General features: G+C 71.6%; 204 protein-coding genes, 1 tRNA gene, 3 pseudogenes and 1 riboswitch. Of the genes and pseudogenes, 77 read left to right on the top strand and 131 right to left on the bottom strand.

Annotation, left to right across the window (positions count from 1 at the left end):
• Positions 1-366 precede the first annotated feature (366 nt).
• Positions 367-576, top strand: coding sequence for a PspC domain-containing protein (locus ACFYPH_RS12910; RefSeq protein ID WP_007454856.1), 210 nt, complete (start codon positions 367-369; stop codon positions 574-576).
• A 1,073-nt stretch (positions 577-1,649) separates the two neighbouring features.
• On the opposite strand, the gene ACFYPH_RS12905 is transcribed toward ACFYPH_RS12910, so the two are convergent.
• The 7 genes from ACFYPH_RS12905 to pdxH all read right to left on the bottom strand — a co-directional run bounded on the left by ACFYPH_RS12905 (position 1,650) and on the right by pdxH (position 7,788).
• Positions 1,650-2,438, bottom strand: coding sequence for a DUF4230 domain-containing protein (locus ACFYPH_RS12905; RefSeq protein WP_354862786.1), 789 nt, complete (start codon positions 2,436-2,438; stop codon positions 1,650-1,652).
• A gap of 99 nt (positions 2,439-2,537) precedes the next feature.
• Entirely contained in the window at positions 2,538-3,698 is a 1,161-nt protein-coding gene (locus ACFYPH_RS12900; protein WP_363935179.1) for an acyl-CoA dehydrogenase family protein, read from the bottom strand.
• A 34-nt stretch (positions 3,699-3,732) separates the two neighbouring features.
• On the bottom strand, positions 3,733-4,038 hold the full coding sequence (locus ACFYPH_RS12895; protein WP_354862783.1) for a type II toxin-antitoxin system VapB family antitoxin: 306 nt from the start codon (positions 4,036-4,038) through the stop codon (positions 3,733-3,735).
• Positions 4,039-4,226: 188 nt separating this feature from the next.
• A complete protein-coding gene (locus ACFYPH_RS12890; protein WP_354862781.1) occupies positions 4,227-4,829 on the bottom strand; it encodes a nitroreductase family protein in 603 nt (200 codons plus the stop codon).
• Positions 4,829-5,758, bottom strand: coding sequence for an aldose 1-epimerase family protein (locus ACFYPH_RS12885; protein ID WP_354862780.1), 930 nt, complete (start codon positions 5,756-5,758; stop codon positions 4,829-4,831). The genes ACFYPH_RS12890 and ACFYPH_RS12885 overlap by 1 nt, the downstream gene beginning before the upstream one ends.
• An 18-nt stretch (positions 5,759-5,776) precedes the next feature.
• The gene (locus tag ACFYPH_RS12880) at positions 5,777-7,075 is read right to left on the bottom strand and encodes an MFS transporter (protein ID WP_354862778.1); all 1,299 of its coding nucleotides are present in this window, start codon (positions 7,073-7,075) and stop codon (positions 5,777-5,779) included.
• Entirely contained in the window at positions 7,072-7,788 is a 717-nt protein-coding gene (pdxH, locus tag ACFYPH_RS12875) for a pyridoxamine 5'-phosphate oxidase (RefSeq protein ID WP_387181442.1), read from the bottom strand. Before pdxH ends, ACFYPH_RS12880 begins: the two co-directional genes overlap by 4 nt.
• A gap of 193 nt (positions 7,789-7,981) precedes the next feature.
• Here pdxH and ACFYPH_RS12870 point away from each other — a divergent pair, with 193 nt between their 5' ends.
• From ACFYPH_RS12870 to sepH, 3 genes are all read left to right on the top strand, one after another.
• Positions 7,982-9,088, top strand: a complete 1,107-nt coding sequence (locus tag ACFYPH_RS12870) for a citrate synthase 2 (protein WP_354862774.1) — start codon at positions 7,982-7,984, stop codon at positions 9,086-9,088.
• A 200-nt stretch (positions 9,089-9,288) separates the two neighbouring features.
• Positions 9,289-10,416 (top strand): phosphoserine transaminase, encoded by a 1,128-nt coding sequence (gene serC, locus ACFYPH_RS12865; RefSeq protein WP_387181439.1) that lies wholly within the window; start codon positions 9,289-9,291, stop codon positions 10,414-10,416.
• Positions 10,417-10,601: 185 nt separating this feature from the next.
• Positions 10,602-11,684: a septation protein SepH gene (gene sepH / locus ACFYPH_RS12860; protein ID WP_355065543.1), complete on the top strand. Its 1,083-nt coding sequence runs from the start codon at positions 10,602-10,604 to the stop codon at positions 11,682-11,684.
• A gap of 310 nt (positions 11,685-11,994) precedes the next feature.
• On the opposite strand, the gene thpR is transcribed toward sepH, so the two are convergent.
• The 5 genes from thpR to ACFYPH_RS12835 all read right to left on the bottom strand — a co-directional run bounded on the left by thpR (position 11,995) and on the right by ACFYPH_RS12835 (position 16,638).
• On the bottom strand, positions 11,995-12,576 hold the full coding sequence (gene thpR / locus ACFYPH_RS12855; protein ID WP_354854806.1) for an RNA 2',3'-cyclic phosphodiesterase: 582 nt from the start codon (positions 12,574-12,576) through the stop codon (positions 11,995-11,997).
• 13 nt (positions 12,577-12,589) lie between these two features.
• The gene (locus ACFYPH_RS12850) at positions 12,590-13,099 is read right to left on the bottom strand and encodes a hypothetical protein (RefSeq protein ID WP_354854804.1); all 510 of its coding nucleotides are present in this window, start codon (positions 13,097-13,099) and stop codon (positions 12,590-12,592) included.
• A 137-nt stretch (positions 13,100-13,236) separates the two neighbouring features.
• Positions 13,237-14,520, bottom strand: coding sequence for an MFS transporter (locus ACFYPH_RS12845; RefSeq protein WP_354854802.1), 1,284 nt, complete (start codon positions 14,518-14,520; stop codon positions 13,237-13,239).
• A 73-nt stretch (positions 14,521-14,593) separates the two neighbouring features.
• Complete coding sequence (locus ACFYPH_RS12840) at positions 14,594-15,043, bottom strand: MarR family transcriptional regulator (protein WP_354854801.1); 450 nt, start codon at positions 15,041-15,043, stop codon at positions 14,594-14,596.
• 116 nt (positions 15,044-15,159) lie between these two features.
• Positions 15,160-16,638 carry an NCS2 family permease gene (locus ACFYPH_RS12835; protein WP_354854799.1) on the bottom strand — a complete coding sequence of 493 codons (1,479 nt, stop codon included), beginning with the start codon at positions 16,636-16,638 and terminating at the stop codon, positions 15,160-15,162.
• An 89-nt stretch (positions 16,639-16,727) separates the two neighbouring features.
• Between ACFYPH_RS12835 and ACFYPH_RS12830 the strand changes: the two genes are divergently transcribed.
• Positions 16,728-16,973, top strand: coding sequence for a DUF2530 domain-containing protein (locus ACFYPH_RS12830; RefSeq protein WP_354854797.1), 246 nt, complete (start codon positions 16,728-16,730; stop codon positions 16,971-16,973).
• A gap of 28 nt (positions 16,974-17,001) precedes the next feature.
• Here ACFYPH_RS12830 and ACFYPH_RS12825 read toward each other — a convergent pair whose 3' ends face one another.
• Complete coding sequence (locus tag ACFYPH_RS12825; RefSeq protein ID WP_354854796.1) at positions 17,002-17,931, bottom strand: DUF3027 domain-containing protein; 930 nt, start codon at positions 17,929-17,931, stop codon at positions 17,002-17,004.
• Here ACFYPH_RS12825 and ACFYPH_RS12820 point away from each other — a divergent pair.
• On the top strand, positions 17,930-19,543 hold the full coding sequence (locus ACFYPH_RS12820; protein ID WP_387181431.1) for an MFS transporter: 1,614 nt from the start codon (positions 17,930-17,932) through the stop codon (positions 19,541-19,543). The two genes, ACFYPH_RS12825 and ACFYPH_RS12820, sit on opposite strands and share 2 nt — an antisense overlap.
• Positions 19,540-20,190, top strand: a complete 651-nt coding sequence (locus ACFYPH_RS12815; protein ID WP_355134435.1) for a futalosine hydrolase — start codon at positions 19,540-19,542, stop codon at positions 20,188-20,190. Before ACFYPH_RS12820 ends, ACFYPH_RS12815 begins: the two co-directional genes overlap by 4 nt.
• A gap of 13 nt (positions 20,191-20,203) precedes the next feature.
• On the opposite strand, the gene ACFYPH_RS12810 is transcribed toward ACFYPH_RS12815, so the two are convergent.
• On the bottom strand, positions 20,204-21,031 hold the full coding sequence (locus ACFYPH_RS12810; protein WP_387181429.1) for a GNAT family N-acetyltransferase: 828 nt from the start codon (positions 21,029-21,031) through the stop codon (positions 20,204-20,206).
• 470 nt (positions 21,032-21,501) lie between these two features.
• Between ACFYPH_RS12810 and ACFYPH_RS12805 the strand changes: the two genes are divergently transcribed.
• Complete coding sequence (locus ACFYPH_RS12805; RefSeq protein WP_354854789.1) at positions 21,502-22,332, top strand: 1,4-dihydroxy-6-naphthoate synthase; 831 nt, start codon at positions 21,502-21,504, stop codon at positions 22,330-22,332.
• Here ACFYPH_RS12805 and ACFYPH_RS12800 read toward each other — a convergent pair.
• Both ACFYPH_RS12800 and ACFYPH_RS12795 read right to left on the bottom strand, forming a co-directional pair.
• Positions 22,293-22,679 (bottom strand): cold-shock protein, encoded by a 387-nt coding sequence (locus ACFYPH_RS12800; protein ID WP_088986676.1) that lies wholly within the window; start codon positions 22,677-22,679, stop codon positions 22,293-22,295. The two genes, ACFYPH_RS12805 and ACFYPH_RS12800, sit on opposite strands and share 40 nt — an antisense overlap.
• 27 nt (positions 22,680-22,706) lie before the next feature.
• The gene (locus ACFYPH_RS12795) at positions 22,707-23,330 is read right to left on the bottom strand and encodes an HAD family hydrolase (protein WP_354854787.1); all 624 of its coding nucleotides are present in this window, start codon (positions 23,328-23,330) and stop codon (positions 22,707-22,709) included.
• Between the two features lie 84 nt (positions 23,331-23,414).
• Here ACFYPH_RS12795 and ACFYPH_RS12790 point away from each other — a divergent pair, with 84 nt between their 5' ends.
• On the top strand, positions 23,415-25,898 hold the full coding sequence (locus ACFYPH_RS12790) for a helicase-associated domain-containing protein (protein ID WP_387181425.1): 2,484 nt from the start codon (positions 23,415-23,417) through the stop codon (positions 25,896-25,898).
• Positions 25,899-25,922: 24 nt separating this feature from the next.
• Here ACFYPH_RS12790 and ACFYPH_RS12785 read toward each other — a convergent pair whose 3' ends face one another.
• Together ACFYPH_RS12785 and ACFYPH_RS12780 are read right to left on the bottom strand one after the other, a co-directional pair.
• Positions 25,923-26,159, bottom strand: a complete 237-nt coding sequence (locus ACFYPH_RS12785; RefSeq protein ID WP_354854783.1) for a hypothetical protein — start codon at positions 26,157-26,159, stop codon at positions 25,923-25,925.
• 95 nt (positions 26,160-26,254) lie between these two features.
• Positions 26,255-27,145, bottom strand: coding sequence for a L,D-transpeptidase family protein (locus tag ACFYPH_RS12780; protein WP_355134429.1), 891 nt, complete (start codon positions 27,143-27,145; stop codon positions 26,255-26,257).
• A 173-nt stretch (positions 27,146-27,318) separates the two neighbouring features.
• Here ACFYPH_RS12780 and ACFYPH_RS12775 point away from each other — a divergent pair, with 173 nt between their 5' ends.
• Positions 27,319-28,998 carry a DNA repair helicase XPB gene (locus ACFYPH_RS12775; protein ID WP_387181422.1) on the top strand — a complete coding sequence of 560 codons (1,680 nt, stop codon included), beginning with the start codon at positions 27,319-27,321 and terminating at the stop codon, positions 28,996-28,998.
• Positions 28,999-29,111: 113 nt separating this feature from the next.
• On the opposite strand, the gene ACFYPH_RS12770 is transcribed toward ACFYPH_RS12775, so the two are convergent.
• From ACFYPH_RS12770 to ACFYPH_RS12760, 3 genes are all read right to left on the bottom strand, one after another.
• A complete protein-coding gene (locus ACFYPH_RS12770) occupies positions 29,112-31,580 on the bottom strand; it encodes an SIR2 family protein (RefSeq protein WP_387181420.1) in 2,469 nt (822 codons plus the stop codon).
• Complete coding sequence (locus ACFYPH_RS12765; RefSeq protein WP_387181417.1) at positions 31,577-32,221, bottom strand: hypothetical protein; 645 nt, start codon at positions 32,219-32,221, stop codon at positions 31,577-31,579. The genes ACFYPH_RS12770 and ACFYPH_RS12765 overlap by 4 nt, the downstream gene beginning before the upstream one ends.
• Positions 32,222-32,886: 665 nt before the next feature.
• Positions 32,887-33,096 carry a winged helix-turn-helix domain-containing protein gene (locus ACFYPH_RS12760; RefSeq protein ID WP_387181415.1) on the bottom strand — a complete coding sequence of 70 codons (210 nt, stop codon included), beginning with the start codon at positions 33,094-33,096 and terminating at the stop codon, positions 32,887-32,889.
• Positions 33,097-33,550: 454 nt separating this feature from the next.
• On the opposite strand from ACFYPH_RS12760, the gene ACFYPH_RS12755 reads away from it, so the two are divergent.
• A complete protein-coding gene (locus ACFYPH_RS12755) occupies positions 33,551-33,787 on the top strand; it encodes a hypothetical protein (protein ID WP_387181413.1) in 237 nt (78 codons plus the stop codon).
• Positions 33,784-34,050: a hypothetical protein gene (locus ACFYPH_RS12750; RefSeq protein ID WP_387181410.1), complete on the top strand. Its 267-nt coding sequence runs from the start codon at positions 33,784-33,786 to the stop codon at positions 34,048-34,050. Before ACFYPH_RS12755 ends, ACFYPH_RS12750 begins: the two co-directional genes overlap by 4 nt.
• A gap of 28 nt (positions 34,051-34,078) precedes the next feature.
• On the opposite strand, the gene ACFYPH_RS12745 is transcribed toward ACFYPH_RS12750, so the two are convergent.
• Positions 34,079-34,651: a TetR/AcrR family transcriptional regulator gene (locus tag ACFYPH_RS12745; protein WP_387181408.1), complete on the bottom strand. Its 573-nt coding sequence runs from the start codon at positions 34,649-34,651 to the stop codon at positions 34,079-34,081.
• Between the two features lie 87 nt (positions 34,652-34,738).
• Between ACFYPH_RS12745 and ACFYPH_RS12740 the strand changes: the two genes are divergently transcribed.
• Positions 34,739-35,110 carry a DUF4267 domain-containing protein gene (locus tag ACFYPH_RS12740; RefSeq protein ID WP_387181405.1) on the top strand — a complete coding sequence of 124 codons (372 nt, stop codon included), beginning with the start codon at positions 34,739-34,741 and terminating at the stop codon, positions 35,108-35,110.
• A gap of 89 nt (positions 35,111-35,199) precedes the next feature.
• Here the strand turns inward: ACFYPH_RS12740 and ACFYPH_RS12735 are convergent, their stop codons facing one another.
• The 3 genes from ACFYPH_RS12735 to ACFYPH_RS12725 form a co-directional block, all read right to left on the bottom strand.
• Entirely contained in the window at positions 35,200-35,886 is a 687-nt protein-coding gene (locus ACFYPH_RS12735; RefSeq protein WP_387181402.1) for a hypothetical protein, read from the bottom strand.
• Positions 35,887-36,080: 194 nt separating this feature from the next.
• Positions 36,081-37,043: a zinc metalloprotease gene (locus ACFYPH_RS12730; protein ID WP_387181399.1), complete on the bottom strand. Its 963-nt coding sequence runs from the start codon at positions 37,041-37,043 to the stop codon at positions 36,081-36,083.
• 159 nt (positions 37,044-37,202) lie between these two features.
• Positions 37,203-37,955, bottom strand: a complete 753-nt coding sequence (locus ACFYPH_RS12725) for a TIGR03089 family protein (RefSeq protein ID WP_387181396.1) — start codon at positions 37,953-37,955, stop codon at positions 37,203-37,205.
• Between the two features lie 143 nt (positions 37,956-38,098).
• Here ACFYPH_RS12725 and ACFYPH_RS12720 point away from each other — a divergent pair, with 143 nt between their 5' ends.
• Positions 38,099-39,130: a hypothetical protein gene (locus ACFYPH_RS12720; RefSeq protein ID WP_387181393.1), complete on the top strand. Its 1,032-nt coding sequence runs from the start codon at positions 38,099-38,101 to the stop codon at positions 39,128-39,130.
• Positions 39,131-39,181: 51 nt separating this feature from the next.
• Here ACFYPH_RS12720 and ACFYPH_RS12715 read toward each other — a convergent pair whose 3' ends face one another.
• The 3 genes from ACFYPH_RS12715 to ACFYPH_RS12705 all read right to left on the bottom strand — a co-directional run bounded on the left by ACFYPH_RS12715 (position 39,182) and on the right by ACFYPH_RS12705 (position 41,087).
• On the bottom strand, positions 39,182-40,063 hold the full coding sequence (locus tag ACFYPH_RS12715; RefSeq protein ID WP_387181390.1) for a hypothetical protein: 882 nt from the start codon (positions 40,061-40,063) through the stop codon (positions 39,182-39,184).
• Positions 40,064-40,069: 6 nt separating this feature from the next.
• Entirely contained in the window at positions 40,070-40,588 is a 519-nt protein-coding gene (locus ACFYPH_RS12710) for a SigE family RNA polymerase sigma factor (protein ID WP_387181388.1), read from the bottom strand.
• Between the two features lie 130 nt (positions 40,589-40,718).
• Positions 40,719-41,087: a MerR family transcriptional regulator gene (locus tag ACFYPH_RS12705; protein WP_387181385.1), complete on the bottom strand. Its 369-nt coding sequence runs from the start codon at positions 41,085-41,087 to the stop codon at positions 40,719-40,721.
• A gap of 58 nt (positions 41,088-41,145) precedes the next feature.
• Here ACFYPH_RS12705 and ACFYPH_RS12700 point away from each other — a divergent pair, with 58 nt between their 5' ends.
• On the top strand, positions 41,146-42,054 hold the full coding sequence (locus tag ACFYPH_RS12700; protein ID WP_387181382.1) for an NAD(P)-dependent oxidoreductase: 909 nt from the start codon (positions 41,146-41,148) through the stop codon (positions 42,052-42,054).
• 77 nt (positions 42,055-42,131) lie between these two features.
• On the top strand, positions 42,132-42,872 hold the full coding sequence (locus tag ACFYPH_RS12695; RefSeq protein ID WP_387181379.1) for a hypothetical protein: 741 nt from the start codon (positions 42,132-42,134) through the stop codon (positions 42,870-42,872).
• Positions 42,873-42,878: 6 nt separating this feature from the next.
• Here the strand turns inward: ACFYPH_RS12695 and ACFYPH_RS12690 are convergent, their stop codons facing one another.
• The 3 genes from ACFYPH_RS12690 to ligD (ACFYPH_RS12680) all read right to left on the bottom strand — a co-directional run bounded on the left by ACFYPH_RS12690 (position 42,879) and on the right by ligD (ACFYPH_RS12680) (position 46,044).
• Positions 42,879-43,946 (bottom strand): hypothetical protein, encoded by a 1,068-nt coding sequence (locus ACFYPH_RS12690; RefSeq protein WP_387181377.1) that lies wholly within the window; start codon positions 43,944-43,946, stop codon positions 42,879-42,881.
• Positions 43,947-44,195: 249 nt separating this feature from the next.
• A complete protein-coding gene (ligD, locus tag ACFYPH_RS12685) occupies positions 44,196-45,113 on the bottom strand; it encodes a non-homologous end-joining DNA ligase (protein WP_354854741.1) in 918 nt (305 codons plus the stop codon).
• Positions 45,103-46,044, bottom strand: coding sequence for a non-homologous end-joining DNA ligase (gene ligD / locus ACFYPH_RS12680; RefSeq protein ID WP_355065489.1), 942 nt, complete (start codon positions 46,042-46,044; stop codon positions 45,103-45,105). Before ligD (ACFYPH_RS12680) ends, ligD (ACFYPH_RS12685) begins: the two co-directional genes overlap by 11 nt.
• Before the next feature lie 85 nt (positions 46,045-46,129).
• Here ligD (ACFYPH_RS12680) and ACFYPH_RS12675 point away from each other — a divergent pair, with 85 nt between their 5' ends.
• The 6 genes from ACFYPH_RS12675 (at position 46,130) to ACFYPH_RS12650 (ending at position 51,419) form a co-directional block, all read left to right on the top strand.
• Positions 46,130-47,149 carry a Ku protein gene (locus ACFYPH_RS12675; RefSeq protein WP_355065487.1) on the top strand — a complete coding sequence of 340 codons (1,020 nt, stop codon included), beginning with the start codon at positions 46,130-46,132 and terminating at the stop codon, positions 47,147-47,149.
• Positions 47,150-47,224: 75 nt separating this feature from the next.
• Complete coding sequence (locus ACFYPH_RS12670) at positions 47,225-47,863, top strand: DUF4241 domain-containing protein (RefSeq protein ID WP_387181373.1); 639 nt, start codon at positions 47,225-47,227, stop codon at positions 47,861-47,863.
• A 100-nt stretch (positions 47,864-47,963) separates the two neighbouring features.
• On the top strand, positions 47,964-48,680 hold the full coding sequence (locus tag ACFYPH_RS12665) for an FKBP-type peptidyl-prolyl cis-trans isomerase (protein WP_354854735.1): 717 nt from the start codon (positions 47,964-47,966) through the stop codon (positions 48,678-48,680).
• Positions 48,681-48,803: 123 nt separating this feature from the next.
• Positions 48,804-49,694, top strand: a complete 891-nt coding sequence (locus tag ACFYPH_RS12660) for a hypothetical protein (RefSeq protein WP_387181370.1) — start codon at positions 48,804-48,806, stop codon at positions 49,692-49,694.
• The gene (locus ACFYPH_RS12655) at positions 49,691-50,380 is read left to right on the top strand and encodes an HAD family hydrolase (RefSeq protein WP_387181497.1); all 690 of its coding nucleotides are present in this window, start codon (positions 49,691-49,693) and stop codon (positions 50,378-50,380) included. The genes ACFYPH_RS12660 and ACFYPH_RS12655 overlap by 4 nt, the downstream gene beginning before the upstream one ends.
• A 28-nt stretch (positions 50,381-50,408) precedes the next feature.
• On the top strand, positions 50,409-51,419 hold the full coding sequence (locus tag ACFYPH_RS12650; RefSeq protein WP_387181368.1) for an NADPH:quinone reductase: 1,011 nt from the start codon (positions 50,409-50,411) through the stop codon (positions 51,417-51,419).
• Positions 51,420-51,606: 187 nt separating this feature from the next.
• On the opposite strand, the gene ACFYPH_RS12645 is transcribed toward ACFYPH_RS12650, so the two are convergent.
• Complete coding sequence (locus tag ACFYPH_RS12645) at positions 51,607-53,256, bottom strand: fatty acid--CoA ligase (RefSeq protein WP_355065481.1); 1,650 nt, start codon at positions 53,254-53,256, stop codon at positions 51,607-51,609.
• A 56-nt stretch (positions 53,257-53,312) separates the two neighbouring features.
• Here ACFYPH_RS12645 and ACFYPH_RS12640 point away from each other — a divergent pair, with 56 nt between their 5' ends.
• Positions 53,313-53,804, top strand: coding sequence for an NUDIX domain-containing protein (locus ACFYPH_RS12640; RefSeq protein ID WP_354854727.1), 492 nt, complete (start codon positions 53,313-53,315; stop codon positions 53,802-53,804).
• 169 nt (positions 53,805-53,973) lie between these two features.
• Here ACFYPH_RS12640 and ACFYPH_RS12635 read toward each other — a convergent pair whose 3' ends face one another.
• A complete protein-coding gene (locus ACFYPH_RS12635; RefSeq protein WP_387181364.1) occupies positions 53,974-55,650 on the bottom strand; it encodes an MDR family MFS transporter in 1,677 nt (558 codons plus the stop codon).
• A gap of 177 nt (positions 55,651-55,827) precedes the next feature.
• The gene (locus ACFYPH_RS12630; protein WP_354854723.1) at positions 55,828-56,370 is read right to left on the bottom strand and encodes a type 1 glutamine amidotransferase domain-containing protein; all 543 of its coding nucleotides are present in this window, start codon (positions 56,368-56,370) and stop codon (positions 55,828-55,830) included.
• 180 nt (positions 56,371-56,550) lie between these two features.
• Between ACFYPH_RS12630 and rfaE2 the strand changes: the two genes are divergently transcribed.
• Together rfaE2 and ACFYPH_RS12620 are read left to right on the top strand one after the other, a co-directional pair.
• Positions 56,551-58,347, top strand: a complete 1,797-nt coding sequence (gene rfaE2 / locus ACFYPH_RS12625) for a D-glycero-beta-D-manno-heptose 1-phosphate adenylyltransferase (protein WP_363936819.1) — start codon at positions 56,551-56,553, stop codon at positions 58,345-58,347.
• The gene (locus tag ACFYPH_RS12620) at positions 58,344-59,222 is read left to right on the top strand and encodes a glycosyltransferase (RefSeq protein WP_387181360.1); all 879 of its coding nucleotides are present in this window, start codon (positions 58,344-58,346) and stop codon (positions 59,220-59,222) included. The genes rfaE2 and ACFYPH_RS12620 overlap by 4 nt, the downstream gene beginning before the upstream one ends.
• A 7-nt stretch (positions 59,223-59,229) precedes the next feature.
• Here the strand turns inward: ACFYPH_RS12620 and ACFYPH_RS12615 are convergent, their stop codons facing one another.
• The 3 genes from ACFYPH_RS12615 to ACFYPH_RS12605 are packed head-to-tail and all read right to left on the bottom strand — an operon-like array spanning position 59,230 to position 61,399.
• Positions 59,230-60,336, bottom strand: a complete 1,107-nt coding sequence (locus ACFYPH_RS12615) for a glycosyltransferase family 9 protein (RefSeq protein ID WP_387181356.1) — start codon at positions 60,334-60,336, stop codon at positions 59,230-59,232.
• An 8-nt stretch (positions 60,337-60,344) separates the two neighbouring features.
• A complete protein-coding gene (locus ACFYPH_RS12610) occupies positions 60,345-60,896 on the bottom strand; it encodes an Hsp20/alpha crystallin family protein (protein WP_354854716.1) in 552 nt (183 codons plus the stop codon).
• A complete protein-coding gene (locus ACFYPH_RS12605; RefSeq protein WP_354854714.1) occupies positions 60,893-61,399 on the bottom strand; it encodes a DUF2231 domain-containing protein in 507 nt (168 codons plus the stop codon). The genes ACFYPH_RS12610 and ACFYPH_RS12605 overlap by 4 nt, the downstream gene beginning before the upstream one ends.
• Positions 61,400-61,563: 164 nt before the next feature.
• On the opposite strand from ACFYPH_RS12605, the gene ACFYPH_RS12600 reads away from it, so the two are divergent.
• The gene (locus tag ACFYPH_RS12600) at positions 61,564-62,181 is read left to right on the top strand and encodes a pyridoxamine 5'-phosphate oxidase family protein (protein ID WP_387181353.1); all 618 of its coding nucleotides are present in this window, start codon (positions 61,564-61,566) and stop codon (positions 62,179-62,181) included.
• 116 nt (positions 62,182-62,297) lie between these two features.
• On the opposite strand, the gene rfbD is transcribed toward ACFYPH_RS12600, so the two are convergent.
• Entirely contained in the window at positions 62,298-63,302 is a 1,005-nt protein-coding gene (rfbD, locus tag ACFYPH_RS12595; RefSeq protein WP_387181351.1) for a dTDP-4-dehydrorhamnose reductase, read from the bottom strand.
• Positions 63,299-63,829, bottom strand: a complete 531-nt coding sequence (locus ACFYPH_RS12590; RefSeq protein WP_387181348.1) for a nucleotide disphospho-sugar-binding domain-containing protein — start codon at positions 63,827-63,829, stop codon at positions 63,299-63,301. The genes rfbD and ACFYPH_RS12590 overlap by 4 nt, the downstream gene beginning before the upstream one ends.
• A gap of 641 nt (positions 63,830-64,470) precedes the next feature.
• Between ACFYPH_RS12590 and ACFYPH_RS12585 the strand changes: the two genes are divergently transcribed.
• From ACFYPH_RS12585 to ACFYPH_RS12575, 3 genes are all read left to right on the top strand, one after another.
• Positions 64,471-66,675 (top strand): spore surface glycoprotein BclB, encoded by a 2,205-nt coding sequence (locus ACFYPH_RS12585; RefSeq protein WP_387181346.1) that lies wholly within the window; start codon positions 64,471-64,473, stop codon positions 66,673-66,675.
• Positions 66,676-66,786: 111 nt separating this feature from the next.
• Complete coding sequence (locus tag ACFYPH_RS12580; RefSeq protein ID WP_387181343.1) at positions 66,787-67,413, top strand: tetratricopeptide repeat protein; 627 nt, start codon at positions 66,787-66,789, stop codon at positions 67,411-67,413.
• A gap of 8 nt (positions 67,414-67,421) precedes the next feature.
• Entirely contained in the window at positions 67,422-68,687 is a 1,266-nt protein-coding gene (locus ACFYPH_RS12575) for a glycosyltransferase (RefSeq protein ID WP_387181340.1), read from the top strand.
• A gap of 75 nt (positions 68,688-68,762) precedes the next feature.
• On the opposite strand, the gene ACFYPH_RS12570 is transcribed toward ACFYPH_RS12575, so the two are convergent.
• The gene (locus ACFYPH_RS12570; RefSeq protein WP_387181337.1) at positions 68,763-69,119 is read right to left on the bottom strand and encodes a VOC family protein; all 357 of its coding nucleotides are present in this window, start codon (positions 69,117-69,119) and stop codon (positions 68,763-68,765) included.
• Between the two features lie 61 nt (positions 69,120-69,180).
• Positions 69,181-69,585, bottom strand: a complete 405-nt coding sequence (locus tag ACFYPH_RS12565) for a VOC family protein (RefSeq protein WP_387181335.1) — start codon at positions 69,583-69,585, stop codon at positions 69,181-69,183.
• Between the two features lie 217 nt (positions 69,586-69,802).
• On the opposite strand from ACFYPH_RS12565, the gene ACFYPH_RS12560 reads away from it, so the two are divergent.
• Positions 69,803-70,447: a class I SAM-dependent DNA methyltransferase gene (locus ACFYPH_RS12560; RefSeq protein WP_387181333.1), complete on the top strand. Its 645-nt coding sequence runs from the start codon at positions 69,803-69,805 to the stop codon at positions 70,445-70,447.
• Here the strand turns inward: ACFYPH_RS12560 and rarD (ACFYPH_RS12555) are convergent, their stop codons facing one another.
• From rarD (ACFYPH_RS12555) to ACFYPH_RS12545, 3 genes are read right to left on the bottom strand one after another with little or no spacing between them, the layout of a single operon-like run.
• Positions 70,448-71,368: an EamA family transporter RarD gene (rarD, locus tag ACFYPH_RS12555; RefSeq protein WP_387181330.1), complete on the bottom strand. Its 921-nt coding sequence runs from the start codon at positions 71,366-71,368 to the stop codon at positions 70,448-70,450.
• Complete coding sequence (locus ACFYPH_RS12550) at positions 71,365-71,694, bottom strand: ATP-binding cassette domain-containing protein (protein WP_387181327.1); 330 nt, start codon at positions 71,692-71,694, stop codon at positions 71,365-71,367. The genes rarD (ACFYPH_RS12555) and ACFYPH_RS12550 overlap by 4 nt, the downstream gene beginning before the upstream one ends.
• Positions 71,691-72,158 (bottom strand): MFS transporter, encoded by a 468-nt coding sequence (locus ACFYPH_RS12545; RefSeq protein WP_387181324.1) that lies wholly within the window; start codon positions 72,156-72,158, stop codon positions 71,691-71,693. The genes ACFYPH_RS12550 and ACFYPH_RS12545 overlap by 4 nt, the downstream gene beginning before the upstream one ends.
• On the opposite strand from ACFYPH_RS12545, the gene ACFYPH_RS12540 reads away from it, so the two are divergent.
• Both ACFYPH_RS12540 and ACFYPH_RS12535 read left to right on the top strand, forming a co-directional pair.
• Positions 72,141-72,539 (top strand): hypothetical protein, encoded by a 399-nt coding sequence (locus ACFYPH_RS12540; protein WP_387181322.1) that lies wholly within the window; start codon positions 72,141-72,143, stop codon positions 72,537-72,539. The genes ACFYPH_RS12545 and ACFYPH_RS12540 overlap by 18 nt on opposite strands.
• A 218-nt stretch (positions 72,540-72,757) precedes the next feature.
• Positions 72,758-73,288: a 2'-5' RNA ligase family protein gene (locus ACFYPH_RS12535; protein WP_387181319.1), complete on the top strand. Its 531-nt coding sequence runs from the start codon at positions 72,758-72,760 to the stop codon at positions 73,286-73,288.
• 327 nt (positions 73,289-73,615) lie between these two features.
• On the opposite strand, the gene ACFYPH_RS12530 is transcribed toward ACFYPH_RS12535, so the two are convergent.
• Positions 73,616-73,692, bottom strand: a tRNA-Thr gene (locus tag ACFYPH_RS12530).
• A 143-nt stretch (positions 73,693-73,835) separates the two neighbouring features.
• Between ACFYPH_RS12530 and ACFYPH_RS12525 the strand changes: the two genes are divergently transcribed.
• The gene (locus ACFYPH_RS12525) at positions 73,836-75,572 is read left to right on the top strand and encodes a metallophosphoesterase family protein (RefSeq protein WP_387181316.1); all 1,737 of its coding nucleotides are present in this window, start codon (positions 73,836-73,838) and stop codon (positions 75,570-75,572) included.
• 138 nt (positions 75,573-75,710) lie between these two features.
• Here ACFYPH_RS12525 and ACFYPH_RS12520 read toward each other — a convergent pair whose 3' ends face one another.
• From ACFYPH_RS12520 to tmk, 6 genes are all read right to left on the bottom strand, one after another.
• A complete protein-coding gene (locus ACFYPH_RS12520; RefSeq protein ID WP_354854689.1) occupies positions 75,711-76,547 on the bottom strand; it encodes a regulatory iron-sulfur-containing complex subunit RicT in 837 nt (278 codons plus the stop codon).
• Between the two features lie 285 nt (positions 76,548-76,832).
• A complete protein-coding gene (locus tag ACFYPH_RS12515) occupies positions 76,833-77,513 on the bottom strand; it encodes a hypothetical protein (RefSeq protein ID WP_387181313.1) in 681 nt (226 codons plus the stop codon).
• Positions 77,513-77,818, bottom strand: coding sequence for a hypothetical protein (locus ACFYPH_RS12510; protein WP_354854687.1), 306 nt, complete (start codon positions 77,816-77,818; stop codon positions 77,513-77,515). Before ACFYPH_RS12510 ends, ACFYPH_RS12515 begins: the two co-directional genes overlap by 1 nt.
• A 1-nt stretch (position 77,819) precedes the next feature.
• On the bottom strand, positions 77,820-78,149 hold the full coding sequence (locus tag ACFYPH_RS12505; protein ID WP_007454690.1) for a YbaB/EbfC family nucleoid-associated protein: 330 nt from the start codon (positions 78,147-78,149) through the stop codon (positions 77,820-77,822).
• 122 nt (positions 78,150-78,271) lie between these two features.
• On the bottom strand, positions 78,272-79,534 hold the full coding sequence (locus ACFYPH_RS12500; RefSeq protein ID WP_387181310.1) for a DNA polymerase III subunit delta': 1,263 nt from the start codon (positions 79,532-79,534) through the stop codon (positions 78,272-78,274).
• The gene (tmk, locus tag ACFYPH_RS12495; protein ID WP_354860636.1) at positions 79,534-81,624 is read right to left on the bottom strand and encodes a dTMP kinase; all 2,091 of its coding nucleotides are present in this window, start codon (positions 81,622-81,624) and stop codon (positions 79,534-79,536) included. The genes ACFYPH_RS12500 and tmk overlap by 1 nt, the downstream gene beginning before the upstream one ends.
• Positions 81,625-81,941: 317 nt before the next feature.
• On the opposite strand from tmk, the gene ACFYPH_RS12490 reads away from it, so the two are divergent.
• Positions 81,942-83,147: an amino acid deaminase/aldolase gene (locus ACFYPH_RS12490; protein WP_387181306.1), complete on the top strand. Its 1,206-nt coding sequence runs from the start codon at positions 81,942-81,944 to the stop codon at positions 83,145-83,147.
• Positions 83,148-83,168: 21 nt separating this feature from the next.
• On the opposite strand, the gene ACFYPH_RS12485 is transcribed toward ACFYPH_RS12490, so the two are convergent.
• Positions 83,169-83,774, bottom strand: coding sequence for a TetR family transcriptional regulator (locus ACFYPH_RS12485; RefSeq protein WP_354860638.1), 606 nt, complete (start codon positions 83,772-83,774; stop codon positions 83,169-83,171).
• A 226-nt stretch (positions 83,775-84,000) separates the two neighbouring features.
• Here ACFYPH_RS12485 and ACFYPH_RS12480 point away from each other — a divergent pair.
• Positions 84,001-85,311, top strand: a pseudogene (locus ACFYPH_RS12480) (D-arabinono-1,4-lactone oxidase); the annotation flags it as partial.
• A gap of 8 nt (positions 85,312-85,319) precedes the next feature.
• On the opposite strand, the gene ACFYPH_RS12475 reads toward ACFYPH_RS12480, so the two are convergent.
• From ACFYPH_RS12475 to ACFYPH_RS12445, 7 genes are all read right to left on the bottom strand, one after another.
• A complete protein-coding gene (locus ACFYPH_RS12475; RefSeq protein WP_387181303.1) occupies positions 85,320-86,546 on the bottom strand; it encodes a CapA family protein in 1,227 nt (408 codons plus the stop codon).
• An 80-nt stretch (positions 86,547-86,626) separates the two neighbouring features.
• On the bottom strand, positions 86,627-89,464 hold the full coding sequence (gene topA / locus ACFYPH_RS12470; RefSeq protein ID WP_387181300.1) for a type I DNA topoisomerase: 2,838 nt from the start codon (positions 89,462-89,464) through the stop codon (positions 86,627-86,629).
• 421 nt (positions 89,465-89,885) lie between these two features.
• Positions 89,886-90,635, bottom strand: a complete 750-nt coding sequence (locus ACFYPH_RS12465) for a hypothetical protein (RefSeq protein ID WP_355065453.1) — start codon at positions 90,633-90,635, stop codon at positions 89,886-89,888.
• Positions 90,626-91,168: a hypothetical protein gene (locus ACFYPH_RS12460; protein ID WP_354860622.1), complete on the bottom strand. Its 543-nt coding sequence runs from the start codon at positions 91,166-91,168 to the stop codon at positions 90,626-90,628. Before ACFYPH_RS12460 ends, ACFYPH_RS12465 begins: the two co-directional genes overlap by 10 nt.
• 102 nt (positions 91,169-91,270) lie before the next feature.
• Entirely contained in the window at positions 91,271-93,631 is a 2,361-nt protein-coding gene (locus ACFYPH_RS12455) for a sodium-translocating pyrophosphatase (protein ID WP_354860623.1), read from the bottom strand.
• Positions 93,632-94,012: 381 nt separating this feature from the next.
• Positions 94,013-94,447, bottom strand: coding sequence for an ATP-binding protein (locus tag ACFYPH_RS12450; protein WP_234584146.1), 435 nt, complete (start codon positions 94,445-94,447; stop codon positions 94,013-94,015).
• On the bottom strand, positions 94,447-94,803 hold the full coding sequence (locus tag ACFYPH_RS12445) for an STAS domain-containing protein (protein WP_355065451.1): 357 nt from the start codon (positions 94,801-94,803) through the stop codon (positions 94,447-94,449). Before ACFYPH_RS12445 ends, ACFYPH_RS12450 begins: the two co-directional genes overlap by 1 nt.
• A 188-nt stretch (positions 94,804-94,991) precedes the next feature.
• Here ACFYPH_RS12445 and ACFYPH_RS12440 point away from each other — a divergent pair, with 188 nt between their 5' ends.
• From ACFYPH_RS12440 to ACFYPH_RS12430, 3 genes are all read left to right on the top strand, one after another.
• Positions 94,992-97,370 (top strand): DEAD/DEAH box helicase, encoded by a 2,379-nt coding sequence (locus ACFYPH_RS12440; RefSeq protein ID WP_355065561.1) that lies wholly within the window; start codon positions 94,992-94,994, stop codon positions 97,368-97,370.
• A gap of 99 nt (positions 97,371-97,469) precedes the next feature.
• Entirely contained in the window at positions 97,470-97,673 is a 204-nt protein-coding gene (locus tag ACFYPH_RS12435) for a hypothetical protein (RefSeq protein ID WP_354860625.1), read from the top strand.
• A 120-nt stretch (positions 97,674-97,793) separates the two neighbouring features.
• Complete coding sequence (locus tag ACFYPH_RS12430) at positions 97,794-98,372, top strand: hypothetical protein (RefSeq protein WP_354860626.1); 579 nt, start codon at positions 97,794-97,796, stop codon at positions 98,370-98,372.
• 218 nt (positions 98,373-98,590) lie between these two features.
• Here ACFYPH_RS12430 and ACFYPH_RS12425 read toward each other — a convergent pair whose 3' ends face one another.
• From ACFYPH_RS12425 to ssd, 7 genes are all read right to left on the bottom strand, one after another.
• Complete coding sequence (locus ACFYPH_RS12425; RefSeq protein ID WP_363938626.1) at positions 98,591-99,004, bottom strand: Rv3654c family TadE-like protein; 414 nt, start codon at positions 99,002-99,004, stop codon at positions 98,591-98,593.
• Positions 99,004-99,318 carry a TadE family type IV pilus minor pilin gene (locus tag ACFYPH_RS12420; RefSeq protein WP_363938635.1) on the bottom strand — a complete coding sequence of 105 codons (315 nt, stop codon included), beginning with the start codon at positions 99,316-99,318 and terminating at the stop codon, positions 99,004-99,006. The genes ACFYPH_RS12425 and ACFYPH_RS12420 overlap by 1 nt, the downstream gene beginning before the upstream one ends.
• Before the next feature lie 113 nt (positions 99,319-99,431).
• Complete coding sequence (locus ACFYPH_RS12415; RefSeq protein ID WP_234584142.1) at positions 99,432-99,599, bottom strand: DUF4244 domain-containing protein; 168 nt, start codon at positions 99,597-99,599, stop codon at positions 99,432-99,434.
• A gap of 22 nt (positions 99,600-99,621) precedes the next feature.
• Complete coding sequence (locus ACFYPH_RS12410; RefSeq protein WP_354860643.1) at positions 99,622-100,185, bottom strand: type II secretion system F family protein; 564 nt, start codon at positions 100,183-100,185, stop codon at positions 99,622-99,624.
• Between the two features lie 365 nt (positions 100,186-100,550).
• Positions 100,551-101,714 (bottom strand): type II secretion system F family protein, encoded by a 1,164-nt coding sequence (locus tag ACFYPH_RS12405; protein ID WP_387181293.1) that lies wholly within the window; start codon positions 101,712-101,714, stop codon positions 100,551-100,553.
• The gene (locus tag ACFYPH_RS12400) at positions 101,711-102,922 is read right to left on the bottom strand and encodes a TadA family conjugal transfer-associated ATPase (RefSeq protein ID WP_354860630.1); all 1,212 of its coding nucleotides are present in this window, start codon (positions 102,920-102,922) and stop codon (positions 101,711-101,713) included. The genes ACFYPH_RS12405 and ACFYPH_RS12400 overlap by 4 nt, the downstream gene beginning before the upstream one ends.
• Positions 102,919-104,022: a septum site-determining protein Ssd gene (gene ssd / locus ACFYPH_RS12395; RefSeq protein WP_387181290.1), complete on the bottom strand. Its 1,104-nt coding sequence runs from the start codon at positions 104,020-104,022 to the stop codon at positions 102,919-102,921. Before ssd ends, ACFYPH_RS12400 begins: the two co-directional genes overlap by 4 nt.
• A gap of 259 nt (positions 104,023-104,281) precedes the next feature.
• Here ssd and ACFYPH_RS12390 point away from each other — a divergent pair, with 259 nt between their 5' ends.
• The gene (locus ACFYPH_RS12390) at positions 104,282-104,803 is read left to right on the top strand and encodes a SigE family RNA polymerase sigma factor (protein ID WP_354860633.1); all 522 of its coding nucleotides are present in this window, start codon (positions 104,282-104,284) and stop codon (positions 104,801-104,803) included.
• A gap of 2 nt (positions 104,804-104,805) precedes the next feature.
• The gene (locus tag ACFYPH_RS12385; protein ID WP_387181285.1) at positions 104,806-106,128 is read left to right on the top strand and encodes a hypothetical protein; all 1,323 of its coding nucleotides are present in this window, start codon (positions 104,806-104,808) and stop codon (positions 106,126-106,128) included.
• Positions 106,129-106,372: 244 nt separating this feature from the next.
• Here ACFYPH_RS12385 and ACFYPH_RS12380 read toward each other — a convergent pair whose 3' ends face one another.
• Both ACFYPH_RS12380 and ACFYPH_RS12375 read right to left on the bottom strand, forming a co-directional pair.
• Complete coding sequence (locus ACFYPH_RS12380; RefSeq protein WP_354860407.1) at positions 106,373-107,380, bottom strand: CU044_5270 family protein; 1,008 nt, start codon at positions 107,378-107,380, stop codon at positions 106,373-106,375.
• Positions 107,380-107,931: a sigma-70 family RNA polymerase sigma factor gene (locus ACFYPH_RS12375; RefSeq protein ID WP_354860409.1), complete on the bottom strand. Its 552-nt coding sequence runs from the start codon at positions 107,929-107,931 to the stop codon at positions 107,380-107,382. The genes ACFYPH_RS12380 and ACFYPH_RS12375 overlap by 1 nt, the downstream gene beginning before the upstream one ends.
• On the opposite strand from ACFYPH_RS12375, the pseudogene ACFYPH_RS12370 reads away from it, so the two are divergent.
• From ACFYPH_RS12370 to ACFYPH_RS12360, 3 genes and pseudogenes are all read left to right on the top strand, one after another.
• Positions 107,922-108,209 (top strand): annotated as a pseudogene (locus tag ACFYPH_RS12370) (hypothetical protein); the annotation flags it as partial. The gene ACFYPH_RS12375 and the pseudogene ACFYPH_RS12370 sit on opposite strands and share 10 nt — an antisense overlap.
• A 49-nt stretch (positions 108,210-108,258) precedes the next feature.
• The gene (locus ACFYPH_RS12365; protein ID WP_354860411.1) at positions 108,259-108,672 is read left to right on the top strand and encodes a DUF4240 domain-containing protein; all 414 of its coding nucleotides are present in this window, start codon (positions 108,259-108,261) and stop codon (positions 108,670-108,672) included.
• A 356-nt stretch (positions 108,673-109,028) separates the two neighbouring features.
• Entirely contained in the window at positions 109,029-109,832 is an 804-nt protein-coding gene (locus tag ACFYPH_RS12360; protein WP_355065377.1) for an HAD-IB family hydrolase, read from the top strand.
• Between the two features lie 119 nt (positions 109,833-109,951).
• On the opposite strand, the gene ACFYPH_RS12355 is transcribed toward ACFYPH_RS12360, so the two are convergent.
• Positions 109,952-110,698 carry an oxidoreductase gene (locus tag ACFYPH_RS12355; protein WP_355065375.1) on the bottom strand — a complete coding sequence of 249 codons (747 nt, stop codon included), beginning with the start codon at positions 110,696-110,698 and terminating at the stop codon, positions 109,952-109,954.
• A gap of 378 nt (positions 110,699-111,076) precedes the next feature.
• On the opposite strand from ACFYPH_RS12355, the gene acs reads away from it, so the two are divergent.
• From acs to ACFYPH_RS12330, 5 genes are all read left to right on the top strand, one after another.
• On the top strand, positions 111,077-113,041 hold the full coding sequence (acs, locus tag ACFYPH_RS12350) for an acetate--CoA ligase (protein WP_387181279.1): 1,965 nt from the start codon (positions 111,077-111,079) through the stop codon (positions 113,039-113,041).
• A gap of 242 nt (positions 113,042-113,283) precedes the next feature.
• Positions 113,284-116,076, top strand: a complete 2,793-nt coding sequence (locus tag ACFYPH_RS12345) for an immune inhibitor A domain-containing protein (RefSeq protein ID WP_387181276.1) — start codon at positions 113,284-113,286, stop codon at positions 116,074-116,076.
• Between the two features lie 333 nt (positions 116,077-116,409).
• Positions 116,410-118,836: an immune inhibitor A domain-containing protein gene (locus ACFYPH_RS12340; RefSeq protein WP_355065553.1), complete on the top strand. Its 2,427-nt coding sequence runs from the start codon at positions 116,410-116,412 to the stop codon at positions 118,834-118,836.
• A 203-nt stretch (positions 118,837-119,039) separates the two neighbouring features.
• Positions 119,040-119,441, top strand: a complete 402-nt coding sequence (locus ACFYPH_RS12335) for a hypothetical protein (protein WP_387181273.1) — start codon at positions 119,040-119,042, stop codon at positions 119,439-119,441.
• Positions 119,442-119,517: 76 nt separating this feature from the next.
• Positions 119,518-120,450: an alpha/beta fold hydrolase gene (locus tag ACFYPH_RS12330; protein ID WP_387181270.1), complete on the top strand. Its 933-nt coding sequence runs from the start codon at positions 119,518-119,520 to the stop codon at positions 120,448-120,450.
• Positions 120,451-120,454: 4 nt separating this feature from the next.
• Here the strand turns inward: ACFYPH_RS12330 and ACFYPH_RS12325 are convergent, their stop codons facing one another.
• Positions 120,455-120,820 (bottom strand): hypothetical protein, encoded by a 366-nt coding sequence (locus tag ACFYPH_RS12325; protein ID WP_354860421.1) that lies wholly within the window; start codon positions 120,818-120,820, stop codon positions 120,455-120,457.
• On the bottom strand, positions 120,817-123,768 hold the full coding sequence (locus ACFYPH_RS12320) for an SseB family protein (protein WP_387181267.1): 2,952 nt from the start codon (positions 123,766-123,768) through the stop codon (positions 120,817-120,819). Before ACFYPH_RS12320 ends, ACFYPH_RS12325 begins: the two co-directional genes overlap by 4 nt.
• Positions 123,769-123,920: 152 nt before the next feature.
• Between ACFYPH_RS12320 and mycP the strand changes: the two genes are divergently transcribed.
• Positions 123,921-125,144 (top strand): type VII secretion-associated serine protease mycosin, encoded by a 1,224-nt coding sequence (gene mycP, locus ACFYPH_RS12315; protein ID WP_387181265.1) that lies wholly within the window; start codon positions 123,921-123,923, stop codon positions 125,142-125,144.
• 205 nt (positions 125,145-125,349) lie between these two features.
• Here mycP and ACFYPH_RS12310 read toward each other — a convergent pair whose 3' ends face one another.
• A complete protein-coding gene (locus ACFYPH_RS12310; RefSeq protein ID WP_354860426.1) occupies positions 125,350-125,643 on the bottom strand; it encodes a WXG100 family type VII secretion target in 294 nt (97 codons plus the stop codon).
• A 21-nt stretch (positions 125,644-125,664) separates the two neighbouring features.
• The gene (locus ACFYPH_RS12305; protein ID WP_354860428.1) at positions 125,665-125,985 is read right to left on the bottom strand and encodes a WXG100 family type VII secretion target; all 321 of its coding nucleotides are present in this window, start codon (positions 125,983-125,985) and stop codon (positions 125,665-125,667) included.
• Between the two features lie 290 nt (positions 125,986-126,275).
• On the opposite strand from ACFYPH_RS12305, the gene eccE reads away from it, so the two are divergent.
• The 4 genes from eccE (at position 126,276) to rarD (ACFYPH_RS12285) (ending at position 130,320) form a co-directional block, all read left to right on the top strand.
• Positions 126,276-128,282, top strand: a complete 2,007-nt coding sequence (eccE, locus tag ACFYPH_RS12300) for a type VII secretion protein EccE (protein ID WP_387181262.1) — start codon at positions 126,276-126,278, stop codon at positions 128,280-128,282.
• A 111-nt stretch (positions 128,283-128,393) separates the two neighbouring features.
• Complete coding sequence (locus tag ACFYPH_RS12295) at positions 128,394-128,780, top strand: phage holin family protein (RefSeq protein WP_387181259.1); 387 nt, start codon at positions 128,394-128,396, stop codon at positions 128,778-128,780.
• A gap of 119 nt (positions 128,781-128,899) precedes the next feature.
• Positions 128,900-129,397, top strand: coding sequence for a GNAT family N-acetyltransferase (locus ACFYPH_RS12290; protein ID WP_387181257.1), 498 nt, complete (start codon positions 128,900-128,902; stop codon positions 129,395-129,397).
• Positions 129,394-130,320, top strand: coding sequence for an EamA family transporter RarD (gene rarD / locus ACFYPH_RS12285; protein ID WP_355065359.1), 927 nt, complete (start codon positions 129,394-129,396; stop codon positions 130,318-130,320). The genes ACFYPH_RS12290 and rarD (ACFYPH_RS12285) overlap by 4 nt, the downstream gene beginning before the upstream one ends.
• A 42-nt stretch (positions 130,321-130,362) precedes the next feature.
• Here the strand turns inward: rarD (ACFYPH_RS12285) and ACFYPH_RS12280 are convergent, their stop codons facing one another.
• Both ACFYPH_RS12280 and ACFYPH_RS12275 read right to left on the bottom strand, forming a co-directional pair.
• Positions 130,363-131,082 carry a zf-HC2 domain-containing protein gene (locus ACFYPH_RS12280; RefSeq protein ID WP_354860435.1) on the bottom strand — a complete coding sequence of 240 codons (720 nt, stop codon included), beginning with the start codon at positions 131,080-131,082 and terminating at the stop codon, positions 130,363-130,365.
• Positions 131,079-131,573, bottom strand: a complete 495-nt coding sequence (locus ACFYPH_RS12275; RefSeq protein WP_234584867.1) for a sigma-70 family RNA polymerase sigma factor — start codon at positions 131,571-131,573, stop codon at positions 131,079-131,081. The genes ACFYPH_RS12280 and ACFYPH_RS12275 overlap by 4 nt, the downstream gene beginning before the upstream one ends.
• A 237-nt stretch (positions 131,574-131,810) precedes the next feature.
• Between ACFYPH_RS12275 and ACFYPH_RS12270 the strand changes: the two genes are divergently transcribed.
• Complete coding sequence (locus ACFYPH_RS12270) at positions 131,811-133,940, top strand: PhoX family protein (protein WP_387181255.1); 2,130 nt, start codon at positions 131,811-131,813, stop codon at positions 133,938-133,940.
• 110 nt (positions 133,941-134,050) lie between these two features.
• Here ACFYPH_RS12270 and ACFYPH_RS12265 read toward each other — a convergent pair whose 3' ends face one another.
• Positions 134,051-134,833: an IclR family transcriptional regulator gene (locus ACFYPH_RS12265; RefSeq protein WP_387181251.1), complete on the bottom strand. Its 783-nt coding sequence runs from the start codon at positions 134,831-134,833 to the stop codon at positions 134,051-134,053.
• A gap of 154 nt (positions 134,834-134,987) precedes the next feature.
• On the opposite strand from ACFYPH_RS12265, the gene ACFYPH_RS12260 reads away from it, so the two are divergent.
• On the top strand, positions 134,988-136,184 hold the full coding sequence (locus ACFYPH_RS12260) for an MFS transporter (RefSeq protein WP_387181248.1): 1,197 nt from the start codon (positions 134,988-134,990) through the stop codon (positions 136,182-136,184).
• A gap of 91 nt (positions 136,185-136,275) precedes the next feature.
• On the opposite strand, the gene ACFYPH_RS12255 is transcribed toward ACFYPH_RS12260, so the two are convergent.
• The 25 genes from ACFYPH_RS12255 to paaA form a co-directional block, all read right to left on the bottom strand.
• Entirely contained in the window at positions 136,276-137,361 is a 1,086-nt protein-coding gene (locus ACFYPH_RS12255; protein ID WP_354862043.1) for a polyprenyl synthetase family protein, read from the bottom strand.
• A 90-nt stretch (positions 137,362-137,451) separates the two neighbouring features.
• Positions 137,452-139,005 carry an NADH-quinone oxidoreductase subunit NuoN gene (gene nuoN, locus ACFYPH_RS12250; RefSeq protein ID WP_355065353.1) on the bottom strand — a complete coding sequence of 518 codons (1,554 nt, stop codon included), beginning with the start codon at positions 139,003-139,005 and terminating at the stop codon, positions 137,452-137,454.
• A complete protein-coding gene (locus ACFYPH_RS12245) occupies positions 139,002-140,537 on the bottom strand; it encodes an NADH-quinone oxidoreductase subunit M (RefSeq protein ID WP_387181244.1) in 1,536 nt (511 codons plus the stop codon). The genes nuoN and ACFYPH_RS12245 overlap by 4 nt, the downstream gene beginning before the upstream one ends.
• A 64-nt stretch (positions 140,538-140,601) precedes the next feature.
• Positions 140,602-142,527 (bottom strand): NADH-quinone oxidoreductase subunit L, encoded by a 1,926-nt coding sequence (gene nuoL, locus ACFYPH_RS12240; RefSeq protein ID WP_355065351.1) that lies wholly within the window; start codon positions 142,525-142,527, stop codon positions 140,602-140,604.
• Between the two features lie 11 nt (positions 142,528-142,538).
• Complete coding sequence (gene nuoK, locus ACFYPH_RS12235; protein WP_007454601.1) at positions 142,539-142,838, bottom strand: NADH-quinone oxidoreductase subunit NuoK; 300 nt, start codon at positions 142,836-142,838, stop codon at positions 142,539-142,541.
• Positions 142,835-143,605 (bottom strand): NADH-quinone oxidoreductase subunit J, encoded by a 771-nt coding sequence (locus tag ACFYPH_RS12230; protein ID WP_354862050.1) that lies wholly within the window; start codon positions 143,603-143,605, stop codon positions 142,835-142,837. The genes nuoK and ACFYPH_RS12230 overlap by 4 nt, the downstream gene beginning before the upstream one ends.
• Complete coding sequence (nuoI, locus tag ACFYPH_RS12225; RefSeq protein WP_354862052.1) at positions 143,602-144,243, bottom strand: NADH-quinone oxidoreductase subunit NuoI; 642 nt, start codon at positions 144,241-144,243, stop codon at positions 143,602-143,604. Before nuoI ends, ACFYPH_RS12230 begins: the two co-directional genes overlap by 4 nt.
• A 1-nt stretch (position 144,244) precedes the next feature.
• Positions 144,245-145,597, bottom strand: a complete 1,353-nt coding sequence (nuoH, locus tag ACFYPH_RS12220) for an NADH-quinone oxidoreductase subunit NuoH (RefSeq protein WP_354862054.1) — start codon at positions 145,595-145,597, stop codon at positions 144,245-144,247.
• Positions 145,594-148,101, bottom strand: coding sequence for an NADH-quinone oxidoreductase subunit G (locus ACFYPH_RS12215; RefSeq protein WP_363938050.1), 2,508 nt, complete (start codon positions 148,099-148,101; stop codon positions 145,594-145,596). The genes nuoH and ACFYPH_RS12215 overlap by 4 nt, the downstream gene beginning before the upstream one ends.
• Entirely contained in the window at positions 148,101-149,417 is a 1,317-nt protein-coding gene (nuoF, locus tag ACFYPH_RS12210; protein ID WP_344360932.1) for an NADH-quinone oxidoreductase subunit NuoF, read from the bottom strand. Before nuoF ends, ACFYPH_RS12215 begins: the two co-directional genes overlap by 1 nt.
• Positions 149,414-150,643: an NADH-quinone oxidoreductase subunit NuoE gene (gene nuoE, locus ACFYPH_RS12205; RefSeq protein WP_387181238.1), complete on the bottom strand. Its 1,230-nt coding sequence runs from the start codon at positions 150,641-150,643 to the stop codon at positions 149,414-149,416. Before nuoE ends, nuoF begins: the two co-directional genes overlap by 4 nt.
• Complete coding sequence (locus ACFYPH_RS12200) at positions 150,640-151,965, bottom strand: NADH-quinone oxidoreductase subunit D (protein ID WP_354853895.1); 1,326 nt, start codon at positions 151,963-151,965, stop codon at positions 150,640-150,642. Before ACFYPH_RS12200 ends, nuoE begins: the two co-directional genes overlap by 4 nt.
• Complete coding sequence (locus tag ACFYPH_RS12195) at positions 151,962-152,699, bottom strand: NADH-quinone oxidoreductase subunit C (RefSeq protein ID WP_355065343.1); 738 nt, start codon at positions 152,697-152,699, stop codon at positions 151,962-151,964. The genes ACFYPH_RS12200 and ACFYPH_RS12195 overlap by 4 nt, the downstream gene beginning before the upstream one ends.
• Complete coding sequence (locus tag ACFYPH_RS12190) at positions 152,696-153,373, bottom strand: NADH-quinone oxidoreductase subunit B family protein (RefSeq protein ID WP_354853890.1); 678 nt, start codon at positions 153,371-153,373, stop codon at positions 152,696-152,698. Before ACFYPH_RS12190 ends, ACFYPH_RS12195 begins: the two co-directional genes overlap by 4 nt.
• A 14-nt stretch (positions 153,374-153,387) precedes the next feature.
• Positions 153,388-153,753 carry an NADH-quinone oxidoreductase subunit A gene (locus ACFYPH_RS12185; RefSeq protein ID WP_007454588.1) on the bottom strand — a complete coding sequence of 122 codons (366 nt, stop codon included), beginning with the start codon at positions 153,751-153,753 and terminating at the stop codon, positions 153,388-153,390.
• A gap of 134 nt (positions 153,754-153,887) precedes the next feature.
• Positions 153,888-155,165, bottom strand: a complete 1,278-nt coding sequence (locus ACFYPH_RS12180) for a geranylgeranyl reductase family protein (protein ID WP_363935467.1) — start codon at positions 155,163-155,165, stop codon at positions 153,888-153,890.
• A 139-nt stretch (positions 155,166-155,304) separates the two neighbouring features.
• Entirely contained in the window at positions 155,305-155,529 is a 225-nt protein-coding gene (locus tag ACFYPH_RS12175; protein ID WP_387181233.1) for a hypothetical protein, read from the bottom strand.
• Between the two features lie 108 nt (positions 155,530-155,637).
• Complete coding sequence (locus ACFYPH_RS12170; RefSeq protein ID WP_354853882.1) at positions 155,638-156,348, bottom strand: demethylmenaquinone methyltransferase; 711 nt, start codon at positions 156,346-156,348, stop codon at positions 155,638-155,640.
• 195 nt (positions 156,349-156,543) lie between these two features.
• The gene (locus ACFYPH_RS12165) at positions 156,544-157,776 is read right to left on the bottom strand and encodes an LPXTG cell wall anchor domain-containing protein (protein WP_387181230.1); all 1,233 of its coding nucleotides are present in this window, start codon (positions 157,774-157,776) and stop codon (positions 156,544-156,546) included.
• A 440-nt stretch (positions 157,777-158,216) separates the two neighbouring features.
• Positions 158,217-159,407: a cyclic dehypoxanthinyl futalosine synthase gene (mqnC, locus tag ACFYPH_RS12160; protein ID WP_387181227.1), complete on the bottom strand. Its 1,191-nt coding sequence runs from the start codon at positions 159,405-159,407 to the stop codon at positions 158,217-158,219.
• Between the two features lie 191 nt (positions 159,408-159,598).
• Positions 159,599-160,708 carry a 1,2-phenylacetyl-CoA epoxidase subunit PaaE gene (gene paaE / locus ACFYPH_RS12155; RefSeq protein WP_355134256.1) on the bottom strand — a complete coding sequence of 370 codons (1,110 nt, stop codon included), beginning with the start codon at positions 160,706-160,708 and terminating at the stop codon, positions 159,599-159,601.
• A complete protein-coding gene (paaD, locus tag ACFYPH_RS12150) occupies positions 160,705-161,181 on the bottom strand; it encodes a 1,2-phenylacetyl-CoA epoxidase subunit PaaD (RefSeq protein WP_354853870.1) in 477 nt (158 codons plus the stop codon). The genes paaE and paaD overlap by 4 nt, the downstream gene beginning before the upstream one ends.
• Positions 161,178-161,903 carry a 1,2-phenylacetyl-CoA epoxidase subunit PaaC gene (gene paaC, locus ACFYPH_RS12145; RefSeq protein WP_354853868.1) on the bottom strand — a complete coding sequence of 242 codons (726 nt, stop codon included), beginning with the start codon at positions 161,901-161,903 and terminating at the stop codon, positions 161,178-161,180. Before paaC ends, paaD begins: the two co-directional genes overlap by 4 nt.
• A complete protein-coding gene (gene paaB / locus ACFYPH_RS12140; RefSeq protein ID WP_266248073.1) occupies positions 161,900-162,187 on the bottom strand; it encodes a 1,2-phenylacetyl-CoA epoxidase subunit PaaB in 288 nt (95 codons plus the stop codon). Before paaB ends, paaC begins: the two co-directional genes overlap by 4 nt.
• Entirely contained in the window at positions 162,184-163,263 is a 1,080-nt protein-coding gene (gene paaA / locus ACFYPH_RS12135; RefSeq protein ID WP_355065331.1) for a 1,2-phenylacetyl-CoA epoxidase subunit PaaA, read from the bottom strand. Before paaA ends, paaB begins: the two co-directional genes overlap by 4 nt.
• A 371-nt stretch (positions 163,264-163,634) precedes the next feature.
• Between paaA and ACFYPH_RS12130 the strand changes: the two genes are divergently transcribed.
• Complete coding sequence (locus ACFYPH_RS12130; protein WP_354853861.1) at positions 163,635-164,624, top strand: hypothetical protein; 990 nt, start codon at positions 163,635-163,637, stop codon at positions 164,622-164,624.
• Positions 164,624-165,586, top strand: coding sequence for a hypothetical protein (locus tag ACFYPH_RS12125; RefSeq protein ID WP_387181220.1), 963 nt, complete (start codon positions 164,624-164,626; stop codon positions 165,584-165,586). The genes ACFYPH_RS12130 and ACFYPH_RS12125 overlap by 1 nt, the downstream gene beginning before the upstream one ends.
• A gap of 112 nt (positions 165,587-165,698) precedes the next feature.
• On the opposite strand, the gene ACFYPH_RS12120 is transcribed toward ACFYPH_RS12125, so the two are convergent.
• The 3 genes from ACFYPH_RS12120 to ACFYPH_RS12110 are packed head-to-tail and all read right to left on the bottom strand — an operon-like array spanning position 165,699 to position 168,596.
• The gene (locus ACFYPH_RS12120) at positions 165,699-166,550 is read right to left on the bottom strand and encodes a menaquinone biosynthesis protein (RefSeq protein WP_354853855.1); all 852 of its coding nucleotides are present in this window, start codon (positions 166,548-166,550) and stop codon (positions 165,699-165,701) included.
• Between the two features lie 26 nt (positions 166,551-166,576).
• Positions 166,577-167,974 (bottom strand): MFS transporter, encoded by a 1,398-nt coding sequence (locus tag ACFYPH_RS12115; RefSeq protein ID WP_387181217.1) that lies wholly within the window; start codon positions 167,972-167,974, stop codon positions 166,577-166,579.
• Between the two features lie 43 nt (positions 167,975-168,017).
• Positions 168,018-168,596: an ArsR/SmtB family transcription factor gene (locus ACFYPH_RS12110; RefSeq protein ID WP_387181214.1), complete on the bottom strand. Its 579-nt coding sequence runs from the start codon at positions 168,594-168,596 to the stop codon at positions 168,018-168,020.
• Positions 168,597-168,867: 271 nt separating this feature from the next.
• Here ACFYPH_RS12110 and ACFYPH_RS12105 point away from each other — a divergent pair, with 271 nt between their 5' ends.
• Together ACFYPH_RS12105 and ACFYPH_RS12100 are read left to right on the top strand one after the other, a co-directional pair.
• Positions 168,868-170,118, top strand: a complete 1,251-nt coding sequence (locus ACFYPH_RS12105; RefSeq protein ID WP_387181211.1) for a DUF222 domain-containing protein — start codon at positions 168,868-168,870, stop codon at positions 170,116-170,118.
• A 559-nt stretch (positions 170,119-170,677) separates the two neighbouring features.
• Positions 170,678-172,963 carry a HelD family protein gene (locus tag ACFYPH_RS12100; protein WP_387181208.1) on the top strand — a complete coding sequence of 762 codons (2,286 nt, stop codon included), beginning with the start codon at positions 170,678-170,680 and terminating at the stop codon, positions 172,961-172,963.
• Positions 172,964-173,034: 71 nt separating this feature from the next.
• Here ACFYPH_RS12100 and ACFYPH_RS12095 read toward each other — a convergent pair whose 3' ends face one another.
• A complete protein-coding gene (locus ACFYPH_RS12095) occupies positions 173,035-173,199 on the bottom strand; it encodes a hypothetical protein (RefSeq protein WP_387181206.1) in 165 nt (54 codons plus the stop codon).
• A 230-nt stretch (positions 173,200-173,429) separates the two neighbouring features.
• On the opposite strand from ACFYPH_RS12095, the gene ACFYPH_RS12090 reads away from it, so the two are divergent.
• From ACFYPH_RS12090 to ACFYPH_RS12070, 5 genes are all read left to right on the top strand, one after another.
• A complete protein-coding gene (locus tag ACFYPH_RS12090) occupies positions 173,430-174,068 on the top strand; it encodes a transporter (RefSeq protein WP_355134242.1) in 639 nt (212 codons plus the stop codon).
• Positions 174,065-174,391 (top strand): transcriptional regulator, encoded by a 327-nt coding sequence (locus ACFYPH_RS12085; RefSeq protein WP_234584813.1) that lies wholly within the window; start codon positions 174,065-174,067, stop codon positions 174,389-174,391. Before ACFYPH_RS12090 ends, ACFYPH_RS12085 begins: the two co-directional genes overlap by 4 nt.
• Positions 174,388-175,344, top strand: a complete 957-nt coding sequence (locus ACFYPH_RS12080) for an ABC transporter ATP-binding protein (RefSeq protein ID WP_354853839.1) — start codon at positions 174,388-174,390, stop codon at positions 175,342-175,344. Before ACFYPH_RS12085 ends, ACFYPH_RS12080 begins: the two co-directional genes overlap by 4 nt.
• 11 nt (positions 175,345-175,355) lie before the next feature.
• Positions 175,356-176,093, top strand: a complete 738-nt coding sequence (locus ACFYPH_RS12075; RefSeq protein ID WP_355064776.1) for an ABC transporter permease — start codon at positions 175,356-175,358, stop codon at positions 176,091-176,093.
• A gap of 94 nt (positions 176,094-176,187) precedes the next feature.
• Positions 176,188-176,949 (top strand): VOC family protein, encoded by a 762-nt coding sequence (locus ACFYPH_RS12070; RefSeq protein ID WP_387181201.1) that lies wholly within the window; start codon positions 176,188-176,190, stop codon positions 176,947-176,949.
• A gap of 9 nt (positions 176,950-176,958) precedes the next feature.
• On the opposite strand, the gene ACFYPH_RS12065 is transcribed toward ACFYPH_RS12070, so the two are convergent.
• From ACFYPH_RS12065 to ACFYPH_RS12050, 4 genes are all read right to left on the bottom strand, one after another.
• Complete coding sequence (locus ACFYPH_RS12065; RefSeq protein ID WP_354853939.1) at positions 176,959-177,762, bottom strand: ABC transporter ATP-binding protein; 804 nt, start codon at positions 177,760-177,762, stop codon at positions 176,959-176,961.
• Between the two features lie 23 nt (positions 177,763-177,785).
• Positions 177,786-178,850, bottom strand: a complete 1,065-nt coding sequence (locus ACFYPH_RS12060) for a FecCD family ABC transporter permease (RefSeq protein ID WP_387181490.1) — start codon at positions 178,848-178,850, stop codon at positions 177,786-177,788.
• Positions 178,851-179,013: 163 nt separating this feature from the next.
• Positions 179,014-179,943 carry an ABC transporter substrate-binding protein gene (locus tag ACFYPH_RS12055; protein WP_354853830.1) on the bottom strand — a complete coding sequence of 310 codons (930 nt, stop codon included), beginning with the start codon at positions 179,941-179,943 and terminating at the stop codon, positions 179,014-179,016.
• Positions 179,944-180,053: 110 nt separating this feature from the next.
• Positions 180,054-180,118: riboswitch (cobalamin riboswitch) on the bottom strand.
• A gap of 177 nt (positions 180,119-180,295) precedes the next feature.
• The gene (locus tag ACFYPH_RS12050) at positions 180,296-182,173 is read right to left on the bottom strand and encodes a M14 family zinc carboxypeptidase (RefSeq protein ID WP_387181198.1); all 1,878 of its coding nucleotides are present in this window, start codon (positions 182,171-182,173) and stop codon (positions 180,296-180,298) included.
• Positions 182,174-182,385: 212 nt separating this feature from the next.
• On the opposite strand from ACFYPH_RS12050, the gene ACFYPH_RS12045 reads away from it, so the two are divergent.
• Entirely contained in the window at positions 182,386-183,723 is a 1,338-nt protein-coding gene (locus tag ACFYPH_RS12045) for a C39 family peptidase (RefSeq protein ID WP_387181195.1), read from the top strand.
• 124 nt (positions 183,724-183,847) lie between these two features.
• Here the strand turns inward: ACFYPH_RS12045 and ACFYPH_RS12040 are convergent, their stop codons facing one another.
• From ACFYPH_RS12040 to mqnE, 3 genes are all read right to left on the bottom strand, one after another.
• The gene (locus ACFYPH_RS12040) at positions 183,848-184,123 is read right to left on the bottom strand and encodes a DUF4229 domain-containing protein (protein WP_354853821.1); all 276 of its coding nucleotides are present in this window, start codon (positions 184,121-184,123) and stop codon (positions 183,848-183,850) included.
• Between the two features lie 63 nt (positions 184,124-184,186).
• Positions 184,187-184,624 carry a hypothetical protein gene (locus ACFYPH_RS12035; protein WP_354853818.1) on the bottom strand — a complete coding sequence of 146 codons (438 nt, stop codon included), beginning with the start codon at positions 184,622-184,624 and terminating at the stop codon, positions 184,187-184,189.
• A gap of 23 nt (positions 184,625-184,647) precedes the next feature.
• Positions 184,648-185,817, bottom strand: a complete 1,170-nt coding sequence (gene mqnE, locus ACFYPH_RS12030) for an aminofutalosine synthase MqnE (protein ID WP_387181192.1) — start codon at positions 185,815-185,817, stop codon at positions 184,648-184,650.
• Between the two features lie 237 nt (positions 185,818-186,054).
• Here mqnE and ACFYPH_RS12025 point away from each other — a divergent pair, with 237 nt between their 5' ends.
• The 4 genes from ACFYPH_RS12025 to ACFYPH_RS12010 all read left to right on the top strand — a co-directional run bounded on the left by ACFYPH_RS12025 (position 186,055) and on the right by ACFYPH_RS12010 (position 192,378).
• Positions 186,055-187,614, top strand: coding sequence for an NlpC/P60 family protein (locus tag ACFYPH_RS12025; protein ID WP_387181487.1), 1,560 nt, complete (start codon positions 186,055-186,057; stop codon positions 187,612-187,614).
• A gap of 112 nt (positions 187,615-187,726) precedes the next feature.
• A complete protein-coding gene (locus tag ACFYPH_RS12020) occupies positions 187,727-189,316 on the top strand; it encodes a hypothetical protein (protein ID WP_387181189.1) in 1,590 nt (529 codons plus the stop codon).
• Between the two features lie 259 nt (positions 189,317-189,575).
• A complete protein-coding gene (locus tag ACFYPH_RS12015) occupies positions 189,576-191,648 on the top strand; it encodes a DEAD/DEAH box helicase (protein ID WP_387181187.1) in 2,073 nt (690 codons plus the stop codon).
• 109 nt (positions 191,649-191,757) lie between these two features.
• Positions 191,758-192,378 (top strand): putative glycolipid-binding domain-containing protein, encoded by a 621-nt coding sequence (locus ACFYPH_RS12010; RefSeq protein WP_355064801.1) that lies wholly within the window; start codon positions 191,758-191,760, stop codon positions 192,376-192,378.
• A gap of 87 nt (positions 192,379-192,465) precedes the next feature.
• On the opposite strand, the gene ACFYPH_RS12005 is transcribed toward ACFYPH_RS12010, so the two are convergent.
• Genes ACFYPH_RS12005 through ACFYPH_RS11995 form a run of 3 tightly spaced genes read right to left on the bottom strand, consistent with a single transcriptional unit; the run spans position 192,466 to position 194,934 of the window.
• Positions 192,466-193,557, bottom strand: coding sequence for a PLP-dependent cysteine synthase family protein (locus tag ACFYPH_RS12005; RefSeq protein ID WP_387181184.1), 1,092 nt, complete (start codon positions 193,555-193,557; stop codon positions 192,466-192,468).
• Between the two features lie 31 nt (positions 193,558-193,588).
• The gene (locus tag ACFYPH_RS12000) at positions 193,589-194,419 is read right to left on the bottom strand and encodes an SDR family oxidoreductase (RefSeq protein ID WP_354853805.1); all 831 of its coding nucleotides are present in this window, start codon (positions 194,417-194,419) and stop codon (positions 193,589-193,591) included.
• 56 nt (positions 194,420-194,475) lie between these two features.
• The gene (locus tag ACFYPH_RS11995) at positions 194,476-194,934 is read right to left on the bottom strand and encodes an Lrp/AsnC family transcriptional regulator (protein WP_354853802.1); all 459 of its coding nucleotides are present in this window, start codon (positions 194,932-194,934) and stop codon (positions 194,476-194,478) included.
• Between the two features lie 269 nt (positions 194,935-195,203).
• Between ACFYPH_RS11995 and ACFYPH_RS11990 the strand changes: the two genes are divergently transcribed.
• Complete coding sequence (locus tag ACFYPH_RS11990; RefSeq protein ID WP_007454516.1) at positions 195,204-195,470, top strand: BldC family transcriptional regulator; 267 nt, start codon at positions 195,204-195,206, stop codon at positions 195,468-195,470.
• A 100-nt stretch (positions 195,471-195,570) separates the two neighbouring features.
• Here ACFYPH_RS11990 and ACFYPH_RS11985 read toward each other — a convergent pair whose 3' ends face one another.
• Positions 195,571-196,200 carry a UbiX family flavin prenyltransferase gene (locus ACFYPH_RS11985; RefSeq protein ID WP_387181181.1) on the bottom strand — a complete coding sequence of 210 codons (630 nt, stop codon included), beginning with the start codon at positions 196,198-196,200 and terminating at the stop codon, positions 195,571-195,573.
• Between the two features lie 161 nt (positions 196,201-196,361).
• On the opposite strand from ACFYPH_RS11985, the gene ACFYPH_RS11980 reads away from it, so the two are divergent.
• The gene (locus ACFYPH_RS11980) at positions 196,362-197,324 is read left to right on the top strand and encodes a terpene synthase (protein WP_354853798.1); all 963 of its coding nucleotides are present in this window, start codon (positions 196,362-196,364) and stop codon (positions 197,322-197,324) included.
• Here the strand turns inward: ACFYPH_RS11980 and mqnP are convergent.
• The 4 genes and pseudogenes from mqnP to ACFYPH_RS11960 all read right to left on the bottom strand — a co-directional run.
• Positions 197,321-198,232 carry a menaquinone biosynthesis prenyltransferase MqnP gene (gene mqnP, locus ACFYPH_RS11975; protein ID WP_354853795.1) on the bottom strand — a complete coding sequence of 304 codons (912 nt, stop codon included), beginning with the start codon at positions 198,230-198,232 and terminating at the stop codon, positions 197,321-197,323. The two genes, ACFYPH_RS11980 and mqnP, sit on opposite strands and share 4 nt — an antisense overlap.
• Positions 198,232-199,692 (bottom strand): menaquinone biosynthesis decarboxylase, encoded by a 1,461-nt coding sequence (locus ACFYPH_RS11970; RefSeq protein ID WP_363939059.1) that lies wholly within the window; start codon positions 199,690-199,692, stop codon positions 198,232-198,234. Before ACFYPH_RS11970 ends, mqnP begins: the two co-directional genes overlap by 1 nt.
• 217 nt (positions 199,693-199,909) lie before the next feature.
• Positions 199,910-200,098, bottom strand: coding sequence for a DUF397 domain-containing protein (locus ACFYPH_RS11965; protein ID WP_387181177.1), 189 nt, complete (start codon positions 200,096-200,098; stop codon positions 199,910-199,912).
• Between the two features lie 102 nt (positions 200,099-200,200).
• A pseudogene (locus ACFYPH_RS11960) lies at positions 200,201-200,467 on the bottom strand (multiprotein-bridging factor 1 family protein); the annotation flags it as partial.
• 162 nt (positions 200,468-200,629) lie between these two features.
• On the opposite strand from ACFYPH_RS11960, the gene ACFYPH_RS11955 reads away from it, so the two are divergent.
• Positions 200,630-201,505, top strand: coding sequence for an alpha/beta fold hydrolase (locus tag ACFYPH_RS11955; protein ID WP_387181174.1), 876 nt, complete (start codon positions 200,630-200,632; stop codon positions 201,503-201,505).
• A 47-nt stretch (positions 201,506-201,552) separates the two neighbouring features.
• Here the strand turns inward: ACFYPH_RS11955 and ACFYPH_RS11950 are convergent, their stop codons facing one another.
• On the bottom strand, positions 201,553-202,107 hold the full coding sequence (locus ACFYPH_RS11950; RefSeq protein ID WP_387181171.1) for a carboxymuconolactone decarboxylase family protein: 555 nt from the start codon (positions 202,105-202,107) through the stop codon (positions 201,553-201,555).
• 74 nt (positions 202,108-202,181) lie between these two features.
• Between ACFYPH_RS11950 and ACFYPH_RS11945 the strand changes: the two genes are divergently transcribed.
• The 3 genes from ACFYPH_RS11945 to ACFYPH_RS11935 all read left to right on the top strand — a co-directional run bounded on the left by ACFYPH_RS11945 (position 202,182) and on the right by ACFYPH_RS11935 (position 204,507).
• On the top strand, positions 202,182-202,658 hold the full coding sequence (locus ACFYPH_RS11945) for a MarR family winged helix-turn-helix transcriptional regulator (protein ID WP_387181168.1): 477 nt from the start codon (positions 202,182-202,184) through the stop codon (positions 202,656-202,658).
• A 134-nt stretch (positions 202,659-202,792) separates the two neighbouring features.
• Positions 202,793-203,041, top strand: coding sequence for a hypothetical protein (locus tag ACFYPH_RS11940; RefSeq protein WP_354853781.1), 249 nt, complete (start codon positions 202,793-202,795; stop codon positions 203,039-203,041).
• Between the two features lie 104 nt (positions 203,042-203,145).
• On the top strand, positions 203,146-204,507 hold the full coding sequence (locus ACFYPH_RS11935) for a hypothetical protein (protein WP_354853778.1): 1,362 nt from the start codon (positions 203,146-203,148) through the stop codon (positions 204,505-204,507).
• 70 nt (positions 204,508-204,577) lie between these two features.
• On the opposite strand, the gene ccsB is transcribed toward ACFYPH_RS11935, so the two are convergent.
• Genes ccsB through hemL form a run of 6 tightly spaced genes read right to left on the bottom strand, consistent with a single transcriptional unit; the run spans position 204,578 to position 210,597 of the window.
• Positions 204,578-205,555, bottom strand: a complete 978-nt coding sequence (gene ccsB, locus ACFYPH_RS11930) for a c-type cytochrome biogenesis protein CcsB (RefSeq protein ID WP_387181165.1) — start codon at positions 205,553-205,555, stop codon at positions 204,578-204,580.
• Positions 205,555-207,210: a cytochrome c biogenesis protein ResB gene (locus tag ACFYPH_RS11925; RefSeq protein WP_354853774.1), complete on the bottom strand. Its 1,656-nt coding sequence runs from the start codon at positions 207,208-207,210 to the stop codon at positions 205,555-205,557. The genes ccsB and ACFYPH_RS11925 overlap by 1 nt, the downstream gene beginning before the upstream one ends.
• Positions 207,210-208,037, bottom strand: coding sequence for a cytochrome c biogenesis CcdA family protein (locus ACFYPH_RS11920; RefSeq protein WP_387181161.1), 828 nt, complete (start codon positions 208,035-208,037; stop codon positions 207,210-207,212). Before ACFYPH_RS11920 ends, ACFYPH_RS11925 begins: the two co-directional genes overlap by 1 nt.
• The gene (locus ACFYPH_RS11915; protein ID WP_387181158.1) at positions 208,037-208,606 is read right to left on the bottom strand and encodes a TlpA family protein disulfide reductase; all 570 of its coding nucleotides are present in this window, start codon (positions 208,604-208,606) and stop codon (positions 208,037-208,039) included. The genes ACFYPH_RS11920 and ACFYPH_RS11915 overlap by 1 nt, the downstream gene beginning before the upstream one ends.
• Positions 208,606-209,253 (bottom strand): histidine phosphatase family protein, encoded by a 648-nt coding sequence (locus ACFYPH_RS11910; RefSeq protein WP_355064747.1) that lies wholly within the window; start codon positions 209,251-209,253, stop codon positions 208,606-208,608. The genes ACFYPH_RS11915 and ACFYPH_RS11910 overlap by 1 nt, the downstream gene beginning before the upstream one ends.
• Positions 209,254-209,256: 3 nt before the next feature.
• Entirely contained in the window at positions 209,257-210,597 is a 1,341-nt protein-coding gene (gene hemL / locus ACFYPH_RS11905) for a glutamate-1-semialdehyde 2,1-aminomutase (RefSeq protein ID WP_387181155.1), read from the bottom strand.
• A gap of 164 nt (positions 210,598-210,761) precedes the next feature.
• Here hemL and ACFYPH_RS11900 point away from each other — a divergent pair, with 164 nt between their 5' ends.
• Positions 210,762-211,097, top strand: coding sequence for an STAS domain-containing protein (locus ACFYPH_RS11900; protein WP_272614785.1), 336 nt, complete (start codon positions 210,762-210,764; stop codon positions 211,095-211,097).
• Positions 211,098-211,225: 128 nt separating this feature from the next.
• On the opposite strand, the gene ACFYPH_RS11895 is transcribed toward ACFYPH_RS11900, so the two are convergent.
• Together ACFYPH_RS11895 and ACFYPH_RS11890 are read right to left on the bottom strand one after the other, a co-directional pair.
• Complete coding sequence (locus ACFYPH_RS11895; protein WP_387181152.1) at positions 211,226-212,839, bottom strand: ABC transporter permease; 1,614 nt, start codon at positions 212,837-212,839, stop codon at positions 211,226-211,228.
• Positions 212,836-213,732, bottom strand: a complete 897-nt coding sequence (locus ACFYPH_RS11890) for an ATP-binding cassette domain-containing protein (protein WP_387181149.1) — start codon at positions 213,730-213,732, stop codon at positions 212,836-212,838. Before ACFYPH_RS11890 ends, ACFYPH_RS11895 begins: the two co-directional genes overlap by 4 nt.
• Positions 213,733-213,824: 92 nt before the next feature.
• On the opposite strand from ACFYPH_RS11890, the gene ACFYPH_RS11885 reads away from it, so the two are divergent.
• Positions 213,825-214,322, top strand: coding sequence for a helix-turn-helix domain-containing protein (locus ACFYPH_RS11885; RefSeq protein ID WP_363935215.1), 498 nt, complete (start codon positions 213,825-213,827; stop codon positions 214,320-214,322).
• Between the two features lie 9 nt (positions 214,323-214,331).
• Here ACFYPH_RS11885 and ACFYPH_RS11880 read toward each other — a convergent pair whose 3' ends face one another.
• Both ACFYPH_RS11880 and ACFYPH_RS11875 read right to left on the bottom strand, forming a co-directional pair.
• Positions 214,332-214,886: a response regulator gene (locus ACFYPH_RS11880; protein WP_354853752.1), complete on the bottom strand. Its 555-nt coding sequence runs from the start codon at positions 214,884-214,886 to the stop codon at positions 214,332-214,334.
• The coding region (locus ACFYPH_RS11875; protein ID WP_387181146.1) for an ATP-binding protein at positions 214,883-217,398 on the bottom strand (2,516 nt) is incomplete at its 5' end. The genes ACFYPH_RS11875 and ACFYPH_RS11880, both read right to left, overlap by 4 nt.

Below are 217,398 nucleotides of genomic sequence, written 5' to 3'. Positions count from 1 at the left end.
CAACAACCACACAGACCTACAGCTTCCACGCCGAAATCACACTCTTCGAGAAAGGACTTGCCTCCCGCTCACGGCGCTAAACGCAACGGCGTTGACATCCAGGATCGAGCACGACCTTGACCGGCGCGGGCTGCCGGCGGAGCGCGGGCGCGGGGCCTACGCACGGGGAGCGCGGGCTGCCGGCCGGGCGCGGGCGCGGGGCCTGCGCGCGGGGAGCGCGGGCCGGAGGCGTCGAGCGGGGCCGCACGGGTAAGTACCTACGGGTCCATGGACCGCTGATCCTCCTCGGGACCGAGGGCAGGACGGCCACCCCTTTCTACCGTGGATTGCAGACGCGGCGCACCGCCGCAGAGTGGGAGTACGACGATGAGTCGCAAACTGGTTCGGCCCCGCCAGGGGCGCATGCTCGCCGGTGTCTGCGCCGGCCTCGGTCAGCGGTTCGGCATGTCCGCCGGGATGGTCCGGCTGCTGTTCCTGCTGTCACTGCTGCTGCCCGGCACCCAGGTGATCGTCTACCTGATCCTCTGGATCCTCATGCCGAACGAGGACCGCTACCTCGCCTCCACCGGCCACTGACCACCCCCGCACAGCACAGCGCAGCGCAGTCTGGAGGCCACCACGTCGACGATGTGGTGGCCTCCGGCCACCCCGCTCCTGGACATGGCGCGAATCTCGGGCGGGCACGAATCGCTGGTGGCGCGCGATCGAGTGGCAGCGCGCGGCCCCGCGGTAGCGCACAGCCCCGCGGTGACGCACAACCCGGCGGTAGCGCACGGCCCCGCGGTAGCGCACGGCCCTGCGGTGACGCACGGCCCTGCGGTGACGCACAGCCCGGCGGTGGTGCTGGTGGCCCGCGCGAAAGTCGCGGCGGTGGTGGTCGGTCCGGCGGGCGGGCGCAACCAGCGGCACAACCCGGACTCGCCGCAAGTCATGCCCCGCAGAAACCTGACCGCAGGGCGTGACCGCGTCGGCGTCACGCGCCCAACCGGCCCTCCACTCCGAGATCTTGGACAGTTTCCGTTAGCTGCTGACGGAAACTGTCCAAGATCTGCTCATACCGCAGCCAGAGGATGGCGCGGACCCGACAAATCGCCCTGGCCGACGCCGACGAGCGGCGTGCACGGGTAATTGCCGACCTGCCAGCGGGGACGGAGGACGAGCACGGCGCGGAGGCAGCCACAGCAACGCGGCCCGGGTCGGTGCGGGCACCGAGCAGCGAGCAGCGAGGAGCAGGCGGCGAGCGGCAAGCAGCAGGCGGCGAGCGGCGAGCGGCGAGCACCAAGCGGCGGGCTCCAGGCAGCAGGCTGCAGCGAGCAGCAGGCAGCAAGCGGCAAGCAGCAGGCGGCGGGCTCCAGGCGTCAGGCGCCAGGCGCCAGGCAGCGAGCAGCAGGCAGCAAGCGGCAGGCGCCAGGCAGCGGGCGGCGGGCGGCAGGCGGCAGGCGGCAGGCGGCAGGCCAGTGAAAACGCCCGCCCCGACGGTGGTCGGGGCGGGCGCGGCTGCAGTTTTGGAGCGCCGGGCACCGGATTCCGGCACCGAAGCCCCGAGCGTGGAGATGCCGGACCGCCAGGCGCCGAGGGGCCGGATCACCGAGCACGGAGGTGCCGGGGCGTCCGAGCGCCGCAGCGACCTACTGCCGAAGCGTCGAGCGTCAGGGGGCCGTGTAGGTGACCGTGACCTGCTGGTAGCCCAGCGAGCGCAGCAGCCCCTGCAGCATCTTGCGGGTGTTCTCCTCGGCGCGGGCGGAGAGCCCGCTGTCCCGGGCGGCGGCGGTGATCCGTTCCTCGGCCAGTTGGTAGACCTGCTGCTGGCGGTTGGGGTCGTTGCCGACCAGGTCGCCGAGCCGGTTGAGCAGGCCGCGCTGCTCGGCGAAGACGTAGCTCTTCTCCATGTCGAGGTTGGTCTCGCCGAGCTGCGGCGCGGGCAGCTTGATCTCGACCGACTTGCCGTCGGCGGACTGCACGATCGCACCCTCACCGATCTTGGTGAAGTCGACGTACGCCTCGACGCTGCCGGCCCCGACGAACAGGGTGCGTTCGTTGAGCAGGAAGTCCGGGACGTTGCGCCGGTCGTTCTGGGTGTCGACCACGACCTGGAAGTTGCCTTCGGCGGCCACGTAGCGGCTGAGATCCTGGATCGACTTCAGCAGCGGCGGCTGGCTGCGGTCGGTCTGCTCCTTGGTGAACGGGTTACGGAAATCGGGCAGGAAGCCGGTCGCCTGCACGCCGAGCAGCACCACCACGGCCAGCGCGGCGGCACCGAGCAGGAGGAGCAGCCCACGGGCCGCACCCCCACCCCCGCCGGCCGGAGGACCATCGGTGCCACCCGGCCCGCCCGGAGTCGGGTCGGGTGTCGCGGCCGAGCGCTCCTTGAGGTCGTCGCCGGTCGGGTAACCGGGGAACTCCCTCGTGGGCTCGTTGATGCCAGCGTCGCGGGCCATCACACTCACCGTCCTCGTCAGACACGTCGTCTGTCAATGACGGTACGGCCCCAATACGACAGCCGCGCGGCGAGCGGCCGGAATGCGTAAACGGGCAGGTCAGGCGAACGCGGAGAGCCCGGTGAGCCGCTGCCCGACGACGAGCTGGTGGATCTCGGACGTGCCCTCGTACGTCAGGACGCTCTCCAGGTTGTTCGCGTGCCGCATCACCGGGTACTCCCCGGAGACGCCGTTGGCGCCGAGGATGGTGCGGCACTGCCGGGCGATGGCCAGGGCCTCCCGCACGTTGTTCAGCTTGCCCACGCTGACCTGCTCGGGGCGGAGCCGGCCGCCGTCGGCGAGCCGGCCGAGGTGCAGCGCGAGCAGTTGGCCCTTGACCAGTTCGACGGCCATGTCGGCGAGCTTGGCCTGGGTGAGTTGGAATCCGGCCAGCGGCCGACCGAACTGGGTACGGCTGGTGGCGTACGCCAGGGTGGTCTCCAGGCAGTCCCGTGCCGCGCCGAGTGAGCCCCAGACGATGCCGTACCGGGCCTCGGTCAGGCAGCTCAGCGGCGCCTTGAGCCCGACCGCCTCGGGCAGTTGGGCGTCGCCGGGGAGCCGGACGTCGTCGAGCACGATCTCGCCGGTCACCGACGCGCGCAGGGACATCTTGCGGCCGATCTCGCGGGCCGTGACGCCGGGCGTGTCCATGGGTACGGCGAAACCGCGGACGCCCTCGTCGGTGCGTGCCCAGATGACGGCCACGTCGGCGATCGGCGCGTTGGTGATCCACATCTTGGCGCCGGTGAGCACCCAGTCGTCGCCGTCGCGGCGGGCCCGGGTGGTCATGGACGCCGGGTCGGAGCCGTGGTCGGGTTCGGTGAGGCCGAAGCAGCCGATCGCCTCGCCGGTCGCCATCGCCGGCAGCCAGCGCTGCTTCTGCTCCTCGCTGCCGTAGCGCCAGATGGCGTACATCGCCAGTGAGCCCTGCACCGAGACCAGCGAGCGGAGCCCGGAGTCACCGGCCTCCAGCTCCTGGCAGGCCAGCCCGTACGCGACGGCGGAGGCGCCGGCGCAGCCGTAGCCGGTCAGGTGCATGCCGAGCAGACCGAGTTTGCCGAACTCGCGGGCCAGCTCGCGGGCCGGCACGCGACCCTCCTCGTACCACTCGGCGACGTGGGGGCGGACCCGGTCGTCGACGAGCTGGCGGACGACGTCGCGGATCTGCCGCTCCTCCTCGCTGAGCGACGGGTCCAGGTCGAGCAGATCGAGGGCAGTCATGCCGTCACCTTAACGAAGCCTCAGCTCACGCCGTTCAGTCGATCGGCCCGGAGAGCACCAGCACGCGGGCGTGGATCTGGTTGCGCTGTTGCAGGGCGGCACGCAGGGCGCGGTGCAGCCCGTCCTCCAGGTAGAGCCCACCGTTCCACTGGACCACGTGCGGAAAGAGGTCGCCGTAGAAGGTCGAGTCCTCGGCGAGGAGCTTGTCGAGCGCCAGCTCGCGCTTGGTGGTGATCAACTGGTCCAGGCGCAGCGGACGGGGCGGAATCTCCGCCCACTGCTTGAGCGTCAGGTTGTGCTCCGGATAGGGACGCCCGTCCCGGACCGCTCTGAAGATCACGACGGCACGCTCCCCTCCCCGTGGCCGGGCCGACCGACGACACCGAGCCGGGCCGCGGCGGGCACCGCGCGGCGCGGCACCGATGACCGTGCCAGCCTAGCCGTCCAGCGCACGCGACGTTCTGCTCCCTGATGTCAGTTTCGCTACCGCTCGCCCGATCCTCAACTCCGACGAACGGGACGCGACACTCAACTCCACCGCCCGCGCCGCACCACCTCGTCCATTTCGCGCCGCCCTCGGCGCAGCGATGGTGACCGATGGTCCGGCGCACGGTAACCGATTGTGACGGCACCGATGGGGTGGTACTCCTCCGGCACGCCGAACGCGCCCCGGTACGCGCCCAGCCGCTGCGGCGGAATACCGAAAAAGCACGCCCCCAGCCCCTCGTCCACGGCGGTGAGCAGCATCAGGAGCGCGGCGAAGCCGGTGTCCACGTACCAGTAGGGCACCGGCCAGCGGTCGGTCGACCGGTCGGTCCAACCCTTGTCCGGCTCGGCGTACCGCCGCAGGTAGGCCGACTCGTTGGCGTGCGGCACCACGATGAGCGGCGCCCTGCGCATCCCCGCCAGCCAGCGCTCCCGCCCGCCACCCTCCGGCGTGGTGGCGGCCCAGAACCGCTCCCGGTCGGCCGGCTCCTCCAGCACGAGGAAGCCCCAGCCCTGGGCAAACCCGGCCGAGGGGGCGCGGACGGCGTGGTCGAGCAGCCGATCCACCACGTCGGGCGGGACGGGACGGTCCGGGTCGTAGTTGCGCACCATCCGCCGTCGGCGGACGACCTCGGCGAACTCCATCAGGCCCCGGGACGGATGCCCCAGGCACCCCGCCAGGTCGTGCCGGGCTTGAGCGTGAGCAGGTCCTTGCCCGAGCGGAACGCGTCCGGCGGGCAGGTCATCGGCTCGATCGCCACCGAGCGCCGGTGCCGCTCGCCGGTGAGCGCGTCCCCGGTGAACACCTGCCACCAGCCGAACTCCGCATCCGCCCAGATGCTGACCCCGGACGAGGAGTCCGGCGCGGCCAGGCTCACCGAGGAACCGCCGTCGGCGTCCCGGACCACCTCGCCGAAGCAGAGGTCCAACTCCACGCCGCCGATCCGACGCGGGCTGGTCCAGTCGTACTCGGTGCCGGCCACCGGGGTCGCCCCGACCGGGAGCAGCCGACCGTCCACCAGCACACGGGTACGCGCCGGCAGCCGCATGACCAGGTCGTCCACCGCGACACCCGGCAGTTGCAGGTACGGGTGCACCGAGAAGCCGAACGGGGCCACCTCGGCGCCGATGTTGGTCACCTCGTGCTCGGCGCGCAGACCGTCCGCGCCGACGCTCCACCGGCTGACCAGTCGCAGCGGCCACGGGTAGCCGGGCTGCGGCGGCAGGTCGTAGCCGACCGTCACCGCATCCGCGGACTGCTCCAGCAGCCGCCACGGCACCCAGTTGACCAGCCCGTGGATGGCGACGTGCCGCTCCGGCTCGGTCAGCGCGAGCTGGTGCGTCCGGTCCGCGAACGGGTAGCGACCGTCGCGGATCCGGTTCGGCCAGGGCGCGAGCACCTGCCCGGCGCAGCCGGGGCACACCTCGTCGGTCTGGTACCCGTCGACCAGGTCGACACCCTCGTGCCGGTACGTCCGCAGCCCGCCGCCCACCTCCACGATGACTGCCTCGTGGCCCGCGGCGGCGATGGTCCACTGTGCGCCGGAGAAGGGGCGCTGGTCGGGGCTTTCCATGTCGGCGACCCTAACCGGTCACGGCCGGTCGCCGCTCGACGCCGTCGTGGCCCGGTAGCGCAGCAGCGCCGGGAAGGCGACCGCGAGCACCACCACGAGCACCGCCGAGGCGAGCCCACCGGCGACCCAGGCCACCCCGCCGCCGAACCCGGCGGCCATGGTGCCGGCCCGCAGGTCACCCAGGCGCGGACCGCCGGCCACCACCACCGTGTTGACGCCCTGGAGCCGACCGCGCATCCGGTCCGGCGCGTACACCAGCAGCATGGACTGGCGCAGTACGGCGCTGACCAGGTCGGCGGCGCCGGCCACGGCGAGCAGTAGGACCATCAGCCAGAGCTGGTGGGCCAACCCGGCCGCGGCGATCGCCAGGCCCCAGCCGACCACCGCGACCACCAGGCCGACCCCCTGCCGGCGGAGGCGACCGATCCAGCCGGAGGTCAGCCCGCCGATCATGGAGCCGATCGCGATGGCGCTGTAGAGCAGGCCGACCGCGCCACCGCCGCCGAACCGCTCCTGGGCGATCTCCGGGAACAGCGCCCTCGGCATGGCCAGGATCATCGCGATCAGGTCCACGCCGAAGGAGAGCAGCAGCACCGGCGTGGTGGCGAGGTACCGGAATCCGTCGATCACACTGGCCAGGCCGGCACGTCGGGCCTGGCCGTCGGCGGTCGGCTCGGGCGGGAGCGAGGGGAGGCGCAGCGCGGCCCAGAGCATGGCGGTGAACAGCACCGCGTCCAACCCGTACGCGATCGGCAGGACCACCGTGGTGTCCGGCGAGGCGGAGAGGATCAGACCGGCGGCGAGCGGGCCGGCGACCGAGGCGGCGGTGAAGGTCGTGTAGTTCAGGGTGGTGGCGGACGCCACCAGGTCGTCCGGCACCAGCCGGGGCAGCATGGCGCTGCGGGCCGGCGAGGTGATCGCGAAGGCCACCGACTGCACCGCCATCAACGCCAGCAACAGCACCGGGCTGCCCACGTTCAGCAGCGCCTGGACCAGCAACCCGAGGGTGGATGCCCAGAGCAACAATGAGCCGCCGAGCAGCACCGCACGGCGGTCGCGGGCGTCGGCGACCGCGCCACCCCAGAGCCCGAAGACCAGCAGGGGTACGAAGGCAGCCACACCCAGCAGACCGACCCAGAACGAGTCCCGGGTCAGGGCGTACATCTCCACCGGCACCGCCACGGCGGTGAACTGGAAGCCGAACATCGCCACGGTGTTGCCGAGCCACAATCGCCGGTACGCCGGAACGCGCAGCGGACGGACGTCGATCGCCCAGCGGCGCGCTCCGCGCGGCCGGGCCTCCTGCACACCCGTCACGGCGCCAGCCGCTCGACGGTCCAGTCGCTTCCGTCGACGCGACGGAACCGCAGGCGGTCGTGCAGCCGACCCGCCCGCCCCTGCCAGAACTCCACCGAGTCCGGCCGGACCCGCAGACCACCCCAGTGCGGCGGGGGCGGGATGACTGCCGCATCGGCGAACCGCTCGGTCACCTCCCGATAGCGGTCCTCCAGCGTGGCCCGGTCCGGCACCACCTGCGACTGCGGGCTGGCCCAGGCGCCCAGCTGCGAGCCACGTGGCCGGCTCGCGAAGTACGACTCGGTCACCGCCCGCTCGACCGGGGCGATCGACCCGGCGACCACCACCTGCCGCTGCATGGGAAACCACGGAAAGACCAGGCTGGCGTACGGGTTGGCGGACGCCTCGACGCCCTTGCGCGAGAGGTGGTTGGTGAAGAAGACGAAGCCCTCGGGGTCGTACCCCTTGAGCAGCACCGTCCGGCCGCTGGGCCGGCCGGCGGCGTCGGCGGTGCCCACCACCATGGCGTTCGGCTCGGGCAGCCCGAAGGCCACCGCGTCGGCGAACCAGCTGTCGAACTGGCGGTGCCAGTCGGCGGCCAGGTCAGCTTCGGTCAGGCCCAGGTCCGCGGCGTACTCGTTACGCATCGCGGCCGGGGCGGGTGTGTCGCCCGTCACGTCCCCACTCCTTCTCGGCGGCCCGACATGCACCCTTCCGCGCTGGCCAGTCCGCATCGCCCAGTCTCACCGAGTGGCGCGGAGAATGCGCGTCCTCAGATGTCGTGTGCAGCACAGTCGCAGCGGGTCGCATATCCGGTTACGCAGCAGGCAAGATGTTCCGAACACATCCCTGAGGGTCGCCTAAGGCGCTCGGCCGACCGGGCCGGCTCAGCTGATCAGGCGCACCGACCAGATCCAGGAGAGCGACATGGCCGATTTCAAACCCGGTCTGGAGGGCGTCGTAGCCTTCGAGACCGAGATCGCCGAACCCGACCGCGAGGGTGGCGCGCTGCGCTATCGCGGGGTCGACATCGAGGATCTGATCGGCCAGGTCTCGTTCGGCAACGTGTGGGCGCTGCTGGTCGACGGCCGGTTCGGGCCGGGCCTGCCGCCGGCGGAGCCGTTCCCGGTGCCGGTGCACTCCGGCGACATCCGGGTCGACGTGCAGTCGGCGGTCGCGATGCTGGCGCCGTACTGGGGGCTCAGCCAGCTGTTGGACATCTCCGACGAGCAGGCCCGTGAGGACCTCGCCCGGGTGTCGGTGACCGCGCTCTCCTTCGTCGCGCAGTCCGCCCGCGGCCTCGGCCTGCCGGCGGTGCCGCAGAAGGAGATCGACAAGGCGCAGACCATCGTCGAGCGGTTCATGAAGCGCTGGCGGGGTGAGCCGGACCCGCGGCACGTCAAGGCCGTCGACGCGTACTTCATCTCGGCCGCCGAGCACGGCCTGAACGCCTCCACCTTCACCGCGCGCATCGTCGCCTCCACCGGGGCCGACGCCGCGGCCTGCATCTCGTCGGGCATCGGCGCCCTCTCCGGGCCGCTGCACGGCGGCGCACCGTCCCGCGTGCTCAGCATGCTGGAGGCTGTGGAGCGCAGCGGCGACGCGGAGGGCTACGTCAAGGGTGTCCTGGACCGCGGCGAGCGGCTGATGGGCTTCGGCCACCGGGTCTACCGTGCCGAGGACCCGCGCGCCCGCGTGCTCCGGCGCACCGCCAAGGAGCTGGGCGCACCGCGCTTCGAGATCGCCGAGGCGCTGGAGAAGGCCGCCCTCGCCGAGCTTCAGGCCCGCCGCCCGGACCGGGTGCTGGCCACCAACGTCGAGTTCTGGTCGGCCGTGGTGCTGGACTTCGCCGAGGTGCCGGCGCACATGTTCACCTCGATGTTCACCTGCGCCCGGATGGGCGGCTGGAGCGCGCACATCCTGGAGCAGAAGCGTCTGCAGCGGCTGGTCCGCCCGTCCGCCCGCTACGTCGGCCCGAACACCCGCAAGCCGTCCGACGTCGAGGGCTGGGCCGCCATCCCGCACGGCGTCTGAGCTGCCCGAAGGGCCCCCGCACCAGCCGTGGTGCGGGGGCCCTTTTTCGACCGCTGTCGACCTCGTGGGCCGCTCGATGTGGTGAAGGACTCAGACCGGCCGTCGGGACCCCGGCGGTCGCCATCCGCCCCGGGTGCGAGGATGAGGGCCGGCAGTGTCGCCGGGCCCGCCCTCGCCCTTGCGGAAGGATCTTCAGTACCGTGGCTGACGCACCGATCATCCGGATTCCCGACGAGATCAAGCCCGCCGACGGACGTTTCGGCTGCGGCCCGTCCAAGGTCCGTCCGGCGGCCGTGTCCGCGCTCGCCGAGGTGGCGACCAGCTACCTGGGCACGTCGCACCGGCAGAAGACGGTCCGCGACCAGGTGGCCCGACTGCGCTCCGGCATCGCCGAGTTCTTCTCGCTGCCCGAGGGCTACGAGGTCGTGATCGGCAACGGCGGCACCACCGCGTTCTGGGAGGTCGCCACCTTCGGCCTCGTCCGCGACCGTGCGCAGTTCGCCAGCTTCGGCGAGTTCGGCGCGAAGTTCGCCAAGTCGGTCTCCGACGCTCCGTTCCTGGGTGAGCCGACCGTCCGCAAGGCCGCGGCGGGCAGCGCGCCGACCCTGGTCGCCGAGGCCGGCGTGGACGTGTACGCGACGCCGCACAACGAGACCTCGACCGGCGTGGCCGTGCCGATCAACCGGGTCGCCGGTGCGGACGAGGGGTCGCTGCTCCTGGTCGACGCCACCTCGGGCGCGGGCGGCCTGGAGGTCAACGTCGGCGAGACCGACGTCTACTACTTCGCGCCGCAGAAGTGCTTCGGCTCCGACGGCGGCCTCTGGCTGGCCCTGATGTCGCCGGCCGCGTTGGACCGGGCCGCCGAGATCAAGGCGTCGGGGCGCTACATCCCGGCCTTCCTGGACCTGGTGACCGCGATCGACAACTCGCGGCTGGAGCAGACGTACAACACCCCGGCGCTGGCCACCATCTTCCTCGCGGCCGAGCAGACCGACTGGATGAACGCGCAGGGTGGTCTGGCCTGGGCGGCCAAGCGCACGGCGGAGAGCGCCGCGACGGTGTACGGCTGGGCGGAGCGGTCCACGGTGGCCAGCCCGTTCGTCACCGACCCGGCGCTGCGGTCCAACGTGGTCGCGACCATCGACTTCGCCGACGGGGTGGACGCCACCGCGATCGCCAAGGCGCTGCGCGCCAACGGCATCGTCGACACCGAGCCGTACCGCAAGCTCGGCCGCAACCAGTTGCGGGTGGCGCTGTTCCCGGCCGTCGAGCCGGCTGATGTCGAGGCGCTGACCGCGTCGATCGACTACGTCGTCGAGCGCCTCTGAGCATCGTCACGGTGGGTGTCCGTCGGGGCCTCGATGGACACCCACCGTGATCATCGCCGCAGCTCAGTCGCGACATGCGGGGTGTCGCTTCCCCCACCCCGAGACAGATGCGCGTACGGTGGTCCGAGACGCCTGGGTGGCCGACTCGTGGCGTGCGGCCAGCGAAGCGGGACGGAGGCAACGCTATGCGCCCAGTACGCTTCGTCGCCCTTTCCGAGGACGGCCAGGCGCTGGTGCTCGCCGACGAGGTCGGGCGACTCCTCGCCCTGCCGATCGACGAACGCATCGCCGGCGTGATGCACCCCGAGCCGGGTGCCCCGCCGCTCGCGGTGGCACCGAGCACCGTCGACCCGACTCCCTCACTGTCTCCCCGGGACATCCAGGCCCGCATCCGCTCCGGTGAGTCCGCCGAGGACGTCGCCCGGATCGCCGGGGTGCCGGTCGACCGCGTGCTGCGCTACGCCGGCCCGGTGCTCCAGGAACGGGCGATGCTCGCCCAGCACGCCCGTCGCACCCGACTCAAGGGCGCGGAGAAACCCACCCCGCTCGCCGAGGTGGTCAACGGCCGACTGAGCCAGCACGGCATCGACACCGAGAAGATCTCCTGGGACGCGTACCGGCGCGACGACGGCACCTGGCGGATCATCGCCACCTGGCCGTCCGGCAAGGCCACCGCGCAGGCCATCTGGGACATGGACAAGGCCCGGCAGGTGGTTACCCCGCACGACGACATGGCGCAGTACCTGTGCGCCGAGCGGCCCACGCCGATCCTCGGCCAGGAGCCGGCGCCGGAGCGGGGCGGGCACGCCCTGCCTGGTCCGTCGCGTGGCGAGCCGAGCCGTGGTGGGCACGGGCTGCCGGCCGCGTCCGAACACCCGCGCCCTGGCCGGGATCCGATTCGGGCCGGCCGGGACGCGCTGCTCGCTTCACTGGACCGTCCGCTCGGCGGCTCTTCGGGTCGCGGCCTTGAGCCGCGTACCCCGGCCGCTCTGGCCGGGTCGGACGCGCCCCGGCAGCGGCCGGTCGGCGGCGGCGCTGCCGCGCTGCTCGGCGGTGGCCAGGGCTCGGCCTTCGACGACGACTCGGACGCGCCCAAGGAGGTCCCGGCCGTTCCGTCGCTGGCGGTGCTGCGGCCCCGCCGGACCGGTACGGCCGCCGCGGCGGCCGGTGGCGAGTCCACCGACGCCAACGGCAAGCCGCGCAAGCGCCTGCCGAGCTGGGACGACGTGCTCTTCGGCAGCGGTCCGGCCGCCCGCGAGTCCTCCTGACGCTCGACGTCCACGGTCCACTCCCGAGATCGCCGATGTCGCGGTGTCCCCTGCGCTTGATACCCCGAGATCGGCGCTCCGAAGTGCCCGCCGTGTCGATGTGCTGGTGAGCGGTATACCTCAGAGGTATGAATATGACTCTGAGGTATACCGCTTACCACCGCATCCGCCCCCATGGAGGTGACCGAGGGTGACCGTCGGCAGCCGGCTGCGCCCATCGCCCCAGCGAGGTTAGGCATTACTCGTCTAGCCAGGGCAAGCTCAGGCGCACGACGTTGCCGGCCGATGCCGTTCAAGCCGGCTCGACGAATCAGAGCGGCCAGGCGGCGAGCCGCTCGTAACGCGGGCGTGCCGACCCGAGGTGGCTCCGCATCAGCAGCAACCCCGTCGCCGGCCACTCCGGGCCCGCGTAGTCGTCCAGGGTCACCCTGTCGGCCTCGACGGCAGCCAACTCCACCCGGTCACCGGGCCGGGCGACGGTCAGGTGCGGCCGAAACGGCTTCTCGTCGTACGGCAACCCGGCCACGCGTAGCCGCTCCCGGACGAGCTGGGCCAGCTCGTGCAGCGCCTCGACATCGCCCCGGGCGTCCACCCAGAGCACCGTGCGGCGACCGTCGCCGAACACGCCACCGCCACCCAAAAGCAGCCGGGGCGGGGCGTCCCGGGCATCGCGGAACCGGTCGGCGGCGAGCCCGAGCGCACTCACCACGTCGACCAGCCGGGCGGCCTCGACGTCACCGAGGAACGCCAGGGTGATGTGCAGGTCCGCCGGGTCGGCAAGCCGCACCCGGACACCGGCGGCCGCCGCCGCGCCGACCCGCAGCCGCGCGATCTGCGCGCCGAGATGGCTGACCGCCCCGACGGGCGGATAGACCGCGACGAAGAGCCGCAAACTGTTGGACCGTTCAGCGGTGCCGTTGCCGGTGCCCGGCCCGGGCCGCCGGCAGGGTCAGACCGGCGGCGTGCAGGACGCCCTCCACCCGTACCCGTTCGATCTCCTGGTCGACGCCGGTCAACTCGGTGAGGTGTTCGGTGATCCCGAGGGCGCGGCAGGCCAGCCGGAGCCGGTCGTCGTACGCCTGGACCACCGCGCCGTGCCAGACCATCGACCGGCCGGTGCCGCCGAGCCGCTGACCGCCGAGGCGACGCAGGTCGGCGGCGAGCTGTTCCAATGGGCGACGGTCGGTGCGGTCGAACTCGCTGAGGTCGATGTCGCGGGTCAGCGCGTCGGCTTCGATGGCCCGGTCGAGGCGGGCGATGGTGCGTCGCTCCCGCCGGCGCTCGCGCCACTCGGACCAGGCGCAGACCACCCGGTCGATGATCTCGTCGGCGCAGAAGAGCAGGGCGAACGCCGCCGGGAGGCTGGCCACGGCGAGGAACGCCAGGGCAAGCATCAGCGCGCGTTCGACTCCCACATATCGACGCTAAGCCCCGTCGTGCCACCTCGCCAGCGATTTGGCCGCATCCGCGCTATCCGCCGATCGGGACTTCGCCGTGTTCTCCGAACGTGCGCGAAGGGCCCGTTCCGACCGGAAAGGGCCCTTCGCGTAGCTCAGCAGTCGGTGGAGGTGACGTAGAAGCGGGGCATGGGCAGCACCCGGAAGCGCAGTCGCGCACCAGAGCGGCGCAGTTGCCAGGTGAGCGCGATCAGCGCGGTGGCCAGCGAGATCAGCCCGCCCATCCAGATGCTCGCGCCGGCGCCGAAGTGCTCGGCGACCCAGCCGATCAGCGGTGCGCCGACCGGGTTGGTGCCCAGGAACACCAGCACCCACAGGGCCATCACCCGGCCCCGGAAGGCGGCGTCCACCCCGAGCTGGACGCGCTGGTTGGCGGCCTGGGCGAAGAAGACCATGAAGAAGCCGGTGGGCACGAGCAGCGCCACGACCAGCCAGTACGTCGACGCGAAGCCGACCAGGGTGCCGAAGCTGGCGCAGCCGATCGCGGCGCCGAGCACCAGCCAGACCGACGGGCGGCTGCGCCGGCCGGTGCCGCTGAGCGCCCCGCCCAGCGCGCCGACGGCCAGCGCGGTGCTGAACAGGCCGAAGGAGGCCGCGCCGGTGTGGAAGACCGTCTTGGCCAGCGCGGCGAGGGTGAGCTGGAAGTTGAACAGCGACATGCCGATCACCGACATGACCGCCATCGGCAACAGCAGGTCCGGCCGGCGCCACACGTACCGCAGCCCGTCGACGACCTTCGCGGACGCCCGCTCGTCGCGCGGCAGCAGGGCGTCGCGGTGCAGGTCGGCCGTCCGCATGCGGACCACGTTGACCAGCGGCGCGATGGAGCTGAGGGCGGTGAAGAGGAAGACCGGGCCCACGTCGAAGGCGGCGATGGCCAGACCGGCGACCGCCGGGCCGATGATCCGGGCGGAGTTGAACACGGCGGCGTTCAGCGACAGGGCGTTGGGCAGCAGCGGCGTGCCGACCAGTTCGGAGACGAACGCCTGGCGGACCGGGGTCTCCACGGCGTTGGCCGTGCCGAGCAGCGCGGCGAACGCGAAGACGTGCCAGAGCTGCACCAGATCGGTCAGCACCAGCAGGGACATCCCGAGCGCCAGCACCGTCCAGAAGGCGTTGGCGGCGAAGAGCAGCACCCGCTTGTCGTACCGGTCGGCGAGCCGGCCGGAGAGCAGGGTGAGCAGCAGCACCGGGGTGAACTGGAGCGCGGTGACCACGCCGAGGGCGGTGGCCGAGTTGTCGGAGAGCTCGAGGACGAGCCAGTCCTGGGCGATGAACATCATCCAGACGCCGATCAGCTTGATCAGCTGCCCGGATGCGAAGAGCCGGTAGTTGCGAACCTGTAGGGACTGGAACATCGTGCTCAGCTTGGCCTGCACTCTCGGTGCGCCTCCTCAAGGACGTACGCGTCATCGACAGGTGACGGCACGGCCGGAAGTGGCGCGCGCGGGCTCAGGCGCGAGCGAGCTGCTGGAGAATCTCGGCGGCCCTGTGCAGGGTCTCCCGTTGGTCCTCGTCGAGCGCGGCCAGCCGGTGGGCCAGCCATTCGTCGCGGGCCCGCTCGAACTGGTCGAGCACGGCCTGCCCTCCTTCGGTCGCCGCGAGGATGACCTGGCGACCGTCGGTCGGATGGGGGGTCCGCTGCACGAGGCCGCGGTCCTCCAACTTCGCGACGATCTTGGTCATCGTCGGTGGCTGCACCCGTTCGACATCGGCCAGTTCCCGGGGCGTCATCGCGCCCGCCAGCCGCAGGCTGGTGAGCGCGGAGACCTGGGTGACCGTGAGGTCGCCGACCGGCCGGGCCCGTCGGACCCGCCGGTTGAGTCGGGTGATCGCATCTCGCAACTGGGGAGCCAGCTGCGCCGGTGGCACGCGTTCCGCCGTCACCGTCCGCTCCGTCACGTTAGTTAGCTTAACTAATGAGCCTGGCTAACGACATCCGTTATGACCAGGCTCACGAGGATGTTCGTGCTGTTCCGGGCGGGGAATCACCCTCGACTCCCCGCCCGGACGACGCGTCAGAGGACCAACGACTCGATGGGCCCGCGCAGGAAGTACAGCACGAAGAGCGCGGCCACCCCGTACAGCAGCGGGTGGATCTCCCGGGCCTTACCCTTCGCCAGCTTGACGACCACGAAGGTGATCAGACCGGCGCCGATCCCGTTGGAGATCGAGTAGGTGAACGGCATCAGCACGATGGTGAGGAACGCCGGGATGGCGATCTCGTAGTCGGACCAGTCGATCGTCCGTACCGCGGTCATCATCAGGAAGCCGACCACCACCAGGGCCGTCGACGCCGCCTCGAACGGCACGATCACCACCAGCGGCGCCAGGAACATCGCCAGCAGGAAGAGGACGCCGGTGACCAGGCTGGCCACGCCGGTCCGGGCGCCCTCCCCGACACCGGCGGCACTCTCGATGTACGACGTGTTGCTGGAGGTGCTGGCCGCACCACCGGCCGCCGCCGCGATCGAGTCGACCAGCAGGATCTCCTTGGCCTTCGGCGGGGTGCCCCGCTCGTCGAGCAGGCCACCCTCCTGACCGACCGCCACCATCGTGCCCATGGTGTCGAAGAAGTCCGTGATCAACAGGGTGAAGACGAACATCAGCACGACCACCCAGCCGGCCCGGCCCCACGAGTCGAGCACGTTGAACTTGCCGAGCAGCGACAGGTCCGGCACGTCCACCACCGTCTTGGGCAGCTCCGGCACGTTCAGTGCCCAGCCCTTCGGGTTGGGCTTCCCGTCGACGAACGACGGGCCGATGTTGGCGACCGCCTCGACGATGACCGCCAGCACGGTGGAGGTCAGGATCCCGATCAGGATCGCGCCCTTCACCCGGCGCACCACGAGCACCAACGTGAGCAGCAGGCCCACCACGAAGACCAGCAGCGGCCAGCTCACCAGCTTGCCGCCGATGCCCAGGCCGACCGGCACGGTGGTGTTCGCGACGTCCGGGATCCGCCGGACGAAGCCGGCGTCCACCAGGCCGATGATGGTCAGGAAGAGGCCGATGCCGACGCCGATGGCCGTCTTCATCTGCGTGGGCACCGCGCGGAACACCGCGGTACGCAGGCCGGTGAGCACCAGCACGGCGATGAGCACACCCTCGATCACCACCAGGCCCATCGCGTCGGCCCAGGTCATCTCGGGGGCGATCTCGTACGCCACCAGGGCGTTGACGCCCAGACCGGCGGCGAGCGCCAGCGGGAACCGGCCGACCACACCCATCAGGATGGTCATCAGGCCGGCGACCAGCGCGGTCGCCGCGGCCAGCGCCGGAATCGGGAGGGACTTGCCGTCACCGTCGACGGCACCGCCCAGGATCAACGGATTGAGCACCACGATGTACGCCATCGTGAAGAAGGTCGCCAGGCCACCGCGTACCTCACGGCTCAACGTCGAGCCGCGGGCGGAGATCTCGAAGAACCGGTCGAAGCCGTTACGCGGGTGAGCGGGGTCGGGAGGTGTGCCGTTCTCGGGCGGCGCTACTGCCATCAGGGTCCTCGCAGGTGATCTTCCAGTTGTCGCGCGCATCGTCCCAGATCACCGACGGGCAGGGGAAGCGGATCGCGTACGCTTGCCCGATGCCGAACGACCAGCCACCGCGTCCCGCGCCGCTGGACCCACCGATGGTGCCGTTCGCCGTCGCCGGGCTGATCGCATGGGCGGTCGTCGGGCTGGTATTGCTGGTCTTCTTCCGGGGCTGGCTGACCGAGCACGACCACGAGAACTGGCTCTGGACTTGCCTGGCCGGTTTCCTGTGGGGGTTCCCCGGCCTCGCCGTGATGATGCGTCACGACGCCAACCGACGCCGCCGCCGCGCGAGCTGACGGCACCCGGCCGCGCCGGAGCGAACGCTCAGGGGTGCCCGTACGGCTCCGCCGGCTCGGCTGCCTCCACCGAACCCGGGGCACGGCTGACCGACATGGCCTCCACCGCGCTGTCGTCGTACACCGTCGGAAGATCCTCCACCGCGGTCTCGGCGGCCTCGATCAGCGTCTCGGAGTGGGCGCCGCAACCATGGTCGGCGCTGACCACCCGGCCGTCATCCGGAGCGTAGAAGTTGCCGCACGCGCCGAAGGCCTGCCGCATCGCACCGGCCAGCGGCAGGTAGAAGCCGCAGGTGCCGCAGCGGGCGGCGGCCGGGGCGGCGACGGAGATGGCCGCCGTGGGGCCGTGGTCGCCGTCGTACCAGCGCTGCGCCGCGTCGGCGCGACCCTCCCGGGAGAGCACCCGGGCCCGACCGAGACCCAGCTCCCAGGCCGTCTCCTCGACCGCCGGGTCGTCGGAGAGCAGATAACCGGGGGCCAGCCGCTCGTCCTCCGGGGAGGTCGGCAGCAGGTCACCCGGGCCGAGGTCACCCGGCTTGAGCCGCTCCTGCCAGGGCAGCCAGCCGGGCGCGAGCAGCGCGTCCGGGCCGGGCAGCAGCACGGTCTCGCAGATGGTCACCGTGCGGCTGCGCGGAACGCGGGTGACGGTGACCGCCCACCGCCAGCCGCGGTAGCCGGCGAGGCGGCATTCGAAGTAGTGGGTGACCAGCCGTTCACCCTCGGCGACGACCTGCAGGTGGTCGCCGACATCGTCGGCGTCCACCTCGGTGATGCCAGCGCGGGCCACCTCGACGGCGGCGGCGCAGACCTGGTCGAGACGGGCGGCACGGGTGGAGGCGGGCCTGGTCACCCGACCATTGTTCCCCATGCTCCCCGCAGAGGTGACAGGGACTCCCGGGGAACCTTTCACCGCAGTGGTGCGGCGTACCTGGATCAGATGGGCGAGGATGGTGCACATGCCGCCGTACTCCCGCTCCGGGCGATCCGTCCTCGGGCGGACCGTCGGCACCGGCATTCGGGCCGTCCGCCTGCTCCTGCGTGGTTCGGTGGGCAGCGGCCGCTGGGTGACCCGCCGGGCCGGTCGGGCCCGGACGCGGGGCGCCGGCGGCGAGGTCGGCATGGTCCGCCTGTTCGATCTGCACGCCGTCTCCTGCGCGGGCGACACACTGATCGCCATCGGCCTGGCCGGGACGATCTTCTTCAACGTGCCGCTCGGCGAGGCCCGCAGCAAGGTCGCGCTCTACCTACTGGTGACCATGGTGCCGTTCGCGATGCTCGCCCCCGTGGTGGGCCCGCTGCTGGACCACTTCCGGCACGGCCGGCGGTACGCGCTGGCCGCGACCATGCTCGGCCGGGCGTTCCTGGCCTGGCTGATCTCCGACTACATCCACGGCTTCGGGCTCTATCCGGCCGCGTTCGGTGTGCTCGCGCTGTCGCGTGCCTACGGCGTGGCACGGTCCGCGGCGGTGCCCCGGCTGCTGCCGGAAGGGCTGGGCCTCTCCCAGGTGGGCGCACGGGCCAGCGTCTACGGCACGGTGGCGGGGGCGCTCGTGGCCCCGATCGGGTTGGCGGCCTTCTGGTTCGGGCCGCAGTGGCCGCTGCGCGTCGCGTCGGTGATCTTCCTGATCGGCATGGTGATCTCCCTGCGGCTGCCACCGAAGGCGGACTCGGAGCCACCGGAGCGGGTCCCCCGCGCGCTGCGCGCGCTGGGCCGCCGCGAAGACCGGCCGCTGGGCCGGGGCCGACCCGCCGGGCGGCTGGTGATCGCCACCCTGATCGGCGCCGCGACGCTACGCGCGGTGTACGGCTTCCTGCTGCTGTTCCTCGCCTTCGCCATCAAGAAGGGCGACCTGACCACCGGCGTGTTCGGCCGCGACCTGGGCGCGGAGTGGGCGCTGGGGCTGATCGGCGGCGCGCTGGCCGTCGGCAGCTTCCTGGCGACCGCCGTCGGCACCCGGTTGCGCATCCACCGACCGACTGCCATCCAGTCCAGCAGCATGATCATCGTGGCGGGAGTGGCGGTGCTCGCCGTCATCCAGTTCTCGCTGTCGATGGTGGCCCTGCTCTGTCTGGTCACCGCGCTGGTCAGTGGGGTGGCCAAACTCGCCGTGGACGCCTCGATCCAGGAGCGCATCCCGGAGCGGCTGCGGGCCAGTTCCTTCGCGCACTCCGAGACGGTGCTGATGCTCGCCTTCGTCGTCGGTGGTGGGCTCGGGCTGGTCCCGTTCGACGGCCGTACCGGCATCGCGGTCGCCGCCGGCGTGGGCATCCTGGCCGCCGTCCGGGGGGTGGTGGTCGCCGCCCGGCTGCGCGCCGAGAAGCTCGCCGGCCGGCCGCTGGGTGGCGACGAACTGGCCGAGGACGAGCCGGCCGAGGACGAGCCGGTTGCCCAGCCCGCGGACGTCGCCCCCACCTCGCCGGCTCCAAACCAGGCCAACTCTCCGCAGCACGACGAGCCGGGGCTGGCACCGCCGGGCTACCACATCTACCGCCCCTCCTCAGCGGTCGGCGGCCCGGGCGGCGGAGCGGACGACGAGACCCGCCGGGAATCCCCCGGCTCGCTCTCGTGACCGGCCTGCTGGTGGTGACGGCGGTGCCGGCCGAGGCGGACGCCGTACGGGCCGGGCTGACCGACGCCAGCGTCACCGTCGCCCCGATCGGGGTGGGCCCGGCGGTCGCGGGTGCCGCCACCGCACGGCTGCTGGCCCTGGCCGAGGCTGCCGGTCGCCCGTACCGCGCGGTGGTCAGCGCCGGCGTGGCCGGCGGCTTCATCGGGCGGGCCGCGGTCGGCGACACGGTGCTCGGCACCGCCAGCATCGCCGCCGACCTGGGCGCCGAGTCACCCGACGGTTTCATCCCTGTCGACGAACTGGGCATGCCACCCGCGTTGCTCGGCGGAGGCAGCGTGGTGCCCGCGGACCCGGGCCTGCTCGCGGCACTCCGGGCGGCCCTGCCGTCGGCGACGACCGGCCCGGTGCTCACCGTCAGCACGGTCACCGGCACCGCCGCCAGCACCGACGAGCTGCGCCGCCGGCATCCGGAAGCGGTCGCCGAGGCCATGGAGGGGTACGGGGTCGCGGTCGCCGCCGCGCAGGCCGGGGTGCCCTTCGTCGAGCTGCGCACCATCTCCAACCCCATCGGCCCTCGTGACCGCGACGCCTGGCGGCTGCGCGAGGCCCTCACCGCGCTGACCGCGGCAGCTCCGGCGCTGCGCTGACCACGGGCACCCGTCACACCTCGAGCATCAGCGCCGACGGCCTGCTCGCCTGCAGCTCGAACCCACAGGCGAGAAGGAACTCGACGTTGCCGAACTCGGCGACCGCGTGGGCGGCGCGAATGCCGGCACGTGTCATCTCCTCCGCCAACAGCTCGACAAGCCGCCGCCCAACACCAAGCGCCCGCAGGCCCGGGGCGACGACCACACCTTCCAGCACCAACTCACGCCGGTCGTCCAGATCCTCGCCGAGGAGCAGATCGACGCTCCGCTCATGAGCCCGCAGCTCACCGACCGGCCCACCGCCGGGCACCTCGGCGAGGAACCGCCAGGACGTGGCCGGCAGCCCGTCGGATACCCGCCGGAAGGTCATCTGCGCACGCGCCTCCGACCGCCACCGCCGCCTGTCCCGCCGCGCCCGATCCAGGTCGTAGGTCAACTCCGGAACCCTCACCGGCCACAACTTCTCCGGGAGCGTGTACGAGTGCACCCACCAGGCGCCCGGCCAGTCCTTGAGGGTTCGGACCCGGCGGACGTCGAGGTGGGCGGGGTACCGGCGGTCAGCCTCGTCCCGTGGCTCGTCGGCCGGCATGCCCAGCAGTCCGCCGCCCGCGGACCCGTCGCCGTCCCCGGGTAAGCGGAGCGCGAGCTCGCCGCCCGCGGCCGCGACCAGCCGCGCCACCGTTCGAAAGGCGGGCCCGCCACCCTGGCCGGCCTCGATGCGTGCCAGCGTGCTCTTCGGGACCCCGGACCGCTCGGCCAACTCCCGCTGGCTCAGATCGGCACGTCGACGAAGATCACGCAGCGCCGCGCCCACATCGATCGCATCCCCTCCGGCTGCCACCCGCTCATGGTTTTCTGCTCGGCGAGCGTCGTCAACAGGCCCCCTCCGCCTGTGGATAACCATGTGGAAAACGTCACCGCCGCTGTGGGTATCCCCCCTCGGTCGGGCCCTGTCGAGCTGCCCTATGTGTGGGGCGGCTGCCTGGGGCGGGACACCGCCACCAGGATCGCCCCTCGGTGCCCGCTCACGGCCACGCCACCGCCGCCACCGCTCGCCGGGGGCGCTGATCTCGCTCCATATCTGGGGCAGCTCTACAGGGCGCGACGTGACCTCACCCAGCCCGGACCGAAGCCCGACCGGCCACCCCGCCTGAGCTGAACGGAAGCACCCCGCCGAGCCCGACGGCGATACCGCCGCAGCCCGCCGGGAGGCCGGGAGGCCGGCGCCGGGCGGGCCGGCCAGTCCGTCGTGGATCACAGTGGGCGGGGTGTGCGCGGGCTGCTGCCCGGGGGCGGGGCTAACGTGAGGGCGTGGCGCTCTCCCTGGCGATCTCGCCCTGCCCCAACGACACGTTCGTCTTCGACGCCCTGGTGCACGGGCGGGTGCCCGGTGCGCCGCCGGTCGAGGTGACGTACGCCGACGTGGACGTCACCAACACGGCGGCCGAGCGGGGTGCGTTCGACCTGGTGAAGGTGAGCTACGCGGCGCTGCCCTGGCTGCTCGACGACTACCACCTGCTGCCCTGCGGGGGCGCGCTCGGCCGCGGGTGCGGGCCGCTGGTTCTCACCAGGGGCGACCGCGCCGACCTGACCGGCGCCACGGTGGCGGTGCCCGGTGATCGGACGACCGCGTACCTGCTGTTCCGGCTCTGGTCGGCCGGGCAGTCGCCGGCCCGGATCGAGGTGGTGCCGTTCCACGAGATCATGCCGGGCGTCGCGGCTGGTCGCTACGACGCCGGGTTGGTCATCCACGAGGCCCGGTTCACCTACCACCGGCACGGGCTGACCGCGCTCGTCGACCTCGGCGAGTGGTGGGAAGCCGACACCGGGCTGCCCATCCCGCTCGGCGCGATCCTGGCCCGGCGCGGCGCGGTGGACCCGGTGGCAGCGGCCGGATGGATTCGCGAATCCGTCCGGCAGGCCTGGGCGGATCCGACGGCCAGCCGGGAGTACGTGCTCGCGCACGCCCAGGAGATGGAACTCGACGTGGTGGACCGGCACATCGGCCTCTACGTCAACGAGTTCACCGCCGACCTGGGCGAGGCCGGCTTCGCTGCGGTGACGGCGCTCCTCGACCGCGCCGCCACCGCCGGCCTGGTGCCTCAGACCTCCAGCTCGCGCGCCACCGCGTGGACCAGCTGAGCGATCTTCTGCGCGGTCTTCTTGTCCGGGTACCGGCCCCGGCGCAGGTCCGGCTGGACCTTCGCCTCCAGCACCTTGATCATGTCCTCGACGAGGCCGTGCAGCTCCTCGGCCGGCCGACGTCGCAGCTCCGCCATCGACGGCGGCGCGTCCAGCAGCTTGACGCCCATGGCCTGCGCGCCCCGGCGGCTGTCCACCACGCTGAAGTCGACCCGCTGACCACCCTTGAGGTCGGTGACGCCCGCCGGCAGAGCACCCTTGGGCAGAAACACGTCGCCGCCCTCATCACTGGTGACGAAGCCGTATCCCTTGGCCGTGTCGTACCACTTCACTCGACCCGTAGGCACCTGAAAACCCCTGCTTCACTTGAGCCGCTACTGCTCCCAGGCTAGCTGGATCATGCCGTCGAGCGCCGCTGGGAATCCGGTGAGATCGTCCAGCACCACGCTCGCCCCCGCCGCACGCAGCTCATCCGGGGAGCACGGCCCGGTCGCGACAGCGATTCCCGGCACCCCTGCCACGCCCGCCGCCACCATGTCCGCCACGTGGTCACCGACGTAGTGGGTCGCGCCGTGCTCCCGCAGCGCGGTCGCCTTCTGCTCGGCGAACAGGTCACCCGCCAGCTCGTCCACCACGAGGCCGAGGTGATCCAGGTGCAACCGGGCCAGTCGGCCAATCTTGGACGTGACGACGAGCACCCTTCCGCCCCGGGCACGGATCGCGTCGATCGCCTCCCGCGCGCCGGGCAGCGGCACCGTCGGTGTGATGGCGTACGCCGGATACAGCTCCCGGTACGCCTGCACGGCCGACTCGACCTGCTCCGGCGGGAACCAGTGCGCGATCTCGGTGCGCAGCGGCGGGCCGAGCCGGGACACGGCCAGGTCGGCGTCCACCGGTACGCCCGTCCTGGCGGTCAGCGCCCGGTAGGCCGCGGCGATGCCGGGGCGGGAGTCAACCAGGGTCATGTCGAGATCGAATCCGACGGTCAGCGCGGGCATGTCGAGAAACGTACCCGGCGACCTTTGACCGCCCGGACGTCCGAGGGGCGCGACTGCCCCACCCCGGGCTAGCGTGGAAAGACGATGACCACCTCACTCGCCGACCACCTGCGGTCGCTGCCCGACGAGGCGCTGGCCGCGCTCCTCCAGCTCCGGCCGGACCTCGTCGTGCCCGTGCCGGCAGACGTCTCCGCCCTGGCCATCCGCGCCCAGTCCCGGGTCTCGGTGGCCCGCGCCCTGGACGGGCTGGACCAGTTCACCCTCCAGATCCTCGACGCCGCCCGGCTCACCCGGCATCCGGACGAGGGCACCACGGCCACCGACGCCGTGCTCGCCATGGCGACCACCGGGCCGCACCCGCCGGCACCGACGGCCGTCCGGGCCGCCCTCGGCCGGCTGAGGGCGCTCTTCCTGCTGTACGGCCCCGAGCACGCCCTGCACGTGGTGCCCGCCGTCGACGAGGTCTCCCCGTACCCCGCTGGGCTCGGCCGACCCGCCGCGGAGCTGGACCCGCGCACGGCCGCGCTCTGCGCGGACCCGGCGAAACTGCGCCGGACGCTGCTCGCCGCGCCCCCGTCGGCCCGGGCGATCCTGGACCGGTTGGCGGCCGGACCACCCGTGGGCAGCGTGCCCCCGGGCGCGTTGCAGGCACCGCCGATCGGCACGCAGGACGCCGTCCTCGCCGACCCGACCAACGGTGGCGCGCCGACCGGCTCGCCGGTGCGCTGGCTGGTCGACAACCGGCTACTGGTCGCCGTCTCGGCCGGCTCGTCGACGGCCAGCGGCACGGTCGAGCTGCCCCGCGAGGTGGGGCTGCTGCTGCGCCGCGACAGTGGCCCGCTCGGGCCGTTGCGCACCAGCCCGCCGCCGGTGGCCACCGCGCCCCGCGAGCCCAAGGCGGTCGACTCGGCCGGCGCCGGGCAGACCATGGAGGTGGTCCGGCACACCGAAGGGCTGTTGGAGCAGCTCGCCGCCGAACCCGCGCCGGTGCTGCGCTCCGGCGGCATCGGCGTCCGGGACCTGCGCCGGCTGGCGCGTACCGCCGGCCTGGACGAGCCGACCACCGCCCTGCTGCTGGAGGTGGCGTACGCGGCGGGGCTCGCCGGTGAGCTGGAGATGCCCGGTTCGACCACCGGCCGGTACGGCGCGGATCAGCAGGTGCTGCCGACCGGCGGGTACGAGGTGTGGCGGGCCGTGTCACTGGCCCAGCGGTGGGAGCACCTGGCCCGCGCCTGGTTGACGATGACCCGGCAGGTCGGCCTGGTCGGTCGGCGGGACGACCGGGACCGGCCGATCACCGCGCTGTCCGCCGAGGCCGAGCGGGCCGGCGCACCGGCCACCCGGCGGTCAGTGCTCGGGGTGCTCGCCGACCTGGAGCCGGCGACCGCGCCCACCCCGGAGGAGGTGCAGGCCCTGCTGGACTGGCGGGCGCCCCGGCGCAGCCGGGGTCGGGAGGCCGCCCACCGGGAGGTGCTGGCCGAGGCGGCGCAGCTCGGCGTGACCGGCCTGGGGGCGCTCACCTCGTACGGGCGGTTGCTGCTGGGCGAGCTGACGTCGGCCGACGAGCCGGGCGGCGACCCCCTGGGGTTGCACGCGGACGCGGAGAGCGGCGATCCGTCCAGTGCCGCGCGGGCGTTGGACGCGCTGCTGCCCGCCCCGGTCGACCACTTCCTGGTGCAGGCCGACCTGACCGTGGTGGTGCCCGGGCCGCCCGAGCCGGCGCTGGCCGCCGAGTTGGAGGCCACGACCGAACCCGAGTCGGCTGGCGGGGCGAGTGTGCACCGGGTCACCACGGCGAGCGTGCGGAGGGCGCTGGACGCCGGTTACACGGCCGACGATCTGCACGAGCTGTTCCGGCGACGGTCGCGTACCCCGGTGCCGCAGGGACTCAGCTACCTGGTGGACGACGTGGCCCGTAAGCACGGTGGGCTGCGGGTCGGGTCGGCCGGGGCGTACCTGCGCAGTGACGACGAGGCGCTGCTCACCGAGGTGCTGGCCGACCGGCGGCTGGAGTCGTTGACGCTGCGCCGGCTGGCGCCGACGGTGCTGAGCACCCCGTACCAGGTCAGCCGGCTGTTGGGCGCGCTGCGGGACGCCGGGTACGCGCCGGTGCAGGAGGACGGCACGGGCGGCACGATGCTGTCCCGTCCCCGGATCAGGCGTGCTCCGGCGCGGGTCGCGGTGACCACCAGGACGCTCGACCCGCTGGCCGCCCCGAAGCTGCCGATGCCCCGGCTGCTCGGGGTGGTGGAGCACATCCGCCGGGGTGACGCGGCGGCGCGGGCGGCCCGCCGGGCGCCGGCCGTCGTCCGGGGCGGGGCGGCAGGGCTGGGCGGAGGCCCGGTGCCCGCGCACACGCACAGCGAGGCCCTTGCCGTGCTCCAGCAGGCGGTCCGCGACAAGGCGCTGGTCTGGGTCGGGTATGTCGACGCGCACGGGGCGACCGCGTCCCGGCTGGTCAAGCCGGTCTCGATCGGTGCCGGCTACCTGCGAGCCGAGGACGAGCGGACCGAGATGCTGCACACCTTCGCACTGCACCGGATCACGGCGGCGGTGCTGGCGGACTGACGGGGCGACGCCGCCGCTGCTCGGTCAGCGGCGGCTGCGCCGAAAGGTGCCGACCACCGAGACGACAAGCAACAGGGCGAAGCCGGCGCCGGCGGACTCACCGACCGAGTCGACGAAGCCCTGCCGCAGCACCAGCCAGCCGAAGAGGAACCACCCGACGAGGAGCGCCGCGGCGAGGGCGTACGCGACCACGGTCACGCGGGACACCTCGTCGGGTGGCGCCTGTTCATGCTCTGCGATCACGTCACGGTCGACCGTCATGCCCAGCCTCCCCGCCCGGTGCGGCCCTGGACTCCCAAGAGTGTCACTCCCGGGACGGGTGTGACAGGGGATAAACCCCGAGTCGGGCGGGATGTTCAGGTGCCGGGGCGGCGGCCGATCAGCACCACCCGGGTGCCGACCTTGCCCAACTCCCACATCCGGACGGCGTCGGCGTGCAGCAGGTTGACACAGCCGTGCGAGCCGATCGACTTGTCGTGCAGGTAGGTCGTGGTCTCGTGGAACCCCATGCCCTGGGTGAAGTGCTGCCAGTACGGCAGCCACACCTCGTACGGGTTGGACCACTCCTTCGGATTGCGGTAGTTGACCGTGTAGGTGCCGGACGGGGTCCGGTAGCCGGACATGCCGGTGCGCGTCACCGTCGGCGCCATGATCACCTTGCCGCCCCGGACCGCCCACACGGTCTGCCGGGTCAGGTCCACGCAGAAGGTGGTGCCGGTGCCGGCCTTGCAGCGGGTCGTGTCGGTGGTGGCGAGTCGCTGGGCCACGTCCAAGGTCGTCGGTCCGGCGCGTCCCTCGACGGGGCGAATGCCGTACCTCTTCTGGAACTTCTTGATGGCGGCGCAGTCGGCGGCGGACTGCCGCCCGTCGACAGTGACCGGCCCGAACCCGCCCAGCCGGGCGAGGTAGGTCTCCACGGCTCGCTGGTGCTGGCCCTGCGGGCAGCCGGCGACGGTCGGCGTACCGGTGCTCGGGGTCGGGGTCGACGCCGTGCGGGTCGGCTTCGGCGTGGGTTTCCCGGAGGGTTTCGGGCTGGGTTTCGACGTCGGCGCGGCCGGCGTGGGCCGGCCGCGCTGGCCCGGCCCGGACGTGCCGCTCGCCCCCGTTGCCTGTTCCGCCGCACCGACCGGGGCGGCTCCCCCGCCACCACTCCCGCCGGACTGCGGATCGAACGTGCACGCGCCGGCCCCGACCAGCACGACCACCGCCAGGGCAACCAACCGGGAAGTGCTCCGGACACGCCTCATGGCACCTCCCCTGGACGGTCGTCCCTTTGCTAGACGTTCGTGAGTGCCGTCCTGGTTGCACCCGGTGCTCATCTTTCTTTCCACGTTCTCCGCCGTGCAACACTGGATGGTCGGCCAGCGGCGGGTCTGCGACCCGCTCCGGCTGGACGGCCAACCGAGGAGAGGACGCTGGCGTGAGTGGTGGACCCCTGATCGTGCAGTCGGACAAGACCCTGCTGCTGGAGATCGACCACCCCGACGCGCAGGCCTGCCGGATGGCGATCGCCCCCTTCGCCGAGCTGGAGCGCTCCCCGGAGCACGTGCACACGTACCGGCTGACCCCACTCGGGCTGTGGAACGCCCGTGCGGCGGGGCACGATGCCGAGGGCGTGGTCGACACGCTGATCAAGTACTCGCGGTACCCGGTGCCGCACGCGCTGCTGGTGGACGTCGCCGAGACGATGGACCGCTACGGCCGGCTCCAGCTCGCGAACGACCCGGCGCACGGGCTGGTGCTGCGCGCGCTCGACCGGCTGGTGCTGATCGAGGTGGCCAAGAGCAAGAAGCTCGCCGGGATGCTCGGCGACAAGATCGACGACGACACGATCCGGGTCCACCCGTCCGAGCGGGGCCGGCTCAAGCAGGCGCTGCTCAAGCTGGGTTGGCCGGCGGAGGACCTGGCCGGTTACGTCGACGGTGAGGCGCACCCGATCGAGCTGGCCGAGGCCGGCAAGGACGGGCGCAAGCCGTGGACGCTGCGGTCGTACCAGCGGGAGGCCGTCGAGGCGTTCTGGGCCGGCGGGTCGGGCGTGGTGGTGCTGCCCTGCGGCGCCGGCAAGACCCTGGTGGGCGCGGCGGCGATGGCCGAGGCGAAGGCGACCACGCTGATCCTGGTCACCAACACCGTCGCCGGCCGGCAGTGGAAGCGGGAGCTGATCGCCCGCACGTCGCTGACCGAGGAGGAGATCGGCGAGTACTCCGGCGAGCGCAAGGAGATCCGCCCGGTCACCATCGCCACGTACCAGGTGCTCACCTCGCGGCGCGGCGGCGCTTTCACCCACCTGGACCTGTTCGGCGCCCGCGACTGGGGCCTGGTCGTCTACGACGAGGTCCACCTGCTGCCCGCGCCGATCTTCCGGTTCACCGCGGACCTCCAGGCCCGCCGCCGGCTGGGCCTCACCGCGACATTGGTACGCGAGGACGGCCGCGAGGGTGACGTGTTCAGCCTGATCGGGCCGAAGCGGTACGACGCGCCGTGGAAGGACATCGAGTCGCAGGGCTGGATCGCCCCCGCCGAGTGCGTCGAGGTACGGGTGACCCTGACCGACGCGGAGCGGATGTCGTACGCGACGGCGGAGGCCGAGGAGCGCTACCGGATGGCGGCGACCGCCCGCACCAAGCTGCCGGTGGTCAAGGCGCTTGTCGACCGGCACCCGGACGACCAGGTGCTGGTGATCGGCGCGTACATCGACCAGTTGCACCAGATCGGCGAGTACCTGGACGCGCCGATCGTGCAGGGCTCGACCACCAACAAGGAACGGGAACGGTTGTTCGACGCGTTCCGCTCCGGTGAGCTGCGGACGTTGGTGATCTCCAAGGTGGGCAACTTCTCGATCGACCTGCCGGAGGCGGCGGTGGCGATCCAGGTGTCCGGCACGTTCGGGTCACGTCAGGAGGAGGCGCAGCGGCTCGGGCGGGTGCTGCGGCCGAAGGCCGACGGGCGGCAGGCGCACTTCTACACGGTGGTGTCCCGAGACACGATCGACACCGAGTACGCGGCCCACCGGCAGCGGTTCCTGGCAGAGCAGGGGTACGCGTACACGATCGTCGACGCCGACGACGTCCTCGGCCCGAAGCTCCCTACGGTCGACTGACCCCGCGCTAACCGCTCCGCTTGCGAGACGTACTGGTGTCCGGTCACACCAAACCCCGATGCCGGGCAAACGGGGTGGATCCCTGAGGCTTTTCAGGTCACATAGGGGCCGACCTACGCTGGCTGCGTATCAACTAGCAGAGTGCCGGTATCGTCAGGCTTTGGCAGAAGTCTCCTTGACTGAGAGCTGAGCTGACGACGGTTTACTTCGAGTTCTCGACGTTCCTGGCTAAAGTCCGGCTCCGGAATATCGGCTTCAGCCGCCAACATCATTAGGATTGCTTCATCCAGCACTCTCATCTCCCCCAAGCGTGCCAGAGCAAGCCCAACTTGGCCCAAAGTGCGGTAATTATAACGATCGTAAGGTTGCTGCGAAATGCACTGGCGGGCAAGGTTCTCCGCTTCTAGGAGCATGGCTCGCCGATCTTCCTCCAAGATCCCCGGCAATGTCTCTGCCCGACGCATTGCTAAAACTGCACGGTAGCGATTTACAATGGAGTCCTGACCAATGTCGCGGAGGAAGTTGGAGATCGCGCGATCAGCTTCAGGCAGATTCATCGTATCAAGGAAGAGGCGAATAAGTCGCCGGCGCGGAATTCGCTCACCCGGGACTTTGCCGATTAGCCGGTTCAACAATTCCACCTGTTGCGATTTATCAACCAAGCGACTTATCCCCATATCATGAGCAGCAATCGACCGGGCCGTTACAAGCTCCAAATGATTTGTCGGGTTCAGCCCGTCGATTAGGCGCTCAATCAACGCATACAGCTCCGATTGGTCGGAAAACTTCCAGGTAGCGATCACATTCGCGATAACATCGTGTCGGGTCACCCAGCCATAAACGCCTTGACGGTGATTGATGTCATATTCAGAGACTAAGCCTTCCATATGAGCCAGCAGACCCAGGAGACTTCCGGCATCGATGCCCAAAAGGCGCACCACGAGCTGCCTGTGCACCTTACTACCCATTGCCTGGAGGGCCGCAACATGACGATAAATGTCGCGCTCGGCTTCCCCTAGCTCCGCAAACTCCTGCAACAGAATATTGTCCAGGCCCTCATTTTGAAATATGTTTTTAAGACAAACGAACATATCGGCGCTACAGCGATCCCGGAGGCGACGCACTCTGTCCATCTGACCAAGATTGAGGAACTCCGCCTCGACCAGCGCCCGGATCGCTGCTTGACGGTCCACAAGGTTTACGAGTTCGGCTATGTCCGAATCCGTCAGAAGAGAAATCCTCTCGTTGGTTCCACGACTGAAGAAGTAGGGGGACTTAGCCCGCGTTTTCCAGAAGGAGGCGTTAGCTGTGAAAAGTAGCCGGAGATGGGGTCGATCTTGGTCTCCTAGGCCTTGGACTAATTTGTTGACGGCAGCCATGTGCTGAGTGCAATCATCGATAAGTAAGACACCTTGCCGCCCTTCGGCCCGAAGCCGAGATTCCACCTCGAGCCAAGCAATTGGATCCAAGGGAAACGAGTTCAGGTGCTCCCAACAAGCAAATCCATCATCGAGCCGACGCAGCATGAGCGCCCGGGCCAGCGACGTTTTGCCTACTCCAGCAGCTCCAGATAGAACTACAAAGAACCCGCGGGCCCCCTCCTGCGCCTGGCTCAGTCGAGGTTGCACGGCGCGCGTAATAGTGACGCCGGCACGCAGATCAGCATAAGTAGCCGGCGACCCATGAAAGAGACGTACAGGATCAGGAACAAGCGTGGCGGAATGCGCGACATCCATGGTCGTCATTAGAAGCGAGGAAGGCAGAAAGCCCTGTCCAGAACTTTCCGTCGTGTATGCAAGTGCAGAGCTTCCTGCCGTTGTCTGCGCCAGGTTATGCAGGAAGTCATCGAGACTACCGGCCACGACTTGGATATTGTAGCGCGCAAGGAGCTGGGCTCGATCCGCGTTGTAGTCGTAAACAACCAGGAAAACCCGTCCTTGAACACCGGCTGTTCTGAGGCCGCCCACCGTCTTTGCCAAATCCCTAAGGTGCCTGTCACGCAGAGAATGCCCAACAATAACGGTGTCAGCAGTCATCATGTGTTGTTTCAGGCTACTGAAGAGGCTCTCCCGGTAGCTCGCGACCTCGTCGTAATCCACCTCAGTCAACACCATCCGTGCATGATGACCATAACCAACGTCCTGACTGATGCAGCCGTGAATCTTGTAGAGCACTGGCCGGTCGGATGGATTCCCTGAGAAGTCATAGTTTGAGCGAAAAACAGCCAGGTCTTTGCGGGCGTATCGATAGGCCTGCTCAATCAGCCTATCAAAGTTGGTGGAGTAGATTGCCCGCCAGTCAAACCCAGGAAGGGCAAGCAGGCCACCTGTGGGCGTAAGCCCCTCCAACTCTGCTTTGACGGCTTCCGCAAGCTCCCGCCGACCGAACCGGTGTTCGAAGATGCCCGCGATCTCAGCTAGGTCATCACCATCTGGCGATGGACGCAGACGGCGTGCCAAGACCTTTGCCAAGCCAGCTCCAGTCGGTCCCCCGGAAGACACGGCTGCTCCGGCACCCAGCAAAAGCACCGTTTGCTCCGGCACAACGATGCGGGCTAGTTCACTTAGGTCCACAGTGATCACCCTGCCGCTTCAGTAGCTGCGTTTAGCCGACCTCTTGCCCGGTCGCTAGAAGACGGGCTCCCGTTCGAGGCGGGTTCCTTGGCGTCTCGCCATATCCGATCGAACTGCTCAAGCCAATATTCATGCCAACGATCGCTGTCAGCCTTAGCGAGCTCGATATGCATACGGGAAGTAGTGGAAGTATTATGAAAGCCGTGAAATTCCACGATGACGACGCCATGCCGCCGGCCTGGGTCAATCGCGACTATACTGAAACCAGGATTGTAGTCCAAAAGCCTATAGGCAAAACCGCCGGGGACTTCCCATGACGCCATCAAGGCAAGACGCCCTAGAGTCTCGCCCAACGCGCGCGTCAAGGTCTGCGATGGATATTCCACAGATTCGTCCAACTGCCGCACAGCTAGCCGCAATGAATCTTCCCGCGCTGGGTCCAAGACGACGACGCGCACAATTCCGTTCGATCGAGAGAGGATCTTTGATCGCAGCGCCTCGCAATGGTCCTGCGCCAGAATGTTCACTGCAGAGGGCGCAAAAACCCACACCTCGCTTGCCTCATCGAGCCGCTTAGCGAAGGGCTTACTTTCGAAACTGCCGCGATCGCGAAGAAGCCCAGCGATGCCGTTGTTGTCCGGCACCGTCACTCGGTATACCAGAATTCCTACTCCGCCGAGGAGGACAGCCCACCGAGCATCCTCCGGAACAATGTCACCGACGAGTGAGAGAACAGCGAATATAAGCGCGAGGCTCGCGGCCACATAAGCTTCTATGTTTAGGCGGCTTCGTACATCCCGGCCGATCCTTTCAAGGGCCTTACGCATTTCACCTCCCGGAATCGCTACTCAACACACCCGATCAATGCATGCGGATCTACGTAGTCGCCCCTCAACCGGTTAACGTGAGCGCTGGGAGAGACAACCCTACGTTCCATCGGGAGGGTTGGGAAGACTTGGCAATCCTCGCCCGGTGGTGTCCATCCCGATGGGGCGACCACCGCCACCACCCCGGCACCCGGGGACGATCTCGCACCATCCGCGTTCCCGGACTGCCCCCGCTGGGCGCGCAATAACCGCAACCCGCCCTTATCGGTGCGACCTATCCCGTCGCGCTTCTCTGGGTTCCCGCCTTCCGCGCCAACCGACGGGCGTCTGGACGCGTGACGGCCTCAGAGCGTCGATGGCGGCGGCATGACTGAACTCTAGGCGAGGGAGATCAGCAGCCCGACTGAACGCCAATGTGTTCCCGTCCAGGTTAGGACCCGCCATACTCCGGCCGTGCGGTAGACAAGCGCAGGACCGGCCAGCGCGAGTCAACGCCGGCTGGACTCCGCGACGAAGACGCCGCGGCCTGGGCGGCCGACCAGCACACCCTGCTCCCGCAGCGTCGCGATCGCGCGCTGAATGGTCGAGTGCGAGACGTCGTAGGAGTCGGCAAGCGCGCGACCTGAGGGCAACTGGCTGCCCGGTGGATAGGTCCCCTCTTTGATCTTGCTTCGCAAGTCGTCCAGCAGCTCGTCCATGGTGGGCGGAATAGGCACGATGCGGCCCCTTGCAGTCGGTTGGCCCACCCAGTATTGATCCACACCCTCGACGTAGGCAATGCATCTACTGAAAGAGGTGATGGTGGTGACATAGCTGATGGTGATGATGCTTCAGCAAAAGAGGATGAAGCGGTACTTGACGTAGGTGATGCTGCATCGGTAGCGTCGCTCTCGGTGATGCGGTGCTGCTGCGGTCGGTTGGCGCCTCTCGTACCGGTCTCGCATCGCCGCCGAGACCACACCCTCCGCGCTCCCCCGGCGCGGCCCTGCTGCCGTACCGCCGATCGAGGCTGCGGTGGCAGGGCGGGGCGGTCTCCGCCGCCCGCAACCGGCGGAGGCCGCCCCCTCCACTTCGACGCGACCCGACGAAGGGCGGTCCCCCGTGCGCGACCTGATCCGCCGGCTGGTGAGCCGACGCGAGGAAAGACCACCGATGGCAGCAGCCAGCCAGCGACAGCCTCTCCGGCCGTGGCAGATACGCGAGGGTTGCTTCAACGTTCGCGGGCGCGGCCTCGACCCCGTCGAGATCCGCACCTTCCTGCACCGCGTGGCCGACGAACTCACCGTCGCGCAGACCGCCCTGGTCGCGGTGCAGGAGGAGAACGTACGGATCAAGAACGCGCTGCGCGCCTGGCAGAGCGCCCAGTCGGCGAACCACCGCTACCGATGAGCGACCGCTGGGTGATCCACCTGCCGGTCACCGCGCCAGACCTGCTGCGCGCACGGATCTTCGCGCGTACCGCCGCTCGGGTGCTAGTCCGACTCAACGCGCGGGTCGAGCCGGGCGGGGTGACCGTTTCGGCGGAGGACGAGCAGGGCGTACGACATTGGGTCTTCTGCGACCGGCCACTGCCCGGCGGCGCGCGGTGCGCCCTGCCCACCGACCACCTGTCGCCCTGCGCCCGACGCACGCCCCGGCCCAGCGGTCGGTGACCTCAGCGTCCGACTCCGACGGCAACGCTCACCGGGAGAAGCGGGCCACCAGCACCGCCAGCCGGCGGTCGTGGCCGGGGCGGCGGAGCCGGCCGCTGCGCATCAGTGTGACCAGCCCGTGGAGGCCGCTCCAGAACGTCTCGGTGACCGTCTCCAGGTCGTCGCCCCCGACGAACGGGCGCACCGTCTCGGCCAGCTCGGCGAAACCCCGGGCCAGGTCAGTCGGGACGTCCTGGCTGGCGAATGGCAGATCTACGGCGAGGGTGAACATCGCGTCGTAGAGCGCGGGCCGCTGCTCGGCGAAGGCGGTGTACGCCGTCGCGACGTCGGCGACCGCCTGCCGAGGGCTGGCGGCCGAGGCCCGGGCCGTGGCCAGCGCGGTGGCCAGCTCGGCGAAGCCCTCGACGGCGACTGCCGCCATGATGGCGTCCTTGCCCTTGAAATGGCTGTAGAGGACGGGCTGGCTGTATTCGATCTCGGCGGCGAGCCGCCGGGTCGTCACCGCGTCCCAGCCCTCGGCCAGGGCCAGGTCGCGGGCGGCGGTGACGATGGCCCGTTCCCGTTCCGCCCGCTCGCGCTCCCGGCGCGTCTGAGTCGACATGGCAAAACCCTAGCACCGCTAGCGTTTCTGTCGTTGCTCTGCTAGCGTCGCTCTCATATCTAGCAACGCTAGGAATTGGAGCGGACCATGTTGTCACCCCTGGCCTACGGGCTCGCCGTCGTACTCAGCCTCTTCGTCGCCTTCATCGGTGCGCGGTTCCTGCTGGTGCCGCAGGCCGCAGCCGCCGGGTACGGCGTACCGGCTCGGCCGAATGGCGACCCGGCCTACCTGACGGTCAAAGGGCTGAAGGACCTCACCTTCGGGCTGATCGGCCTCGCCCTGATCGCCTTCACCACAGCCGACGCGGTCGCGTGGTTCATGCTGATCGTCGCGCTCGTCCCCCTGGGCGACACCCTCATCGTCCTGCGCAACGGGGGAACGAAGGCCGTCGCCTTCGGCATCCACTTCGCCACCGCCGCAGTAGTCCTCCTGAACGCCGCCCTGCTCTTCGCCCTCTAACGCCCCCCACCGCACGTGGTGATCAAGAGGTTTGCGTCATCGGCGGGCCGATCGGTGACGCAAACCTCTTGATCACCGCGGTCGCGCGGTCAGGATGTGGGAGGTGGGCAGCGGTCGGGAAGTTGGACCTCGCCGGGGCGGAGGTCGAAGGTGTCCATCGTGAACCATTCGTCGAGCTCGGGGTCGAAGAGGTTCTGCAGGCCGAACTGCAACACCTGCCACCACCGGGTCGAGTCGCGCTGGTCGACGTAGATGTCGCCGAGGGCGAGCGGGAACCGGAAGAACTCCCCCGGCACGGTGGACCCGCCGACGACCCCGACCCGCCAGTGGTCGACGTACCGGTCCTTCTCCCCCTGCAGGATCTCCGGCCCGACGAAGCGGGCGGTCTTCAGCTTGTCGTTGAAGATCTGCCGGTTGAAGAACCCCGGCACCTTGCTGCACGGGCGCGGCGGGAACAGCGGGATGTTCGGCCACTTGTAGGTGAGCGTGTAGAGGGTGTTCTGGTAGATCAGGTTCGTGAACCAGATCGGGTGGTCCGGGCCGCCGGCGATCATCTGGCTGTTGCCGTCGCGGCCCTGCCAGCTGAACGGGACGTCGATGCCGAGGTCCCGCACGATGTACCGGCCGGTGCCCTGGAAGTCGGCGGGGAGCAGTGGTGGGCGCGGCTCGCGCGTGTCGGGGACCGTGGGGCCGTCGGCCTGGGCCGCGCGGGGCAGCGGCGCCGCCGCCGGACCCGGCGCGACCACACCGAGGGCGAACAGTCCACCAGCGACCACCGACGCAAGTGTCCGACGTGTACGCCCCGACGCCATGTGTCCTCCGCCGATGAAGTGTCAGATGCCTTCGGCGAAGCGTAGGAGCAGGCAGAACGTGAGGATCGAAGGAATAAGCGGGCTCCACCGGAAGGGTGAAGCGAACGGGGCCGGCGGTTCGCCGCAGAGCGACCCGCCGGCCCCCGACTCCCCGTGAGCTATCCGGCCCCGCCGGCCCGGAACGCGACCCAGGCGTCGCTCATCCGGTCCGCCTGGCCGGCGGTGAACATGTCCATGCAGGAGTCCTGCGTGTAGTCCATAAAGTTGTGGATCGGGTCGAGCCCGGGTGCCGTGCAGGTGTCCGCGCCGATCGGGCAGTTGAACTGAGGTGCCGCCTCGCGCGGGGTGTCCGCGACGAAGTCGCCGGACGCGGCGCAGCCGTGCGCGAAGGTGTGCTCCAGCATCAGCCAGTGCCCGACCTCGTGCGTCAGGGTGTCACCCAGGGCGTACTTGCCCGCGGTCCCGCCCGGCATCGACTCGTCGAGCATCACCACGCCGTCGAGGTAGTCGCGGCCGTTGTTGTAGCCCTTCGGGAAGTACGCCCAGCCGAGCAGGCCGCCGCCGATGTTGGCCGCGTACACGTTCAGGGTCTCCGAGTCGCCGGTGTACAGCGCCTTCTTCATGTCGCGCTCGTTCTTGCCCGGCTCGACCGTGTACCAGGCGCTGTTCACCGTCCACGTCGTGTCGACGAGCGCAAACCGGAACGGCGTGTCAGAGGCGTCCGCCGCCGTACGGCCCGCGTACGAGTCGTTGAGCACCGTCATCTGTGCCGCGATCAGGGTGTTCCACCTGGTCGTCTCGGCGGCGGTGAGCGGGTGGTCGGAGACCATGTGGAAGACCGTCGGGATGGTGACGCTGCCGTTGGGCAGGCGCGGCGCGTCCTTGATCACGCCGTAGGCGTTGGCCTCGTTCTTCGAGTACAGCTCCGGCTCCTTGGCGGTGGCGCCCTGGGCGAGCCGAGCGGCGCCGTGCGCGTCGGTGCCCGGGTCGCACGCCGCGACACCCGGGGAGGCGGTCGCGGGGGCGGCCGTGGCCAGCGCCCCGGAGGCCCCGCCGGACGCTAGGAACGTGGCGGCGGTGGCGGTGAGAACCGCAAGTCGGAAGGTCGATCTCCTGCGCATCGGTGCACCTTTCAGTGAGGGAGCGGTGCGGTGTCGATGACGTCGTTGTTCGGGTATGAGAACATGCCGACGGCATCGACAAAAGACCCTCTGAGCAGGGCAGATGCCGAGGTAACGGAACAGGATCGGCCAGCGCTGTTAGGCCGGCCCGGCAGCGGTCTACAGGACCCGGGTCACCCGCTCGGCGGCGACGATCGCATCCCGTCGCGCCGGGTCGAGGTTGGCGCTGATGACCACGGACGCGCCCGCCGACAGCGGCGCGAGCAACCACTTCAACGGCTGCTCGTGCTCGGCGGCGTCGACGAGCAGCCGGTCACCGGCGCGCAGGTCCAGCATCCCGGCGACCTCCCGGGCGAGCGCTCCCCACTGACCGTAGGTCGTGCCGTCCGCGCTGGCCGGATCCGACGGGTGGATGGCGGTGTGGTCGGGCGTGACGTCCGAGTGGCGAAGCACCTCTGCGGACCAGTCCAACCAGCCCAGCGGCACGTCGGCCAACCGACCCGGCCCGGTGCCGACGAGGTAGCGGTGCGGGGCGTCCGGCACGTCCTCCAACCAGTCGTCCTGGCGTTCAGGGGTCACGAATACCGCGTCGAACGGCCGGTCGCCGCCGGGCTCCAGCACCGGCAGGCCCGCCGTGGCGCGCGGCCGGAACGACACCGCCAGGCCGCAGGCCCAGGCGCCCAACAACACCGCGGCGGTACGCCAGTGCGGCGGCAGCAGCACCGCTACGCGGCTGCCGGGGCCGAGTCCGCAGCCGTCCCGCAGCAGGCTGGCGCTGCGCGCGGCCCAGGTGCCGACCTGCTGCGCGGTCAGGTCGACGCGCTCACCGGTCGCCTCGTCGCGGTAGCTGAGCAGCGGAATCTCGGTGGCGGTGGACGGGTCCGACAGGTCGGCCGTGGCGTGTGGCTGCATCTGCGCGCTCCCCGGGTGACGACGTCGCCACCACCCTACGCAACGACTTTGGTCGTACCCCTCGTCGGCCGATGGCCGTAGCGGCTGGCCGGGTGGCCCACGGACGCTACGGACGACCCCCGCAGCGCCACCGAGGAGTGCCCATGCCGACCGAGCCCGACCTCGCCGACCGTCCCCCGTTGCGCCGCCGGCTCGTGCCGGTGGTCGCGTTGCTGCTGCTTGCGCCGTGGGCGGCCGAGTGCTCGTGGGGTGGCTTCGCCCTCGACGGCTTCCTCCCGGTGGTGATCTTCCTGGCCCCGATGTACGGCGGGGCGGCGATCCTGATCCGGGAGACCGCCCGGCACCTCGGCGCGGGATGGCCGACGATCGTGCTGCTCGCCGCCGCCTTCGGTGTGCTCCAGGCCGGCCTGGTGGACCAGTCCCTGTTCAACCCCGGCTACCTCGATGACACCCAGTACGCCGACACCCGGGCCGCCGCCGAGGCGTCGCTGGTGCCGGGGCTCGGCTTCAGCCTCCGGCAGGCGTTCGACTACGTGGGCAACCACATCCTGCTGACCATCTGCGCGCCGATCGTGTTCGTCGAGTCGTTCCTCGGTGCGAAACGGCGGCTTCGGCCGTGGCTCGGACGACAGGGGTTGGCGGTGGTCGCGGTGCTCTACCTGCTCGGCAGCCTGCTGATCTTCGCCTCTCCCGAGGGCCGGAAGAACTTCCTGGCCAGCCCGCTTCAACTGGCCTTCGCCACGGCGGTGGTCCTCACCCTGGTCGCGGCGGCCCTGCTGCCGCGCTGGCGTCGCCCCCACCCGCGCCGCGTCCGCCGGGTGCCGCACCCGATCTGGGTGGGTCTGCTGATCGTCCTCGCCCGCGTCTTCACCGACCCGACGCCCGGTTGGCCGGGGGTGGCCGTCGCGCTGGCGCTCGCCGCCACCGTCGGGGCCGTGCTCGCGTACCTGTCGGGGGGCGCTGGCTGGGGGCAGCGGCACGTGCTCGCTGCGGGCTCGGCGAGCGTGGTCAGCGCCGCCGCGTTCGCGTACCTGGTGCCGCCGTACTCCCCGGCGAGCCCGGCGGCGGCCCTGGCCGGCGACGTCGCGGTCACCGTCATCACCGTGGCCCTGATCGTTGGCGCTTGGTGGCGTCTGCGCCGCGCTTCGCCCGCTGCGCACATCCCCGCGGGCTGAACCGCCGGAGCCCGGCGTCCATCAGCGTGGACGCCGGGCTCAGGCGCGGGCCTACTCCTTGATCATGACTACGTCCGTCGGGCGCTTGACCGTCACCTCGACGCCGTAGTCGAACAGGTCGAGCTTCGAGCTGACCGTCCCCCGGTCGAGCCGGCCCTTCGCCGTCGACTGCCAGGTGGCGGTGAGCGCCACCGTCGCGATCCGCCCGTCGCGATCGAGCGTGACGTCACCTGCCGTGCTGCTCGACCCGTCCCGGTCCGTCGTCGTGTACGTGAAGTGCAGAGTGCCGTCCGGGTTCTCGGTGACTGTCGCGTCCGCGCTCTTCAGCGCCGCGAACAGGGCGGCCGGGTCGGGTTGGGCGGCACCCAGGACGGCGTTACCGTCGCCCTGGAGGGAGAGTCGGTCGTACGTGCCCGGGTACTGCCCGTAGCGGCCGTAGGTCTCGCCCGGGCCCTTGTCGGGGGGCAGCTCGCTCAGCGGCCGCTCCCCACCCTCGTACCGGGTGCCGTTGATGAGCAGCTCGGTCAGGACGGAATCGTCCTGCGGCACCCGCACGTACCCGGTGGCGGTCCTCGGGTCGAACGCCCCCTCGTACGTCAGCCCGCCCGGGCCCGAGTTGGTGAGCCGCATCCGGTAGCTGATGTTCTCGCTGGCGGTGGCCGCCGAGACGAGGCGCATCGCCGGCGAGACCGACTCCGGCCGCGCCGCCTCGGCGGTCACCCCGGGACGCTCCGGCGGGGAGTTCGTCACGGTCACGGCGGTGCCGACGCCCAGCGCCAGCAGGGCGCAGGTCGTACCGACAAGCGCGGTGGCCCGGCGTCGGCGGCCGCGCCGGCCCTGCTCGATCAGCGCCCCCACGTCCGGAGCGGAATACGGTTCGCCGTCGACCATGTCGTGCAACCCGTGTGCGAGCCGGTCATCGATGTTGTTCATGACTGTTCACCTGCTTACCGAGTCGAAGGAGTTTTCCAGGAGGTGCCGCAGCTTGCCCAGCGCCCGGGCGTTCTGGCTCTTGACGGTGCCCAGCGAGCAACCCAGCACCTGGGCGACCTCGCGCTCGCTCAGGTCCTCGTAGTGGCGGAGCACCACCACCGCGCGTTGCTTCGCGGGCAGCGACAGCAACGCCCGGCGCAGGACGACGGCGTCGGGGCCCACGCCGCCGGCCGGGGCGGCCTGGTCGGGAACGTCCGCGACGAGGCTCTCGCGCCGACGCCGCCGCCAGACCGACGTGTGGTTGTTGACCAGCGCCCGGCGCAGATAGGCGTGCGGGTCGTCGAGCCGGGACAGCCGCCGCCACCGCTCGTAGACCCGGACCAGGCTGTCCTGGAGCAACTCCTCGGCCCGCCACCGGTCGCCGCAGAGCAGCATGGCCAGCCGGATATGTCGCTGCCAGGCCACCTCGACGAACGCGACGTAGGACCGGTCCGCCGCGGACAGGGGTTTCTGTTGGTCGGTCACGCCCCTACCACGCGGCGGCCCCGCGGAAGGTTGTCGCGGCGCGTGGACGTCTTCGTGCTGTCAGCGGTCGGGCAGGCAGTTGGGGCCCACCGTCGAGCAGTGCGGCCACCCTCCGCAGGCCGGACGGTGCTCAGATCTGGTCGCGGGCCCTGGAGCCGGCCTGGATGAGCCGGTCCAGGACCGCGCGAGCACCGGCGAGCCGGTCGATGGACGTGGTGATCCGGTCGCGCTCCACCGCGAGAGCATCGAGGAGTTCCGGGCAGGTGGGGGCCAGCACGGTGACGTCGTCGGGGATGCAGGGAAGGATCTCGGCGATCGCCGCGGTGTTCAAGCCGGCGGACAGCAACAGTTGGATGTGCCGGACCGTGCCCACCGCCTGCGGCTCGTAGTGGCGGTAGCCGCTCGCGAGACGGGCCGGTCGCAACAGACCCTGCTCCTCGTAGTAGCGCAGGGCACGTGGGGTGGTGCCCGCCTCCCGCGCCAGTTCGCTGATCCGCACACCGACAGCAGATCAGGGCTTGACCTTCACGTCAACGTGAAGGTTTAGCGTCGTCGCTGTGACACACCGCAACCTGGACAGTCAATCCGCCGCCGTCGCCGTCCTGGGGCTCGGCCCGATGGGCCGGGCGCTGGCCGCCGCGTCGCTCGCCGCCGGCCACCCCACCGTGCTCTGGAACCGCTCACCCGGCAAGGCGACCGCGCTGGTGGCCCAAGGGGCGGTGCTCGCTCCGACGGTGGCCGATGCGGCACGCCGGGCATCGGTCGTCATCGCCTGCGTCATCAACTACCGGGCGGTCCGCGCCGTCATGTCGGGGCTCGAACGCCCGCCGAGAGGAACATTCGTCAACCTCAGCAGCGGGCACGCCGCCGAGGCACGGGACATGGCGGGCTGGGCAGCGCAGCGGGGCGTCAACTACCTCGACGGTGCCATCCTGACGCCCGCGCCGACCATCGGGACACCTGCCGCGACGATTCTCTACAGCGGTCCGCGGGCCCTCTTCGACGACAGCCTTCCCTGGCTGGAGAGCTTCGGTGGCGCCAGCGCCTACCTCGGCGCGGATGCCGGCACGGCAGCAGCGTACGAGATGGCGTTGCTCGACCTGTTCACCATGTCCGTCGGCGGACTCGCGCACGCCTTCGCCCTGGCCATCACCGAGGGCATTGCCCCGACCGCGTTCGCTCGCTTCGCCAGAGGAATCGGTGGCCTGTTGCCCGACATGGCCGACCGATTCGCCGATCACATCACGTCCGGAACCTTCGCCGCCGACATATCCACCATCGCGTCGGCGGGCTCCGCGGTCGCCCACGTCCGCGATGCCGCGGCCGCGCGTGGTGTCGACCCCACGCCGCTAGAGGCTGTGCAATCGATCATCGACCGGGCCATTGCGGCGGGCCACGGAGGCGACAGCTACGCCAGGCTGGTCCAGTCGCTCGTACCAGCCGATCCGGCGCAGCCGGCACGCTGATCACGATCGGCGACGGACCGGGTGGCGCGACCTGGCGATTACACTCGCCCCCACACCACTTTGGAGGGGGCGGCGCAGTGGGTGAACTGCTGTCGGCGGTGGTCCAGATCGTCAACTCGTACGTCAGCAGACTGCTGGATCGGCGGACGGTTTCCCAGGATGCGAAGGTCGGCGCCCACCTGCTGGACGTGGTCCTCACGTTGCAGGAGTTGTGCCTCAACGGCGACCGCCTCCTGAGCCTGGCCGACGCCCTGATCTCCGACGCCGACCCCCGGGCGGACGACCAGGCGGAGTTCGCCGCCCTGCTGCACCGGCAGTCCATGCTGATCAACCAGCTCCGGCGCGGCATCGACGACTCCCGCGCGCTGCTCGCCACCGTCGACGTGGACTTCGCGTTCGCGATGGCACCCTTCCTCGACGGCAAGTCGGGGCTGCTGACCCGCTGGCAGCAACAGGCAGCCCTCAGCCGGTACTCCACCACGACGCTGTTCTTCCTACCCGCCGAGGCGGTCACCCGGGTGGTGGCCGCCAGTCCGGCCGCCTCGACCACCACCGAAATCGACCGGAACCGGACGGAGTTCGTGCTGGTGATGGCGGACGAGGTACGCAGCGCTCGCCGGCGGGAGGTGGCGGACATCCGAGCCGTCGCGGACGACGAGCGCGCGACGCTGCTGCGGGACGTGGGCCGGGCCCGTGCCGACCTGGCCGTCGCCCGGGCGCTGTGCGCGCGGCTGCTCGCGGCGACGCAGGAGGCCATCGGTCCAGCGGCCACCGCCCAGATACGACGGACGCTGACGCCCCGACAGCAGCACCGCTGAGCGGAATCAGTCGCCCGGATCCCGGTCCCAGTCGAAGCCGGCGCGGGCGAACGCGACGCTGCCGTCCCCGGTGGCGTACACCTTGATCGCTTTCAGGCCCAGCGACCGGGTGAGCCTTTCCAGGTTGGACATGATGCGCTGGAAGAGCCCGGTGCCGGTGGCCTCCTCGGTGATGCGGATCTCGTCCAACATCGCCAACCGCCGGGGGAAGGAGAGCCGCAGTTCGAGCAGGACCCGCAGAACGTCGGACGGCGCGATGCGCAGCGAGACCGCGGCACCGCCGTCGGCGTAGAGCGAGATCTCGACCCGCGCGTCGGGCAGCTCCGCCGTCAGCACCTCGTAGAACTGCCGCGGCGTCAGCTTCATCCACTGTCGCCAGGCGGCGAGCGCGGCCTCGTCCGCCCGGCCGACCGTCAGCGCCGGTTCCGCCGCCCGCAGGTCGGCCACGGTCAACGCCTCGATCTCGACCGGTCGCTCCCCGGCTCGGACCTCCTCATAAGGCGTCAACGGCACTCCCGCCTCGACCAGGATCCGGTCGAAGTCCGGGTCGGGCCAGTACGGGGCCGGCGCGAACTCGCCGACGCGGCACCACAGTTCGTGCCACAGCCGTACCGCGCCAAGCGGTCGAAGGCCGAGCCGCATGGCTGCGACGAGGACGCACCGGTGCAGGTGCAGCGTTGCGGCGAGCGCCGCCAGGTTCGCCCCCGGCTCGTCGCAGGCCCGCAGGGCGCCGACGGAGTTCCGGTCCAGTTCGGTGTACGCCACCAGTTCCGGCAGGTCCGTCAGACGCACCGGGATCGGGGAGTCGAGCAGGGAGTCGAGGTCGGCCGGCTCCCAGGCGACGTCGTCGTTCAGCAGGATCGTCCGCAGATCCCGGCCGTGCTGGCGGACCACCACCTGGAGGATCGGCTCACCATCCGGCAGCGTCCGGTGGTTGAGCCACACCACCGCCTCGGGGTAGAGCCGCAGGCTCACGTCGATCGCCGGCACGGTGACGAGCAGGGCGGAGCCGTCGTGCTCAACCCGCAGCGCGCGGAGCTCACTCAGCGCGCCGACGAGTTCACTCATCTGCATCGGCGAACTCTAGCGACCGAACGCGTCGTACGCGATCACCGACAACTCGGCCGCCGCTGATTCGACAGCCGGGAACGCCACCGTCAACGTGCGCTAAGGCGGGCCCGCCATGTCGATGTGCTGTTGAGCGGTATACCTCAGAGGTATGAATATGACTCTGGGGTATACCACTCACTGGCGCATCCGTCCCGACGAAGGTGACCGACCGTCACCGTCGACCCCCGACTGCGTCCACAGCACCAGCCAGGGTCAGCCCTTGACCGGCAGTTCCGGGCCGCCGTCGAGCAGGGCGGCCAGCAGGTCGCCGTACTCCTCGACCCGCTCCAGGACCTCGGCGGCGGTGAACTGGCGGACGGCGGGTCTCCGGCCGCGCGCGCCGGCCTCGACCTCGTCCCAGGTCAACGGCGTCGAGGCCGAGGGCGTCCGCTGGGCGCGCAGCGAGTACGGCGCCACTGTGGTCTTCGCCGCGTTGTTCTGACTCCAGTCGATGAAGACCTTGCCGGGGCGCAGGTTCTTCGCCATCTTCGACACGATCAGCTTGGGGTGCGCCTTCTCCAGCTCCTGCGCGATCCGGCGCGCGTAGGCGGAGACGTCGTCGGCGGACTGGGTGCCGGCGATCGGGCAGCAGAGCTGCATGCCCTTCTTGCCGGACGTCTTCGGGTACGAGTCGATGCCGTCGTCGGCGAGCCGGTCGCGCATCAGCACCGCCACCGGGCAGCACTCGGCGAGCCCGGCCGGCGGCCCCGGGTCCAGGTCGACGACCATCATGTCCGGGTCCTGGCCCACCTTCCACTGCGGTGTGTGCAGCTCCAACGCGGCGAGGTTGGCCAGCCAGACCAGGGTGGGCAGGTCGTCGGCGACCACGTAGTCGATGGTCTCCCGACCCTTCGTCGACCCGGGCGCGGGCAGCGTCTCCACCCGTACCCAGTCCGGGGTCGCGGCCGGCTTGTTCTTCTCGAAGAAGGACTTGTCGTCCACCCCGTTGGGAAAGCGGATCCGGGTCACCGGCCGGTCACACAGGTGCGGCAGCAGCACCGGGGAGATCCGGGTGTAGTAGTCGATCACCTCGCCCTTGGTGAAGCCGACCGCCGGATAGAGGACCTTGTCCAGGTTGGACAGCTCCAGCGGGCGACCCTCGACGTCCACCCGCACCTTCTCAGCCGGCATCGTCGACCTCCTCCGGCGGCTTGTCCGGGCGCAACCGCAGCACCCGGGGGAAGCGCAGCCGGCCGTCCGGGGTGCGTTGGCCGTACTTCACCTCCACCACCACCCGGGGTTCTACCCAGATGGCGCCCCGGGCATCCTCGCGCGGCACTCCCGGCGCGAACGGTGACACGCCGGAGCGCAGCGGCTCCAGCTCGGCGAGGAGCTGCCGTTCGATGGCCGCCCCGATCCCGCCACCCACCCGACCTCGGTAGATCAACCGGCCGTCCGGGCCGGGCACCCCGACCAGCAGCCCGCCGATGCGGCGCGCACCCGGCCGCCAGCCGCCCACGACGAAGTCCCCGGTCACCTCCAGCTTGACCTTCACCCAGTCCGGGGAGCGCACCCCGGGCCGGTAGACGGCGCCGACCCGTTTGGCCATCACGCCCTCCAGGCCGTGCTCCCCGGCCGCCTCGTAGGTCGCCGGGCCGTCGGCGAACACCGGCGGCACCGCCCACCGGGCGCCGCCGAGCGCGAGCGCGTCCAGGGCCTCCCGCCGGCGCTCGTACGGCCAGCCGGTCAGGTCGTCACCGTTGCGGCGCAACAGGTCGAAAATCATGTACGTGACCGGCATGACCGCCGCCAGCCGGGCCGCCTTGTTGCGATCCCGCACGTGCATCCGCTCGGCCAGCGCCGTGAACGAGGGCTGCCCGCCCTGGCCCAGCAGCACCACCTCGCCGTCGAGCAGCACGTCGTCGACCTGCTCGCAAAGGGTGGCCAGCTCGGGGTACGCGGCGGTGATCTCCACGCCGGAGCGGGCGTACAGGTGCTGGACGCCGCCGGAGATGTCGGCGAGCGCGCGGACCCCGTCCCACTTGAACTCGTACGCCCAGCCGTCACCCGCCGGGAGCGGCCCGGTCATCGCGAGCATCGGCTTGAGCGGCGCGCCGGGCACGACCCGACTGTAGTAGCAGGCCGAACACCTCGCGTGGAGTTCCAACGGATGCGAGCATGGTCGATACCGGGGAAGGGAGCGCAGGATGCGTGCCATCTGGAAGGGAGCCGTGTCGTTCGGGCTCGTCTCGATCGGGGTGAAGCTCTACTCGGCGACCGAGGAGAAGGACATCCGGTTCCACCAGGTGCACCGCGAGGACGGCGGCCGGATCCGCTACAAGCGCACCTGCTCGGTCTGCGGCGAGGAGGTCACCTACGACGACATCGCCAAGGGCTACGACATCGGCGGCGGCGAGATGGTGATCCTCACCGACGAGGACTTCGCCGACCTGCCGCTGACCAGCTCGCGGGCGATCGACGTGCTGGAGTTCGTGCCCGCCGAGCAGGTCGACCCGATCCTCTACAACAAGGCGTACTTCCTGGAGCCGGAGGGCACGGCGACCAAGCCGTACGTGCTGCTGCGCGACGCCCTGATCGACTCGGAGCGGGTGGCCATCGTCAAGGTGGCGCTGCGCCAACGTGAACAGCTCGCCACGCTGCGGGTCCGCGAGGGCGTGCTGCTGCTCAACACGATGCTCTGGCCGGACGAGATCCGTACGCCGGACTTCGGTTTCCTCGACGAGGACCTGAAGGTACGCCCACCGGAGCTGGCCATGGCCAGCTCGCTGATCGACTCGATGACCGGCGAGTTCGAGCCGGACGTCTTCACCGACGACTACCGGGCCGCGTTGCAGGAGGTCATCGACGCCAAGGTGGAGGGTCGGGAGGTCGTCCAGCCGGAGGAGGTCGAGGAGGCCCCGGCCGCGGCGGTGGACCTGATGGCCGCGCTGAAGGCATCGGTGGACCGGGCCCGGGCGGCACGCGGCGAACAGCCCGCCCGCGGTGGCGGCGGCGAGCCGACGCCCATCTCGTCGGCCCGCTCGGCCCAGAAGGCGGCCGAGAAGAAGGCCGCCAAGGCGCCCGCGAAGAAGACCACGGCGAAGAAGACGGCGGACAAGAAGACCGCCGCGAAGAAGGCCGAGCCAGCGAAGAAGACGGCCGCGAAGAAGGCCGAGCCGGCAAAGAAGACGGCCGCGCGCAAGACCGCACCCCGCAAGAGCGCCTGACCGTACGGCGGCGACGAAGGGTGTCCGCCGGACCGGGTACGCTCCGCCGGCCGTTGGCCACCGGAGGAGCCCCGTATGCCGTACACCCCTGACCTGGACCGGTTGTTGACGCCGGGTGCCCGCTTCACCGACGAGTACGGCGCGTACCTGATCGAGGCCCATCCCGTGGATGACGTCGTGCTGCCCACCGGCCGGGTGGTCGGGTGCGACCCGCTGGTCTGCCCGGAAGCCGAGCCGTACACGGTGACTGTCGCGCCGGGGCGGTATCCCGCCCGCGCCTGGGTGGCCGTGGTGCTCCGGGAGGGCGCCGAGGTGGACCGGCGGGTGGCCGCGCTGCAACTGGTGGTCTCCGACGAGCCGGCGATTCGCTGGGAGCCGGCCGTCGCGGGCGACCAGGACGTCGCCGCGCTCGGCCCGGACGACTACTTCGGGTACGGGGTGGACGCGGGCGCCGGCACGCTCGCCGACCCGACGGCGCTCGCCGTCCTCGACGGCTGGGACCACGACCAGGTGGAGGAGGTGTTCATCCCCGAGGAGCTGCCCGTCTCGCCGGTCCGGGGTCTGATCACCGCAGTCCTCGACGAGGCCACCGGCGCCAATGTCGTCACCGTGGCCACGGGTTGGGGGGACGGCTGCTACGGCACCTGGATCGGGCGCGCGGCCGACGGGGGCGTGACGTCGTTCGTGACCGACTTCATGGTGATCCCGAAATAACGTCCCGCGAGGGCGTCGCTGGGCGATCCGAGGCATCCGGGGCGGGCACGGCAGGCCGCCGTGCGGGTACCGTGTGCGTCGGCTTTCCCCCCGGCACCGGGTGCCGGCCACACCTTCGCAGCAGGGAGTCGACGACGTGAGCGAGCGCACGCAGGAGAACCGGTCGGAGGGCCAGAGCCCGGCGACGAAGGCGGGTCGGCGGCTGGCCGCCCAGCTGGCCGCGCAGAAGGCCGCCGAGGCGAAGCGCCGCCGCCAGGCGTGGGCGGGCGGCCTCGCCGGCGTCGCCGTGATGGCGCTGCTGATCGGCGGTTTCGTGTGGATCGACCGGAACCGGAGCGACGACAAGCCGGCCAACCAGGCAGGTGCGACCCCGTCCGCCTCCGCCCCGGCCGCGGACGCCCCCACCGCGCCCCCGGCTCCGCAGCTGCCCGCGGGCGCCGACCCGGCGCTGGGCACCAAGCCGACGGTGGCGGCGGGCAAGGGTGAGCTGAAGAAGCTCACCGTCACCCCGGTGATCAAGGGCACCGGCCCGGCGGTGAAGAAGGGCCAGACCATCACCACCAACTACGTGGGCGTCTTCTTCAAGGACGGCAAGGAGTTCGACTCGTCCTGGAACGCCGGCCAGCCGGCCAGCTTCCCCATCGGCGTGGGTCAGGTCATCCCCGGCTGGGACCAGGGTCTGGTGGGCGTGACCGTGGGCAGCCGGGTGCAGCTCGACATCCCGGGCGAGCTGGCGTACGGCAACGACGAGGCCAACGCCAACGGGCGTCCGACCGGTCCGCTGCGCTTCGTGGTGGACGTGCTCGCCGCCCAGTGACCCGTCCGGATCGCCCCGGTTGTCGCCGCGGCGCGATGGACTTGTTCACATGGGGCTTCCTGCCCGTCACCCTCCGGCAGTAGGTTCGGCGTCACCCCGGGCGGCCCGCCGTCCGGGGTGACCATGCGGACCCGGGACGCGGAGGTGCACGTGACGGCGCTGGACGAGCCCGGGCGGACCGCCCGGCTGCTGTGGACGCACTTCGAGCCGGTGCACGCGGTCACCTACTTCCACCCTCGGGCCCGGGCGGCGCACGAGGCGGTCGGGCTGCGCGGCTACTGGCGGGGCTACTTCGCCGGCCGGGCCGCGCCGCTGGGCGCCGCCGAGGCCGCCCCGGTCATCGCCGCATTCTTCAATTTCGCACCACCCATGGTGAGCCGGGCCCTGCCGGCGGTCTGGCGGCTGGCCACCCCGCAGGAGGCGCTGCGCGCCCGGCTGACCGGCGCCGTGCAGGCCCTCGCGGAGCTGACCTACGAGCTGCCCGAGGCGCACCTGGCCGAGGCCGCCGACCTGCTGGAACGGGCCGCCTCGGCGGCGCAGACCGCCGGTCGGGTGCTCGGCGCGGCCAACGCGGCGCTGCCGGTCGGGGAATACCCTCTCGCCCGCCTCTGGCAGGCCGCGACCACGCTGCGGGAGCTGCGGGGCGACGGGCACATCGCCGCCCTGGTGGCCGCCGGCCTGGACCCGGTGGAGACGCTGGCCTGGCGGATCGCGGTGGACATGTCGGCGGAGAACCTGCTCGGCCGGGGCTGGTCCGAGGAGCAGTGGCGGGCCGCCCGCGAACGGTTGGCCCAGCGCGGCTGGCTGACCGGGGACGGCACGGCCACCGACGTCGGTCACGCCGGGTTCCAGGCGATCGAGGACGCCACCGACCGCGCCGCCGCACATCCGTGGCGGGCTCTCGGCCCGGACGACACCGACCGGCTGCGTGAGCTGCTGGAGCCGATGGCCCGGTCGTGTCACACGGTGATCCCCCCGAACAGCCCGATCGGCCTACCCGCGCTGCCCGGCTGACCGGCGGTCCGCCTCTCGGGCAGGATGGGCCCGTGGTGGATGCGGTGGTTTTCGACCTGGACGGCGTGATCGTGGATTCCGAACCGGTCTGGGAGGAGGTCCGGCGGGCGTACGTGGCGGCACACGGTGGGTCCTGGCAGCCGGACACCCAGCGCCGGCTGATGGGCATGAGCACCGGGGAGTGGGCCCGCTACCTCAGCGGTGAGCTGGGCGTGCGCCGCAGCGCCGAGCAGGTCGCCGACGAGGTGGTGCGGGAGATGGCCCGACGCTACACCGAGCACGTACCGCTGATCGACAGTGCCGACGAGGTCGTACGCCGGCTGGCCGCGCGGTGGCCGCTGGGGTTGGCCAGCTCGTCGCCGACCCGGCTGATCGCGGCGGCGCTGGACGCCACCGGCCTGACCGGCGCGTTCGGCGCGACCCTCTCCACCGAGGAGACCGAGCGGGGCAAGCCGGCGCCGGACGTGTACCTGACCGTCGCGCGGCGCCTCGGCGTCGACCCGACCCGTTGCGCGGCCGTGGAGGACTCGTCCAACGGCGTGCGGTCGGCCGCGGCGGCGGGGATGAAGGTGGTGGCGGTGCCCCACGGGTCGTACCCCCTCGACCCGGACGCCGCCGGGCTCGCGGTCGTGACGCTGGGGTCGATCGGTGAGTTGACGCCGGAGCTGGTGGAGGGGCTGGGTTGACGCGGGCCGAGCGGGGTAGGAGCCACGAATGAAAGCCATCGTGTACGAGCGCAACGGCGACCCTTCCGTGCTGGAGCTGGTCGACCGGCCGGTGCCGGAGCCGGGGGCCGGCGAGGTGCTGGTCCGGCTGGCGGTGTCCGGGGTGAACCCGACGGACTGGAAGTCGCGGCGTGCCTTCCCGCCGGACGGGTGGCAGATCCCCGGGCAGGACGGCGCGGGCGTGGTGGAGGCGGTCGGCGAGGGGGTCGACCGTGAGCTGATCGGCGAGCGGGTCTGGATCTGGGAGGCTGCCTGGCAGCGGCCGTGGGGCACCGCCGCGGAGTACACGCTGGTGCCGGTGCGGCAGGCGGTTCCCCTGGGCGACGCCTCGTTCGAGTTGGGAGCCAGCCTGGGCATCCCGTTCCTCACCGCGCACCGCTGTCTGACGGCCGGCGAGTTCATGCCCGACGCGCTGCGCGCCGGTGCGCTGGCCGATCACACCGTGCTGGTGCAGGGCGGGGCGGGCGCGGTCGGCAACGCGGCGATCCAGCTCGCCCGCTGGGCCGACGCGACGGTGATCGCCACGGTGAGCAGCGCGGAGAAGGGGCAGCTCGCGGCGGCGGCCGGCGCCTCCTACGTCATCAACTATCGAGAGCAGGACGTGGTCGAGGAGGTCCGCAGGATCGCTCCCGACGGGGTGCACACGATCGTGGAGGTCTCCCCCGGCCGGAACGCCGCGGTCGACGCCCAGGTGCTGCGGCACGGCGGCGCGGTCTGCATGTACGCCGACGACGGCGGGGGCGAGGTGACCATCCCGATCCGGCCGATGATGGCGCCGAACGCCCGCTGGCAGTTCGTGCTGGTCTACACGGAGCCGAAGGCGGCCAAGGCGCAGGGTGTGATCGACGTGGCGGCGGCGGCCAGCCAGGGCGGCCTCCGGGTCGGCGCGGACGCCGGTCTGCCGCTGCACCACTATCCGCTTGCCGACACGGCGGCCGCGCACCAGGCGGTCGAGGACTCGGCGGTGGGCAAGGTGCTGATCACCACCAGTGACGCCTGAACGGGTCGCTGGACACCCGATTTCCCCGTCATCAGGACAGACGCGAACAAGTTTCGCAACAATGACGGTGCGGGATCACCCCGTGTGGAGCGGGCGGCCCCGGCGCGGTGCGAACGCCGGGGCCGCCCCTGGGGAGGAATGTCAGGAGTACTCCTCTGCCCAACAGGCGACAGTGCCCGGTAAAACGTTACGGTGCTGTCAGCTCCCGGACAGTCAGCTCACCGTCGGCGTACCGCGAACGGACGACCTTCTTGTCGAACTTGCCGACGCTGGTCTTCGGCACCGTGTCGATGAACGCCCACCGCTCGGGCAACTGCCACCGGGCGACCGAGCCGGCCAGGAAGTCCCGCAACTCCTCGGCGGTCACCGACGCACCCTCGCGGACCACCACGGTCGCCAGTGGCCGCTCGTCCCACCGCTCGTCCGGCACGCCCACCACGCACGCCTCCAGCACGGCCGGGTGCGCCATCAGCGCGTTCTCCAGCTCCACCGACGAGATCCACTCGCCGCCGGACTTGATCACGTCCTTCGCCCGGTCGGTAAGCGTGATGTACCCGTCCGAGGAGAGCATGCCCACGTCGCCGGTACGCAGCCAGCCGTCGCGGAACTTCTCCTCATCCGGGGCGTCGTCACCGACGTACCGCGCGGTCACCCACGGCCCGCGGACCTCCAACTCGCCCACGGCCGTGCCGTCGGCGGGCAGCGGCTCGCCCAGCGGCCCGACGATGCGCGCCTGCACCCCGGCCGGCACGCGACCCTGCGTGTAGCGGTAGCGCCAGGCCTGCTCGCCGGTCGCCCCGGCGGGCGGGCGGGAGACCGATCCCAGCGGCGACATCTCGGTCATCCCCCAGGCGTGGATGACGTCGATCCCGTGCCGCTCGTCGAACGCGTGCATCAACGCCGGCGGGCAGGCCGAGCCACCGACGATCACCTCGGTGAGCGAGGACGTGTCCACCTCGTGGCTGTCCAGGTAGGCCAGCAGGTCGGTCCAGATGGTCGGCACCGCGCCGGCCAGGGTGGGCCGCTCGGCGGCGATCATCTCGGCGATCGGCGCGGCCTGGAGAAACCGGTCCGGCATGATCAACGACGCGCCGGAGAGGAACGCCGCGTAGGGCAGGCCCCAGGACATGGCGTGGAACATCGGCACGATGGCCAGTTCCCGGTCGGTCGGCCCGAGACCGAAGCCCTCCGGCATGCAGACCTGCAACGAGTGCAGGTAGATGGACCGGTGCGAGTAGGCCACGCCCTTCGGGTTGCCGGTGGTGCCCGAGGTGTAGCAGAGCGCTGCGGCGTCGCGCTCGTCGACCTCGGGCCAGTCGTACACCTCGGGCCGGTCGGCCAGCAGCGCGTCCCAGTGGTGCACGGTGATCCGGTCTCCGGCGGCCGCCACCAGCGGGGCCGGGTCGCCACCGCCGACCACCACCACGTGCCGCACCGTGTTCAGCTCGCCGATCACCCTGGCCAGCAGCGGGATGAGCGTGCTGTCGACCAGCACCACCCGGTCCTGCGCGTGGTTGGCGATGTAGGTGAGCTGGTCGGGAAAGAGCCGGAGGTTGAGGGTGTGCAGCACCGCGCCCATGCTCGGCACCGCGAAGTAGGCCACCAGGTGCTCGTTGTTGTTCCACATGAAGGTGGCGACCCGCTCGTCGCCGGTGACGCCGCACTCGTCGCGCAGCGCGTGGGCCAACCGGGCGGCGGTGCGGCCCACCTCGGCGTACGTCATCCGGCGGGGTTCGGCGCCCGTCCAGGTGACCACCTCGGCCGTGCCGTGCACCCCTGCGCCGTGGTCGAGGATCCGGGAGACCTGCAGGGGGGCGTCCATCATCGTGCTACGCATGGGTAACAAGCTAGTGTCGGCGGTCACACGTTGGGAACCCCCGTAAATTGTCGCAGGTGAGCATCTCCTGGGCCGACTCATACGTAGGGCAGTTGCGCGCGCTCGCCGGCGACCGGACGCTGATGTTCGTCGGCGCCCGTGCCGTGGTCAGCGACAACGCGGGGCGCATCCTGCTCATCCGACGCTCGGACAACGGTCAGTGGGCCATGCCCGCCGGGGCGATGGAGCTGGGCGAGTCGATAGCCGACTGCGCGGTCCGCGAGGTCCGCGAGGAGACCGGACTGCGGGCGCTGCGGGTCTGCGCGTTCGCCCTCTACACCGGCCCGGACCGGACCAGCACCAACATGTACGGGCACACGTACCAGGTCTTCACCACGGCGTTCAAGGTCGAGGAGTGGGACGGGCAGCTGACCCGGGTCACCGACGAGACCACCGACGCCGGCTTCTTCCCCCGCGACAGGTTCCCCACACCGCTCTCCGGATCGGTGTTGGAAACCCTGGCCGACCTGGACGTCTTCGAGCAGACCAACCGGCTGATCCTCAAGTAGGGCGGTGCTGTGCGCTCGTGCAGCTCCTTGACGGCAGGGTCGGCCGTCGCTTCGGTGATGTTCCAGAAATAGCTCTCTGATCTGGCTGGAGTCGGAGCGCGACGGGGCACCGCTCATTCGGGAGTGTGCCCGTCGTCGCGGAGCCGTCCCGGCGATCGGCCGAGGACGGTCAGATCATCGTCTGGGACTTGGCGTTCATGTCGGCGGCCGCCTCGTCCTTGGATTCGCGGGTCAGCGGCTTGCCGCCCGGCGCCGGAGCCTCACCGCCGAGCGGGTCGGCCCCGCCCTTGGCGCCCTGCGGACCGGCACCCCGCAGCTCGTTGTTCGGCAGCGCCAGGGTCACCAGCACCGCCACGATGGCGACGAGCCCGGTGGTCAGGAAGACCAGGTGCAGCGACTCCACGAACGACGCCTGGATGGCGGCCCGGACGGCGCCGGGCAGGGCCATGATGGTCGCCGGGTCGTTGATCGAGATGTTCGTGCCGCCACTCGCCGCGACCGCGGCCCGCTGCTCCGGTGGAAGCTGGGCGATCGCACCGGGCAGCCGGTCGGCGAGCTGCGAGTTGAGCCGCGACGAGAGCACCGTGCCGAGGATCGCCACCCCGAACGAACCACCCAGCGACCGGAAGAACGTCGCCGACGAGGTACCGGCGCCCAGGTCGCGGACGGAGACCGCGTTCTGCACCGCAAGGACGAGCGACTGCATGCACAGACCGAGGCCGACGCCGATCACCACCATGAAGCCGAACGCCACCCAGAGCGACGTACCCACCTGCAACCGGGTGAACAGCAGCATGCCGACCAGCAGGGTGACCGCCCCGGCCACCGGGAACCACTTGTACCGGCCGATCCGGCTCATCGCCCGGCCGGTGAGGATCGAGGTCACGATGATGCCGGCCATCATCGGCAGCATCAGCAGACCGCTGCGGGTCGGCGAGGCGCCCTTGACGATCTGGAGGTACAGCGGAATGAAGATGATCGACCCGAACATCACCAGACCGAGCACGAAGCCGGCGGAGTTGGCCAGCGCGAACGTGGCGCTGCGGAACAGCCGCAGCGGCAGGATCGGCTCGGCGACCCGCGCCTCCTGGAGCACGAAGAGCACGGCCAGCACCGCACCGGCGACGAAGAGGCCGATGATCAGCCCGGAACCCCACGGGTACTCGTTTCCGCCCCAGCTCAGCGCGAGCAGGAGGCAGCTCACCGCGGCCACCAGCAGGCCGGCGCCGAGCCAGTCGATCGCGTGGTCCCGGCGCTCGAAGGGGATCAGCCGCATCACGTGGTAGCAGACCACGATGGCCAGGATCGCCAGCGGCACGTTGATGTAGAAGATCCACCGCCAGTCGGTCTCGGCAAAGTACCCACCGACCAGCGGGCCGGCCACCGACGCGATGCCGAACACCGCCCCGAACAGACCCTGGTAGCGGCCTCTCTCCCGAGGTGAGACCACGTCCGAGATGATCGTGAACGCCAGCGTCAGCAGACCACCGGCACCGAGCCCCTGGAGGCCCCGCGTGACGATCAGCTGGGTCATGTTCTGCGACAAGCCGGCCAGCAGCGACCCGAGCAGGAACGTGCCGATCGAGAAGAGGAAGACCGGGCGACGCCCGTACAGGTCGGCCATCTTGCCGTACAGCGGGGTCGACGCGGTCGAGGCGAGCAGGTACGCCGTGACCACCCACGAGTAGTGGTTGATTCCACCCAGCTCACCGACGATGGTCGGCAGGGCCGTGCCGACGATGGTCTGGTCGAGGGCGGCCAGCAGCATGCCCGTCATCAGGCCCAGCATCAGCAGCCGGATCTGCTGGCGATTCAGTACCGGCGCGGCAGAGGCTTCGGTGGTCATCAAGCCCTCTTTCCCGACCACCGGAGAACATGCCCGATACCCGAGAAAAACCCCACCGGTCCCATACCCCCACCCCGCCGCCACCCCGCCGCCACCCCGGTCGATCATGAAGTTGTTGCCACGACACGCCGGGTGAGCCGGCAATAACTTCATGATCAACAGGGTGGGGGTGGGGGGTCAGGGGGTGGTGAAGGTTTGGGTGATCTTTGCGCAGAAGGCGGGGAGGTCGTCGGGGTTGCGGCTGCTCGTCAGGTTGCCGTCCGTCACGCACTCCTCGTCGACCCAGGTGGCGCCGGCGTTGGTCAGATCCGTGCGCAGGCTGGGCCAGGAGGTGATCCGCCGGCCACGGACCACGTCCGCCTCGATCAGCGTCCACGGGCCGTGACAGATCACCCCGACCGGCTTGCCGGCGTCGAAGAACGCCTTCACGAACCGCACCGCGTCCGGGTCGGACCGCAGGAAGTCCGGGTTCGCCACCCCGCCCGGCAGCACCAGCGCGTCGTACCCGGCGGCGTCCGCCTTGTCGACGGTGACGTCCACGTCGTACGTCTTGGACTGGTCCAGGTGGTTGAAGGACTGAATGGAACCGGCCTTGAGCGAGACCAGCTCGGCAGTCGCGCCGGCGTTCTCGACCGCCTCGCGCGGCTGGACGTACTCGACCTCCTCGACGCCGTCGGCGGCCAGGAAGGCGATCCTCTTGCCCTGCAGTGTCGCTGCCATCTCGGTACATCTCCTCTCCGGGGTACCTCAATTCCCTTCCCGGCCTCCAACGCCCGAAACACCCCACGTCGGTACGACGGGCACCCCGTCGACGAGGGTGGGACGAAAGGTCGCGGACCCGCGGCGCAGCCGGTCCCGGCGCGGGGTTTGTCCGGAGGGCCGCTGGGGACCCGGGGAGGCATGGCAGGAGCAGCAGCGGAACAGCGCCGGCTCGCCACCGTCGTGGAGAGCTGGCTCGGGCGCCCGGTCCTGATCGTCGGCGACGCCATGCTGGACGAGTGGCGGTTCGCCGACTCCGACCGGCTCTGCCGGGAGGCGCCCGCCCCGGTCCTCACCCTGCGCCGACGGATCTCCGCCGCCGGTGGGGCCGCGAACACCGCGGTCAACGTCGCCACCCTCGGCGGTCGGGCCGTGCTGGTGGCGCCGGTCGGCGCCGACGTCGCCGGCGACGAACTGCACGACTGTCTGGACCGGGCCGGCGTCTGGGACCGTACGGTCAACCAGCCCGGTCGGCCCACCCCCGTGAAGCGGCGGATGCTCGCCGGCAACCAGATCCTGCTCCGGGAGGACTCCGGCGACGCGGACGACGCTCTCGACCCGGACGGGGTGGACCGGCTGCTCACGGCGCTGGACTGCGCCACCGAGGAGCTGCGCGCCGCTGCCGGCGGAGAGGCGCCGACCCTGGTGGTCTGCGACTACGGTCTGGGTGCGCTGTCCGCGCCGGTCCGCGCGTGGCTGGTCGAACAGCGCGAGCGGTACGCCACGGTCGCGCTGGACGCCCACGACCTCGCCGACTGGCGAGGGCTCGCGCCGACGGTGGTCACCCCCAGCTTCGCCGAGGCGACCCGGCTGCTGGCCCGTGCCGGTGGCCCGAACCGTTCGACCGCCGGCACCGACCTGCACCTGGAACACCCCGACAACGATCCGGCCGACGGGCCGTCCGAGCTGAGCGTCGGCGCCGCTCCGGGCGGGGCCCGCGCGGACGACCGGCCCGGCCCGGTCGGCGAGCCCACCCCGAGCGAGGGTCGGGTGGCCCTCACCGGCGACGGCCTCAGCGTCACCGGCACCGGCGTCACAGTGAACACCGAGGCCGGAGCGGGCGTCGACCGGGCCGTACTGGCCGAGTCGCGCCTCGCCGAGCTGCGCGCGCACACCGGCGCGGACGTGGTCGCGGTGACCCTGGACACCGACGGCGCGGTGGTCGGCGGCGCGGACGGGGAACGGCGGCGCAGCCACAGCATCCCGGTCCCCGCGAGCCACGCGGTGGGCGCGGGAGACGCGTACCTGGCGGCGATGACGCTGGCCCTGGCCGCCGACGCGCCGCTGCCCACCGCCGCGCAACTCGCCCAGCTCGCGGCCACCATCACCGTGTCCGACACCGGCACCTGTGTGTGCCTGCGCAACGACCTGCTGGCCGCCCTCGACATGCCACCGGAGACCGTCGGGCACCCGGCGGTGGTCGGCACCGACGAACTGGACGCGATCGTCGCCGAGCATCGCGAGGCGGGCCGGTCCGTGGTGTTCACCAACGGTTGCTTCGACGTGCTACACCCCGGGCACGTGCGCTACCTGGAACAGGCCCGTGCCCTGGGCGACCTGCTCATCGTGGCGGTCAACTCGGACGGCAGCGTACGCCGGCTCAAGGGGCCGGACCGACCGGTCAACCCGGTCGAGGACCGAGGCGCCCTGCTGGCCGCGCTGTCCTGCGTGGATCACGTGGTGGTGTTCGAGGAGGACTCGCCCGCCGCGCTGATCGAGGCGGTCCGGCCCGACGTGTACGTCAAGGGCGGCGACTATCCGCCGGAGCTGGTGCCGGAGGCGCCGCTGGTACGCCGACTCGGCGGTCAGGTGCGCACGCTGGGGTACGTGCCGGACAGGTCCACCTCGGCGATCATCGACCGGATCCGGTCACACAGCCAGGACCCGTCGTCGCACGCCACCGACCCGTCGCTGAGCCCCCGCACCCAGGCGTCGTGAACCGGCCCCTCGCCCTCGGCACCCCGGCGGAGTTCCGTGCCGACCGGCTGGTCGACGTGTTGGTCCCGACCCGTAACCGGCCCGCCGAACTGGCCGTCACCCTGGCCGGGCTCGCCGCCCAGGGCGGGGTTCCCGGCTTCGGCGTGGTGGTCAGCGACCAGTCCGACGGCGATCCGGCGTACGCCCACCCCGCCGCGGCCACCATGGTCCGGGCGCTACGCCACGCGGGCCACCCGGTGCTGTTGACCCGCCGGCTGCCGCGCCGCGGGCTGGCCGAGCACCGTGCCTATCTGCTCGCCGCGTCCTCCGCCCGGTACGTGCTCAACCTCGACGACGACGTCTGGCTGGAACCCGGGGCGCTGCACCGGCTGGTCACCGCGATCGAGGAGCTGGGCTGCGGGTTCGTCGGCAGCGGCGTGCACGGCCTGTCGTACACCGAGGACGTACGACCGGACACACACCGGCACTACGAGGAGTGGGCCGGCCGGCCCGTCCCGGAGCGGATCCGGCCGGGCACCGCCGAGTGGGACCGGGCCCGCATCCACTCGGCGGCCAACCTGCTGCACGTCACCGCCGAGCTGGCGCTGCCGCCGGGCGCGTGGCGGGCGTACAAGGTGTCCTGGATCGGCGGGTGCGTGCTCTACGACCGGGCCAAGCTCGTCGACTCCGGGGGCTTCGACTTCTGGCGGCGGGTGCACGAGAGACACCAGGGCGAGGACGTGGCCGCCCAGCTCGCGGTGCTGGCCCGCCACGGCGGGGCGGGCATCCTGCCCAGCGGCGCCTACCACCTGGAGACCCCCACCACGGTCACCGAACGGGACGTGGAGGCGTGGGAGGTTGTCCTCGCCGACGAGGACACCCCACAGCCGGCCTGAGCGCCGCCTACGGGCTGAGCAGTTCGCGGGCCGATTCCAGCACCTCGGCCACCGGCACGTCGATGACGAACGAGTCGCGGTGCGGGCACTCGCCGTCGCCCGGCCGGTGCGGGTAGATGCCCGGCGTGCAGTCCACGCCGCAGACCGGGCAGTGCACCGTCCAGGAGCTGATCGGCCGGTGCCGGCCGCGCAACGGCGTCGCCGTGTTGATCAGGTTGCCGACCCAGAAGATGCCCACCGTCGACGTGCCCACCGCGGCGGCCAGGTGCAGCGGGCCGGTGTCGTTGGAGACGACCAGCGCGCAACCGGCGTAGCAGCCGGCCAGCCCGCCGAGACTGAGCGTGCCCACCTGCGGCCGGACCGGCACCCCCGCCGCCGCGGCCACCTGGTCCACCACCTCCCGCTCGGAGGGCGTACCGGTCACCAGCACCTCGTACCCGTCGCCGTGCAGCGCACGGGCCACCTCGGCGAACCGCTCGGCCGGCCAGCGGCGGCGGGTGTCGGAAGCGCCCGGATGCAGCGCCACCCGAGGGCGGGCCGGCGGGCCGAGCACCTGCTCGGCCTCGGCCCGGTCCGCGTCGGTGACCGCGAGCGTCGGCACGATGGTGGTCGCCGGAGCGCCCACCAGGGCCACCGCCTCCAGATAGCGGATCACCTCGTGCTGGTAGTACACGTAGCGGACCCACCGGTCCAGCGGCGGCGCGTCCTCGGCGCGCAACCCGACCGTCACCCGGGCACCGAGGCGGCTGATCAACGGGTTGGAGTTCGCGCCACCGCCGTGGGCCTGCACCGCCAGGTCGAAACCCTCGCCGCTGGCCGCCGTCACGAAGTCGTCGATCGTGGACGCCGGCTCACCGGCCTCCGGCTCCCGGATGCCGGGGCCCGGCGGCACCACCAGCACCCGGTCCACCGGGCCGGGCCGGTCGCGCCAGAGCTTCGCGTGCCACGGCGCCCCGAGCAGCACGATCTCCGCCGAGGGGTACGCGGCGCGCAACGCGTCCAACGCCGGCAGAACGAAGATGAAGTCGCCGAGGGCGTTGGCGCGCAGCACCGCGATCCGGCGCACGTCTTCGACTCGCCCCGCCGTCGGGCCGAGCAGGGACGGGGTGACCACGTGGCGCGCTACTCCCGGTCGATCTCGCCGACGCTGTCCGGGTGGTGCAGCTCCCGGTCCGCGGCGGGATCGGCCGCTATCGGCGTACCACCGGAGAGGCCGCCCGAGCGCGGCCCGGCGCGGCCGACGGTGATGGTGCGCGCCGTGGGTCGCGCCGCCCGGGGCAGCCGGACGCGCAGCAGCCCGTGGTCCATCACCGCGTCGATGCCCTCCGGGTCGACCCGGGACGGCAGGTCGATGCGGTACTCGAAACCGCGCGTCTCGAAGCCCCCGGGAATGCCCTGATCGGCGTTGACCTCCGCCTCGGAGCGGGCCCGCACGCACAGCTCGCGGTCGTCCAGCTCGACGGCCACCTCCTCGGGCGCGACGCCCGGCAGCCGAACGACGACCTGCCAGCCGTCCGCGGTCTCGGTCAGCTCGACGTCGGACGACCCGGCCCGGCCGCCGACCAGCCGGCTCAGCTCGGCGCGCAGCGACTGCAACTCGCCCATCGGGTCCCAGCCCTGTTGCCGGCCGCGCCACCCCCGGCCGAAGCCGCCGGTCTGCTGCTGCTCGCTCATCGCACGTCTCCGATCCGCCGGGTGGCCGTGGTGGGCCGCAGTGAGCTGGGCGCATCCAGACCGGCGTCGCGGTCGACGCCCACACCGAGCCGGTCGACCAGTTCGCCGCCGAGCCAGGCGCTGATGCCGAGGATCGCCACCGCGACGACCTCGATGGCGATCAGCGCGCCGCCGGCGGCCCGCGAATCGGCGTTGAGCCGGACGACCCACACGGCGGCGAAGAGCAGGATCACCGCGACGTTGGCGCCCGCGTGCAGCAGACCCACCCGCTTCGCGCGGGTGCCGGTCGGGATCGCCAGCAGGTCGAACGAGCCGGCCGCCGCGGCGAGCAGGCCGCCGATCAGGCCGACGGTGATGTTCCAGTACGCGACCTCGCCGAGGAAGTCCGGCCCGCCGACCGTGTCGATGATGTCGAAGAGCACTGCGGTGACCAACAGCGCGACCGGGAACATGACAAGCATCGGATGGACTGGGTGCCCCAGCACCTTGAGTCGGCTCTCCATCTCCCGGCCTCCACTGGTCGGCTTCTCCGCGGACGGTACGAGCGGCGGGCGTGTCGGGTGAGGCCGTACCCCGGGCGACCGGGGGCAAACCTCGCGCTGGCCACGCGGGCCTAGGCTGGCGACGGTGGCGCCGCCACCCGGGTCAACGGCTGGGGGAGGATCGCGTGACGGTGGAGATCACTTCGCACGAGGAACTGCGCGAGCTGCTCGGCACGCCGAGCGCGCGCGCCGCCAACAAGGATCGCGCCCGCCTGCACGAGCGGGACCGGCAGTGGCTCGCCGCCGCGCCGTTCTGCCTGATGGCGACGGCCGGCGCGGACGGCAGCTGCGACGTCTCCCCCAAGGGCGACCCGGCCGGGTTCGCGCTGGTGCTGGACGACACGACCATCGCGCTGCCGGAGCGGCCGGGCAACAAGCGGGCCGACGGCTACCGCAACATCCTGGACAACCCGCACGTCGGGCTGCTCTTCCTGATCCCGGGTCGCACCGACACGCTGCGCATCAACGGGCGGGCCCGCCTGGTACGCGACGCGCCCTGGTTCGACGACATGGTCGTCAAGGGGCACCGGCCGGTGCTCGCCGTGGTGGTGGAGATCGAGCAGATCTTCTACCACTGCGCGAAGGCGTTCCTGCGGTCCGCGCTGTGGCAGCCGGAGACCTGGCAGCCCGACGCGCTGCCGACCCGCGCACGCCTGATCAAGGAGGTCGAGGGGCCGCCCGAGAGCCTGGAGGACCTGGAGAGGCACTACGGCCCGGAGTACGCCAAGAAGATCTACATCTGACGCCGATCCGTCGCGGTCAGGCCGACCAACCGGCGGAATCACCGGACGACTCCCCGGCCTGTCCTCCGGGCCAGGCAGCCGACGAGTAGACGCCCAGGTCACGCAGACGACGCCGCTCACACGCTCTGCGGACCGCCGCTCGCGTTCGCCGTCACCCGCACCGCGGACGGCGTCTTCGACCACGCACCGGGCGTGATGGTCGTGCGGGGTCGCGCGGCACCGGAGGGGACCGTTCGCGCAGCCTCGGCCAGTTTCGCGAGCCCGGGGCTACGCAGAGCAGCACGAAGTTGGATACGCCAGTCGTCCATCAGCTCTAGGCCAGCTTCCGCCCACCGTCGGCGCGTGAGCACGCTGAACGCCGGCCTGCGCGCCAGTCGCGGGAAGCGGTCGGTGGTGGTCGGTCGGACGCGGTCCGGGTCCAGACCGCATTCCTCGTAAACGGCACGGGCCAGGCCGTACCAGGTGGTGCGCCCTCCGGCGACGCCGTGGTAGATCCCGGCGGTGAGTCGGCCGGCGTGGGCGGCGTCGCCGAGGTTGGCGATCCCCTCGGCGAGCATCGCCGACCACGTCGGCTGCCCGTGCTGATCGGCCACCACCTGCACGTCGGGCCGGTTCGCCGCGAGCAGGAGCATGGTCGCCACGAAGTTGGGGCCGTGGTCGCCGTAGAGCCAGGCGGTACGCACCACGTAACCGCTGTGCGGCAGGATCGCGCGCACCGCCCGCTCGCCGACGAGTTTGCTGCGCCCGTACGCGTTGACGGGGGCCGGCCGAGCCGCCTCGTCCAGCGGCGCCCTCCCGTCCCCGGCCAACACGTAGTCGCTGGATACATGAATCAGGTGCACGCCGTGGTCGGCGCAGGCGCCAGCCAGGTGTCGCACGCCGTGACCGTTGACCTCTGTGGCGAGTTCCTCGGCCGTCTCTGCACCGTCCACGTCGGTCCATGCTGCGGCGTTGACCAGGATGTCGTGCCCCGGAACGGCCCGGGCGACGGCCGCCGCGTCGGTAATGTCGACTTCGTCGTGAGCGGCGGCGGTGACCACCGTGCCGGGTCGGGCGCGTAACACCTCGACGATGTCGCGCCCCAGCATGCCGCCGGCGCCGGTGACGAGCCAGCGGATCATCGGGACGCCGTGTCGTCCGTGGCCTGGCGGTCGAGTACGGCCACCGGACTGGGTCGGGCCGCCCTCTGCCGGGCCACCGTGCCGGCGGCCTCGGCGAAGGCGGGTTCGCGGAGCAGGCGCTGCCCGGCCTGGTGGAACGTGGCGGTGTCGCGCGTGGCCAGCGCGAGGGGCAGCTCCGCTTTGCGGCCGACGACCTGCGCGGCGACCAGCGGGGGGTCGGCAGCCTCCGACCGGAGACGCTCGGATACGCCGCGGTGCAACGCCGCTGCTGTCGGACCGGATCCGCCGTCCGCCAGCGGCCGTCCTCCACCGCCGAACAGGAGGGCCGCCCCGAGGTCACCGGCCGGGACGGCGTCCAGGCTGGACGGGCCACTGTCGGCCGCGGTACCGGCGACGACGGCGGTGAGCGCGGACACCACGGCACGCCCGGCCGCTCGGGTCGCCCGGGCGAGGGGCGCGGCCGGCCGCGTCAGCCCGCGTCCGTCAGCGGCGGGGAAGAAGATTTTCACGAATGGCGGATCACACATCTCTCAACCTCCTTCATGAGCCCTGCGGCGGCGGGGTGCGGTACTCCGAGCGGCGATCCGGTCGCTGAATTCGCCTCGACCCGCTCCGCCATCACCGACTGGCCCCGCACTGTCCGCGGCCGCGCACGCTGCGGATCGGTAGATCGACCTCCGGCTGGGCGCCCGAAAAGAAGCCCGGACGCGGCGGAAAGGAGGCAGGTGTCGTTCGTCGGCGCGCGCGTGGAAGGCATGGTCGTGCCCATGGTGGAGGCGACCGGCGCGGAGTCAGCCAGATCATGACGGAGACTGCGTAGCTGAACCTCGTCCATAGTGCTGACGAGGCTAACCTCTCAGGTGCCCCAAATTGGGGCAAACCAGACCAAAGCACTATCAGTACCGCGTCGGCAACTTGCGAGTCGAGCCTGGCTCAGGTCGCGTTCCACGTGCCTGGTGCACTTTCCGACAGCTGGCGCGGAGGCCCAGCCTGGTGGGTGCCACACCTAAGGGACGCCGACCTCAGGGCGTACGCAGGGCGTCAGGACTACTCAAATGCCGCATAAGCGCCTTGTAGGGCAATTCAGTCGCTTAGTCTGCAACTCGCCGGCAACTGTTCGTCACGAGTAGGTAGCTCCGAGTCTATCTGGGGCGGCTCTGGAGGGGTCATGAGCAACGACCGACGGCTACGGCGGGGGCTGAAGCACGGCCGCGCCGCCTCAGGATTGAGTTCCGCCCTGCTGTTGGTCGGGATGACGGGTGGACCCGCAGCCGCGGCCCCACCTCAGGAAGCGGAATCATCTCCCCAGGGCATGCATATCGGTACGCCGGGTCCGGCCGGCCAGTACGGCGGGCTTCCGTTGTACTGGCCGACTGCCTTCCGAGACGACGGTGGATCTGACGATTCGTGGAAGCCCTCCCCCGGCACACCACCGGACTGCGGTCCGCAAGGCTGGCAGGGCCCGTGGGGTGGGCACGACAAGGGGGGCAAGCAGCCGGACCGGGGCCACCCCCACGGCGGAAAGGGCACTCAGGGCGCGCAGGGCGCGCAGGGCGCGCAGGGTGAAACGGGTGCTGAAGGCGCACAAGGCGATACGGGTGCTCAAGGTTTCCAGGGCGCGCAGGGCGACACCGGCGCACAAGGCAGCCAAGGCACACAGGGCGACACCGGCGCACAGGGAGCCCAGGGGGACACCGGTGCGCAGGGCAGCAGCGGCGCGCAGGGGACTCAAGGTTTCCAGGGCGCCCAGGGCAGCACCGGCGCACAAGGCGCCCAGGGAACGCAGGGCAGCCAGGGCAACACCGGAGCGCAAGGCAGCCAAGGAGCACAAGGCGAGAACGGCGCCCAAGGCACCCAGGGCAACACCGGAGCGCAGGGGGCTCAAGGCTTCCAGGGCGCCCAAGGCAACACGGGTGCTCAAGGCAGCCAGGGCGATACCGGCGCTCAAGGTGCACAGGGGGCTCAGGGTTTCCAAGGCGATACCGGCGCACAGGGGGCGCAAGGCGGGCAGGGCGAGACCGGCGCGCAGGGCAGCCAGGGTGCGCAAGGCGACACCGGCGCACAAGGTGCACAAGGCAACAGCGGCGCCCAGGGGGCTCAAGGCTTCCAGGGTGCGCAAGGCGATACCGGGGTGCAAGGCGCGCAGGGAACGCAGGGCAGCCAGGGCAACACCGGCGCACAAGGCAATAGCGGCGCCCAGGGGGCTCAAGGCTTCCAGGGCGCCCAAGGCGAGATCGGGCCGCAAGGCGCCCAGGGCAACACGGGTACTCAAGGCGCGCAGGGAGCTCAAGGTCTCCAAGGCGATACCGGCGCACAGGGGGCGCAAGGCGGGCAGGGCGAGACCGGCGCGCAGGGCAGCCAAGGTGTCCAAGGCGACAGCGGCGCACAAGGCGCGCAAGGCAACAGCGGCGCCCAGGGGGCCCAAGGCTTCCAGGGCGACACGGGTACTCAAGGCGCCCAGGGCGACACGGGTGCTCAAGGCGCCCAGGGCGACACGGGTACTCAAGGCCCGCAGGGGGCTCAAGGGCTCCAGGGCGATACCGGCGCACAGGGGGCCCAAGGCTTTCAGGGCACCCAAGGCGGCACCGGCGCGCAAGGGGCGCAAGGCTCCCAGGGCGAGACCGGCGCACAAGGCAGCCAAGGTTTCCAGGGCGCCCAAGGCAACACCGGCGCTCAAGGCAACAGCGGCGCCCAGGGGGCTCAAGGCTTCCAGGGCGACACGGGTGCTCAAGGCGCACAAGGAAACACGGGTACTCAAGGCGCCCAGGGGGCGCAAGGCGCACAAGGCAACCAGGGCAACACCGGAGCACAGGGGGTTCAAGGCTTCCAGGGCAGCCAGGGCGAGACCGGTGCAGAGGGCGCGCAGGGCACCCAAGGTTTCCAGGGCACCCAAGGCAACACGGGTGCGCAGGGCGTCCAGGGCAGCCAGGGCGACACCGGAGCACAAGGCTTCCAGGGCACGCAGGGACTCACGGGCGCGCAGGGCGATACGGGTGCTCAAGGCGCTCAAGGCGCCCAAGGCGACACCGGTGCACAGGGCACTCAAGGCACTCAAGGCACCCAAGGCGACGCTGGTGCACAAGGCTTCCAAGGCGCCCAAGGTGACACCGGCGCTCAGGGACCGCAGGGCGCGCAGGGAGTGGCGGGCACCGGGATCCAGGCCGCCTATATTCAGGGACCGCTGACGGTGATCGCGGATACCCCCGTTGATTTCGGGTGCCAGGCCGGAGACATTGCTGTCGGAACCGGCTATCAGCTGTCGGGTGCGGGTGTCAATCCAGTGCTGATCCAGCCACTTTCGATCAGCGGTTACCAGTTCACTTTCACTGGCGGAGGCGCGGACATCTGGGTGTCCTGCATTTCACTCGACTGACCCATCGCGTCCGGACCTGCGGCCAACAGCCCGGGCAGCGCGGGTCGCAGTAGCCAAGTCAGTAGGCCGAACAGCAAGCCGGACCGCCCTGTTATCGTTCAAGGAGAATAAATGAGCACGCGTCAGATACTTGGGTCACTCGCCTGTGGTGCGATCCTGCTGACCGGGGCCACAGCATGCAGCGAGAAATCTCCCGGCAAAGCGCAGCCGAGCAGCTCCGGCAAGAGCGATCAGGCGAACAGTGGCGCCAACACCGGGGCCGCCTCGGCGGATCTGCTGAAGCTCGGCGTCGAACAGGGCCAAGCCGGTAACCTCGACGAAGCGAAGGCCACCTTCGAGAAGGTGCTGGACGCCGACGTCAACAACAAGTTTGCCTGGTTCAATCTGGGCTTCATTGCCCAGTCACGCAACCAGAACGACGAGGCAATCAGCAGCTACGACAAGGCATTGGCCGCCGACGCCAGTTACAAGCCGGCCCTTTACAACAAGGCCATCGCGCTGGAGGGTACGGAGCCGACGAAGTCGGTGGACATTTACCGCAAGGTCGTTTCGATCGACAACAAAGCATCGACCGCTTACCTTCGGCTGGGCATGCTGCTGTCCCAATCCGGCGACACTGCCGCGGCGCGGAACGCTTTCAGTGCGGCGATCCGGCTGGACAAGCGGCTCGCGTCATCAGTTCCGGAGAAGTACCGAGCGGTCCCAACCGCTTCTTCGCCGGCCCGAGCAGGGAGGTGACTCGTTCAATGCGTACACCGCGCGTAACAGTCTTCACCGGAAGCAATCGCACTCGGTTCATCGACGAGTGTTTCCAATCACTGCTGGCGCAGACTTTCACCGACTGGGAATGGGTGGTCGTGCTCAACCAGGGGTCCCGCTGGCGGCCCGAGCTGCATGACGATCGGGTCCGGCTCATTGTCCAGGACAACCTGAACGGCGTTGGCGCCATCAAGGGGTACGCCTGCGCCGAGGCTGCCGGGGACATCCTCGTGGAGTTGGACGACGACGATGTGCTCAGCAGCGACTGTCTGCAAGAAATCGTCGCTGCCTTCGACCTCAACCCGGAGGTGGGTTTCGTCTACAGCGATACCGCGCAGATCCAGGAGGACGGTAGCCGCTGCGAAGACCGTTTCGCGAGTTCCTTCGGCTGGCGACACTACGACGAGAAGGTGGACGGCCGCGAGGTGCTGGTTTGCCGGGCGATGCCGCCGACGCCGCACAACGTGAGCTTCATCTGGTACGCGCCGAACCACGTGCGCGCCTTCCGCCGGGACATCTACGAGAAGGTTGGCGGTTACGACGAGTCGCTCGACGTCGCTGACGACGCCGATCTCATGGCTCGGATCTACCAGGTCAGCGAGTTCCACCATATTCAGAAGTGCCTGTACCTGCAGCGCATGCATGCCAAGAACACGCAGCGCATCCCGGAAGTCAACGCCCGCATCCAGCAGCGCACGGTGGCCATATACGACCGGAACATTCAACAGAATGCGCTGACCTGGTCACGGCGACAGGGGCTCATGGCGCTCGACCTCGGTGCGGCTCACAACAAGCCGGAGGGCTATCTGGGGCTGGATTACCACGACGGGCCGGGCGTCGACATGGTCTGTAACATAACGAACGGGGTCGACCTGCCTGACAACAGCGTCGGGGTCATCAGGGCAGTGGATTTCCTGGAACACGTGACGGACAAAGTCGCTCTGTTCAACGAGTTGTACCGACTGCTCGCGCCGAACGGAATGCTGCTGTCGCTGACACCCAGCACCGACGGTCGTGGGGCCTACCAGGATCCGACCCACGTGGCGTTCTACAACGAAAACTCGTTCTGGTACTTTACCGACGCCAAGTATTCTCGGTTCGTACCTGAAATCAAGTGCCGTTTCCAGACGTCACGGCTGGTCACTTACTACCCGAGCGAGTGGCACCAGACGCACAACATTTCGTACGTCTCCGCGAATCTCATCGCGATCAAGGACGACACCGTACGCAACGGCGGTCTGTTGACCATCTGAATCGGGCAGAGCGTAACAAGCGCCCCGTTCCAATCGCGCATGAGCAGCTGCTCCGCCGATGTGGGCAGCGGCCGGTCAGACCGTCGGCGCCACCAAGCAGAGGACATGGCCGTCCGGATCGGTGAGCACCGACTGTCGTTCACCCCAGGGCTGATCAGCTGGCGCGTCAACCACCTGAGCACCTGCCCGCAGCGCCGCAGCGGTCGCCGCGTCGACATCCGAGACGAGGAAGCTCACCGCCACGCCGGCCAAGCCAGGCGTAGGTGGGCGTTCGTGCAGCAGAAGCTCAACCCCGGCATCCGGAACGGCCAAGACCACCATCTCGCCGGCGCTGTACTTTTCTGTCAGCCCCAACGCATCCCGGTAGAGCGCCAGCGCACGCTCCCGATCCGCCACCGACACGATGATTCGCCGCAGTCCTCGTACCGTCACAAGGCCACCTTAACGGCGCAGGCTCGCTGCGGCGTTCCCGGCAAGCTGCACCTGTGGGACGTCACTGTGGGGTGACCGACACCATCCACAGGTGGCCGTCCGGGTCGGCGAAGACGCCCGCGTACCCCCAGGGCTGTGTGGTCGGCTCGGAGACGACCTCGCCGCCGGCGGCGCGCACCCGCTCGACGACCGCGTCCGCCTCGGCCGGGGTGGCGGCGCCGAGGCCGAGAAGGCACTCGCTCTGCCCCCGCGGGGCGACCTCGCGCCCACCGATCACCCAGCCGAAGCCGCCGGTCGGGATGAGCATCAAACGCAGCCCATCGTTGACCACGAACTGCAACGGCTCCGGGATGCCGTCATCGGCCAGCTCACCCACCGCTTCGAGGCCGAGACTGTCGCGGTAGAAGCGGTACGAGGTCGGGCGATCGGCGATCGGCAGACTGATGATCAGTGGCGCAGCTGACATGGACGAAACCTCCACAGGTCGGGCGGACGCGGCCATCGGATCGGACGGTGAGGACCGCGCTTGCAGTATGGACAGGGGGACTGACACTCGTAACGCGTCGGTGACCGGTGGCGCTGGATGCCGTGAGAGTGGCGTGCCGCCCACGGGCGGCACCACCGCCCGCTCCGCGGACCGGCACGTGCTCTGCTGATCGACCCCGTCCTCTAGCGTGGCCGCCATGAGTGTCGACGGTTGGTTGGCAGACACCCGCACGTCCTACGACACGGTCGCGGTCAGTTACGCGCACCTCGTCCGCGACTTCCTGGCGCAGGCACCTTATGAACGGGCGGCTCTGGCGTTGTTCGCCGACCTCGTACGCGCCACAGGTGGTGGTCCGGTCGCGGACGTGGGCTGCGGACCGGGTCGCATCACGGCGCACCTGAACGAGCTGGGCATCGCCGCCTTCGGGATCGACCTCTCCCCCGGAATGATCGCGGTGGCCCGCCACGACCACCCCGACCTGAGATTCGACGTCGGCTCCATGACCGATCTCAATCTGCCCGACGGCTCGGTGGCCGGCCTGGTCGCCTGGTACTCGCTCATCCACATTCCCGACGAGCAGCTCGGCCAGGTCCTCGCGCATCTCCGGCGCGTGGTGCGCCCCGGAGGCCCGCTGCTGGTCGGCTACCACGTGGGCGACGAGACGACGCTCAAGACCGAGGGGTACGGCGGTCACCCGATGAAGATCCACGTGCACCGCCGCCGGCCGGCCCAGGTCGCGGCCTGGCTACGCGACAACGGGTTCGCGGTCGAGGCCGAGATGACGGTCACCTCGCCCGAGAGCAAGCTCGGCGGCATCACCTTCGGACGACGAGAGCCCTGATCACCCGCGGGTCTGCCGCCAGGCGTAGGAGGCCAGGAAGAACGCCGCACCGGCCCAGACCAGGCAGTAGGCGCCCAGCCCGACGGTGCTGATCGACTCGTGCAGTCCGAAGTAGCCGACGAGGAACTGAATCGTCGGCAGCAGGAACTGAAGCATCCCGAGCACCGTCAGCGGCGTCCGGACGGCCGCGAAGCCGAACAGGACGAGCGGCAGCGCGGTGATCAGACCGGTGCTGACGAACAACGCGGACCGGACCGGACTGTCCCCGAAGTGGCTCTGGCCGGTCGTCGAGAGAAAGGCGATGTACGCGGCGGCGGGAACGGCCAGCGCTGCCGTCTCCACCGCCAACGCCCGCCAACTCGGCATAGCCGCCCACTTGCGAAACAACCCGTAGATGCCGAAGGTGGCGGCGAGGCCGATCGCCACCCACGGCGGCCGTCCGGCGTCGATCCCCAGCCACACCACGCCCGCCGTGGCCAGAGCCACGCCGGCCCACTGCGCGATCGCCATCCGCTCCTTCAGCACCACCAGGCCGAGAAGGGCGCTGAAGAGCGGGTTGATGTAGTAGCCGAGGGCAGCCTCGATCACCCGCCCACTGTTGACCGCCCAGATGTAGAGGCCCCAGTTCGCGCCCACGAAACAGCCGGCGCCTGCCAGCAGCGCCAGGACTCGGGGCTGGCGGTGCATCACACGCAACCACCTGAGGTCGCGCTGGATCGCCAGGACGATGACGACGAAGACCAGCGACCAGACGATGCGGTGGGCGAGGATCTCCAGCGCGGGCGCCGGCTCCAGCAGCGGCCAGTAGAGGGTCAGCAGACCCCAGATGACGTACGCCGCGGTTCCGGCCAGAACGCCCGTGCTGGTTCGGCGTTCACCGGCCGGCGCGGTCGTCTCCGGCAGAGGTGCGATGCGGGTCATCCGGCGCTCCGTGCTACGCCCCGCCGAGCGAACCGGGTGCGCTGCCGCAGCCACATGCGCAGGTCATGACTTGGGCCGCGATCCCTGGTGCGGAACGTCCCGAGGCGCTGACCGAGGATGTCCACCTGCCCACGAGTGGGATGCCGGTCGGCGCCGAGCACGCTGAGCAGCGTGCTCTTGCCCGCACCGTTGGGCCCGATCAGTGCCCAGTGCGCCCCGGCGTGGATCGTGACACTGATATCCGCGAGCAGCAGGCGACCCTCCCGCACGACGTCGACGTCCCGGGCCTCGAGCACCTTGTCGCCCGGGTCGGCGTACCCCGTCATTTCTGCGGCTCGGTGAGGAAGACGCCGAGGGCCAGCGCCACCAGGGGGATCAGACAGATGATGGTGAACACGCCCTGCGGACCCCAGGCTTCCGCCGCCACGCCGAGGACGGGCGCGAGGAGGCCGCCGATGCTCACGGCGAGCCCGAGCGTCACGCCCGCCGCAGTGCCGGGCCGCGTCGGCAGATAGTCCTGGCCCAGCTTGACCAGCACGGCGAACGGGATGTTCAGGGCGATGCCAGCGAGCACGGCGAAGACGAGCGGCGGGTACTCCCCGGGCGTGAGCCGCAGGCCGACGAGCGCGGGAACCGCGACGATCGCGCCGAACTGCACGGTGCGGACCATCCCGACGCGGTCGGCGATCCGACCCCCCAGCAGGGTCCCGGACACTCCGCCGACCAGGAAGCACGCCAGCGCCGCGCCGGCGAGACTCTTGCCCGCGCCCAGATGGCGTATCCAGAACAACTCGATGAAGGGATCGCGCCGAAGAAGGCGACCGACCTGACGGTCTCGATGCACGTCAGCACCAGGAAGGGGACCCAGCGGTCCCGGCCGCTGTGCGAGATGGTGCGCGCGGCCGGGCGCCGCAGCCGATTCCGGTACAGCAGGAACCCCATGAGCACGGCCGGCGGGATGAAGAGCGCTGTCGCTCCGACGCCCACCGCGATCAGTGCGGGAGTGGCCAGTACCGGTGCCAGAAAGAACCCGACACTGCCCCCGGCGGCGAAAATACTCATCGCTGTCGCGCTGTCGCCCGCTGCCATCCGTGCCGACTTTCCGGCGGCCGGATGGAACATCGCCACGCCGAGTCCCGACACGCACAGCAGAAGCCAGACCGCCACGTAACTGTGCACGAGACCGGACAGGCCGAGCCCGACTCCGGCGAGCGTTACTCCCGCCCCGGCCAGCCAGTCCAGCCGTAACGGTCGACGGCGACACCGATGAATGGCTGCGGAACGGAGCTGCCCAGTGTCGCGGCGAGCGTGAGGACTGAGACGAGCGCTACGCAGCACCGGTGGCGAAACTCCGTGGACCAGCACCGGCAATGATCGGAAACTGCCGGGATGGAACCGACACAGACGGCGCTCATCGTGCCGATACCCGAGGCCGAGGAAGCGGTAGGCCGGTTTCGGGAAACTCTCGACCCCGCTGCCTCATGGGGCGTGCCGGCACACGTGACCGTCCTCTACCCGTTTCTGCCTCCGCAGCAGATCAACGACCAGGTCCAGACCGTGCTACGCAAGGCCATTGCCGGCATACCGCGGTTCGACGTCGCGCTGACCCACATCGGCTGGTTCGGTGACACGGTCGTATGGCTTGCACCGCAGCCGGACCGTCCGTTCCGGAACCTCACCGCAGCGGTGTGGCAGCGGTTTCCCGAGACCACTCCATATGCCGGGGTGCACACCGAGGTGGTGCCGCACCTGACCATCGGTCACGACGCCCCCAAGCCCACCCTGAGCCACGCCGCGGAAACGGTCTCCGCGCAGCTGCCGATCAACGCGGCCGTCGACATGGTTAGGCTCATCGCCGGAACGCCGGGCCTGAGCCCTTGGCGCACCGTCTGCGAGTTCCCACTGGGGGCGGATCTTTGAGTACGTGTCGGCCTTCCTCCGCGTACCGAATCAGCACCCTCTATCAATGACGCTACCTCCGGCGTCCCGGGTGGGTCGGCACCCGGCTCCCCGAGCAACGCCGGTGGTTGTGGACTGCGATCCGCACCGCACACCCGCACTCGCCGTGGGGCCAACGACCCCCTGAGCGGCTATTCGTCGACGCGGAACTGAGAGCCGCTGTCCCGCTACCAGCAGGGAGCCGTCCGACACCTGCGCACACGGCTGGAGGGGCTGCTCGGCCGTGTGAAGGCAAGCGAAAGGCCCAGGTCATGATCGGCAATGAAGCCGGTGACCTGGGCCTTTCGGTGGAGCCGCCTGACGGAATCGAACCGTCGACCTACGCATTACGAGTGCGTCGCTCTAGCCGACTGAGCTAAGGCGGCAACGATCAGCAAGTGTACGGCACCCCCCGGCCCCGGACCGAACGGGATACCCCCGCGCCTCCGTCAACACCAACCGGACAACCATTGCCATCTGGCTAATTACCGGACAGCGCCTCGCCGGGACCGGTACTACGCTGCGGCGGGTGAGTGACGAACGCGACGATCACCAGACCCCGGCAGGCGAGCAACCCGACGGGGAGCGGGCCCCTCGCCGGCCGCGCTCCACCGATCCACTGGAGTTGGGTTTCACCCCCCGCAAGCCGGTGCCATGGCTGGCCCCGTTCCTGTTGATCAGCACCGGTATCCGCACGCTGCTGGCGATCCTCTTCGGCGCCTACCTGGACAAGCGCGAGTTGCAGAACGCCTTCGGCGACGGCATCTTCCGCCAGGCGGGGCCGGACGGCGGGCTGTGGCTCGACTACGTGGCCGACCTCGGTGACGGCTTCCACGCCACCTACTCCGTCGCGTACCTGCTGGCGCAGCCGGAGCTGACCGTGGACGGGCATCGGCTGCCCCGTGCGCAGACCCTGGTGATGGGCGGGGACCAGGTGTACCCGTCGGCGGCCTACGCGGAGTACGAGAACCGGTGCAAGGGGCCGTACCAGGCCGCGCTGCCGGCGGCCCCGCCCGACCGTCCCACGCTGTTCGCGGTGCCGGGCAACCACGACTGGTACGACGGCCTGACCGCCTTCCTGCGGCTGTTCGTTCGCTCCCGGGACCGCAACTTCGCCGGCTGGCGCACCGGGCAGTCGCGGTCGTACTTCGCCGTGGAGTTGCCGGCCGGCTGGTGGCTGCTGGGCGTCGACGACCAGTCCGGCTCATACCTGGACGACCCACAGTTGGCCTACTTCGACGAGGTGGCCCGGAGGCTCACCCCGGAGTCGAAGGTGATCATCGCGGCACCGTCGCCGACCTGGGTCAAGGCCGCCGACGACCCCATGGCGTACGACTCGATCGACTACTTCGTCCGGACCATCATCGACCCGACCGGGGCGCAGGTGCGGCTGCTGCTCTCCGGCGACCTGCACCACTACGCCCGCTACGCCGGCCCGGACCGGCAGTTGATCACCTGTGGCGGCGGCGGTGCGTACCTGTACCCGACGCACAAGCTGCCGGAGCGCATCGAGGTGCCGCCCCGGGACACGCTGGCTCGACGGGCCAGCCGCACACAGCCGTACGACCTGGTGGCCCGCTATCCGGACGCGGCCCGCTCCCGGCGCTACGGCTGGGGCATCTTCGCCCGACTGCCGTTCCGCAACCCCGGCTTCACCACGCTGCTCGGCACCCTGCACACCCTGCTGATGCTGGCCATGGCGGGCGCGGCGGCGAACTGGGCCGACAGCACCAACCAGCGACTGTTCAGCGTCCCGCTGGTGCTGATGGTGCTCGTGACGGTGGTGGCGGCGGCCCTGTTCGCCAAGCCGCCCAGCGCCAGCGGCAAGCGGCATGTCCGGCACTGGATTCTCGGCGTCAGCCACGGCGTGGCCCAGGTGGCGCTGGCCGCCGGCGGCACCTGGGTCTGGTTGGCGCTGCCGTTCTACGACTGGCCGTGGCCGCTGCCGGCGGTCGCCGCGGCGGTGCTGTACGGCCCGGTCATCGGCCTGGTCGCCAGTCAGCTGGTGGCGGCGTACCTGCTGGTCGCCAGTGCGTTCGGGGTGAACGTCAACGAACTGTTCGCCGGGCAGGGCATCGAGGATTCCAAGTCGTTCCTGCGGTTGCGCATCGACCCGGACGGCACGCTGACCGTCTACCCGCTCGGAGTGGACCGGGTGGCCCGCGACTGGCAGGTGAACCCCGACGACTCCCCCTCCGCAAGCTGGCTGACCCCGAAAACGCCGCTAACCCCCCAGTTGACCGAACCCCCCATCGTCCTGCACTGACCCTGACCGGACCCACCAGGTGATCAAGAGGTTCGCGTCATTCGGGGCCCGAATTTTGACGCAAACCTCTTGATCAACAGGGTTAGCCGGGGGCCAGGGGGTGTAGTCCGGTTCCCCTGGGGTGGAGGAGGTCCTGCTCTACGGAGTGGGGCCTTCTTCGTATGACCGGCGCGATCCGCAGACGTCAGACAGCGAGCACCGCTTGGTCTCGCCGCTGGAGAGCTGGCGAACAGTCACCGTCTCGCTCGGGACGTGCCGCGAGACGACCCTGGCCTCGCCTTCCGGGGTGGTAACCCGCTGGCCGCTCGTCGGGTATGTGCCGCTTCTGTCATACAGCGGGTGCTCGTACTTCAGGCAGCACATCAACCGGCCACACGCCCCCGAGATGCGCAGCGGGTTCAGCGGCAGATCCTGGTCCTTGGCCATCCGGATGGTCACCGGCTCGAAGTCGGTGAGGAACGTCGCGCAGCACAGGTCCCGACCACACGAGCCGATGCCGCCCTGGACGCGGGCCGAATCCCGTGCCGAGAGCTGCCGCAACTCGACCCGGCAGTGCAGGGTGGCGCCCAGGTCGCGGACCAGGGAACGGAAGTCCACCCGGTGCGGTGCGGTGAAGTAGACGGTGCTGCGCTCGCCGCCGCCGTCACCCGAGCCGAGCACGTGGTCGACGGCCACCACCTTCATCGGGAGGCCGTGCGCACGGATCAGCCGCTTCGCCGCCACCTTCGCCTCGGCCTTACGACGGCGCAGCGCCTCGTCCCGGAGCAGGTCGTCGTCGCCGGCCAGCCCGACCAGCCGGGGGAAGCCGTCGGTCTCCTCGGTCACCCACTGTGCGGCCCAGACGCACTCGGCCACCTCGGGCCCGTCGTCGGTCGGCACCAGCACCCGGTCGCCCACCTGCGGGCGCAACTCGCCCGGGTCGAGGTAGTAGAGGCGCCCGTACCGGTTGAAGCTGACCGCGCAGAGCATGCCCATCCCCCCACCTTACGACGCATCACCGCAAAGGGCGCACCGGCCGATCCCTGCACCGGCATCCATGACCGTCGACTTGACCTATTGCCGGGCCACCCGTCGTGCCGTTGACCCTCGCCCGGACGGTTGATTCCGGCCGCGGGTGGGGGACAAACGTCTCCGGGCGGCGTTGAGTGGAGGCAGACCTGCGGGGGGTGCAGGGGGAAGACCACGGCGTCGCCGTGGGCGCCGACTCTGCTCGGGCGCCCGCGAGCGACGCCGTGGCCTGTCGGGGGACGCGGCTATCGGCTACCAGCCGACCCGGGTGGGCTGGTCGTAGCGGGGACGGGCGTCCATCGACGACCGCCAGGTGGACTCGGCCAGGCTCGGCGCCCACTGGCGCAGCAGTGTCTCGGCGCCGTCGTACGCGACGCACAGCACCGCCAGCACCCGCGCGGCGATCTCGGCCGCGTCGGCGACACCCGGCCCGACCGGCGTCAGGCGGGCCGGCGGGCCGGTGGCGGTGGCGGCGACCACGGCCACCGCCTCGGCCGAGCGCAGCACGTCGGCCATCGTTCGGGCCAGGGCGAGGCGGCTGCCCTCCACCCAGTCGGCGAGCGCGTCCGCGTACCCGGCGGTGGATTCCAGTCGCCCGATGAGGCTCTCCGGGCCCTCGTCGAGATGGCGCAGCAGCGCGGCGCGCTCCTGCCCGTACGCCGAGGCGGCCGGACCGGACCAGAGCACCGGGTCGGTGAGGGCCGCGCCGACGTCGTCGTACCCCCGGACCAGCCGGCGCACCGCGTGCCCGGCGCTGGCCAGCGGCGCCGGGTGCAGGTCGAGGAAGCCCCGGAGGGCGTCACCCGGCAGCACCTGCATCCGGCGCAGCAGAGGCCAGACCCGGTGGCCCTCGGGAACGCCGGCCGCGAGCAACGCGTCCACCCGGTGGAGCAGGTCGAGGCCGGGTTCGGCGAGCCGGTCCAGTGGGTCCATCACGGCTCCCCGATGATCCGGCGGCGGGCGGCGCGGTCGACCTCGGCGTACCGGTCGGCGGCCTCGCGGACCGCCGAGGCAGCGGCGGCGAGCCGAGCGGCGGCGGCCCGTGCCTCGCGGGCCCGGTCGTCGGTGGCGGCGGTCCACTGTCGGTGCAGCGCGCGACCGATCTCGCCGGGGCGGCCCGGGGCGTCCGTGCCGAACGCGGCCTGGGCCGGGTCGCTGGCGGTGACCGTGTGGGACAGGGTGGTCAGCGTGGCGCTCGCCTCGTCGAGCCGGGCGGAGAGCGCGCGCAGTGTGTCCATGTCAGGCCCCCGCGAGCGGTCGGTAGGCGGCGAACGTCTCGTTGTGCAGCTTCTCCCGGGCCCACTCGGCGGCGTCGGCGGCCGCGGTGACGGCGGCCTGCACCGAGCCCGCCACGTCTCGTGGGCTGCGGGTGTGCAGCGGCCCGAGGAACCGGACGTCGGTGATCCGCCCACCGGCGGTGACCACCACCTCGACCAACCCGTCCGGCGACCGGACGGTGACCTCGACGGTCGACACGGCCTGGTCGAACTCGGCCTGCAGCGATTCGATGCGGCGGTAGCGCCGCACCGCCTCCTCGATCCAGGCCTCGTCGATCTCCCCCCGCGGCATCGGCGACTCCTCCCGGATGGCCCCTCACTGAGCGTGCCGTCACCGTCACCACGGCACACCGGACCGTACCGCACAGCAATCGCGCGTGTCGATGGCTGTGGACAACCGGCTGGAGCTGCGGGTCAGCCCTTCCAGAGGGCGAGCATCATCGCCTCGACCGCGATCCGTGGCTTGACGTTCGCCTCGATCGCCGCCCGGCAGGCGAGGACGGCCTCCAGCCGGCGCAGCGACCCCTCGGCGTCCCACTTCTGGGCCCCCGCGCCGGCCAGCGCGGCGGTGTCGGTGTGCACGGGATCGACCGGGGCCCGCAGCGCCATGGTGAGCGCGTCCCGGTAGAAGCCGGCCAGGTCGACGAGCGCGCGGTCCAACGCGTCCCGCTGGGCCCGGGTGGCCCGCGACTTCTGCCGCTTCTCCAACTCCTTGAGCTGCCCGGCGGCACCGCGCATCGCGCCGGCCGCGCCCCGGCCGGTGCCGCCCGCGCCGAGCGCGGTCTCCAGCGCGGCCCGTTCGGTCGCGTCCGCCTCGGACACCGACGCCTCAGCCTCCGCCTCGGCCGCCTCGATCAGCGCGGACGCCGCGTCGAACGCCGCGCCGACGCCGGTCAGCCGGCGCGGCACGGCGAGGACCGCCTCACGCCGCTTGCGGGCCTCCGGATCGCGGGCCAGCCGGCGAGCCCGACCCACGTGCCCCTGCGCGGCCGCCGCCGCCCACTGCGCCACGTCGGGCGCGATGCCGTCCCGACGGACCAGCACCTCGGCCACCGCCGCGGCCGGCGGCTGCCGCAGGGGTACGACACGACAGCGCGACCGGATGGTCACCGAGATGTCGTCCGGGTGGGTGGACGGGGCGCAGAGCAGGAAGACCGTACGCGGTGGCGGCTCCTCGATGGCCTTGAGCAGCGCGTTGCCGGCCGCCTCGGTGAGCCGGTCGGCATCCTCGATGACCACCACCTGCCAGCGCCCGCCGGACGGGGTGCTTGCCGCGCGCAGCACCAGCGCGCGCATCTCGCCGACGCCGATCGAGAGCCCCTCCGGCACCACCATCCGGACGTCGGCGTTGGTGCCGCCCATCGTGGTGTGGCAGCCGGGGCACTCGCCGCAGCCGGTGCCGTACGTGCACTGGAGGGCGGCGGCGAAGGCCCGGGCGGCGACCGAGCGACCGGAACCGGGCGGCCCGGTGAAGATCCAGGCGTGCGTCATCCCGGTGGACGGGTCCAGCGCGCCGGGCTCGGTGCCACCGGCCTCGCTGGCCGGGCCGGCGGCGATCAGCGCGGGCGTCCGGTCGGCCGCGCCAGCGCGCAGCACGGCCGCCGCCGCGCCGGCGGCCCGGCGCAGTTCGGCGACCGCCTCGTCCTGGCCGACCAGATCGGCGAAGACGTCCGGCATCAGGTCTTGTGCTCCATCGTCACCAGCTCCGCGTCGGATAACTCCGGCTGCACCGAGGTGTCCGGGCCCTGCGCGGGGCGGGGGTGCACGATGCCGCCCGGCTTGCCCAGCATCTCCTGTACGCGCCGGACCACCAGCTGAGTGATCTCGTCGACCGGCCGGGACGCGTCGAGCACCAGGTAGCGCTTCGGGTCGGCGGCGGCGAGGTCCAGGAACGCGTAGCGGACGCGCTCGTGGAAGGCGATCGACTCCGCCTCGAGCCGGTCGGCGCCCGCGTTGCGCGAGGCCACCCGGGACAGGCCGGTCCGCGGCTCGACGTCGAGCAGCACCACCAGGTCCGGCTTGAGCCCACCGGTGGCCCAGGAGGAGAGCCAGGAGACCTCGTCGACCGGCAGCGTCCGCCCGGCGCCCTGGTACGCGAGCGACGAGTCGACGTACCGGTCGCTGATCACCACACCGCCACGGACCAGCGCGGGCCGAACGACGGCGGCCACGTGGTGCGCCCGGTCGGCGGCGTAGAGCAGCGCCTCGGCGCGCGGGGAGGGCGCCTCGTCGCCGGAGGTGTCCAGCACCAGCGACCGGATCCGCTGGCCGACGGCCGTGGCCCCCGGTTCGCGGGTGACCAGGACGTCGTGCCCCTGGCCGCGCAGCCGCTCGGCGAGCGCGGTGAGCTGGGTGGACTTGCCGGCGCCCTCGCCGCCCTCGAACACCACGAAGAGCCCGGCGGAGACGAACGGCTCGGAGGGCATCAGCGGGCGACCACGGATCGAGCCCCACAGGTCGGCGAGGACGGGGACGCCCTTCTTGTCGTCCATCTGGCCGAAGGCGCTGATCCCGGCGAAGATGCCGGCGGCACCGGCGGCGAGCAGCAGCAGGCGGGTGGAGGAGACGGAGATGCCGAGGTCGGCGATTGTCAGTTTGCGGGAGCCGCCGACGCCGACCAACACGCTGCTCAGCCCGATGGCCAGGATCAGCACCAGCCGGGTGCCGATCTGCACGACCGCGAAGACCCGGCCGCGCACCTCGTCGGCCACCTCGCCGCCCAGCAGCGTGGTGCCGGCCAGGAAGGCCATCCCGGCGCCGGCGCCGACCAGGACCGCTCCGACGATCGCCATGGACAGGTGGATGGCGAAGGCGAGGGTCATCACGGCGGCGCTGGCCAGCACGATGCTCATACCGAACCACCGACGCCGGGACATGTCCTTCACGATCATCGGGCCGAGCCCGATGCCGAGGGCCAGACCGACGAAGATGGCGCCGAAGAGCAGCGAGAACGCGGCGTCGCCAGCGCCCAGCGAGCTGGCGAAGAACTTGGCCGTGCCGACCACGATGCCGCCACCGGCGAACGCCCCGAAGATGCCCAGCACCAGACCACGCACGAGCGGGGTCTGGCCGATGTACTTCCAGCCCTCGGAGAACTGCCGGAACATGCTCTGCTCGGAACGCCCGGCCTCACCGCGTTGTGCCTCGCTGATCTCCTTGATCCCGAAGGCCACCACCAGTGCGGTGGCGAGCCGGGTGAAGGAGTTGAACCAGAGCGCGAGCTGGGCCGGTTCCGCCCAGGAGGGCAGGTCGCCGCCGACGGCACCACGGACGCCGCGATCGAGCACGGCCAGGCCGACGGCGGCGGCGACCGGGGTGAGGCCGTACGTGGTGATCAGGGTGAGCTGGTTGGCCGCCTCCAGCCGGGCCCGCGGGATGAGGTTGGGGACCGCGGCCTCCTTGGCCGGGATCCAGAGCAGGGTGATCGACTCGATCAGGAAGGTGGCGATCAGCGCCCAGCCGACCACCAGGCCGCCCGGGGCGCCGCTGAGGGCGTAGAGCGGAATGGACGCGAAGAGGACGAAGCGCAGCAGGTCGCAGATGACCATCGTCCAGCGCCTGTCGAACCGGTCGGCGAAGACGCCGGCCACCGGGCCGAGCACCAGCGCGGGCAGCAGCCGGATCGCGGTCACACCGCCGAACGCGGCGCCCTGGGCGGTGCTGCCCTGCACCTGGGAGGCGGCGAAGAGAGCGGTGGCCAGCAGACCGAGCCAGTCGCCGAAGGAGGCCGCGCCGAGCACGATCCAGAGCCGCCGGAACGGCCTGATCCGCAGAACCGAGCGGATCGCGGCGTAGCCGGACGGATCGACCTGACCGGAGCTGGACTGGTTGGCGGCGTTGCCCGACTGGTCACCCGCGCGCGACACGCCGGGCGACTCGCCGCTGTTCTGGCTTTCGATGGCCGTACCTCCACGTGCCGGCCCATCGCTGGGCACCCCCGGTGGAACACTCTAGACCCGGTGGGGGCCGCCCCACCGGCGACATTCTCCTGCTCGCTGAGCCTAGGCCGCCGGGGGCGCCGGCCGCAGCCCGGGACGTACGCGAGGGTATTTCGCATTCACCGTCGGACAGTTAGCGTGCACACGTGGCCATCGAAAGCGACAAACTGCGCGACCGCCTGGACCGGGCGACCGCCCATCTCGACCCCCCGTACGCCGTGGTGGATCTCACCGCCTTCGACGCCAACTCGGCGGCCCTGGCCGACCGCGCCGCCGGCAAGCCGCTCCGGCTGGCCAGCAAGTCGGTGCGCAGCCGGGAGCTGATCGGCCGGGCGCTCGCCCGCCCCGGCTGGCAGGGCGTGATGGCGTTCACCCTGCCCGAGGCGATCTGGCTGGTCCGCGCCGGCATGAGCGACGACGTGCTGGTCGCGTACCCGAGCGCCGACCGGGCGGCCCTCGCCGAGCTGGCCGCCGACCCGACGCTCGCCGCCGCGATCACGCTGATGATCGACGGCACCGGGCAACTGGACTTCATCGACACCGTCCGAGCCCCGGGGCAGCGCGCCGAGCTGCGCCTCTGCCTGGACCTGGACGCCTCCTGGCGACCACTGCGCGGGGTGCACGTCGGCGTCCGCCGCTCACCGGTGCACAGCGCCCGGGCGGCCGGCGCGCTCGCCGCCACCGTCGCCGGCCGCGCCGGCTTCCGGCTGGTCGGGCTCATGTCGTACGAGGCGCAGATCGCCGGCCTGGGCGACGCGCCGCCGGGGCGGACGCTGCTGGCCGGCGCGATCCGGCTGGCCCAGCGCGGGTCGTACCGCGAGTTGCTGGCCCGCCGGGGTGCGGCGGTGGCGGCGGTACGCGAACACGCCGACCTGGAGTTCGTCAACGGCGGCGGCACCGGCAGCGTGGCCGCGACCAGCGCCGATCCCGCGGTCACCGAGGTCACCGCGGGATCGGGCCTGTACGGGCCGACGCTGTTCGACGGGTACCGCGCGTGGCGGCCCACCCCGGCGGCGTTCTTCGCCTGCGCGGTGGTCCGCCGGCCGACGCCGGAGCTGGCGACGGTGCTCGGCGGCGGCTGGATCGCCTCCGGCCAGGCCGCCGACAGCCGGCTGCCCCGGCCGTGGCTGCCGGCCGGCCTGAAGCTCGTCGCCACGGAGGGCGCCGGCGAGGTGCAGACCCCGCTCTCCGGCGCGGCGGCGGCCACCCTGCGGGTCGGCGACCGGGTGTGGTTCCGGCACGCCAAGGCCGGTGAGCTGTGCGAACGGGTCAACGAGCTGCACCTGGTCGAGGGGGACGCGATCGTGGCGACCGTGCCCACCTACCGGGGCGAGGGCCACGCGTTCCTCTGACGGGCCGCCCCGCGCGCCGACTCAGGCGTGCTGGACGGCCTCGGTCTGCTGCTCGTCGGCGGGGTGGCCGCTGTCGCGACCGTCGACCTGGCGATGCAGGTACTCCCGGATCAGCGCCTTCGCCTCGAGCAGCACCCGCTCGTCGCCGTCGGACTTTCGCCGAAACGCGAGCTTGATCAGCGCGTCGGCGGCCTCCACCGCGATCTCCAGGACGAAGCGCAGCTTCGGCACGTCGGTGAGCCCGAAGCGCTCGGTGAGCACCCGCGCCAACTGGTCGGCGATCACGCCGTTGTTGTCCCGCTGCTCATCGAGCAGGTGCAGGTCGACCACGTCGCCGAAGTGCAGAGTACGAAAGCCCGGGACGGTGCGGTGCATCGTGATGTACTCGTCGATGCCCGCGTCGACGCCGTCCCACCAGTGGGTCATCTCGTCGGAGGCGAAGCGCTCGTCGAGCCGCTGCAGGTAGGACTCCATCGTGCGCAGGGTCAACGCCTGCACGATCGCCCGCTTGTCCGGGAAGAACTGATAGACCGACCCGATCGCCACTTCGGCCCGCTCGGCGAGCAGGGTCGTGGTCAGACCCTCGTACCCCACCTCGTCGACGAGTTCGGCGCAGGCATCCAACATGCGCTGTACCCGCGCGACACTTCGACCCTGCACCGGTACGCGGCGCAGCGGCCCGGTCGTGGCGGCTGGTGTGGACACTCGGCGCCACCCCCCTTCGACGGATGAACATATCTCCACGTCACGAGTCCGTGACTACCGGTACAACGAGCGGATCGCAATTGCGGTATTTACCAGGTACAACGTTCCTGATATGAAGTCAGTTCATATTCATGAATGAGGAGCGCGCATGGTCGACACGGCACCGCTCACCGCCCCCTGGTCCAACTGGGCCGGCAACCAGCGCGGCTCCGCCACCGCCATCCTCCGCCCCGGCTCGGTGGCCGACGTCACCGAGGCCGTCCGTGCCGCCGCCGCCGAGGGCCGCCGGATCCGGGTGACCGGCAGTGGCCACTCCTTCACCGCCATCGCGCTCGCCGACGACCGGCGGATGGAACTGTCCGAGTTGGACACCACCGTCAGCGTCGACGTCGCGAACCGGCTCGTCACCGTACCGGCCGGAATGACCCTGCACACGCTCAACAGCCTGCTCGCCCGGCACGGCCTCGCCCTGCCCAACCTCGGTGACATCGACGCGCAGACCGTCGCCGGGGCCATCTCCACGGGCACCCACGGCACCGGCGCCGGCTACGGCTGCCTGTCCACCTTCGTCGAGGCGATCACTCTGGTCACCGGCAGCGGAGAGGTGCTGCGCTGCTCCGCCGACGAGCACCCGGACGTCTTCGCCGCCGCCCGGGTGTCGCTCGGCGCGCTCGGGGTGCTGGTCGAGGTGACGCTGCGCTGCGTCGACGCCTTCGTCCTGCACGCCCACGAACGGCCCGCCGCGCTGGCCGATGTGCTCGCCGACCTGCCCACTCTGATCGGCGGCCACGACCACGTCGAGTTCTACTGGTTCCCCTACACGTCCCGGGTCCAGGTCAAGACCAACGACCGGGTACCCGCCAACGACCGGCCGCTGTCCCGCTGGCGCGGCTGGTTGGACGACGACTTCCTGTCCAACACGGTCTTCGCCGGCGCCTGCCGGATCGGCCGAGCCGTGCCGGCGCTGGCACCCGGCATCAGCGCCGTCTCCGCCCGCGCACTCACCGAACGGCAGTACACCGGGCGCTCCGACCGGGTGTTCTGCACCCCACGCCGGGTCCGCTTCGTGGAGATGGAGTACGGCCTGCCCCGCGAGGCGCTACCCGAGGCGCTCGCCGCGCTGCAGCGGATCGTCGACGGGCTGCCGTTCAAGGTGCTCTTCCCGGTCGAGGTGCGGTTCACCGCCGCCGACGACATCTGGCTGTCGCACGGCTACGGTCGGGACTCCGCGTACATCGCTGTGCACCAGTACGTCGGCACGCCGTACGAGCCGTACTTCCGGGCCTTCGAGGAGGTGGCCGCCGGGCTGGGTGGCCGCCCGCACTGGGGCAAGCTGCACTACCGGGACGCCGCCAGCCTGGCCCCCGCCTACCCGAGGTTCGGCGACTTCCTGGCCGTACGCGACCGCCTGGACCCCGACCACCGGTTCGCCAACGCCCACCTCGACCGCGTCCTCGGCGGAGGCGCTCAGCCGCCCGACGCCTCCACCTGGTCCGTGCCGGCACCGAGAGCCCGGACGTAGCCGAGCACCCGCTGGTACGCCGCCCGGTAGTCGCCCCGCAGACCTGGCGGGGTGCCCGGGTCGGCAAGCGCTGCGGTCAGGTCGACCAGCCGGAGGGCCGGCGCCAGGTCGGTCCACGTTGGCAGTGCCTCCATCCGGGTCACCGTCCAGCGCCCCGGCGCGGTCTCGGTGAAGGTCGCCCGGGCCATCACACCCTCGCGGTTGTCGTCGATCGGCTCCTCGTGCCGGGCCAGTTCGTTGCCCATGCCGAAGACCACCCACTTGTCGCCGAAGCGCTGGAACGGCTGCACCGCGTGGGCGTGATGGCCCAGGATGAGGTCCACGTCGGGCGACGAGATCAACTGCCGGGCCCAGGCGCGCTGGTCGGCGTCCGGCAGGTGCTGATACTCCGTACCCCAGTGCAGGCTGAGCACGACGATGTCGGCGCCGGCGGCGCGCGCCTTGTGGGCGGCGGCGCGGATCTCGGGCGGATCGATCAGGTTGGCCAGCCACGGCTTGCCCGGGGGGCGGCTCAGCCCGTTGAAGTTCAGGCTGTACGCCAGGTGGGCGACGCGGACGTCGCCGACCTGGTAGATCCGGGGCCGGGCCGCTTCGGCGGCGCTGCGGGCGCTGCCGGTGTGCCCCAGCCCGGCGGCGTCGAGGGCGCGGATTGTCCGGGCCACCCCGTCGGCGCCCTGGTCGAGGGTGTGGTTGGAGGCGGTCGAGCAGCCGTCGAATCCGGTGGCGCGCAGCCCGTCGAGCACCTGCGGGGGCGCGTTGAACGACGGATAGCCGGCGAACGGGCCGGCGGGATCGGCCAGTGGCGTCTCGAGGTGGCACAGCGCCAGGTCGGCGCCGCGGACCGCCGGGGCGACCCCGGCGAACATCGGGGCGAAGTCCATGCCGCCGGCACGGGCACCGTCCCGGCGCGCCTGGTCGGTCACCGCTGGATGGATCAGAACGTCACCCGCGGCGACGAGTCGCACGGTCCGCCGGTTGGCCGGATCCCGGGTGGGCCCGGTGGACGGCCCGGGGGCGACGGTCTGCGGGGGAGCGTGCGACGCGGTGGCCCCGGCCGGCCCGGAACTCTCGGCATCCATCGCCCAAGAGCCGACCGCGGCCACGGCAAGCAGCAACGCTCCCGCCGAGGCGCCGACGAGAACACGGCGACGCGTGGCAGTGGTGGCGAACATCCCCTCACGTTAGGGAACCTCCACCAACCCCCTATCCCAAATAGGACATTTCATCCATTAGGGACAGGGGTCGGTGATCGTCACTCCTCGGCGGGCCTGGCGGCGGCCTTCTTCGGGGCCGCCTTCTTCGCCGGGGTCGCCTTCCTGGCCGCCGTCGCCTTGGCGGTGGTGGTCTTCTTCGCGGCGGTGGACTTGCTGGCGGCAGCCGTCTTCTTGGTCGCCGTGGCCTTCTTCGCCGGAGCCTTCTTCGCCGGAGCCTTCTTGCGCGGCGCCGGGCCCTTGGCGCGCTTCTCGGCCAACATCTCCGAGGCTTCCTCGAGGCTCAACGCCTCCGGGGTCTGCCCGCGCCGCAGGGACGCGTTGAACTCGCCGTCGGTGACGTACGGGCCGAACCGGCCGTCCTTGATCACCAGCGGCTTCTCGGTCGCCGGGTCGACGCCCATCTCCCGCAGTGGCGGCGCGGCAGCCCGCCGGCCCCGGGTCTTCGGGGCGGCCAGCAGGGCCAACGCCTCGTCCAGGCCGACCGTGAACATCTGCTCTTCGGACTCCAGCGAGCGGAACTCCTCGCCCCGCTTCACGTACGGGCCGTAGCGACCGTTGTTGGCGAACACCTCGACGCCGTCGGGCGCGACGCCCACCAGCCGGGGCAGGCTGAGCAGCCGCAGCGCCTCCTCCAGGGAGAGCGAGTCCGGTGTCTGCGAACGCAGCAGCGAGGACTTCCGCTCGCCGCTGGACACGTACGGGCCGAAGCGGCCGGACTTCAGCACGATCGGCTCGCCGGTGGCGGGGTCGTCGCCGAGCTTGCGCTCGCCGCTGCCGCCGAGGAACAGCTCGTGCACCTTCTCCGGGGTCAGCTCGTCCGGGGCGAGGCCCTCGGGGATCGGCGCCCGGTCGCCCTGGGCACCGCCCTCCTCGCCCTCGGCCGGCGCCGGCTGCTCACCGCCGGGCAGCTCCCGCTGGAGGTACGGCCCGTACCGGCCGACCCGGACGACGACCTCGCGGCCGTCCTCGTCGATGAACAGCGGGATGGAGTTGACGCTGCGCGCGTCGATCTCGCTGAGGTTCTCGGTGACCAGCTTCTTCAATCCGCCGGAGCGGGCGATGTCCTGGTCGCCGGCGCCGTTGGAGCTGCCGAAGTAGAACGCCGTGAGGAAGTCGACCGCGGCGTGGTCACCGCCGGCGATCTCGTCCAGCTCGTTCTCCATGCTGGCGGTGAAGTCGTAGTCGATCAGGCGGGGATAGTGCCGTTCCATCAGCCCGATCACCGCGAAGGCCAGGAACGTGGGGATCATCGCCTGGCCGCGCTTGGTGACGTACCCCCGGTCCTGGATCGTCTGCATGATCGACGCGTAGGTGGACGGGCGGCCGATGCCCAGCTCTTCCAGGGCCTTGACCAGCGACGCCTCGGTGTAGCGCGACGGCGGCTGGGTGTGGTGGCCCTGCGCGGCCAACTCGTCGGCGGTCAGCGGCTGGTCCTTGACCAGGGTGGGCAGCCGGCGCTCGGCGTCCTCGGCCTCGGCGTTCTCGTCGTCGCTGGACTCGACGTACGCGCGCAGGAAGCCCGGGTCGGTGATGGTCTTGCCGGTCGCGCCGAAGTCGGCCTCCTCCTGGGAGGTGGAGACCGCGCGGATGCGCACCGACACGCTGGAACCGACGGCGTCGGTCATCTGCGAGGCGATCGTCCGCCGCCAGATCAGCTCGTAGAGCTTGAACTCCTCGGCGGACAGCTCCTTGGCCACCTCGCCCGGGGTGCGGAAATTGTCCCCCGCCGGGCGGATCGCCTCGTGCGCCTCCTGCGCGTTCTTCACCTTGCCGGTGTAGCGGCGCGGCTCCGGCGGAACGCTGCGCTCGCCGTACAGCTCGACGATCTGCCGGCGGGCCGCCGAGATGGCGGTCTCCGACAGGTTCACCGAGTCGGTACGCATATAGGTGATGTAGCCGTTCTCGTAGAGCCGCTGCGCGGTACGCATCGTCTGCTGCGAGGACAGGCGCAGCTTGCGGGCCGCCTCCTGCTGGAGCGTGGAGGTGATGAACGGCGCGTACGGGCGGCGGCGGTAGGGCTTCTCCTCGACGCGGGTGACGGTGAACGGCCGGCCCTCCAGGCGGGCCGCGAGCCCTCGGGCACCGCCCTCGTCCAGGTGGACGACGCCAGCGCCGGCCCGGACCCGACCCGTGGTCGGCTCGAAGTCCTTGCCGGTGGCGATCCGGTCGCCGTTCAACGCGATCAGGGTGGCGTTGAAGGCGCGCGGCCCCTCACCGGCGTTCGCCACGGCGAGGGTGGCCAGGATGTCCCAGTACTCGGCGGTGCGGAAGGCCATCCGCTGCCGCTCCCGCTCGACCACGATGCGGGTCGCCACGGACTGCACCCGGCCGGCCGAGAGCTTCGGCATGACCTTCTTCCACAGCACCGGGGAGACCTCGTAGCCGTAGAGCCGGTCGAGGATCCGCCGGGCCTCCTGGGCATCGACCAGGTCGCGGTCGATCTCCCGGGGGTTGGCCACCGCCGCCTGGATCGCCGGCTTGGTGATCTCGTGGAAGACCATCCGCTTGACCGGAACCTTGGGCTTGAGCGTCTCCACCAGGTGCCAGGCGATCGCCTCGCCCTCGCGGTCCTCATCCGTGGCCAGGAAGATCTCGTCGACCTCCTTGGCGAGCTTCACCAGCTTGCTGATCTGCTGCCGGCGGTCGGCGGAGACGACGTAGAGGGCGTGGAAGCCGTTGTCCACGTCCACCCCGAGGCGGGCCCAGGCCTCGCCCTTGTACTTCGCCGGCACGTCGGCGGCGTTGCGCGGCAGGTCGCGGACGTGACCGAAGCTGGCCTCCACGACGTACCCCGGGCCGAGGTAGCCCGAGATCGTCTTAGCCTTCGCCGGTGACTCGACGATGACCAGACGGGTGGTTCCAGCTTTGCTCGGCACGTCTCTGTCGACCTCACTCCTGCTCGTGGCCTGCCGGCGCCTACGACAGCGACCGCTCTCGACCCCGCCGCGGCACCGGCGGTCCGGATGTCCAACGTAACGCGCCGTCCGCGTTTCGGGTTTCGCGGGCGGCAATCCGCTGCGGCGCGGCGGTCAACTCCCGCCCCGCCGTGCTCGGCACTGCCGGACGGCGCCACCGTACACCGTGAGTAGGGCTCGAAGCGGGTCACTGTGACGATGGCGGACCCCAACCGGCCCATTCAAGCCCAGCTGTCCAACACCAGACACCTCACCCGCCCTCACCCCGCGCCACCCCCGCTCACATCGATCATGGGGTTGTGGTGGGCGTTTAGGCCCCGAAAGAGAAGTACGTCCACCACCACAACTCCAAGATCGACGCCGACGAGCGGCGGAACCACGGTCAGGGCCAGGCGTCCGTTGGCGCCGCCGGTGGCGGTGGGCCGACCAGCTCGGCGAGCCGCGCCAACCGGCGCCGGCCGGTGATCCGGTACGCCGGGCCGCCCTCGCCGGGGCCGAGCAACGTGCCGGCCAGGCCTGCGGCGGCGAGGGCGGCGCCGATCGCGTCCCACGACTCCTGGTCGCCCTCGCCGAGCCGCAGCAGGAAGCCGCTGGGCGGTTCCGGCGTCCCGGCGGCGGCGAGCCAGAGCCGCAGCCGCCGGCCGGTCAGGTGGAAGACGGCCGGCGGGCGCTTCGCCGGGCCGTGCAGCCAGGCGACCGCGAGCGGCTTCAACAGCCGGGTGTACGACGTCCGGACGGTGTGTCGCTCGTCCTCGGTCGGCTCCCAGCTCGCGGCCAGTCCGCGCTGCGCCAGTTCGGCGACGAGCACGTGCACCCGCCAGGCGGCGTCCACCCGCACCGCGAGCCGGACGGTGCCGCCCATCCGGACCACCTCGCCCGGACCGGCCAGCAGCCCGGCCAGATCGGCGACCGCCGGTTCGGCGGCATCCGCGCCGAAGAAGACCAGTTGCCGCCCCGCGTCGTCGGCGTGCGGCGGCCCGGGACGACTCGACTCCGATCGGGCCGGGCCGCCGCGTCGCCGGCTGGCACCCGACGTCGCCGGGCCGGTGTCCGGCGGATCGGGCTCGGGTGCGGGGAACAGCGCCGGCAGCGGCTGCGCCGCCGGAGAGTCACCGAGCCCGTTCAGCGACACTCCGGCACCTCGTCGAAGGCCTGTTTCAACTCCTCGGAGTTGAGCTGGCTGGTGTCCAGAGCGCTGGCGTCGTACTCCTTGTTCAGCGTCTCGACGGCGGCCCGCACGCCGTCGTAGAAGGCGTCCGGCTCGCCGGTGCCCAACCCCTCGATGGTGTCCCGGGCCCGGCCGTAGGCGTCCCGCATCTTGCTCAGCGAGCTGCGGAACCCGGCGGAGACGGCCTCGCCGTTGTCGGTCTCCGGGACGCCGGCCTGCTCGACCTTGCGGCGCGCGGTCTCACTGGCCTGCTCCGCGCCACCGAAGAGCCGCACCAGGTTCTCCTTGGCCTGCGCCGGAGTGGTCTGCGCCGTCATCTGCTGATCGGTGCTGCTGGTCAACTTGCTGATCTCGGAGCGCCACGGCGTGAGCGCGCCGCAGACCGACGCCGCCCAGGCCCGCGGGCTGGGCCCACCACCGCAGCCGGAGAGGACGACGACGAGCGTGGCCAGGACCACCGTGAGCTTTCCGGCGGCAGACGCCCGGCACGTACGCATGCGTTGCAGCGTACGGCCTCCGGCCAGGCGTGGCACCGGTCCGGATGGCCGGGGTCCCCGCCCGACAGGTACGTCGAGCGGGGACTCCGGTGCCGGTGTCGCTCAGGCGTTGACCGTCTCCGGCCGGTGGTCGGCGCTGCCCGCGCCGGTGTTGCCACCGGCGTCGGAGTCGTCCATCGCGATGCCCTTGCGCTTGCTGAAGACCACCGACGCCACGATGATCAGCGTCGCGACCAGCGCGATGCCCACCCGCAGTGCGACGTTGCGGTCGTCACCGACGCTGTACGCCACCACGGCGGGCGCGATCAGCAGCGAGACCAGGTTCATCACCTTGATCAGCGGGTTGATCGCCGGGCCGGCGGTGTCCTTGAACGGGTCCCCGACGGTGTCGCCGATGACCGTGGCGGCGTGCGCCTCGGAACCCTTGCCGCCGTACGCGCCGTCCTCGACCAGCTTCTTGGCGTTGTCCCACGCGCCACCGGAGTTGGCCAGGAAGACCGCCATCAGGGTGCCGGCCCCGATCGCGCCGGCGAGGTACGCCGCCAGCGCGCCGGGCCCGAGGCCGAAGCCGACCGCGATCGGCGCCAGGATGGCGAGCAGACCGGGGGTCATCAGCTCGCGCTGCGCGTCCCGGGTGCAGATGTCGACGACCTTGCCGTACTCCGGGCGCTGGGTGCGGTCCATGATGCCGGGCAGCTCACGGAACTGCCGGCGCACCTCCATCACCACGGCGCCGGCCGAGCGGGACACCGCGTTGATGGCCAGCCCGGAGAAGAGGAAGACGACCGCCGCACCGATGATCAGGCCGACCAGGTTGCGCGGGTTGGCCAGGTTAAGCGCGTTGAGGATCTCTGCCTCGACGTTGCTCACCTTCGCGTCCCCGTACGCGGCTTTCAGGGTGTCCGTGTACGAGCCGAACAGCGCGGTCGCCGCCAGCACCGCCGTGGCGATCGCGATGCCCTTGGTGATCGCCTTGGTGGTGTTGCCGACCGCGTCCAGCTCGGTGAGCGTCCGCGCGCCGTGCTCGTCGATGTCGCCGGACATCTCGGCGATGCCCTGGGCGTTGTCGGAGATCGGCCCGAAGGTGTCCATGGCGACGATGACGCCGACCGTGGTGAGCAGGCCGGTGCCGGCCAGCGCCACCGCGAACAGCGACAGCGTGATGGAGCTGCCGCCGAGCAGGAACGCCCCGAAGACGCCGGCGCCGATCAGCAGCGCCGAGTAGACCGCCGACTCCAGCCCGATGCTGATGCCGGCGAGGATCACCGTGGCGGCGCCGGTCTGCGAGCTCTTGCCGATGTCCTGCACCGGCCGGCGGTTGGTCTCGGTGAAGTACCCGGTCAGCGCCTGGATCGCCGCGGCCAGCACGATGCCGATCACGACCGCGCCGATGGCCACCAGTCGCGGGTTGCGGTCGACGTCGGTGAGGCCACCCTCCAGCTCGGCGAAGGTCGCCGGCAGGTACGCGTACGCGGCGATCGCCACCAGCACCGCGGAGATCACGGCGGAGATGTAGAAGGCCCGGTTGATCGCGGTGAGGCCGCTGCGGTCGGAGGCGCGCAGCCGGGTGATGAAGACGCCGACGATGGCGACCAGCACGCCGATGGTGGAGATGATCAGCGGGAAGACCAGACCGTCCTCGCCGAAGGCGGCGCGGCCGAGGATCAGCGCGGCGACCAGCGTCACCGCGTACGACTCGAAGAGGTCGGCGGCCATGCCGGCGCAGTCACCGACGTTGTCGCCCACGTTGTCGGCGATGGTGGCGGCGTTGCGCGGATCGTCCTCGGGGATGCCCTGCTCGACCTTGCCGACCAGGTCGGCGCCGACGTCGGCGGCCTTGGTGAAGATGCCGCCGCCGACCCGCATGAACATCGCCAGCAGCGCGGCGCCGAAGCCGAAGCCCTCCAGCACCGTGGGCGCGTCACCCCGGTAGACCAGGACGACGAGCGCGGCGCCGAAGAGGCCGAGGCCGACGGTGAGGAAGCCGACCACGCCGCCGGTCCGGAAGGCGATCTTCATGGCCGCCTCGCGGCCACCCTGTCGCTCCCGGGCGGCGGCGGCCACGCGCAGGTTGGCGCGGGTCGCCAGCCACATGCCGGCACCGCCGATGGACGCGCTGAACACGGCGCCCACGACGAAGAAGAGCGAGCGGCCGAGCTTCACGGCCATCTCGCTGCCGTCGGTGTCGTGCACCGGCAGCAGGAAGAGCAGCACCACGGCGACGACGACGAAGATCGCCAAGGTGCGGAACTGGCGGAGCAGGTAGGCCGAGGCGCCCTCCTGGACCGCCCCCGAGATCTCCTGCATATTCGTGGTGCCCTTGCCGGCTGCCAGCACCGTCTTCGTCAGCGCGGCGGCGAAGACGAGCGCCACCAGCGCGATGACCGCGGCGATGACGACGTATGTGACATTGCTTCCGGTAAGGGAAAGCCCGCCGCCATCGGCGGCCAAGGTCTCGGACATCTGTGTCCTCCTGTTACCGAACACTCGCGTCGACGGGTGGAGACGCACCGGTCGACGCCTGGATGCGGACTCGCAAGCGCGCGCCAACCCACCCCAGCGGACCAGCGATGACCACCCATACCCGCTGGCTGCGGGTTGGATCACTTGCTGACAACCCGGGTACTGTAGCCCTCCACAGTGTTCGAGGTCACACCGAGGTGGCACCGTGTCTCGATGATCTTCGTCGCTGTGTTATGAAACGAAATCTGATATAGGACCCGATCCATGACGAGAAGGCCGCACCCCCGGCGGGGATGCGGCCTTCTTCAGCAGTTCTCGGCCTTCTTCAACAGTGCTGGGCCTTCTTCGGCGCTGCTCGGCCTTCTTCGGCGCTTCCTCGGGTCAGCGGCCGACCGGCCACACCATCCGCACCTCGGTGCCGATGCCCTCGTCGACCGGGCGCACCTGCAGGTCCTCGACGAAGCCCGCGAGCAGGGCGAACCCGACGCCCGTGGTCAACGCCTCGTCGGTCAGTGACTCGTTGGCCAACTCGTCCGGCGGCAACGCCGCCAGCCCGATGCCGGCCTCGATCGGCGCACGGTCCACCACCCGCACCGCGTACGTGCCGCCGTCGGACATCTCCACCAGCACCGGATCGGCCAGGCCGTACTGCCGGTGCAGGGCGACCGCCCGGGTGCACGCCTCACCGATGGCCAGGCGCACCTCGTCCAGCAGATCCTCGCGGACACCGGCACGCCGGGCGACGGCGACGCCGACCAGTCGGGCGGTACGCACGTGCACCGGCGCCGGGGAGAAGGAGAGCCGGACCGTCGCCATCACGCGTTGGCGCCGGTCGGGCCCGCACCGACCGCCGCCTCGACCGTGGGGTGCAACGGGAACACCTGGTCCAGCGCCGTGATCCGGAAGATCTTGAGCAGCGGCTCCTTGTCACAGACCAGGGCGAACGAGCCGCCGGCCGCCCGCAGCCGCTTGTGCGCGCCCACCAGCACGCCCAGCCCGGTGGAGTCGAGGAAGTCCACCCGCCCGAGATCCACGACCACGTGCCGGGCGCCACCGTCGATCAGCTCGAGGAGTCGTTCGCGGAGCCGGGGCGCGGTGTAGACGTCCACCTCACCGCCGACCTCGAGCACCGTGTGCTCGCCCACGGTGCGCGTCGCCAACGACAGCTCCATCGGTCCTCCTCGCCAGAGCCGTAAACTCTCCTGGGCATCTAACCACTACCGCCGGGGCACCCTGCGGTCACCGGCGGAGGCTTCCCCTTACCCCCGGCCCCGGCTTTTCATCTCCGAACACCAGTGCGAGAGTGCAGGACGTGACCTCCAACGACTTCATCTCGGCGCGTCCTACGCCGCGCCGTGACCTGGAGTCGTCCGCCGCGCCCACCGTATCCGCAGGTCACGACCCCGGACCAGCGCCGGTCGACCTGCTGCGCCGGCTGCGCGCCCGGGGTGCCGGCGACCCGGTCACCCACGTCGAGCGGGTGCCGGCCCGGGTCGGGGTGCCCGCCCCCTGGCCGGCGTGGGCGCCGCCGGAGCTGCGGGCGGCGTTCGCCCGCCGCGGCGTGGTCGCGCCCTGGCAGCACCAGGCCGAGGCGGCCACCCTGGCGTACGACGGCGGCCACGTGATCGTCGCCACCGGCACCGCGTCCGGCAAGTCGCTGGCGTACCAGCTCCCGGCGCTGGCCACGCTGCTCGCCGACCCTCGGGCCACCGTGCTCTACCTGGCGCCGACCAAGGCCCTCGCCGCCGACCAGCTGCGGGCCGTCGCCGGCCTGGAACTGGAGGGGGTACGCCCCGCCTGCTACGACGGGGACACGCCGCGTGCCGAACGGGAGTGGATCCGCCGGCACTCCCGCTTCGTGCTGACCAACCCCGACATGCTGCACCACGGCATCCTGCCCGGCCACGCCCAGTGGTCCGGTTTCCTGCGCCGCCTCGCGTACGTGGTGATCGACGAGTGCCACACCTACCGGGGTGTGTTCGGCTCGCACGTGGCGCACGTACTGCGCCGACTGCGCCGGCAGTGCGCCCGCTTCGGTGCCACCCCGGTGTTCGTGCTCGCCTCGGCGACCTCCGGCGACCCCGCGACCGCCGCCGGCCGACTGACCGGCCTGCCGGTGACGGCGGTCACCGAGGACGCCTCACCGCGCGGCGGGGTGACCTTCGCGCTCTGGGAGCCGCCGCTGCTCCCACCCGACTCGACCGCCCCTGCGGTGCCCGCGCAGGCGGCCGGCGACCACGACGCCACCACGGACCTCGTCCAGGTCCGCCGCTCGGCGCTGCGGGAGACCGCGGACCTGCTCGCCGACACGGTCGCCGAGGGGGTACGCACGCTCGCGTTCGTCCGGTCCCGCAAGGGCGCCGAGGTGGTGGCGGCCAACGCGCGCCGGGCACTGGACGACGCGGTCCCGGGGCTCGGTGGCCGGGTCGCCGCCTACCGGGGCGGCTACCTGCGCGAGGAGCGGCGCGAGCTGGAACGTGCCCTGCTGCACGGTGACCTGCTCGGTCTGGCCTCCACCAACGCGCTGGAGTTGGGCGTGGACCTGGTCGGTCTGGACGCGGTGCTGATCTGCGGCTATCCGGGCACCCGGGCGTCACTGTGGCAGCAGGCGGGCCGCGCCGGGCGGTCCGGGCAGGAGGCCCTCGCCGTGCTGGTGGCGCGGGACGATCCGCTGGACACCTACCTGGTGCACCACCCGGAGGCGATCTTCGGTGCGCCGGTCGAGGCGACGGTGCTCGACCCGGCCAACCCGTACGTGCTGGCGCCGCAGTTGGCCTGCGCGGCCGTCGAGGCGCCACTCACCCCGGCCGATCTGGCGCTCTTCGGCGACGGGGCGAAGGAGGCCATCGACCAGTTGGTCGAGGCGGGCGCGCTGCGGCAGCGGCCCACCGGCTGGTACTGGCGGCACCGCGAGCGCCCCGAGGTGGACCTGCGCGGCGAGGGCGGCGCCCCGGTCTGCGTGGTGGAGTCGGCCACCGGTCGGCTGCTCGGCACGGTCGACGGCGGCTCGTCGCACTTCCTGCTCCACCCCGGCGCGGTTTACCTGCACCAGGGCATTTCGTACGTGGTCGACGACCTCGACCTGGCCGACGGCTGCGCGCTGGTGCACGTCGAGGAGCCGGACTGGTCCACCCACGCCCGGGACGTCACGGACCTGTCCGTGGTGTCGGTGCGCTCCTACGTGGACGCCGGGCCGGTCGGGATGTTCCTCGGCGAGGTGGACGTGACCAGCCAGGTCGTGTCGTACCAGCGGCGCCGGATCGCCACCGGCGAGGTGATCGACACCCGGCCGCTCGACCTGCCCACCCGGGAGCTGCGCACGGTGGCGGTCTGGTTCACGCTGTCACCGCGGTCGCTGGCCTCCGCAGGGGTCCAGCAGGCCGACGTGCCGGGTGCGCTGCACGCCGCCGAACACGCCGCGATCGGCCTGCTTCCGCTGATGGCGACGTGCGACCGGTGGGACATCGGCGGGCTCTCCACCGCCCTGCACCCGGACACCGAGGCGCCGACGGTCTTCGTCTACGACGGGCACCCGGGCGGCGCCGGCTTCGCCGAGCGGGCCTACGGGACGGCGTCAGCGTGGCTGCGCGCCACGCGGGACGCCATCGCGGAGTGCGGCTGCGAGACCGGCTGCCCGTCCTGCGTGCAGTCGCCGAAATGCGGCAACGGCAACAATCCGCTATCCAAGCCGGACGCGATCCGGGTGCTCGACGTGGTGCTGGAGAATCTGCCCGCCTGAGGCACCTTGCATGAATCCCGATGGCACTGGGCACAATGACATGGGAGCGCTTCCATCGATGCTTGTGTTCCAGTTAGCCCCCGCGCCCGAGGAGAAGCCGTGGCCGACACGATCGCTGAGACCGTCGACCTGCTCTACACCATCGACCAGGACCACCTCACCCTCGACCAGCAGATCGCACTCGGGGCGGCGCTGGCCGCCCTGGCTCAGGCGGAACGACTGGAGCAGATCAACGAACGGCTGCGCAGCATCCACCAGGTGCTCAACACCTGGTCGTTGCGCGCGACCGTGGACGGCCGCTGACCTTCGCGGGGCCGGTCCCGCGGGGCGGACCGGTCGGGGGTGGGAGCGCCAGGGCCACGGGCCGGCGGTGGTTGCCCGGCTGTGCGAGACTCCGGCGCACCATCCCCCTGAGGAGAACACATGCAGCTCGACAACTTGCAGACCCTGCAGCAGTTCCACATCCGCCAGCGGCTGCGGATGATGGTCAACCAGTACGAGGTCCGGGCGGTCGCGCCGGACGGCACCGAGGGCGAGCTGCTGGCGTTCGCGCAGCAGAAGCGGCTCGCCTTCAAGGAGCAGGTGACGATCTACACCGACGACTCCAAGCAGCAGCCCCTGCTCGGCTTCAAGGCCCGCCAGCGCATCGACCTCGGCGCGACGTACGACGTCACCGACGCGGCCGGCAACGCGATCGGCCTGTTCCGCAAGGACTTCGCCCAGTCGCTGCTCCGCTCCACCTGGCACGTCGAGCAGGCCGGCCTGCCGCAGGTGACGGGTCAGGAGCGCAGCCTGCCGGTGGCACTGCTGCGCCGGTTCGTCGACTCGCTGTCCTGGCTGCCGTACCACTTCGACTTCACCGCCGGTGGCCAGCCGATCTTCTCCGTGGTGAAGAAGTGGGGCCTGCGCGACAAGTACGTCGTCGAGGTGCAGAACCCGCAGATCGACCGTCGTCTCGTCATCGCGATGGCCGTCGCCCTCGACGCGCTCCAGTCCCGCTGACGCACCCCGGCTCGCACCCAGCGACCCACCCCCTCGGCCGCGGGGGGGGGGGGGGGGGGGCCCCCCCCCCCGCCCGCCGCCCCCCCCCCCCCCGGCCGCGGTCGAATAGCCCGGCGGTCGGATCAGCCGGGCGGTCGGATCAGCCGGGCACAACCCGCCGGCGCGACCCGCGGCCCGAAGACACCGGCCAGCCCGGTGGTATCCGGCCGGTCCTTTGTTCAGCCGCGCACCGGGCCGGCGCGGGCCGTCGACGCGGCGACCCGGGTCAGGCCCGGAAGGGGTGTGAACGCCACTTCGACGGTCACCAGCACGTCCAGCCCGTCGAGGAGACAGTCGATCAGGCGGCCAGCGTTGCGGTGGGCGATGTCCGCGGCGGACGCGCACGCCACCGCGTCGCCGTCGAGCGCCCGGGCAGCGCCGGCCAGCGCACCGAGATCAGCGGCCACCGCCGCCCGCTGAGCCGCCATCCCCGCTGCGGCGACGGCGGCACCGAACGTCCCGACCAGCACGAAGACCAGTCCCAACGCGAGCAGTAGCAGGGTGGCGCCACCTCGCTCCGCGTCCGGTCGACCGCCATCGTGTCGCTCATCGTTCGGGCCGTGCCCGCGCGACCGAGCGTCAGAATGCCGCATCACCAACTCCCCTCGCTGGCGCCTGGTTCCACGGCTGCGACCGCTGTCGCGACAACGGTGATCCGTGGTAGCCGGCCGCCCAGCGCGCGGACGGGCGCGCGGACCGTCGCCTGCACCTGGTCGCCGTCGACCGACACCGACACCTCTGCTCCCGGTGGCGCCGCGCGCTCCCCATCTGCGCTGTCGGCCCCCCGGGCGGCGGCCAACGCCACCTCCCGGGCCGTGTGCAGGCAACTCGCCTGGGTGCTGACGGCGTTGACCGCGGTCAGGCCGGCGAGCAGCAGCAGGAGGAGCGCCGGCAGGCCGGCCGCCAGCTCGGCGGTGAAGGAGCCCCGGTCGCCGCCGACGAGGTGGGCCGACCAGCTACCGTCGCACGCCCGCCCGGGGGTACCCGGTTCCCGACCATGGCCGACCTGCCGGCGCCCGATCACTTGAGCGCCCGGTCGATGACCGCGGTCAACGCCGACTGGACATTGCCGGAGGTCAGCACCTTCAACAGAATCCCGGCGAAGGCCACCGCGGCGAGCGTGCCCACGGCGTACTCGGCGGTGTTCATCCCGTCGTCGCCGCGGAGTCGGGCGATGAGTTTGCGCATGCGTCTTTCCTTTCTCGAAGGGTCAGAGCACGTCGCCGAGGACGGCGACGATCACCGGCACCAGGCCGGCGAGAATGAACGCGGGCAGGAAGCACAGCCCCAGCGGCAGCACGATGAGTACGCCAGCCCGGCGGGCCGACGCCTCGGCGGCGGTGGCCCGGTCGGCCCGCAGGTCATCAGCGAGACGGGTCAGCGCACCGGCCAGCGCGGCGCCGCTGTTGGCCGAGCGGAATGCCGCCGCTGCCATCCGCTCGGCTCCCGGCACCCCGTCCAACGCCGACCACGCCTCGACCGGGCCACCGCCGAGGAGCAGGGTGCGGCCGACCCGGGCCAGTCGGCTGGCGAGCGGGCCGTCCAGCGCCTCGGCCACGGCCAGCACCGAGCGGTCCACCGGCGCACCCGCCCGCATCGCCGCCGCCAGCAGGTCAGCGGCGAGCGGCAGGTCGGCGGCTTCCCGGAGTCGCCGGCCGCGCGCCGCCGGGGACTCGATCCGCCGCAGCAGCACGTCCAGCAGGACCGCGGTCGGAACCGCACCGAGCAGCCCGAACCAGCCCCCGACGACCACCGCCACGGCGAGCCCGGCCATCCCTGCCGCGAGCCGGATCGCGTCCGGTCTCCGCCGACTCTCCACACCGCCGCTACCCGAGCCGCCCTGAGCCAGCGAACCGCCCTGAGCCAGCGAACCGTCCCGAGCCAGCGAGCCGCGCCGAGCCAGCGAGCCGCGCCGACCCGCCGAGCCGGCTGGGCGCTCCGAACCGCCCGGGGCGGCCTGGCGCTCCAGGCCGTCGGGGCGCACGGAACCGTTCCGACCCGGCCATCCGTCCCGGCCCGGCCAGCCGCCCTGGGTCACCCGCCGGGGTGGGCGAGCCGGGCCGCGCTGGCGCAGCCGCAGCGGCACCACGAGAAGGGCTGCGACCACCAGGCCGGCGACCACGAGCAGCACCGGGGACATCAGGCGGCCCGCCCCGACGCCGCGCCCAACCGCTCGGCCCAGAACAGGCCGACAATCTGTAGGGCGACCGCGAGGACCGCGCAGACCCCACCGACCGTGCTGTGCAGGAGCACTGCCAAGGGATCGACCCCGATCCCGTAGCCGAGCGCGATCCCGCCGAGCGGCAGGGCCGCCAGCAACCAGGCCGTGGCACGGGCACCCGCCGCCTGTGCCGCTGCGGCGGCCAGGCCCCGGTCGGTCGCCCGGGCGTCCGCCTCGATCCGCTCGACCAGTTCGGCCAGTGGTGCGCCGGTCCGGTCCGCCAGCCGCACGGCGGCCGAGGTCAGCTCGCTAAGCCGGTCGACTCGGCCCGCCCCCTGGACGGCGGCGATCTCCAGGGTTGGCGGGACGGGCAGGCCCGCCCGGAGGTCGGCGGCCAGACCGCAGAGCAGGTCCAGGCCGCGCCGCCGAACCAGCTCTGCCTGCCGGCTCGTCCTCCAGCGGAGCAGGGCGCGCACGGCCAGCGTGCCGTAGCCGGCCACCGCGACCGCGGCCACCGGCCCGGCGGATACGGCACCGACACCTGCCCCCACCAGGCCAACCAGCAGCAGCACACGCCTCGGCGACCGACGCACGCGTACCGGATGGGCCGCGTACGAACCGCCGGCCTTTTCGTCCGCCGGGTCAATGAGGCGGTGGTCCGCCGGGTCGACCCGGCTGTGGCCCGGATGCTCGACGGCCACCAGGGTCTCGGTCTCCGGCCGGGCGGTGGCAGCCGGGCGGCGAGGATCCCGACGGATCGGCGGACGTGCCGGGCCTGCCGGTCGCGTGGATCCCCCCGGGCCGCCGGTCGCCCTCGGGCGGGTCGGGCTGTCGTCGAGGTCCCGAGTGGACCAGGCGACAACCGCCCGCCCGCTGCTGGACGCCGACGTGCCCGGCGGGTACGAGAGGGCACCCGGGTGGGCCGAGGCCGACACGCCGCCGAGCTCATCGGTCGGCCCGCCCTGGCCACGAGCGAGGCCCCTGATCCATTCCACCAGGGCGTCGTCCGACTCAGCGCCGGTGGTGCCACGGCCCGGTGCCAGCACCCGGCGGCGGCGTGCCCGGACGCTCTGCACAGGCCAGGCCACCAGAGCCGCGGCGGCCAGCAGCAGCGCCACCACCAGCGCAGTCCCGCCGGTCATGCCGGGCCTGCCGATCCAGGCCACGGCTCGCTGAGGATCGGGGGCACCGCCACGCCCCGGTCTCGCAGCAGCGTGCCGAAGGTACGCGCGGCCAGCCCCAACCCACGTCCACGTACCCAGGCGGGCACCACGGTGGCCAGTCGCTCGGGCCCCTCGGGAAGCAGCAGACAGATCGACTCGAGGACACGACCCTGGTCTCCTCGGCGTACCTGGAGCAGCACCTGGAGCGCGGCGACCACCTGGGCATGCAGCGCGGCGCGGGGCAGCCCGCCCAGCATGCCGAGCGCCTCCAGCCGGGCCGGCACGTCGGACGGGGTGTTGGCGTGCAGCGTGCCGGCGCCACCGTCGTGGCCGGTGTTCAGCGCGGCCAGCAGGTCGACCACCTCCGCGCCCCGGCACTCCCCGACCACCAGCCGGTCCGGGCGCATCCGCAACGCCTGCCGGACCAGGTCACCGAGGCTGACGACGCCCGTCCCCTCGACGTTGGCGGTACGGGCCTGGAGCCCGACCACGTGCGGGTGCCCCGGTTGCAACTCGGCCGCGTCCTCCACCAGGACGATCCGCTCGGTGGCGGGCACCAACCCGAGCAACGTGTTGAGCAGTGTGGTCTTGCCCGAGCCCGTGCCGCCGGTGACCAGGTACGCCAGCCGGGCCGCGACGACGGCGGCGAGCAGTGGCGCCACCGGCCGCGGCACCGTCCCCTGGCGCACCAGTTCGTCGAGGGTGAACGGGCGGTGCCGGAACGTCCGCAGGGACAGATAGGGCCCCTCGGTCGCCACCGGCGGCAGCACGGCGTGCAGTCGGGTGCCGTCGGGAAGCCGGGCGTCCGCGTACGGGGAGCCGTCGTCGAGCCGCCGCCCGGCGCTGGCGATCAGTCGCTGCGCCAGCCGGCGGACGTCCTCGACCGAGCCCACCGGGACCGCCACCTGGTGCAGCCCCGCGCCCCGGTCGACCCAGACGCGGACACCGTTGACCAGGACGTCGGTCACCTCCGGATCGGCCAGCAGCGGGGCCAATGGCCCGGCGCCGACGAGGTCGTCGTGCACCCGGTCGGCGATCCGCAGTACGGCGTTGTCGCCCAACACCGCCGCGGTGGGCTCGGCGCGTACAGCGGACACGATCGCGGCGGGTGTGACCGGGTCGGTGGCGGCGGCGATCCGCTGCCGCACCCTGGCCGCGAAGGTGTCGTCCTCCGGCCGGCCGCTCATGCCGCACCCGTCGCGGGGACGCCGGTGAGGTCCGCGACGATCCGCCGGCAGAGAGCGGCGAGCGGGCCCTTGCCGGCCGCCGCCGGCGCCTCGCCGCGTTCGAGGCCCCGGCAGAGCCCGGGTTCGGGGCGCAGCGTGCCCGCGAGAGGAAGCCCGAGTGCCCGTGCCACCTCGGTGGCGCGCAGGCGGCCCGGGGCGGGCCCGCGCACCACCACCGAGAGCGCGGCGCAGTGTGGGGCGGCCGTGGCCACCACCCGGGCGGCGGCCGCAGTGGCGCGCAGCTCCGCCGGCACGACGACGAACGCCTGGTCGGCTGCCTGCAACGCGACCACGGCGGCGTCGTCCAGCTGTCGGGGCAGGTCGATCACCACGAAGTCCCGGCCACGGTGGGCGGCGTCGACGGTCGCGGCCATCGCGGCGGCGGGCAGTGCCAGCATCTCGCCGCGATCCCAGGAGAGCACCACCAGGTCGCCCCGGCTCGGCAGGGCGTGGACCAGCGCGGGCGCGTCCACCCGCCCGTCCGCGTCGGTGAGCGACGGCCAGCGCAGCCCTTCCAGCTGCTCCCAGCCCAGGACGAGATCGAGGCCGCCACCGAGCGGGTCGGCGTCGATGAGCAGGGTGCGCAGTCGGGCCCGCGCCGCGGTCACGGCGAGCCCGCCCGCGAGCACGCTCGCGCCGGCACCGCCCCGGCCGCCGAACAGCGCGACGACCTGGGCACCCGGGCCGGCCGGCTGATCGGGACCCTGCTCGGCCAGGCGATCCACCAGCCAGGGCTCGGCGGCGGGCAGTGCGGCGACGTGCTCGGCGCCGATCAGCTCGGCGATCTGCCAGCCGGGGTCGAGTTGGCTGGCCCAGCCGACCAGCACCAGCCGCGGCCGCTTCGGCAGTCGGGCGCGCAGGCACGCCTGCGCCTGGTCGGCGCCGAGCAGCACCAGCGGCGCGGGACCCCAGCGGGTGCGGGCCGCGGCCGGGTCGGCGGCGAGCTCCACCTCGGTGCCGCCGGCGGCGGCGAGCCGGAGCAGGTCGTCGAGCAGGTCGCCGTCGCCTGTGACGACCAGCGGGAGCCGTCGGATCGGCGGAACGGAGGTACGGGGTGCCATCGCGGCCTCCAGCGGTCGGGATCAGATGCACCGCCGACCCTGCTCGCGATCGGCCCCGGGCACCGGCCCGAGCACGCCACCTGTGGACAACTTTGGGTGCTGTGGACAACGCCCGGGGAGAGAGTTGATCTGCTAGGCGCGCGGGCCGAGGTCACTGTTGCGCCAGCAGGATCGGCCCATCGCGCGCGCGAACTGACGCGCACCGGTAAACCAGCGGACGTGTCGCGGTGTCCTGCTTGATGACGAGACCGGAGGTCAGATGCGAGATTCGCGGGGCGCGGAGTTCGACGAGTTCGTCCGTACACGCTCGGGTGCGCTGTTGCGTGTCGCCTACCTGCTGACGGGCGATCGGCATGCCGCAGAGGATCTGCTGCAGGAGGTTCTGGAGCAGATGTACGTGCGCTGGCGTCGCGTGCAGGCCAGTCCGGAGGCCTACGCACGACGTGCACTGATCAACCGATCGATCAACCGGTGGCGAAGACGTAGGCGGCGACCCGAGCAGACCTTGGACGACCACGACGTTGTCACGCGGGACCACGCGGACGACATCGCGCTTCGCCGGGCGGTCGTCGCGGCACTGCGCGACCTACCGGCTCGGCAACGCGCGGCCGTCGTGCTCCGATACCTGGAAGATCTCCCAACCGCCGACGTTGCCGCAGCTCTGGGCTGTTCCGAGGGAACAGTGAAGAGCCATACCTCGCGCGGATTGGCTCGCCTGCGGACGGCGCTTGCCGGGCCAGGTCTCGTCATGTCCACCATCGAAAGGGAGAGTTCGCGGTGAACATGAGTGACAACGACGTGCGGGAGGTCCTGCACCGGGCAACCAGCCACCTCAGTGGTCGACCCGACCTGTTGGAAAATGTGCGCCGTGGCGGCCGGCGGCGAGTCCGGCGCTTCCGGGTCGCGCTGACTGCCGTCTGCGCCGCCGTCGTGGCTGTCCCCCTGGGGGGTGCGCTCACGGTCCCGGTCTGGCGCGACACGCCCGAGGTGACCTCGCCGATGTTCAACGAACCGACCAAGGGCGACCTGGCTGGTGACGACGCGTACCTGCGTCAGGTCCGTGCGGCATGGCGGCGGCAACTGGAACGCTCGGGCGATACGCAGATGCCGGGTGACCCACACGTCGTGTGGGCGGGAAGGACGCCGGCCGGCCCTGCTGCCTACGTCGCTTACGCCAGCACGACCGATCGGAACGAGGGCGCGGGGGACAACCACATCGGATGGGCGGCGTTCGTCGAGCCAACCGGGGGTGGTCCACAGGTCAGGGCGATCGAAGCCCTCACCGACGACCCACGGCAGCGTAGTACGCAGGCCGCATTGCTCGGGGCGGAGCGCGACGTGCTCCTCGTCCTCGACAGCGGGCAGCCGATGGAGTTCTCGCCCGAACTGCGGTACACGCCGGACGGCAGGATCAGCCGCACCTACCAGCCGGTGAAATTCGAGGACGGCGCGGCGATCCTGCGGATACCCCCGCAGAAGACGAAAGTTACCGTCGCTCTCTCCTTCACGCCCGTGAACGAACGGAACACCGTGCAGATCCTCGGTGCCGCAGACGTCCTCTTTTCCAATGGAAGCGGTCGCCGGGACGTACAGCGAATCAAACGAACCCTGCCGGGTGCCGAACAGGTGTGGGGCGGCGACCCCAGTGATCCCCGATACGAAGGCGACCGGTCCGTTTACGAGGTCAGCGCCGGGCCCGAAGCTCTCGCCGCATGGGACGATGTTGCCGGCCTCCATGCCCCGGGAGACGCCCCTGAGCTGTACGTCTACGGGGCGACGGCCGACGGTCGACGGTTACTCCTGCAGAGCATCCAGTACGACAGCGACCCCGCTCGCGTCATTGCGCTGCTCGCACGCGGTGATGCTCCTCTCGAAGCCGTGGCCAGCGCGTTCGCCGACTGGACGGCGCCGTTGCCGGTCCGGCTGCGCCTGCCGGACGACCAGGGCATCCTCGTTGCCGCCGAGGGCTCAGCGCTGAGTTATCGGAGCGACGCCGGCCAGTGGCACGACGCCGGCCGTGACGCGGCGCTGCTGCCGCCCACCGCCACCGAGGTACGCGTAACCGCCACCGGCGGCACCGTAAGCACGGTGTCTCTCACGTCCTGACTTGCGAGATGCGGACACACGTCGGGGGGGGGGGCGCCGGGGGGGGCCCCCCCCCGCGGGGGGGGGGGGGGCGGCGGGGGGCGGGGGGGGGGCGGGGGCGGGGGGCGGCGCGCCCGCCCCCCCCGGCGCTACCGGCCACCCCCCCCCCGGCGCCCCGCCGCCGGGGCCCCCCCCCCCGGCCCCCCGGCCCGCCCCCCCCCCCCCGGGGGCCCCCCCCCGGGGGGCCCCCCCCCCACGTCGGTGGTCAGCCGATCCGGTCGGTCCAGGTCGTGTCCAGGATCAGCTGGTACGCGCTGATCCGCACCGGGGCCAGCGTCAGCAGCTCGTGGGCGAGCAACTCACCCGTCCTTGGGTCGAAGATCAGCAGAGACTGCTGGTCGTGTTCGCGGTCGTCGAAGGTGACCGCCACGCCAGCCCGGCCCGCGCGATCGGTCACCCGCCCCCGCCAGCGGAAACCGGGCACGTCGGCGAGTACCCGCAGCACTTCCGCCCGGGTCGCACGCGGCACGACGTACCGCGCGTAGAGCGTACTGACCTCCTTGCTCGCCGCACCCGGGCCGTACTCGACCTGGAGCAGTTCGCGCAACTGCGACGGGTCGGCCGGCGGTGGTGTGAGCTCCATGGGCGGCAGGGGGATCATCGCCCCCGGATTGCCGCCGACTGCTGGACCCGCTCCGAGTTTGCGCTGCCAGTAGGCACGAGACTCCTGGTCCGGGTACTGCGGCTCCAGCTGCGTGTTGATCTGGCTGCCGGTCCCGTCGGCGGCCTGCCAGACCTTCGACTCACCGGCGAACGCGACGTGGTGACGGCCATCGACTGAGGTCATCACTGGATCGCCCCACACCTTCGTGTGGTGGTACATGTAGCGACCGCCGTGCAGGTCGTACTCCGCGTCCTTGATCTTGCTGGCCAGCGCGCGCAGCTGCGGGCCGGCCGCCGGTGGGTCGGCGTCGAACTGGTACGCGACCGGCACGAGCACCGTTCCCACCGCGCCACCGGGCCCTCCCGGACTGTCCGGCTTGTGCTCATCGAACGGCTGGAGGACGGCCACCGCGCCGGCCGCCACCGCCAGCGTCCCGGCCGTCAGGACCAGCCGGCGAGTCGGGCGTACGCGACGAGGCCCGTCGTCCGGCTCGGTGGCGTCGGCCCGGTCGATCAGATCGCGCGCCGAGGCCGGCGGCGGTGCGACGGCGACGCTGCGCGCGGGGTCGGCCGGACCGAGGAGGGTACGGGTTCGCTCTGCTCCGAACATCACAGATCCTCTCGAGTGGTCGCCAGCACCGGACGCCGGGATGGAACCGGCCGGTCGGACATCGCTTCGCTGAGACGGCGGCGGGCGCGATGCAGACGGACCGCCGCGGTCGCGCGGGTGCAGCCGAGAACCTGGGCCGCTTCGGACACCGTCAACTCCTCCCAGCCGATCAGCCGGAGGATCTCCTGATCGAGATCGCCGAGGGTGGCCAGCGCGGCCCGAACGTCGGCGATCCCCACGCTCGTGTCGGCGCCGGACGAGTCGGCCACCCTCGCCAGCTCGGCGGCGGTGATCGGCACGACGTCGGGGGCGGTACGCCGGGAGCGCCACTGGTTCGCCAGCAGGCGGCGGGCCACCCCGTACAGCCAGGGCAGGCTGCGGTCCGGAACCTCGCCGCGACGACGCCACGCGACGACGAAGACCTCCTGAGCGAGCTCGGCCGACGCCTCGGAGTCGGCGAGCCGACGCAGGCCGTACCTGACGATGTGCGCGTAATCGGCGGCGTAGAGGCTGTTGAACCAGCCCTCGTCGCGTTTCTCCGGTGGACCCACCCGAACCCCCATTGCCTCGGCGACCCTCACCCTGGCTTGTGTCGCGGGAGGCCCGACGATTACCGCCCGGATCGCTTTCGTGGTCCCAGCGCCCTCTCCTGTCAGACCCATCGTGGACACTCCTGGCCGTGCATGTGGACGAGTTCTGGAGTGTCGTGGAGCGGGCACGAGCCGCGGCAGGCACAGCGGCGGACCAACCCCAACGCGACGGTCAGCCGAGCGCGGTCGCCGAGGCCCTGGTGGCGGAGCTGATGCGGCTCCCGCTGCCGCACATCGTCGCGTTCGACCAGGTGCTCGACGAGGTGGTGGACCAGGCCGACACCTGGGATGTCTGCGCCGGCATGCTGGATCATCGAGTACGGGTTCCTTTCCGACGACGGGTTCTCCGACTTCCAGGCCGGGCTTGTCGGTCTGGGCAGAAGAGCGTTCGAGTCGGTTGTGCGCGACCCCGACTCGCTCGCCGACCATCCCGCCGTGCGGCAGATAAGCGCTTCGGAAGGCCGCGACCTGTGGATCGGCGACGAGGCTCTCCAGTTCGCCGCGGAGACGGCGTACGAGCAGCTGACGGGTAACTCCGAGGCCTTCTGGGACGCCGTCGAGGCAACGCGATCTGCGACCCCGCCAGAGCCCAGCCCGGAGCCTGACGACGATCGCTGGGACCTTCGCGACGAGGACGAGTGGCGAAGGCGGCTGCCTCGGCTCCTCGAGCTGTTCCGCGCCCGCCGACTCGCGATGGAGTAGCCGGTCAGCTGCTGTGGCGCGCTCCCATGGAAAGGGACGACCCCCGTCGGGGGGAGACGGGGGTCGTCGACGGTTCGGCTCCGGGGGGGTCGAGCCGAACCACTCAGCGGTCACGGGGGGTGCAACCGCCGAGGGTCTGTCTGTTTCGGGGATGTGAGAACTCGTCGTGCGAACAAGTCTGCCTGAGCGGACCCGTCACGTCGAGTGGTGTTCACTCCACTCAGCGCGAAAATCTCCTCGCGGAGTGTGAGCGCGGTCACGCCGACCGGAGTTGGAGGCGCCCGCCCGCAGGTCCGAGGGGTGGCCTGACCCCGGGCACCCGCCGACGATAGACCATCCGGCTAGACTTTCGCGCCGTGGGCCGAAGTGCCGCTTTCTTCGATCTGGACAAGACCGTCATCGCCAAGTCGAGCGCCCTGGCGTTTGGTCGGCCGTTCTACCGGGACGGGCTGATCACCCGGCGTGACGTGGTCAAGTCGGCGTACGCGCAGCTGATGTTCCGGCTGGGCGGCACCGACGAGCAGACCATGGCCCGAACACGGGACTACCTGGCCGCGCTCTGCAAAGGCTGGCAGGTGGAACAGGTCCGCCAGATCGTCGCGGAGACGCTCCACGAGCTGATCAACCCCTATGTGTACGCCGAGGCTGCCGCTCTGATCGAGGAGCACCAGGCGGCCGGGCGGGACGTGGTGCTGGTCTCCGCGTCCGGCGAGGAGATGGTCCGGCCGATCGGCGAGCTGCTCGGGGTGACCGACGTGATCGCCACCCGGATGGCGGTGCGGGACGGCCGGTACAGCGGCGAGGTCGAGTTCTACGCGGCCGGTCCGAGCAAGGTCGAGGCGGTCGGTGAGCTGGCCACCGCGCGCGGCTACGACCTGGCCGACTCGTACGCCTACTCCGACTCGTACAGCGATCGTCCGCTTCTGGAGTGCGTGGGTCACCCGAGCGTGGTCAACCCGGACCGGCAGCTGCGCAAGCTGGCCTCGGAGAACGCCTGGCCGGTGCTGGAGTTCCGGCATCCGATCCCGCTGGGTCGCCGGCTGCGGGAGCGGCCGGGGGTTCCGGTGGCCGCGGCAGCTCTTGGGGTCGGCGTGGGCGTCGCCATCGGCATCGCCTGGTACGGGCGGCACCGTCGCACCCGCTCCACCGCCACCGCCTAACACCCCGCCGCACCCCGCTCTCCGGCCGATCATGGACTTGTGGTGGGCGCCTTCGACGCTTTCGCGACTCTTGCAAGGCACCACAACTCCATGATCGACGCCCTGAGGGCGGGCGGTACTCAGGCGGCGGCGAGGATCTCGTCGCCGATGGTGGTGAGCTGGTCGGCACCGACCTCGACGGCCGCCATGTAGTGCCGTAGCCAGGAGCGCAGCCCGTCCGGGGTGCCGGTGGCGAACGCGCCGGCCGAGCCGACGTACTCGGGCTCCCGTTCCCGGTGACCGACGTCGACGCCGAGCAGGCCGCGCGGGTCGAGGCCGCTGGCGAGCAGCACCAGCCGGGCGGCACCGCGCGCCACCACGCCGGACGGCCCGGCGAACGGACGCAGGTTCAACAACTCTCCGTGTACGACGGCGGCGAGCACCAGCGGGGAGACCTTCGTGCCGCCGGCCACCAGAGCGGCGAGCCCGTCGAGGCGGGCGGCGACCACCGGGTCGGGCACCGGTCGGCCCAGCTCGGCCTCCCCCACGATGTCGCGGGCGGCGAGGACGTGCAGCCGGGCGAGTGCCTGCCGGGGTGCCTTCGGCCAGAGTTCGCTCAGGCCGGGCAGCGCCCCGGCGACCCGCAGCGCCCCCTGGAGCACCGGGTCGGTGACGGTGCCGGCCCGGACCTCCTCACGCTCGTGGACGGCGCCTTCGAGCGCGGCGCTGGCCACCGCCGACCGAAGGCTGACCTCGGCCGCGACCTGGCCACCGTTGCGGCGCAGCGCGCGGTGCCCGAGCGCCTGGTCGAAGCGCTCACGGGCCCGGTCGACGGCAGCGGCGACGTCGGCGAGCGCGAGCAGCGGGGCGAGCGGGTCGGTGGTCATCTCGCCACGCTAGCGACCCGACCCGGCCCGGCGGGCCGCACCCACCCGCAACGCGACCCGGGCCACCCGGCCGGCCCGCCGCCGGGCAAGGTCAACACGAGATCGGCGATATCGGGGTGTCCCACCGGTCCGGACACCCCGATATCGCCGAACCCGTGTCGATCAACGCCAGACGGGCCGGGCACAGCGCGGACGGGCAAGGCCCGCCGGCCCGCCCGGACGGGGGTCGGGCGCGGCGGGACGGGCAGGGCCGGCCGTCGGGCGCGCGACGGGGGCCGCTCGGCGCGACGGGGTGGGCAGCGGTCGCCGGCCGGGGGCCCCGCGACTACCCTCGTGCCCAGCGAGACGCAGGTCACCCCGAGGACGAGGAGTCACGGCATGAGCGAGGCATTGGCCAATCTGCTGAACGAGACGCGCCAGTTCCCCCCGCCGGCCGAACTCGCCGCGCACGCCAACGTCACCGTCGACGCGTACGCCGAGGCGCAGGCCGATCGGCTCGCCTTCTGGGCGAAGCAGGCCGACCGGCTGGCCTGGTCGAAGAAGTGGGACGAGGTGCTCGACTGGTCGAACCCGCCGTTCGCGAAGTGGTTCGTCGGTGGGCAGCTCAATGTGGCGTACAACTGTCTGGACCGGCACGTGGAGGCGGGCCGGGGTGACAAGGTGGCGATCCACTGGGAGGGCGAGCCGGGCGACACCCGCACTCTCACGTACGCCGACCTGCACGAGCTGACCTGCCGGGCGGCGAACGCGCTCACCGACCTGGGGGTCACGGCGGGCGACCGGGTGGCGATCTACCTGCCGATGATCCCGGAGGCGGCGGTCGCGATGCTGGCCTGCGCCCGGATCGGCGCGGCGCACAGCGTGGTCTTCGGCGGGTTCTCCGCCGACTCGTTGAGCAACCGCATCCAGGACGCCAGCGCCAAGGTGGTGATCACCGCGGACGGTGGTTACCGGCGGGGCAAGCCGTCGGCGTTGAAGCCGACCGTGGACGAGGCGGTGGCGAGCTGCCCGTCGGTGGAGCACGTGCTGGTGGTCCGCCGCACCGGTGAGGACGTGGCCTGGTCGGAGAAGGACCACTGGTGGCACGAGACGGTGGAGACGGCGTCGGCCGAGCACACGGCGCAGCCGTTCGATGCCGAGCACCCGCTGTTCATTCTCTACACGAGCGGCACCACGGCCCGACCGAAGGGCATCCTGCACACCACTGGCGGCTACCTCACGCAGGCGTCGTACACCACGCACGCGGTCTTCGACCTGAAGCCGGAGACGGACGTCTACTGGTGCACCGCCGACATCGGCTGGGTCACCGGGCACTCCTACATCGTGTACGGCCCGCTCTCCAACGGCGCCACGCAGGTCATGTACGAGGGCACCCCGGACACCCCGCACAAGGGCCGGTTCTGGGAGATCGTCGACCGGTACAAGGTCAGCATCCTCTACACCGCGCCCACCCTGATCCGGACGATGATGAAGTGGGGCGAGGACATCCCCGCCGGCTTCGACCTGTCGTCGCTGCGGCTCCTGGGCAGCGTCGGTGAGCCGATCAACCCCGAGGCGTGGATGTGGTACAGGCAGCACGTCGGCGGGGGTGAGCTGCCCATCGTGGACACCTGGTGGCAGACCGAGACGGGCGCCATCATGATCTCCCCGCTGCCGGGGGTGACGGCGGCGAAGCCGGGTTCGGCGATGACTCCGTTGCCGGGCATCGTCGCCGACGTGGTGGACGACCAGGGCCAGTCGGTGCCGAACGGCGGGGGCGGCTACCTGGTGCTGCGCGAGCCGTGGCCGTCGATGCTGCGCACCATCTGGGGTGACGACAACCGGTTCATCGAGACGTACTGGTCGCGGTTCGAGGGCATGTACTTCGCCGGCGACGGGGCGAAGAAGGACGACGACGGGCACATCTGGCTGCTCGGTCGGGTCGACGACGTGATGCTGGTGTCCGGGCACAACATCTCGACGACCGAGGTCGAGTCGGCGCTGGTGTCGCACCCGTCGGTGGCCGAGGCGGCGGTGGTGGGCGCGACCGACCCGACCACCGGCCAGGCGATCGTGGCGTTCGCCATCCCGCGGGGCAGCACGGACATCGTCGGCGAGGCGGGTGAGCAGCTCATCGCGGACCTGCGCAACCACGTGGCAAAGACGCTCGGCCCGATCGCCAAGCCGCGGCAGATCATGCTGGTGCCGGAGCTGCCGAAGACCCGTTCGGGCAAGATCATGCGTCGGTTGCTGCGGGACGTGGCCGAGAACCGGTCGCTCGGCGACGTGACCACGCTGCAGGACTCCTCGGTGATGGAGCTGATCTCCTCCGGGATGAGCGGCGCGAAGTCCGACGAGGACTGACGACAGGCGTACCCCATCGGTGGGTGACGGTCCGCACGGACCGTCACCCACCGTCATCTTTTGTGGAGGTACGACCACCGCGCGCCGCCGGCTGCGGTGGTTGGACGAATAACGCCTCCATCACGTTCCCGCCGTTCGGCGTGTTTCTCATTTAGTTTCACGGAGGTCGGCGGGCCTCGATGCGTTCCTGCGCGTCCGGAGTCGGCCGGCTTCCTCCGCCCATGCCCGAGAAACGGAGCGGCATGAACAGAAACTCCCATCCGGGGTCGCGTCGACGACTACTCGTCGCGCTGCCCGTCATCGCCCTCGCGGCCACCTCACTGACCGTGAGTGGAAGCGCGGCGGCGCAGCCGTCCACCACCCCCCGGGCGGTGATCGGGGCTGACGAGTACTACATCAACTACGCCGAGCCCGAGGTGCAGACGGACACCACCGGCCGTGAGGTCAAGGGCAAGGGTGGCGTCTACACCCCGGCCGTCGACGCCGCGCGTGCGTTCGACCAGAAGCACGCACGGGGCAACCCGGTGACCGCGCGCCAGCTCGCGCAGATCGAAGCCAAGTCGATCAAGACGGGTAAGAGCCCGCGGCAGATCAAGCAGTCGCCGACCACGCAGACGGCGAAGCTGCTGACGCTGCTTGTCGAGTTCAACGACAAGGCGAACGACGACTTCACGAACGTGATGGTCCCGAAGACGGTGTTCGAGGATCGGACCTGTGTCCCCGGCACCGTGCAGAACGGGCCGAAGCACAACACCATCCCGAACCCGGCGACGCTGCCGCACGAGGACAACAACTCGATGTGGGTGCCGGACTTCTCGCCGTCGCACTACGACAAGATGCTGTACAGCAAGAACGGCATCACCGAGCGGGTCCGCAAGGACCTGAAGGGCCCGGACGGCAAGAAGGGCATCGACCTCACCGGTCGCACGATGCACAACATGTACCTGGAGATGTCCAAGAACGCGTACACGGTCGCTGGGCAGGCCAGCCCGTGGATCACCGTGCCGCACTCCGAGGGCTGGTACGCGGCCAACCGCTGCACCCAGGACGAGAACGGCAACTGGGTCCCCGGCCGGGAGCAGTCGATGAACGGCCACCCGGACAACCCGGCTGGCGCGGGCAGGCTGGCGACCGACGCGATCGACGCGCTCGCCGCCAAGGACCCCAGCTTCCCGTGGGCCGAGTACGACAAGGAAGACCAGGCCGACCGCGACGGTGACGGCAACCTCTTCGAGCCCGACGGCGTGATCGACCACCTCGTGCTGGTGCACGCCGGCCAGGGCAAGTCGCGCGGCGGCGGCGACCAGGGCGTGTACGCCGTCTGGGCGCACTCCTCCTCGGTCCCGGGTGGCTACACCATCCCGGGCACCAGCCTGAAGGTGTCGAACTACATCGTGCAGCCGGAGGACGCCGGCGTGGGTGTCTTCGCCCACGAGTTCGGCCACGACCTCGGTCTGCCGGACCTCTACGACACCTCCGGCAACGCCGACTCCGACGTGGACTTCTGGGATCTGATGGCCTCGGGTTCGCACTCGGGTGAGATCTTCCAGGCGCTGCCCACGCACATGGGCATCTGGGACAAGTGGGTGCTCGGCTGGGCCGACCCGCTGACCATCCGCCCCGGCTCCAACCCGCGTGAGGTGAAGCTCGGGCAGACCTCGCGTACGCCGATCGACTCCGAGGACGGCATCAAGGTCGACCTGCCGGACAAGGTGACGGTCCTGGCCACGCCGCACAGCGGCACGAAGATGTGGCACAGCAACAACGACCAGAGCTGGGCCGACGTCAAGCTGAGCCGCTCGGTCGACGTGCCCAACGCCGCGGACGCCAAGTTCTGGATGTGGAACAACTACATCATCGAGGAGGACTGGGACTTCGGCTTCGTCGAGCTGTCGACCGACGGCGGTACGACCTGGTCCGAGCAGAAGGTGTACGCCGAGGGTGGCACGGTGGTCACCACGCCGGACAACTACGGCGACCCGAACGGCCGGATGAACGACTTCGGCGGCAAGAAGTACGGCCTGACCGGCAGCACCGACGGCTGGCGGCACGACTACGTCGACCTGTCGGCGTACGCGGGCAAGACCGTCCAGGTACGACTGCGTCTCGCCACCGATGAGGCGTTCGAGGAGCGCAACTGGTTCGTCGACGACTTCTCGGTCACCGGCGGCGGCGCCACCACCTGGAGCGACGACGTCGAGGGCGGCGCCAACGGCTGGTCGGCCACCGGCGGCACGTTCGTGGACACCACCGGCGCGGGCTGGAAGGTCTCCGGCGGCACCGAGGTGCACGCGCAGTACTACCTGGCCGAGTGGCGCAACTTCGACGGCTTCGACAAGGGCCTGAAGTACGCCTACGACACCATCTACTCCCACGAGGCGTGGAAGGTCGACCGGATCTCCTACAACGCGCCGGGCATGCTGGTGTGGTACCGGGACAGCGCGCTCGGCGACGTCAACCACGTCACCGGGCAGATGACCGCGCTGCCCAGCTACGGCGCGAAGGGCGGGCTGCTCATCGTGGACTCGCACTTCGACCCGTACCGGCGCACCGGCACGGCGGCCGAGAAGGACCCGTCGGTGACGGACAACCTGCCCAGCCGGCCGCAGTCGTCCAACGCGGCCTTCACGCTCCAGAAGACGTACCCCTTCACGGAGTGCCTGGAGGCGGCGGGCGAGCCGTACAGCGCGTACTGCACGAAGTTCAAGGCCCAGCCGCCGGTGAAGAGCTTCACCGACGCCAAGGGCTGGTACCCGGGCATCGAGATGCGCAACGGGGCTCCGTACGCGCGGGACAACGACGCCTCCGTGGTGGTGCCGTCGCGCGGTGGAGCGCCGTACACCACCCGGGTGACCAACCCGGACGGCAGCCCGGCGCCGGAGTTCTACGGCGTGACGCTGGGCGGCGGCGTGATCGTGCTCGGCACCGGTAACCCGGGCGACGCGGGCGTGCAGAACGGCGTCTCGTTGACCATCCGTAAGACCGCGCGGGACAACTCGTCCGCGACCATCTTCGTCACCCCGGCGAAGAAGTAAGGGTTTCGCGCAGCAACAACTGATGGTGGGGGCCGGTGGCGGGAACGCTGCCGGCCCCACTGTCGTAACGTCTGATCTTATTGATCGAAATGCATCGCTGCGGACGTTGCCGACCAGTCCACCCTGATTCGCGTGCTGATGAACCGCAGGGGTGTGACGGTGAAAAGCGTTCCCAACAAAATCTTGCAACAAATCGACGCGCACATCTTCCCACCCGTCCCGGCAGTGTCTATGTTCACCATTGGTCCCACTAGTGGGATCGATCTATCACCGGCCCGTACCCCCGTTGGGCCGGTTCCCTCACACCGGAGGTACCACGTGCGCAAAGTCGCAGTGGGTCTGCTCGGGCTCTCACTGACGGCGACGGGGCTGGCGTTCGGACCGTCCGCCAGTGCCGCGCCGCAGCCGAAGTTGCCGACGGCCGCTCCGTCGGTCGCCGAGCCCGCCCTTGCCGACCACGACCTGCCGAACCCGCTGGAGGACAAGCGGCGAGCGCTGCGCCAGGAGGGCCTCAGCGAGGTCCTGTCCGGCAAGGCCAAGGCAGAGAAGATCAACGGCAGCACCGTCGTCAAGGTCGGTAAGACCCAGGCCGACGGGGCCGCCGCCCGCACCACCGGGGCGGGCACGGCCCAGACGGAAGACCAGTACGTCGAGCTCTCCCGTCAGCGGACCGACAAGATCTTCGTGATCCTCGCCGAGTTCGGCAACGAGCGGCACCCGGACTTCCCGGACAAGAACATCGACCCCAACACCGCGGGGCCGACCAAGTTCACCGGTCCGCTGCACAACGAGATCCCGGCGCCCAACCGGGCGGTGGACAACTCCACCGTCTGGCAGCCGGACTACAACGCCGACCACTACCGGCAGCTCTACTTCGGCACCAACCCCGGTGACGAGTCGCTGAAGCAGTACTACGAGGCCCAGTCCTCGGGTCGCTACAGCGTCGAGGGCGAGGTCACCGACTGGGTCAAGGTCAAGTACAACGAGGCCCGCTACGGTCGTTCCGACGACCCGAAGGCCGACGACGACCCGACCGGTGACCCGAACGTCTGCGACAGCAACGTCTGCAGCAACACCTGGGACCTGGTCCGCGACGCCGCCAACCAGTGGGTCATCGACCAGAAGGCCGCCGGTCGCACCGACGCGCAGATCGCCGCCGATGTCAAGTCGATGGACCAGTACGACCGGTACGACTTCGACGGTGACGGCAACTTCAACGAGTCGGACGGCTACATCGACCACTTCCAGATCGTCCACTCCGGCGGCGACCAGGCCGACGGTGACCCGATCCAGGGTGAGGACGCCATCTGGAGCCACCGCTGGTACGCGTACGCCTCGGACCAGGGCAACACCGGCCCGGCGAACTTCCCGGCCGGCGGCACCCAGATCGGCAACACCGGCGTCTGGATCGGCGACTACACCATCCAGCCGGAGAACGGTGGCCGGAGCGTCTTCTACCACGAGTACGGCCACGACCTCGGTCTGCCGGACGACTACAACGTGGTCAGTGGTGGCGACAACAACAACGAGCACTGGACCCTGATGGCCCAGAGCCGGCTCGGCGCCAAGAACGACGGCGGCATCGGCGAGCGCGGTGGCGACCTCGGCGCGTGGAACAAGCTCCAGCTCGGCTGGCTCGACCACGACACGCTCGGGCCGAACGAGAAGCGCACCGTAAAGCTCGGCCCGCAGGAGTACAACTCGCCGGAGGCGCAGGCCGCGGTGGTCAACCTGCCGCCGCGTGAGTACACCTTCTCGAACGGCGCACCGTTCGAGGGCAGCAAGCAGTTCTTCACGGGCAACGAGGACGACCTGAACAGCACGATGACCCGGACGCTGGACCTCACCGGGAAGTCGACGGCCGCCCTGGCCATGAAGGGCCGCTACAACATCGAGAGCGGGTTCGACTACCTGTTCTTCGAGGCCTCGGTCGACGGTGGCAAGACCTGGGCGACCCTGCCCGGCACCGTCAACGGCAACCCGCTGAAGGAGATCTCCCCCGGGCGCTTCGCCCTGGACGGCTCCAGCAACGGCAAGTGGGTTGACGTCAACATCCCGATGAACTCCGTAGCGGGCAAGGTCGTGCAGTTCCGGCTGCGCTACCAGACCGACGGCGGGCTGTCAAAGGGCGGCTTCTACGGTGACGCGATCACCGTGACCGCTGACGGTCAGACCGTGTTCACCGACGGCGCCGAGAACGGTGCCAACGGCTGGACGTTCGCGGGGAAGTTCGAGATCGCCGCGGCCACCTACACCAAGAAGTTCGCGAACTACTACATCGCCGGTACCCGGTCGTACACCTCGTACGACAAGTACCTCAAGACCGGCCCGTACTACTTCGGCTACGCGAACACCCGCCCGGACTACGTGGACCACTACGCGTACCAGGAGGGTCTGCTGATCTCCTACTGGAACCTGCGCTGGGCGGACAACGACACGTTCGCTCACCCGGGTGAGGGTCGGAACATGATCATCGACGCGCACCCGCGGCCGCTCTACAACCTGACCGGTGCCCCCTGGCGGGCCCGCGTCCAGGTCTACGACGCGCCGTTCAGCCTGAAGAAGGCCGACTCGTTCACGCTGCACATCGACAGCCAGCCCCAGTACGTCCGGGGCCAGGCCGCGCAGCCTCTGTTCGACGACACCCAGCAGTACTGGTACCCGGAGCTGCCGAACCACGGCGTCAAGCTCCCGGCGACCGGCCGGAAGATCAAGGTTCTGTCGCAGGACGGCATCTACACCAACGTCCGCTTCTTCTGATCCTCGGATCAGGCGACACCCGCACCACGGCGATGCCCGGGCAGGTCACCTGCCCGGGCATCGCCCGTTCCGGGAACCCCGGTCGCGCCCCGCGCGTCCGATCACCCGTGCACCCGCGAACCCGCACCACCCTGACCGGCGCCGGTCTGACTGTCCTGCTGGCGCTCACCGGCTGCGCCGGAACGCGGAACGAAGGAGACGGCGTGTCCTCCGAGCAGAGCCCCTCCGACGCTCCCTCGACCGGCACACCGCCGTCCGCCGCCGCGCCGACCGGGCCCACCGATCCGACGCCGTCGTCCCCCTCCGGCCGCCCGTCGCGCTCGCGTGTCCCGCTGCCCACCCTGCGCCCGCCGACCGGGCCGCCGCGCAAGCCGACCGACGCCCGCAAGGCCAACGTGCTGGCCGGACGGATCAACCGGGGCGGCGACGGCCCCTGCTACGGCCTGGTCACCGACGACGGCCGGCAGTACGCGCTGCACGGCACCGGCAAGGGCACCTTCGCCGTCGGCACGACCGTCCTGGTGACCATCGGCCCGGCCGACCCGACCGCCGACTGCGGCCTGGGCACCCCGGCCAGCATCGTCGACATCAGCCCGGTCGGCTGACCGTCGCCCGACGCTCCCGGGCCACAGACGGGCCGGCGAAACGGCTGCCTGCCGACGGGGTCCTAGGCTGTCAACCATGACCGACCAGCGCGGCGGAGCCGTCGACGAGTCCTGCGTCCTCACCGAGGGGCCGTGGACGCACCGTTTCGTCGGCGCCAACGGCACCCGGTTCCACGTGGTCGAGGCCGGCACCGGGCCGATGGTGCTCTTCCTGCACGGCTTCCCCGAGCACTGGTGGGCCTGGCACCAGATGCTCCCGGCGGTCGCCGACGCCGGCTTCCGCGCGGTCGCCGTGGACCTGCGCGGTTACGGCGCCAGCGACAAACCACCCCGGGGGTACGACGGCTACACCCTCGCCGCCGACATCGCCGGCCTGATCCGTGCCCTCGGTGAACGGTCGGCGACGCTTGTCGGCAGCGGCGTCGGCGGCATGGTGGCCTGGACGGTGGCGTCGTTCCACCCGTCGCTGGTCCGGCGGTTGGTGGTCCTGGGTGCACCCCACCCGCTGCGGCTGCGCGCCGCCATCTTCGCCGACCCACGCGGGCAGTTCGCCGCCTCCACCCCGGCGTTGAAGTTCCAGCTCCCCCGCTACGAGCACGTGCTCACCAAGGACGGCGGGGCGGCCGTCGGGGAGATCCTGCGCCGCTGGGCCGGGCCGCGCTGGGCCGCCAGCGGCGACTTCGAGGCGTACGCCGAGCGGTGCCGGGAGGCGATGCGCATCCCGCAGGCCGCCTTCTGCGCGCTGGAAGGCTACCGCTGGGCCTTCCGTTCAGTGCTGCGGCTGCACGGCTACCGGTTCGTCCGCCTCATGCAGAAGCCGCTGGTCACCCCGACCCTTCAACTGCACGGCGCACGGGACGTCGCCGCCCTGCCACGAACCGCCCTGGGGTCCGGCCGGTACGTCGTGGCGCCGTACGAGTGGCGCCTGCTCGACGGGGTGGGGCACTTCCCTCACCTGGAAGCCCCCGAGCTGGTGCTCGGCGAGATCCTGCGGTGGGCCAAGTCCTGATCGGTCAGACCCGCTGCTCGCGCAGGTCGGTGACCTCGGCGGCCGGCGCCCAGCCCTGGTAGACGCCGAAGTCGAAGACCTCCAGCCGCATCGCCTCGGCCACCGGCCAGCGACCGCCGGTGTACTCCACCCGCAGCCAGGCGTCGTGTTTTCCAAGCACGATGAACGGCTGCCCCTGCCACGTGCAGGTGGTCCGCACGTACGCCAGGTCCTCGATCTCGCTCGCCGGCAGCACCCGCACGTACCGGCCCGGACGGACCTCCTCGAAGCCCTCACCCGGCTCCGGCTGGTAGAGCCGGATGTCGTCGCCGTCCGGGCTCGCCTGGTACTCCCGGCCCCGCCAGCGGGCCACGTAGCCGTCGCGCATCACGCCTCCGGAACCCGTCGCCAGACCACCGCGTCCGTGTCGAGCACCGCGATCACCCGCTCGGTGCCGTCCCCGCCGATGCGCCAGAGCTGCGCGCCGTGCGGGAGGCGGGCGCTGTCCACCTTGAACTCCGCCACCACGTCGCTGCTCTCACCCGGGGCGAAGCCGTTGCCCCGGAACGGCGGGCGCTCGATGACCCAGCCCTCCATGGCCCGCATCGCCGGCTCGTTCTGGCCGCCGTACGGGATCCGGTAGAGGCTGGGCCGGTGCGCCGGCCAGCGCAGCACGTAGATCTCCTCGGCGTCCCGTACGAACGGTGACCCCGGGTAGCTCAGGCCCAGCGCGTCATGCAGCTCGGCCGGCGTGGTCAGGTGGGCCAACTCGCCGGCCCGGTGCACAAAGCCGGAGACCCGGTCGTACCCCCGCTCCAGGTAGTACGCGAGCTGACTGGGCGCGATCGCCTTCTGCATCACGGTCGGGCGGGCCGGGTCGACCGCCGCGGGAGCGTACCGGGGACGGGCGGCGGGCTCCGCCACGGCCGGCGCCTCCTCGGCGTCGACCTCCAGGTCGTCACCGAGCCCGACCTCGGCGGCCCAGTTGGCGAGGGCGACGATCTGCTCGCCGGGCAGCTTCGCGCCGACCGGCGTGCCCGGGTTGACGGCGAACGACCAGTCCTCGTCGGGCCAGCGCCGGATCAGTTGGGCGAACTTCACCCGGACCGTGTCGACGTCACCCTCGACGTGGTCGGCGAGGCGCTCCGGGGACGTGTAGACCACCACGTACGTCTCGCCGTCGAGCTGCGCGGTACGCCAGACGAAGCCCGGGTCGCCGGGACGGCTGCCGCGCACCGAGTCCGCCGCCGCCGGGAGCAGGACCCGGGCCAACAGCAGGGTGGACAGGAACGTGTCCGTACTGCCGGCACCCGCCGCGCCGAGCAGGTCCTCCTCGACCGTGTTGGCCGGCTCGAATTGCACCGACGCCGGCTCGTCGACAATCGCACGCTGGTCGTCCACGACCGGGCGTTCGTCGTCGGTGTCGGGGCGTACCGCCTCCGGCTCGTAGCCCACCGGGGACCGGGGCGAGGACCAACCGGCGGCCACGCCAGCCGAGCCGCCAGCGCCGCCCAGGCCGCCACCGCCCAGGCCGCCGCCGCTCAGGTCTGCGCTGCTCAGGTCGGAGCCGGCAGAATCGAGCGGGCCCGCGCCGGTGCGGTCCGTGCCGAACAGGCCTTCGGCGGTCCCGGTGGAATCGGGCCGGCCCGTGCCGGTGTCGGCGGGTTCGAACGAGACCGGGCCGGACGACGCGGGCTCGAACGACGAGGGAACGCCGAACGGATCCGGGGCCGCGGCGGAGGGCCCGGGAACGAAGGGGCCGGGCATCGAGGCGCCGGGAACGGCGGGGTCGGGCACAGACGGGCCGGACGCGGCCGGGCCGAACGTCGGCGGGGCGGCGGTGGTCGGGCCGGGTCGCCGGGCCGCGTCGAACGCAGGAGCGCCCTCGGTCGGGTCGAGGAGATCCCGGGACTCGATGATGGTGCCCTCGATGACGATCGGCGTGAAGCCGCGACGCGGGGCGGGTGGGCCGGAGACCGGCTCCGCGACCGACGGCGGCAGTTCCTCCACCGGCTCGAAGCGCTGCCGGTCCCCGGATCGGCCACGCGGGATCGCCTGGGTCTCGTCCGCCGTGGGAACGGGCCCTCCGACGCGGGTCGGTGACGGCTCACCCGCGGCTGGACCGGGCACCCGGAACGCACGGGTGGGTTCCTCGGCCAACGGGTTGGGCCGTCGCGGTGGCAGAGGCTGGGTGGTCTCGTCGTCGGTCGCGGGCGCTCGTACCACCCGGGACGCGCCCAGGTCGCCGGCCGGTGGCCGCAGCGGTCGGGTGGCGTCCGGTGTCGGCATCGGGAAGGCCGGGGCCGCGTTGTCGCCGCCCGGCGTGTCTGCGGGACGGCGGCGCGGGAAGGGCTGGCTGCCCCGCCCGAACCGGGACGGCGGCACCGCCCGGTCGCCCGACCGACCGTCACCGGAGACCGGCCCGGACGCTCGACCGGACGTCGGCTCGAAGAAGGAGCGCCGACCACCCTGGGTGTTGCCGTCACCGGCGGCCGGGCCGTCGCCGTCGGTGGCCGGGGGGCTCGCGGACGGCCGGCCGGCGCGCGGACCCGGCTGGTCGGCCGGGGCGACCTGGGCGCGGTCGGTGGAGGCCAGCGGCACGTACCGGGATGCGCCGGTACGGCCAACGCCCGGCACGGGGCCGGCGCCGGGGCGGGCCGGGCGGGGCGGGGCGTCCGGCTGCCGCTGACCGGCGGCGGGCAGGTCCTCCGAGCCGGACCGGCGCGACAGCTCACCCGGACCGGGCGCCCGGGTCGGGGTGCCCGACGCCGGGGGTGTGCCCACCGGCGGCACCGCGTTCCTCGGCGCGGGTCGTCCGGACGGCGTCGGGTCCGACGCGGGCGGCACGAACCCGGTGGAGGGCGAGGCGTCCCGGCCGGTCGTACCGGCTCTCGACCGGGCCAGCGTCTCGGCCCGCTCCAGCCGCGCGCGGGCGCCCATGGCGCGGCCCGGCAGCCGGACGTCACCACGGGAGAGCTGGGACACGAACCAGGCGGGCAGGTAGCCCTCGACCGGCAACCCGGGGTTGACCGCGAGCCACCACTCGTGGTTGGGCCAACCGAGGGCGAGGTCGGTGAACGGCACGCGCCGGTTGGTGCCGCCGTGCTCACCGAGGCAGGCCCGCAGCGCCGCGGCGGAGGTGAAGGCCAGCACGTGGGTCCGGCCACCGGTGGTCCAGGTGCCCCAGCCGGCGGACGCCTGACCGGACGGCGCCGGCGTGGAGACCGGCAACAGCAGATCGGTGCGGGACAGGAGGCGGAAGTAGAGCTCCTGGTCGTTGGCGCGCAGCGCGTCCCACATCGCCACCTCGGCCTCCGTGGCCGGCTCCCATTCGGTCACGGCCACCTCTCCTTCCGAGAACAGGCCACAGGTATCGCGTACAACCTACAAGGTGGTATCAAGATCACAATGGCTGGCCGGCGGCGGTCCGCCGGGGCGGCGTCGAGGCGATAACATCCCGTTCCGGAGCCGACACGATACGGAGGCTGTCGATGTCCCGGTCGATCGCGCACCCCGTCCTGGCAGGTCTGGCCGCTGCTCTGCTTACCGCCGCGACCGGTCCGGCCGTCGCCGCCAGCGCCGGGCTCCGGTTGGCCCCGGCCTGCGCGACCCCACTGGCGCCCGTCCGGCCGGTCGAGGCCACACCCTGGCCCCAGCAGCGGTACGACCCCGCGCGGCTCGCGCCGCTGACCACCGGCGCCGGGGTGACGGTCGCGGTCGTCGACTCCGGAGTCGACCGGGCGCACCCCCAGTTGACCGGACGGGTGCTGGCCGGCACCGACCTGCTCGACCCGGGTGGGGACGGCAGCCGGGACTGCGCCGGGCACGGCACCGGCGTGGCGAGCATCATCGCGGCGGCGCCCCGGCCCGGTGTCGCCTTCCACGGCCTGGCCCCGGCCGCCCGGATCCTGCCGGTACGGGTGAGTGAGCAGCAGGTGGTGCAGGGCCGGGAGTCGGGGCGCACGGTCAGCGCCGACGAGTTCGCCCGCGCCATCCGCTGGGCCGTCGACCACGACGCCGACGTGGTGAACCTCTCCGTGGTGCTGTACGCCGACGACCCGGAGGTCCGCTCCGCCGTGCGGTACGCCGTCGAGCGGGACGTGGTGCTGGTGGCCGCAGTGGGCAACCTGCACGACAGCGGCGACCCGCGCCCGTTCCCTGCCGCGTACGACGGGGTGCTCGGGGTGGGCGCGATCGGGGCGGACGGGGCACGGGCGACCTTCTCCCAGACCGGCTCGTACGTCGATCTGGTCGCCCCGGGCAGCGCGGTGCTGGTCGCCGCGCCCGCGCAGGGCCACCAGCAGGTCGAGGGCACCAGTTACGCGGTGCCGTTCGTGGCCGCCACGGCGGCGCTGCTGCGCGCGTACCGTCCCGAGTTGACCGCCGCCGAGGTGGTGCAGCGGATCGTCGCCACGGTCGATCCGGCGCCCGGCCCGGGACACGGCGGCGGGTACGGCGCCGGCGTGCTGAACCCCTATCGCGCGGTCACCGAGACCGGCGGCGGCCGTACGACCGCTCCTCGGCCGGTTGCCGCACTCGCCGACGACCGGCCCGATCCGGCGGTGCTCGCCCGCCAGGCCCGCCGCGCGACCGCCCGGGACCGGGCTCTGGTGGCCGGCGCGGCGATCGGCCTGACGGCGGTCGCCGTGGTGTTGCTCGCCCTCGTGCTGCCCCGCGGCGCGCGCCGGCGCTGGCGACCTGCCGAGCCAGCCTGACCCGGCCCCGCGGTCATCCGCGCCCAACCCGACCCTGGCGTAGTCCGCGCCAAACCCAACCCGGTCCTGGTCCGCCTCGGCGGGCGTCGACCCCGGTGCCCCGCGTGCGGGATGTCGCCTCGATCGGCCAGCACGCGGGCGCCCCTCGTCGGAGGGTGGCCGGGGCGCCGACGCGGGCACGGTCAGCGCTCCCGGCCCACCGGCGTCACTGGAACAGCCCGGTGTTCTTCTTCTCCGTGTCCAGATAGTCGGCCGCGGAATCGTCCACCGCCACCTTGATGGCGCGCAGCATCGCCTGCAGGTCCTGCGAGGCGGACCGCCACCGCGCCTGGCGCTGCTCGTACGCCTGTCGGGCGTCACCCGCCCAGGCCGACACCAGCGGCGCGGCGTCGCGTTCGAGCTGGCCGAGCTGCGAGTCGAGCGTGTTCAGCGCCCGTTGAATGTCCGCGCCGGCCTGTTGCAGCGCGGCGAAGTTGACGACCAGCACACCGTGGTCCATCGGAACTTCCCTTCCGGCAGGTCAGAGCGGCAGCTGGATGCCGCCGCGGTTGGTGCCGGCCACCCGGCTGGCCGCCTCGTCGTCCGAGACGTCGTACTGTCGGCCGGCGGTGCGGATGGCCCCGGCGGTCTCCCGCAGGGCCCGGTGCAACGCGGCCTGATCCTCTGACCACTGCCGCTTGACCTGCTCGAACGACCGCCCACCGGCACCGCGCCAGGCCTGCTGCAACACCTCCAGCTCGGCCAGCAGGCCGGTCAGCATGGACTGCAACGACTGGTCCACCTGCTCGAACTTCGCGGCGGTCTGTCGCATCACCGCCGCTTCTGCCTGGGTCTGGGACACCCGAACATCACCTCGTCTCCTCGGTCGTGCCTGGCCGGCTGTGCGCCCACCGTGGGAGCGCACCGATCGCGTGGCCCGGTCGACGAGCATGGGTGGACGCGGGTCAGCGATGAACTTCGTGGCTGACGGTAGCGGCCCGGTAGCCGTTCTGCTACCCCACGCACCTCCCCTGTGGACAACCACGGCAGCCATCGGTCGCTTACGATGTGCGGCAGCCACGTCGCGGCGCGTGACGGGCAATCCCGGGGCGGTCGGCCGCCCGGCACGTCCCAACTGGTCGAGGAGGCGCGGTGTCGCCGATCACCACCGGAGGCTCGCAGCCGGCGAGCCGGCCCGGTTGGGGCCCGGTCCCGGCCGCCAGCGCCCCGACAGCCGGGTCGGCCCCCACCGCCGTCGGAACAACCACGTCTGTCGGCACCGCGCCGGGTGTCGACACCGGAGCAACCGCGACCGTAGCCATCAGTACCGCGCCGGCCGCCCTCGGCGTCCCCGGGTCGGGGGCAGCCAGGGATCGCGTACTCGATCGACGATCTCGCGGCCGGTGGGCCGCGTTCAGCCGACGCGGCGCGGGGATCCGCGCGGGTCAACTGGTCACCGGGCAGGTCGCCGTCGCGGTCGTCCTCGCCGCGCTGGGCCGGGGCACGCCGGTCACCGTCGCCGCGCTGCTGGTGGCGGCGCTCCTCGTGGCGGTCGCCGGCGTCCGGGTCCGCGGCCGGTGGCTCTTCGAGTGGCTGGGCACCGCCGCCGGGCATGTGACCCGGCGCCGTGTGCTGGGCCAGCAGCCCGGCCCGGCCGAGTTGCTCGCCCTGGTCGCACCCGGCGCCGTGGTCCACTCGACGGAGCTGTCCGGCGGGCCGGCGGCGGTGCTGGAGGACACCGGCGGCATGGTGGCGCTTCTGGAGCTCGGCGATCCCGGCGACCTGCTGGGCGACGCGTCCCGAGCGATCCCCGCGCCGGCCGCGCTGCTGCCGACGCCCGGTCCGGACGTCCCGCCGCTGCGGATCCAGCTGCTCCTCAGCGGGACGCCGGCACCCGTCCCGACGGCGGGTGGCACCGTCGGCACGTCGTACCGGCAGCTCACCGACGGACGGCTCGCCGGGCGGGAGCGGGCGGTGCTGGCGGTCCGGGTGCTGCGGGCGGACGGGTGGACGCAGGAGGCCCTGCGTCGCGCGCTCGCCGGCACGGTACGCCGGATCGTCCGCCGACTCGGGCCGCTTACCGCCCGGCCGCTCGGCGTACCGGCGGCGCTGCGCGTGCTGGGCGAGCTGGCCCACCACGACGGCCAGCCGGTGCGGGAGTCGTGGCCGCTGCTCCGCTCGGGCGCTCTCGTCCAGGCCACGTTCCGGCTGGTCGACTGGCCGCAGACCGGCGCCCCGGCCGCGCGGCGGCTGGTGCCCCGGCTGCTCGCGCTGCCGGCGACCGCGACGACTGTGTCGCTCTGCGTGGGGCCACCGCCGGCCGGCGGCACCGGGGCTGCCCCGACCGAACTGGCCGTACGCCTGGCCGCGGCGTCGACCGCCGAGCTGACCGTGGCCGTCGACGCGCTGGGCCGACTGGTCAGCGGCGTCGGCGGGACGCTGCGCAGACTCGACGGCGCGCACCTGACCGGGCTGGCTGGCACGCTGCCGGTGGCGCTCACCAGCGCCGGGGGGCAATCGGCGGTGGCGCTGGACGACTGGGAGCTGACCCTGGGCGAGGCGGGGATGATGGTCGGCACCAACCGGCACGGCGGTGCGGTCACCGTGCGGTTGTTCCGGCCGGAGAGCACCCGGGTGATGCTGGTGGGCGGGGTGCGCGCCGCGCAGTTGGTGGCGCTGCGGGCGATGGCCCTGGGCGCGCTGGTGGTGGTGCAGACGGCGCGACCCCGTGTCTGGGAGCCGTTCGTGCGAGGTGTGGGCGCTCCGGGGGGAACGATCCCGCTGATCCCGCCGGGCCGACCGGTCGCTGACTCGGTGGGCACCGCGCTCCAGCCGTTGCTGCTGGTGGTCGACGCCGGGCCGGCGCCGGCCGAGACCGAGCCGGGGCCGGCGTGGCGGGCCACTCTCGTGGTGCGCGACGAGCTGACCCCGGCCGATGTGGACGCGTTGAGCCGCGCCGACCTGGCGGTGCTGCAGCCGCTGCACGCGGCCGAGGCCGCGCTGGCCGGCGCGGCGCTGGGGCTGGGTGGGTCGGCCGACTGGCTCACCCGGATCCGGGACGACATGGTGGCGGTGGTGAACCGCCGAGCCCTGCGGTGGGCGCTGCTCTCCCCCACCCCGATCGAGGCCCAGCTGATCGGCCGGCCGGCGCGCGGCTGAGCCGACGGGGGCGCCGACCCGAGCTGCGGCCGGGCCCGCCCTGGGCCGCATCGTCCTGGATGGTCAACTGGTGGGTTACGCCGGTGAGTGGTCCGTGGCACGATCCCGGCCATGGGTTTTCTGAAAGGGTTGCTGATTCGGCTGGCCACCACGGCGCTGGCCTTCTGGTTGGCCACACTGCTCATTCCGGGCATCGACCTGGAGTCGACCTCGGCCGTGGAGACGGTCACCACGCTGATCCTGGTGGCGGTGATCTTCGGTGTCGTCAACGCGGTGCTCCAGCCGGTCATCAAGACCGTCGGCTGCGGCTTCTACCTGCTCACCCTGGGTCTCATCGCGCTTGTGGTGAACGGGCTGCTGTTCCTGCTCACCAGCTGGATCGCCGACCAGGCCAGGCTGCCGTTCTCGGTGGACGGCTTCTGGCCGGCCGCCGTGCTCGGCGCCCTGTTCGTGAGCATCGTGACCTGGATCCTCGGCGCCGTTCTCGACCGGGACTGACCGGCGACCGACCACCACCGACCCGCACCGCCCGGCTCCCGATGGGCCGGGCGGTGCGGCGACCAGAGTTCGGGAATTGGCGGGTTTGCGAGCCGGTCGGGTTGGCTAGCCTCGCAGGCGTGTTCTCGCTAACCCGCGCCGACGGCCACCTGATCAGCACCGATCCCGCCCGGCTCGACCTGGACCGGATACACCACTGGCTGTCCACCGACGCGTACTGGGCGCTGGGGCGTGACCGGGAGACGGTCGTGCGGGCGTTCGCTGGGTCACTGCCGTTCGGCGTCTACCGACCCGGGGACGGCCGCCAGGTGGCGGTGGCCCGGGTGGTCACCGACGGCGCCACCTTCGCCTGGCTCTGCGACGTGTACGTCGACCGGGCCTTTCGGGGCCTCGGGCTGGGTGGTTGGCTGGCCGGCGCGGTGCGCGACCACCTGGCCGAGCTGGGCGTACGCCGGATCCTGCTGGCCACCAACGACGCGCACGAGGTGTACGCGCGGGTGGGCTTCACCCCGTTGGACGTTCCGGAGCGGTGGATGCAGCTCGACCGGCGGCCACCGGTGACTCCGATCACCGGAAAGGAACAAAGCGGAGGTTCACCCCTTACGGTGGAGGCGTGACGCCACTCCGCCTGGGATACCTCTACGGCATCGGTGCGTACCTGCTCTGGGGTTTCTTTCCGCTCTACTTCAAGCTGCTGCGGCCCACCGGCCCGCTGGAGATCCTGGCCCACCGGATCGTCTGGTCGGTGCTCTTCGTGGCCCTGCTGCTCGGCGCGCTGCGCAACATCGGCTTCCTGCGGGCGCTGCTACGCCGCCGCCGGACGGTCGCCGGGATCGTCGCCGCGTCCGCGCTGATCGCCATTAACTGGGGCATCTACATCTACGGAGTCAGCTCCAACCGGGTGGTGGAGACCGCGCTCGGCTACTTCATCAACCCCCTCGTGGTGGTGCTGCTCGGGGTGACGGTGCTGCGGGAACGACTCCGCCCGGCGCAGTGGGTGGCGCTGGGCATCGGCGCGTCGGCCGTCGCGGTGCTCGCCGTCGACTACGGCCGGCTGCCCTGGCTGGCCCTGAGCCTGGCGTTCAGCTTCGCCGGCTACGGCCTGATCAAGAAGCAGCTCGGGTTGCCCGCCGCCGAGGGGCTCTTCGTCGAGTCGGCGGTGCTGGCGCTGCCCGCGCTGGGCTATCTCGCCTGGCTGAACCGGCATGGCGGGTTGACCTTCGGGCACGTCTCGGCCGGGCACACCGCGCTGCTGGTGCTGGCCGGCGCGGCCACCGCGATCCCGCTGCTGCTCTTCGCCGGGGCCGCCAACCGGCTGCCACTGACCGGCCTCGGCATGATCCAGTACCTGGCGCCGATCCTCCAGCTCGCCTGCGGCGTGCTGATCTTTCACGAGCCGATGCCGCCGGCCCGCCTCGCCGGCTTCGCACTGGTCTGGCTCGCCCTGGTGGTCTTCACCGCCGACGCTATTCGCCAGGCCCGTCAGGCCCGCCAGTCCCGCAGCACCCCTCGTCTCCCGAGCCCCGTCCCAACCCCCTGACCCACCCCGCCCTGGCCGTGCCCCCGCGATGGGGCGCGCGGGTTAGGGGACCGCGTACGTCAGCAGGGGGGTGCCGTCGGATCGTTGGAGTTCCACGCTGACCAGCTCGGCGTCGGTGAAGCGGGTGACGCCGGTGAAGCTGAGGTCGTCGCCGGGGGCCGCCAGCCAGGAGCCGATCTGCTCGCTGCTGCCGTTCGGGCCGTGCGCCACCAGCCGGAACGGGTACGCCTTGCCGTAGCTCGTCCGCGCGTCGTACCCGCAGTGCATGGTCACCTCGGTGCCCCACTTGCTGCCGGCCAACCCGATCTCGGCGTGCACCGGCCCGGCGGTGGCCACCGGCCGCATGGCGACCATCGACACTTGCGGGGCGGGGCGGGTGCCCTGTGCCCCCGGGGTGACCGGCGGGGCGACCGGTCGGGGCAGCACCGCGGCCGTGCCGACACCCACCACGAGGGCGAGCGCGGCGGCGGCCAGCGTGGTGAGGGCGTACCGCCGACGGGTCGCGGCGCGCTCGCGGCGCCGGCGGCTCCGGGCCTCCTCGAGCAGCGCGGGCACCCGGGGCGGGGACGGCGGCGGCAGGAACTGCTCCAGGCCCGCCGGGTCGAGGCGACCGAGCAGTCCGGGCAGGACGGCGATCTCGGCGACCGCGTCCCGGCAGGAGGCGCAGCCGGCGAGGTGCCGCTCGTAGGCCGCCCGCTCGGCGGGGGCCAGGGCACCCAGCACGTACGCGCCGTCGTCGTGCGCGAACTCGCACCGAGTCATCCCGTCACCCCCATCTCGGCCAGGACCAACCGTAGTGAGCGCAGGGCGTAGTGGGTGCGCGACTTCACCGTGCCCGGCGGCACGCCCAGCCGCGACGCCGCCTCGGCCACCGACCGCCCCTGGTAGAAGCATTCGACAAGCACTTCGCGGTGGGTGGGGCTGAGCCGGTTCAACGCCTCGGCGACGGTCCACGCCTCCACCGCACGCTCTGCCTCGTCGACCACCTCGGGCGGCTCGGGCAGCTCGTCGGTGAACACCTCACCGACCCGGGTGGACCGTCGCCGCCAGGCGTCGATGGCCAGGTTACGGGCGGTGGTGAACAGCCAGGCGCGTACGGAGCCGCGTCGCGGGTCGAGGGACTCGGGGTGCCGCCAGGCCCGCAGCAGCGTCTCCTGCACCAGGTCCTCGGCCCGCTGCCGATCGCCGTTGACCAGCCGCAGGGCGTGTGCGTACAGCGCCTCCGCGTGCTCGTCGTGCAGCGCCCGCAGCAGTTGGGCGTCATGGTCGCTGATGGCGGTCTCCTCACTTCCGGGCGCGCGTCCGGCGGTGTGTCCGCTCGGGAATACGTGCGGTCACGCCGAACGGTTCAGCCCGAGGTCAGACCGCTGGTCCCCACGCAGGTGTTCACGCCTGGTTCACATTGCGGCCGGCGACCGCTCACCACGTCCTCCTAGCGTCCGGCTGGTACGCCGCCTGTCGTGCCACCGACTTTCCTGGAGGCCACTGAAATGAGCGACCGTCCCCGGCTGCTCCCCCTGTTGACCGGTAACCGTCATGGCACCCGTGACGCCATGACCTGTCTGTACCGCTGCGGCAACGCCTGTGACCACCCCGTCCCGAACACGTCGGACAACGCGTACTTCGGCGACGTGGTGAACGCGGAGGTCTCCCGGCGTGGCGTCGTCCGGGCCGGCGCGGTCGGCGCCCTGGTCCTCGGCTTCGGTGGCGCGGCGGCCGGCGCGCTGGCCGGCGCGGCCCCCGCCGCCGCCGCGGCCCCCGCCACCCCGGACGTGCCGGAGGGCTTCGGCTTCGGCCGCCCCGCCACGGGCGTCGGCAGCGGCGCGCTGACCTTCAAGCCGATCCCGCCGAACAAGCTGGACACCCTGGTCGTGCCGAACGGCTACGACAACGCCGTGGTGATCAAGTGGGGCGACCCGGTGCTGCCGGGCGCGCCGGAGTTCGATCTGCACCACCAGACCGCCGCCGCCCAGTCGAAGCAGTTCGGCTACAACAACGACTTCGTCGGGGTGCTGCCGCTGGACAAGCAGGGCAGGCGGGCGCTGCTCGTGGTCAACCACGAGTACACCAACGAGGATCTGATGTTCCCCGGCTTCCCCGGCCTGGACGGGCTCTCCGTGGAGCAGCTGCGCACGGCGATGGCCGCGCACGGTATGTCCGTGGTGGAGTTGGAGCGGGTCGCCGGCACCGGGCAGTGGAAGCCCGTGGACAACGGCCGCCGGCCGTACAACCGGCGGGTCACCGCGCTCAGCACCAAGCTCGACCTGACCGGCCCGGCCGCCGGCTCGGCCTGGCTGAAGACCGCGGCCGACCCCAAGGGTCGTACGGTCGTCGGCACGCTGAACAACTGCTCCGGTGGCGTGACGCCGTGGGGGACGGTGCTCTCCGGCGAGGAGAACTTCAACCAGTACTTCGTCGGCGCGGACGCCGCTCCGGCCGACCTCAAGCCGAAGCTGGACCGCTACGGCATCACCACCGCGTCCCGCTACCCCAGCGGCAGCCGTAAGTGGGAGCGCGCCGACGAGCGCTTCGACCTGGCCAAGCACCCCAACGAGGCGCACCGGTTCGGCTGGGTCGTCGAGATCGACCCGTTCGACCCGGAGAGCCGCCCGCGCAAGCACACCGCCATGGGCCGCTTCAAGCACGAGGGCGCGAACGTCATCGTCGCCAAGGACGGGCACGTGGTCGCGTACATGGGCGACGACGAGCGGTTCGACTACCTCTACAAGTTCGTCTCGGCGAAGAAGTTCCTGAAGGGCAACTCCTGGGCCGCCCGCAAGCACAACCTCACGCTGCTGGAGTCCGGCACGCTCTACGTCGCGCAGCTCGACCAGACCAGCGCGGGCGAGATCGACGGTTCGGGCACACTCCCCGCCGACGGCGCGTTCAACGGCCGGGGTCGCTGGATCAAGCTGGTCAGCGGCAACCGCTCGTTCGTCGACGGGATGACCGCCGCGGACGTGCTGACCTTCACCAGGCTCGCCGGCGACAAGGTCGGCGCGACCAAGATGGACCGCCCCGAGGACGTCGAGCCGAGCCTGCTCACCGGCAAGGTCTACGTGGCGCTGACCAACAACACCGACCGGGGCAAGGCCGGCAAGGCGGCGGCCGACGAGGCCAACCCGCGCAACGCCAACAAGCACGGGCAGATCCTGGAGCTGGTCGAGGACCGCAACGACAACACCTCGGAGACCTTCGCCTGGTCGCTGCCGATCGTCTGCGGCGACCCGACCGACCCGTCGACCTTCTTCGCCGGGTACGACAAGACCAAGGTCTCCCCGATCTCGTGCCCGGACAACGTCGCCTTCGACGCCACCGGCAACCTGTGGATCTCCACCGACGGCAACGCGCTGGGCAGCAACGACGGCCTCTTCGCCACCGCCGTCGAGGGTCCCGAGAAGGGTCACCTCAAGCAGTTCCTCACCGTGCCGCTCGGCGCGGAGACCTGCGGCCCGTTCATCACCGGCGACAACCGCTCGGTCTTCGTCGCCGTGCAGCACCCGGGTGAGATCACCGGCGCGTCGGTGGAGGACCCGGCCTCTAACTGGCCGGACGGCGACTACGCCAAGCCGGGCGTGGTGGTCACCTGGCGCCTCGACGGCGGCCCGGTGGGCAGCTGACGGTGCTCCCGCGGCCGGCAGGCCGCTGACGTTGCTCCGGCGGTTCGGCGCTGGACCGCCCCGAGAGGCCCTCTCCCAGCCCGGGAGAGGGCCTCTGGGCATCCGGCGGGTCAGTGGTCGGCGGCGATGCCGTCGGCGACCGTGCGGGCGACGGTGAGCAGCTTGGCCCGGACGACCCGAGCGGAGGTCATCATCTCGCTCGCCGGCAGGGCGCAGGCCAGCACGACCCGACGTTCCATGTCCTTGTCCGGCGTGACGAGCACCGCCGCGCAGGCCACGCCCTGGCGGAACTGCCCCAGCTCCAGCTGCATCCCGCGCCGGTCGCCGGCGGCCAGGTCGGCCTCGAACGCCTCGGTGGTGGTCAGCGTCGCGGTGGTGAACGAGCGCATGCCGTACTCGCGCAGGTAACGGAAACGCTGCTCGGTGTTGAGGGTGGCGAGCAGGGACTTGCCGAGGGCGGTCGCGTGCGCCCCCTCGTCGAAGCCGGGGACCAGGTCTTCCAGGTAGGGCGAGCGGTGCCCCTCGGCCACCGCCGTGATGGCGACCTGACCGCCGACGAAGCGGCCCAGGTAGTGGCTGTAGCCGGTGTCCACGGCGGCCCGGCGCAACGTCTCACCGACCACCGGCGGGCCCCGGAACGCGGTCACCAGCTCGCGGTAACGGTCGGCCACCTCCAGCCCCACGATGTACGTGCCGTCCTCCCGACGGATCACGTAGCCCTCGTACGCGAGCGTGCGGACCAGGTGGTAGGTGGTGGCCACGGTCAGCTCGCACCGTCGGGCGATCTGCTTGACGGTCAGGCCCTTCGGAGCGCGACCGACCGACTCGAGCACCCGCAGTGCTCGGGACACGCTGCGGATCAGGTCCGAGGGTTCTGCCAAGGGGTCGCGCACAACCACCTCCGCCGCCGGGGACTTACACCATATGAAAAACAGGCCGGGTGCGAAATGCCTGTTCGGGTCGAGGATGCCAGATCACCATCCACTCCTCGTAGGCCACTGGTCACCGGGAGTGGTCCGAGTCTGACTCGCGTAGGTTTGCCGGACGATGACCAACACCGCCCTCACCCCCGCTGAAGACCGCGCCCGGACCCGCCCGATCCGGGCCAGTGCCGGTGCCGTCGCCACCACTGTGGCCTGCGTACTGCCCGTCTTCCTCCTCGGCGGCCTCGCCGTGCAGATGGGAGCGGACCTCGGGTTCTCCCCGGCCGGGCTGGGCCTGGCCGTGTCCGTCTACTTCGGCGTGAGCGCGCTGGCCTCGGTGCCCTCCGGCCGGCTCGTCGAGCGGTACGGGCCGGCCGTGGTGGCCCGCTGCGGCATCGTGCTGGCCTCCGGGTCGATGCTGGCCGTGGCGGCGGTCGCCCGCTCGTACGAGGTGCTGCTCGCTTTGCTGGCGCTCAGCGCCGCCGCCAACGCCCTCGGTCAACTGGCCAGCAACGCCGCACTGGCCCAGCACGTGCCCCCGAACCGGCAGGGGCTGTCGTTCGGTGTCAAGCAGGCGGCCATTCCGGTCTCCACCCTGCTGGCCGGCGCGGCGGTGCCCACCATCGCGCTCACCGCCGGGTGGCGCTGGGCGTTCGTGGCCGCGGCCGTCGCGGCGCTGACGACGCTGCCGGCCGTACCCCGGCAGCTGCCCGGCCGGGACCGACGGGCCGACGCGACGCGCGCGGGCCGGGCCACGATGGCGCTGGTGGTGCTCGGCGCGGCGGCGACGTTGGCGGCGGGCGCGGCCAACGCGCTGGGCACCTTCCTGGTGGACTCGGCCGCCGCCCGGGGTCTCTCGCCGGGCCTCGCCGGCCTCACCCTGACCCTGGGCAGCGCGGTCTGCGTGGCCGCCCGGGTGGGCGCCGGCGGACTGGCCGACCGCCGGGCCAGCGGTCACGTCGCGCTCATCGCCGCGATGCTGGTGGTCGGGGCGACCGGGCTCGGTCTGCTCGCGGTGGCCGGCCCGGTGCCGTTGGTGGCCGGCGTGGTGCTCGGCTTCGGCCTGGGCTGGGCGTGGCCCGGCCTCATGAACTTCGCGGTGGTCCGGCTGCACCCGCAGGCCCCGGCCGCCGCCACTTCGATCACGCAGACCGGGGTGTACGCGGGCGGCTGCCTCGGCCCGTTGAGCCTCGGCCCGCTCGCCGCCCACTTCGGCTACCCGGCCATGTGGGCCACGGCGGCGGTGGCGATGCTGCTCGCCGCCGCCCTCATGCTGGCGGGCAGCCGCCTCCTGACCGCCAGCCGCCCCAACCCCGCGTGATCATGAGGTTATTGCCCGATCAGACGGCGTGTCGGGGCAATAACTTCATGATCAACCGAGTGACGGCCGGGGGTGGGGGTGGGGGTGGGGGTTAGCTGGTGCGGTCGGCGATGTAGTCGCAGAGCGATTCCAGCGCCTGGCGTGACGCGCTCGCGGGGAGCGGGGCCAGGCGCGCGCGGGCGTCCTCGGCGTAGCTGCGTACGGTCTCCCGGGCGCGCTTGAGCGCCGGGCTCTCCCGGAGCAGCCCCAGGGCCTCGGCGTGCAGCGCGTCGTCGGTCAACGGGCCGGTCGCCAGGATCTCCCGTAGCCGCACCGACGCGGCGTCGGAGTCGTCGGCCGCACGGGCGTAGAGCACCGGCAGCGTCGGGACACCCTCGCGGAGGTCCGTACCGGGCGTCTTGCCCGACTGCACCGACTCGGAAGCGATGTCCAGCAGGTCGTCGGTGAGCTGGAACGCGACGCCGATCGTCTCGCCGTAGCCGGCGAGGGCCTCGACCTGCTCGGCCGGGGCGCCGCCGAACATGCCGCCGAACCGGACCGACGTGGCGATCAGCGATCCGGTCTTCTCGGCGATCACGCTCAGGTAGTGCGCGACCGGGTCCTCCCCGGCGCGCGGACCCACCGTCTCCGCGATCTGACCGTGCACCAGGCGGGCGAAGGTACGCGCCTGCAACCTGACGGCCTCGGGGCCCAGATCGGCCGCGATGTCCGCGGCGCGGGCGAAGAGGTAGTCGCCGACCAGGATGGCGACCGAGTTGGTCCAACGCGAGTTGGCGCTCGGTGCGCCCCGCCGCACGGCGGCCTCGTCCATCACGTCGTCGTGGTAGAGGGTGGCCAGGTGGGTGAGCTCCATCACCACGGCCGCCGGGACCACCTGCGCGCCCGACGGATCGCCGAACTGAGCGCCGAGCGCCACCAGCAGCGGCCGGAACCGCTTTCCGCCGGCCTCCAGGAGGTGCCGGGCCGCCTCGGTGACGAACGGGTCGGCGCTGGCCACACTGGCCCGCAGCTCGACCTCGACCGCGTCCAGCAGCCCCAGCACGGACGCCTCGACGCGGGGATCGGCAAGATGGAGGCCGAGCGCGCCGAACTGACTCGTGCTCGCCCGACCCCGGCGACCGCCGGAACCGGTGGCACCTGAACGCTCGCCAGCCGGAATCACCACACCATCAACCATGCCACACCCGTTCGACCTGCTCCGGGTCGGGGATACGCAGCGGGGGCCGGCACGCTGTCGCGCGCCGGCCCCCGGTGTCCGAGGTACGTCTCACCGCACGAATTCTGCGGCTCCGGTAGCCAGGTCGAGCAGTGGACCAGGGGCGACACCCAGCGCCAGGGTGGCCAGCACGCCGACCATCAGCGCGGCGGACGTGAGGCCGCCCGGCACGGTGACCGTCGGCGTGGACTCGCCCGGCTCGGACAGCCACATCATCACCACGACCCGCAGGTACGGGAACGCCAGCACCATGCTGGTCAGCACGCCGGCCACCACCAGCCACACGTGCCCGCTCTCCCACGCCGGCCCGAAGACCGCGAACTTGCTGGTGAAGCCGCTGGTCAGCGGGATACCGGCGAACGCCAGCAGGATGAACGTGAACAGCCCGGCGTAGAACGGCGAGCGCTGCCCCAGCCCGGCCCAGCGGGACAGGTGGGTGGCCTCCCCGTCGGCGTCACGCACCAGGGTCACCACCGCGAACGCGGCCAGCACCGAGAAGCCGTACGCGACCAGGTAGAACATCGTGCCGGTGAGACCGACCTTGGAGGGCGCCAGCACACCGACCAGCAGGTAGCCGGCGTTGGCGATCGAGGAGTACGCGAGCAGCCGCTTGATGTCGGTCTGGGTGACCGCGAGTACCGCGCCGACCAGCATGGTCAGCACCGCCACCGCACCGAGCACCGGCGTGAAGTCCCAACCCCCGCCCTCAAACGCGACGTGGAAGACGCGCAGCAGCGCGCCGAACGCCGCGACCTTGGTGCAGGCGGCCATGAAGCCGGTGACCGGGGTCGGCGCACCCTGGTAGACGTCCGGTGTCCACACGTGGAACGGGGCCGCCGCGGCCTTGAAGAGCAGACCGATGGCGAGCAGCGCCATGCCGGCGAAGAGCAGCACCGGGCTGGCCGGCGACTCGCTCACCGCCGCGTTGACGGTGGCGAAGTCGACCCCGGCCGACCGGCCGGGAACACCGGCGGTGAAGCCGTAGATCAGGGCCACCCCGAACAGGAAGAACGCCGAGGCGTACGCGCCGAGCAGGAAGTACTTCATCGCCGCCTCCTGGCTCAGCAGACGCCGGCGGCGGGCCAGCGCGCAGAGCAGGTAGAGCGGCAGGGAGAAGACCTCCAGCGCGATGAACATGGTCAGCAGGTCGTTCGCCGCCACGAAGATCAGCATGCCGCCGATCGCGAACGTGACGAGCGGGTACACCTCGGTGAGCCCGTTGCGCCCCTCGGCCTGCTTGCGGTCGTCGGCCGACTCGGCGGTCACCGCGGCCTGGGCGACGAACGCGCCGCCCCGCTCGACGGAACGGTCACCGATCAGCAGCAGCGCCATCGCGGCCAGCACCAGGATGGCGCCCTGGAGGAAGAGCGTCGGCCCGTCCACCGCGATGGACTGACCGGCCGTGACGAGCCGGTCGTCGGCGTTGAGGACCACCATGGTCAGCGCGGCGAGGACGGCCAGCAGCGCCAACGTCAGCTGCACCACGTGCCGCGAGCGGCGCGGCACGAACGCCTCGACCAGCACACCGAGCAACGCGGTGCCCAGCATGATCATGATCGGGGCGAGTGCCGCGTAGTCGAGCGACGGCAATTTCAACTCGGTCACTTTGCCGCCTCCTGGACGGTGCCGCCCACGGTCGGGGCCGGGTCGGTTCTGCCGATGTCGTCCATGGTCGCCTGGACGGCCGGGTTGATCACATCGGTGACCGGCTTGGGATAGAAGCCGAGCAGGACGATCAGCGCGACCAGCGGGGCGACCACGACCTTCTCGCGCAGGTTGAGGTCCCGGCGCATCCCGTCGACCTCGGTCAGCGCCGGATTGAGCGTGCCCTGCGTGGTGCGCTGCACCATCCACAGCACGTACGCCGCCGCCAGGATGATGCCGACCGTGGCGATGACCGCCACCGGCTTGTTCACCGTGAACGTGCCGATCAGCACCAGGAACTCGGAGATGAACGGCGCGGTGCCGGGCAGCGCGAGCGAGGCGAGACCGGCGAAGAACAGCACACCGGCGAGCACCGGGACCAGCTTGCCGGCGCCGCCGAAGTCACTGATCAACGACGAGCCACGCCGGGAGATCAGCATGCCGACCACCAGGAACAGCAGGCCGGTGGCCAGACCGTGGTTGAGCATGTAGAGCACCGCGCCCGTACCGGCCTGGGTGGTGAAGGCGAAGATACCCACCCCGATGAACCCGAAGTGCGCGATCGACGTGTACGACACGAGCCGCTTGAGGTCGTTCTGGCCGACCGCCAGCAGCGCCGCGTAGATGATGCCGATCACGCCCAGCGCCAGCGCCCACGGCGCGAACCACTTCGACGCCTCCGGGAACAGCGGCAGGCAGTAGCGCAGGATCCCGAACGTGCCGACCTTGTCCAGCACACCGACCAGCAACGCGGCGGCGCCCGCCGGGGCGGCGCCACCGGCGTCCGGCAGCCAGGTGTGGAGCGGGAAGAACGGGGCCTTGATGGCGAACGCGAGGAAGAAGCCGAGGAACAGCCACCGCTCGGTGCCGGTGCTGATGTCCACCTGCGACAGCGCCTGCCAGTCGAAGGTCTTCCCGCCGACCACCCAGAGGCCGATCACCGCGGCCAGCATGAACAGACCGCCGACCAGCGAGTAGAGGAAGAACTTCACCGCCGCGTACTGCCGCTGGTGGCCGCCGTAGCTGCCGATCAGGAAGTACATCGGCACCAGCATGACCTCGAAGAACACGTAGAACAGGAAGACGTCGGCGGCGGCGAAGACGCCGATCATCGTGCTCTCGAGGATCAGCAGCAGCGCGAAGTAGACCGGGATGGACCGCTTGGAGGACTCCGCGTCGTGCCAGGAGGCCAGGATCACCAGCGGCACCAGCACCGCGATCAGCATGAGCATCACCAGCGCGATGCCGTCGGCGGCGAAGGTGAAGCGGACGCCCCAGTTCGGGATCCAGGAGTACGACTCCCGGAACTGGAAGCGGTCACCGCCCGCGTTGAAGCTGACCCACATCACCACCGAGAGCACCAGGACCAGCAGCGACCAGACGAACGCCACCTGCTTGGCCAGCTCCGGCCGGTGGCGCGGCAGGAAGGCCACCACCAGGGCGCCCACCAGCGGCGCCACGGTGAGCACCGAGAGGAACGGGAAGTTGGACATTATGCGGCCTTACCTCCGTCGTGGATGCGTGGTCCGCCGGCGGGGGCGGGCGTATTCAGGTCGATCACGCCAACCACCCCGCCTGCACCGCCAGGAACGCCGCCATCACCAGCAGCGCACCGGCCAGGATCGAGGTGGCGTACGAGCGGACGAAACCGGTCTGCAGCCGCCGGAGCCGGCCCGAACCGCCGCCGACGCCGGCGGCGAGCCCGTTGACCAGCCCGTCGATGCCCCGGTTGTCGAGGAAGACCAGCGCCCGGGTGAGGAAGATGCCCGGCTTCTCGAAGACCGCCTCGTTGACCGCGTCGGTGTAGAGGTTGCGCCGGGCGGCGGTGACCAGAACCCCGGCCGGCTGCGGCGCGGTGGCCGTACCGGCCCGGAACAGGAACCAGGCCAGCCCGGCGCCGAGCACCGTCACCACCAGCGAGAGCGCGGTGATCACGCCGTGCGCGAGGACCGCCTCGTGCTCCGCGTGCTCGCCGCCCAGCCCCGCGGTCGCCGTCAGCCAGTCCGGAACGGACGTGGAGAGCAGGAAACCGGCGCCGACCGAGCCGACCGCCAGCAGGATCAGCGGGATGGTCATCAGCCTCGGCGACTCGTGCGGGTGCTCGATGTCCTCGGTCCACCGCTTCGGGCCGTGGAAGGTGAGCACGAACAGCCGGGTCATGTAGAACGCGGTCAGTCCGGCGCCGAGCAGCGCCGCCCCGCCGAAGAGCCAGGCGGTCCAGTCCTCCCGCTCGAAGGCGGCCACGATGATCGGCTCCTTCGAGAAGAAGCCGGAGAACGGGAACATGCCGATGATGGCGAGCCAGCCCATCATGAACGTCAACCAGGTGACCTTCATGTACGTCGACAGCCCACCGAAGCGGCGGATGTCCACCTGGTCCTTCATCCCGTGCATGACCGAGCCGGCGCCCAGGAACATGTTGGCCTTGAAGAAGCCGTGCGCCAGCAGGTGCACGATGGCCAGCGCGTACGCGCCACCGCCCAGGCCGACGCCGAGGAACATGTAGCCGATCTGGCTGACCGTCGACCAGGCCAGCACCCGCTTGATGTCGTCCTTCGCCGCGCCGATGACGCAACCCATCAGCAGGGTGAGCGCGCCGACGCTGACCACCACGAGCTGGAGCGTCGAGTTGGCGGAGAAGATCGGGTTGGACCGGGCGATCAGGTAGACGCCCGCCGTGACCATGGTGGCGGCGTGGATGAGCGCCGACACCGGAGTGGGGCCCTCCATCGCGTCCGGCAGCCACGCCTGCAGCGGGAACTGCCCGGACTTGCCGGCCGCACCGAGCAGCAGCAGCAGGCCGAGCACCAGCACGGTGGTGCCGGTCAACGCGCCGACACCGTTGAACACCTCGTCGTACTGGGTGGTGCCCAGGGTCGCGAACATGATGAAGATGCCGATGGCGAGGCCGGTGTCGCCGACCCGGTTCATCAGGAACGCCTTCTTGCCGGCCGTGGCGGCGCTCGGCCGCCCGTACCAGAAGGAGATCAGCAGGTACGACGCCAGACCGACGCCCTCCCAGCCGAAGTACAGCATCACGTAGTTGTTGCCGAGCACCAGCAGCAGCATGGCCGCGACGAACAGGTTGAAGTACGCGAAGAACCGGCGGCGACCCGCGTCGTGCGCCATGTACTCGACGGCGTACAGGTGGATCAGGAACCCGACGCCGGTGATCAGCAGGACGAAGACCGCGGCCAGCGGGTCGAACAGCAGGCCGAAGTCGACCCGCAGATCACCGACCGCGATGAAGTCCCAGAGGCTCAGCTCGGCCGACTTGTTCTCCAGGCCGCGCAGCTGGAAGAAGGACGCCAGCCCGAGCACGAACGCGGCGCCGATGGCCGCGACGCCCAACCAGTGCCCCCAGCGGTCGGCCCGCCGGCCGAGCAGCAGCAGGATGGCCGCGCTGACCAGCGGGATCGCCACCAGCAGCCAGACGCTGCCGAGCAAGCCCGTGGCCTCTGCGTACTGCACAGTCTCTTCCACTCGCTTGCCCCTTAGTACTTGAGCAGGTTGGCGTCGTCGACACTCGCCGAGCGCCGGGTCCGGAAGATGGACATGATGATCGCGAGGCCGACGACGACCTCGGCCGCGGCCACCACCATCACGAAGAACGCCATGATCTGGCCGTTGAGGTCACCGTTGATCCGGCTGAAGGTGACCAGCGTCAGGTTGGCCGCGTTGAGCATCAGCTCGACACACATGAACAGCACGATCGCGTTGCGCCGGATGAGCACCCCGGACGCGCCGATGGTGAACAGCACCGCCGCCAGCACGAGGTAATGATTGGGCGTCACTGGTCGGTCCCCTTCAGCGTGGTCTCCTGCGCGGTCAGCTCGCGGACCGGCAGGATGTCCGGCGTGCTCCGCTCGGTGAGCCGCCCGTCCGGCAGCCGCGCCGGGGTGGCCACCGAGGAGGAGGTGGCGAAGACGCCGGGGCCCGGCTTGGGGCCGGGGTAGTTGCCCGGCGCGAAGCGCGCCCGCATCGTCGACGGCTGGTCGACCTTGTCCTGCTTGCGCCGCTCGACGTGCGCGAGCACCATGGCGCCGACCGCCGCGGTGATCAGCAGCGCCGAGGTCAGCTCGAACGCGAAGACGTACTTGGTGAACAGCAGCCGGGCGATGCCCTGCACGTTGCCTTCGGCGTTGGCCTGGTCCAGGCCGACCGCCGTGGTCTTGTCCATGGCGTTGTAGACGGCGGTGCCGACCAGGCCGGCGAAGCCGAGCCCCAGCAGGATCGCGGCGACGCGCTGACCGCGCAGCGTCTCGATCAACGAGTCGGAGGCGTCCCGGCCGACCAGCATCAGCACGAACAGGAAGAGCATCATGATCGCGCCGGTGTAGACGATGATCTGCACCATGCCGATGAACGGCCCGGCCTGGAGTACGTAGAACACGCCCAGGCAGAGCATCGTGAGCACCAGCCAGAGCGCCGAGTGCACCGCGTTGCGGGCCGCCACCATCCCGATCGCGCCGATGAGCGCGAGCGGCGCGAGGATCCAGAAGGTGACCTCCTCGCCGCCGGACACCCCGCCCGCCGCGGCCAGCACCGTAGACGTGGTCATGCTCCCTCTCCCTTGCCGGCCGCCGCGCGCTGGGCGGCCTGCTCGGCGCCCGGGAACGTCACGCCGGGGTGCTCCTCGACCTGGTAGCGGCCGGGGCTCATGGGGGACGTCTCGGCACCGGCGGACGTGCCCGGGTTGTCCAGCGCGCCGACGTAGTAGTCCTTCTCGCTGTCACCCAGGCGCATCGGGTGCGGCGGCTGCTCCATGCCCTCGAGCAGCGGAGCGAGCAGCTGCTCCTTCGTGAAGATTAGGTCCTGCCGGTTGTCCCGGGCCAGCTCGTACTCGTTGCTCATGGTGAGCGAACGGGTCGGGCAGGCCTCGATGCAGAGCCCGCAGAAGATGCACCGCGCGTAGTTGATCTGGTAGGTGCTGGCGTACCGCTCACCGGGCGAGAAGCGCTGCTCGTCGGTGTTGTCGCCGCCCTCGACGTAGATCGCGTCCGCCGGGCAGGCCCAGGCGCACAGCTCGCAGCCGATGCACTTCTCCAGGCCATCCGGATGCCGGTTGAGGATGTGCCGCCCGTGGTAGCGCGGCGCCGACACCGGCGGCTTGAACGGATAGTCGGTCGTGACGACCTTCCTGAACATGTGCGAGAAGGTGACACCGAATCCCTTGAACGTTCCGGTGATCGCGCCCACGTCACACCTCCCTGGAGTCCGAGCCGGCGACGATGTTGGCCGGCTCCCGCTCGGCGACCACGCGCGTGATACGCGGGCTCGGTGGTACCTGTAGATCCATCGGTGGCAGCGGGAAGCTCCCGTACGGCCGGCTGTCCACCTGCTCCTGCGCGGTCGGCTTGGGCTGCGGGCGACGATTCGGCCAGAACAGGGTGGCGAGCAACAGCACGCCGGCCGGGATGCCGACCGCGATCAGCTTGCCGCGCGAGTCCCAGTCCTCGATGGAGCGCAGGCCCGACAGGACCAGGATCCAGACCAGGTTGATCGGCAGCAGCACCTTCCAGCCGAAGCGCATGAACTGGTCGTAGCGCAGCCGGGGCAGCGTGCCACGCAGCCACACGAAGACGAAGACCAGCGCGATCACCTTGCCGAAGAACCAGAGCATCGGCCACCAACCGGAGTTGGCGCCCTCCCAGAGCGTGATCGGCCACGGTGCCCGCCAGCCGCCGAGGAACAGCGTGGTGGTGACCGCGGACATGGTCACCATCGCGACGTACTCGCTGAGCATGAAGAGCGCGAACTTCAGCGAGCTGTACTCCGTCATGAAGCCGGCGACCAGCTCGGACTCGGCCTCGGGCAGGTCGAACGGCGCCCGGTTGGTCTCGCCGACGGTGGCGATGAAGAAGATGACGAAGCTGGGCAGCAGCAGGATCGCGTACCAGCCCGGGGCCGGGATCTCGGTGCCGAAGAGGGTCAGCCGGGTGGCGTCGCCCTGCGCGGCGACGATCCCGCTGGTGCTCATCGTGCCGGCGGTCATGAAGACGGCCACGATGCTCAGGCCCATGGCGACCTCGTAGGAGATCATCTGGGCGCTCGACCGCAGACCGCCGAGCAGCGGGTACGTCGAGCCGGAGGCCCACCCGCCCAGCACGATGCCGTAGACGCCCATCGAGGAGCAGGCCAGCAGCAGCAGCACCGCCACCGGCACGTCGGTGACCTGCAACGGCGTGTGGTGCCCGGCGATGCTCACCATCGGGCCGAACGGCACCACCGACAGCGCGGTGACCGCGCAGATCACCGAGATCGTCGGGGCGAAGAAGTAGACGACCTTGTCGGCCGCCTTCGGCAGGATGTCCTCCTTGAAGGCCATCTTGAGGCCGTCGGCGAGGGTCTGCAGCAGGCCGAACGGGCCGACCTGGTTGGGGCCGGGCCGCACCTGCATGTAGCCCACCACGCGCCGCTCGAACCAGACACCGAGCAGGGTGGCCAGCAGACCGAAGGCGAACGCGAAGACGATCTTGCCAAGGACCAGCCACCACGGATCCCGACCGAAGTCGGCCAGCGTCGGGTCCTGGGCCAGGAGTGACGGAGTCACTGGTTACCCCCAGTGTTGAGGAGCGGACCCGGAAGACCGGCCTCGTCCGCCGCGACCCGCCCGGCCGGAACGGTCGCGCTCGGTGCGGGAACGGAGATCCGGACGACCGCGCCGGACGTCGCCCCGAGGCTGCGCCGCACGGTCGAACCGGGTGAGTTGGTCGGCAGCCAGACGACGCCGTCCGGCATCTCGGTCAGCTCCGCCGGCAGGGTCAGCGCCCCGCGGTCGGTGCCCACAGTGACCGCGTCCCCGTCGGCCACACCGAGTGCCTCGGCGGTGCCCTTGCCCAGCCGGACGACCGGCGGGCGGGCGGTGCCGGCGAGGTGCTCGTCGCCGTCGGTCAGGGTGCCGAGGTCGACCAGCTGGTGCCAGGTCGCCAGCACGGCCTCCCCGGCACGCGGGTGCGGCACCGTCCCCGGCGACACCGACGGCGCGGACGGCCGGGACGTGCGCGTGGCCGGCAGTGAGCCCAGCTCCCGACGCACACTCGGCACGTCGGCGGTGCCGAGCCGCACGTCGAGCAGGGCGGCCAGCGCGTCGAGCACCCGGCCGTCAGTCATCGCGGCGGTGTTCAGCACCGCCTCGAACGGACGCAGGCGACCCTCCCAGTCCAGGAAGCTGCCGGCCTTCTCGACCACCGGGGCCACCGGCAGCACCACGTCGGCCCGCCGGGTCACCGCGCTCGCGCGCAGTTCCAGGCTGACCAGGAACGGCACCGCGTCCAGAGCGGTCTCCGCCAGCCGCGGGTCGGCCAGGTCGGCCGGGTCGACACCGCCGACCACCAGCGCACCGAGCTGCCCGTTGGCGGCCGCCGCCAGGATGCCGTCGGTGTCCCGACCGGCCTGGCTCGGGATCACCCCGGCCGGGATGTCCCACGCCTCGCCCAGCTCGGCCCGCGCGGCCGGCTCGGTGACCAGCCGGCCACCGGGGAGCAGGTTGGGCAGGCAGCCGGCGTCGACCGCGCCGCGGTCACCCGCGCGCCGCGGCACCCAGGCCAGCTTCGCGCCGGTACGGCGAGCCACGTCCGCCGCGGCGGAGAGCCCACCCGGCACGCTGGCCAGCCGCTCACCGACGATGAGGATCGCGCCCGGGGCGCTGAGCGCCTCGGTGACCGTGGCGTGCTCGGCGAGCACGCTGGCCTCCTCGCCCGGCACGACCCGGGCCAGCTTGGCACCGAGCTTCTCCAGGCCGCGGGTGGCGAACGGCGCCAGCGCGTACACCGTCAGGGTCTTCTTGAGGTACGCCTTGCGCAGCCGCAGGAAGAGGATCGGGCACTCCTCCTCCGGCTCCAGGCCGACCAGCACCACCGCCGGCGCGTTCTCCACGTCGGTGTAGGTGACGTCGGTGACCCCGGCGACCGAGCTGGCCAGGAAGTCGGCCTCCTCGCGGGAGACCGGGCGGGCCCGGAAGTCGATGTCGTTGGTGTTCAGCGCGACCCGGGCGAACTTGGCGTACGCGTAGGCGTCCTCGACGGTCAGCCGACCGCCGGTGAGCACCGCCGTGCCCTGGCCGCTCTCGCGGGCCGCGTGCAGCCCCTCGGCGGCCCTGGTCAGCGCCTCACTCCAGGACGCCTCCCGCAGCTCACCGGTGTGCTCGTCGCGGACCAGCGGGTTGGTCAGGCGGTCGGCGGCCCGGGTGTACTGGAAACCCCAGCGGCCCTTGTCGCAGTTCCACTCCTCGTTCACCGCCGGCTCGTCACCGGCGAGCCGGCGCAGCACCTTGCCGCGCCGCCAGTCGGTGCGCTGCCCGCAGCCGGCCGAGCAGTGCTCGCAGACGCTCGGGCTGGACACCAGGTCGAACGGGCGGGCCCGGAACCGGTACTGGGCGCCGGTCAGGGCGCCCACCGGGCAGATCTGCACGGTGTTGCCGGAGAAGTAGGAGTTGAACGGCACGTCTCCGGCGTCGCCCTGCTCGCCGTACGCGTCGTCCCGGTAGATGTTGATCTCCTCGGCGGACGACCGGCCCATCAGGTCGATGAACTTGTCGCCGGCGATCTCCTCAGAGAACCGGGTGCACCGCTGGCAGAGCACGCAGCGCTCGCGGTCCAGCAGCACCTGGCTGCTGATCGCCATCGGCTTCTCGTACTCCCGCTTGTGCTCGTGGAAGCGCGAGTCGGTGCGGCCGGTGGACATCGCCTGGTTCTGCAGGGGGCACTCGCCGCCCTTGTCACACATGGGGCAGTCCAGAGGGTGGTTGAGCAGCAGCAGCTCCATCACCCCCTCCTGCGCCTTCTGAGCGACAGGCGAGGTGAGCTGGGTGCGGACCACCATGCCGTCGGCGACGGTCTGGGTGCAGGAGGCGACCGGCTTGCGCTGCCCTTCCACCTCGACCAGGCACTGGCGGCACGCGCCGGCCGGGGCCAGCAGCGGGTGGTCGCAGAACCGGGGGATCTCGGTGCCCATCTGCTCGGCGACCCGGATCAGCAGCGTCCCCTTCGGGGCGGTGACCTCGACGCCGTCGATGGTGAGGGTGACGGTTTCGGTCTGCTTGGCTACGTCGGTCATCAGTGCGCCCCTACCAGGGTCTTCTCCGACAGCTTGGGTGCGGTACGTCCCTCGATGTAGTCGAGGTAGTCCTGCTTGAAGTACTTCAGCGACGAGGTCACCGAGCTGGTCGCGCCGTCACCGAGGCCGCAGAACGAGCGGCCGAGGATGTTGTCGCAGGTGTCCAGCAGGGTGTCCAGGTCCTCGTGGGTGCCCTGACCCGAGAGGATCCGCCGGTAGACCCGGACCATCCAGTAGTTGCCCTCGCGGCACGGGGTGCACTTGCCGCACGACTCGTGGTGGTAGAACTCCAGCCACCGGTACGTCGCGTAGACCGGGCAGTCCTGGTCGGAGAAGATCTGGGTGGCAGTGGTGCCGAGGATCGAGCCGGCCGCCGCCACCCCCTCGAAGTCCAGTGGCACGTCCAGGTGCTCGGCGGCGAGCAGCGGGGTGGACGATCCGCCCGGGGTCCAGAACTTCAGGTTGTGGCCCGGCTGCATGCCACCGGCCAGCTCCAGCAGTTCGCGCAGCGTGACGCCCATCGAGCACTCGTACTGGCCGGGGTTGTTGATGCGGCCGGAGAGCGAGTAGATCATCGGCCCGGAGGACTTCTCGGTGCCCATGGTCTTCCACCAGTCGGCCCCACCGAGCACGATCGGCGGCACGCTGGCGATGGTGCCAACGTTGTTCACCACCGTCGGGCTCGCGTACAGGCCGTGGGTGGCCGGGAACGGCGGGCGCAGCCGGGGCTGACCCCGGAACCCCTCCAGCGAGTCCAGCAGCGCCGTCTCCTCGCCGCAGATGTACGCCCCCGCGCCGGAGTGCACCACCAGCTCCAGGTCGTAGCCACTGCGCAGGATGTTGCGGCCGAGGTAGCCCTTGTCGTACGCCTCCTGGACCGCGTTGCGCAGCCGGCGCGCGGCGTGTACCGCCTCGCCCCGGATGTAGATGTACGCGCGGCTGGCCCGGATCGCGTACGACGCGATGATCACGCCCTCGACCAACGCGTGCGGGTCGTGGGTCATCAGCGGCAGGTCCTTGCAGGTGCCCGGCTCGCCCTCGTCGGCGTTGACCACCAGGTAGTGCGGCTTGCCGTCGCCCTGCGGGATGAAGCCCCACTTGAGGCCGGTGGGGAAGCCGGCGCCACCCCGACCGCGCAGCCCGGAGTCCTTGATCAGCTGGATCAGGTCGTCCGGGTGGGCCTTGAGCGCCTTGCGCAGCGCGGCGTAGCCGTCGAGCTGCTCGTACGTGCCGATCCGCCAGGCGTCCGGCGACAGCCAGCGCTTGGTCAGCACCGGCGTCAGCTTGGCCAGCGTCTCCGGGCGGGGAGTGGTCACTTCTGGGCCCCCGTTTCGCTCGCGTCGGCCGATTCGGCGCCGTCGGCGTCCGTTCCGGCCTTCGCTTCGGTGAGGTTGCGCTCCTGCGCCCCGGCGTCGTCGCCGGCGGGCTTGCCGTCGCCGGCCGGCGGGTTGGCCGCCGTGCCGGCGGCCTGGGCCGCCTGCGCGTCGTGCGGGGCCGGCGGCGACGTCTCCGCCGGCGCCTTCGTGCCGGGCGCGTCCGGCACCGCGGTCTGCGCGTCGGGCTGCCGGGTCTCGGCGGTACGCACCTGCGGCGACTTGTCGTCGGGCGCCTTCACGTCCGGCGCGGTGCTGCCGGTGGCCGCCTCCGGCCTGGCGGTCTCGGTCGCCGCCTCCGGCCTGGTGGTCTCGGTGGGCGTCGGCTCGGCGGCACCGGCCGCTCCCGTCGGCGCGGACGCCCCGTCGCCACCCTTGACCGGAGCCGTGGTGGCCTCGACGGGCGCCGGCTTGGCGGCCTCGGCGTCGGCCTTCGCCTTGTCCGCGTCGGCCTTCGCCTTGGCCGCTGCCTTGTCGGCCTCGGCCTTGCTGCGGATCGGGGTGTTCGGGTCGAAGCCCGGCACCGAGACGTTGTGCTCCTGCGCCAGCCGCAGACCGCGCAGGGTCGGCTCGCCCGGCCCGCCGTCGGCGACCGCGCCGTCGCGCTCGTCGGCGAAACCGGCGAGCTGCACCGCCATCTCCTTGAGCGTGCAGAGCCGCGCGCCGCGCGTCGGCATCGGCCGGCCACCGGCGCGCAGCTCGTCGACCACGCCGACCGCCGTGGACGGATCCACCCGGTCGAAGAAGTCGTAGTTGACGGTCATCACCGGGCCGTAGTCGCAGGCCGCCAGGCACTCGGCGTGCTCCAGCGTGATCGTGCCGTCCGCGGTCGTCTCGTCGTGCCCGACACCCAGGTGCTCGACGAGGGTGTCGTAGACCTCCTGGCCGCCCAGCACGTTGCACATCGTGTTGGTGCAGACGCTGACCAGGAAGTCACCGGTGGGCTTGCGCTTGTACATCGTGTAGAAGGTGGCCACCGCGCCGACCTGGGCCTTGTTCAGCCCGAGCACCTCGGCGCAGAACGTGACCCCGGCCGGGGAGACGTACCCCTCCTCCGCCTGGACCAGGTGCAGCAGCGGCAGCAGCGCCGAGCGGGACCGGTCCGCCGGGTAACGGGCGATGATCTCGCGTGCCCGCTCCCGCGTCTCTTCGGTGAACGTCGTCGTCATCGGTCACACCCACCCATCACGGGGTCCAGCGAGGCGCCGCCGGCGATCACGTCGGCGATGAGGCCACCCTCGGCCATCGCCGGGAGGGCCTGGAGGTTGACGAAGCTCGGCTCCCGGTAGTGCACCCGGTACGGCCGGGTGCCGCCGTCGGAGACCGCGTGTACGCCCAACTCGCCGCGCGGCGACTCGATGCCGACGTACACCTGGCCGGGCGGGACCCGGAAGCCCTCGGTCACCAGCTTGAAGTGGTGGATCAGCGACTCCATCGACTGACCCATGATCTTCGCGACGTGCTCCAGCGAGTTGCCCATGCCGTCGACGCCGATGGCGAGCTGCGCGGGCCACGCGATCTTGCGGTCGGCGACCATCACCGGGCCCGGCCGCAGCCGGTCCAACGCCTGCTCGACCAGCTTCATCGACTCGCGGATCTCGGCGAGCCGCACCTGGTAGCGGCCCCACACGTCACCGTCGGGGTGGGTCGGCACGTCGAACTCGTACGTCTCGTAGCCGCAGTACGGCATGGTCTTGCGCAGGTCCCAGGCGAGCCCGGCCGAGCGCAGCACCGGACCGGTGATGCCGAGCGCCACGCAGCCGGTCACGTCCAGCACCGCGACGTTCTTCGTCCGTTCGATCCAGATCGGCTGACCGGAGAGGAGGTCCTCGTACTCCTTGAGCTTCTTCGGCATCATCTTCAGGAACTCGCGGATCTTGACGATCGCCTCGTCCGGCACGTCCTGCGCGACACCGCCCGGCCGGACGTACGCGTGGTTCATCCGCAGGCCGGTGATGGTCTCGAAGATGTCGAGGATGTACTCCCGCTCGCGGAAGCCGTACAGCATGATCGAGATCGCGCCCAGCTCCATGCCGGTGGTGGCCAGCCAGACCAGGTGCGACGAGATCCGGTTGAGCTCCATCATCAGCACGCGGATGGTGGTGGCGCGCTCGGTGACGTCGTCGGTGATGCCGAGCAGCTTCTCGACCGCGAGGGCGTACGCCGTCTCGTTGAAGATCGGGGCGAGGTAGTCCATCCGGGTCACGAACGTCGAACCCTGGACCCAGTTGCGGTACTCGAGGTTCTTCTCGATGCCGGTGTGCAGGTAGCCGACGACCGAGCGGGCCTCGCGGACCGTCTCGCCCTCCAGCTCCAGGATCAGTCGCAGCACCCCGTGCGTGGACGGGTGCTGCGGACCCATGTTGACCACGATCCGCTCGTCGTTGATCGGGTCGGTGCCCGAGACGACCGTGTCCCAGTCCCCACCGGTGACGGTGAAGACCCTGCCCTCGGTGGTCTCGCGTTCGGTCGCGTAGTTCGACGTGGTCACTGGTACGACCTCCTGCGGTCCGGCGGCGGGATCTCGGCGCCCTTGTACTCGACCGGCACGCCACCGAGCGGGTAGTCCTTGCGCTGCGGGTGGCCCTCCCAGTCGTCCGGCATGAGGATCCGGGTCAGGTTGGGGTGGCCGTCGAAGACGATGCCGAACATGTCGTACGCCTCCCGCTCCTGCCAGTCCGCCGTCGGGTAGATGGCGGTGACGCTGGGCAGGTGCGGCGACTCGACGGAGACCGCGGCCTCCAGCCGGATCCGACGCCGGTAGGTCATCGAGGTGAGCAGGTAGACCACGTGCAGCCGGCGCTCGTCGGCGCCGAGGTAGTCCACCCCGGACACCGAGGAGCACAGCTCGAAGCGCAGCGCCAGGTCGTCCCGCAGCACCTGGCAGACCTCGGCGATCCGCTCCGGGCGGACGTGCAGGGTCAACTCACCCCGGTCGACGACCACCTTCTCGATCGCGTCGCCGAAGGCCGGGTACGCCTCTTCGAGGGCGTCGCGAACCTCGTCGAAGTAGCCCCCGTACGGCCGGGGCGCCTCCTCGATGGGCTGGCGCTGGCGGACCAGGCCGCCGTAGCCGGACACGTCGCCGGTGCCCTGGTTGCCGAACATTCCGCGCCCCGCCGGGCTGGACGGCGGGTACTCGGCCGGGGCGGTGCCGCTGGCACCGGCCGGGGTGACCGGCACCGGCACACCCCCGTCGTTGTTCCTGTCGTTCGGTGCGGTCACTTCGGGCCCCTGTGCGCGTGGAGGTGGTTCTGGGCGTTCATCCAGTTCTCGATCCGCAACTGCTCCTCGCGCCCCTCGCGGACCGCCTGGGTCCACTCGGCACGCCGGGCCTTGTCGTTGCGGTACGAGGACGGCATGGAGCCGTACGGCACGACCGGAACGTCGCCGCGCTCCTGGCGGGCCGCCAGCATCTTGCGACCGTTCGGGCCCAGCGGCTCATACATGATCTTCTCGCGGAGCTTGAGGATCGCGTCGATGAGCATCTCCGGCCGGGGCGGGCAGCCGGGCAGGTACATGTCGACCGGCACGACGTGGTCGACGCCCTGCACGATCGCGTAGTTGTTGAACATGCCGCCGCTGCTGGCGCAGACGCCCATGGAGAGCACCCAGCGGGGCTCGGCCATCTGGTCGTAGATCTGGCGCAGCACCGGTGCCATCTTCTGGCTCACCCGGCCGGCCACGATCATCAGGTCGGCCTGCCGGGGCGAGGCCCGGAAGACCTCCATGCCCCAGCGGCCCATGTCGTAGTGCGGACCACCGGCGGCCATCATCTCGATCGCGCAGCAGGCCAGGCCGAAGGTGGCGCCCCACACGGACGACTTCCGGGACCAGTTGACCAGCTTCTCCACCGAGGTGAGCAGGACGCCGGCGGGGAGCTTCTCCTCGATGCCCATCTGACGTTCCTTCCTCAGTCCCAGTCCAGGCCGCCGCGCCGCCACACATAGGCGTACGCGACGAAGACCGCGACGATGAACAGGACCATCTCCACGAAGCCGAAGATCGGCAGAGCGTCGAACGAGACCGCCCAGGGGTAGAGGAAGATGATCTCGATGTCGAAGACGATGAAGAGCATCGCCGTCAGGTAGAACTTGATCGGGAACCGCCCGCCGCCGACCGGCTGAGGGCTGGGCTCGATGCCGCACTCGTAAGCCTCGAGTTTGGCCTTGTTGTATCGACGGGGACCAGCGAAGCGGGCGGCGCCGACAGAGAACAGCGAGAACGCCGCGGCGAGGGCGAACAGCCCGATGATCGGTGCGTAAGGCGAGAGCGACATCGTTTTCTCCTGCTCGTCCTTCCCTGCCCTCGGTGCTTGACGAAAATCACACTATTCACGTCCCTCGCGGTGGCTGCCGGCGGGGGTCGATCTTTGTCGGCGTCGGGGCTGTGACCAGCACCGATGCCGTCGCTCTAGACGGCTGGCGCGGCTTTCGTCATTGCGTTGATGACCCGGTCCATCGCGTCCCCGCCTCGGGGATCGGTCAGATTGGCCAACAACTTGAGAACGAAACGCATCAGCGTCGGGTGGGGCATGCCGTGCTTGGTGGCGATCCGCATGATCTCCGGACGGCCGATCAGCTTCACGAAGATGCCGCCCAGCCGGTAGTAGCCACCGAGCCGGGCCTTCAGCTCGTTCGGGTACGCCATCAGGGCCCGCTCGCGCTCCGGCCCGGCGGGACGCGCGAGGGCCTGCACCGCCACCTCCGCGGCCAGCTCGCCGGACTCCATGGCGTACGCGATGCCCTCGCCGTTGAACGGGTTGACCATCCCGCCGGAGTCGCCGACGAGCAGAACCCCGCGGGTGTAGTGCGGCACCCGGTTGAAGCCCATCGGCAGCGCGGCGCCGAGGATCGGACCGTCGGCGTTGGCCTCGTCGGTCATGCCCCAGTCGGCGGGCGTGTTGGCCAGCCAGTCGGTGAGCAGCCGGCGGTAGTTGGTCTTGCCGAACGCGGACGACGAGTTGAGCACGCCGAGGCCGACGTTGACCCGCCCGTCACCGAGCCCGAAGATCCAGCCGTACCCGGGCAGCAGGTTGTCGCCGCTGTCCTTGCTGCGCAGCTCCAGCCACGACTCCAGGTAGTCGTCGTCGTGCTTGACCGGGGAGTGGTAGTAGCGGCGGACGGCCACGCCGATCGGCCGGTCCTCCCGCTTGGTCAGCCCGAGCGCGAGCGGGAACCGACCGGAGACCCCGTCGGCCGCCACGACCAGCGGGGCGTGGAAGGTGGCGGGCTCCTTGCCGGGCCCCACCTCCGCCTCGACGCCGGTCACCCGGCCGTCGCCGTCGAGCACCGGGCCCAGCACGTTGACGTTGGTCCGCAGTTTGGCGCCGGCCGCGACCGCCCGCTGGGCGAGCAGATCGTCGAAGTCCAGTCGGGTGCGGACCAGGCCGTAGTTGGGGAAGCTGGCCAGCTCGGGCCAGTCCAGTTCCAGGCGTACGCCGCCGCCGATCACCCGCAGGCCGCGGTTGTGCAGCCAGCCGGCCTCGGGCGAAGTGTCCACGCCCATCCGGATGAGCTGGCGCACCGCGCGCGGGGTCAGCCCGTCGCCGCAGACCTTCTCCCGGGGAAACTCGGTCTTCTCCAACACCAACACCCGTACGCCGTGCCGGGCCAGGTGGTACGCAGTAGCCGATCCACCGGGACCGGCGCCAACGACGATGACGTCGGCGTCGTGTTCCACCGCGGTCATTCGCGCCTCCTCCCGCACGCTCGTGAAATGCTTCACAAGCCAGACGGGACGAGTGTATGACCGGCGTCATACCTGCGCAGGATCAGGGGTACCTAACTCGCCGATGTGACAGCCGGCGACCGTCCACAGCAGGCGAGTGTCAGGCCGATCGGGAGGCGTCCAGGCCCGCGTCGACCCGGATCGCCTCCGGCAGATGCTCCCGCAGCGCGCCACCGGCCGCCCGGTCCAGCGCGGCCAGCACCTCGGCGACCACCTGCCGGACGTCCGCCGGATCCGCGCCGGCCAGCGCGCGCAACTGCGCGATGAGTTCGGCCGCGTCGTCGTCGGTGGCGGCCACCGGGTCCGCCGCGTCTGCTCCGGTCATGCGGACGAGCGTACGGGGCAAAGTGGACTAAAGCCGGATATTCCTGAAACGCGTCGCGGCGTCGCGGCGTCTCGGTGTCTCCGCGTCGCGGCGTCGCGCGTCTCCGCGCTACTCGCGGATCCCCCGGTGCAGCGCGACCACGCCGCCGGTCAGGTTGCGCCACGCCACTCGACCCCACCCGGCCGCGGCGACCCGCCCGGCCAGCGCGGCCTGGTCCGGCCAGGCCCGGACCGACTCCGCCAGGTAGACGTACGCCTCGGGGTTGCTGGACACCGCGCGGGCGACCACCGGCAGCGACCGCATCAGGTACGACAGGTAGACCGTCCGGAAGGCCGGGTTGACCGGGGTGCTGAACTCGCACACCACCAGCCGTCCACCCGGCCGGGTGACCCGGGCCAGCTCGCGCAGGGCCGCGTCGGTGTCGTTGACGTTGCGCAGCGCGAAGGAGATGGTCACCGCGTCGAAGCTCGCGTCGGCGAACGGCAGTCGCAGCGCGTCCCCGGCCAGCAGCGGCACCTCGGGACGGACCCGCTTGCCCGCGTACAGCATGCCCAGCGACAGGTCGACCCCGACCGCGTACGCCCCGGACTGGGCCAGCTCGCGCGTCGACACGCCGGTGCCCGCGCCCACATCCAGCACCCGCTCGCCCGGCCGCAGCCCGAGCGCCGCCCGGGTGGCCCGCCGCCAGGAGCGGTCCTGACCGAAGGAGAGCACCGTGTTGGTCAGGTCGTAGCGCTCGGCCACGCCGTCGAACATCGCGGCGACCTCGTGCGGTTGCTTGTCCAGGCTGGCGCGCTGGCCCTGCGGTGTACGGCTCACCCGCTCCACTCTGCCAGCCACGCTCAAGCCCTCGACCGCTGGGTCCGCGTACCCCATGGCAACCGGGAGCGTCGACGCGGCCGGCGGTGGCGGACGGCCGCGCGGCCCGGCATGCGAAAGGGCGGGGTGGTCGCCCACCCCGCCCTCGCGTCGTGCCTACGTCAGATCGTGCCTATCTCTCAGATCGTGCCGACGTCAGTCGGTCGAGGTCTCGTCGCCCGGGGCGACCAGGACGACCTTGCGACGGCGGGAGAGCACCAGCAGTGCCCCGCCCGCGAGCAGGATCAGACCGCCGATGCCACCGATCAGGCCGGCCTGTACACCGGTCACCGGCAGCCCACCGCCACCGGAACCACCGCCACCGGTGGTCGGCGACGTGGTCGTGCCCGGCGTCGTCGTGCCGCCCGGCGTCGGAGTCGCCGTCGGGGTGGCCGTCGGCGTCGGGGTCGGCTGCGCGCTCAGGTCGACGAAGACGTCGAACTGCGCGGTGTTGTCCACCTCGTCGGTCTCGGTGAACGCCCGCCGCTGCGCGCTGGAGGCCACCTGCGGCTGCTCCTCGGGGCTGCCCTCAGCGGCCTCCAGGCCGGCGGCCCAGACGAAACCGGGTCGGAGCACCGGCTCGGTCACGTCCGCGCCGACCTTCACCCGCACGTCGGCGGTGTAGAACTGCCCCGGCTTCAGCACCACGCCGGTGTCCTCGCAGTACGCGTTCGCGAACCCACCCAGCGGCTGCTCGACGCAGCTCTCCGGCAGCTCGGCGAAGGTGACGCCGGCCGGGAGGGTGATCCCGTACGCCACGCCGGTCGCCTTCTTGCTGCCACCGTTGTAGACCGCCCAGTCCAGCGGCGCGGTCTCGCCCCGCTTGACCGGCTTGAGGCCGGACTCGCCGGCCTCGTCGCCGTCGACTGTCACGTCGGCGTAGACGTCCTGCACCCAGGAGGTCAGGTCGTAGCCCGCCTTGGCGACGGTGATGTCGTGCTCGACGGTGACGGGCTTGGCGTTGGCCGCGCTGATGGTGACGACCATCGTGCCGGCGTCACCGCGACCGCCGGTGGAGAACACCGGGATGCCGAAGTCCTCGGTGGTGCCGGCCGCCAGGTCGCCGAGCGGGCAGTCGATCGTGGTGCCCCTGAGGTCGCAGCCGGCCGGCGCGATGACGCCGACCTTGCGGTTCTTCAGGCCCTTCGTCTCCACGGTGACCCGGACGTCCTTGGCGTCGACAGTGCTGCGGGTGTTGTCGACCTGAAACTTGAACGGCTTCGCCTTGGCCGCCTTGACGCCCTGGGCCAACTCGTAGCTGAGGGGCACCAGGGCCAGGTCAGCCTGGTCGGCGGCCTGCGCCGGGGCGGCAACGGTGGCCAGGCCACCGGCAGCGAGCAGTGCCACGACGCCGATACGAGCCAGCGTCGAGCGGTGGAAGGCTGTCATCAGTCCCCCGGGGGTGTAGGGAAGAAGAGAATGAATGGTTGTGGGACCGAGCGGACGTTATCGGAGGTCGATCTCCCCCGCCAGCGTGGCGGACGAATTTCAACCGTCCGGACTGGACCCGGCACACGGTACGGGCGGAATGGTCACCCATCCCGCCCGTACCGCCGTGCGTTATATGAACGACCCTCATGGGCCGATGGAGGACACTCCCTGACCAGCCCATCAGATCACCGTCACCCGGGCGGTCGGGCCGATTCCAGCGATCCGTGCCACCCGCGGTGACGACGGATACGAGGCGGGACGGTAGCGGCCGCCGATCATCTCCACCACCCCCGTGGCGGGCAGCCTGACGGTGCGACGGCGGGGACCACCCGTACCGCCGCCGTGGCCGGGCGGGAGCATGATCCCCGGTCAGCCGAACGGTCGGGGCGGGATCGACCTCAGTTGACCTCGACCAGCGGCAGCGAGCGGCCCGCGCCGCCGCCGGGCAGCGCGATCGAGGAGAAGTGCGAGACCACCCGCTCGTCGGTCGGGTCGTCGGCCGGCGTGTGGTGCACCGCCAAACGGTTGTAGAGGGTGTCCCGCTGGGCCGGGATCCGGTCGGCGGAGCGGATCATGCCGATCAGCTCGTGCAGGTTGGAGCGGTGCCGGGCGCCGGCCGAGGAGATGACGTTCTCCTCCAACATGATCGAGCCGAGGTCGTCCACGCCCATGTGCAGCGACAACTGCCCGACGTCCTTGCCGGTGGTCAGCCAGGACGCCTGCAGGTGCGGCACGGTCTCGAAGAAGAGCCGGGCCACCGCGACCAGGCGCAGGTACTCCAGCGTGGTCGCCTGGGTGCGACCCTTGAGGTGGTTGTTCTCCGGCTGGTACGTCCACGGAATGAAGGACCGGAAACCACGGGTGCGGTCCTGCACGTCGCGGATCATGCGCAGGTGCTCGATCCGCTCGGCGTGCGTCTCGCCGGTGCCCATCATCATGGTCGCGGTCGACTCGATGCCCTGCCGGTGGGCCAGCTCCATGACCTCCAGCCAGCGCTCACCCGACTCCTTGAGCGGGGCGATGGCCCTGCGCGGGCGCTCGGGCAGCATCTCCGCACCGGCGCCGGCGATCGAGTCCAGGCCGGCGGCCTTGATCCGGGCGATGGCCTCGTCCAGGCTCACGCCGGAGACCTTGGCCATGTGCAGGATCTCGCTCGGCCCGATCGAGTGGATGGCCAGCTGCGGGTACGCCTGCTTGACCGAGGAGAACAGCTCCTCGTAGTACTCGACGCCGTAGTCCGGGTGGTGGCCGCCCTGGAGCATCACCTGGGTCGCGCCCAGCTCGACCGCCTCGCCGCAGCGACGCAGGATCTCCTCCGTCGGGTGGGTCCACCCCTCGGAGTGCTTCGGCGCCCGGTAGAACGCGCAGAACTTGCACGCCGTCACACAGACGTTCGTGTAGTTGATGTTGCGATCGATCAGGTAGGTGACGATGTTGTCCGGGTAGCGCCGCCGGCGCACCGCGTCCGCCGCCTCGCCCAGGGCGTGGAAGGGCGCCTCGGTGTAGAGCAGCAGAGCCTCCTCGGGCGTGATCCGCCCGCCGTCCGCGCCACGCTGCAGGATGTCGTCGATCTCCCGGCTCACCGTCACGCCTCCGAGCCTACGCCCGCCCCGCGCCCTCTCCCGGACGGGTGCTGACGGCTGTGATGCGCTGCGCACCCCCCGGGCCGGGGGCCAGCCCACCGTGCGGCCGTCCTGACTGCCCCATCTTTGGGGCAGCTCGACAGGCTCGGTATCGACCGTGGACCGTCCGGCACGCCACACGGTCCGCGAGTCGGCCGTCAGGCGTCGTAGTCGACCGTCAGCCTGTCGGTGGTCGGGCTGGACTGGCAGGTCAGCACGTAGCCGGCGGCCAGCTCGTCGGGCTCCAGGGCGTAGTTGCGGGCCATCGTGACCGCCCCGTCGACGACCTTCGCCTTGCAGGTCGAGCAGACGCCGCCCTTGCAGGCGTACGGCAGCTCGCCGCGCACCTTGAGCGCGGCGTCCAGCACCCGCTCCTCGCGGCCCATCGTGAAGCTCGACGACCGACCGTCCAGCACGATGGTGACGTCCGAACCGGTGCCCGGCTGGTCGACGGGGCGGGCCACCGGCTCCGGTGGCGCGTCGACGTGGAACAGCTCGGTGTGCACCGCCGACTCCGGCAGCCCGCGCGCGGTCAGCACGTCCCGGGCGTCGACCACCATGCCGTACGGGCCGCAGAGGAACCACTCCTCAATGACCTCGCCCGGCACGATGGTGCCCAGCAGGCGCTCCAGCCGTTCGGCGTCGATCCGCCCGGAGAGCAGCGGCGACTCACCCTGCTCCCGGGACAGCACGTGCACCAGGTGCAGCCGGGTGGGGTAGCGGTCCTTCAGGTCGGCCAGCTCCTCGGCGAACATGACCCGGTTGGCCGTGCGGTTGCCGTACACCAGGGTGAAGGTGCTGGCCGGCTCGACGGCCAGGGCCGTCCCGACGAGCGCGAGCACCGGGGTGATGCCGGAGCCGGCGACGACCGCGCCGTAGTGGCGCACCCGGTCCGCCGCGAACGCCGTGGTGAAGGTGCCCAGCGGCGTCATCACCTCGACGGTGTCGCCGCGGCGCAGCGCGCCGCAGGCGAACGCCGAGAACGCGCCGCCGGGGATCTCCCGCACCCCGATCCGCAGCCGGCCGTGCCGGGCCAGGTCGTCAGGGGTGGAGCAGATGGAGTACGACCGGCGCACGTCGTCGCCGTCGTCGGTCACCCGCCGCACGGTGAGGTGCTGACCGGCGCGGAACGCGAACGCCTCCCGCAACTCCTCGGGTACGGCGAAGGTGACCGCGACCGAGTCGTCGGTGAGCCGGTCGACGGCGGCGACCGGCAGCGGGTGGAAGGCCGGCCGGCGGCGGACCGGCCGGGAGATGGTGACTGTCACAGCGCCTTCAGGTGGTCGAAGGGTTCGGAGCAGGAACGGCAGCGCCACAACGCCTTGCACGCGGTCGAGCCGAACCGGCTGACCTGCTCGGTCTCCGGCGAGCCGCAGAGCGGGCAGCGGACCGCGAGGGTCAGCGCCACCACGCCGGGGGCGGGCGCCGGCGACGGCGGGGCGATCCCGGCGGCGGCCAGCTTGGCCCGCCCGACATCGGAGATCCAGTCGGTGCTCCACGCTGGGCTGTAGACCGTCCGCACCTCGGCGTCCGGATAACCGGCCGCGGCCAGCGCGCGCCGGACGTCGGCCCGGATCACGTCCATGGCGGGGCAGCCCGTGTAGGTCGGGGTGATGGTGACGGTGACCCGGCCACTGGCCCGGTCCTCCTCGACCGCGCGCAGGATCCCCAGCTCGTCGATGGTGATCACCCGGATCTCCGGGTCCACCACGCTCGCCGCCGCCATTCGCGCGTCGGTCACCACTGCGCCCCGGGGTGGGCGCGGTGCAGCACCTGCATCTCGGCCAGCAGGTAGGACAGGTGCTCGGTGTGCACGCCGGCCCGCCCGCCCGTCGGAGCCCAGCCGCGCTCCGGGCGGGTGAGCGTCGCCTCGGCCAGCACCGGGCCGACGGTCTCGTCGAACGCCGCCCGCAGGCCCGCCGGGTCGACCGGCGCTGCCGGGTCCGCGGCGAACAGCTCGTGGGTGTACGGCCAGACGTGGTCGACGGCCTCCTGCATCCGGCGGTGCGACTCCTCGGTGCCGTCGCCGAGCCGCTTGACCCACAGCGCGCCGTGGTCCAGGTGGTACGCCGACTCCTTGCGCGCCTTCGCGCCGATGGCGGCCAGCCGCTCGTCCGGGCAGGACGCGAGCGCGGTGTAGAGCGGCAACTGGTACGCCGCCAGGAAGAACAGCTTCGCCATGGTCACCGCGAAGTCGCCGTTGGGCAGCTCGACCAGCAGCACGTTGCGGAACTCGCGGTCGTCACGCAGGTACGCCAGCGCGTCCTCGTCCCGACCTGCCGCCTCCAGCTCACCCGCGTACGACAGCAGCAGGCGGGCCGCGCCGAGCTGGTCGAGGGCGATGTTGGCGAGCGCGATGTCCTCTTCCATCTCCGGCGCGCGGGTCGTCCACTCGGCCAGCCGCTGCGCGGCGATCAGCGCGTCGTCGCCGAGGGCGAGGGCGAAGCCGAACGGCCCGCTCACAGGTGTGCCACCCCGTCCGGCACCTCGTAGAAGGTGGGATGGCGGTAGACCTTGTCGGCGGCCGGGTCGAAGAAGGCGTCCTTCTCGTCCGGGCTGGACGCGGTGATCGCGCCCGCCGGCACCACCCAGATCGACACGCCCTCCTGTCGGCGGGTGTAGAGGTCGCGGGCGTTGCGCAGGGCCAGCTCGGCGTCCGGGGCGTGCAGGCTGCCGACGTGGGTGTGCGACAGCCCGCGCCGCGCCCGCACGAAGACCTCCCACAGAGGCGAGTGCTCGTTGCTCACGCGGCCACCTTCTCCCTCTTGTCCGCTCGCTTGGCGGCGTACGCCGCGGCGGCCTCGCGTACCCATGCGCCGTCGGCGTGGGCGGCCCGGCGGTGCGCCATCCGCTCCCGGTTGCACGGCCCGTTGCCCTTGATGACCTGCATCAGCTCGTCGTAGTCGGGCTGGCTGTAGTCGTACGCCTGCCGTTCCTCGTTCCAGCGCAGGTCGTCATCGGGAATGCGCAGCCCGAGGATCTCCGCCTGCTGGACGCACATGTCGACGAAGCGTTGGCGCAGGTCGTCGTTGGAGAAGCGCTTGATCTTCCAGGCCATCGACTGGGCGGAGTGGGTGGAGTCGCCGTCCGGCGGGCCGAACATGGCCAGCGACGGGTACCACCAGCGGTCCACCGCGTCCTGGGCCATGGCCTTCTGTGCCGGGGTGCCGTGCGCCAGGGTGTGCAGGATCTCGTAGCCCTGGCGCTGGTGGAACGACTCCTCCTTGCAGACCCGGATCATCGCCCGCGCGTACGGGCCGTAGGAGCACCGGCACAGCGGCACCTGGTTGACGATCGCCGCGCCGTCCACCAGCCAGCCGATCGCGCCCACGTCCGCCCAGGTCAACGTGGGGTAGTTGAAGATCGAGCTGTACTTCTGCTTACCGTCGAGCAGCAGCTGGACCAGTTCGTCGCGACTGATGCCGAGGGTCTCGGCGGCCGCGTAGAGGTAGAGACCGTGGCCCGCCTCGTCCTGGACCTTGGCCAGCAGGATCGCCTTGCGCTTGAGCGAGGGCGCCCGACTGATCCAGTTGCCCTCCGGCTGCATGCCGATGATCTCGGAGTGGGCGTGCTGGGCGATCTGCCGGATCAACGTCCGGCGGTACGCCTCGGGCATCCAGTCGCGCGGCTCGATCTTCTGCTCCGCGTCGACCACCTCGGTGAAGTACGCGGCCAGGTCCTCGTCCGGTGCGGGACCGCCGCGGCGCTCGCGCGCGGCGGCGGCACGCAGCTCCGCCTCGGCGGCCTCGACCTCGCCGAGCAGGCCCGCGCCGGGCGCGTCGTCCGGTGCGTCGCCAGGGGCGGAGAAGTCGTTGCCATACATGTGGACAAGTGTTACAGCTTGCGCCCTGATGCACCAGGGGGTGTAACAGGAAACCCGAATGACGTTCCGTCACCGATGGGCAGTTCCTGGCTACGGATCGTGACTCAGCCTCCTATGACTTGGGTCACGGGAAGAAGATGAAACCCCCCAGAAGCCGCAGACCAGCGTGATTTTCCACCGATGTCGCACGTTGCCTGGTGTCGGACCCTGGTGCCCGGCCCGTCCGGACGTAGACTTCTGCCGGTCACACGATCGGCTGCCCCCACGCCGTCTCCACAGAGGCCACCGCCCCCGGCCTTGGCGCACGCACCGGTCGCCCCGGACAACGAAGCCGGTCCCCCCGGCCCTGACATCTGGAGCTCACCCAACTCATGCGATCTCGCGTGACCATGGTGTTCGCCATCGTGGCGGTTCTTCTCGGTGGCGTCCTGCTGGTCCCCACCGCGTACGCCCGACTCTCCACCGACGACAGCGGTGGTGGAGGCGGCGGTGGCGGCGCCAGCGTCGCCGCGCCCGCGCCCACTCCGCCGCCACCGCCCACGCTGGCCGCCGGCCGGGTGTCGGTGAGCTTCAAGGGCGAGTTTTTCTCGTGGGCGTTGATGGACCGGCAGACCGGCAAGATCTCCGGCTCGTCGAACATGGCCTCGACCAGCTCCACGGAATCGATGCTCAAGGCGTGGATCGTCTCGGACTATCTGCGGCAGCTCAAGGACCGGGAACCGCCGGCGAACCTGAAGAAGGCGGCCAGCCTCGCCATCCGCAACAGCGACGACGACGCGGCCAACGCGGTCTACAAGGCCGCCGGCGGCTCGTACGCCGTGCCGCCCGGCGGGCAACCCGGGCCGGTCGTCAAGCGCGCGATCAGCATCTGCGGTCTGACCGACACCAAGCGCGGCAACGTCCCGAAGTACGAGGGTTGGTGGAGCTTCACCCGCATGTCCCCGCGGGACGCCGTCCGGCTCGGTGACTGCATCGCCGACGGCAAGGCCGCCGGCCCCAAGTGGACGAAGTGGGTGCTCAGCGAGATGAGCCAAGTCAAGGGCACCACCGCAGCCAAGGACCAGAAGCTCAAGTCCGGCGGTGGCCGCTGGGGGATCATCAACGGTCTGCCCAAGTCGATCACCGCGCAGGGGCCGGTCAGCATCAAGAACGGGTGGACCGCGATCAACTACGACGGCAACTGGCACGTCAACTGCCTCGCCGTCAACGGGAAGTGGAGTCTCGCGGTGATGCTGCGTTACCCGATCAAGAACGGTCTGGACTACGGCGCGCAGGTCTGCGCCAGCGTGGCCACCCAACTGGTCACCCCGCAGCCGGGCGCCGCGCTCAAGGTGCCGCAGCAGCCGGTCGGAAAGCTCTGATGGCCGGCAACCGGCGGGCCGACCGGCGCGGTGCGGGCGAGACCTCGCCGCTGCGCCTGATCGCTGTCGCGGTCATCCTCATCGGGCTGGTGCTGGTGTCGCTACGGCTCCTGCCCGGGTCGCCGTTCGAGTCGTCCGCGGCCGCCAAGTGGGGTGACTCCGAGGCGACGACCAGCGACCGGTCCACCGGAGCGGCCACCGACCGCAGTGCCCGTCAGCCCTCCCCGCCGTCGCCGAGCCCGAGCCCCTCGCTGGCGCCGCTGCCGTTCCAGGCCAAGGACCTCAACCTCGACATCCAGGGCTGGTACTCCTGGAGCGTGCTCGACCGCCGGACCGGAAAGATCATCGGTTCGAAGAACATGGGCGAGACCAGCACCACCGCCTCGATGATCAAATCCTGGATCGTCGCCGACTATCTGCGTCGCGCCGCCGACGCCGGCCAGACGCCGAGCGACGCGAAGCTCGCCGACGCCACCCGGATCATCCGGGACAGCGACAACACGCGGGCCGAGCAGTTCTACAACTCGGTCGGCCGGGACGCCTCGATCCGACGGCTGCTCTCGATGTGCAAGCTGACCGACAGCAGCGTCGCCCCCGACAAGGGGTGGTCTCGCACGGCGCTCTCCCCCCGCGACACCGCTCGCCTGGGCAACTGCATCGCCACCGGCACCGCCGCCGGGCCGAAGTGGACCAAGTGGCTGCTCAACGAGATGAAGCTCGTCCGCGGCGCCGGTGACTTCGGCATCCGCAAGGCGTTCCCGGCCGCCGAGCAGAAGCAGATCGCCATCAAGAACGGGTGGATCGACCGGACCGCGGAGCAGGAGATGCACATCAACTGCCTGGCCATCGGGGACACCTGGACGATGGGCGTGATGGTCAAGTACCCGATCGGCATGGGCTACGACTACGGCATGAAGAACTGCGAGAAGATCACCGAGGCACTGCTGCGCCCCGGCACCTGATCACGCGCCGACCGCTGTTGGTCGGCGCGCCTCGGGCGCTCGGGGCGGTCGGCTTGGCTCGGCGCGGGGAGGTCGGCTCGGCTCGGCGGTCGGCTCGGCTCGGCTCGGCGGCTCAGCCGGCGAAGAACTCCGGGCCGCCGTCGGGCAGCGCCGGGACCTCGCCGAGCGCGGCTACCCGCCGGGCGAACTCGCGCAGCCCGGCTACCTGCCGCTCGCCGAGCGAGAAGTCCAGGATCCGGAAGTACGTGGCCAGCGTCGCGGCGTCGAACGCCTCCCAGCGCGCTGCCGCCTCGGCGACCTGATCCAGCTCCGAGAGGCAGAGGTCGCGCGAGCGAAGGAACGCCTCGTGCACCTCCTTGACCAGGCCCGGGTGTGCGGCGGCGAAGTCGCGGCGGACCGCCCAGACGGCGAAGACCATCGGCAGCCCGCTCCATTCCCGCCAGGCCTGTCCGAGGTCGGTCACGGTGAGGCCTCGCAACGGCGCCTCGTGGTAGGCCCGAAGCGCCACATCCCCGATCAGCACCCCGGCGTCGGCTTCCAGCAGCATCTGGGTCAGGTCCGGAGGGCAGCGGAAGTAGTCGGGCCGCACGCCGTACCGCTCGGCGAGCAACAACTGCGCGAGCATGACCCCGGTCCGCGAGGTCGAGCCGAGCGCCACCCGGGCGCCGTCCAGCTCGGCGAGGGGACGGGTGGAGACCATGTTGACCGAGAGCACCGGCCCGTCGCTGCCCACCGCCAGGTCCGGCAGGAGAAGCAGCTCGTCGGTGTGCTTCAGGTACTCCATCAGCGTGATGGGGCCGATGTCGAGGTCGCCGGCGACCAGCGCCGCGCTCAGCCGGTCCGGCGAGTCCTTGTGCAGGTCCACGTCGAGCAGGGTGCCCGAGCGCATCAGCCCCCAGTAGATGGGCAGGCAGTTCAGGAACTGGATGTGCCCGACCCGCGGGCGTGCGACGCGCTCAGCCATGACCCGACCGTATCCCTGGCCTCCGGTCAGGGCCCGGCGGGCCGGCCCGGAGTGGCCAACCCCGCATCCGTCCCACCCGGTCGCAGAGCCTCCGATCCGGTCGTTTCCTCGCACTCGGGGCCGGTGGACTGCGGGCGTACCGGTCCGGCAGTCGTGTCACGCCCCGGTCCGGCCGACTGCTCGCGTACCGGCCTGCGTACCGCCCGGGCGACGACCGGCACGAACACCAGCACCACCAGGAGCCCGGCCGCTCCGGCCCCCGCGATCAACGGCCGGGGCGACACTTGCGTGAGCAGCGCACCGCCGAGCAGATAACCGGTCATCGAGCCGCCCTGCACCGCCGCGCCAAAACTGGCGTACGAGCGGGCGTGCATCGCCTCCGGCACCCGGCGGGCGATGAGAAGGTTGGCGAAGACGTTCGTCAGGCCGTTCGCCGCGCCCGCCACCAGCCAGAGCGGCACCAGCACGCCCGCTGTCGGCACCAACGCGGCCAGCAGCACCATCAGGCTGCACCCCGCGAGCGCGATCAGCACTCCGCGGACCAGCGCACCGTCGTCGTCGAGCCGGCGCGCGAGCCGCGCCGCCAGCCAGCCGCCGGGCAACATCCCGGCCATCCAGGCGGCGCCGACGAGGCCGTACGTGGTGGCAGACCCCTTCAGCGTCTCCCGAATGAAGAAGACCTCGATCACGTTGATGCCGCCGATCGCCGCGATCACCACGGCGGTGCTGACCACCATGACGAGCATCAGCGGGTCCAGCCGCAGTCGCCAGCCCTCGGTCGTACCGCCCGCAGTAGGCAGCCCGGCCACGGACGGCCCGGCGGCGGTCGGCACGGCGGCTGCGGTCCGGCGACCGCCGCGTCGGGTCCGCAGCAGCAGGCCGGCCGCCACGAGCGCCAGGTAGGTCGCGGCGTCGACCAGCAGCGGTACGCGGGTGCCGAACTGCCCCACCAGCAGCCCGGCCAGCACTGGGCCGCCGAGCGCGCCGAGGGAGACAGCGGTCTGACTGATCGCATTGGCGCGGGGCAGGTCGGCCCGGCGGACCATCGCCGGGAGCAGCGCCGCCAGGCAGGGCTGGGTAACCGCGAGCCCGGAGGCGAGCAGCGCGACGAGCGCGACCACCAGGACCGGTTGGGCGACGACGGCGAGCAACGTGCAGATCGCGGCCTGGGCCAGCCCGACGGTCACCAGCAGGGTACGGCTGTCGACCCGGTCGGCGAGCCGGCCGGCGAGCGGTGCCAGCACCACCAGGGGCAGGGTGGCCGCGAGCAGCAGCCCCGACACGGCGGGCCCGCCGGCTCCGGCACCCTGCAGAGCCAGCGCGAGCGCGGTGGCGGCGAGGAAGTCGCCACAGATCGTGGTTCCACGGGCGGCGGCGGCGAGCCACACGTCGGACCAGCGCGACCGTCCAGTTGTGAAGGACATACTTCGAAAATAATCCTTCACAACTGGTCGACACAGCCCCCGTCTATGCCAGCGGCACCGTCCGGTACTGAACGGCGACGGAACGCGCGTCCGGTGGCACATCCCTGCGGTGCCGTGGGTAGTACGGCCTCAGCAGCGCCAAGACCGCTTCGTTGAGGGCGGCCAACTCCTCTGCCGTGAGCACGAGCAGCGCCTCGTTGAACAGCGCGGCGTCGTACCACTCAGGGGGTTCATCCCCGGCGCGGCGCAACCAGTCCCGGGTCCGCTCCATGGCGCGCACCGCGTGCGCCTCCACCAGAGCCTGTTCCGCGGCCCGCGCCTCGGGCCCGGCCTCGCGGCCCGCGTCGACCATCAGGCTGGGGCTCGACGTGCGCCACACCCGCTCCCGGGCGTCCCCTCGGCTCGGCGCCTGCTCCACCAAGCCGAACTTCGCCAACGCCCGCAGGTGATAACTGGTCGCGCTCGGTGACAGCCTGACGATCTCCGCACACTCGGTGGCGGTGCCGCCACCGACTTGGCTATGGAGATACTCCATGATCGCGATCCGGGCCGGATGGGCCAGCGCCCGCATCACCTGCGGGTCACTGACCATCCGAAGCGGCTCGGGACGGGCCTCGGTCATGCCTCCATGATCCCGGCCGCCCACCTGACCCGCCATCACCCCTCGCATCCCGCCCACGTCGGACCCCCGGCGCAGGCCCATGCCGCGATCACCCAACAGCCGAGGGGGCCGAACTCGTCGTCGCCGGCTGCGTCGACGCCAGTGGCGGCCTTCCTTCGCGTCACCGCGGACCGCCGGCAATTGCGTACCCCGAATTGGCGGGTTGGCGGGGCCGAGCAGGACAGTCATCCGGCGGCGCAAAGTTGTCGTACACCTGTTCTATCGTGTCTTCATGTTGGGGGCGTTGACACAGGCGAGCGGTGCCGTCGACGACTGCGTCGAGGCCGCGGCGTGGGCCCTCTCCGACAACGAACTGCTCGCGTCGCTCGACGCAGCTCACCAGGTGGTGCAGCGATTGGCCGCCGTCCAGCTCGGTCTGGTGCGCGAGCTGGATGCCCGGGGTCTGGCCGTTGCCGAAGGCGCCTCGTCCACCTCGGTCTGGCTGCGGAATCGGCTCCGGCTCTCCAGCCGATCCGCCCGCCAGCTCGTTCAGCTCGCGGCCACCCTCGACGCCGCGCCACCAGCGGTCCGCGATGCCGTGCACGCCGGCACCATGACCGTGGAGCAGGGGCGGGTGCTGGCGGAGACGATCGCCGCCCTGCCCGCCGAAGCCGGGCCGGAGGTGGCCGACAAAGCCATCGAGCTGCTGATCTCGTGGGCCGATCGGTTCGACCCGGCCACCCTGAGCCGTCTCGGGGAGCGCGTCCTCGCGCACGTCGCGCCCGACCTGGCAGACCAGGCAGAGCTGAGAGCTCTGCAGCGGGCCACCGAGCGAGCCGAGGCCCGCCGGCACGTCACCCTCTCCGACCAGCAGGACGGTCAGGTACGCCTCAGCGGCACCCTCGACACCGAGACCGCGAGCCTGCTGCGCGAGGCGATCGATCCGCTCTGCGCCCCGGTCGGTGAGCACGACGAGCGCAGTCCCGGTCAACGCCGGGCGGACGCACTCGGCGAGATCTGCCGACTGGCACTGCGCACTGGCGACCTGCCCGACAACGGTGGAGACCGGCCGCAACTGGTGGTCACGATGTCACTGGACGCCCTGGTCAACGGCGTACGGGCGGGCACCCTGGAAACCGGGGTGCGTCTCACGCCGGGCGCGGTCCGCCGCCTGGCCTGCGACGCCGCGGTGCTCCCGGCCGTGTTGGGCGGCAACAGCCAGATCCTGGACGTCGGGCGTCAGCGCCGCCTCTTCACCGGCCCCCTGCGGCGCGCGCTGGTCCTGCGCGACGGCGGCTGCGCCTTCCCCGGCTGCGACCGGCCGCCGCGATGGTGCGATGGTCACCACATCCGCCACTGGGCCGACGGCGGCACGACGACGCTGAGCAACGCGGTCCTGCTCTGCGGCCACCATCACCGACTCCTGCACCAGGGTGACTGGACCGTCCGCATCGCAGCGGACGGCAGGCCCGAATTCCTCCCGCCCGACTGGATGGACCCGCTCCGCACGCCTCGTCGCAACCTCTACCACCGGCGCTGCTGAATCCCGCGAGGCTCACCCATCGCAAACCGGCCGAGCGCAGCGGGCCGAGCCCAGCTACCGGATCGGCGGCTGGATCGCCCACGCCTGTCCCGCCGCCCCCGACGCGCCGGCAAAGCCATCTGGCCGGTCCAGGTCAGCCCATCGCGACCCGGCCGAGGTTGGCATGCGCTGCCCCCGACCGGCCCAGGTCGGCCCGCCCTGCCTGCTCAACGCCAGCCGGCCCAGGCTGGTCATCGCCCAGGCTGGTCATCGCCCAGCCTGGCCACCGCCCAACATCGGCCTCAGGGCCGCCCGCGACGTACCGCACCCGCAACACCGGGGCCGCAGACGATGATCTCGTCGAAGTGCGCGCCCGCGCTACGTCGTCATGCGCCACGCCAGCCTGAACGGGTGGTCCGGTCGGTAATTCGGTGGAAGGGGTCTTCGGAAGGGCGTAGGGTTGCAGCCCGCTTGACGGCCGAGGTGAGCTGCACCGGAACGGACGTCACCGCGCCGGGCGGGCGGCCATCCGCCACCGGACACGCGAGCGCGCAGCAGATGTGAACGATGGGACGTCAGCATGCCCGCACCTGACCTGGACACCCACCCCGACACGGATCTGGTCGCCGAACGCGCCCATCTGGCCACCTCGCGCGCGGCGCTCCGCCGGATGCGGGAGCGGGCCGAAGCCCTCTTCTCGACCGGTGACCAGGTGGCCGGCGACCCGTACGCGGCGGAGATGCTCGGCCGTACGCTGGCCCGCCGCGTGGCTGAACTGGCCGACGACCCCACCACACCGCTGTTCTTCGGCCGCCTCGACTTCGGTCGAACCACGAGCGGCGAGAAGACGGCCACCGGACTCACGACCAGCGCCACCACGACCAACGCCGGCAGCACCAGCAGCGCAGCCACCACCAGCAGCACGACCATCACCAGCGCCGGCGTAGGAGGCGGAGGCACCGGAGGCGGCAGCGGCGGCAGCGGCGGTGCCGGCAGCAGCGGCGGCGGTGCCGGCAGCAGCGGCGGCGGCGGTGACCATGACGGTCGGCGGTATCACGTGGGGCGGCGGCATGTGACCGACGAGCACGGCGAGCCGCTGGTGCTGGACTGGCGGGCGCCGGTCTCCCGGTCGTTCTACCGGGCCAGCGCGCGGGATCCGCAGGGTGTGGCGGTCCGGCGGCGGTTCGGGTTCAGCAACGGGGTCTTGACCAGTTTCGAGGATGAGCGGCTGGACCGGGGCGAGGAACTGGGCACGAACAGTCGGATTCTCACCTCCGAGATCGAGCGACCGCGCGTCGGGCCGATGCGCGACATCGTCGCCACGATCCAGCCGGAGCAGGACGAGCTGGTTCGGGCCGACCTGGCCGACTCAATCTGCGTGCAGGGGGCGCCGGGCACCGGCAAGACGGCGGTCGGCCTGCATCGGGCCGCGTACCTGCTCTATCTGCACCGCGAGCGGCTGCGGCGGGCGGGTGTGCTGATCGTGGGCCCGAACAGGGCGTTCCTGTCGTACATCGCGGCGGTGCTGCCGGCGCTCGGTGAGGTCGAGGTCGAGCAGGCCACCGTGGAGGAGCTGATCTCACGGGTACCGGTGCGGGCGGTGGAGGCGCCGGCCGTGGCCGCGCTCAAGCACGACGCGCGGATGGCGAGCGTCCTGCGGCGCGCGGTGCAGACACAGATCGGTACGCCGACCGACTCGATCACCGTGTCGGACGGTTCGTTCCGATGGCGGATCGGGCTGGAGCCGCTGCACCGGATCGTCGAGGAGACCCGTCGGGAGGGGCTGCCGTACGGCACCGGCCGGGAGCGGGTCCGGGCACGCGTGGTGAGTCTGCTGCAACGGCAGGCCGAGGCGCGGCGAGCGGAGTCGCCCGGCGACGCGTGGCTGCGCCGGATGAGCCGGTGCCGGCCGGTGGTGGACTTCCTGGACGCGGTCTGGCCGGCGCTCACCCCGGAAGGGCTGGTGCACGGCCTGCTCTCCGACCCGGCCCGACTCGCCGCCGCGGCGGACGGGTTGCTCAGCGACGCGGAGCAGGCGCTGCTGGTCTGGGCGAAGCCGGCCCGTACGCCGAAGGCCGCCCGCTGGACCGCCGCCGACGCGGTGCTGGTCGACGAGGCTGCCGGGCTGCTGGAGCGCCCCTCCGGATTCGGGCACGTGGTGGTGGACGAGGCTCAGGATCTCTCTCCCATGCAGTGTCGGGCCATCGCCCGCCGCAGTGAGCACGGCTCCGTCACCTTGCTCGGTGACCTCGCGCAGGGCACCGCGCCGTGGGCGGCGACCGACTGGCGGGAGTCCCTGACCCACCTCGGCAAGCCGGACGCCGTGGTGGTTCCGCTGACAATCGGTTTCCGGGTGCCCGCCGCGGTGGTCGCGTTCGCCAACCTGCTGCTGCCGGCGCTGGCGGTGGACGTACCGCCGGCCGAGTCGCTGCGTCACGACGGCGGCCTGGATGTGCGTACCGTGACCGATCTGACCGCCGCGACGGTGGCCGAGGTACAGGCGGCGCTCTCGCACGACGGTTCGGTCGGTGTGATCGCCGCGGACGACGCGGTCGACGAGCTGCGCGCGGCGCTGGCCGCCGCCGGCGTCGCCACCGCGACCGCCGACGACGTCGCCGCCGCGGAGCGGGTCACCGTGGTGCCCGCGACGCTGGTCAAGGGTCTGGAGTACGACCACGTGGTGGTGGTCGAGCCGGCCGCGATCGTCGCGGCCGAACCACGCGGGCTGCACCGGCTGTACGTGGTGCTCACCCGCGCGGTGTCCCGCCTCTCGGTGCTGCACCGCGAACCGCTGCCCGCGCCACTGCTGCCCGCGCCGCCGCAGACACCGTCGCAGGCCGCACCACTGGAGTCGGCACCGCTGTAGGCCGCGCTGTCCCCGGCGGCGATGCCGCAGACCACGGCCAGCTCGCCGGTGCTCGCGGCAGGTCGAGCGGGTCAGCGGCCGGTGAGTGCGGCGGCGATCTCGCGAAGTGGCGTGCCGGGCTCGGCGATCGGCACCGTGAACGCCAGCCACGAGCCGTCGGTGAACTCGATCCGGAGCCGCTTCGGGTTGAGCCGGTGCCAACCCACCCGGGCGTCGGCCACCGCGGGCCGGGGCACGGACCAGACGATCCGGGTTTCGGCGGCGGCCCGCAGTTCGTCCGGCTCGACGAGGTCGGTCAGCCGCGACTGGTAACTGATGCCGGCCCTCCTCTGTGTCCTGTGCCACTGTGTCCGGTGCGACGGATCAGCCGCTGACGAGTCCCACCGTAGGCGCCGAGCGCCGCTGTCGGGTACCCGCCACCGGAGCGGGGCACACGACTTCAGCTTTGCGCCGTAAAGTTGTTTGCGTGGAACAGGACGATGATCGACCCCCCGCCGACGCCGCTACGGCACTCCAACTGATCCGTGACCAGCGGGCGGCCACGGTCTCCCGGCTGGAACCCGACGCCCGGCTGCTCTACTGGCCGTGGGGCGTGGCCTGGCTGGTCGGCTTCGGGCTGTTCTTCCTGCGCTACTCCCCGGGTGGCCGGGTGCTGGTCCGGTTGCCCGACTGGCTGCCCCTGACCGCGCTCTTCGCCCTGCTGGTGGCCGCCGGCGCGATCCAGGCCGTGGCCGGCGCGCGGGCGTACGGCCAGGTGACCGGGGACTCGGCCCGGCGCGGCCGCTGGTACGGGTGGGCCTGGGCCCTGGGCTCGATGAGCGTGTACGCGGCGGTCGGCCGGGTCTCGGATCACCTGCCGCACGATCTGGCGGCGCTGCTCTGGTCCGCTGCCGCCGTGGGGCTGACGGGGGCGTTGCACATGGCGGGCGGCGCGATCTGGCTGGACCGGGACCTGTTCCGGCTGGGCGTCTGGATCAGCGTGATCAACGTGGTCGGCGCGATCGCCGGGCCGGGTTGGCACGCGCTTGTCGTCTCGGTGGCCGGCGGGGTCGGGATCCTGATCGCCGGAGCCATCGCCCGACTGCGACAGCGACGGCGGTCATGACCGACCTCGACCCGGTCATCCACGCCCAGGCGCGGCTGCGGGTCGTCGCCGCGCTCTCCGCGCTCGGCGACGGGGACCGGATCACGTTTCCACGACTCCAGGAACTGCTCGCGATGACCGCCGGCAATCTCTCCGTCCACCTGCGCAAGCTGGAGGACGCCGGGTACGTCGAGATCAGCAAGACCCATCGTGGACGCACCCCGGCCACCCTGATCCGGCTCAGCCGGCGGGGCCGGCTGGCGTTCGAGGAGTACACCGAAGCCATCCGCACCCTGCTCGATCCCTCCCAGCTCGGCCCCACCCCGTCGAAGGAGCAGTCATGACCCTCGCCCGCGCCGACCAGGCCAGCCGCCGGTACGGCGACGTCCTCGCCCTCGACCGCGTCGACCTGGAGGTCCGGGCCGGCGAGCTCGTCGGCCTGCTCGGTCCCAACGGCGCCGGCAAGAGCACCCTGATGAACCTGCTGGTCGGTCTGCGTCGACCCAGTTCGGGCCGGGTCGAGTTGTTCGGCCGCGACCCCCGCGACCCGGCGTCCCGACGGCAGATCGGCGTCACCCCGCAGGAGACCGGGCTGCCGGGCACGCTGCGCGTCGGCGAGGTCGTCGACTTCGTCTCCGCGCACTACCCCGACCCGGTGCCCCGGGATGAGCTGCTCGACCGCTTCGGCCTGGGCGACCTCGCCCGGCGGCAGACCGGCGGGCTCTCCGGCGGCCAGCGTCGCCGGCTGGCCGTGGCGCTGGCGTTCGTCGGCCGGCCCCGGCTCGTGCTGCTCGACGAACCGACCACCGGTCTGGACGTCGAGGCCCGGCACACCCTGTGGGACGCGATCCGCGCGTTCCACACCGACGGCGGAACCGTCCTGCTGAGCAGCCACTACCTGGAGGAGGTGGAGGCGCTCGCCCACCGCGTGGTGGTGATCGGGCAGGGTCGGGTGCTCGCCGACGACACCGTCGAGGCCGTCCGCGGCATCGTCGGCGTACGCCGGGTCAGCCTGGTCGCCGACGAGCTGCCCGAACTGCCCGGCGTCGTACGCGCCGAACGGATCGACGGACGCCTGCACCTGCTCACCACCGACGCCGACGAACTGGTCCGGGCGCTGGTCGGCTCCCGAGCGGCGTTCACCGACCTGGAGGTGCGGCCCACCTCGCTGGAGGAGGCGTTCCTCGCCATCACCAGCGGGACGGGCAGCCAGGAGCAGGCCCACGTCGCCGCGCAGTCCACCCCCGACGACCCCGCCACCACCGCCGCTGCCGGCGGCCGACCCACCACCGTCTGAGGAGGCGCACCGTGCAGCTCGCCCTGGTCCACGCCCGCTACCAACTTCTGGAGATCATCCGGATCCCGGTGGCCGTCTTCGGCAGCGCCTTCTTCCCCGCCGCCGCCATGATCTTCTTCGTGGTGCCGTTCACCGGTGACGACGCGGTCGGCGCCACCTTCGCCACCGCGTCGATGGTCACCTTCTCGGTGATGAGCGCCAACATCTTCCAGTACGGCGTCGGCGTCGCCGAGGACCGCGACCAGCCGTGGAACCCGTACACCCGGACCCTGCCGGCCGGACCCGCGCCCCGCTTCGCGGGCCGGGTGCTGGCCGGCCTCGCGCTGACCTACCTCTCGCTGATCCCGGTCGTGGTGATCGGCGCGACGCTGACCCCGGCCCGGGTCACCCCGCTGGCGTTCCTGCTGACCGCCGTCACGGTGGCCGTCATCTCGGTGCCGTTCACGCTGATGGGGCTCGCCATCGGCTACTCGCTGCCCAGCAAGGCGGCGATCGTGGTGGCGCAGGTTGTCTTCCTGCCGCTCGCGTTCGGCGGCGGGCTGCTCTCCGCCCCGGGAGACGCGCCCGGGTTCATCGAGACGATCGCGCCGTTCCTGCCCACCCGGGGCGCGGCCGAGCTGATGTGGTCGGCGGTCGGCGACTACCCGGTCGAGCCGCTGGCGCTGATCATGCTCGGTGTCTGGGTCGTGCTGCTCGCCTCCCTCGCTGCCTGGGCGTACCGACGGGACGAGGGTCGCCGGTTCAGCTGACGATTCGCACGTTTTTGCCCCGTGCCACAGCGGGACGGTGCCAGGATTCCGGCAGGGGGGCCGCCCGTGGCCGCCGGCCGAGAGGGGTCTTGACGTGAGCACCGTCCCGCCGGGTACGCCGTGCTGGGCCGACCTGGCAACCCCGGACCTGACCGACGCGCGGCGCTTCTACCCCGAACTGTTCGGCTGGACCGGACGGGTGACACCGGAGCCCGAGGCGGGCGGTTACACAGTCTTCCTGCTCGACGGCCGGCCGGTGGCCGGTGCCGGCCCGCCGGCCATTCCCGACCAGGTGCCGATCTGGTCGACGTACGTCGCCACCGACGACGCGGAACTGGTCGCCGGCCGGGTCGAACGCGCCGGCGGGCAGGTCGTGGTGCCGCCGTTCGAGGTCTTCGACCGGGGCCGGATGGCGGTGTTCGCCGACCCGGCGGGCGCCACGTTCAGCGTCTGGCAGCCACTGACGATGCCCGGTGCCGAGGTGTTCAACGCGCCCGGCGCGATGAGCTGGAACGAACTGGTCACCCCCGACCCGGAGGGCGCGAAGGTCTTCTACGAGCTGGTGTTCGGCTGGCAGCCGGACGAGCAGCAGGTCGGGGCGATGACGTACACGGCATGGCGGCTCGGCGCGCGGATCGTCGCCGGCATGATGCCGCCGCTGGGCGAGGGCTACCCGGCCGACCTCCCGGCGTACTGGACGGTGTACTTCGCGGTGACCGACGCGGACGCCGCCGCCGCCCGCGCCGCCGAACTGGGCGGAACGATCCTCGTGCCACCCCGCGACATCCCGACCGGCCGGTTCGCCTCCCTCCGCGACCCCCAGGGAGCACTCTTCTCGGTCATCGACCTCGGGTGACGGCGAGGGTCAGGCCGGGCGGGGGCGGATGGGGACCACCAGAGGGCCGTTGGTGCCGGGGACCACCCGGACGCTGGCCCGGTAGTGGATGGCGAGGAGGTGTTCGGTAAGCACCTCGTGCGGCGTCCCGGTCGCCACCACCTGGCCGTCGGCCAGCATCACCATCCGGTCCGCGTACTCCCCGGCCAGCGAGAGATCGTGCATGGTGGCGAGCACCGTCAGGCCGTGCGCGCGACGCAACTGGTCGACCAGCTCCAGAACCTCCTGCTGGTGACCGATGTCCAGCGCGCTGGTCGGCTCGTCGAGCAGCAGCAGCGTCGCGCCCTGGGCGAGCGCGCGGGCGAGGAAGACACGTTGTCGTTCGCCCCCGGAGAGGGTCGCCAGCTCGCGGCGGTGAAAGCCGGTGAGGTCCAGGCGGTCCAGCACCTCGTGCACGGCGGCGACGTCCGCGGTCGACTCCCGACCCAGCGGCGGGATGTAGGGGGTGCGGCCGAGCAGCACGTAGTCCAGCACCGACATGCCGGGCGGCACCACCGGGGACTGCGTCACCGTCGCCACCACCCGGGCGCGGTCGCGGCGGCGCAGTGCGGTGCTCGGCGTACCGAACAGGGTGATGGCCTCCGGCGCGGGCAGCAGGCCGCCGACGGCGCGCAGCAGGGTGGATTTGCCGGCGCCGTTCGGGCCGATCACGGTGACCCACTCGCCGGCCGCGACGGTGAGGTCGACGCCGGTGAGGATCGGCGTGCCGCCCAGACTGACGTGCAACCCCCGCACCTCGACGGCCGGCGCTTCGACCTGCCGGGGAGCGGACACGCCCGCCGGTCCGGGCTCGGGGCTCACGTGAGCACCCGTCGGGCGGTCCGCAGCACGAGGACGAAGAACGGGCCGCCGAGCAGTGCGGTGACCACGCCGATGGGCACCTCGGCCGGGGCGGCGGCGGTCCGGGCCACCACGTCGGTCAGGGCCAGGAAAGCGCCCCCGAACAGCAGTGACAGCGGCAGGATCACCCGGTAGCTCGACCCGGCGAGCAGCCGGACGGTGTGCGGCACGATGATGCCGACGAAGCCGATGAGCCCCGTCGCGGAGACCGCCGCGGCGGTGCCCAGCGACGCGGCGGCGATCAGCAGGTAGCGGGTGCGCTGCGGGTGCAGGCCGAGGCTCCTCGCCTCGTCGTCGCCGACCGCGAGGACGTCCAGCTCGCGGCGGTGCAGCAGCACCACCACGGTGGTCAGGGCGGCGTACGGCAGCACCAGCAGCACGTCGTGCCAACCTGCGGTGGCCAGCCGGCCGAGCAGCCAGGAGTAGACCGGCTGGATGCTGTCGGAGTGCCGCTGGAGCAGGTACGTCTGCCCGGCGGAGAGGAACGCGGAGACCGCGACCCCGGCCAGGATCAGCATCGCCGGAGACCTGCTCCGCCCGCCGGCCGCGCCGAGCAGGTAGGTCATCGTCACGGCGAGTAGCGAGCCGGCGAACGCGGCCAGTGGGATGGTCAACGGCAGCCCGGAGATCGCGCCCTGCCGACCGACGCCGCCGAGGGCGATCACCGCGGTGACCGCGAGGCCCGCGCCGGCGGCCACGCCGAGCAGGTACGGGTCGGCCAGCGGATTGCGGAACACACCCTGGTAGCAGCCGCCGGCCAGGGCGAGCAGACCGCCAACGAGGAGGCCCAGCACGACCCGGGGCAGCCGCAGTTCGGTGACGATGGCGATTTCCCGCTCGGTCAGCCCGCTGTCGAGGTGCACCCCGGGGATCAGGTTGAGCAACTCGGCGGCGACGCTGCCCGGCGGCAGGCTGACCGGCCCGAGCGACACCCCGGCGAGGAGCGCGACGAGCACCGCGAGGACGCCGGCGACCAACAGGCGTTTGCGCACCCCAGCGGGCCGCGCCCCAGCAGCGGGCATCCCCGCGCCCCCACCGACGGGCGGCAGCCCACCGGGCTGACCAGGGGACGGCAGCCCAGCGACGGACGGCAGCCCGCCGGGCCGGGACGTGGAGGGCGTCCCGGCCGGCGGGGTGGTGGGTGGCGGGGCGGCCATCGGCGTCCCGGTCACCGACGGGTCGTCATCACGCGGGCACCTTGGCGACCGCGTCGATGATCACCCGGAGCAGGTCCACGATCCGCGGGCCCCAGCGGGAGGCGATGTCGTCGTCCAGCGTGACCACCTGGTTGTTCTTCACCGCGGTGAGGCCGGCCCAGCCGCTGCGGGCCTTGACCGAGTCGCCGTTCTGCTGGCAGCACTTGGAGTCGGCCAGGAAGACGAAGTCCGGGTCGGCCTTGACGATGAACTCCTGGGAGAGCTGCGGGTAGCCGCCGCTCTTGCCGTCGGCGTCAGCCGCATCGGCGATGTTGACGAGGCCGACCTGGCTGTAGAGCGAGCCGATGAAGGTCTTGCTGGTCGCGCTGTACAGCTCGGGGCCCAGCTCGTGGTAGTAGGTGAGCTTCTCGGCACGCTGCGGCAGGTCCTTGACCAGCTTGGCGATGTCGTCCTTCATCCCGGTGGCGACGTCGGCGGCCTGGTCGGCGTGCCCGGTCAGGGTGCCCAGCTCGGTGATCTGCCGGTACGAGTCGTCCAGCGTCGTGGCGGCCGGGGTCAGGTACACGGGGATCTTCAGCTTGCCGAGCTGGTCGACGATCTTGTTGATGTCGTTGGAGAGCACCACCAGGTCGGGGTTCTTGCCGGCGATCGCCTCGGCGTTGGGCTGGAAGCCGGACAGGTCGGTCTTGGGCGCGTCGGCCGGGTAGTTGGACTGGTCGTCGACCGCGCTCACCTGCGGACCCGCGCCGATCGCGAAGAGCATCTCGGTGGCGCTGGCCGAGAGCGACACGATCTTCTCGGGACGCTTGTCGAGGGTGAGCGCGCCGACCGTCACCGGGTAGTTGGCGGCGGCGGTGCCCGCGCTCGGCTTGTCGTCGGTCTTCTCGGCGCAGGCGCCGAGGGCGAGCGCGGCGACCGCGAGGGTCGCGGCGAAGAGCCGAGGGGTACGTCTGAACATGGGGGCCTCCTGTCGGTCGAGGAGTGTGGTGCTTCGCCGACAGGACTCGTTACGCCCGCCCACGAGGCGCCCTTCCTCGAGAGCGCGTGTCGCGACCCATCCGCAGGCGACCTGGCTCGTCCCCGCCGTCGGGCGGGGCATCACAGTTGCGGGACAGCGCCGGTTTCGCACCGGCTTCGCTGCGGAGTGGTCGATAAGACGGTAGCGCACCGCCGGGACGTGCCGGATCGATCAAGTGTTGATCAACACTCGTCGATCGGGATCGTGGTCACGGGGGCGGCATATGTCCCGGATCGGGAGTCTCGGAGCGGGTGGCGGGGCCCCGCCGGGGGCGGAGCGGGGCCCCACCCGATCAGGAGGACGTGATGGTGACGTTGTCCACAGCCGCCTCCACCAGGCTGGCTCCGGAGGCGTCCGCCGCCTCGACGAGGATGCGGACCGACTGGCCGGCGTACGGGGTGAGGTTGAGGTTCGCCACCGCCCAGGTCCCGTTGCGGTTGGCGGCCGCGCCGGCCTCGGTGAGCAGGGCCGTGGTGCCGCCGTTGTGCACCACGCTCACCCGCAGGTAGTCGGCCGACGAGGCGTTCGAGCCGTGCGCCAGGTACCAGGCCAGCGAGAGGGTCAGCGTGCCGGACGACGGCAGGGTCACCGCCGGGGACCGGGCGCTGGTCACGCCGCCGTCGACGTCGTAGTCACCCGCCGCCGAGCCGGCGAGCTGGCCGGTGACCAGGTCGTTGGATCCGGCGTACGGGGTGAGCTGCTTGGCGCCGGAGGACGTGGTGGCCTGGGCGGCACCCCGTTCCCAGGCCCCGAGGGTGGCGGTGTCGGTGCCGGCGGGGTTGGTGGTCCAGCCGGTCGCGGTCTCGAAGGTGTCCGACCAGACCGTGGTGCCGCCGCCACCGCCGCAGTACTGCGACTGCTTGCCGATGGCCCGGTACGGGCAGTCGGCGTACTCGCTGAGCAGCAGCACCGCCTCCCGGTTGCGCGTGGTCTGCGCGGTGATCACCTCGTCGGGCGGGTAGAAGCCGCCGCCGCCGGACGAGCCGGGGTACATCTCGAAGGTGTACGCCCAGATGTTGTGGGTGGCCCACATCCAGTCGAGGCTGTCGCCGTCGGTGATGTAGAGGTCGCTGGACTGCTCCGGGGTGTAGTTGTTGGTGGCCGCCATCTGCTGGCCGATGGTGGCGAACGTGTTGTACTGGTCGGCGCTCATCCCGGTGGCGGTGTTCGCGGTCGTGTAGCCGTACGGCCAGAGCACCAGCTCCGAGTAGGTGTGGAAGTCGATGTTGGCCTTGATCTGCTGGGTGCCGCCGACGACACGACTGTTGACGAAATTGCGCAGCGCCTGCGTCTCGGGGGCGGAGAACGCGGACGGGCCGCGGTAGGTCTCCGACGACGTCGACCCGGAGGAGCCGCCGCAGCAGCCCCAGTTGTAGCCCCAGTTGCGGTTGAGGTCGGTGCCGACGTTTGACGAGCCGCTGTTGGGCTGGCGGTTCTTGCGCCAGGACCGGTACGACCCGGTGGCGATGTCGTACTCGCTGCCGTCCGGGTTGACCGTCGGCACGATCCAGATCTCCCGGCTGTTGACGATGTTGGTGATCCGGGAGTCGCTGCCGTAGCTGTCGGTGAAGAGGTTGAGCAGGTAGATCGCCATCTCGACGGTCAGGTGCTCGCGGGCGTGCTGTTGGGAGTTGAACAAAATCTCCGGCTCGTTCTCGTCGGTGCCGACGTTGTCGGAGATCTTCACGGCCATCAGGTCGCGACCCTCGTACGACGTACCAATGCTGATCTTGCGGGCGATGGCCGGGTGGTCGGCGACGGTCTGGTTCACGACGGCGGTCAGTTCCGCGTAGTCGTGGTAGTTGGAGTCGGCGGGCGGGAAGGCCAGCGTGCCCACCTCGCCGGCGCCGCGTTCGGCGTTCGGTGGCGGGGCGAGCGGCTCCAGCCGGAAGCCGAGCCTGCCGATGGCGGCGGCCTCGCCGGCGGTGGCCGAGACGTGCAGGACGCCGTGTTCGGAGTAGTCGATGGCGGCCCCGGTGCGGGCCACCGCGTTGCGGTCGGCGAGGGTCCGGGGCCCGAGCACCCGGTAGCCGGCGGCGGCCGGCTCGGCGGTGCGGTCCGGTGCCGGTTGGGCGGCGACCGGTCCGGCGGCGACGGTGACGATTCCCAGCCCGGTGACGACGGCGAGCACCAGGAGACGACGGAGAGGGTGGGGTCTGCCCAGGGTCATGGACTACCTCCTCGGAGGGCGGGATGTCCCGCTCGGTGAAGCACACTTCACCATCAGTCACATGGTCATATCAATATCGATCGCTGCCTTGTGCATCCCAGGTTGACCATCGCTGCGGCAAAGATTTTCTGCCGTCGAACATCTGGCGAAACTTCCCTCCAAGCGGAACACTGACCAGCGACGATGCCCCCACTCGACACCGCGGAGCACCCATGGCCTCCTCCCGCCTGCACGCGGCCGCCCTCGCCGGCGTCAGCGCGCTCACCCTGCTCGCCACCGCAGCCCCCGCGACGGCGGCCCGGCCGCCGGCCCCCACCCACGACGAGCAGATCATTTTCCAGGACTGGTCCGGCCCCGCCGACTGGCACCGGGGCAGCCGGGACGGCACCCGCGTCGTGCCCGGCGCGCGAGCGGGCGTCACCCTGGCCCGCCCGGCCGGCACCATCGAGTACGCCGACCCGCACACCGGCACCACCCGCACCTGGGAGTACGGCACCTGGACCTCGCCGGTGACCCGGATCGGCTTCGACGCGACCGAGCTGATCACCTCCTGGAACGCGGAGACCCCCGCCGGCACCTGGATCCAGGTGGAGATGCAGGGCAGCTACACCAGCGGCGACCAGACCCCGTGGTACGTCATGGGCCGCTGGGCCTCCGGCGACACCGACATCAAGCGGACCAGCGTCAACAAGCAGGGTGACCCCTGGTCGACGATCTGGACGGACACCTTCAGCATCGACGACGCCGACGCCGGAGTGCTGCTGCGGTCGTACCAGCTGCGGCTGACCCTCTACCGGGCCCCGGGGCAGACCGCCGCGCCGGTGGTGCGGATGCTCGGCGCGATGAGCTCCACCGTGCCGGACCGGTTCACCGTGCCGCCGAGCGCCGGGCACATCGCCTGGGGTGTCGAGCTGCCGGTGCCGCGCTACTCGCAGAACGTGCACGCCGGGCACTACCCGGAGTACGACGGCGGCGGCGAGGCGTGGTGCTCGCCCACCTCCACGGAGATGGTCGTCGAGTACTGGGGGCGCAAGCCGTCGGAGGCCGACACCTCCTGGGTGGACCCGACCTATCCCGACCCGACGGTCAACCACGCCGCCCGGATGACCTACGACTACGCGTACGACGGCGCCGGCAACTGGCCGTTCAACACCGCGTACGCGGCCAGCTTCCCCGGACTGGAGGGGCGGGTGACCCGGCTGCACTCGCTGGACGAGCTGGAGCGCTTCGTCGCCGCCGGCATCCCCGTGGTGACCAGCCAGTCCTTCCTGGCCAGCGAGCTGGACGGGGCGAACTACGGCACCTCCGGGCACCTGTTCGTGGTGGTCGGCTTCACCGCTGACGGCGACGTCATCGTCAACGACCCCGCGTCGTCCAGCAACGACGTCGTGCGCAACGTCTACAAGCGGGCGCAGTTCGAGCAGATCTGGCTGCGGACCAAGCGCACCAACGCCAGCGGCGGAGTCTCCGGCGGCTCGGGCGGCATCGCGTACCTCATCAAGCCCACCTCGAAGCCCTGGCCCAAGGTCCCCGGCTCCACCAACTGGTAGGCCCAGCGCCGGTTGCGCCCAACGCCGGTTGCGCCGAACGCCGTTGATCAAGAGGTTTGCGTCACCGGAAGCCGTCCTGGTGACGCAAACCTCTTGATCACGGCGGTGGAGCGGCGTTCCGGCCCTACGGCTTCCGCTCAGGCTCGTCGGGGTGGTCGTCGTCGCCGGCCAGGGCCGCGCGGAGGCGTTCCTTCTCGGTGCGGCGGCGCTCGGCGGCGCTGGCCATCTCCTCGGCCATCTCGTCGCGCCAGCCGCGCAACAGGAAGAAGGAGAGCGCGGCGGAGAAGACCAGCGCCAGCATCAGCTTCAGGAACACGTTCATGTCGACCAGCCAGAGACCCGCCAGCACGGCGACGAACAGCCCGATCCGGCCCAGCGTGTACTTGACCGCCGCGCTCACCTGCACCACTTCCGTTCTCTCCGTCAGCCGCCGGTGCCGGCGGAAGAGTCAACCTGGTCGGGGTCAGCCGGTCCGGCGGGCCAGCCAACGGACGCCGCGGAACCAGACCAGCGCGTACGCCACGGTGAACGCCAGTGCCCCCAACGCGCCGGACAGCAGCGGCGGGAACCCGGCGGCCAGCCCGGCGACCAGCAGCCCCACGAGCACCGCGACCGCCAGCGCGACGAACGCCGCCACCACCCGGGCCGCGCCGAAATCCCAGGCCCGGAAATCGTCCCAGAACAGCCAGGCCGGCAGGATCACCGCCAGCCAACCGTTGGTGTGGCCGAAGTCGCCGGCGCCGAACGAGGCGAACGCCCACTCGAACAGCACGAGCGCCAGCACGCCGATGACCACGCCGGCCAGGCACACCCCGAGCAGATCGCCCAGGGTACGCACGCGTCCCTCGGCGTCCCGCCGGGGAAACCCGCCCTGCTGCTCGGCTCCGCGCTGCTCGGTCATCGACTGCGAGGGTACGTGGTGCCTCAGGCCCAGACCTGCTGCGGCTCGGCGCGGCGCTCGGCCAGCGACGGCGCCTTGTCGTACTCCCGGACCACGTTGTAGCGGGTGTCCCGCTCGACCGGCTGGAACCCGGCATCCCAGATCAGGTGCAGCAGGTCGTCGCGGTGCATGGTGTTCGGGGTGCCGTACGAGTCGGCGTCGTGCGTGATCTTGTATTCGACCACCGAGCCGTCCAGGTCGTCCACGCCGAAGTTCAGCGAGAGCTGGGCCACCGAGAGACCGTGCATCACCCAGAAGTTCTTCACGTGCGGCACGTTGTCGAAGAGCAGCCGGGAGACCGCGAAGGTCTTCAGCGACTCGGCCGGCGAGGCCATCGTGGTGCGCGCCTGGATCCGGTTACGGATCTTGCCGTCCGCCGAGTCCACGAAGTCGTGCTGGTAGCGCAGCGGGATGAAGACCGCGAAGCCGCCGGTCTCGTCCTGCAACTCGCGCAGCCGCAGCACGTGGTCGACGCGGTGCCGGGGCTCCTCGATGTGGCCGTACAGCATCGTCGCCGGGGTCTTCATGCCCTTGCTGTGCGCCAGGGCGTGGATCCGCGACCAGTCCTCCCAGTGGCAGGCGTGGTCGACGATGTGCTGCCGGACCTCCCAGTCGAAGATCTCCGCGCCGCCGCCGGTCAGCGACTCCAGGCCGGCGTCCATCAGCTCGTCGAGGATCTCGTCGGCGCTCAGGCCGCTGATCTTCTCGAACCACTGGACCTCGGTCGCCGTGAAGCACTTGAGCTTGACGTTCGGCAGCGCCGCCTTCAGCTCGCGCAGCACCTTCGGGTAGTAGCGCCACGGCAGCGTCGGGTGCAGGCCGTTGACGATATGCAGCTCGGTGAGCTGCTCGTCCTCCATCTCCTTGGCCTTGCGGACCGCCTCGTCGATGCGCATCGTGTACGCGTCCTTCTCGCCCGGCTTGCGCTGGAACGAGCAGTACGCACACGACGCCGAGCACACGTTGGTGAGGTTGAGGTGACGGTTGACGTTGAACATCACCCGTTCGCCGTTGAGCTCGGTGCGCTTGTGGTGCGCCAGCCGCCCCAACCAGGTCAGGTCGTCGCTGTCGTAGAGGGCGATGCCGTCCTCGCGGCTCAGCCGCTCACCGGCGTACACCTTCGCTTCGAGCTCACGCTTGAGTCCGGCGTCCATGGCACGTCCCTTCCACCTGCGGTCCCTCCCGAGGGTACGTCGGCGTTCCGGTGGCCCCGGCGGCACGGTCGGCGGCAGCGATCCACTTCACCGGACTCTCAGCCTCCCGTAACCCACCGATGCATCGACATCACTGCCGTCGTGCGGTAAGACAAGGTGGGGCGGAACTCACACACTGGTACCGTCCCGACGGCCGTGCCCACCGAGCGCGGCGCCGAGCACCGGACGGGGAGTGGAATGGTCGACAGCGGGCGCGGGCGACGGCAGCGACGACGGAGCCCGGTGATCTCGCCGGTGCTGCGACCGAAGCTCTGGGCAGCCCTGCTCGGCGCGATCGCCGCCGCCGTGCTGGCCACTCCCGCCTACGCCGAGCCCGCCGTGCCCACGACGGTGCCGGACACCGGCGCCCGCCCGCCGTCGATCGGCGCGCCGCAGGTGCCCGGCAGCCCGCCCGTCGCCGGCATCCCCGCCCCGCCGGTGGTCAACATCGGCGCCGGCCCGCTGGCCGCCCAGATCGCCGCCGCCGAGAGCCAGGTCGGCCTGCTCGGCGACCAACTCCTGTTGACCCGGCAGAAACGCACCGACGCGCAGGCCCAGCTCGCCGCCGCCGGCAAGGTGCTGGCGACCACGCAGGACGCCCTCCTGCGCGCCCAGCAGGCAGCCGACGCGGCCGCCTCGGACGCGGTCAAGGCAGCCGCCGCCCTGCCGCCCGGTGACTTCGCCAACGACATCCAGGGGTTGAGCCGGCTCCAGCGGATCAACCGTGGCGAGAAGGTCGAGGGCGCCACCACCGCCGTGGCCGGCGAGCTGTCCCGGGCTCGCGCCAACGAGCAGGCCGCCTACCAGGCGCACGCCACGGCCAAGACCGCCGTCGACGCCGCCGAGGCCGAGTTCGCCACCGGCGAGAAGGCGCTGCGCACCGCCGAGGCCAGCCTGCTCAAACTGCGCAAGGACAACGCCGCGCAGCTGATCGAGCTCGAGCGTCAGCAGGAGGCCGCCGAGCAGCAGCTGGGCGCGGGCTACGTCGTCGGCCAGAGCAGCAGCGGGATGTCCGCGCACCCGCGGGCGCTGGCCGCCGTCCGGTACGCGCTCGCCCAGCTCGGCGACCCGTACAAGTGGTCGGAGGAGGGGCCGGACGAGTTCGACTGCTCCGGTCTGATGTGGGCGGCGTACCGGTCCCCGGGCGCCGACTACTTCGACCTGCCCCGGGTCTCCCGCGACCAGTACGCGGCCACCCGTTCCCGCACCGTGCCGCAGAGCGCACTGCTCCCCGGCGACCTGCTCTTCTTCGCCTCCGGCAGCAGCTGGACCACGATCCACCACGTCGGCATGTACATCGGTAACGGCAAGATGGTGCAGGCGCCCACGACCGGCGACGTGGTCAAGATCTCGGTGGTCGGCTGGTCCCGGCTCTACGCCGCGACCCGGGTGATCGGGGCGGTGCCGACTCCGACCGTGCCCCTTCCGCCGCCCCCCACCACCACGCCGACCCCGCCCACCAAGCCGACCCCCACCGCGAAGCCGACGCCGACCACCAAGCCGACGCCGACCACCAAGCCGACGCCCAAGCCGACCGGATCGGCCACCCCCAAGCCCACCGGCACCCCGACCCCGAAGCCGACCGGCAGCAGCACGCCGACCCCGACGGGCAGCCCGACGAACACGCCGTCGACCCCGCCGCCGCCACCCACCACGGCACCGGCCAGCGCATCAGCCTCCGCGGCCGCCACACCGTCCACCAGCCGGAGCGGGACGTCCAGCGACAGCCCGACGAACAGCCCGAGCACCGACCGCTGAGCCGCCACACGGCCTCCGGCTGTCCGCCCGGGGCGATCTGTGGCACGGTGACAACCAGGCACATCCGGTCCGATGTCACGGGCCGGGTGCGAGCGTGGCGCGGAGGGCGGAGATGGCCGAGCAGAGAGATCCGGCGGAGAGTGTCGACTCCGCGCTGACGGAGGCCGACCCGCTCGACGGCGAAGCCGCCGCCACGCTCGACGGGCAGGCCCCCACGGAGGCCGCCGACGACGCGAAGGCTGCCACGGACGACGCGAAGGCCGCCACGCCCGACGTGAACGCCACCGCGCCAGAGGACGACGCCGCGAACGACGCTGGCACCGACGACGCTCGCGCCGAGAACGCCGCCATCGCTCAGCCCCGCGAGGTGGACGTCGAGCAGCCGGCGCCGGATGACGCTGCCCCTGCCCCGACCGCCGCGGCCCCGGTGCGGGCCCGCGCGAGCGTCGCGACCGTCGGAGCGCTGCCCGGTGATCTCCCGGCGAGCGCCCCGGCCAGCGCGACCACCTACCGGGCGACCGGCTCGGCCAGCCCGGTCGGCGTCCCGTTGCCCGGCCAGCGAGCCACCTCGACCGCTCCCGCGCGGGCCAGCGCCACGGTGCCGGGCAGCAGCCGGGTCGCGGCCGGCAGCGAGGGCACGCCGGACTCCCGGGCCAGCACGTCCGCCGTCTACCGGTCGGGGCCGGTCAATCCCGAGCAACCGGAGCCGGTGCAGCCTCCCGAGCCGGTGCAGCCTCCCGAGCCGCCGACCCCGGAACCGACGCCTCCCGGGCCGGGTGACCCGGAGCCCGCGCCGAGTCCGGGTCCGTACCCGCCCGGTCCGTCGCCGACGCCGGGCCCCTCCCCCACGCCGCCGCCGGCCCCGGTGCCGCCCGTGCCAGGGCCACCCGTGCCGCCGCCCTCGCCGCTGCCGCCCATGCCGGGCCCGCCGACACCACCGGTTCCCGGGCCTCCGATGCCGCCGCCCGGCCCGCCGGTGCCCGCGCCACCGCCGCCGCCCGGTCCGATGCCGGCGCCACCGTTCCCGCCGCCCCCGGCGACGATCGGCACGCCGGGCGTACGGGCCACCGCGTCGGTCTCCGCGCCGCCGGCCGCGTGGCCGTCCGTGACCGACGCGGCACCCCGAACCGTCAACGCCTCGCACGTCGCCCCGACCGGGGCACAGCCGAGCCGGGATGCCGCACCGCCGGCCCCGAGCAGCGCATGGACGTCAGGTGCCGCATTGTCGGCCCCGAGCGGCGCACGGGCCGAGGCTCCTGTCTCGGCCCCACCGGTGGTGCCCGCGCCCGCGCTGCCGAGCTGGCCACCGTCCACCGCCGGCACGCCGGCGACCGGTGGTACGGGCTACCGGACGACCACGCCGCCGGGAGGCCCCGCCCGGCGGGACGCGCCGGCCGGCCCCCACGCCGGAAGGCGCGACGGCGGCACCGACCTGGCGGGCACCGTCTACGGCGGCGGTGAGGGGCCGGGATTCGCCACGATCGCCCTGCCGGCCAACGCGGCGGTGGAGAATTCCGGGTCGCTGACCGGGCACATCCTCGCCCAGGGTTGGTCGGACACGCCGGCCGAGCGATCGCGAAACACCCGGGTGGTGATCGTCCTGATCGCCGCGTTGGGGCTGCTGGTGGGGATCAGCGTGCTGGTCGTCCTGCTCGCGAACGATGCCCTGGACGGCCTGGTGGGCAGCGTGCTCAACGGCTGATCCGGCGGCCGGGCGGGTTCGCGGGTCCGTGAGTCCGCCCACTACCGTCGGTCAACCGGCTGGCGACTTCGCCGAACCGCCGTACACTGGTCGAGATCACTGACCCGGCGCGCGTGGTGCGCGCCCTTGGGCGATCTTGCGGGCGATCCGGCGGCACAGCCGCGGCAGGCCATCGCGAAGATGCGCCCCGCTCGAAAGGCATTTGTTGACCACCTCTGCTGACTCCAGCACCGTTTCGTCCGTTTTCGATTCCACCCCGGTGGCGATCGACGCAGCCCCGGAGACGTCCAGCGTCGTCGCGGCCGAGCCGGTCTCGACCGAGAACACTCCGTCCGAGACCGCCGAGCCGATCGACTTCGCCGGCCTGGGTCTGCCCGAGCCGCTGGTTCGTGCCCTGGCCCGCCAGGGCATCACCGCTCCGTTCGAGATCCAGCGGGCCACCGTTCCGGACGCCCTCGCCGGCCGGGACGTGCTGGGCCGTGGGCAGACCGGGTCGGGCAAGACGCTCGCCTTCGGCCTGCCGATGATCGCTCGGCTCGCCACCCGCAACCGGGCCCGGCCGATGCGGCCGCGCGCCCTGGTCCTGGTTCCCACCCGTGAGCTGGCCATGCAGGTCAACGATGCGCTGGTGCCGCTGGGCAAGTCCGTCGGCATCTTCTTGAAGACCGCCGTCGGCGGCGTTCCGTACGACCGCCAGATCGACGCGCTCCGGCGCGGCGTGGAGGTCATCGTTGCGACCCCGGGCCGGCTCGGCGACCTGATCGAGCGGGGCATCTGCCAGCTCGACGACGTCGAGGTGACGGTGCTCGACGAGGCTGACCAGATGGCCGACATGGGCTTCCTGCCCGAGGTGACCGAACTGCTGGCGAAGACGCCGGCCAACGGTCAGCGGCTGCTCTTCTCGGCCACCCTCGACGGTGACGTCGACGCGCTGGTCAGGCGGTTCATGAACGACCCGGTGACCCACTCCACCGCGCCGTCCACCGCGTCGGTGTCCACCATGGATCACCACATGCTCCTGATCCCGCCGCACGAGAAGTTCCCGGTGGCCGCGTCGATCGCCGCCCGGGACGGGCGGACCATGGTCTTCGCCCGCACCCAACTGGGTGTGGACCGGCTCGTCGAGCAGCTCGCGGCGGTCGGCGTACGGGCCGGTGGGCTGCACGGCGGCAAGACCCAGCGGATGCGGACCAAGACCCTGGCCGAGTTCCGTGAGGGCCGGATGAACGTCCTGGTCGCCACGGATGTGGCGGCCCGGGGCATCCACGTCGACGGGGTCACCCTCGTGCTGCACGTCGACCCCCCGAAGGACCCGAAGGACTACCTGCACCGCGCCGGCCGCACCGCCCGGGCCGGCGAGTCCGGCGCGGTCGCCACGCTGGTACTGCCCAAGCAGCGTCGTACCACCCTCGCCATGCTGGAGAAGGCCGGCGTGGCGCCGGCCGAGACCCGCGTCCGGGTCGGCGACCCGGTGCTGGCCGAGCTGATCGGCGCCCGCGAGCCCAGTGGCGTCCCGGTTCGCGTGGAAGCGGAGCCTCGCGGCTTCGGCGACCGCTCCGGCGGCGCACGCCGCTTCGACGACCGTTCCGGGGGTCCGCGCCGCTTCGGTGACCGGCCGACCGGCGAGCGCCGCTACGGCGACCGCCCGCAGGGTGAGCGCCGCTACGGCGACCGCCCGACCGGCGACCGGCAGTACGGCGACCGCCCGCAGGGCGACCGCCGCTACGCCGATCGGGACAGCCGGGGTTACGGCGACCGACCCACCGGCGAACGGCGCTACGGCGACCGCCCGCAGTTCGGCGACCGGGACGGCCGGGGCGACCGCCCGACCGGCGACCGGCAGTACGGCGACCGGCCCACCGGCGAGCGGCGCTTCGGCGACCGCCCGCAGTTCGGCGACCGGGACGGCCGGGGCGACCGACCGACCGGCGAGCGGCGCTTCGGCGACCGACCGCAGGGCGAGCGCCGCTATGGCGACCGCCCGACCGGCGACCGGCAGTACGGCGACCGGCCCACCGGCGAGCGGCGCTTCGGCGATCGTCCGACCAGCGACCGGCAGTACGGCGACCGACCGCAGGGTGAGCGCCGCTACGGCGACCGTCCGACGGGCGACCGTCCGACCGGCGACCGGCAGTACGGCGACCGGCCCACCGGCGAGCGGCGCTTCGGCGACCGGCCGCAGGCTGACCGGGGTGACCGGCCGGCCGACGAGCGGCGTTTCGCCGACCGGGACACCCGGGGTGGTTACCGCTCCGAGGGCCGCGGTCGGGACGACCGGCCGCGCGACGACCGTCGCGGTTTCGGCGGCCGGCCGGCGGCGCGTACCCACTGATCCCACTGATCCACCGGAACGCCGTCGCGGAGCGCACGCTTCGCGGCGGCGTTCGCGCATGCCGTGGCCGATGTCGGTCTGGTCGCGTAACGTCCGGCTCATGGCGACCATGGCGAAGTCGATCTTCTGGTCCCGGACGGACACCGCCGGCAGTGAGCAGGCTCTGTTCACCGACGGCGACGGGTTGGCGGCGCGGGGCACGCTGCTCGCCGTGGACCCGATTCCGTTCACCGCCCGCTACCGGCTGACCACGGCGCCCGACTGGAGCACCGCCCGCGTCGAGGTCGAGGCCGAGGGGTCGGGCTGGCTGCGCCGGGTGACGTTGGAGCGGGCCGCGTCCCGGTGGCGGGTGACCACCGCCGAGCAGGGCGACCTGGACGCGGCGCTGACCAGGGCCGGGCATCCCCGGTCCGGCCTGCCGGGCACCGACGACCCGGATCGCCTGGCCGAGGCGCTCGACGTCGACCTGAGCGGCTCGCCGCTGTTCAATGCCGTCCCGGTGCGCCGGCTCGGGCTGACCAGCGGGCCGGCCGACATGCCGCGCCGGATCACCGTCGCGTGGGTGCTGCTGCCCGGCCTGGAGGTGGTGCCGGCCGAGCAGATCTACACCGGGCTCGGGCCGGGCCGGGTCCGGTTCGCCAGCGGCACCTTCACGGCCGACATCGACCTGGACGCCGACGGCTACGTGGTGCGCTACCCCGGCCTGGCGGAGCGCATCGACCCGCGGTGACCGAGCCGATCCGACACGCCGACGCGCGAAGCCGGCCCCGCACCGGAGGCCGGAGCCCGCGAGACCTGCGGGCCGGGAACGCGCTGCTCAGGCGGGCCAGGCGCCGCTGGTCAGGAAGCGCTCGATGGTGGCGGCATGGGGCGCCAGATCGAGGCCCTGGGCGGCCACCCAGTCGTCGGAGTAGTACGTGTCGGCGTACCGGTCACCGGCGTCACAGATCAGGCTGACCACCGAGCCGGTCCGGCCCTCGGCGAGCATCTCGGCGATCAGGCCGAACGCGCCCCACAGGTTGGTGCCGGTGGAGCCGCCCACCCGGCGGCCGAGCACCGCTGAGCCGGCGCGCATCGCGGCCAGCGAGGCGGCGTCCGGCACCTGGACCATCCGGTCCACGACCGACGGCAGGAAGGACGCCTCGACCGTGGGCCGACCGATCCCCTCGATGCGGGAGCCCCTGCCGGTGCGCACCGACCAGTCGGCGGCCAGCCAGGCCGGATAGAAGGCGGAGTTCTCCGGGTCGACGACGCAGAGCTTGGTGGCCAGGCGGCGGTAGCGGGCGTACCGGCCAATGGTGGCGCTGGTGCCCCCGGTGCCGGCGCCCACGACGACCCACGCCGGGATCGGGTGGCGTTCCAGCCCCAACTGCGCGTAGATCGACTCGGCGATGTTGTTGTTGCCCCGCCAGTCGGTGGCCCGCTCGGCGTACGTGAACTGGTCCATGAAGTGGCCGCCGGAGTCCTCGGCCAGCCAGCGGGCCTCGACCACGACGCCCGCCGGGTCGTCCACCAGATGGCAACGGCCGCCCTGGAACTCGATCTGCGTGATCTTCTCGGGCGAGGTGGAGGCGGGCATCACGGCGATGAACGGCAACCCGAGCATCCGGGCGAAGTACGCCTCGGAGACCGCCGTGGAGCCCGAGGACGCCTCGACGATCGTGGTGCGCGGCCCGATCCAGCCGTTGCAGAGGCCGTAGAGGAACAGCGAACGGGCCAGCCGGTGCTTCAGCGAGCCGGTCGGGTGTGACGATTCGTCCTTGAGGTAGAGGTCGATTCCCCAGTCCCGTGGCAGTGGGAACGGCAGCAGGTGGGTGTCGGCCGAGCGGTTCGCGTCCGCCTCGACGGCGGCGATCGCCTCGGTCACCCAGCTGCGGCTGGCCTCGTCGCACCGGTCGAGATGAGTCACGCGGGAAACCTAGCAAGCAGGCCAGCGGCGCTCAGCCGCGGTCCGGAGGCGTCGAGCGGCGTGACTGTCGGCGTTGCCCGGCCCGGCCGACGGCCTGGACGAGAGGGCTCAGTCCGACGGCGAGTCGGGGCAGGGCGTCCAGCAGCCGGACCTGGGCGCCTCGCCAGCGGGGCAGGCTGACCACCGGGCGGGGCCGGCGGGCCAGCCGGGCCGCCCGGGCGGCCACCCGCTGCGGGGTCAGCATCGACCCGGTGAACGAGGCCAGCGCGCCCGGGTCGTCCAGCCGGTCGTGCAGCATCGGGGTCCAGATGCCGTCCGGGCAGAGGCAGGAGACGTGCACCCGCCGGTACCCGGCCATCCGCAGGTCAGAGAGGGTGCCGAGGCTGAAGGCCAGCAGTGCGTGCTTGCTGGCGGCGTACACCGTCTCGCCAGGTGCGGCGATGAGCCCGGCCAGCGAGACGATGTTCAGGACGTGGCCGTGGCCCTGGTCGCGCATGACCGCCAGCGCGGCGAGTGTGCCGTTCATGGCACCGAGCGCGTTGACGTCGAGCACCCGGCGGCGGGTCGGCCCGTCGTGCTCCCAGGAGGGGCCGGTGACCAGGATGCCGGCGTTGTTGACCCAGAGGCCGAGGCCGCCTCGACTCGCGGCGGTCGCCGCGATCTCGGCGCACGCGGCCTCGTCGCGGACGTCCAGTGCGGCCGACCAGCCGCCGAACGGCACGGCGGCGGCCGCTGCCGCGTCCGGGTCGAGGTCGGTGAGCAGCACCGACCAGCCGTCGGCGTGCAGCGCGGCGGCGACGGCGCGGCCCAGGCCGCCGGCGGCCCCGGTCACCACGGCCGCGCCGCGTCCCGGCGAGGTCATCGGCGCACGCTACCGCCGCGCGCCGGACGACACCAGGGGTACGCGGCGCAGCAGGGTCAGGCGGGCGGCGGGCCGAGCGGCTGGGGGCGGTTCTCCCACTTGGTGGAGAGGGCGATGGCGGTGCGCGTCGAGGCGACCCCGGGGGTCCGGTTCAGCCGCACGATGAGCTGCTCCAGCTCGGCGATCGTGCCGACCCGGGCCTTGAGCAGGAACGACTCGACGCCGGCCATGAAGTAGCAGGATTCGATCTCGGGCAGCACCCGCAGCGACTCCAGCATGTCGTCGGAGTCCGCGCCGGAGTCCTCGACGATGCCGATGAGCGCCGTGACACCCAGGCCGATCGCCTCGGGTTCCACGTCCGCGCGGTAGCCCCGGACCACGCCACTGCTCTCCAGCTTGCCGACGCGTTCGTGCACGGCGGGGGCGGAGAGGCCCACCTGCCGGGCAAGCTCGGCGTACGAGAGGCGGGCGTTGCCCCGCAGCAGGTCGACGAGGCTCAGGTCGATGGCGTCCACGGAGAGTGACCTTAACGTGTTGGGCGTAACGCGACGCCTTCGGCATCCGTTGGTCAGAACAGTGAGTAACCGTTCATAAACTGACCGTCTAGGTAGGGGTTGCACCAGTACCATTTACTAACTTCCCAGTCAGTGCATTTTTCGCGTTTGGCGGACAGGCCAGGTCCCTGGTGCTGTAATTGCCATACGTCCCTCATGACGGCTCTGGGCTCGCACCAGCCGGGGGCAGTGTGTTCAGCCAGGGGCTTCGTCGACGCGAGGAGGGGGCTGTGGACACTGGAGATCGCCTGCTGACACCGGGTGAGGTCGCCGCGCTGTTTCGGGTGGACCCGAAAACTGTGACGAGATGGGCGGCGGCCGGCCGGATAGGAAGCATCCGGACTCCAGGCGGGCATCGCCGGTTTCGGGAATCCGAGGTGCGGGCCCTGCTTGAGGGGGAGGGCATGCTGGACGAGGTGGACGAGGTCGGAAAGCCACGCAACGTGGGTCCGGCTGCCTCCACCGGGCCGGGTCCGGCCAACGCCGGCATGTACTGAACTGGTGCGGACAACGTCAGGCGGACCGGACACCAGTCCGGTCCGCGTCCCGCTGCGACAACCGGCCGGGCGTCCCGGCCGAACAGGCTGAGCCGACGGCTCAGCCCCGGGCCGCGCCGAGCTGGCCGGACCAGCGGCGGAACAGGGTGTGTGGCACGCCGAGCACGTCCAGCACCTTGCCGGCCACGAAGTCGACCAGTTGCTGCGCGCTGGCCGCCGCGCCCGCGCCGTAGAAGCCGGGGCTGGCCGGCAGCACCACCGCCCCGGCGTCGTGCAACGCGAGGAGATGCTCCAGGTGACTGCGGGTCACCGGCGTCTCCCGGGGCACCACCACCACCGGTCGGCGCTCCTTGAGGTTGACCTCGGCGGCGCGTTGCAGCAGGTCCTTGGAGAGCCCGATCGCGATGCCCGCGCAGGCCGCCGTGCTCGCGGGCACGACCGCCATTCCGCGTACCCGGTAGGAGCCGCTGCTGGGCCCGGCGGCCAGGTCACCCGCCGGCCAGTGCCGTACGTCCGCGTCGGTCAGGTCCCGGCCGAGCCAGGCGGCGAGGTCCTCGGCCCAGTGCGCGTCGCGGAACGACCGGCCGGTCTCGTCGAGCACGGTGAGCCGTGCCGCCCGGGACACGATGAGGTCCACCGGCTCGCCCGCGTCGAGGAGCCCGCCGACGACGGCTGCCGCGTACGGCGTGCCGGAGGCTCCGGAGACCCCGACCACCCATGGTTCCCGCATACCCTCAGCCTGCCTGGTCGGCATCGCACGCCGGTGTGCACCCCCGCGATCCGGTCGACGCGAGCCGTCCGAGATGTCCGGGCGGGTCTCTGCTCGTCCCGCCGACCTGACATGCTGCCGGTGGCGATTCGCACCGGGAGCAGATCGCGCGGGAGGCATCGGTGACGACCGGCGAGGTCCTCTGGGCGCTGCGCGCCGAATGCCCGATTCCGGCCCGGTCTTCGCCGCACGCGGACCGGGTCCAGCAGTGGCTGCTCGGTCTGCTGCCCGAGCTGGGGCTGCCGCTGGACGACGCCGCGCTGCACCGGCTGGCCCGGGGCGGCTTCGCCCGGTACGCGGGGCGGCTCTACCCGGACGCCAGCGAAGCCGACCTGCGGGTGCTGACCGCCCTCTTCACCTGGTTCTTCCTCGTCGACGACGCGTGCGACGGGCCGAACCGGCTCGATCCGGCGCAGATCCGGGCGCTACGCGACGGGACGCTGGCACTGCTGCACGACGGCCCCCGGCTCCGGCACGGCGGCCTGACCGGTCCGCTGCGGCGGCTGCTGGTGCTGGCCTGGCGGGAGCCGCGCCGCCGGATGCCGGCCCGGTGGCGGCAGCGCTTCGCCGACGCGGTGGCCCGGCACCTCGACGGCACCTGGCGGGAGGCGGTCAACAAGGAGGCCGGCCGCCGTCCCAGCGTCGGCGAGTACGTCGAGTTGCGGCGGGAAACCTCGGCGGCGGAGGTGTCGTACCCGCTGGTGGAGTTCGTCAGCGGCCGACCGCTGCCCGATGCGGTCTACCATCACCCGCTGCTGCGGCAGGTCGCGCGCACCGGCAACGACCTGCTCTCCTGGTACAACGACGTGGCCTCGCTGGACCGGGACCGGGCCACCTCGGGCGGGCACAACCTGGTCCTGGCCACGCAGGCCGAGCAGGGCGTGTCGGCGGCGGAGGCGGTCGACCGGGTGGCCGAGCGCTGGCGGGAGTCGATGCGACAGTTCGTGGCGCTCCGCGCCGCCGTGCCGTCGTTCGGGCCGGCGTTGGACGAGGCGGTCACCGACCATCTCGACGGGGTCGCGTACGCGGTGCGCGGCACCATCGACTGGACGCTGGAGAGCGCCCGCTACCCGACCAACGCCTAGGAACGCAGGTCGAGGCGGATCACCAGGTCGAGCAGGGCGAACACGAACAGCGCGATGCCGACGAAGCCGTTGGCGGTGAAGAACGCCCGGTTGACCTTGCTGAGGTCGGTCGGGCTGACCACCAGGTGCTGGTAGCCGAACGCGACAGCGGTCAACGCCAGCCCGATCCACCAGAGCCAACCGAAGCCGACCAGCGCGCCGAACCAGATGAACAGCGCGAACGTCACCACGTGCGCGACGGTGGAGGCGTGCAGGGCGAAGCGCCGGCCGTACCGGGCGGGCACGCTGCGCACACCGATCTCCTGGTCGATCTCGGAGTCCTGGCAGGCGTAGATCAGGTCGAAGCCGCCGATCCACAGGCCGACCGCCGCGCCGAGCAGCCAGGCCGGCCAGGAGCCGTCCAGGGTGCCGGTGACCGCGAGCCAGGCGCCGACCGGGCCGACCGCCTGGGCGATCGCGAGGATGGCGTGCGGCCAGTTGGTGAACCGCTTGCCGTACGGGTAGACGACCAGCGGCACCACGGCGAGCGGCGCCAGTACCAGGCAGAGGGGGTTGAGCAGCGCGGCGGCGGCGAGGAACACCACAAGCGCGACGGCCGCGCCGGTCCAGGCCGTCCGCACGCTCACGGCCCCGGTGACCAGTTCCCGTCCGGCGGTACGCGGGTTCCGGGCGTCGATGCGCCGGTCGAGGATCCGGTTGGCGGCCATCGCGAACGTCCGCGCGCCGACCATCGCCACGGTGATCAGCAGCAGGTCGAGCCACCGCACGTGCCCGCCGTTGACCTGCATGGCGGTCAGCGCCGACAGGTACGCGAACGGCAGCGCGAACACCGAGTGCTCGATCGCGACGAGCTTGAGGAAGGACTTGACCCGGCCCGGCTTCTCAACCGGTGCGTCGAGGACGGCCATCAGATCCCGTACTCCTTCCAGCGCTTGTCGACCAGGGCCGCGACTTCCGGGGCCATGGTCATCTCCTCCGGCCAACCGCGGGTGTAGCCCTCGGTGGGCAGCTTGCGGGTCGCGTCGACGCCGGCCTTGCCGCCCCAGAACTGCTGGTACGACGAGTGGTCGAGGTGGTCCACCGGACCCTCGGTCAGCAGCAGGTCACGGGCGTAGTCGACGTTGCCGAACGCGCGGAAGGCGACCTCGTTGTAGTCGTGCACGTCGCAGTCCTCGTCGACGATCACGATCAGCTTGGTGAGCGACATGAGGTGCGCGCCCCAGATCGCGTTCATCACCTTCTGCGCGTGCTTCGGGTAGCGCTTGCGGATGGAGACGATCGCGCAGTTGTGGAACACCCCGGCGGCCGGCAGGTCGTAGTCGACGATGTCCGGGATCATCAGCTTGAGCAGCGGCTGGAAGATCCGCTCGGTGGCCTTGCCGAGGCCGTGGTCCTCCTGCGGCGGCTTCGACGTGACGATCGAGTGGTAGACCGGGTCGCGCTGCGTGGTCATCGTCTCGATGTGCAGCACCGGGAACGGCTCGACCGGCGTGTAGTAGCCGGTGTGGTCGCCGAACGGGCCCTCGGGCAGCCGCTCGCCGGGCTCCAGGTAGCCCTCCAGGACGATCTGCGCGTGCGCCGGCACCTGCAACGGGACGGTGAGGCAGTCGACCATCTCCACCCGCTCGCCGCGCAGGAACCCGGCGAACAGATATTCGTCGATGTCGCCGGGAAGCGGCGCGCTGGCCGCGTACGAGACGACCGGGTCGCAACCGATGGCGATCGCGACCGGCAGGCGCTGGCCGAGCCGCTCGGCGACCGCGTGGTGCGCGGTCGAATCCTTGTGGATCTGCCAGTGCATGCCCAGCGTGTTCCGGCCGTGCTGCTGGAGCCGGTAGAGGCCCAGGTTGCGCTTGCCGGTCTCCGGGTGCTTGGTGTGGGTCAGCCCATAGTTGTGGAAGATCCCACCGTCGCCGGGCCAGACCTGCAACCCCGGCAGCCGGTTCAGGTCGACGTCGTCGCCGGAGTAGACGACCTCCTGGCAGGGCGCGGTCTTGACCTTGCGCGGCGGCACCGACTTGAGCTGCATGACCTTGCCCAGGCCCTCGCGGATGCCGGACCAGCCGACCGGCAGCTCCGGCTTGATCAACGCGCCGATCCGGGCGCCGACCTCGTCCAGCGAGTCGACGCCGAGGGCCATCGCCATCCGCTTCTCGGTGCCGAACAGGTTGATCGCCACCGGCATCTCGCCCCGGGTGGGGTGCTCGAAGAGCAGCGCCGGCCCACCGGCGCGCACCGTGCGGGTGACTACCTCGCTGATCTCCAGGGTCGGGTCGACGGGGACGTCGACCCGACGCAGCTCCCCCGCGCGCTCCAGCGCCGCGAGAAAGTCCTTGAGATCGGTGTACGGGAAGCCACGAGCCGCCATGACGCCCAGTCTCCCGCACCGGGTCCGGGGTGGCCCACAGCGGGTGCTGTGACACCCGCGACGGCCCGGGGTCGACGGCTGTCCGCGGCTCTGGCGGGTGGCGCGGCCGCCAGCGGGTGGCGCGGCCCGCCAGCGGGCGGCAGCGGCCGCCGGCGGGTTGGCGCGGGCCACCGCCCGGCGACAGCTCCTAGACCGGCGGCGCGGAAGTTCGGCGCGGTCAGTCGGTGCGGGCCAGCTCGACGAAGGCGCGCCACGCGGCCGGGCTGAAGGTCAGCACGCCACCGTCGCGGTCCTTGGAATCGCGGACGTGCACCCGGCCGGGCAGGTTGTCGGCGACCTCGACGCAGGCGCCGCTGTTGTTGCCGCTCCGGGTGGACTTGTGCCAGCGGGCTCCGGTCAGATCCATGGCTTCACGATCTCCTCGAGCAGGTCGATGGACTGCTGCCGGGGCAGCGCGTCACTGCGCAGACTCTCCCACCTTCCGAGCAGGGTCGCCACCTCGTTGTTCTCGCAACTGGGTGGCGACCCGCTCGACCTCCAACCAGGGCCGGAACCAGACCGGCTCACCGTCTCGCCGGCCCAGCTCCCGCAGCGAGACCAGCAGCCCACCGGTGTCGAGCACCTCGTCGGCCCGGGTCAGGTACGCCAGGTTGGGCACGGTCTGGCCCAACTCGACCGCCGACACCATGGAGGGCGAGTAGTGCGCCCGCTTGCCGTACTCCTCCTGACTCATGCCGGCCGCGAGCCGCGACCGGCGGAGCTGGTCCCGGATCATCGCCACCGTCGACACCACTGGGGCCATTCGCCCGCCTCCCGCCGTGAATGAAGGACCACATCGATCCGCCTGCCGCAAGGTAGCGAACTCGCGACCCTGAGTCAGCATCCAACGGCCATATCGGGGTATCGCGAGTCTCAAAGCGGGCGGACGGAGGCAGCGATGGGGGCGGAGCGGATGCCGGCGGGGTTTACTGAGCAACAGGCGCGGATCGGCGAGATCACCATGAACTACGTCCGGGGCGGCAGCGGCCCGCCACTGGTGCTGCTGCACGGCTATCCGCAGTGTTCGCACATGTGGCGGCACCTGCTGCCCGAGCTGGGACGCTCCTACGACGTGGTCGCGCCCGACCTGCGCGGCTTCGGGGACAGCGACGCCGCCGCCGGCGGGTACGACAAGAAGACGGTGGCCGCTGACCTGCACGGACTGCTCGACCAGCTCGGCCTGACCGCCGACCTGCGAGTGGTCGGGCACGACCTGGGAACGATGGTGGCGTACGCGTACGCCGCCGCCCATCCGGAGCGGGTGAGCCGGCTGGCGCTCACCGAGGCGCCGATTCCCGACGAGAGCATCTACACGTTCCCCGCGCTCACCGCGGCCGGGCCGGGGGTGTGGAACTTCGGCTTCTTCTCGATCGGCAACGGGCTCGCGGAGGAGCTGGTCCGCGGGCGGGAGTCGCTCTGGGTGGACCGGTTCACCGATGCCCTGATGGTGCGCAAGAGCAGCATCGCCGCTCCCGACATCGAGGAGTACGCCCGCCACCTGCGCGACCCGGCGCACCTGCGGGCCAGCTTCGCCTACTTCCGGGCGTTCGATCAGGACATCGTCGACAACGCGGCGTACCGGGCCACGAAGCTGACGATGCCGGTGCTGGCCGTCGGCGCGTCGGCCAGCCTCGGTGGACAGGTCGCCGAGCAGGTCCGCCGGTACGCCGACACGGTCCGCGGCGAAGTGATCGACGACTGCGGACACTGGCTGTACGAGGAACGCCCGGACGAGATGCTGGCCCTGCTGCGCGACTTCCTCGGTGCGGGCTGAGGGCCGCCGCCGCTGGTCAGCCCTGCGGGCGGCGGGCGATGCGGCGGTCAGGCGGCGGGCGCCCAGGCGTGGGCGGCCAGCGGCGGGTCGAGCGGCGCGCGGGTGAGCCGGTTGGCGAAGGCGGACATCGTGTACGCCCCGACGCCGAGCACCACCTCCAGCGCCTGCCGGGGCTGGTAGCCGGCCGCCAGGAAGGCTTCCAACTCCTCGTCGGGCACCGCGCCCTGGTGCCTGAGCACGGCCAGCGTGAACTGGCGCAGCGCCTCCAGTCCCGGCTCGGGCAGCTCCGTGCCGGCGCGCAGCGCGGTGATCAGCGCGGTGCTCGCGCCGATCTCGGTGAGCTTGCCGGTGTGCAGGGCCACGCAGACGTGGCATTCGTGCGAGGTGGAGACGGTCAGGATGACCACCTCCCGCTCCACCGGCGCGAGGCTGGTCTGTTCGAAGCCCGCGCTGGCGGTGAGGAAGCCGCTGAGCAGCTGTGGCGACTCGGCCATCAGCGCCACCGGGGTGGGCAGCCAGCCGAACCGGCCGCGTACGCCCTCGACGGTCCGGCGGGCGGCGGTGGGTGCGGTCTCGGCGGTGTGGACGGGAAAGACGGACATGGTTACCTGCTTCCACGGCGTACGCCGTAAAATGGTCAACGTGGTTGACGAAATAGTAAACGTGGTTGTCGAACATGGCAACCGCTGATCCCGCCCGGCCCGGCTTCCAGCTCCCGCTGCTGCTGCTGGCCGGCTTCCGCACCCTGATCGACGACCTGCACGCCGAACTGGCCCGGCAGGGGCATCCCGAGCTGCGCCCGTTGCACGGCTTCGTGTTGCAGGCCGTCGGGGTGCACGGCACCACCGCCACCGAGCTGGGCCAACGGCTGGGCATCTCCAAGCAGGCGGCCGGCAAGACGGTCGACCGGCTGGTCTCCGTCGGCTACCTGGAACGGGTCGACGATCCGTCCGACGCCCGCCGCCGGCTGGTCCGGGTGACGGAACACGGCGCCGACGGGCTACGCCGCTCGGCGGAGACCTTCGACCGGCTGCGCGAGCAGTGGGCCGAGGCCCTGGGCGAGGAACGCGTCGCCGCCCTGGAGGACGACCTGCGCACGATGGCCTCGGCCAACTGGTTCCGCCTCGACGTGCCGGGCTGGTTCGGCGGCTGACCCTGCTCCACACCGGATCGCCGACGTGGTGCCCTGCGGGGCGCAGGACGCCACCCCATCGGCGTGGGTCAAGCCCTGCGGACACATCTCACCGGTCCTGGCCGAACGGCCGGACCCCGGCGCAGGCTGGGGGCATGTCGGACGCGTACGTCGACGGCGACCCGGACGGGTTGTCGCCGCTGCTGGTCGAGCTGCGCGACACCATCGCCCGGGAGCTGCACGCGCAGGTGGCGCTGCGGGGCGAGCGGATCGGGCTGGCCGACCTGCCCGAGGTGTCCTATCAGGTCACCATCCAGGTCGAGCGGGCGTTGCGCCGCTGGCGACCCGGGCCGCCGCCACGCGGCGAGGCCCGTTCCGACGGTATTCAGGCTCCGATCGACTGATCGAGAACTGTCACAGGCGATCTCTAGGATCAGGGGTGCCGGTCGGGTCGGGTCGCAGCAGCCCCGGCTTCTACCGACCGGCTCATCCCTCACCAAGGAGATCGATGAGATCTGTGCACGTTACGCGTGGCAGGCTCCTGCGCGGTCTGAGCGCGCTGGTCGTGGCCACCACGGCGGTCGGCGTGGTGGCCGGTCCCGCTGCGGCCGCTGACGACCCCGGTTGGGTCAGCGGCTGGCTGGGGGACCTGACGGTCGGCGGCCCCGGTGCTCCCGCCCGGACGGTGCCGCTCACCCTGACCAGCACCGGGGCCACCCAGCCCCGGGTGACCATCGACCTGGCCGGCCTGGCCGGCGTGGCCACCGCCAGCTTCCCCGACTGGTGCGTCACCGAGGCCACCTCGGTCACCTGCCCGATGCCACCGAACGCCGTCGACGACTTCGGCACGCTCACCGGCACCGTGCCGGTGGTGTTCCGGGCCGCTCCCGGTGCCGCCGACGGCGTGACCGGCACGCTCGACTACACGGCATTCGGCGAGCAGACCGAGGCGTACACCCAGCAGGCGACGATCACCGTGCGGTCCGGGCCCGACCTGCTCGACATGGTCGACGAGTACGTCTCCGGCGTCGAGGTGGGCGACACGCGCCCCGTCCCGGTGGCCGTGGTCAACGCCGGTGACCAGCCGACCGTCGACCTGCGGCTCACCATGCGCTTCCCGGTGGGCCTGGTCCCGGCAAGCTACCGCAACTGCCGGTACGGCACCGACCAGGTGCTCGCCACCGTGGCCGTCTGCACCGTGCGCGGCACCTTCGCGCCCGGCCAGCGGCACGAGCTGCGCGGCGGGCTCGCCACCACTGTCGGCCCGGCCACCCTCGGCGACAAGCGGATCACGCAGATCGTGGAGCCGCTGGCCAGCGCCGGGCCGCTGCCCAGTGGTGTGAAACTCGCGCGCCGCGAGGCCGACCAGGCACTGCGGCTGCGCGCGGTCGGGCGGCCGCTCGGCGTGATCCCGGTCGAGGTGACCGGCGCTGGCGGGCAGACCTACCTGCGGAACGTCCAGGGCGCCTTCGACATCGTCGCCGAGGGCGCAACCGTCACCGGGGCCGTCGGTGACACCGTCCGGGTCACGGTGGGCCTCCGCAACGAGGGCCCCGGTGTCCCGGACGCCACCAACTCCGGTGACGGCGTCGGCGCCTTCCTCTTCGTGCCGCCGGCCGGCACCACAGTGCTCGCCAACCCGTCGGGCTGCTGGCTCAACGGCGACGATGAGACCGCCGGAGACGCCCCGACGACCTGGTACTGCAACGGGCCGGGGGCCGTGTTCCCGGCCGGGACGAGCCACACGGTCACCTTCGACCTGCGCATCGACAGCCTCACCGGAGCCGCCGGCGAGGTGCAGCCGTACGGCCGCTACCCGCGGGTTGACGACGACCCGAGCAACGACATCGCCCCGGTGACCGTGAGCTGACCAGGGCAACGACAGACGGCGGGCCGGTCACGGACGATTCCGTGGCCGGCCCGCGCGTCGTCGACCAGGGTCAGTTCAGCCCGCCGTACGAGTGCAGGCCGGTGAAGAAGATGTTCACGCCGAACAGGTTCATCAGCATGGTGAGGAAGCCGATCACCGCGATCCAGGTGGCCACGTTGCGCTTCACGCTGGGCGTGGCGCGAGCGTGCAGGTAGCCGGCGTAGACGACCCAGGAGATGAACGCCCAGGTCTCCTTCGGGTCCCAGCCCCACGGCCGGCCCCAGGCCGCCTCGGCCCAGATCGCGCCGGCGATGACCGCGAACGTGAAGATCGGGAACGCGAACGCGTGCAGCGCGAAGGTCAGCCGCTCCAGGCTGACCGCGCCCGGCAGCCGCTTCGCGAGGGTGTACGGGAAGCTCCGCTTGCCCTGCTCGTACCCGTTGCGCATCAGGAAGCCGACCGCCGGCACCGCGCCGAGCAGGAAGATGCCGGACGCGAAGACGATGGTCGAGACGTGGATGACGAACCAGTACGAGTTCAGGGCCGGCACCAGCGGCACGATCGGCACGTACAGGACCAGCTCGGCGGTGGCCACCAGCAGCACCATCACCAGGGTCAGGAACAGCCCGAGCTTGCGCAACGCCGGGCGCTTCCAGAGCACCACGAGCCAGGCCGCGACCCCGATGAACGTCACCGTGAGCACGAACTCGTACATGTTGCCCCACGGCATCCGGTCGGCGGCCAGACCCCGCGTGACAAGCGCCGCGAGGTGCAGCACGGCGGCCAACGCGGTGGCACCCACCGCGACCAGGCCGGCGATCCGGGCCCGACGCGCCGCGCCGTCGACCGTCGGCGGGACCGGCGCGGGCGGCTCCGGGATGACGCCACCGCCACCACCGACCCCCGCACCCACCAGCTCGCGGGCGGGCGACGCCACGGCGACCCGGGTACGCGCGTTGCCCAGCGCGTACTCGACGGCGTGACTGATCATCGCGATCAGGTACGTCAGGATCGCGAAGGTCACCAGATTGTCGGAGAGCGCGGACATCACTCGGTCCCTTCTCGCACACCGGCCCGGTCGCTGGAGTCAGCGTCGGTGCCGGCCCGCTCGGCAGCCCCGTCGGCACCGCTCACGGCGGTGACGAGCTGGGCGAACTCGTCGGCGAACCCTGGATAGTCGGTGCGCGGCAACCCACCGGCCTCCATCAAGCTACTACCGCCCGTCGGAGATCCATCCGCCGGGTCGGCCGGTGCCACCCGGAAGAACACCCGGCGGCGCCTACCGAAAAGCGAGCCCATCAGCCCGACCAGCAGGGCGCCGCAGCTCACCAGCAGCGGCGTCGAGCCGGGGTCGTGCCGGACGGAGAGCGTCACGTACCGCTCGGTGCCCAGGAACTCGACGGTCGTGCCGTCGTCAAGCGTCCACTTCTCGCCCTTGCGCAGCAGCTTGCTGCCGATCTCCTTGACCTTGCCGTTGCGCACCTGCCGCTGGTCGAGCTGGTAGACCGAGCCGGGGATGCCGGCGTCCAGGCCGAGGTTGCCCCGGTAGGCGACCAGGTTCAGCGCCGGGTTGCGCTCGGTCGGGTACTCGGAGCGGACGAACGGGGCCTGCTGCGGCGCGGTGGGCAGGTAGATGCCGGTGAACGCCATCTGCTCACCCGGTGTCCGCTTGCCGGTGGCCGGGTCGACGTTCGCGTCCGGGAAGGCCGCCAGCCCCTCGCTGGTCAGGCCCATGTCGCCGGTGGTCAGGAACGGCTCGTCACTGACCTGGCTGTTGCCGAACCGGTCGGTGTAGCGGATCACCGGGGCGTACCCGTGGCCGAGCAGGTAGACGCTCGCGTCGGCGAGTCGCAGCGGTGAGTTCACCGAGAAGTCCGCGCTGCGGGTCGGCTCGTCCGGGCCGTCGACGGTCACCCGGGCGTTGAAGAACTCCGGCTGGCCGGACGGCAGGAACCGGGCCTGGAAGTCGTCCAGCCGCAGGCAGAAGCGGGGCAGGTCCGCGCTGTCGACGCGGGGGCCGAGCTTGGCCTCGGCGTACTGCTGGCGGGTGTTGCAGAACGCGTTGTCCGCGCCCGCCACGAGCAGCCGGTTGCCGCTCCAGCCGTACCACGAGCCGAGCGCGACACCGATCAGCACCGCGATCAGCGAGGTGTGGAACAGCAGGTTGCCGGTCTCCTTGAGGTAGCCCTTCTCGGCGGAGACCTCGTCGCCGCGGACCTCGACCCGCCAGCGTCGCTTGCGCAGCACCTCGGCGACGGCGGCCGCGCCACCGGCTGGGGCGGGCAGTACGGCGTGCTGCGGCAGCCGCGCCAACTGCTTCGGCGCGGCCGGTGGCCGGGACCGCAGCGCCCGGACGTGGTCGCGCAGCCGGGGCGTGATGCAGCCGATCAGCGACGTGAACAGCAGCAGGTAGATCGCGGAGAACCAGACCGAACCGAAGACCTCGAACGCCCCGATCCGGTCCAGTCGGGGGGCCCAGTCCGGGTGGTCGGTGAAGTACTGGTTGACCTTCTCCGGGCTGATCCCCCGCTGCGGCAGCACCGAACCGGGGATCGCGGCGATGGCCAGCAGGAAGAGCAGGATCAGCGCCGTACGCATGCTGGTGAGCTGCCGCCACGAGTTGCGCAGCAGGGCCAGCAGCCGATTGGGCCGGCGCCGGGGCGCCGGAGCCACGGTCTCCGGTCGGTCGTCGACGACCGTCATCAGATGCTCACCTCGCCCACCCCGACGGTGGTCTGCAACCAGATCACGAAGCTCTGCCATCCGCCGGTGACCAGCGCCAGGCCGATCAGGATGAGCAGGGCGCCGCCGACCCGGGTGACCCAGCGGCTGTTGCGCCGGATGGCGCGGAAGACCCCGAGCAGGCGCTGGAAGCCCAGCCCGAAGACGACGAACGGTATCCCCAACCCGAGGCAGTACGCCACGGCGAGCACCACGGCGCGGTCGCTCTGACCGCTGCTGGCGGCCATGCCCATCACCGCGCCGAGGGTCGGACCGGTGCACGGCACCCAACTGAGCGCGAAGACCGCGCCGAACACGGGTGCGCCGAGCAGGCCGGCCGACGGCAGCCGGGAGATCCGGAACTCACGTTGCAGGGCGGGAATCATGCCGAGGTAGCCCAGGCCGAGCACGATGATCAGCGCGCCGATGCCGATCTGCAGTTCGCGCTTGTAGTCGAAGAAGACCCGACCGATGCCGGCGAACAGGATCGCGGTGGCGACGAAGACGACCGTGAAGCCGGCGATGAAGAGCAGGGTGCCGGCGAGCACCCGCCCCTTGACCGCCGCCGACGGTGCCGTCCGCTCCCGGACCGCGACACCCCCGCCGGTGGTCTCGGCGGGCGCGGGGGCCGTCGCCGGGCGGCGGCCCTCCAGGTCGGCGCCGGCCAGACCGGTGACGTACGACAGGTAGCCGGGGACCAGCGGGAGCACGCACGGGGAGAGGAAGCTGACCAGGCCGGCGAGCGCCGCCGCGCCGATGGCGAGCACCAGCGGCCCGCTCTGGGCCAACTCCCTGAAGGTCTCACCCATCAGTTCGGCGCCGGCTTCTCGGCCGCGACCCGCTCGACGATCGGTTGCAGGCCCTCCTGCTTGACGGCGGCGCGGATCACCACCGCGACCCTGCCCTCCCGGTCGAGCACCACGGTCGCCGGGACGGTGTTCGGCGGGATGTCCAGGTCGAGCGCCAGACGGCTGGACGGGTCGAACAGGCTCGGATAGGTGACCCGGCCCTCCTCGAACGCCTTGGCCTTGTCCCGCTGGTCCTGCACGTTGATGCCGAGGAAGCCCACCCCGGAGCCCTTGGTGGCCTGGTAGGTGGCTTCCAGGTCGTCGGCCTCGGCGCGGCACGGCGCGCACCAGGAGCCCCAGAAGTTGACCACCACGACCTGCCCGCGGGCCGCACTCACGTCGTAGGTGCCGCCGGTGAGCAGCTCACCGGCGAGCTTCGGAGGGGCCGAACGCTGGTCCGGTGCGCACTCGATGATGCCGTCGGAGGTGGTCGAGCAGGTCTTCTCCTGCCCCTTCGACGACGTGCAGCCCACCAGCGCCACCGCGGTGACGGCGGCGAGCAGACCGGCGGTCCACCTCCGGGCGGTCATCAGGCCCCCTTGGCCGTCCGGGCTGTCGCGGAGAGGGCGATGAGGTGCGCGGCCGGCTCGCTGTAGCCGATGCCCACCACCTTCGCGCCGTCGAAGTGGAACGAGGTGAGGCTCGCCAGCCCGCACTGCCGCTTGCGCGGGTCGTGCCAGAGCCGCTTGCGCTCGACGTAGCGGCGCAGCGTCCAGATCGGGAGCTGGTGGGACACCAGCACCGCCTCGCGGCCCTCGGCGGCAACGCGGGCGGCGTGCACGGCGGCGAACATCCGCTCGGCGATCACCCGGTACGCCTCACCCCAGGACGGCGTCACCGGGTCGCGTAGCACCCACCAGTTGCGCGGGTCGCGGAACGACCCGTCACCCGGGGAGACCTTCTTGCCCTCGAACCAGTTGGCGCTCTCGATCAGCCGCTCGTCCACCCCGACCGGCAGCCCGAACTGGGCGGCGATCGGCTCGGCGGTCTGCTGGGCGCGCTCCAGCGGACTGGCCACCACGTGCACGACCTCCCGATCGGCCAGCCCCTGCGCGGCCGCCTTGGCCATCTGCACGCCCAGCTCGGACAGGCGGAAACCTGGCAGCCGCCCGTACAGGATCTGGTCGGGATTGTGCACCTCACCGTGCCGGAGCACGTGGACCACCGTCTTGCTCACCGTTTACGACCCTCCGTGACCAGCCGCCGCCGCCGCGTTCGCCGCCGTCGGCAGCGCTGCGGCGATGTGCTCCAGAGCGGCGTCGTCGAGCACCGCCGACACGAACCACGACTCGAACGCGCTCGGCGGCAGGTAGACGCCGGCGGCGAGCATCGCGTGGAAGAACGCCTTGAACGCCGGCACCTGCTGGGTGCGGGCACTGTCGTAATCGACGACATCGGCATCGGTGAAGAAGATCGAGAACATGCTGCCCGCGTACGACAAACGGTGCGGGACCCCGGCGGCGGCCAGCGCGTCGGACGCGAGCTTGCCCACGACGGCGGCCGTGTCGTCGAGCTTGCGGTACAGCGCGTCGTCGGCCAGCCGCAGGGTGGCCAGGCCTGCGGCGCAGGCCAGCGGGTTACCGGAGAGCGTGCCGGCCTGGTAGACCGGGCCGGCCGGCGCGAGACGCGCCATGATGTCCGCGCGCCCGCCGAAGGCCGCCGCGGGCAGCCCACCACCCATGACCTTGCCGTACGTCCACAGGTCGGCGTCGGAGGCGTCGAGGCCGTGCCACCCGGCGCGGGAGACCCGGAACCCGGTCATCACCTCGTCGACCACGAGCAGCGCGCCGTGTGCGTGCGCGATCCGGGCGAGCTGCTGATTGAACCCGTCGCGGGGGGCCACCACGCCCATGTTGCCGGCGGCGGCCTCGGTGATCACCGCGGCGATGTGCGGGCCCTCGGCGGCGAACGCCTCCTCGACGGCCCGGATGTCGTTGTACGGCAGGACGATCGTCTCGCTGGCCGCCGCGCCGGTCACGCCGGGCGAGTCGGGCAGGCCGAGCGTCGCCACGCCGGAGCCGGCGGAGGCGAGCAGCGCGTCGACATGGCCGTGGTAGCAGCCGGCGAACTTGACGATCTTGGAACGGCCGGTGAAGCCGCGAGCCAGCCGGATCGCCGACATGGTGGCCTCGGTGCCGGAGTTGACCAGGCGCACCTGCTCCACAGGCGTCCGGTCGACGATCTCGGCGGCCAGCTCCACCTCACCCGGGGTGGGCGTGCCGAAGCTGGTGCCCCGAGCGGCGGCGGCCTGCACGGCCTCCACCACCTCCGGGTGGGCGTGCCCGAGGATCAGCGGACCCCAGGAGCAGACCAGGTCGACGTAGCGGCGACCGTCGGCGTCGTACAGCCACGGGCCCTCGCCACGGACCATGAAACGCGGGGTGCCGCCGACCGCCTGGAAGGCGCGCACGGGGGAGTTCACCCCGCCCGGCACGATGGCGCGGGCGCGGTCGAACAGGGCCTCGGAAGCCGGCGCGTTGGCCGGGTAACGGCCAGATCCGGCGGAAACGATGTCGGTCACGATGCCGCCATTGTGTCAGCGACGGACGGTCAACCAGCAGCCACCCCGGGCCGGGGTTACCAGGCTCACCCGCTGCCGGCACCCGTCACCAGCCCCGACACAGGCCGGCCAGCGGCTCTCGGCCTCAACAGGCCGGGTCGGCTGGATCGCGCTAGGCTGACCGGGTGGATCGTGCCGAACTGTCCATCACGCTACACCGGACGGGCGACGAAGCAGTGCTGCGCCTGGCCGGTGAGATCGACATGCTCACGGCCGCCCAGCTCAGCACCGTCGTCAACGAGGTGCTGGCCGACCCGCCCCCGCGGATCGTGCTCGACCTCGGCGGCGTCACCTTCTGCGACTCGCAGGGCCTGGGCACGCTCGTGGTGCTCAGCCGCAAGGCCAGTCACGCGCAGAGCCTGCTGATGCTCACCCACGTCGGCGAGTTCCTGATCCGCGTCCTGGACATCACCGGCCTGCGCAGCGCCCTGATGATCCGCAACGACCAACCCACCGGCTGACCCCCACCCCACCCCACCCCCGGCCTGGGTCCCGGCCGCCTCCAGCGTTGATCATGAAGTTATTGCCAATCTCCGTCCCATTTGTCGGCAATAACTTCATGATCAACGCGGTTCCAGGGGGCCGGGGGTTACTGGGTGGGGATGTCGCGGGTTTGGAAGGTGCGTAGGGCCAGGGCCAGGAGGGCTGCCGTGATCACCGTCAGGGCCGCCAGGGGGGTGGCCGTCCAGTTGTCGCCCAGGACCTGGGGGGTGTGCGTGAACGGGGAGACGTCCAGCGCCCACTGGCTCAGCTTCAGCACCGCGCCGAGCTGACCGAGCAGCAGGCAGCCGGCGAGAACGGCCCAGGCCGCCGCGGAGAACCGGGGCAGCCAGCCCACCAGCAGCGCGGCGAGCCCGGCGAGCACCCACACCGCCGGCACCTGGGCCAGCCCCGCGCCGAGCAGCCGGGGCAGCTCACCACCGACGTCGCCCACGCTGAGGCCGTACGACAGCCCGGTCGCGAGCCCCGCCACGGCCAGCACCACCACCGGGCCGAGCAGCGCGAAGAGCAGGTGCGCCGCCAGCCAGCGGGACCGGCTCACCGCCGTGGCGAGCAGCGGTTCGGCCCGCCCGGCGGTCTCCTCGGCCCGCGCCCGCAGCGCCGCCTGGATGCCGTACCCGGCGGCGGCCAGCGCGGTCAGGCTCAACGAGCTTCCGAGGTACGCCTCGGCCAGGGCCGAGGTGCCGCCCAGACGGGCCAGGATCTCGGCGAACTGCTGGTTGCCCTGCACCGCGTCGCCGGCCGCGTCCGCCGCGCCGCCCAGCACCAGACCGAGCAGCCCGAAGCCGACCGTCCAGCCGAGCAACGGGCCCCGGTGCAGTCGCCAGGCCAGCCCGAACGGGCCGGCCAGCCGCGGACCGGCGGTGGCCGGGCCGAGCCGCGGCGGCAGCACCCCCGCGCCGAGGTCCCGGCGCACCGAGACGGGGTACGCGACGAGCGCGACCACCGCGGCGAACAGCACCGGCAGCAGCAGCACCCACCAGTGGTCACCGGCGAAGGCCCGCCCCCGGGGCGCCCAGCCCAGCGGCGAGACCCAGCTCAGCCATTCGGTCTTTCCACCGGTGCCGCCGGACCCTCCGGCGTCGCCCGCCAGCCGCAGCACGAAGGCCAACCCGAGCACCCCCAGGGCGATGCCGCGCGCGCCGCCGGCGCTCTCGGTGAGCTGTGCGGCCAGACCGCCGACCGTGGCGAAGGCGACGCCGGTGAGCGCCAAGCCGGCACCGAAGAGCAGCGAACCCGCGCCGGGCAGACCCGCGGCGACCAGGCCACCGGCGGTGAGCAGGCCGAGCAGCACATTCGCGGCGTACGTCACCAGCAGCGCCGCGGTCAGACCGGCGTACCGGCCGAGGACCGTCGCGCCGAGCAACTCCCGCCGGCCGGCCTCCTCCTCGGTGCGGGTGTGCCGCACCACCGTCAGCAGGCTGGCCAACGCGGCGAACAACATCAGCAGGCCGGCCCGCTGGACGGTGAGCGCGCCGACGCTGTCGCCGAACACCGGGCCGAGCAGCGCGACGATCGACGGGTTGCTCGCCGTGCTCGCCACGTACGCGGCCCGCTCGGCGGCGGTCGGGTACAGCTCGGCGTACGTGCCGGCGTAGCTGGCCGGCAGCACGGCCAGCAGGAGGATCCAGATCGGCAGCACGACGCGGTCCCGCCGCAGGATCAGCCGCACCAGGTGCCGGGTGCCGGTGAGGGCGGTCATGACCGCACCTGCTCGGCCTGGTAGTGCCGCAGGAACAGCTCCTCCAGCGTGGGCGGTTGGCTGGTCAGGCTGCGTACGCCGATCTCGGTGAGCCGACGCAGCGCGGCGTCCAGCGCGGCGTTCTCCACGTCGAAGCGCACCCGCTGCCCGTCCACCCGCAGGTCGTGTACCCCGCCGAGCTGACCCAGCCCGTCCACCGGGCCGGTCACTTCGGCCTCGATCGAGGTGCGTCGCAGGTGCCGAAGCTCGCTCAGGGTGCCGGTCTCCACGTCCCGCCCGTTGCGGATGATCGTCACCCGCTCACAGAGCGCCTCCACCTCGGCCAGGATGTGGCTGGAGAGCAGCACGGTGCGACCGTCGGCCTTGGCCCGGCGCACCCAGTGCTGGAAGACCTCCTCCATGAGCGGGTCCAGGCCGGAGGTCGGCTCGTCCAGGATGAGCAGTTCGACGTCCGACGCGAGGGCGGCCACCAGGCCGACCTTCTGCCGGTTGCCCTTGGAGTACGCCCGGCCCTTCTTGCGGGGGTCCAACTCGAAGGAGTCGAGCAGTTCGGCTCGGCGGGCCGGGTCGAGGCCGCCGCGCATCCGGCCGAGCAGGTCGATGACCTCGCCGCCGGAGAGGTTGGGCCAGAGCGTCACATCGCCTGGCACGTACGCCAGCCGGCGGTGCAGGGCCACCGCGTCGCGCCACGGGTCACCGCCGAGCAGTCGGACGTCCCCCGCGTCCGTCCGCAGCAGGCCGAGCAGGGCCCGGATGGCGGTCGACTTGCCGGCGCCGTTCGGGCCGAGGAAGCCGTGCACCTCGCCGGCGCGGACGGTCAAATCGAGACCGTCCAGCGCCCGGGTCCGGCCGAAGGTCTTGACCAGGCCGGACACCTCAATCGGAGTTTCCATATCTCGGAAGCTACACTCGTTTCACAAAGTTGTGAAGACAGTGAGAGTCGGTGCACCATCGGTGCCCACGAACCGCGCAGGGAGGGACCGCCATGGCAGCCGACGACGGCCACGACCCCGTGCACCTCTTCGTCGAACGGATGGCCCTCACGTTCGCCGAGGTCGGCTTCCCACGGATGGCCGCCCGGGTGTTGTTCACCGTGATGAGCGCCGACGACCCCCTGACGGCCGCCGAGATCGGCGAGCGGCTCGGGGTCAGCGCGGCGGCGGTCAGCGGCGCGGTCCGCTATCTCACCCAGTTCGGCATGCTGATCCGCGAGCCCGTCCCCCGGTCCCGCCGCGATCGCTACCGGATGCCGGACAACCCCTGGTACGAGGGGACCATCACCAAGACCGCGATCTACAAGACGTTCATCGACGTGGCCAGCTCCGGGGTGGACGCCCTCAACGGCCCGCAGACGCCGGCCGGCGAACGGGTGGCCGAGATGCGCGACTTCTTCATCTTCGTGCAGGAGGAAATCGACTCGCTGGGCGAGCGCTGGCGGATCCGCCGGGCCCAGACCGGCCATCTGCGCCCCGGCGACGGCTGACCGGCCGGGTCAGGCCGAGCTGCCCCAGCGGGCCTGCTCCAGCAGCTCCACCGCACGGCCCCGCGACTCCTGGTCGTCGGAGCGGAGCAGCGTGGTCGCCTCGTCGACCGCGTCGGTGAGCCGCCGCCACTGCGTGTCGCGCTCCCGAACCAGGTCCGACTGGGCGGCCAACTGCCGGGTCTTCACCCACAGCTCGACGAAGACCGACACCTTGGCCCGCAGCACCCACGGGTCGAACGGCTTGGTCAGGTAGTCCACCGCACCCACCTGATAGCCGCGGAGCGCGAGCTGGGCGTCCCGGTCGGCGGCGGTGAGGAAGATGATCGGCACGTGCCGGGTCCGCTCCCGGCGCTTGATGTGGCTGGCCGTCTCGAAGCCGTCCATGTCCGGCATCTGCGCGTCCAACAGGATCACCGCGAAGTCGTCCACCAGCAGCTGCTTGAGCGCCGCCTCGCCGCTCTCCACAGCCACCGACTGAACCGGCAGGCCCTGGAGGATCGCCTCCAGCGCCATCAGATTCTCGCGGCGGTCGTCCACGAGCAGCGCCTTGGCCATCTGGGTCACGAAGTCTCCTCGGTCCGGCCGCCGCTGATCCAGGACGACATCAACTCGATCAGGTCATCCAGGTCGACCGGCTTGGTGATGTAGTCGCTTCCTCCGGCCGCGAGCGCGGACTCGCGGTCACCCGGCATCGCCTTCGCGGTCAGGAAGACGACCGGAAGGTCGGCGAACCGGTGGTTACGGCGGATCTGGCGGGTCGTCTCGTATCCGTCCTGGTCCGGCATCATGGCGTCCATCAGCACGATGTCCACCTCCGGGTGCTCGGCCAACAGGCGGACGCCGTCCGCCCCGTTGTCCGAGTACAGCACGGTCATGCCGTGCAGCTCCAACGCGCTGGTCAGAGCGAAGACGTTGCGGACGTCGTCGTCCACGATCAGCACGGTGGCGCCGTCCAGCTGACGGGTGGCCGGCGCCTCCGGCCGCGCCGGCAGGAGCTCCAGCGGCGGCATCAGCAGCGACGACGGCAGGCCGGCACGCTGCGGTGACGGCGGCTGGGGCGCGACCACCGCGTCCGGAGCGAGGACCTGCGGCACGAACAACGTGAACGTCGAACCCTGCCCGGGCGCCGACGACACCGTGATGGTGCCACCGATCAGCCGGGCCAGGTCACGGCTGATCGACAGCCCCAGGCCGGTGCCGCCGTAGCGGCGGCTGGTCGTGCCGTCCGCCTGCTGGAACGCCTCGAAGATGATCGACAGCTTGTCGTCGGAGATGCCGATGCCGGTGTCGATCACCGTGAAGGCGATCACCTGCTGGGCGTTGGTCAGCGCCGGCACGTCGAAGACCGCGTTCTCGGCCGCCGGGGCGATCCGCAACGTCACCGCGCCGTTGTCGGTGAACTTCACCGCGTTCGAGAGCAGGTTGCGCAGGATCTGCTGCAACCGCTGCGCGTCGGTGACCAACGCCGGCGGCAGATCCTTGCTGACCCGTACCTGGAAGTCGAGGTTCTTCTCCTCGGCCTGCGGCGCGAACGCCTGCTCGACGTAGCCGCGGATCTCCGCGAAGCGGATCTCGGTGGGCTCGACGTCCATCCGGCCGGCCTCGATCTTGGACAGGTCCAGGATGTCGTCGATCAGCGAGAGCAGGTCCGAGCCGGCACTGTGGATGGTCCGGGCGAACTCGATCTGCTTCGGGTTGAGGTTCTGCTCCGAGTTCTCCGCCAGCAGCCGGGCCAGCAACAGCAGCGAGTTCAGCGGCGTACGCAGCTCGTGGCTCATGTTGGCCAGGAACTCCGACTTGTACGCCGAGGCCCGCGTGAGCTGCTGCGCCTTCTCCTCCAGGCCGAGCCGGGCCAACTCGATCTCCCGGTTCTTGGTCTCGATGTTGCCCTTCTGCTCGGAGAGCAGGGTGGCCTTCTCCTCCAGCTCGGCGTTGGTGCGCTGCAACTCCGCCGACTGCTCCTGCAACTCGTGCGCGAGTCGCTGCGACTGGGCCAGCAGCTCCTCCGTACGCCGGTTGGCCTGGATGGTGTTGACCGCGATGCCGATGGTGAGCACCAGCCGCTCCAGGAACGACAGGTGCAGCTCGGAGAAGGCGGCCACGCTGGCGAACTCGATCACCCCGAGCAGCTCCCCCTCGAACAGCACGGGGAGCACCACCAGGTCGGACGGGGGCGTCTCCGCCAGGCCGGAGCGCAGCGTGAGGCGGCTGTTCGGGGAGGCGCTGACCCGGATCGTCCGGCGCGAGAGGGCGGTCTGGCCGACCAGCCCCTCACCCGGCCCGAAGGTGACGTCGTGCCCGCGGGCCACGTACCCGTACGACGAGGTCAACCGCAGCCGCATGCTGCCGTCGGTGTCGTCGGCCAGGAAGAAGGCGCCGAGCTGGGCGTCGACCAGCGGGGTCACCTCGGTCATGATCATGCGGCAGACCTCGACCAGGTCCCGCTGGCCCTGCAACAGGCCGCCGATGCGGGCCAGGTTCGAGTCCAGCCAGCCCTGCTCGGCGTTCTTCTTGGTCGTCTCCCGGAGGGTGACGATCATCTGGTTGATGTTGTCCTTCAGCTCGGCGACCTCGCCCTGCGCCTTGACCGCGATCCGCTGGGTCAGGTCGCCGCGGGTCACCGACGTGGACACCTGGGCGATGGCCCGCAGCTGGGTGGTCAGCGTCGAGGCGAGCTGGTTGACGTTCTCGGTGAGGTCGCGCCAGGTGCCGGAGACGCCCTTGACCTGCGCCTGACCGCCCAGCTTGCCCTCAATGCCGACCTCGCGGGCCACCCGGGTCACCTCGTCGGCGAACGACGAGAGCTGGTCCACCATCGTGTTGACCGTCGACTTCAGCTCCAGGATCTCGCCCTGCGCGTCCACGGTGATCTTCTGGCTCAGGTCGCCCTTCGCCACTGCGGTGGTCACCGAGGCGATGTTGCGGACCTGGCTGGTCAGGTTCGACGCCATCGAGTTCACGTTGTCGGTCAGATCCCGCCACGTACCGCTGACGCCCTTCACCTGGGCCTGACCGCCGAGCTTGCCCTCGGTGCCCACCTCACGGGCCACCCGGGTCACCTCGTCGGCGAACGACG

Source organism: Micromonospora sp. NPDC005252 (assembly GCF_042872475.1).
Lineage (GTDB): Bacteria > Actinomycetota > Actinomycetes > Mycobacteriales > Micromonosporaceae > Micromonospora.
Note: the sequence above shows the minus strand (reverse complement) of the source record. Positions and strands in the feature narration are given on the sequence as shown.

What these genes read in the sequence shown, in the direction of transcription:
- ACFYPH_RS12910 (WP_007454856.1), top strand. Translation starts at nt 367, where the DNA reads ATGAGTCGCAAACTGGTTCGGCCCCGCCAGGGGCGCATGCTCGCCGGT.
- ACFYPH_RS12905 (WP_354862786.1), bottom strand. Translation starts at nt 2,438, where the DNA reads ATGGCCCGCGACGCTGGCATCAACGAGCCCACGAGGGAGTTCCCCGGT.
- ACFYPH_RS12900 (WP_363935179.1), bottom strand. Translation starts at nt 3,698, where the DNA reads ATGACTGCCCTCGATCTGCTCGACCTGGACCCGTCGCTCAGCGAGGAG.
- ACFYPH_RS12890 (WP_354862781.1), bottom strand. Translation starts at nt 4,829, where the DNA reads ATGGAGTTCGCCGAGGTCGTCCGCCGACGGCGGATGGTGCGCAACTAC.
- ACFYPH_RS12885 (WP_354862780.1), bottom strand. Translation starts at nt 5,758, where the DNA reads ATGGAAAGCCCCGACCAGCGCCCCTTCTCCGGCGCACAGTGGACCATC.
- pdxH (WP_387181442.1), bottom strand. Translation starts at nt 7,788, where the DNA reads ATGCGGACTGGCCAGCGCGGAAGGGTGCATGTCGGGCCGCCGAGAAGG.
- ACFYPH_RS12870 (WP_354862774.1), top strand. Translation starts at nt 7,982, where the DNA reads ATGGCCGATTTCAAACCCGGTCTGGAGGGCGTCGTAGCCTTCGAGACC.
- sepH (WP_355065543.1), top strand. Translation starts at nt 10,602, where the DNA reads ATGCGCCCAGTACGCTTCGTCGCCCTTTCCGAGGACGGCCAGGCGCTG.
- ACFYPH_RS12835 (WP_354854799.1), bottom strand. Translation starts at nt 16,638, where the DNA reads ATGGCAGTAGCGCCGCCCGAGAACGGCACACCTCCCGACCCCGCTCAC.
- ACFYPH_RS12830 (WP_354854797.1), top strand. Translation starts at nt 16,728, where the DNA reads ATGCCGAACGACCAGCCACCGCGTCCCGCGCCGCTGGACCCACCGATG.
- ACFYPH_RS12820 (WP_387181431.1), top strand. Translation starts at nt 17,930, where the DNA reads ATGCCGCCGTACTCCCGCTCCGGGCGATCCGTCCTCGGGCGGACCGTC.
- ACFYPH_RS12825 (WP_354854796.1), bottom strand. Translation starts at nt 17,931, where the DNA reads ATGTGCACCATCCTCGCCCATCTGATCCAGGTACGCCGCACCACTGCG.
- ACFYPH_RS12795 (WP_354854787.1), bottom strand. Translation starts at nt 23,330, where the DNA reads ATGCCCGCGCTGACCGTCGGATTCGATCTCGACATGACCCTGGTTGAC.
- ACFYPH_RS12790 (WP_387181425.1), top strand. Translation starts at nt 23,415, where the DNA reads ATGACCACCTCACTCGCCGACCACCTGCGGTCGCTGCCCGACGAGGCG.
- ACFYPH_RS12785 (WP_354854783.1), bottom strand. Translation starts at nt 26,159, where the DNA reads ATGACGGTCGACCGTGACGTGATCGCAGAGCATGAACAGGCGCCACCC.
- ACFYPH_RS12780 (WP_355134429.1), bottom strand. Translation starts at nt 27,145, where the DNA reads ATGAGGCGTGTCCGGAGCACTTCCCGGTTGGTTGCCCTGGCGGTGGTC.
- ACFYPH_RS12760 (WP_387181415.1), bottom strand. Translation starts at nt 33,096, where the DNA reads ATGGACGAGCTGCTGGACGACTTGCGAAGCAAGATCAAAGAGGGGACC.
- ACFYPH_RS12755 (WP_387181413.1), top strand. Translation starts at nt 33,551, where the DNA reads ATGGCAGCAGCCAGCCAGCGACAGCCTCTCCGGCCGTGGCAGATACGC.
- ACFYPH_RS12750 (WP_387181410.1), top strand. Translation starts at nt 33,784, where the DNA reads ATGAGCGACCGCTGGGTGATCCACCTGCCGGTCACCGCGCCAGACCTG.
- ACFYPH_RS12745 (WP_387181408.1), bottom strand. Translation starts at nt 34,651, where the DNA reads ATGTCGACTCAGACGCGCCGGGAGCGCGAGCGGGCGGAACGGGAACGG.
- ACFYPH_RS12740 (WP_387181405.1), top strand. Translation starts at nt 34,739, where the DNA reads ATGTTGTCACCCCTGGCCTACGGGCTCGCCGTCGTACTCAGCCTCTTC.
- ACFYPH_RS12730 (WP_387181399.1), bottom strand. Translation starts at nt 37,043, where the DNA reads ATGCGCAGGAGATCGACCTTCCGACTTGCGGTTCTCACCGCCACCGCC.
- ACFYPH_RS12725 (WP_387181396.1), bottom strand. Translation starts at nt 37,955, where the DNA reads ATGCAGCCACACGCCACGGCCGACCTGTCGGACCCGTCCACCGCCACC.
- ACFYPH_RS12720 (WP_387181393.1), top strand. Translation starts at nt 38,099, where the DNA reads ATGCCGACCGAGCCCGACCTCGCCGACCGTCCCCCGTTGCGCCGCCGG.
- ACFYPH_RS12715 (WP_387181390.1), bottom strand. Translation starts at nt 40,063, where the DNA reads ATGAACAACATCGATGACCGGCTCGCACACGGGTTGCACGACATGGTC.
- ACFYPH_RS12690 (WP_387181377.1), bottom strand. Translation starts at nt 43,946, where the DNA reads ATGCAGATGAGTGAACTCGTCGGCGCGCTGAGTGAGCTCCGCGCGCTG.
- ligD (WP_354854741.1), bottom strand. Translation starts at nt 45,113, where the DNA reads ATGCCGGCTGAGAAGGTGCGGGTGGACGTCGAGGGTCGCCCGCTGGAG.
- ACFYPH_RS12675 (WP_355065487.1), top strand. Translation starts at nt 46,130, where the DNA reads ATGCGTGCCATCTGGAAGGGAGCCGTGTCGTTCGGGCTCGTCTCGATC.
- ACFYPH_RS12670 (WP_387181373.1), top strand. Translation starts at nt 47,225, where the DNA reads ATGCCGTACACCCCTGACCTGGACCGGTTGTTGACGCCGGGTGCCCGC.
- ACFYPH_RS12660 (WP_387181370.1), top strand. Translation starts at nt 48,804, where the DNA reads ATGCGGACCCGGGACGCGGAGGTGCACGTGACGGCGCTGGACGAGCCC.
- ACFYPH_RS12650 (WP_387181368.1), top strand. Translation starts at nt 50,409, where the DNA reads ATGAAAGCCATCGTGTACGAGCGCAACGGCGACCCTTCCGTGCTGGAG.
- ACFYPH_RS12645 (WP_355065481.1), bottom strand. Translation starts at nt 53,256, where the DNA reads ATGCGTAGCACGATGATGGACGCCCCCCTGCAGGTCTCCCGGATCCTC.
- ACFYPH_RS12635 (WP_387181364.1), bottom strand. Translation starts at nt 55,650, where the DNA reads ATGACCACCGAAGCCTCTGCCGCGCCGGTACTGAATCGCCAGCAGATC.
- ACFYPH_RS12630 (WP_354854723.1), bottom strand. Translation starts at nt 56,370, where the DNA reads ATGGCAGCGACACTGCAGGGCAAGAGGATCGCCTTCCTGGCCGCCGAC.
- rfaE2 (WP_363936819.1), top strand. Translation starts at nt 56,551, where the DNA reads ATGGCAGGAGCAGCAGCGGAACAGCGCCGGCTCGCCACCGTCGTGGAG.
- ACFYPH_RS12610 (WP_354854716.1), bottom strand. Translation starts at nt 60,896, where the DNA reads ATGAGCGAGCAGCAGCAGACCGGCGGCTTCGGCCGGGGGTGGCGCGGC.
- ACFYPH_RS12605 (WP_354854714.1), bottom strand. Translation starts at nt 61,399, where the DNA reads ATGGAGAGCCGACTCAAGGTGCTGGGGCACCCAGTCCATCCGATGCTT.
- rfbD (WP_387181351.1), bottom strand. Translation starts at nt 63,302, where the DNA reads ATGATCCGCTGGCTCGTCACCGGCGCCGGCGGCATGCTGGGGCGCGAC.
- ACFYPH_RS12590 (WP_387181348.1), bottom strand. Translation starts at nt 63,829, where the DNA reads ATGTGTGATCCGCCATTCGTGAAAATCTTCTTCCCCGCCGCTGACGGA.
- ACFYPH_RS12585 (WP_387181346.1), top strand. Translation starts at nt 64,471, where the DNA reads ATGAGCAACGACCGACGGCTACGGCGGGGGCTGAAGCACGGCCGCGCC.
- ACFYPH_RS12580 (WP_387181343.1), top strand. Translation starts at nt 66,787, where the DNA reads ATGAGCACGCGTCAGATACTTGGGTCACTCGCCTGTGGTGCGATCCTG.
- ACFYPH_RS12575 (WP_387181340.1), top strand. Translation starts at nt 67,422, where the DNA reads ATGCGTACACCGCGCGTAACAGTCTTCACCGGAAGCAATCGCACTCGG.
- ACFYPH_RS12565 (WP_387181335.1), bottom strand. Translation starts at nt 69,585, where the DNA reads ATGTCAGCTGCGCCACTGATCATCAGTCTGCCGATCGCCGATCGCCCG.
- ACFYPH_RS12560 (WP_387181333.1), top strand. Translation starts at nt 69,803, where the DNA reads ATGAGTGTCGACGGTTGGTTGGCAGACACCCGCACGTCCTACGACACG.
- rarD (WP_387181330.1), bottom strand. Translation starts at nt 71,368, where the DNA reads ATGACCCGCATCGCACCTCTGCCGGAGACGACCGCGCCGGCCGGTGAA.
- ACFYPH_RS12550 (WP_387181327.1), bottom strand. Translation starts at nt 71,694, where the DNA reads ATGACGGGGTACGCCGACCCGGGCGACAAGGTGCTCGAGGCCCGGGAC.
- ACFYPH_RS12540 (WP_387181322.1), top strand. Translation starts at nt 72,141, where the DNA reads ATGGCGTATCCAGAACAACTCGATGAAGGGATCGCGCCGAAGAAGGCG.
- ACFYPH_RS12535 (WP_387181319.1), top strand. Translation starts at nt 72,758, where the DNA reads ATGGAACCGACACAGACGGCGCTCATCGTGCCGATACCCGAGGCCGAG.
- ACFYPH_RS12520 (WP_354854689.1), bottom strand. Translation starts at nt 76,547, where the DNA reads ATGGGCATGCTCTGCGCGGTCAGCTTCAACCGGTACGGGCGCCTCTAC.
- ACFYPH_RS12515 (WP_387181313.1), bottom strand. Translation starts at nt 77,513, where the DNA reads ATGGACCCACTGGACCGGCTCGCCGAACCCGGCCTCGACCTGCTCCAC.
- ACFYPH_RS12510 (WP_354854687.1), bottom strand. Translation starts at nt 77,818, where the DNA reads ATGGACACACTGCGCGCGCTCTCCGCCCGGCTCGACGAGGCGAGCGCC.
- ACFYPH_RS12505 (WP_007454690.1), bottom strand. Translation starts at nt 78,149, where the DNA reads ATGCCGCGGGGGGAGATCGACGAGGCCTGGATCGAGGAGGCGGTGCGG.
- ACFYPH_RS12500 (WP_387181310.1), bottom strand. Translation starts at nt 79,534, where the DNA reads ATGCCGGACGTCTTCGCCGATCTGGTCGGCCAGGACGAGGCGGTCGCC.
- ACFYPH_RS12485 (WP_354860638.1), bottom strand. Translation starts at nt 83,774, where the DNA reads ATGTTGGATGCCTGCGCCGAACTCGTCGACGAGGTGGGGTACGAGGGT.
- ACFYPH_RS12475 (WP_387181303.1), bottom strand. Translation starts at nt 86,546, where the DNA reads ATGTTCGCCACCACTGCCACGCGTCGCCGTGTTCTCGTCGGCGCCTCG.
- ACFYPH_RS12460 (WP_354860622.1), bottom strand. Translation starts at nt 91,168, where the DNA reads ATGCGTACGTGCCGGGCGTCTGCCGCCGGAAAGCTCACGGTGGTCCTG.
- ACFYPH_RS12455 (WP_354860623.1), bottom strand. Translation starts at nt 93,631, where the DNA reads ATGTCCGAGACCTTGGCCGCCGATGGCGGCGGGCTTTCCCTTACCGGA.
- ACFYPH_RS12450 (WP_234584146.1), bottom strand. Translation starts at nt 94,447, where the DNA reads ATGGCGACGGTCCGGCTCTCCTTCTCCCCGGCGCCGGTGCACGTGCGT.
- ACFYPH_RS12445 (WP_355065451.1), bottom strand. Translation starts at nt 94,803, where the DNA reads ATGGAGCTGTCGTTGGCGACGCGCACCGTGGGCGAGCACACGGTGCTC.
- ACFYPH_RS12430 (WP_354860626.1), top strand. Translation starts at nt 97,794, where the DNA reads ATGCAGCTCGACAACTTGCAGACCCTGCAGCAGTTCCACATCCGCCAG.
- ACFYPH_RS12425 (WP_363938626.1), bottom strand. Translation starts at nt 99,004, where the DNA reads ATGCGGCATTCTGACGCTCGGTCGCGCGGGCACGGCCCGAACGATGAG.
- ACFYPH_RS12415 (WP_234584142.1), bottom strand. Translation starts at nt 99,599, where the DNA reads ATGCGCAAACTCATCGCCCGACTCCGCGGCGACGACGGGATGAACACC.
- ACFYPH_RS12410 (WP_354860643.1), bottom strand. Translation starts at nt 100,185, where the DNA reads ATGGCCGGGCTCGCCGTGGCGGTGGTCGTCGGGGGCTGGTTCGGGCTG.
- ACFYPH_RS12405 (WP_387181293.1), bottom strand. Translation starts at nt 101,714, where the DNA reads ATGACCGGCGGGACTGCGCTGGTGGTGGCGCTGCTGCTGGCCGCCGCG.
- ACFYPH_RS12400 (WP_354860630.1), bottom strand. Translation starts at nt 102,922, where the DNA reads ATGAGCGGCCGGCCGGAGGACGACACCTTCGCGGCCAGGGTGCGGCAG.
- ssd (WP_387181290.1), bottom strand. Translation starts at nt 104,022, where the DNA reads ATGGCACCCCGTACCTCCGTTCCGCCGATCCGACGGCTCCCGCTGGTC.
- ACFYPH_RS12390 (WP_354860633.1), top strand. Translation starts at nt 104,282, where the DNA reads ATGCGAGATTCGCGGGGCGCGGAGTTCGACGAGTTCGTCCGTACACGC.
- ACFYPH_RS12385 (WP_387181285.1), top strand. Translation starts at nt 104,806, where the DNA reads ATGAGTGACAACGACGTGCGGGAGGTCCTGCACCGGGCAACCAGCCAC.
- ACFYPH_RS12380 (WP_354860407.1), bottom strand. Translation starts at nt 107,380, where the DNA reads ATGTTCGGAGCAGAGCGAACCCGTACCCTCCTCGGTCCGGCCGACCCC.
- ACFYPH_RS12365 (WP_354860411.1), top strand. Translation starts at nt 108,259, where the DNA reads ATGTCTGCGCCGGCATGCTGGATCATCGAGTACGGGTTCCTTTCCGAC.
- ACFYPH_RS12355 (WP_355065375.1), bottom strand. Translation starts at nt 110,698, where the DNA reads ATGACCACCGACCCGCTCGCCCCGCTGCTCGCGCTCGCCGACGTCGCC.
- acs (WP_387181279.1), top strand. Translation starts at nt 111,077, where the DNA reads ATGAGCGAGGCATTGGCCAATCTGCTGAACGAGACGCGCCAGTTCCCC.
- ACFYPH_RS12345 (WP_387181276.1), top strand. Translation starts at nt 113,284, where the DNA reads ATGAACAGAAACTCCCATCCGGGGTCGCGTCGACGACTACTCGTCGCG.
- ACFYPH_RS12330 (WP_387181270.1), top strand. Translation starts at nt 119,518, where the DNA reads ATGACCGACCAGCGCGGCGGAGCCGTCGACGAGTCCTGCGTCCTCACC.
- mycP (WP_387181265.1), top strand. Translation starts at nt 123,921, where the DNA reads ATGTCCCGGTCGATCGCGCACCCCGTCCTGGCAGGTCTGGCCGCTGCT.
- ACFYPH_RS12310 (WP_354860426.1), bottom strand. Translation starts at nt 125,643, where the DNA reads ATGGACCACGGTGTGCTGGTCGTCAACTTCGCCGCGCTGCAACAGGCC.
- ACFYPH_RS12295 (WP_387181259.1), top strand. Translation starts at nt 128,394, where the DNA reads ATGGGTTTTCTGAAAGGGTTGCTGATTCGGCTGGCCACCACGGCGCTG.
- ACFYPH_RS12280 (WP_354860435.1), bottom strand. Translation starts at nt 131,082, where the DNA reads ATGACTCGGTGCGAGTTCGCGCACGACGACGGCGCGTACGTGCTGGGT.
- ACFYPH_RS12270 (WP_387181255.1), top strand. Translation starts at nt 131,811, where the DNA reads ATGAGCGACCGTCCCCGGCTGCTCCCCCTGTTGACCGGTAACCGTCAT.
- ACFYPH_RS12260 (WP_387181248.1), top strand. Translation starts at nt 134,988, where the DNA reads ATGACCAACACCGCCCTCACCCCCGCTGAAGACCGCGCCCGGACCCGC.
- ACFYPH_RS12255 (WP_354862043.1), bottom strand. Translation starts at nt 137,361, where the DNA reads ATGGTTGATGGTGTGGTGATTCCGGCTGGCGAGCGTTCAGGTGCCACC.
- ACFYPH_RS12245 (WP_387181244.1), bottom strand. Translation starts at nt 140,537, where the DNA reads ATGTCCAACTTCCCGTTCCTCTCGGTGCTCACCGTGGCGCCGCTGGTG.
- ACFYPH_RS12230 (WP_354862050.1), bottom strand. Translation starts at nt 143,605, where the DNA reads ATGACCACGTCTACGGTGCTGGCCGCGGCGGGCGGGGTGTCCGGCGGC.
- ACFYPH_RS12215 (WP_363938050.1), bottom strand. Translation starts at nt 148,101, where the DNA reads ATGACCGACGTAGCCAAGCAGACCGAAACCGTCACCCTCACCATCGAC.
- nuoE (WP_387181238.1), bottom strand. Translation starts at nt 150,643, where the DNA reads ATGACGACGACGTTCACCGAAGAGACGCGGGAGCGGGCACGCGAGATC.
- ACFYPH_RS12190 (WP_354853890.1), bottom strand. Translation starts at nt 153,373, where the DNA reads ATGGGCATCGAGGAGAAGCTCCCCGCCGGCGTCCTGCTCACCTCGGTG.
- ACFYPH_RS12185 (WP_007454588.1), bottom strand. Translation starts at nt 153,753, where the DNA reads ATGTCGCTCTCGCCTTACGCACCGATCATCGGGCTGTTCGCCCTCGCC.
- ACFYPH_RS12180 (WP_363935467.1), bottom strand. Translation starts at nt 155,165, where the DNA reads ATGACCGCGGTGGAACACGACGCCGACGTCATCGTCGTTGGCGCCGGT.
- ACFYPH_RS12175 (WP_387181233.1), bottom strand. Translation starts at nt 155,529, where the DNA reads ATGACCGGAGCAGACGCGGCGGACCCGGTGGCCGCCACCGACGACGAC.
- ACFYPH_RS12165 (WP_387181230.1), bottom strand. Translation starts at nt 157,776, where the DNA reads ATGACAGCCTTCCACCGCTCGACGCTGGCTCGTATCGGCGTCGTGGCA.
- paaA (WP_355065331.1), bottom strand. Translation starts at nt 163,263, where the DNA reads ATGTATGGCAACGACTTCTCCGCCCCTGGCGACGCACCGGACGACGCG.
- ACFYPH_RS12130 (WP_354853861.1), top strand. Translation starts at nt 163,635, where the DNA reads ATGCGATCTCGCGTGACCATGGTGTTCGCCATCGTGGCGGTTCTTCTC.
- ACFYPH_RS12125 (WP_387181220.1), top strand. Translation starts at nt 164,624, where the DNA reads ATGGCCGGCAACCGGCGGGCCGACCGGCGCGGTGCGGGCGAGACCTCG.
- ACFYPH_RS12120 (WP_354853855.1), bottom strand. Translation starts at nt 166,550, where the DNA reads ATGGCTGAGCGCGTCGCACGCCCGCGGGTCGGGCACATCCAGTTCCTG.
- ACFYPH_RS12115 (WP_387181217.1), bottom strand. Translation starts at nt 167,974, where the DNA reads ATGTCCTTCACAACTGGACGGTCGCGCTGGTCCGACGTGTGGCTCGCC.
- ACFYPH_RS12110 (WP_387181214.1), bottom strand. Translation starts at nt 168,596, where the DNA reads ATGACCGAGGCCCGTCCCGAGCCGCTTCGGATGGTCAGTGACCCGCAG.
- ACFYPH_RS12105 (WP_387181211.1), top strand. Translation starts at nt 168,868, where the DNA reads ATGTTGGGGGCGTTGACACAGGCGAGCGGTGCCGTCGACGACTGCGTC.
- ACFYPH_RS12100 (WP_387181208.1), top strand. Translation starts at nt 170,678, where the DNA reads ATGCCCGCACCTGACCTGGACACCCACCCCGACACGGATCTGGTCGCC.
- ACFYPH_RS12085 (WP_234584813.1), top strand. Translation starts at nt 174,065, where the DNA reads ATGACCGACCTCGACCCGGTCATCCACGCCCAGGCGCGGCTGCGGGTC.
- ACFYPH_RS12080 (WP_354853839.1), top strand. Translation starts at nt 174,388, where the DNA reads ATGACCCTCGCCCGCGCCGACCAGGCCAGCCGCCGGTACGGCGACGTC.
- ACFYPH_RS12060 (WP_387181490.1), bottom strand. Translation starts at nt 178,850, where the DNA reads ATGCCCGCTGCTGGGGCGCGGCCCGCTGGGGTGCGCAAACGCCTGTTG.
- ACFYPH_RS12055 (WP_354853830.1), bottom strand. Translation starts at nt 179,943, where the DNA reads ATGTTCAGACGTACCCCTCGGCTCTTCGCCGCGACCCTCGCGGTCGCC.
- ACFYPH_RS12050 (WP_387181198.1), bottom strand. Translation starts at nt 182,173, where the DNA reads ATGACCCTGGGCAGACCCCACCCTCTCCGTCGTCTCCTGGTGCTCGCC.
- ACFYPH_RS12045 (WP_387181195.1), top strand. Translation starts at nt 182,386, where the DNA reads ATGGCCTCCTCCCGCCTGCACGCGGCCGCCCTCGCCGGCGTCAGCGCG.
- ACFYPH_RS12035 (WP_354853818.1), bottom strand. Translation starts at nt 184,624, where the DNA reads ATGACCGAGCAGCGCGGAGCCGAGCAGCAGGGCGGGTTTCCCCGGCGG.
- mqnE (WP_387181192.1), bottom strand. Translation starts at nt 185,817, where the DNA reads ATGGACGCCGGACTCAAGCGTGAGCTCGAAGCGAAGGTGTACGCCGGT.
- ACFYPH_RS12025 (WP_387181487.1), top strand. Translation starts at nt 186,055, where the DNA reads ATGGTCGACAGCGGGCGCGGGCGACGGCAGCGACGACGGAGCCCGGTG.
- ACFYPH_RS12020 (WP_387181189.1), top strand. Translation starts at nt 187,727, where the DNA reads ATGGCCGAGCAGAGAGATCCGGCGGAGAGTGTCGACTCCGCGCTGACG.
- ACFYPH_RS12010 (WP_355064801.1), top strand. Translation starts at nt 191,758, where the DNA reads ATGGCGAAGTCGATCTTCTGGTCCCGGACGGACACCGCCGGCAGTGAG.
- ACFYPH_RS12000 (WP_354853805.1), bottom strand. Translation starts at nt 194,419, where the DNA reads ATGACCTCGCCGGGACGCGGCGCGGCCGTGGTGACCGGGGCCGCCGGC.
- ACFYPH_RS11985 (WP_387181181.1), bottom strand. Translation starts at nt 196,200, where the DNA reads ATGCGGGAACCATGGGTGGTCGGGGTCTCCGGAGCCTCCGGCACGCCG.
- mqnP (WP_354853795.1), bottom strand. Translation starts at nt 198,232, where the DNA reads ATGGCCGTCCTCGACGCACCGGTTGAGAAGCCGGGCCGGGTCAAGTCC.
- ACFYPH_RS11970 (WP_363939059.1), bottom strand. Translation starts at nt 199,692, where the DNA reads ATGGCGGCTCGTGGCTTCCCGTACACCGATCTCAAGGACTTTCTCGCG.
- ACFYPH_RS11965 (WP_387181177.1), bottom strand. Translation starts at nt 200,098, where the DNA reads ATGGATCTGACCGGAGCCCGCTGGCACAAGTCCACCCGGAGCGGCAAC.
- ACFYPH_RS11955 (WP_387181174.1), top strand. Translation starts at nt 200,630, where the DNA reads ATGGGGGCGGAGCGGATGCCGGCGGGGTTTACTGAGCAACAGGCGCGG.
- ACFYPH_RS11950 (WP_387181171.1), bottom strand. Translation starts at nt 202,107, where the DNA reads ATGTCCGTCTTTCCCGTCCACACCGCCGAGACCGCACCCACCGCCGCC.
- ACFYPH_RS11945 (WP_387181168.1), top strand. Translation starts at nt 202,182, where the DNA reads ATGGCAACCGCTGATCCCGCCCGGCCCGGCTTCCAGCTCCCGCTGCTG.
- ACFYPH_RS11940 (WP_354853781.1), top strand. Translation starts at nt 202,793, where the DNA reads ATGTCGGACGCGTACGTCGACGGCGACCCGGACGGGTTGTCGCCGCTG.
- ACFYPH_RS11935 (WP_354853778.1), top strand. Translation starts at nt 203,146, where the DNA reads ATGAGATCTGTGCACGTTACGCGTGGCAGGCTCCTGCGCGGTCTGAGC.
- ccsB (WP_387181165.1), bottom strand. Translation starts at nt 205,555, where the DNA reads ATGTCCGCGCTCTCCGACAATCTGGTGACCTTCGCGATCCTGACGTAC.
- ACFYPH_RS11925 (WP_354853774.1), bottom strand. Translation starts at nt 207,210, where the DNA reads ATGACGGTCGTCGACGACCGACCGGAGACCGTGGCTCCGGCGCCCCGG.
- ACFYPH_RS11920 (WP_387181161.1), bottom strand. Translation starts at nt 208,037, where the DNA reads ATGGGTGAGACCTTCAGGGAGTTGGCCCAGAGCGGGCCGCTGGTGCTC.
- ACFYPH_RS11915 (WP_387181158.1), bottom strand. Translation starts at nt 208,606, where the DNA reads ATGACCGCCCGGAGGTGGACCGCCGGTCTGCTCGCCGCCGTCACCGCG.
- ACFYPH_RS11895 (WP_387181152.1), bottom strand. Translation starts at nt 212,839, where the DNA reads ATGACCGCCCTCACCGGCACCCGGCACCTGGTGCGGCTGATCCTGCGG.
- ACFYPH_RS11890 (WP_387181149.1), bottom strand. Translation starts at nt 213,732, where the DNA reads ATGGAAACTCCGATTGAGGTGTCCGGCCTGGTCAAGACCTTCGGCCGG.
- ACFYPH_RS11885 (WP_363935215.1), top strand. Translation starts at nt 213,825, where the DNA reads ATGGCAGCCGACGACGGCCACGACCCCGTGCACCTCTTCGTCGAACGG.